We start from the raw sequence: 230686 nt of genomic DNA, 5'->3' as shown, positions 1-230686 counted from the left end.
GCGCGACCCAGTCGAGTTCGTGTGTCAACGCGTGGGCGACCGCGGGCTGGAACGGGCCACCCGCGACGAAGGTCATGAACTGCTTGGCCGCGAGGACGCCGTCGATCAGATTCGCGGGGCCGCAGGCCCAACCGGTCTTCCATCCGGTGACGCTGAAAGTCTTCGCCGCGCTGGACACGACGATGGTGCGCTCGGCCATCCCAGGCAGGGTCGCCAGGCTGATGTGCTCGATACCGTCGAAGACCAGGTGTTCGTACACCTCGTCGGTGAGTACGAGCAGATCGTGCTCGCAGGCGAGTTCGGCGATGGCGAGCAGATCCGCGCGGCCGAGCACCGTTCCGGTGGGATTGTGCGGCGAGTTGACCACGATCATCCTGGTGGCGGGGGTGATCGCCGCGCGCAGGCTGTCCAGGTCGAGGACGAATCCGTCGCCGTCGGCGACCAGTCGGGCGGTGCGCCTCGTCGCGCCCGCCAACGCGACGGCCGCGGCGTAGGAGTCGTAATACGGTTCGATCAGCACCACCTCGCGGCCCGGCTCGACCAGACCCAGCAGCGCCGCGCTGATCGCCTCGGTCGCGCCGACGGTGACAAGCACCTCGGATTCCGGATCGTATCGGGTGCCGTAGCGGCGGGCCCGATCCTCGGCGATCGCGTTGCGCAACACCGGCATTCCGCGACCGGGTGGGTACTGGTTCATCCCGTCGGCGATCGCCTGCCTGGCTACTTCGAGCATGCCCGCCGGGCCGTCGGAATCCGGAAAGCCCTGTCCTAGATTCACCGCTGCGTGCCGAACGGCGAGTTCTGTCATCTCGGCGAATATCGTCGAGGCGAAAGGGCGCAAACGGGCGACGGTGGCGGGTTCCGAAGACATACCCGGAGACTAGCTCACCGTTCGTTAACGTTGCCATTAGATAGCGAACAGCTATGTTTCACATTTATTTTGCAGCATTCAGCTGTGTGGTTGTGGGTTTCCTATAAGACAGCTAGCCTCGCCGTGTTCTACCTCACATACTCCGCCGGAATCTCGGCGGAATCTCGAAAGGGGCGCTTATGGCCTCGTATCTGGACCTGGTACTGCAACCGGCCGCGTCGGAGGTCGCCGGATCGGTACTAGGTTTCCTTCGTCACATCGCCCATGATCTGATCGCGGGCGGCTGGTTCACCGGCTCGTCCACCGGCGATTGGTTCACCGGCTCCACCAGCGGAAGTGGTGGCGCCGGTTCATCGACCGGCGACTGGTTCACCGGGTCCACCATCCCGTAACGACACCGATACGCCGGGCAGCGCCGACGACGTCGCTGCTCGGCTCCGGGTCAGAGCCGCACGCCGGTCAGCTTGGCCGGATTCGCGTGATCGTATGCGGCGCAGACCAATCCGTCGCGCACTGTGAAACCGATGACCCGAGCGGGATGCCAGTTCTGTTCGTCGGAGGACGAATCCAGATTCATCACGAGACCCAATTGCCCGTTCACCGTGGCGAATTCGTAGCGCGTGGCCGCGTCGGGCGAATCGCCGATGCCGTAGGCGCGCACCAGGGCGAGCATGATCCGTGCGATATCGTCCGCACCGGCAACGATATTCGCGGCGGTCGACGTGGTGCCGTTGGCATCACCGATCAGTACCGATTCCCGGTGCAGCGCCGCGGCCACCGTGGCGACGTCACCCGTCGCCAGGGCCGCGAGCAGGGCGCGCACCGCCGTGTCGTGTTCGGAATCCGGCACCGGGAGCGCGATCCCGCCGATCACCGTGCGCGCTCGGTGCGCCGCCTGCTCCGCGGCGTCCACGGAGATGTCGAGTATCACGGCTACCTCGTCGAGCGGGACCGACAACTCGTCGTGCAGCACGAACGCCACCCGCTGGTGGGAGGTCAGGGTATCGAGGGCGACCATCCTCGCGAGACGGCACTCGGGACGGCGTACCGCCGCCGCCAGCGGATCCGGCGCGGTCGACGGCCGCACACCGGTCACCACCGGTTCCGGCAGCCATTGACCCACATACGTTTCCCGGCGCGTGGCGGCGCTGCGCAGATGGTCGACGCAGATGCGGCTCACGGCGGTCGTCAGCCAGATTCCCAGATCGTCGATCTCGGACTGGTGTACGCCGCCCAGGCGCAGGAAACTCTCCTGCACCGCGTCTTCGGCGTCGCCGACGCTGCCCGTCAACCGATAGGCGACGGAAAGCAAGTGTGCCCGATGCGATTCGAACAATTCGGCGAGAAGAGCGGCAACCATCGAGTTGATTGTACGGTCCGCGTGATCGACCCCGCCCGCGGCCACATATCACGGACCGGACGAGTTCGCCCGGTCCGTGGCGAACCGACGTCCGTGGGCCAGCACCGGGCCCACGGAGACGTCCGCGCGGATCAACTCTCACGCCGCCGCGCGACGGCGTCGGCGAGCCGGTCGAGCTGGCGGGCCGTGGTGTCCCAGTCAAGGCAGGCATCGGTGATCGACTGACCGTAGGTCAGCTCGTCCGCGTGCCCGAGTTTCAGGTCCTGGCGACCGGCGACGAGGAAACTCTCCAACATCATCCCGACCACGCCACGCTCGCCGCCCTCGATCCGCTCGGCGATATCGGTGACCACGTCGACCTGCTTGTTGTGGTCCTTGTTGCTGTTGCCGTGGCTGGCGTCGACCACGATCCGCTGCGGCAGCGAGGCCTTCTCCAGGCGGATGCAGGCCTCGGCCACCGAGGCGGCGTCGTAATTCGGTCCGGAGCTGCCGCCCCGCAGGATGACGTGGCAGTCCTCGTTACCGCTGGTCTGGATGAGCGCCGCGCGGCCGTCGAGATCGGTGCCGGGGAAGACGTGGCTGGCGGCCGCGGCGCGCACGCCGTCCACCGCGACCTGCACGTCGCCGTCGGTGCCGTTCTTGATGCCGACCGGCATGGACAGCGCGCTGCTCAGCTGACGGTGCACCTGGCTGGCCGCGGTGCGCGCGCCGATCGCGCCGTAGGACACCATGTCCGCGATGTACTGCGGGGTGATCGGGTCGAGGAACTCACACGCGACGGGCAATCCGAGCGCGGTGATGTCGACCAGCAGTTTGCGACCGAAACCGAGTCCGGTGTTGACGTCGAAAGACCCGTTCAGGTGGGGATCGTTGATCAGCCCCTTCCAACCCAGGGTCGTGCGCGGCTTCTCGAAGTAGACCCGCATCACCACGTGCAGCCGGTCGTCCAGTTCGGCGGCCTTGGCGGCCAAGCGCCGGGCGTAGTCCATGGCGGCGGCGGGATCGTGCACCGAGCACGGGCCGACGATCACCATCAGGCGGTCGTCGTCACCGTTGAGTACGTCGACGGTGGCCTTGCGGCCCGCGCGTACGGTGTCGGCGAGCGCGTCGGTGATCGGGTGGACCCGGCGCACCTCGGCCGGTGAGCGTAGCGGGCTCACGTGCACGGTGCGCTGGTCGTCCAGATCGGAATGCCGCGGGTCGACGTCAACTGCGGTAGTCATTGTGTGGGTTCCTTTTCATCAGGCCGACCCACGGGATTTCGCGCAACCCGCCGAGCCGGTCAGTATCCGGCTCGGGGTGAGGGAGAGTCAGCGCAGGAGTATGGCGCAGACCAGCCCACCCGGGGCCGGCTTGCTAAACCAGGAATACGCGCGCTGCACGACGGGGACACTACCAGTCCCGTTCAACAGATGACGATGAGAATAACGTCGGGTTTCCGGAAAGTGCCCGAGATCACCGCCGGTGGCGGGGGGCTATCGGCGGTGATCTCGGGGCCGAGTATCACGTCAGGAGAACTGCCCCGGCTCGTAGGAACCGGCGGGCATGCGGGTGATGACATTGATCCTGTTGTAGGTGTTGATCAGGGCGATCACCGAGATCAGCGCCGTGATCTGGTCGGCGTCGAAATACTTCTCGACCTGGGCCCAGGTGTCGTCGCCGACGCCGTGATGGGCGTCGGCGATGCGCGTGCCCTCCTCGGCCAGCGCGAGCGCGGCCCGCTCCGCCTCAGTGAAGACGGTGGCCTCCCGCCACGCCGCCACCATGTTCAGCCGAAGCGGCGACTCCCCCGCGTGCACGGCGTCCTTGTAGTGCATATCGGTGCAGAATCCACAGCCGTTGATCTGGCTGGCCCGCAACTTGACCAGTTCCTGGGTCGAGGCGGGCAGGGTGGATCCGTCCACGACCATCGCGGCGTTGCCGAGGCGCTTGATGAACTTGGCGCCGTTGTCGTTGCCGAAGTAGTCGAATCGCGCGTCCATGGTGTCCTTCTTTCCCTGTGAGCGTTATGCCTTCACAGAGAGGACGACGCGGACGCGCGATGTGTGACAGACCGTCGGGATCCCGCGGGCGTCAGGCGCCGAACGGGAAGGCGACCCCGGTCAGCTTCTCGGACACTTCCCACAGCTCGGCGGCGACCCGCTCGTCCTTGGACGCCTTGCTCGACCCCGATCTGCCGGGATATCCGCGCAGACCGCCCAGTGAACTCGGCCCGTAGTACGCGCCCGGTTCGACCGAGGCGGTCGCGGCGTACAACTCGGGCAGCGCACCCATCTCCGCGCTCTGGGCGAAGAGTCGATTTCCCACCGACATCAGCGGGTCGAAGAAGGATTCGGTGTGGGACTGCAATTCGGTCGCGGCGTAGCCGGGATGGGCGGCCACCGACAGTTTCGACGATCCGGCCGCGGTGAGCCTGCGCTGCAATTCGTAGGCGAACAGCAGATTGGCCAGTTTGGCCTGGCCGTAGGCATTCCAGCGCTGATATTTACGGCGTTCCCAGTTCAGGTCGCCGAAGTCGATGCGGCCCATCGCGTGCGCACCGCTGGATACCGTGACCACCCGGTCGGAGATCCGGTCGAGCAGCAGACCTGTGAGCGCGAAATGGCCGAGATGATTGGTGCCGAGCTGACTTTCGAAACCGTCGGCGGTACGGGCGAGCGGGACGGCCATCACGCCCGCGTTGTTGATCAGCACGTCGGCGGCGTCCACCGACGAGGCGAATTCGCGGACCGAGGCGAGATCGGCGAGATCGAGCCGGGCCACGCGCGCCCGAGGGCCGATCGCCGCGGCCACCGCCGCACCCTTGTCGACGTTGCGGCAGGCCAGCACGACCTCGGCGCCCGCGCCTGCCAGCGCTCGCGCGGCCACCGCGCCGAGTCCGCTGTTCGCGCCGGTGACGATGAACGTCCGGCCGGTCTGATCGGGGATGTTCGAAGCGTCCCAACGGGTCATAGGGCGAGTCTAGTCGGCGGAGCATGCATGTCACGGATTTCGCCGGACGTCTCGGATAGGGTTGCCTAACCTACTTGGTAATCGATATCGCTCGCTCCCGCACGAGACCCCTGTGAGGCAGACCGTGACTTCCACATCCCCCGCGCCGACCGGCCACCGCGACGGCTATGCCCCCTTCCCCGCCGACACGGCCGAGGCCTACCGCACCGCGGGCTACTGGGCCGGACGGCCACTCGGCGACCTGCTGCGCGACACCGCGCGACGCCACCCGGGTCGGCCCGCGCTGCTCGACGGCGCGACCGTGCGTGATTACGCGGGACTCGACGCCGACGCCGACGCGATGGCAAACGGTCTGCTCGCGCTCGGCATCGCGCCTGGCGACCGGGTCGTCGTTCAGCTGCCGAATGTGCCGGAGTTCCCGGCCGTCCTGTTCGGCCTGCTGCGCGCGGGCATCATCCCGGTACTGACTCTGCCCGCGCACCGCAGGGCCGAAATCGAGCACCTGGCGGCGCTTTCGGAGGCGGTGGCCTACATCGTCGCCGACCGGCAGGGCGATTTCGACTACCGCGACCTGGCGGTGACCGTCCAGGACGCGGTGCCGACTCTGCGCCAGGTCCTCGTGCACGGCGATCCCGGCCCGTTCACCGCGCTGTCCTCGGTGCCTCGGGCCTCCGACACCGCGCTACCGGAAATCGACCCGAGCGATATCGCGCTGATGCTGGTGTCCGGCGGCACCACCGGCCTGCCGAAGCTGATCGCGCGCACCCACGACGACTACGTCTACAACGCCACCGCGAGCGCCGCGATCTGCGAACTCACCGAGGACGATGTCTACCTCGCGACACTGCCCGCCGCGCACAACTTCCCACTGGCCTGCCCCGGCATCCTCGGCACCGTGAGCGTCGGCGGGGCACTGGCCTTCGTGACCGATCCGAGCCCGGAGAACGCCTTCGCCGCGATCGAGCGGTACCGGGTGAGCGTGACGGCCGTGGTGCCGCCGCTGGCCCAGTTGTGGAGCGCGGCGGTCGACTGGGAGGAGGCCGACCTCGGCTCGCTGCGACTGCTCCAGGTCGGCGGCGCGAAACTGGTCGAGGTCAACGCCCGCGAGGTCGGACCCGCGCTCGACACGACCTTGCAGCAGGTGTTCGGCATGGCCGAAGGGCTGCTGAACTTCACCCGGCTCGACGATTCGGCCGATCTGGTCTGCACCACCCAGGGCAGGCCGCTCTCGCCCGCCGACGAGGTACGGGTCGTCGACGGCGCGGGCTCCGATGTCGCGCCCGGCGAGGAGGGCGAACTGCTCACCAGGGGCCCGTACACGATTCGCGGCTACTACCGCGCGCCCGAACACAATTCACGCGCCTTCACCCCGGACGGTTTCTACCGCAGCGGCGACCTGGTGCGCAGACTGCCCTCGGGGCACCTGGTGGTGTCCGGCCGCATCAAGGACGTCATCAACCGCGGTGGCGAGAACATCTCCTGCGACGAACTCGAAGAACATCTGCTCGCCCATCCCGCGGTCAGGCACGCGGCGGCCGTCGGACTGTCCGACTCCTCGCTCGGCGAGAAGGTCTGCGCCGTCCTCGTCGTGGACGGCGAGATGCCGACACTGGGCGAGATCAAGACCTTCCTCACCGAACGCGGCATCGCCACCTACAAACTGCCCGATCTGCTGCGCCGGTCGGAACGTCTGCCGGTGACCGCCGTCGGCAAGATCGACAAGAAGGCACTGCGCGCCGAGGCCTGACCTCGACCACGGAAAAGGCCGGGCGGCGCGTGCCGCCCGGCCTTTCTCGTTCTCCGGATCAGGTTGTGCCGATCAGGCTTTGACCAGGTACGGCGCGATGCTGCCGAGTTTCTCGCAGGTCTCCTCGAATTCCCGCTCCGGACGCGACTGTCCGACGATGCCCGCGCCCGCGCGCAGCCACGCGCCCTCGGTGGTCTGGTAGACCGCGCGCAGCACCAGTGCCGCGTCCAGCGCGCCGGTGGGCGAAATCGTCACCACCGCACCGGAGTACAGACCGCGCGGCGCGCCGTCGAGCCGGAAGACCGAATCGACGCCCTCCCGCTTGGGGATACCGGACGCGGTGACCGACGGGAAGAGCACCTCGAGCGCGTCCCAGCTGGAACGGCCCGCGGCGAGAGTTCCACGCACCGTCGACGCCAGATGCTGGACGCTGCCGCGTTCACGGACCGCCATGAAATCCGAGACCGCGGGGGTGCCGGGATCGGCGACCGAGGTGATCTCGGCGAAGGACGTTTGCACCGAGATCGCGTGTTCCACGATCTCTTTCGGGTCGCGGACCAGATCCGCGCGGGCCGCCGTATCGATCTCGACGCCGCGCCCGAAGGCGCGGGTGCCCGCCAGCGGTTCGGTGGTCACGACGCGGTCGTCGTCCACCGACGCCACCAGTTCCGGACTGTAACCGGCGGCTTCGAGACCGCCCAGGCGCAGCAGGAACGAGCGGGCCGGGGTGTTGTGCGCACGCCCGAGCCGGTAGGTGGCCGGGATGTCGACCACGAAGGGCAGGTCGACCTTTCGCGACAGGATGACCTTCTGGTACCGGCCGGAGCGGATCTCCTCGACCGCCGTGGTGACGCGATCCCGGTATCCGGTCGGGTCGACGCGGATATCGGTGGGCTCGGGTTCCGGCAGGGCACTGTCTCGCGAAGCCGCGATGAGGTCGTGGATATCCTCGACCTCGTCGGGTCTCGCGCCGGAGATCTCGACGCCCGACGCGCCGACGCGGACCTCTATCCGCGGAATCATCAGATGCGCGAGCGCCGCCCGCGGATCCAGGTGCGCGGTCGCGTCGAGCGGCCACGCGCAGAATTCGAAGTTGATCCAGCCGTAGGCAGTGCGGCCTTCCAGCGGCAGTGTGCCCAGCGACGTGTCGAGCACGCTCGCCGGGGTTCCCTCCCATTCCGAGGTCGTGGTTCGACCGTCCCAGGTCACCCGCAACTCGTGCACATCGAGTTCGACACTGCCGATCGGGTCGGCGGCGAACACCCATTCCCCCGGACGCTCGTACATGACGTACTCGCCGAACCGATCGGCCGAAGCCAGGCGAGACATCGCTGCCGCCGGATCGGTCACATACTCCACGCGCAAGCGCTCGTCCGTGGTCGACAACGGTCCTCCAAAGGTTATGCTGACCTAACTTCAGTGGGTAAGGTTAGCATTACCTGCGCCGCCGTGGCGGTGTCCCGAAACCTCAGCTGTCCGTTCGACCGGGCACTATGAACTCACCCGCCGGAGTTCCTGCGCAAACCGTCGCCGAGGGCTTGAATAAGGGGATCGCCTGTCTGCGGAGGGACCAGCAATGATCGATCACCACGGAGGTGCGCCCGCACCGGCTCCGCGGACCACGCCGCCCGGTTCGGTGGTGGCGTTGGTCGATGCCACCTCGCCGACCGAACGCGATCTCATCGGCACCTGGCTCGCCGACGGTGGTCTCACCACCGAGTTCGGCGCCGAAGCGCCGATCACCCAATTGGATCTGGACGCGGGCGCCATCGCCGACCGTCTCGCCGGCAGGCGTGACGATCCGCTCGTCGTCCCGGTCCGAGTGCTGTGGCTGCCGCCCGAACGCGATGGTGTCCGCCGGATGACGTTCGCCGACATCGCGTTGATGACCAACCCGCGCAAACCGAACCGGCTCGCGCAGCGCAGGCTGGTGCGCCGGTCGCCGGACCGCCACGTCGTCCTGACCGGACAGCCCGCGCTGTTGAGCGAACTGCGACAGAACAATCCCGAAGCCTCGGCCATGCTCGCGGCAGGTTCGGCCGAGCCGTTCGCCCGCGCCATCGTGCGCGCCGCCATCTTCGCCCTCGAACGCGCCGAGCGCACCGTCATCGGCGACCGGTACAAAGTGCCGCGACTGGTGACCGAGGAGATCCTCGACTCCCCCGAATTCCTGCGCACCCTCGAACTCGTCGCCGACCGCATCGGCGCGGACCCGCAGGAGGTCTACCGAAGGGCCGAACGGGCACTCAACGAACTGGTCGCCTCCCAGAGCAGGCTGGTCTCGGACCTGTTCACCCAGGCCATGCGACCGGTGCACGCCTCGACGTGGAAAGTCGAGACCGAAGAGTCGGGACTCGACGCGCTGCGCAAACTGAACCGCCGCTACCCGCTGGTCTTCCTGCCCTCGCACCGCTCCTATGTCGACGCGTTCGTCCTCGGCGATGTACTGGCCCGCAGCGATTTCCCGCCGAACCACGTCATCGGCGGGGCCAATCTCAGCTTCTGGCCCATGGGCCCGATCGCCCGGCGCACCGGAACCATCTTCATCCGGCGCAGTTTCGGCGACGACGAGGTGTACAAGGCCGTCGTCGAGGAGTATTTCGCCTACCTGCTGGTCAAGCGGTTCAACTTGGAGTGGTACTTCGAAGGCGGGCGGACCCGCACCGGAAAACTCCGGCCGCCGCGCTACGGCCTGCTCAACTACCTCGCCGCCGCGGTGCGCGGGAACCGGGTCGAGGACGTGATGCTGGTCCCGGTATCGATCACCTACGAACGGCTCAACGAACTCGGTGCCATCGCCACCGAACAGGTCGGCGGCAAGAAGAAGCCGGAGGGACTGGCCTGGCTCGCGCGTTACGTACGCAGCCAGCAGCATTCGGCGGGCCACGTCTACGTCCGGTTCGGCGCGGCGATGTCGGCGCGTGAACGCCTCGCCGCCAACGGCGATCCGCTGCGCACCCCGCTCGTCTCGATTCCGTTGCACCGCACCGACACCGCCCGCGTCGAAGCGGTGCCGACCGCGACCGACGACGAGACCGCCGAACTCGAGCGCAAGGCGGTGCAGCGGCTGGCCTTCGAAATCGCGGTCGGCATCAACGCGGTCACCCCGGTCACCGTCAACGCGCTGGCCACCCTCGCCCTGCTCGGTGTACACGAACGTGCCCTCACCCTCGGCGAGGTGCGCACGCTGCTCGCGCCCGTGCTCGGCTATATCGACAAACGCGGACTGCCCAGCGGCGAATTGGCCGCGCTGCGCGACGAGCAGAGCCTGGCCGTGGTGCTGGAACAACTGTCGCTGGCCAAAGTGGTCACGGTCTATCGCGGCGGGCTGGAACCGGTCTACTCGATCGAATCCGGCGCGCATCTGGAGGCCGCCTTCTATCGCAACAGCGCCGTGCACTGGTTCATCAATCGCGCCATCCTCGAACTGTCGATCATCGCGGCGGCGGAACTGCCGGAACGCGATGAGCTGAGCGCGGGTTGGGATGAGGCGTACCGGCTGCGCGACCTGCTGAAATTCGATTTCTTCTTCCCGGACCGCGCCGAATTCGCCGCGCAGTTGACCGCCGAGATGCTGCTGGTCGATCCCGAATGGCACAACCACACCCGACGCGACACCTTCGGCAACGACGTCGTGGAGAAACTGTCCGCCTCCGGCTTCATGATGGCGCACCGGGTGCTGCGCTCCTTCGTCGACGCGCAACTCGTCGTCGCCGAACGTCTCGCGGCCCGCGATCCCGGCGTGGAACTCGACCGTAAGCAATTCCTCGAGGAATGCGTCGCGGTCGGCAAACAGATGCTGCTGCAACAGCGCCTGCACAGCCCCGAATCCGTTTCCACCGAATTGTTCACCAGTGCACTGAAACTCGCCGACAACTACGATCTCGTCGCACCGTGCGATCCCGAATCGGCCGAACAGTGCGCGGAATCCACCCGTCACAGAAACGAATTCGCCGAAGAACTGCGCACCCTCGGCGCGCGCATCTCCCGCGCCGCCGCGCTCGACCCGTCGAATCGGCTGGAGCAGCGGCGATGACGAGCGAACCGCGTGCGACCGGCCTGCCCGCCGCACGCCCGCACACCGCGCCGCACGATCTGCCCACCCTGCTCGCCGCGATCCGGTCCGGTCCGCACGGCCCCCGGATCGCCGCGATCTTCGACCTCGGCGCGGTCTTGAACGGCGGTTTCGCCCGGAGGAGGTGGTACTGGCCGACGAGGGGACAACCCGACGCGAGCGCCGTGCTGCTCGACGGCATTCGCGCCAACCTCACCGACGGTGAGTACAGTCGATTCCTCCAGGCGTCGTCGTCCGCGCTGGCGGGCAGAACCGAATCCGATCTGGACGAAACGGGTCGGCGGGTGTTCCGGCACAGCGTCTACGGATACCTGTATCCCGAAGCGTGGCAATTGATCCGGACGCACCGGGCGGTGGGACATACCGTCGTGCTCGCCAGTGCGCTGACCCGATTCCAGGTCGTTCCGGTCGCGGAGGAACTCGGCGTCGACGAGGTGCTCTACACCGAGATGGCCGCCGACGACGGCGTGCTCACCGGTTACGCCGCCGGAAAGACATTGTGGCGCAACGGAAAGCTCGACGCGATCCGCGCCGTCGCCGCGACCCGAGGTCTCGAACTCGACCGCAGCTACGCCTATACCGACACCGCCGCCGACCTACCGCTGCTCGCCGCCGTCGGACATCCGGTGGCCGTGAACCCCGATCGCGGGCTCGGTGCGTCCGCCACCGAGAACGATCGGCTCGCCCTGACCTTCCGCCCCCGGCGCGCACCCGGACCGGTCGACTACCTGCGCACCGTCGCCGGTTTGGCCGCCCTGCTCGGCGGCGCGCTGTTCGGCGTGCTGTCGAAATCGTTCACCGGACAGCGGCGCAAGATGGCCGACGCGCTGCTGGTCCACGCCACCTCCGCCACGCTGCGAGTCCTCGGGGTACAGCTGCGGGTGACCGGCACCGAGCACGCCCGATCACCACGGCCCGCGGTATTCCTGTTCAACCACCAGAGCCAATTCGACGTGATCATCGTGCCGAGGGTCCTCGAAGGCGGGGTCACCGGAATCGGCAAGAAGGAACTGACCCGCAATCCGATATTCGGACCGCTCATGCGCTTCGTCGGCGTGACCTTCATCGATCGATCCGACACCGCGACCGCGAAAGCGCAACTCGCGCCGGTGGTCGAGACCTTGCGCGGCGGACTGTCCATCGGGATCGCCCCCGAGGGCACCCGCTCCTACACGCCGGAAGTCGGACGCTTCAAGAAGGGCGCGTTCCATATCGCGCATCAGGCCGGGGTTCCGGTGATTCCGGTGGTGATCCGCAACGCGGGCGACATCTCGCGGCGCAATTCGATGATCGCGCGCAGAGGGGTCGTCGACGTCACCGTCCTCGCGCCGATCGACGTGTCGGGATGGGATCCGAACGCCATGGACGACGACGTCGAACGGGTGCGGCAGCTGTACATAGACACGCTGCTGAACTGGCCGGCGGACGGCTGAGGGGCGATAGGACGGCGACATGACCGGCGACACATCCGCGCAGAGGTATTGACCTGAACGGTCATTGAGGTTCCACCATTGGATTCCACAGCAGATTCACAGCTCTCGCACAGGAGAAGGTCACCATGTCCGTCGCACAACCCGCAGACCGCGTCCTGCCCATCCCCGCACTCAACCGTCCGACAGCGGTGTTCGGCGGTATAGCCGTCGCCCTCGTACTGAATCTGATCGTCTGGCTGATCGGCGCCGCCGCGGGCGGTGAATTCACCTCCGAGGGAGAGCCCGTCGCCCCCGGAGGCGTCATCGTGATGTCGATCGTTCCGCTGCTCATCGGACTCGGGGCCGCCGCCCTGCTGTCCTACAAGTGGGTGGCGGTGCTGCGCGTCGCGGCCGTGGTCGGCTCGCTGCTCGCCCTCGGCACCATCGCCCTGACGGTCGCGGCCGAATTCGACACCGCGTCGACGGTGGCGCTGTCGCTGATGCACGTGGTGCTGGTGCCCGTCATCATCGTCGCCACCGAGGGGCTGCACCGGAAACTGACCCGGAGCTGACGAACACGACGGCGGGGTCGCGCATCCGAGGACGCGCGACCCCGCCGGTCGTTTCGGCCCGGTCTACACCGAGCGGCCGAACAACAACTTCCACGGCATCAACGCCGATTCCAACTGCACCCTCAGACTCATCTTGGACGCGCCGACGGTGCGTTCCTCGAAGCGAATCGGCACCTCGGCGATCGGGATGCCCTTCTTGACAGTGCGGTAGTTCATCTCGACCTGGAACGAGTAGCCGTTGCTCCGGATCGAGGCGACGTCGATGGCACGCAACGTGTCGGCCTTCCACGCCTTGAAACCGGCGGTGGCGTCCTTGACGCTCAGACGCAGGATCAGGTTCACGTAGAAATTCGCCCACGCGGACAGCGCCTTGCGGTACCACTTCCATTCCTCGGCGGTCGACCCGCCGGGCACATACCGGGACCCGAGCACCACACCGGCGTCGGTGGTCTCGAGTTTCTCCAACATCGCGGGAATCACCTCGGCCGGATGCGACAGATCCGCGTCCATCTGGATCACCACGTCCGCGCCTTCGTCCAACGCGCGGGTGATCCCGGCGATGTAGGCGCGGCCGAGGCCGTCCTTCTCGGTGCGATGCAGTACACCCACCGTATTCGGCGATTCGGCCACCAGTTTGTCGGCGACTTCACCCGTTCCGTCCGGTGAATTGTCGTCGACCACGAGTACATGCAGGTCGGGTACCGGCAGCGCCGTCAGCCGCTCCACCGCAACCGGCAGATTCTCCCGCTCGTTGTAGGTCGGCACAACAACGGTAACCCTCAAGGGTCGCCCTCCCTGCTCACCTGGTCCGGCCCCACAGCCCACGGTGGACCGCCGAGCACTCGGTTGATTTCTGAGAACCCTAGTTGATGGACCTGAGGAGCACCCGAGGGGTATTACGCAGTGTGATCAGTCACTATCACTCACCATCACGCCACGATCGGTCCCGCGCGTCCTCACGCTCGTTGCGCGCCCGCGCGATATCGAGTGCCCGCTCGGCTGTCGCCTGATCCGGATACGGGCCCATCCGGTCCCGGAACCAGCACCGCATTCCCTGCTCTGCACGCTGATGCTTCAAGCAGTAGTACCACTTTTCCGCCATATCCCCAGCATTCCACCGATCGAACGAACCAATCCCGGATTTCGCCATGATCACGGGGATTCGCCGGGTCGGAGGGGTGTACGGGGTGGCTGTGAGTCGTGCGGGCACACGTCCCGGTGGGTCGCCGTCGTCGGCAGACCGTCGGGCGAGCGGGCAGCGGGAACGCCGGTGGTGCTGCTCTCATCGCCTCGATGCCGGGAGGCAGAGCATTCGATTCCGGAGGTGCGCGGCTCATCCCCGCTGGTGTCGGCCCGCTGGTGTCGGCCCCGGAACCGGGGCGACACCAGCGAGAGCGACCGGGCTGACGGACTGGCAGACTGGCGACGAGTTTGGTTTCCTCCCTTGCAATTTCGATATCAATTCGCCGAATCGATTCCGCAGCAGACGATTACCACTGCACTCGTGTCGACGCGCCCGATCCCGCACTCCCCAGGCGGAATTACGCGAGACCGTCATCTTCGCCTCCTCGGCCTCCCCCACTCTCCGACGCTCCGAGGCTCGACCGGCAACCTCCGCCGAAGGCCCCGCCGCGCGGTTCCGAATCAGCGGGCACGGAACGTGCTGAATCCGGCACGATTATCCGCCTACACGTTTCAGGATGGAATACATATTCACCGGGATCGCCGATTCCCGGTTGTGCAGACTGCCTACTCCCACCCAATTGCCCACATGTCACGAGTTTCGAGTGAAGAGAACTTATTCATCTCCTCGAAACGCACAACTTTTCCGGAGAAAACATGACATTTCATAGATTGTGACCGTCCCGAAGATCACCGCGTACCCCACCTGGATTTCGCTTCGCCCGGACCGTCGACACCATCCGGTTCGGCGGCCCGAAAGCGGTGGATCGGCGATCGAGCGACGGGTTCTGCCCCAGAAACGGGCTCCGATACTTCGCACAATGGAACACCGCCATCGTTTCTCCGAATGGTCTCCGTATTCGAAATAGCTCGGTCGTGGACGGTGCGCACGCCCGCTCCGCGACGCTGCGCATCGCGCGATAATCACGCGCCACACCCCTCAGCGACGCACACCGAATCCCATCGACCGAGGTCACCGCAGGCTCGGTCGACTCGCGAAACCGATCATCGTGGTGAGCAGACGGTAGGGCATCGACTCGTCTCGATGAACGTCACAGTTCGTCCCCTCAGCAGCCAAGTTCCTCGCGCCCACTCCGCGCGCAACCAGGTCGACATACCCATCGCTCACGCCGGCCGGACTCGCACGGCCCGGTCGTCACGCTGCATGTCTCCACCCGATCTGCGGACGGCCCCAACTCTCGGCGGCACGGCGCTGGTCCAATTCAGCTCTGGTCCAGCGCAGATCGATCCCCGACCAGACCCGGCCCCGATGGCCGGGCCCCACGACGGCCCAGCCCCACGACGATCGGGCCCAGGACGACAGGGGACCAGCTGCGGCCTTGTTCCAGCTGCGGCCTGTCCGGACTGCTGCCGGGTCCCAGCGGTCGCCACGCGCCTGCGGTGGCCCCGGTCCGATTAAATACCGCCGGTCCGATCCGACGGCTCGTCCAAATCAGTGCGGCCCGGTTCGAGCGCAACTCGGCCCCGCGCAACCCTGTCCTGATTGCAATCCTGATGCCGCCCAGTTCCAGTCGCAGCCCAACTCCCAGCACAGCCCTGGCCCGAGGCGCAGCCCCCTGCGGACCTGCCGCTCGACAGGCAGTGGACTACTCGACAACGTGAACTTTGCGGACAGCACACGCACTCACCGCGTGGAGAAACAAAGAATCCCCCTCGACTGGGTCAAGGGGGATTTGCGGTGGCCAGGGCCGGGATCGAACCGGCGACCTTCCGCTTTTCAGGCGGACGCTCGTACCAACTGAGCTACCTGGCCGCAGGCACCCATTCCGAATGCCATACGCGAAACGCCGGATTTCTCCGGCGTTTACTTGCGACCCTGACGGGACTCGAACCCGCGACCTCCGCCGTGACAGGGCGGCGCGCTAACCAACTGCGCCACAGGGCCTTGCGTGCTACCAACGGTCCAGAGACCGTACCCCCTACGGGATTCGAACCCGCGCTACCGCCTTGAAAGGGCGGCGTCCTAGGCCGCTAGACGAAGGGGGCTCGTCCCGGATTCCTCCGGACCGGCTTTCAACGGGTGTCCGTTGGGAGCTCGCATAGCTTATGACAGCTGTACCGCGTTTCCCAAATCGGCTGGTCAGAGCCATGAAACAGCGGCTAGAGCACGAGGCCGAGCTCCTCGAGCCGCGCGGTCGCCCGCCAGCCGTTCACCCGGAACTTCTCGGTCCACTCCGGCGTGGCCATGGACTCGATAACCACCTCCAGCGCCTCACGGAATCGCGACCGCAGATCGACCGACCCCGCCGCCAGGTCGACCATGTACCGCTGACCGGCCAGTGCCGCCGTCAGAGTGCGCGTGAAGCGGTCGGGGTCGGCATCGAGGCGCAGCTGACCGTGCTCGATCGCCCGGACGACGAGGACCCGGGTGGCACGGCCGAGGATCCGGCCACCACCGGCCTGCACATCGCGATAGAAGTCCGGTTCGATGATGAGCCGGTACTCGGCCTGCACGATGATGTCGTGCTCGAGACGTAGCGCTATCTCATCGACCATCCCGTGCAGGGTGTCGAGTGGTCCGAGATCGGCTCGCGCCAGCCACCGTTCGGCCGAGGTGCGGTAGCGCTCCACCGCCGTCTCCAGGACCGCACGCGCCAGGTCTTCCTTGGAATCGAAATGGAAGTACATGGCGCCCTTGGTCGCGCGGGAACCTTCCAATATGCGGTTGAGCGATGCAGCGGCATAGCCGCTCTTCCCGAACTCAACGGCGGCGGACCTGATAATCGCCGCGCGTGTCCGGCGGGCCCGCTCTTGCTGCCGTGCCATGCTCGAAACGCCTCCGAAGCCTACTCGCCGCCAATCGGTGCCCCCCTTAGGAACGGACCCTTGGCGCAAAGTTATGAGTTTTATCAATACTTCAAACCGGGTTTTCGCCCAGTTTCAAACTTTCGGTACGAAAACTTGCGAAAAACCTGAAACACACCAGCTGGTATAGTTTTCCTGCCCGGGTGCGCCGCAGGGGGTGCGCACCCGGGCATTACTTCTTCTCGAATGAGCCTCCTGCGGCATCGAGTCCAGGTTTGCCACGACCGGCCGAACCGTTCGCAACACGGTCGGACACACCAACGATAAGCCGAATTCCGGATCCCCGGGTGATTCGCAGATTCCTCCGGAATTCACCCACGCGTCACCGTACCCGCAATCACCTGCCGACATGCGGCAAACCGAGGAGTCAGTTGTCGGACGCGGATCACTCTCCAATGCAGCAAACATCTCGCAACCAATATTCATCCGGCCGCAGCGTCGAATTCGTCAGCAGCGCAGCGGCGTTCACCCGACTCCGCGACGCCGCACCACCCGCCCGGCACCGATCGCGCGCCAACCGATCGCGCCGCCGCCGCACTTCCCCGAGATCGGGACCGACCCACCCCGGAAATCCAAAGACTTTGCCAGGCAACATCATTCGATGATATCGAAATTGTCCGGAAATGAACAAAGCCGGACCGCGAATGGTTACCGGGGCTATCGCGAGGCACCTCGCCGTTGTTACCCGGTGCGACATCACGACCGGCGGCGGCGCCGGGAACGAACACGGGCACCGTCGCGCGCACGTCCGTACTCCAGCGATGAGCTCATGCGTGTTGTCGTACCGGAGCGAACGCCGGTTCACCGGGCGACTCCGCCCCGCCGATGCGAGTGCCCCCTGTAGGACTCGAACCTACGACCTAGTGATTAAAAGTCACCAGCTCTACCAACTGAGCTAAAGGGGCTCGGCTGGAGAGCCTACCCGACATCGGGCGCCGAGCAGAAATGCGGGGCGACGCGACATCCGGCCCGCCGGAGCACGCGACGGACCGGGCGCGCGCACGGCAGCGGCAGCGATCGGGACCGATCCGCGCGGGGTCCGCGACCACGTGAGATCGTCATGCGGCCCAGCCGATACCGAGGTCATGGACCCTCGTCGCAGCCGCGCGGACAGCGAAGTATCGGCAATCACCGAATCACCCGATCAGCGGAAAGTATCGATGATCGAGTTACCGCGCGACACCGGAAAACGAGGTACGCGGGCCCCGCGTTGCCGAACACAGCAGGCAGGATTGTGTTCTCGCTCACCGACCGACCTCGACCGGCGCGATCGGCGGCACACCGGATACGCCGCCCATCGAATGGAGCGGAGACGACGGCGAGGTGCCGAACAAGCTGAACAAGCTGAACACGACGCGGCGGACGGCGGCGCGGCCGAGCAGGTTGTGCGGAGCGACGGAGTCGGTCCGCCCCCATATGGACAAGGGCGGTGAATCGAGAATCCAATTCCGCGGTCCGATAGCGGCTTTCGGTGAGCCGATACCGGGATCGATCTGCCACTAGCGAAGGTGGCAGCATCTTGGCGCATTCACAACGGGTCGGGACGAACCTGGATGTACCACGGGTTGCCGCGCTCTCCCCGCCATCCTGTTCCTCCAGATACCCGGGGACCCAGGACCGCCGCACGTCTTCTCGCGCCCGAAGCTCGCCGGAGGTCTGGAATCGTTCCGCACCGTGCCGTCGACGGACGACGACCCGGCTCTCGGGCCAGAACCGCCAGTGACGGTGGTCGGCCCTCGCCTCAGCCGTTGCCGCCGCCCGAAGTCCGTGAAGCCGCACACGGCAGGGTGGGCATCCCGTCCCGATGACCGGCGGGGTCAGGACGAATCCTTCGCCCGGCTGGAGGCAACGTCACCATGAGCCGATATGGATCGCCCATATGAACAGACCGGTCAGTTTTGCAATTGCACTGCCTCGATCTGGTGCCGAGGGCTTACCCGCATCGGCTACATGCCGCAGTAGGCGCTGATCATCGTGACAATCGACAGCGTCCCGGCCGTGTCGACGGTTGGGTGGACCGGTTGCGTGGTCGGCGTCGTCCCACTGATGCCTGTGCAGCGGAGGCAGCCGGTCCCGCCACCGAAGATCCAATAGCGATCCGCACACTCTCGGGTCGCGAATCGATGCCGGGAAATAAGCGTCCGACGGCGGCTAACAACTGCGCGCCGACAGCGATAGACCACTCACGGCGGGCCGAAATCGCATCCGGTCCTGTGGTAATTCACAGCGTGCTCCAAGGAGGCAAGGGCTGCGAAACCACCTAGAATCGGATGCGGCGGGGGACGTCGAAGTCGACGTATGAAGTGCATCATCGGGCGATTTTTCTCCTGTCGATGCGTTTCGCATCACACCTACGGTGCCGTAAGGTATGGCCGCATCGGCACGACACCGGGGGGACGACCTGTCAGCGTGCACGCACTGGGAAGGGCTATATACATGGCAAGGGATCTGACTCAACTCGAGCTTCTCACGGAGTTGGAGCCGGTTGCCGAGGCAAACGTCGACCGGCACTTCTCCCTCGCGAAGGAGTGGCATCCGCACGACTATGTCCCGTGGGACGAGGGCCGCAATTTCGCGGCGCTCGGCGGGGCGGACTGGGATCCTGATCAGTCCCGCTTGAACGAGGTCGCGAAGGCGGCCATGATCACCAACCTGCTCACCGAGGACAACCTGCCCTCCTACCACCGTGAGATCGCCGAGAACTTCTCGCAGGACGGTGCGTGGGGTACGTGGGTCGGCCGCTGGACGGCCGAGGAGAACAGGCACGGCATCGTGATGCGCGACTATCTCGTCGTCACACGCGGCGTCGATCCGGTGGCGCTCGAAGAAGCGCGCATGATCCACATGACCAACGGTTTCGCCTCCCCCACCGAGGCGGACGCGGGCTTCCTGCACTCCGTCGCGTACGTGACGTTCCAGGAACTCGCCACCCGGGTCAGCCACCGCAACACCGGCCGGGTGTGTGACGACCCCATCGCCGATCGGATGTTGCAGCGTGTGGCGGCCGACGAGAACCTGCACATGATCTTCTACCGCAACCTGTGCGGCGCGGCCCTCGACCTGTGCCCCGACCAGGCGATCGAGGCGATCACCCTGATCCTGGAGAACTTCCAGATGCCGGGCGCGGGTATGCCCAACTTCCGCCGCAACGGCGTGCTCATGGCCAAGCACGGCATCTACGACCTGCGTCAGCACCTCGAGGAAGTGGTGCAGCCGGTGCTGAAGAAGTGGGAACTGTTCGAGCGCACCGATTTCACGGCGCGCGGCGAGGCCGTCCGTGATCGCCTGGCGATCTTCCTGGACAAACTCGGCCAGGACGTCCTCAAATTCGAAGAGCAGCGCGACCGCATGCTGGCCCGCGAGGCCAAGAAGCGCGAACTGGCGGGCGCGAACGCGGGCTGAGTCACCGCGATCACCGCGACGAGACGAGACACGAACGCGCCGGCACCGGGAATCCCGGTGCCGGCGCGTCGTTGTCGCGGTACCGAGTCCGAGCACAGCACCGCCCGTGTCAGCGGTCGTACCGACCGGAGATGAGACACTGATAGGCGTGACGATGACTACCGAGGCGACGAGCGCGCTGCGGATCGGGCCGTATCCGGTCGATCCGCCGGTGGTGCTGGCGCCGATGGCGGGCATCACGAATCTGGCGTTCCGCAAGCTTTGCCGCGAATTCGGCAGTTCCACCTCGATCTACGTCTGCGAGATGATCACCGCGAGGGCAGTGGTCGAGCGGAACGAGAAGACGTTGCACATGATGTCGTTCGACGCCGACGAACATCCGCGTTCGATGCAGCTCTACGGCGTCGACCCGGCCACCCTCGGAGAGGCGGTTCGCATCATCGTCGGCGAGGGCTGGGCCGATCACATCGATCTCAATCTCGGCTGCCCGGTGCCCAAGGTCACCCGGCTCGGCGGCGGCGCGGCGCTGCCGTACAAGCGCGCCCTGTTCCGCCGGATCGTGCAGGCCATGGTAGGCGCGGCCGAACCGGCCGGTGTTCCGGTGACGGTGAAATTCCGGATCGGCATCGATGACGAACACCTGACCTATCTGGACGCGGGCCGGATCGCCGAGGCGGAAGGCGCGCGTGCCGTCGCGCTGCACGCCCGCACCGCGGCCCAGCGCTATTCCGGTCAGGCCGACTGGTCGGCCATCGCGCGTCTCAAGGAGGCCGTGCGGACCATTCCGGTACTGGGCAACGGCGACATCTTCTCCGCCGCCGACGCCGTGCGCATGATGGACGAGACCGGATGCGACGGCGTTGTCGTCGGACGCGGGTGCCTGGGCCGCCCCTGGCTTTTCGGGGAATTGCAGGCCGCGCTACGCGGTCAGCCGCTGCCGGAAGCGCCGAATCTGGGCCGCGTCGGTGAGGTGCTGTATCGGCACGGCGCACTGCTGTCCGAACATCTGGGCCAGGAGAAGGCGATGCGCGATCTGCGCAAGCACATGGCCTGGTATCTGATGGGCTTTCCGGTCGGCGCGGATCTGCGTCGCGCTTTCGCCACGGTGTCGAGCCTGACGCAATTGCGTGATCTGATCGGGCAATTGGATCCGACCGCGCCGTTCCCCAGCGATGCCGAAGGACCGCGCGGACGACAGGGTTCACCGGGTAAGGTCGCGCTGCCGCACGGGTGGCTCGATGATCCCGACGATGTCGCGGTACCGACCGCCGCCGATGTCATGCACAGCGGCGGTTGACCCGCACCGTCCCGTCCGGAGAGCACTGTTCAGAGCACACGAATGTCCCTCGTAACTTTTCACTGTGGTTATCGCCACTCACCCTGCCCGGCAAACACGCGCGCGCGGCGAATAATCAGCGCCGCCGATATGCGTGCATATATCGCTAATATCCAGCTAACGAATTTCGGCGGGCAGAAAACATCGGTGCGACCGCTCGGGCCTCGCGCTGGGCTCGCTCGTCGTGGCGGAATCGTTATCATTGGCGAAATCGGTCATGCCGGTCGTTATCCGACCAGGCGACGACAAGAACGAAAAGCGAGGTTCGTTGGTGGGTGACGATCGGCACGGGCAATCGCCACGGCCCGGAGGTCGCGCCCCGTGGGAGCGCTATTCCACGGCGGACAGCAACGAACAAGAGGGCGCGCACACCTCGCGGCGGTCACGTCACGACACCCCCGCGGATTCCGGTTCGGCTCCACTGACGGTGCAGGATCTCGTCGAGAAGGTGGACAGCGAACGCGGCGGCCGTCGTCGTCGCGCCCAGGAACCCCGCCCCCAGGAACCCCCGGCGCAGTCCAGGAACCCCCGGACCCCGCCACCGCCCGAACCCGGTCCGCGCCCCGCCGATCCGGCACCGCGCCCCGTCGAAGCCGCCCGTCCGCCCCGCCCGGGCGGTTCAGGGGCACCCGCGCCGCACCCGGCCACCACGCAGCCCCGGCGCGGAGGTAACACCCGTCCGTCGACCGGTTCGGTGGTCGTCGACGACATCGCGGGCAAGAATCCCCCGCCGCGTCCGGCCACCGGAAAGCGCGCGCCGAAGCCGGAATTGGCCGAGGCCGTCACCGATGTGCTCGATCCGGTCACCGACGCACCGGAACCCGCACGGGCGAGAAAGGTCGCACCGCCGCCCGCCAAACGCGCCACCGACCCGAAACCGGTGGGGAAATCGCCGCTGTCCCGGCTGGCCGCGGGTAAACAGCGCCGCAACAAGCGACTCAAGACGACCGGCCGGGTCGCCGCCACCCTGTTCGCGGTACTCGTGCTGTTGATCACCGGCGGTGGCTGGAGCTACCTGCGCGCCACCAACAACTCCTTCACACAGGTGTCCGCACTCGACGACAGCTCCGAGAACATCGTTGATTCGGACGCCCAGCTCGGCGACGAGAACTTCCTGATCGTCGGCACCGACACCAGGGCGGGTGCGAACGGCAGTATCGGCGCGGGCACCATCGATGACGCCGAGGGCGCGCGCGCGGACACCGCGATGCTCGTGCACATCCCCAAGAACCGCAAGCGCGTCGTCGTGGTGTCGTTCCCTCGCGACCTCGACGTCACCAGGCCACAGTGCTCGCGCTGGGACAACGACAAACCCGGCTACACCGACGAGACGTTCCCCTCCGCGATCGGCGACAAACTCAATGCCGTCTACGCGCTCGGCGGGCCCAAATGCCTGGTGAGCACGATCCAGCGACTGACCGGCAGCACCATCAACCATTTCATCGGCATCGACTTCGCCGGATTCGAGGCGATGGTCAACCAGGTCGGCGGCGTCGAGGTCTGCTCGCCCAAACCCGTCGTGGACGAGATCCTGGGCACCGTCCTGGAGAAACCGGGCAAACAGCTCATCAGCGGTGAGACCGCGCTGAGCTATGTGCGCGCCCGGCACGTCTACGGCGAGGAACGCAGCGACTACGACCGGATCAACCGCCAGCAGCGCTTCCTCGCGTCGCTGCTGCGCGGCGCCCTGTCGAGCCGGGTGCTGTTCGATCCGGGCAAGCTGAACGGTTTCATCCGAGCGTTCACCGACGCCACCTTCGTGGACAAGGTCGCGCCGAACGATCTGCTGACACTCGGCCGCTCGTTGCAGAAGATGGACGCGGGCACCGTGACCTTCCTGACCATCCCCACCGCGGGCACCACGTCCTACGGCAACGAGATCCCCCGCGAATCCGATATCAAGGCCATCTTCAAGGCCATCAGGGACGATCAGCCGCTGCCCGGTGAGAAGCCGGTCGCGACCGACGCGGGCGCCACGACGCCCCAGCCCCCCGCTGAGACGCCGAAGACGATCGCCGTCGACCCGAACAATCTCTCCCTGCTGGTGTCGAACGGTTCGGGCGTGGTCGGAGCGGCGAATACCGCGGCCAACAAACTCGGCAACTTCGGGTTCAACATCTACAGCACCGGCAACTATTCGCTGGGCAGTTCGGCCACGACCAAAGTCAGGTACGCGCCGGGGCACGAGGCCGACGCCGCGACCGTCGCCAGTTCGATCACAGGCGCGACCCTGGAATCCGACAGCGAACTCGGCAGCATCGTCGAGGTCGTGCTCGGCAAGGATTACACCGGCGTCATCAAGACACCGACCCCGGTGGGTGATGCCATCCCGGATGTGGCCACGTCGCCGTCGACTCCGGCGATGCTGCCCGCGGACCTCGAGCATATGAACGCGGCTGACGACACCTGCGTGTAGCGCCCGTCGACGGCTGTTACCTGCGGGTTCCGGATCGAACGCGCACGCGGGTATCGGTACCGACCATTCACCGTCTGTTGGTGACTTAGTCAGTGCGAGCAACTAGTCTCTGCTGTCATGCGTGTCATCTACAACGAGCAAATGGCCGATCTCGCCCACCTGTTGGGCGAGATGGCCGGTCTCGCGGGTACGGCCATGGATCAGGCCACTCAATCATTGCTACAAGCCGACCTGGCGCTGGCCGAGTCGGTCATCTCCGAGGACGACCGGATCGCCGAACTGATCGCCCAGGCCGAGGAGAGAGCCTTCGCCCTGCTGGCGTTGCAGGCACCGGTCGCGGGTGATCTGCGCCAGGTGGTCTCCGCGATCCAGATCGTCCAGGACGTGAACCGGATGGGCGCGCTGGCCCTGCACGTGGCCAAGGTGACGCGTCGCCGTCACCCGAATCACGCGCTGCCCGAATCGGTCAACGGCTACTTCGCCGAGATGGGCCGCATCGCGGTGAGCATGGGCAACGGCGCCCAGGAGGTGCTCGATACCCGCGATCCCGAGCGCGCCGCTCAGCTCAACACCGACGACGAGGCGATGGACGACCTGCATCGCCACCTGTTCACCCTGCTGATGGATCGGGACTGGAAGTACGGTGTGGCCGCGGCCGTCGACGTGACGCTGCTCGGCCGCTACTACGAGCGGTTCGCCGACCACGCGGTCGAGATCGGCCGCCGTGTCATCTTCCTGGTCACCGGCGAACTGCCGCCCGACCCCGACGCCGAGGTCTGACAACCGGCAGATCACCCGCCGCCTCCCAGCACAGGCACGCGTCGCAGCCGCCCCGGATCATCCGGGGCGGCTTTATCGTTCGACGGACACCATGCCCGGAAACAGCAGAACGGCCCGCGCGTTCGCGCGGGCCGTTCTGTGCGGTCGTACTCCTAGTGGGCCGTATTTGAAGTTCTTCGGCGGTCAGCCTTCGCCAGGATCTGCTCTGCGGTCTTGGTCCAGACGAAGGGCTTCGCTCGCGGGTTCCAGCCGTTGATGAACTCGCGGATCTTGGTAGTCAGCTCGCGGACGTTGCGGAAGGTGCCGCGGTGGATGGCTTGGCGTTCGATGATGCCGAACCAGACTTCGACCAGGTTCATCCACGACGCCGAGGTCGGGGTGAAATGCACTCGGATACGCGGGTTCTCGGCGAGCCAGGCCCGGACCTCAGCCTTCTTGTGGGCGGCGTAGTTGTCCATCACCAGGTGCAGCTCACCGGCCGGATAGGCGCGGGCCACGTGACGCAGGAAAGCAAGAAACTCCTGGTGGCGGTGCCTGGGTTTACACACCCCGGTGACCTTGCCTGTAGCGATCTCCAGCGCCGCGAACAGGGTCGTGGTGCCGTTGCGGACGTAGTCGTGGGTTTGCCGTTGCGGGATCCCGATCTGCATCGGCAACGTCGGCGCAGTCCGGTCCAGGGCTTGGATCTGTTGGGTCGAGGACGGGACGCCGTGCAGCGTTTCAGCTGTCGGTTTCCCCGTCCCCGCCCGCCGAACCCGGCGTGCGAGTTGTCCCCGCACCGGGCTCTCCACGTGTCCCGAAAGGGGTTTTATGCGATGAGTTCGGACAGGTAGCCGACGAAGACGACATCGTCGTGGTCGGTCCGGCGGTAGCGTGCTCCCGCTGGGTCGACCGCATCGAGGTTGAACGGCGTGGAGATCTTCGTTCCGCGGTAGCGGTAACGCTCCACGCGCATCTTCGCCGGGTTGTAGAGGGTGACACTGTTGTCGCTGATCCGGTCGGCGCCGTAGAAGCGTCGGCGGACCTGCTTCCAGGTCAGGTGGGGGTGCTTGCGGCGAATCCAGTAGATCACCCGCCACCAGGCATACCAGCCCAGGTAGGAGAAGGTTTTCTTGGACACGCCGTAGCGGAAGTAGGCGGCCCAACCCCGAAGTATCGGGTTGATCTTCCGCAGTAACTGCCCCAGCCGCAGCGACGTCGTCGCTGCCCCGGTTGCCCGCTTGATCTTGCGCATCACCCCGGCCAAAGCGTTCTTGGACGGGATGGTCAGCACGACGCGACGGCCATCGCCCCGTGTCCACCGCTGGACGCGGAAGCCGAGGAATACATAGCCGGAATCGACGTGCGTGACGTGTGTCTTCTCCACCGAGAGAGTCATCTTCAGCTCCCGGCCCAACAACTCGCCGATCTCGGATCGCAACGCTTCGGCGTCGGACCGTTCGCCGTGCACGAGCACGACGAAGTCGTCAGCGAAACGCACCAGCCGATAGTTCGGCAGCCCTTTGCGGCGGCGCTGTTGACGCCGCCACGGCGGGCTCATGTCCCGTTCCTGGATCAGCATGAAATGCCGATCCAGAACCGACAGGTAGATGTTGGCCAGCAGCGGCGAAGCGACTCCACCCTGCGGCGTGCCGGTCAGGCTCGCCGCGAAACCCCCGTGTTCGCTGATGATCCCGGCCCGCAGGAACGCACGGACCAGGCCCAGCACCTTGCGATCGGTGACACGCTCAGCCACCAAGCCCATCAGGACCTGGTGATCGACGTTGTCGAAACACGCGGTGATGTCCCCTTCGACCACCCATTCATAGCCTTGGGTGTGCATCTTGTGGATCTCGGCGATGGCATCCTGCGCCCGTCGCCCAGGCCGATACCCGTAGGAATGCGGGTAGAACTCGGCCTCGAAGATCGGTTCCAGAACCAGCTTGAGCGCCATCTGCGCCACCCGATCCCGCAAGGTCGGTATCCCGAGATGACGGAGTTTGCCGCCCTTCTTCGGGATCGTCACCCGCCGGACCGGCAGCGCGGTGAACGTGCCTTCTCTCAAGGAATTTCGCAGTTCCTCCAGAAAGGGCAGCACCCCGACGACGTCCTCGACGTGACTGCGGATGACCGCATCCACCCCTGCCGTCCGGGAGCCCCGGTTGCCCGACACACGATCCCAGGCAACCAGCAAAGTCGCCCGATCACAGACCAGATTGAACACATCATCGAACCGCTTACACGGTTCGTCTTTCGCCCATCGGTGCAGTTTGCGCTGGTGACCGAGTACCCGACGTTCGGCCATGAACAGCACCGTCTCGTCCAGCGCACCGCTATTCAACGATGACCTCCTCCTCACCGGTCGTCACTGCCGATCACGCTGTCGCCCTTCCCCAAGTGCACGGGCTTTCCCCGGCTCGAAGTACTACGGCGACTCCGCCACGACCCGATACCCACAGCGGGCGTCGCGCCTGCCCACCGACCGGTCGATGACCGGTTCGGTTCGGGCGGCATCGGGCCGCTTCCCACGTTCACTGATGTCCGTTACGACGGTGTCGGCATCCAGCTATACCCCGGCGGCATCGCCACCGGCCGCACATCGCAGTCTTGGCCGGGGCCTCCCACCACCCAAAACCCACAGGCGATGAGAGCGAGCAGATCAAGACACACGACCTGCCCAGCGCCGCAAGCGATCCATCCGCCAGATTTCGCGGATCGCTGACGACTGACGGGGCTTCTGCCACTGGTTCGGTTTCCCTATGCCTTTCCGTCCTCGCTCGCGGGCACGAGCCGTCTGACAGTTCCGGCTCGCCCCTACATTGTCGAGGCTGCTCCCGGCCTCCCCCTCAACCCAGGGCTCGACCTGCCTCCAGCTTCGACCGGTCGCTACGACGACCGGCGGCGGGCACCACCTCCCGCACGGCTTTCATCAGCGCCTCGTGGCGCACGGGATTTCTCGTCGACGCAGAGCACGATCGCGTTCTCTGGCGGGTTCATGTAGAGCCCGACGATGTCGGTGACCTTGCCGGCGAGTTCTGGATCGGTGGAGAACTTGAACGTCTCGGCTCGCCACGGTTGGACCCCGTACTCGCTCCACACCTTCGACACGGTCCCGTGCGCGATACCCAGATGGTCGGCCAGAAGACGCGAACTCCAGTGCGTGACACCGTATTTGCGCGGAGGTGGGGTCAACGTGGTGGTGATCAGTTTGTCCCGGTCCAGAGTCCGTGGCCGTCCTGACCGGTGCTCGTCGTGCAACCCGTCGATCCCATGGGTCTGGTAGCGGGACCGCCAGTTGATCACGGTCTGGCGCGAGATATCGAACCGGCGAGCGATCTCGGCATGGGCCACACCATCGGCGGCCAGAGTGATGATCCGGGCTCGTAGGACGAGTCCGGACTTCATCGTCGTCGACCGGATCCAGGCTTGCAGGATCTCTCGGTCACCATCACGCAACACCAGCGGGGCAGCTCGCACCAGCCGATTCAACCAGATCGAGTACTGCCCAACAACTTCGAAATCGACCCACTAGCCGAAGCGGCCGGAGATGTAATCCTCGGTGGCCTTCTGGCCCGGGTTGGAGAAGATCTTCTCGGTGTCGTCGATCTCGATCAACTTGCCCGGCTTGCCCTGAGCCTCGAGGTTGAAGAAGCCGGTCTTGTCACTCACGCGCGCCGCCTGCTGCATGTTGTGCGTGACGATGACGATGGTGAACTCCTTCTTCAGCTCGGTGATCAGATCCTCGATCGCCAGGGTGGAGATCGGATCCAGCGCCGAACACGGCTCGTCCATCAGCAGGACGTCGGGCGAGACCGCGATGGCCCGCGCGATGCACAGACGCTGCTGCTGACCGCCGGACAGGCCGCCGCCCGGCTTGTCCAGACGGTCCTTGACCTCGTTCCAGAGGTTGGCACCGCGCAGCGAGCGCTCGGCGGTCTCGTCGAGGTCCTTCTTGTTGCGCATGCCCTGCAACTTGAGCCCGGCCACCACGTTGTCGCGAATCGACATGGTGGGGAACGGGTTCGGACGCTGGAACACCATGCCGATGGTGCGACGCACACCCACCGGGTCGACGGTCGCGCCGTAGATGTCCTCGCCGTCGAGCAGCACGGCACCCTCGACACGGGCGTTGGGGGTCACCTCGTGCATCCGGTTGAGCGAGCGCAACACGGTGGACTTACCGCAACCCGAAGGACCGATGAAGGCGGTGACGCTACGCGGCAGAACCGACAACTTGACATCGGCGACCGCGTGGAATTTGCCGTAGAAGATATTCAGATCTTTGACGTCGATACGCTTGGCCATCGGAATTTCCGTTCGGTTATCGGTTGCGGGTGAGGAATTCGTTCGCTTATCGGTTGCGTGTCAGAAATTTATTGACGACCGCCGCCGCCGCGTAGAGCAGCGCGATCAGCAGGATCAGGGTCAGGGCCGCGCCCCACACGCGTTCACGACCCGCGGCCTCGGGGTTGCCCAGCTCTTGGTAGATCAGCAGCGGCAGCGAGGCCATATTGCCGTCGAAGAGATTCGTGTTGATCGACTTCGAGTAACCGACGAGCACCAGTACCGGCGCGGTCTCACCCATGACGCGAGCCAGCGAGAGCAGGATGCCGCTGATCATGCCGGGCGCGGCGGTCGGGACGACGATCCGCACGATGGTCTTCCATTTCGGCACGCCGAGGGCATAGGAGGCCTCGCGCAACTCGTCGGGAACGAGTTTGAGCATTTCCTCCGTGCTGCGCACCACGACCGGAAGCATCAGCAGCACCAGAGCCAGCGACACGGCGAACGCGCTCTGTGGTGCGCCGAGGGTGGCGATCCACAGGGCGAAGATGAACAGCGCCGCGACGATCGACGGCACACCCGCGAGGATGTCGACCATGAACGTCGTCACCTTGGCGAGCCTGCCCCGGCCGTATTCGACCAGGTAGATAGCGGCCATCACACCGAGCGGCACCGCGATGACCGCGGCGATCGCCGACTGCACGATCGTGCCGTAGATGGCGTGGTACACACCGCCGCCGGTCTCGTCCGGCAGGATGCCCTTCTGCGAGTTCTGCCACCAGTCCAGCGAGAGGATCGCGGACAACCCCTTGCTGATGACCAGCCACAGTACCCAGACCAGGGGCACCATCGCGATGGCGAAACACAGGGCAACGATGCCGGTGGCGGCATGGTTCTTGATGCGGCGGCTGGTGCTCACATCGCGGAAGGTGGGCGCCTTGACCGGCTTGTCGAGCGTCGACGTGGTGGTCATCACTGATTAACCTTTCCGCCTGCCGCGAGCCGAGCCAGCGCGTTGACCACGAAGGTCAGCGCGAACAGCACGAAGCCCGCCGCGATGTAGGCGCCGGTCGGCAACGGCGTACTGAATTCCGATGCCGCCGAGGCGATTTTCGACGCGAAGGTGTAGCCGCCGTCGAACAGAGACCAGCCACCCGGCTGTGTCGAGGTGCGCAGCACGAGCAGGACCGCGATGGTCTCACCGAGCGCGCGGCCGAGGCCGAGCATCGACCCCGCGATCACACCGGAGCGGCCGTAGGGCAGCACCGTCATGCGTACGACTTCCCATTTTGTCGCGCCGAGCGCCTGGGCCGCCTCGATATGGTTCACCGGGGTCAGGTTGAAGACCTCGCGTGATACCGACGTGATGATCGGCAGGATCATCACGGCCAGCACTATGCCCGCCGTGAAGATGGTGCCGCCACCGGCAAGCGACACGTTGCCGCTGTCGAAGAGGAAGAACCAGCCGAGGTTCCGATTGAGGAATTCCTGAACCGGTCCCAGCTTGGGAGCAAGGACCAGGAAGCCCCACAGACCGAAGACGATCGACGGCACGGCCGCCAGCAGATCGACCAGCGAGGCGAACGGGCGCGCCATCGCCTTCGGTGCGTAGTGCGTCAGGAACAGTGCGATGCCGACGCCGATCGGCACCGCGATGATGAGCGCGAAGATCGAACTCATCACCGTGACCATGAACAGGTCCTTGATGCCGAAGCGAAGGTTGTTCGCGTCGGAGGTGTTGAATTCGGTACTCGTGAAGAAGTTGACTGTGTCGGCCCGGAGCGAAGGTACCGCGCGAATCAGCAGGAACAGCGCGATGAGCGCGATGGACGCGACGATGATCGCGCCCGCCGCGACGGCGAGAGACCGGAATATGGTCTCCGCTCGCTGACTGTGTGGCTGACGCGCCGCCGAGGTCCCCTTGGTAGGAGGCTCCTTCGTGAGACTCACGTCATCTTTCGGTTCGCTCGACATATGCGCAGTATCTCCAGCCGCCTGCGGACCCGTCGAGTTCGACGAGCCCGCTGCGGTCACCTCAGGGTGCACGGTCATGACTTCGCGATCAGGAGATGGCGTTGATCGCGGTGGTCAGGCGGGTCTTGAACTGCTCGGGGATCGGGATGTACCCGTTGTCCTCGAGACCCTTCTGGCCATTGGTGACGGCGGTGCTCAGGAACGCCTTGACCGCCTTGCCGACCTCGGGATCGCTGTACTTGGAGCACACGATCTCATAGGTGGCCAGCATGATCGGGTAGGCGCCCGCGGCGGTCGGCTTGTAGAACGAGGAGGTGTCGAGGACGAGGTCGTTGCCCTCACCCTTGACCTTCACGCCGTCGATGGCCTTGCCTGCGGACTCGACGCTCAGTTTGACCGGGGTCTTGCTCGCCGAGGTGACGATCTGGGCGACCGACAGGTTCTGCGACTTGGCGAAGGACCACTCGTTGTAGGTGATCGAGTTCTTGGTGCCCTTGATGGCAGCCGAGGTGCCCTCGTTGCCCTTCGCGCCCTCGCCGACACCGCCGTTGAAGGTCTTGCCGCCACCCTTGCCCCACGCGCCGTCGGACGCGGCGTCGAGGTAGAGCTGGAAGTTGTCGGTGGTGCCCGACTCATCGGAGCGGAAGATCACGGCGATCTTGTCCGAGGGCAGCTTGGCGCTGGGGTTGAGCGCCTTGATCTCGGGGGCGTCCCAGGTGGTGATGGTGCCGTTGAAGACCTTGGCGGCGGTCGGGCCGTCGAGCACCAGGTCGGTGACGCCGTCGATGTTGTACGTGACGGCGATCGGACCGAAGACGGTCGGCAGATTCCACGCGGGGGAGGCGCAACGCTCCTGAGCCTTGGCGGGCTCTTCCTTCTTCGCGCTCAGCGGGGAATCGGAGCCACCGAAATCGGTCTGGCCGCCGATGAATTCGTTGACGCCCGCGCCGGAGCCGCTCGAGGTGTAGTTCAGGGTGGCGCCGTCGCAGTTGGACTCGTACGCCGCGATGAAGCGCTCCATGGCGTTCTTCTGCGCCGAGGAACCACTCGCCTTGAGCGCCTTCTTGCCGCCGCAGACGACGCTGCTGGCGTTGCCAGCGTTGCTGGTGTCGGTCGAGGTGTTTTCGTCACTGCCACACGCGGCCAGCGGCATGGCGACCGCGGCCAGCACACCGACGAGGGCGCTGCTGCGCTTGAGTTTCACTATTCCTCCGGGAATCACGTCATACGCGCCCGGTCCCTCACCGGCCCGGGCGGTTGTTGTGGTGCCGTTCGCGGGGAACTAGCGCACCGGGCAGCGGCTGTGCTGCCTCCAAGTAACGTAAAGTCGCCCGGTTGACAGTTGGACCAGTCCCGGTGAACGGAAAGTGAACAGGCTGGCGCGAATACTTGCGGCGTATGTGACGTTTGCCCCAGCATTACTCGCGGGGCATCCGATGGCCTTTTTCTATTCGGATTCCGCGTCGGCCGCGGCCGCGTAGGCGACGTCGACGTGGGCGGTCTCGAAGCCGAGCCGGGTGTAGGTACGCACCGCCGCGGTGTTGTCGGCCTCGGTGTAGAGCAGCACCTCGCCGAGCCCCGCGTCGCGCAGATGACGCAGACCGGCCAGGGTCAACAGCCGCCCGAGTCCCCTGCCCTGGGCGGCGGGATCGATTCCGACCACGTATACCTCACCGACCGGCGGGTTCTCGTCGTAATGCACCTTGGTCCAATGGAAACCGAGCAGGCGCTCGGGGGCCTGCGCCGCCGTCACGAGGAACAGCCCCTTCGGGTCGAACCACGCCTCACCGCGTCGCACGTCGACATCGGCTTCGGACCAACCGCCCTGTTCCGGGTGCCAGGAGAAAGCGGCGTTGTTCACGCGCAGCAGTTCCGCGTCGTCGGCGGGCCCGGCGTAGGTGCGCAGCGTGAGATCGTCCGGCACCACGAGTTCGGGTAGCTCCGGTTTTGCCAGCGGGCGGCGCATCTGCCAGAGTTCGCGCGCGGTCACCAGACCCAGCCGCGCGGCGACCGCGCCGGCAGCCGGCCGGTTACCGTGCGCCCAGACCCGCGTCCCCGCGCCGCCCGCGGCCAGTGCCGCCGCGACCAACTCCGTGCCGATACCGTGGCCACGCGCCGCCGGATCGACGGCGACCTCGGCCATCGCCGGATGGTCGTCGTGCGCGTCGACCAGGTTGGCGTAACCGACCACGGAACCGTCGCGTTCGGCCAACAGATGCCGGGCCGAATCCGGCGAGCCGAGCGAGAGCGCCGCCTGTTCGGAAACCGGGGCGACACCGTCGGCCGCGGTGGCACGCGCGAGCAGGCCGCGCACCGCTTCCGCGTCCTCGGCGCGCACGCCGGTACCCCATCGCCGTGCCGAATCCGTCATCGAGTCGCCTCTCCCGTCACGGCACGCCGAGCCGCCGCATACCTCTACTGCTGCACGACCCCGTTGACCGGGGCCAGCGGAACATCGTCGCCCTCGGCGGCGCCTTCCTCCTGGTAGGCGACGGGTTCACTCTTGGCCGCCGCCGCGTTACGCGACGGACGGACGGCCTTGTACCCGACATTGCGAACCGTGCCGATCAGCGATTCGTATTCGCTGCCGAGTTTGGCGCGCAACCGCCGCACGTGCACGTCGACCGTTCTCGTGCCACCGAAGAAGTCGTAGCCCCAGACCTCCTGCAACAACTGCGCCCGGGTGAAGACCCGGCCCGCGTGCTGCGCGAGGTACTTGAGGAGTTCGAACTCCTTGTAGGTGAGGTCGAGCGGGCGACCGCGCAGGCGGGCGGTATAGGTGCCTTCGTCGATCACCAGCTCACCGAGGGTGATCTTGCCGGTGTTCTCCGGACTCGCCACACCGCCGTTACGGCCGACGAGCAGACGAAGACGCGCGTCGAGCTCGGCGGGTCCGGTCCCCGGCAGCAGGATGTCGTCCAGTCCCCAATCAGCGTTGACGGCCACCAGACCGCCTTCGGTCAATACCGCCACGACCGGGACCGACGACCCGGTGCTGCCGAGTAACCGGCACAGGCCCCTGGCCGCTGCCAGGTCTGTGCGGGCGTCGACAAGTGCCACATCCGCCGTACCCGCTTCGAGCAGCGATGCCACCTCCGTCGGCGCAGGTCGCACATTGTGTGCGAGCAGCGCCAGGGAAGGCAGTACCGACTCGGGATTGGGGTCGGAGGTCAGCAGGAGCAGCTCCACAGCACTCCTCCTATCTAGTAGCTCCGCAGGACACAGCAACACTGCTAAGCCACGTCGCTGATCACAGGTGATTCCGGATGCAAGATTAGCGCGTCGACCGCGATGACCTCGCCGTCCGGGTGACAGAACTATCCATATACGGACCGTCGATACACGAAATGCACCGCCAAGTACTGTTTCTTTCATGCGCAAGCTGATCATCGGGCTGCTGATACTCGCGGGTTTGGCCGTGGTCATCGATTTCGGAGCCGCCGCCTATTCGGAATACCGCGTGTCGCGCGCCCTGCGTGTCGGCGCGGATCTGAGCGCGGACCCCGAGGTGACGATTCACGGATTCCCGTTCTTCGGTCAGGCGCTCGATGGTCGCTACCAGAGCGTCGGGATCCGCGCCCAAGCCGTCCGGCCCGATATTCCGGGCCAGATCTACGTGGAGGCGAATCTCACCGGAGTGCGATTGCCGTTCCGTGATCTGTCCGACGGCAAGGTCCGCCGGGTGCCGGTCGAGAAACTCGACGCGCGCATGGTCATCGAACCCGTCGAACTCGGCCGCTTGTTCAATATCCCGGATCTGCAAGTGCATTCGCGTCCCGCGGACAAATCCGACGGCACCGGCGGATCGGGCGGATCGGGTATGACGACCAACGCCGACGGCCTGATCCTCACCGGAACCCTGCCCGGCACCGGCTCCCGGGAGGGCGGCAACGGCGCGCAACTGGCGGGCGACAAGGTGAGCGTGCAGGCCGACTTGAAACTGGTCGGCGATCAGGTGGAGATCACCGCGACCGGCTTCTACCGTGGCACCGGGCCCGACCTTCCGACCGGCGTGGAGATCCCCGAGGCCGAGCGCCCCGCGGTGCTCGCCAGATTCTCGCGCACAATCGATACCAAGGAACTCCCCTTCGGGATCACTCCGACCAAGGTGTTCGCACTCGGCGGACAGATCCAGGTGGAGGGCAAAGGTGAGAACGTGACGATCGATCTGGACAGATTGCAGCGACCATGACACAAATCACAATTCTGGTGGTGATACTCCTCGCCGCCACCCTCGTCGGGGTGGCCTTGCGCAGACGCGGCGGCGCGGTCAGGGCGACCGGCAGGACCGTGCCCGAGCAGTCGACGCGCGGGCAACTGCTGGCGGGAGCCGGGGTGACCGGCGGCGGCCCCGCCGTCCTGCACTTCTCCGCCGACTGGTGCGGTCCGTGCGACGCTGTGCGCCGCGTAGTCGCCGGTGTCACCGAGGAATTGGCGGAATCCGCGCTGCCTCCGCTCGACATCGAGATCGATATCGACGCCGATCCCGCCCTGGCCCGTGAACTCAACGTGCTGTCGCTGCCGACCACCTTCGTCTTCGACACCCTCGGTCGCGAACGGTTCCGCATCTCGGGTGTCCCCAAGTCGGGAGATCTGCTGACCGCGCTGGCCCCCTTGACAGTGCCCGACCCGGCCTGACGCCGCCGGATACAGCCCGTTTCGAACCCGCGGTCCAATTCTCCCGCCCAATTGGGTAAACTCGTGCTCGTGCAATCCGACCACGAGCTGATGCTCACCCGACGCCGCACAGTTGATCTGTGTCGCCTCGGCGGTTGTTGCTGCCTGTGCCGCTGACCGGTCGGTCGTCCCGCTTTTCCTGACGCCGACCCACGTTCACCGTGCGAGTGATCCACACGATCCCCCGGCGAACTGGCAAATTTCCGCCAACAGAGTCCCTCAGCGCAGGAGTACCCATGCCCTCCGATACCAACGACAACGTCACGAAGCAACCGGGCGGACCCGATCGTGTCGACGTCAGAGGACCCCGCTTCGCCGCGTGGGTGACCTCGGCCGTCCTGGTCGTGGTCCTGATCGCCTCGACCTTCTCGGCAGTCCTGGCGGCCGTGCTCATCGCCGCGCAGGGCGTCGTCTTCGCGATCGGCGCGGCGCTCGGCCCGCGACTGCACCCCTACGGCCGGATCTTCGCCGCGTTCGTCGCGCCGCGCGTCGGTCCCGTCACCGAAACCGAACCGACGGCTCCGCTACGGTTCGCCCAATTGCTCGGCCTGATCTTCAGCGCCGTAAGCCTGCTGGGTTTCCTGGCCGGCTCCACAGTGGTCGGCGGTGTGTTCGCCGGCTTCGCCCTGTTCGCCGCGTTCCTGAACGCGGCGTTCGCGATCTGCCTGGGTTGCCGGCTTTATCCGCTGGTCACCCGCTTCCGCCGGACCACTCCGAGCGGCGTCGTCGGCGAATCCTCCGGGATCACGCGTGACGCCACTTCCGGCCCCGCCGGAACCCCGGCACAGAACTGAACCCTGCAAGTCGAAAATCCCGAAAGGAACAACATGGCTCGCTCCGATGTCCTGGTCTCCGTTGACTGGGCCGAAGAGAACCTCAACGCCCCCGGCGTGGTCTTCGTCGAGGTCGATGAGGACACCTCTGCCTACGACGGTGGACATATCGAGGGTGCCGTCCGGCTCGACTGGAAGAAGGACCTGCAGGATCAGGTTCGTCGCGACTTCGTGAACCAGGAGCAGTTCTCCGATCTGCTCTCGGCCCGCGGCATTTCCAACGACGACGAGGTCGTGCTGTACGGCGGCAACAACAACTGGTTCGCGGCCTACGCGTACTGGTACTTCAAGCTGTACGGCCACAACAACGTCAAGCTGCTCGACGGTGGACGCAAGAAGTGGGAGCTCGACGGCCGGCCGCTCTCGGCCGACCCCGTCACCCGTCCGGGCACCCAGTACAAGGCCGCCGCGCCCGACCTGACCATTCGCGCCTTCCGCGACGAGGTCATCGCCGCCATCGGCACCAAGAACCTGGTCGACGTGCGTTCGCCCGACGAGTTCTCCGGCAAGATCCTGGCTCCCGCTCACCTGCCGCAGGAGCAGAGCCAGCGTCCCGGCCACATCCCGACCGCGATCAGCGTGCCGTGGAGCAAGGCCGCGAACGAGGACGGCACATTCAAGTCCGACGACGAGCTGACCGAGATCTACAAGGCCGCGGGCCTGGACGGCGAGAAGGACACCATCGCCTACTGCCGGATCGGTGAGCGTTCCTCGCACACCTGGTTCGTGCTGCAGGAACTGCTCGGCCACCAGAATGTCAAGAACTACGACGGCAGCTGGACCGAATACGGTTCGCTCGTCGGCGCTCCGATCGAGTTGGGAGAGTAATTCATATGTGCGCAGCACCTACCCAGGGTCAGGCAATCCCCGCGGGCGTCGATGTGGAGAAGGAGACGGTCATCACCGGCCGTGTCCTGAGCACCGACGGTCAGCCGGTCGGCGGCGCGTTCGTGCGCCTGCTGGACGGCAACGGCGATTTCACCGCCGAGGTCGTCGCCTCCGGCACCGGTGACTTCCGCTTCTTCGCCGCTCCCGGCGCGTGGACCTTGCGCGCGCTGTCCTCGTCGGGCAACGGCTCGGCCGAGGTCCGCCCCGAGGGCGCGGGCATCCACAGCGTGGACGTCGCGGTCGCCAAATAAGGCACCTTCCGACGGCCCCGGTGCTTCCCTGTGAGGGGAAGCACCGGGGCCGTTTGTGTTGGAGCGGGCACTAGTAGTTAGACTCCGAATGTGGTCCTCTTCTTCGAGATTCTGCTGGTGGCCGTAGCCGTCCTCATCGGCTGGTTCGGTCTTTACGTCTTCTACCGGCTGTTCACCGAGTCATGAGCGATCTCGCGAGCGAAGGTTCAAATCCGGCCGAGCGAGCGAGTGATCACATGAACGGCAACGGGCATTCCGTCCGTCGCAGTGGCGACGAGGCGGTAGCCGAGGCAGCCGAACGCGCGAAGTCGACCGGTGCCCGCAACATCCCGGTCCTGCCCGATCTCCCGCTCCCCGAGGACACCGCCAACCTGCGGCTCGGGCCGGATCTGAGTCCGGCGCTGCTCGCTCTGCTGCCGATGGTCGGCGTGTGGCGCGGCGAAGGCGAAGGCAACTCCCCCGAACGCGGCGACTACCGCTTCGGCCAGCAGATCATCGTCTCCCACGACGGCGGCGACTACCTGGCGTGGAGCTCCCGCTCCTGGATCATCGAGACCGACGGCTCCTACGGCGGCCCCGACCTCCGCGAAAGCGGTTTCTGGCGGGTCGGCACCGACGACAACGACGAAGTCATCGAACTGCTGCTCACCCACAGCACCGGTATCGTTGAACTCTTCTACGGCACCGCCCTGACCCAGTCCTCCTGGGAACTGGCGACCGACGTCGTCATCCGCTCCCAATCCGGCATCGTCGTCGGCGGAGCCAAACGCCTCTACGGCATCATCGAAGGTGGAGACCTGGCCTACGTCGAGGAACGCGTGGTCGCCGACGGCCCCCTCGAACCCCGCCTCTCCGCCCGCCTCCAGCGCTACATCGGCTGACGCTCACGTCTCGTCGGTTCACCACGGTCGATCGCGCGGCGTAGCTCAGCCGCGACGACCGACCGCCGTCAGGTCGATATCGATCTCGAACGGCACGCTGATCTTCAGGCGATCATGGAAGATGCTTGTCCAATCGGAAATGCACTCGGGGTCGGAAGCGTTGCCGAGGCGGGTGATCATCGGATCGGACATGATCGAGTTCTGTCGTTTCTCGATCTCTTCGTCGTCCATCGACACCGAACGATCACGTCGCGCGGATTCGGCAGGATGCGCGCGTCGTGCGCAATGCCGATATTCGGATTCGGGTCGCTGCGGTAATTCTTTTGTGGCACTTCATGATTCACCCGAAAACGACAATGAAATTCCGGATTCGACAGCGATGTCGGCGTGTTCATCACGCGTCACATCTTCGGGAATTCGGGCCGGGAAATGGAGCGGCCCCCGAGTCGTATCCGTCAGGGCGAACCTGTGCGGCCCGGTCGGACAGGACCGGGGACTCGGGGGCCGGGTGGCTGCTTTGGATTCGCTAGCGCTGACGCGGCGGATCCACCTGCAGCGGTGGCGCTAGCGGACAGCCACCTCACGCGTCCGTTTGATAACCATTCTTCGAACCACCTCCTTCCTTGTGTAAGGACGAAGTTAGCGAAGGGTCGGGTGGACGTGCAACGGATTATTCGAGGAGCGGAATTCGGGGGTGTGGATCGGGGTGACCTCGCCGGAGCCGTCGATGTGAAGAACCAGGTCGGCGTGGTGGTCGGGGGGCAGTTGGTGGGTGACGACCACGACGGTGCGGTCGGGTTCGATCAGTCCGCTCGAGATATCGAGCAGGTCGCGCAGCAGGTCGGCGCCCGCTTGGGCTTCGAGGTGTTCGGTCGGTTCGTCGAGTAGCAGTGTCCGGGCCGGGGAGAGCAGGGCGCGGGCCAGTAGGAGACGGCGGCGCTGACCGCCGGAAACCGCCGCCGCGCCGCCGACGAGGTCGGTATGGATACCGTCGGGCAGGGAGTCGAGCCAGTCGCCGAGGCCGACCCCGTTCAGGGCTTTCTCGGCTTCGGCGGCGGTGACGTCGCCCCTGGCCACGCGCAGATTCTCGAGCACGGAGGTACCGAAGAGGTGGGCGTCCTCGGCGAAGTAGGTGGCGTCGGGGCACGGGGTGGCGAACAGTCCGGCCCAGAACATGAGCAGAGTGGTTTTGCCCGCGCCGCTCGGGCCGACCACGGCGACGCGGCGGGCTTCGGGGAGGTCCGGGAAGCGGAGGAGCAGCGAATCGAGGTCGCGGGGGGCGGAAGTATCCGTGGCGTCGGAATGTGAACGGTGGTCCCGGCCTGCGGGGGCCTGGTCGCGGGGCAGTGGCCGATCGCTGCCGGGATGATGTCGTCGTAGACCGTCAGCAGGTCCGCCGTCGAAGGCCGAGGCGTCCGTGCGACGTGGTCGCCGCGCCGCGCCGTCGAGTTGCGTCAGGCGATGCAGTGCCGCACGCGAGGTGGTCAATGCCTGGGCGGCGGCGGGTAGCGGGCCGACCGCTTCGAATGCGGACAGGGGCAGCAGAACGAGGATGGTGAGGCCCATCGGTGTCATCGCGCCGGGCGCGCCGCCGTCGGGGCCGTAGAGGGTGATGCCGATGAGGAGCGCGGCGAGCACGCTGACACCGATCGACAACGGTGTCGCCGCGGCCGCCCACGCGGTGCGGGAGGCCGCCGCGTTCTCCGCGGCCACGGCGCGCTTGCCCGCCGCCTGTGCCGCGTCGAAGGTTTCACCAAGGCGGCCCGCGACACGCAGTTCGGCCGCGTGGTCGAGCACGGTGACGGCGTCGGCGGTGAATTCGGCGCGGTCGGCGCGCACCGCGAGTTCGGCGTCGCGCGCGGCGCGAGCGGAGAGCCACGGTGCGAGGATGCCGGTGATCGCGAGCGCACCGGCCAGGATCGCCGCCGCCGGGACGGAAATGGTGGCGAGCAGGGCCACGGCGGCCAGCGACAGGATCGCGGCGACGGCCACCGGTACGAAGACACGGACCACGACCGCGCCGAGGTCATCGATATCGCTGCCGACGCGGACGAGAAGATCGCCTCGCCGCGGCGGCACGTGCGCGCCCGTGATCGGCGGCGTATTCGAAGATCCGCGGTCCGACAGCGTGTCGATGGCGGTCGAAACCCGCTGTGCGTCGGAGGTTTCCCGTGCCGGGGTACGCCGCAGCCAGATATCCGAGCCCGCGACGGTGCGGTAGACCGTGGTCCGCGCGATCGTCATCGAACGCAGCGCGACATCGTGCGTGGCGAGCCGTTCCAGATATCTCGCAAGTCCCCGGGAGATCCCGAGCGCGCGCACCGAAACCACCGCGACGCTCAGTGCCAGCACCGGCGGCATCTCCCACGCCCGCGCGATCAACCAGGCGGACAGTGCCGCGAGCGCCAGTGCACTCCCCAGCGCCGCGACGCCCCAGGCAACCGCGACCAGAATCCGCCACGGAGACAAGGCGAGCAGGGTCCACATCCGGACCAGATCACCGCGCAGCGAATCCCCTGTCGGACGGTCTCCTCCCGAAGGGATCGGATCACCGTCACCACCACCACCGCCCACCGAACCCCCAGCTGCACCGAGCCGGACCGAAGGCGCCACGAAGTCATCACCGCGACGCAGCGAATCCCGCGTCGCGCTGTGCCGGTCGGAATCGGTCACGGGGTCACCCCCGCGGCGAAATCGAGTGCCGTCGCCTCGACCCGGACGATATGGTCCGCGGCGGCGAGGACGGAAGGACGGTGACCGACCACGATGACCGTCGCGCCCGCGCATGCCCGGTCGCGCAGTGCGGCGAGAACAGTCGCTTCCGTGTCGGAGTCCAGGTGGGCGGTGGGTTCGTCGAGCAGGAGTACGGCGCGGTCGGCGGCGAGTACCCGGGTCAGGGCCAGACGTTGACGTTGACCGAGGGACAGCCCCAGCCCCCCGGCGCCGACGACGGTGTCCCACCGGTGCGGCAGTTCGTCGAGAACGGCGTCGAATCCGGTGGCGAGGCAGGTGGCTTCGAGATCATCGAGAATTCGGGCGGCACCGTGGGCCGAGGAGTCGGTGACGCGAGCGCCGAAGAGTTCCAGATTCTCGCGCAGGGTGCCGGGGACGAGTACCGGGCGCTGCGGTAACCACGCGACCCGCGCCCACCAGGTGTCCGGGTCGAGGTCCCGCACATCCACGCCGTCGACGGTGACGCGCCCGTGATGCGGCGCGATCAGTCCCAGAAGGGCTTGGATGGCTGTCGATTTCCCGCTGCCGTTCGGCCCGGCCAGGACGGTGACCGCGCCGGGTCGCAACACCGCGGACAGATCGGCGGGCGCGCAACCCTGCCGGGCGCGCACGGACAGATCGGCGATTTCGATGAGCGCGGCCGCGGCGGTCGACCTGGCATCCTCGGTACCTCCGGGCTCGCGATCCACGAGCGATCGCCCCGATTCGGCTGACGGCACAGCCTCGACCGGTCGGGCCGACCGGCGCACGGGAGACTCCGCGCCGTCGTCAGCGAAAGGTTCCAGCGCCGCGAACGCCCGATCGGCCGCCGCCATGCCGTCCTGCGCCGCGTGGAACCGCTCGCCGACCGTGCGCAACGGCAGGTAGACCTCCGGCGCGAGGATCAGCGCGACCAGTCCGGCGTACAGACTCATCCCCCCGTAGACCAGCCGCAGGCCGATGGAGACGGCGATCAGGGCGACGCTGAGCGTGGCGAGCAACTCCAGCACCATCGAGGACAGGAACGCGATGCGCAGGGCGCGCATGGTGCGTAGGCGCAGGGAGTCGCCGAGGGCGTGCACGCGGGGTTCCATGGTCCGGCCGGAGTGGACATTCTCGCCGTCCGATGTCGGCTTTCCGGCGTCGGCGCGCGGAGAATGTCCGGTGGAGCCGGGGGCGGTCTCGCGCCCGAGCGCCCGCAGGGTCGGCATCCCGGCGAACAGGTCGAGCAGCTGCTCCGACAGCCGGGTGGTCGCGGTCAACGTGGCGGCGGCGCGGCCCTGGGTGAGGTAGCCGATGAGGATCATGAAGACCGGGATCAGGGGCAGGGTCACCACGGCTATCGCGCCGGAGATCGGGTCGTGGACGGCGATGACGATCAGCACGATCGGTGGCACCAGGCAGGCGAGCAGCAGGGCGGGCAGGTACCCGGTGAGGTAGGCGCGCAGGCCGCTCAGTCCGGTGCTGACGACCACGGCGAGTTCACCGCGGCGGGTATCGAGTTCGCGCGGTGGGAGTTCGGCTCCCGCCGCGAGGACGGCGGTCTCGAGTTCGGTCACCACGGTCGCGCCCGCCCGGTGCGCCGAGCGCGACTGCCACCAGGTGGCGAGCACCCGAACGGTGATCGCGGCGGCGATGACGACGAATTCGACGCTCCACCCGCCGAGCGAACGCCGCCCCGGATCGGTGATCACTCCGGCGAGCACCCGCGCGAGGGTGACGGCGGTGACGGCGATGCAGCCCGTGATCACCACCGACAACCCGACGCTCAGCGCCAGATACGGGCGCGCCGAGCGGGCGTACTTCCACAGGCGGGGGTCGACGGGTGGACGCGCCATGGCCTAACCGTCCGCGCCCCGCCCCAGCGGCAGGCCGATGGGGGCCGGGATCTGTTCGACGGTGATGCGTTTGCGGAACACCCAGTACGTCCAGCCCTGATAGCCCAGCACCACCGGGGTGACGATGACCGCCGCCCAGCTCATCACCTTCAGGGTGTAGGGCGTCGACGACGCGTTGTCGACGGTGAGGCTGAAGGCGTCGCTGATGGTGGAGGGCAGCACGTTCGGGAACAGCGAGCCGAACAGCAGGACGGTGGCGGCGGCGATGGTGACGGTGGTGCCGGTGAACGCCCAGCCGTCGCGTCCGGCGAGCACCGAGAACGCGGCGATGACGAGCCCGATGACGGCCGCCGCCAACGGAATCCAGGTCCAGCCGGTGCCGTGCGCGAGTTGGGTCCAGATGCCGAAGGCGGCGACGACCACCGCGGTCGGCACCAGCAGCAGACGCGCGATCCGCAGCGAATCGGCGCGCACCTCGCCGCCGGTCTTGAGGTTGATGAAGATCGCCCCGTGCAGCGCGAACAGCAGTCCGGTGGTCAGGCCGCCGAGCAGCGCGTAGGGACCGAACAGGTCACCGACCGATCCGCCGATGTTCTTGTCCGCTTCCAGCGGCACCCCGTGCACCACATTGCCGAAGATCCAGCCCCACGCCAATGCCGGTACCCAGGAACCGATTCCGATGCCGGCGTCGCACCAGCCGCGCCAGCGCGGGTCGTCGATCTTGCTGCGGTATTCGATGGCGCAGACCCGCACGATCAGGGCGACGAGCACGAGTAGCAGTGCGAGGTAGAAGCCGGAGAACAGGCTCGCGTACCACTCGGGGAAGGCCGCGAACATCGCTCCGCCCGCGGTGAGCAACCACACTTCGTTGCCGTCCCACACCGGTCCGATGGTGTTGAGGACCACGCGCCGCCTGGCGTCGCTGCCCTTCCCGAGGACGGGCATGAGCATGCCGACGCCGAAGTCGAAACCCTCCAGCACGAAGTAGCCGGTGAACAACACGCCGATCAGCAGAAACCAGAACTCTTGCAGATTCATCATCGACTCCTAGGACGATGGCCGGGGGTCGGCATCAGTAGGCGAACGAAAGCTGTTCGACGGCAGGTTCTTCCGCGCGATGTCGGCCGGGAGTGTCGTCGGGGTCGTCGGGTCCGCCGGGTGGGGCGGCACTCGACGCTTCTTCCGGACCCGCGATCACGTAGCGGCGCATGAGGTAGAACCACACCACCGCGAGCGCGCCGTAGAGCAGCGTGAAAACCACCAGCGAGGTGATGACGGTGCCCGACGCGTGATCGGAGACGCCGTCCTGCACCATCAGCCGCAGATTCTGGTCGCCGGTCGGATTCGGGACGACCACCCAGGGCTGACGGCCCATCTCGGTGAAGACCCAGCCCGCGCTGTTGGCCAGGAACGGCGTCGGGATGGCGATCAGGCACAGCCACGAGTACCAGCGTTTATCGGTGATCCGCCCACCCCTCGTCAGCCACATGCCGACCAGCCACAGCAGGATCGCGCCCGCGGACAGCCCGATCATGGCGCGGAACGACCAGTAGGTGACGAACAGATTCGGCCGATAGTCGCCTGGCCCGAATTTCTCGACGTAGGCCTGCTGGAGATCCTGGACACCCTCGAGGGTGACGCCGCTGAATTTCCCTTCGGCGAGATAGGGCAGTACATACGGGACTTCGATGACGTGGGTGACGCTGTCGCAGTTGTTGTGCGTGCCCACCGTCAGTACGGAGAAATCCGGATTGGTCGCGGTGTGGCACAACGATTCCGCCGACGCCATCTTCATCGGCTGCTGTTCGAACATCAGCTTGCCCTGGATATCGCCGGTGAAGAACAGCGCGACACCCGACACCACGATCACCCACATACCGACGCGCCCGCCCGAACGCCACATCGTGCGCGCCTCGGCGATACGCGTCCCGTCGCCGCTGCGCGCGTTGCGCACCATCCACCAACCGGCGATGCCCGCCACGAAGGTGCCCGCGGTGAGGAACGCTCCCGCGACGACGTGGGGGAACGCCGCGAGGGTGGTGTTGTTGGTGAGAACTTCCCAGATGCTGGTGAGTTCGGCGCGTCCGCGTTCCGGGTTGTACCGCGCGCCGACCGGATGCTGCATGAACGAGTTGGCGGCGACGATGAAATAGGCCGAGGCGTTGACGCCGATCGCGACCATCCAGATGGCCGCCAGGTGCAGCAGTTTCGGCAGCCGGGTCCACCCGAATATCCACAGGCCGAGGAAGGTCGATTCGAGGAAGAAGGCGACGAGGGCCTCCAGCGCCAGCGGTGCGCCGAAGACGTCGCCGACGAAGCGGGAGTATTCGCTCCAGTTCATCCCGAACTGGAATTCCTGCACGATGCCCGTCGCGACGCCGAGGGCGAAATTGATCAGGAAGAGTTTGCCGAAGAATTTGGTCAGCCGGTACCAGTAATCATTGCCGGTGACGACCCACGCGGTCTGCATGGCCGCGACCAACGGCGCGAGCCCGATGGTGAGGGGAACCAGGATGAAGTGATACACGGTGGTGATGCCGAATTGCCACCGCGAGAGGTCGAGGACGCTCATGCGCCTGCCTCGCTGTCACTCGGATCGAGCACAGGTGTCGGACGTGGGCACATTCGCTGATTGCGTTCGCTCATACGACCCTCCCGGCGATCTACGACATGACGTAGTAATCATAGGCCGGAGGAATGATGCCGCAACGTGGTTCAACTCACGACACGCCACCGATCGACCGTGTCGCCGCCCACACCGTGCGTAAGCCCCGTTCCAGGTGCCGAACCGGGGCTCGCCCGCACCTCGGGTTCACCAATCGCCGATGGCGCCCGCGCGCTCGACCGACCTGTCCACCAGTTCGATGATCTCCTGCGCGTTGTCCGGCGCCATCATCCGCAGCCCGTCGAGCGAGTTGACCCGCGCCGCCAGGGTGATACTCGACAGCATCCAGATGCTGTCGCAGGTGAGCAGATCGGCGGTGAACAACTGGCTGTATTTGCATTCCCACCCCGCCCGCTCCGCTTCGATGTACAGCGCGCGCTGGGTGACGCCCGGCAGCACGCCGTTCTTGGCGGGCGGGGTGATCAGGGTCTTGTCCCGCGCGATCACCACCGTCGAACGCGGACCTTCGAGCACCCGGTTCTCGGTGCTGGTGAAGATCACGTCGTCGGCGCCCATGCGGTGCGCGAAACGCAGCGCGGCCATATTCGTCGCGTAGGACAGGGTTTTCGCGCCGAGCAACTGCCACGGCGCGGCCTGGGCGAGATCGATCGAGATGCCGCGCGACAGGCTGACGACCTTGACCCCATCGGTCCTGGCCTGCTCCACCCGTTCCGGTACCGGAAGGACGAGCACGTAGGAGGTGGGGACGGGCACCGCCGCGGCGAGATCCCCGGAGGTGACGCTGGAGCGCCCGCCGAAGAATTCGGTGTCACGACCGCGCGTGAGCACCAGTCGCATCATGCCCTCGCGATCGGAGCCCCACTCCTTGGCCGCGATCTCCACCGCCTCGCGCCAACGGCCGAGTTCGGGTTCGGGTAGGTCCAGCGCCTGGACCGAACGGCGCAGTCTTCCGAGGTGGAATTCGATCGCGCAGGCCGACCCGCCGCGCACCAGCACTGTCTCGAAAACGCCATCGCCGCGCAGCACCCCGATGTCGTCGGCAAACAGTAACGGCGCGTCCGCATCTCGGACCACGCCGTCGAGTGTTACAAGAACCCGATCTACCATGCGATGAGCGTAGGCCAGTGAGGCTCCCCACGTCTTCAAGCGGGACGCAGTCATCCGGTTATTCGCCCGGCGCGCGGCGTTTCGATCCCCAGATGTCCCTGGCGTCACCCTGATCACACGAAATCCACGGGCGGCGTGGCTGATACGCGCCGAGCGTCACGGGGACCACGCGACACTCGCGATATCCCGAATACCTCGGTGAGCTGCCGCCGTGTCGTTTGCTCACCGGATGCGGGAGGGTCTTCTCAGCGGACCGATCCGCGGACGCCTACAGTGGTTGATGTGTCGGTGGATGTCGTGCCCAGCCCCATCCTTTCCGTCTCGGGCGCTGTCCCGGGTACGCCCGGTTCGCCCGATGCCGCGGTCGCGTGGCATTACGGTGATCCGTTCGGGGAGCAGAAGGCCGCCGCCGAGCGGGTCGCGATCGTGGACCGGTCGCATCGCTTCGTCCTGAACATCACCGGCGCCGAACGGCTCAGCTGGTTGCACACCATCACCAGCCAGCACGTCGCGAATCTCGCCGACCGGCAGTCCGCGGAGAATCTCGATCTCGATCTCAACGGCCGGGTACTGCACCATTTCGTACTCACCGATCTCGACGCGACGGTGTGGATCGACACCGAGGCCGACCGCGGCCCCGAACTGCTGTCCTTCCTGAGCAAGATGGTCTTCTGGGCCGACGCGAAACCGGCCGAGGCGAGCGGTTACGCGGTGCTGAGCCTGCTCGGCCCCCGGGTGACGGCGCTGACCGAAACGCTCGGCCTGGACGAACTGCCCGGCGTCTACGAGGCCGTGCCGCTCGAGGGCGGCGGCTTCCTGCGCCGGATGCCGTGGCCGAGCGCCGACTCCTTCGATCTGATCGTCCCGCGCGAACGGCTCGCTGCCTGGTGGTCGCGGCTGACCGACGCGGGCGCCGAACCTGCGGGCATGTGGGCCTTCGAGGCGCTGCGCGTCGCGGCCGTTCGGCCCAGGATCGGCCTCGACACCGACGAACGCACCATTCCGCACGAGGCGCGCTGGATCGGCGGCGTCACCGAATTCGGCGCGGTCCACTTGGACAAGGGCTGTTATCGAGGCCAGGAGACGGTGGCCCGGGTGCACAACCTCGGCAAACCACCGCGCAACCTCGTACTCCTGCACCTGGACGGTTCGGCGGACGAGCGCCCGGCCGTCGGCGACGACGTCACCGCGGGCGGCAGGACCATCGGCCGGGTCGGCACCGTCATCGACCACTACGAATTCGGTCCGATCGCCTTGGCCCTGGTCAAGCGGAGCATTCCCGCCGACACCCCGCTCACGGCGGGTTCGGCGGCCGCGGCCATCGATCCGGATTCGGTACCCGACGACGACGCCCCGCAGGCGGGCAGACTCGCCATCGACCGGCTACGTGGGCGATGAACCCCCCGGTGCGCCGCGACAGTGGCGCTGAGGGGGCCCGGCGTCCCCTTCAGCGATCGTGTGACGAGAGGGTCCGGGCCGATGTCCGATGAAATCCCCCGCGTGCTGGCGGTGTGCACCGTGCACGCCGAACTCGAGATGCCGACCAGGATCGGCCGGACCGCGATCGACAAACGCCCGCGACCGGGCCGGGTCGAGGTGCGCGCGCTCGGGCTCGAAGGCGATCACGTCTGCGACACCGAACATCACGGCGGCCCGAACCAGGCGGTGTACGCCTACGCCGAACAGGACGCGCGACGCTGGGGCGAGGAACTCGGACGTGAACTGCCCGCGGGCTGGTTCGGCGAGAACCTGCGCATCGACGGGCTCGCGGTCAGCGACGCGGTACTCGGCGCGCGCTGGGCGATCGGCGAAACCCTGCTCGAGGTCAGCGCGCCGCGCGTTCCGTGCGCCACCTTCGGGCACTGGTCCGGCGAGGAGCACTGGGTCAAACGGTTCACCCTGCGCAGCGACACCGGGGCCTACCTCCGGGTTTTGCGCAAGGGGACGATCGGCGCCGACGATCCGGTGGTCGTCGTCCACACCCCGCGACACGGCATCACCGTCCGCGACCTGTTCAACGGCACGGATATGGACCTGCTCGCCACCCTGTCCGCCGAGGAGCCGACGATCTCCGACGACGTGCGGATGCAGATCGAACGCCACGCCCGCCGGCACGCGAACGCCGAACGCGCGCGGGCTCAGCGCGCCGAGCGGGAGCACGCCGGGCACGCGACGACGGGAGCGAGCTGATGGGCGTCGAACTCGTCGAGGTGGTCCGCTCCGGATTCCGGGAATGCGTGCACAGCGGTTCGGTGATCGTCCTCGACACCGAGGGCGAGCCGACGCACGCGCTCGGCGAGGTGCACGTGCCGATCTTCCCCCGCTCGACCAATAAACCGATGCAGGCGGTCGCGCTGTTGCGCAACGGTTTCGACCCGGTCGACGACGCGGAACTGGCGATCGCGACGGCCTCGCATTTCGGCGAGACCGACCACATCGACCTGGTGCGGCGACTGCTCGACCGGTACGGATTCGACGAGTCGGCCCTGGAATGCCCGCCCGACTATCCGTTCGAGGAGCGGGCCCGCGCCGAGGCCATGGCCGGACCACCGCGACCGATTTTCATGAACTGCTCGGGCAAACACGCCGCCATGCTCGCCACCTGCGCGATCAACGGCTGGCCCACCACCGGCTACCTCGAAGACAAACATCCGCTCCAGCAGGCGGTGATCGACACCGTCGTCGACCTGACCGGCGAACCCGAGACCGATCTCGGCATCGACGGGTGCGGGCTTCCGATCATCCCGGTATCCCTGGTGAACCTGGCCCGGGCCTTCGCCGCGATGGCCACCGCCGACCCCGGATCGCCGCAACGGCGCGTCGCCGAGGCGATCCGGGCGAATCCCCGAGTGATTTCGGGCACCAACGGACCGGATTTGCTGGCCATGCGCGCGACGCCGGAACTGTTCTGCAAGATCGGCGCGGACGGCGTGCACGCGGGCGCGCTCCCGGACGGAAGGGCCTTCGCGTACAAGATCGATGACGGTCACGATCGGGCCCGAATGCCCCTGACGCTGGCGATTCTGCATCGGATGGGAATCGAGTGGACCGATGAGCACGCCGTTCTGGCGGCCACCGCGGTACTCGGCGGCGGGGCGAGAGTCGGGGTGATCCGGGCCATTCCCGGCGTCATCGAGTAGCGCGCGCAACGGCGACAACCTGGCAAACGACGGCCGATCCGGAGTTCTTCGCCCACTCCTGGAAGCGCGACCGCCTGACACACGCTAAAGTGTCTGTCAGGAAGAGTATTAATTCGAACGGGGCCGCCAACAAACCCCAGGCCGCCCCGCAGTGACGCGAGGGGGTCAGCCATGGGCCGTGGCCGGGCTAAGGCAAAGCAGACCAAGGTCGCACGCGAGCTGAAGTACAGCTCTGCGCCGACCGACTTCCAGAGCCTTCAGCGCGAGCTTTCGGGTAGCCCTACCTCCCCGTTGAGTGGTGGTCGGGTCCTGTCCGATGAGCACGATGCTGACGCGTCCTCCTCCCGTTGGGAAGAGGACGACGATCACGACGACTGGCGCCGCTGACTCGGATTCACGTCTGAAGGGGGAGGCCGGCGGGCCTCCCCCTTCAGACGTTGACACCGTTCAGGCGGACGATCGTCGATAGGCTTGCTGTAACGACATCGGTGTCCCGCACAATGCGGGACGCGGATGCCGATATTGCCGTCTCCATATGGGGGACAACGGATTCTGGCCGGTCCGAGCAACGTAGAGAACCCCGTGGGTAGCACCCACGGGGTTCTTTCGCGCTCTGTGTGCCCCGCCGCGCGGGCGGGGACTCCGCTCAGAAGCGGGGGTGCTCACCCACCAGGACCGCGCGCGCGGCGTCGGCTACCTTGGCCTTCTTGACCGAGCCGAGGGTCCAGCATTCGATATGCCGCGCGGTCAGTACCGCGAGGGCGCGATCCACGTCCTCGGGTGCGACGACGGCGACCATGCCGACGCCCATGTTGAAGGTCTTCTCCATCTCGCTGCGGTCCACCCGGCCGCGCTGGGCGATCAACTTGAAGACCGGAGCCGGATTCCAGGTGCCGCGATCCAGTTCGGCGAACAGACCCACGGGCAGGACCCGGCTCAGGTTCGCGGCCAGGCCGCCGCCGGTGACGTGGGAGAAGGTGCGCACATCGGTCTCGGCGATCAGCGCCAGGCAGTCCTTGGCGTAGATCCGCGTCGGCTCGAGCAGTTCCTCACCGAGGGTGCGGCCGAATTCCTCGACGTGCCCGGTCAGCGACATCCGGTCGATGTCGAGCAGTACCTTGCGCGCCAGGCTGTAGCCGTTGGAGTGCAGACCCGAGGACCCCATGGCGATGACGACGTCGCCGGGGCGCACGCGGTCCGGGCCGAGGACCGAATCGGCCTCGACCACGCCGACGCCGGTCGCGGACAGGTCGTAGTCGTCGGGGTCCATCAGGCCGGGATGTTCGGCGGTCTCGCCGCCGAGCAGAGCGCAACCGGCCTTGACACAACCCTCGGCGATGCCCGAGACCAGTTCGGCGACCTTCTCCGGAACGACCTTGCCGATCGCGATGTAGTCCTGGAGGAACAGCGGTTCGGCGCCGCAGACGACCAGATCGTCGACGACCATGGCGACCAGATCGAGCCCGACCGTGTCGTGCTTGTCCATCGCCTGCGCGACGGCGATCTTGGTACCGACACCGTCGGTGGAGGCGGCGAGCAGCGGCTCGCGGTAACCGCCCTTGAGGGCGAACAATCCGGCGAATCCGCCAAGCCCGCCCTGCACCTCGGGACGGGTGGCCTTCTTCGCCAATGGTCCGAACAACTCGACTGCGCGGTCACCGGCCTCGATGTCCACGCCTGCCGCGGCGTAGGAGGCGCCGCTTGGTGTCTGTTCAGTCATTTTCGGGGAAAGCTCCAAACCGAATCGGCGGATAGATGCCTGCTCACGCTACCGGAGCCGGATAACGACTCCCCCGCCTCCCCGCGAGCGAGGATCCTGCGTGAGAGCCGCGCCACGGTGCGCGCGACCAGGAAATCATTGTGCCAGTCCGGCACCGAACCATGGGCCGGTCCGGCCACCCGGGCCGGTTCCGAGTTGCCCCCGTTCAGGGGCGGTTCGGTGCGGGGACAGCTCGACTCAGGGGCGGCTCAGCGCACTCGCGTTCGCGTTCTCGCTCAGCAGCATGGCTTCGGACTGCCCGGTGAGCACACCTTCGAGCACATTCTTTCCGATGGCGGCCTCGGCGGGCAGCGCGATCGGGTAGTCACCGTCGAAACACGCGCAGCACAGGCGCGAGCGCGGCTGTTCGGTCGCGGCGATCATGCCCTCGGTGGAGATGTAGCCGAGGGTGTCGGCGCCGATGGAGCGACGGACACCTTCGATCATGTCGTCGTAGCTGTCGTGCGTGCCCGCGCCGTTGGCGATCAGCTCCGCCCGCGAGGCGAAGTCGATGCCGTAGAAACACGGCCACTTGACCGGCGGTGAGGCGATGCGCACGTGGATCTCCAGCGCCCCCGATTCCCGCAGCATCCTGATGAGCGCGCGCTGGGTGTTGCCGCGAACGATGGAATCGTCGACGACGATGAGACGCTTGCCTCGGATCACCTCGCGCAGCGGATTGAGCTTGAGCCGGATACCGAGCTGACGGATGGTCTGACTCGGCTGGATGAAGGTGCGCCCGACGTAGGCGTTCTTCATCAGCCCCTGCCCGTACGGCACACCGGAACCCTGCGCGTAACCGACCGCGGCCGGGGTGCCGGATTCCGGAACCGGGATCACCAGATCGGCTTCCACCGGATGTTCCTTGGCGAGGCGGCGGCCGATCTCCACGCGGGTGGAATGCACCGAACGGCCCGCGATTGTGGTGTCGGGCCTGGCCAGGTAGACGTATTCGAAGACGCAGCCCTTGGGTTCGGGATTGGCGAAACGCATGGATCGCACACCCTCGGCGTCGATCGCCAGGAGTTCGCCCGGCTCGATCTCACGGACGAAGGCGGCGCCGACGATATCGAGGGCGGCGGTCTCGCTGGCAACGACCCAGCCACGGTCCAGGCGGCCCAGACACAGCGGTCGCACACCGTGCGGATCGCGCGCGGCGTAGAGGGTGTGCTCGTCCATGAAGGTCAGGCAGAAGGCGCCCTTCAGCGTCGGCAACAGTTCCATGGCGGCCTGCTCGATGCTGGAATCGGCCGCGGCGTGCGCGAGCAGCGCCGTCACCACATCGGAGTCGGAGGTGGCGGCTGCGGGCTGCGCACGGCCGCCCTTGACGGCCTGGCCGAGTCCGAGTTCCCGTGCGCGACCTGCCAATTCGGCGGTGTTCACGAGATTTCCGTTGTGGCCCAGCGCCAGTCCGGAACCGACGGCGGTGGTGCGGAAGATCGGCTGCGCGTTCTCCCAGGTCACCCCACCGGTGGTGGAGTAGCGGCAGTGGCCGACGGCGATATGACCCGGCATCGCGGCCAGCGTCTGCTCATCGAAGACCTGGCTGACCAGGCCCAAATCCTTGAAGACGAGAATCTGCGAACCGTCGGAGACAGCGATCCCCGCCGCCTCCTGTCCGCGGTGTTGCAGCGCGTAGAGGCCGTAGTAGGTGAGCTTGGCCACATCCTCGCTGGGCGCCCACACTCCGAAGACGCCACACTCCTCGCGTGGCTCGTTCTCATCGATATCCACCGGCGAGGAATTCACAGGCGTAGCGGAAATCGGAGGGGTTGAGGTTGGACACTCGCTGTCGACCGGCATGTCGGCGTTGGTCACCGTTTGCTCCCTGTTCGGGCGGGCTGGGGGCAATTGTCATTCTACGGGTGAAAGTGAATCGGCGATGACCGCCGTCTACTTCGGGTAGCAATCGACCGGCGACGCTGCCCCGATACCGACCTCTCGACTGTTACCGTCCGAGACCGTGACTACTACCGGGTGTGGCAGCACTACGGGGGGCGCGGCGACGCGATCGGGGCCGCGGTTCTGGCTCCGGATGACCCTTGCTCCGGTGATAGTTCTCACCCTGCTGACGACGCTGCTCGGCACCATGTACCTGGCCTACGTCGTCGACCCGGAAGAGAATCTGCACGATTTCCCCATCGCGCTGGTGAACCAGGACGTCGGCGATACCCTCGGCGCCCCGGGCCAGGAACAGCGCGTCGATCTCGGCAAACAGGTGGCCGACGGAATCGAGCGGTCCGTCCCGAAGGACGAGATCGACCTGCGTGTGCTCGGCATCAGCGAAGCCGAACGGCAGATGCAGTCCGGCAAGGTGTACGGCGCGATCATCATCCCGAGCGATTTCTCCAAGCGGCTCGGCATCCTCGGCGTCGCCAGCGTGGTGCCAGGTGATATCGAGCGCCCGATCATCACGTTGCAGACCAATCCGCGTACCGGCGCCTTCGCCACCTCGATCGTCGGCCGGATCGGGGCGCAGGTGTTCCCCCGGGTGAACGACGAGGTCGGCAAACAGTTGACCGATCAGGTCAGGGCCCAGCTGCGAGCCCAGCCCGGTGGCTCGACCACGGAACCGACCGGTGCGACCGTGCTGACGTTGCAGAGCCCGATACAACTCGTGGTCGAGGAGTACCGGCCGCTGCCGAGCGGCACCGGCGAGGGCCTGACGGCCTTCTTCTACGCGCTGTTACTGCTCCTGGTCGGCGTGATCGGTTCGATGACCATCCACACCATGGTCGACGCCGCGCTCGGCTTCGTGCCGACCGAATACGGCCCGTGGTTCGTGCACTATCCGCCGACGCCGATCTCCCGGTTCACCACCCTGCTCGTCAAGTGGGGTGTGCTCGTCGTGGTGGCGAATATCGTCTCGGGGATCTTCATGCTCATCGCGCATCTGCTCGGCATGCCGATCGAGAATCCGCTCGCGCTGTTCCTCTACGGGGCGTTCGCCATCATCGCGGTCGGGATCACCGGATTGTCGATCCTCGCCGCGATCGGGTCGGCGGGCCTGCTGGTGAACCTGATCCTGTTCGTCATCCTCGGCCTGCCCTCTTCCGGCGGCACCGTCCCGATCGAGGCGACCCCGAAGTATTTCGGCTGGTTGTCCAATTTCGAACCGATGCACCAGGTGTTCCTCGGCATCCGCGCCATCTTCTATTTCGGCGCCGATTTCGAGGCCGGACTCGGCCGCGCGGTGACGATGACCGGACTCGGCCTCGCCGTCGGTCTGGTACTCGGCGCGACGATCTCACGTTACTACGATTCCAAGGGCCTACAGCGCGGTTCCACCGTGCACGCCTGACCCGCGTATCAGGATCGGCCCGGCCGGTCCGGAACCCAGGAGTGAGTTGTGAATTCGTGGATCGAACGCGCGCGGCAACTATCGGACGAGGTGCTCATGGCGAGGGACGAGGCGGACCCGCACGCGCTGATCAGCGTGCTGGTCCCCGCGCAGGAGAGTTCCGCGCTCTCCGCGACACCGATGATCCTGTCCGCGGTCGACGCGAGCCGGACCGCGCCTTCCGGGCCTTCCGGGCCTTCCGGGCCTTCCCGGCATTCCCGCCGTGCGCGCTCCGACCATCCTTGAGATCACGCTGCGCTGAAGGGTTCGCACGCTGCGCTTCGCTCCGTACCGTGGCGTGGCGTGGCGGCGGCGGTGAAGAGGTGACGGCGATGGTCGACAGCAGCGCGGGGGCGATACTTCGGACGGTGCTCGAATCGGGGCAGGTGCCGCGCAGTGTGATCGCGACGCGCGCGGGACTCTCCCCCGCGACGGTCACCTGGCAGACGCGCGCGCTGGTGGAGGCGGGTCTGCTCACCGAACTGCCCGAGACGACCCGCAGCCAGGGAATCGGCAGGCCGTATTCACCGCTCGCGCTCGACGCGGGCAATGTGGTGCTCGCGGTGCATATCGCCGCGGCCAGAACCACCGTCGCGGTGGTCGACATCACGGGCGAACTGCGGTCCACCGTCAAGGTGCCGCACCGGACCAGCGCGCCCTACGACATCCTCGACGACGCCGCCGCCGAGATCGCCCGCGTGCGCGCCGAGACCGACGGGCGGGTGCTCGGCCTCGGTGTGGCGATCGGCGGCCGGGTCGATCGGGGCGGCGGCGCGGTGATCGACCATTCGTCGCTGCGCTGGCACGACGTACCGGTACGCCGCTACCTGGCCGCCCGCACCGGTCTGCCGACCGAATTGGACAGCCACACCAGGGCGTTGATGCGCGCCGAGCAGTTGTACGGGCGATTGCGCGGCACCGAGAGTTCGGTGGTGCTGTTCGTCGGCAATGTCGTGGACACGGCGTTCGCGGTCGGCGGGCAGGTGCATTACGGACCGAATTCGGCGGCCGGATCCATCACCCGCATACTCGGCATCGACGGCACGCGCCCCCGCGAGAGCGGCGAGACCGCGACGGTCGAGCGCTACTCCGATCACGGTCTGCTCCGGCGCGCGCTCGCGTGTCTGCCCGCCGCCGAAACCGCCGCCGCCGAGACCATTCCGGACCTCATCGAGGCCGCACGCCGCCCCGGCGTCGCACGCGATCTCTTCCTGGAGCGGGCCGCCGCGATGGGCCGGGTCGCCGCGACGCTGATCGACTTGCTCGACCCCGAGGCGGTCGTGATCGTGGACCGCGGTTACGGCCGGGTCGACGGCGTCGAGGCGACCTATCTGCGCACGGTCGGCGAGTATTCGGCGCTGTGTCCTGATCCGGCAGGCGTAGTCGGCTGCTCGTCGTTCATGGGCCGGGTGCTGGAGATGGCGGGAGCCGCCGTTGCGTTGCACGGCGTCTTCCGGACGCCGCTGTCGGTCCACGAGCGGAAGGCCGTTTGATTCAGGGTTATTTTAATACGAACGAATATTGACCGGCATCGTGCGCTCCGGGACAGTTCTTCTATGGCGGAAATGCACGTATCGGGCGGCCGTATCGAATTCTCGGGTCATTGTCGTCGGTAAGCCGGACCACACCGACACGGCGCGCGGCGAAGTATGGGCGTGGGAACATCCGGAGGAATGGATTCAGGCCTATTACGTGCGCGATCAGCAGGTGAGCGCCGACGACGGCCGTCGCATTCGCGAGACAACGGACCGCCCCTATTTCCCGGACGACTGGAACGCCGCCATCACCTGGGAACAGGGAACAGTCGACCTGGTGACCGAATCCGGATATTTCGAAAATTCCTTCGACGCCGATGAATCGTTCGACCGACGCTTCGAGAAAGTCGCCGCCGAATCGGTGACCGCTCCGTATCGGACCCAGGAGGCGCAATGACCATCACCCTGACCCGCCCCGCCGTCACCGACGGCTTCGTCGAACGCCGACCGCTGCGCAGACTCGGACTGCGTGAACCGGTGCCGTTCGCCCGTCTGCTCGGCGTCGCGGTGATCCTCGGCGCCTGGGTGGCAGGCACGCATTTCGGCCTGATCGATGAACGTAAACTGTCCGCACCGTGGGATGTCGTCGCCACCGGCTGGGATCTGCTGGTCAACGGCGCGCTGCTGGAGAATATCGCCGCCTCGCCGCAACGGGCGGGCATCGGCCTCGGCATCGGTATCGCCGTCGGCACCGGACTCGCGCTCGTCGCCGGACTCTCACGGACGGGCGAGGCCCTCGTCGACGGACCGGTCCAGGTCAAACGCGCCATTCCGACCCTCGGCCTGATTCCGCTGATGATCCTGTGGCTCGGCATCGGCGAATCGTTCAAGATCGTGCTCATCACCCTGGGCGTCATCGTGACGATGTACATCCAGACCCACGCCTCGCTCACCACCATCGACCAGCGTTTCGCTGGAACTGTCCGAGGTGCAGGGAGTGTCGCGCGGCACCTTCGTACGACGTGTCGTCATCCCCGGATCACTGCCCGGATTCTTTCTCGGACTTCGCCTTTCGGTGACCGGGGCATGGCTGGCGCTGATCGTGGTCGAATCGGTGAACGCCATCGACGGCCTCGGCAAGATGATGAGCAACGCCCAGAACTACGGGCAGGCCGATGTCATCCTGGTCGGCCTGGCCGTCTACGGCACCTTCGGATTGCTGTCGGACGCGGGGATCCGCCTGCTCGAGCGGGAGGTGCTGTCGTGGCGACGGACCATCGCGGGGTGAGCGCGGAGCCCGGGTTCGGCGTGCGGGTGCGGAACCTGAACCGTGGCTTCGGCGACCGCACCGTACTCGAGGACCTGACCTTGCAGATCCCGGCCGGACAGTTCGTCGCCCTGCTCGGACGCAGCGGTTCCGGTAAGAGCACGCTGCTGCGCGTGCTGGCCGGACTCGACTACGACGTGCAGGGTTCCGGACAGCTGAGCGTTCCGGCGAAAACCGCCGTGGTGTTCCAGGATTCGCTTCTGCTGCCCTGGCAGCGCGTGCTGGCGAACGTGCTCTACGGTCAGCCGCGCTCCCAGCGCGCAGCCGCGGTGCGCACACTCACCGAAGTGGGGCTCGCCGGACGAGAACGGGCGTGGCCCAACGAACTCTCCGGCGGTGAGCAACAACGGGTCTCGCTGGCCCGCGCACTGGTCGGCGAACCGGATCTGCTGCTCGCCGACGAACCCTTCGGCGCGCTGGACGCCCTCACCCGCATCAAGATGCACGAACTGCTGCGCGAACTCGTCCGGCGGCACACGCCGACGGTGTTGCTGGTCACCCACGACGTCGACGAGGCGATCACCCTGGCCGAACGGGTGCTCGTGCTGGACGAGGGCCGCATCTCGGTCGACCTCCCGGTCGACCTGTCCGGCAGACGCGATCCGAGCCTGCCGGAATTCCAGCGCATTCGCCGCACACTGCTCACTTCGCTGGGCGTCGCCCCGGCAGCCGCGTGAAAGGAACCGAAATATGTCCCGCCAGAACGGCAGACAACTCCACCTCAACGCCTTCCTGATGTCGGTGGGCCATCACGAGGCGGCCTGGCGGTTGCCGGAGAGCGACCCGCACGCCCACGTCGATATCGACTACTTCGTCGAATTGGCGCGCACCGCCGAACGCGGCAAACTCGATTCGATCTTCTTCGCCGACTCCCCGGTGCTGATGGGCGATCCGGGTCGCAGGCCGGCGGGCAAATTGGAGCCGACGGTCATCCTGACCGCGGTCGCCGTGCAGACCAGCCGCATCGGGCTGATCGCCACCGCCTCCACCAGCTACAACGATCCCTACAACCTCGCGCGCCGATTCGCCTCGGTGGACTGGGTGAGCAAGGGCCGCGCGGGCTGGAATATCGTCACCACCGCCGGAGCGGACGCGGCACGTAATTTCGGACTCGACGACACCCCCGATCATCGGCTGCGCTACGAGAAGGCCGCCGAATTCGTCGACGTCTCCACGAAACTGTGGGACAGCTGGTCCGACGACGCGGTCATCGGCGACAAGGCACTGGGTATCCACGCCGACGCGGAGAAGGTCCGCAAGATCGATCACCACGGCGAATTCTTCAAGATCGACGGTCCGCTGAACGTGCCGCGCTCGCCCCAGGGCTATCCGCTGCTGGTCCAGGCGGGTTCCTCGGAGGACGGCAAGGATTTCGCCGCCCGCTACGCCGAGGCGGTGTTCACCGCTCAGCAGACGCTGGAGGACGCCCTGGCCTTCTACACCGACCTGAAGGAGCGCACCCGCGCGGTCGGCAGGGATCCAGACAGCGTCAAGATCCTGCCGGGTATCGTGCCTGTCATAGGTGATACCGAGCAGGAGGCCCGCGCGTTGGATGCTGAACTGGCGCGGCTGATCTCACCGGAATACGCGCACCGCCAGCTGGCCGAACGCTTCGACCTCCCGCTGGAGGCACTCGACCTGGACAGCGAACTGCCCGCCGACCTGCCCTCCGAGGACGAGATCGAAGGCGCCAAGAGCCGCTTCACCTTGATCGTGAACCTGGCCAGGCGCGAACGGCTGACGGTGCGTCAGCTGATCGCGCGACTGGGCGGCGGACGCGGGCACCGCACCTTCGCGGGCACCCCGGTCCAGGTCGCCGACACCATCGAGGACTGGTTCGCGCGCGGCGCGGCCGACGGATTCAACATCATGCCCGCGGTACTGCCCTCGGGCCTGGAGCGTTTCGTCGACCAGGTGGTGCCGATCCTCCAGGAGCGCGGCCTGTTCCGCACCGAATACACCGAGACCACCCTGCGCGGCCACTACGGCCTGGCACGGCCGGTCAACCAGTTCGACGCGGCGGGCACGCTCGTGACCGCCCGATGAGCACCGGAACCGACACGTCGACCGACACCGGTTGGCTGCGCTACCTCGCCCGCCGCTGCCTGGCGCATCCGCGCCTGGTGGCGGTGGCGGTGGCCGGTGCGCTCGGCGCGGCGCTGCTCACCGCTTCGCTGCCGCTCATCGTCCGCCACGTGGTCGACACCTTGACCACCACCGCGGCCTCGGTCCTGCCATGGTCGCTACTGCTGCTCTGTATCGGGCTGGTGCGCTTCGGCGCATCGTTCCTCCGCCGCGTGAGCTCCTCGCAGCTCTCGCTCGGGGTCCAGCACGACCTGCGCCGCGACGTGTTCGCGGCGTTGCTGCGTCTGGACGGACGCGCGCAGGCCGAACTGCGGACCGGACAGGTGGTCAGTCGCGCCATCACCGACGTGACGCTGATCCAGATGTTCCTGCAACTGATTCCGATCGTCTTCGGCAATGTCGCGCTGCTCATCGCGGCGCTCGTGCTGATGGCGGTGATGTCACCGCCGCTCACCGTGATCGCCCTGCTCGTCGTCCCGGCGCTGTGGATCATCACCAGACGCAGTCAGCGCGAACTGTTCCCGGCCAACTGGGACACCCAGGCCGAGGCCGCCGAAGTCGCCATGCGCGTCGAAGCCGCCGTCGCGGGCGTGCGCGTGGTGAAGGGATTCGGCCAGGAACAGCACGAACTCGCCGGCCTCACCGCCGCGGCGCGCGACCTGTACCGATCCAGGATGCGCGTCACCCGGATCACCAGCCGATTCACCCCGGCCATGCAGACCGTGCCCGCCATCGGGCAGGCCCTGATCCTGGTCGCGGGCGGGCTGCTCGCGCTGAACCAGTCGGTCTCGCTCGGCACCTTCCTCGCCTTCATGACCTACCTCGGCACCTTCGTCAGCCCGATTCGGCAGTTCTCCATGCTGCTCAGCGTGAGCCAGCAGGGCCGTGCCTCGCTGGATCGGGTACGCGAGGTGATCGAGGCCCCGTTGCCGCCACTGGAGCCGCAGGCCGCGACCGCGCCGAACACCGCGCCGCCCGCGATCGAATTCCGTGGCGTGCGGTTCGCTTTCGGCACCACGACCGTCCTGGACGGGCTCGACCTGTCGATCGAATCCGGCAGCACCGTCGCGCTCGCGGGCGGGGCGGGCAGCGGAAAAACCACCCTGGTGCACCTGGTGCCGCGACTGTTCACACCGGACGAGGGCACCGTCCTGTTCGACGGCGTCGACATCGAGCAACTGCCGGATGTGCGCTCCCGAGTCGCCATGGTGTTCGAGGACACCCATCTGATGGCCGACAGCGTGCGCGCCAATGTCGCCTACGGTGATCCCGACGCCGACGACGAGCGTGTCTGGCACGCCCTGTATCTCGCCGCCGCCGACGAATTCGTCCGCAAACTGCCCGAGAGTCTCGACACCAGGATCGGCGAACGCGGCCAGCGGCTGTCCGGCGGACAACGTCAGCGCATCGCCCTCGCGCGCGCGCTGCTCACCGACGCGCCCGTACTCGTCCTCGATGACGCCACCTCGGCCATCGACGCCAGGGTCGAGGAACAGATCTTCGCCAGGATCGCCGCCGAGGTACGCCGCCGGACCACGATCGTCGTCGCGCACCGCATCTCGACGCTGGCCCTGGCCGACCGGGTCGCGGTACTCGACGCCGGACGCATCGCCGAATCCGGCACCCTCGAACAACTGCGCGGCTCCGGCGAGCTCTTCCACGCGCTGTTCACCCCGCCCGAGGTGACCGGAATCGGCGTCGACCACGGCACCGACACCCGACAGCCGACCGCCGTGCTGTGGGTGGAGCCCACCCAGTCCGACGACGATTCGGCCACCCGCGCGCTCGAACAGGCGGCCACGGCCTTCGCCCAGCGCGCCGCGGGCGCGCCGGCCGGAATCGGCAGGGCGGGCGCGGGCGGCGGCATGATGGCCGCCGCGCCGCCGAGCGGCGACGTGCAGGCGCAGATCGACCGACTGCCACCGCTGCGCGGCGAACCCGACGTCCCCGAATCCTTCTCCCACACACCCGATCCCCAGTTCTCGCTGGCCAGACTGCTTCGCCCGTTCCGCTGGCCGCTGCTGGCCGGGCTCGGACTCGTCGCGCTGGACGCGGTGGCGCAGATCCTGATCCCGTTCCTGGTCCGTTACGGCATCGACCACGGTGTCCTGGTCGGGGCCAGGAACGTGTTGATCACGGCCGCCGCGCTGGCCCTGCTCGTCACGGCGGTGGACTGGCTGCTCACCATCGCCCAGGTGCGCGTCGCGGGCCGCGCGGGTGAACGCCTGCTGTTCGGATTGCGCGTCAAAACCTTCGCCCACCTGCAACGACTCGGCCTGCGCTATTACGAGCGCGAACTCGGCGGCCGGATCATGACCAGGATGACGACCGACGTCGACGGACTGTCCGCCTTCCTGCAAACCGGCCTGGCGACGGCGCTCACCAGCAGTCTCACCATCGGCGGTGTCGTCGTCGCGCTGCTGGTCGTCGACGCGGGCCTCGCCCCCGTGGTGCTCGCGCTGCTGCCGCTGCTCGCGGTGGCGACGGTGCTGTTCCGTCGCGCCTCCATCCCCGCCTACAACCTGGCGCGCGAACGGGTCAGCGCGGTCAACGCCTATCTCCAGGAGAACGTCGACAACATCGAGGTCACCCAGGCCTACCGGCGCGAGGCGCGCAACCAGACCGAATTCGAGGAACGTTCCTGGGCCTATCGCACCGCCCGGCTGCGCAGTCAGGTGCTGATGGCGGTGTTCTTCCCGCTCATCGAACTGATGTCGGTCTGCGCCACCGCCGCGGTGCTCGCCGTCGGCGTGCACCAGGTCCGCGACGAGGTGATCACCGTGGGCACCCTGATCGCCTTCCTGCTCTACATCGACCTGCTGTTCGCGCCGATCCAGCAGCTGTCGCAGGTCTTCGACAGCTACCAGCAGGCCGTGGTCGGCGTCGACCGGCTCGGCGAACTGTTCCGCACCGTGGAGACGACGCCCGACGAAGAGGCGGCGCTCACCGTCACCGAACTCGAGGGCGAGATCGAATTGCGCGGCGTCGGTTTCGCCTACGAGCCGGGTTCGGCCGAGGTGCTCACCGGCGTCGACCTGCACATCCCGGCCGGGCACACGGTCGCGCTCGTCGGCGAGACCGGCGCGGGCAAATCGACCCTCGTCAAACTGATCGCGCGTTTCTACGATCCCACCGCGGGCTCGGTGCTGGTGGACGGAATCGACCTGCGGCGCTACCGATTACGCGATTTCCGCAAGCGACTCGGCGTCGTCCCGCAGGAACCGTTCCTGTTCGGCGACACCGTGCGCACCGCCATCGCCTACGGCAAACCCGACGCCACACCGGCCGATATCGAATGGGCCGCACGAGCGGTCGGCGCGCACGAGATGATCGTGGCCCTCGAACACGGGTACTACCAGCCGATCGGCGAACACGGACGCAGCCTGTCGGCCGGTCAACGCCAACTGCTCGCACTCGCCCGCGCCCAACTCGTCGAACCCGACATCCTGATCCTGGACGAGGCGACCGCCTCCCTCGATCTGGCGACCGAGGCGAAGGTCCGCGCCGCCGTCGACGTGCTCACCGCGGGACGCACAACCATCGTCGTCGCCCACCGACTGGCCACCGCCGCCAACGCCGACCTCGTCGCCGTGGTCGGCGCGGGCGGATTGCTCCAGGTCGGCACCCACACCGCCCTCCTCGCCGAGGACGGCCCCTACCGGGATCTGTGGGCCGCCTACGTCGGGGACGAACCCGAACCTGCCTCGGCCGAACGTGAGGCGCAGAACGCGAGGTGAACGATTCGGGGCCGGTCGGCGGTGGTCGGCCCGAGTAACGGTACGGCGGTCGCGGGCGGGGTGTGGACGCACGCCACCGCCTCCGGCGGCTTACCGCATCGTGGACCGTGCGAACCACGATTGGGCAGACGAGCTACCGTGCTCCCCCTGTCGTAGGAGAGACCACGGGCAGCCACCGCGCGACCTCACCCGCCCGGCTTCCCGACGACGACACCACACCGTCACGCACGGCGTCATCGAATTCCAGCAACCCCGTGGCCAGCAACAACCAGGTCCTGGCATCGGTCTCCACCACATTCGGCGGCGTCCCCCTGGTGTGCCGAGGCCCTTCGATGCACTGCACCGCCACGAACGGCGGCACCCGCACCTCCACCGTGTGCCCCGGCGCGGTCGTCGCCAATGTCCGCGCCGTGGCCCGCACCGCGGCCCCCACCTCCGCCCGCCCCGGCGCCTCCACCGAATCCCCCAGCAACCACGCGCTCACCGCCCCCACCGCAGCCCGCAACTCGACCGGATCCACTCGTCGCACCACGAGTTCGACGATACCGAGCGGCCATCACTGCCGGTTCAACCGACGAGGTGGGGTCGGGTGGGTCGGGCAGCCGAGATCACGGACGCACTCGAAATCTGGCCGTGGCAGGCCGATCAACAGACAACTTGAGCACCATCACGTCGGGAGGTGACCAACGAAAATTCCCACGAATACCCGGCCATCTTCGACCGCGAAATGCACTCGATTGCGATCCCGCTGGAGTTTCGCATGCCATTCGCAAACGATCTCTCTGTCGCCGAACCGCACTCGACGTCTACGCATGGCCGCCGAATTCCTGTGAGTACCAGGACTTTCCGGTGAACAATTGACCCCGGCCACCGAACTCATGAGGCGCTGTCGCACAGCCGATTCGACATTCTCGCCCCATATACGGACCGCATGATCATCGAGACCCGCCAAGTTCGCAAGTAGCAGCGGCCAATTGTCAAGGATCGCACCGTCGAAACTATTGATCTGTCTCCAGACCTCCGGCGCGAAGACACAGTTCGGGAAGGGAAGATGACCGTATCGGTCGAGCCGGGTAACAGCGTCTGGTTCAGCATGGATCACTGCGCGCCAGAAGGCGGGCGCGTCGTCGGCGTCCACCAAGAAGTGGACGGTCCCCGCGAGCGAGTCACCTCGCAGTTTCACATCGCGCGCTCCACGTAGACCGCCCGCGGCCGTGGTGAGAGACCCCATCGGCAGTCCCTTCAACGTCTTGGCCAGGCACAGCGCGACACTCGGCGCCCAAGACAACACCTGATCATCGACAACGACTTCGAGCCCGGGAGGATCCTCACCGTAGGTTTCGACCTTGTCCAGCCTGCCAAAGAGCTCGGCCCGCAAGTCTCGATCGAAATCACGACTGGTGAGCAACTCGTCCAATCGTCGCCCGTCTATCGATTCGATATCGAACAGAAGGTCTGACCTGAGCACTTCCCCGTCGGTCTCACGAACATACGCAAGTAATTCGAGAAAACGTGCGAACGAATCATCGATAGTCTTCGGATCGAGCACTCGGAAGGCAAAGCCCGATTCCGCTATGACGAACCGCCACCCCCACATGAATTCCTACCCCCGTCTACGCCTGTTGATGAACCCCAGATCGATTTCCATTTGATCGAAGAAGCCTTCGGGCCATGCGCTCATCTTGCCGTCCGGTCCGATGGTGAGCCGATCGGGATCGCGATCACGGCCGAAATAGTGCACAACAGCGTCGGCGTGGTCGAGAGGCGGAAGACCTTCGCTGACAGCGACTTCGTTTGCGATGGCTCGACGAATCCCGTTGAGGATATGGTCACTGTGCGTCTCGATCAAAACCTGGACACCGCTCGCGGCGACGATCGCCAGGAACTGACCGAGGGTCGACTGCGCCGCCGGATGCAGGTGGGCCTCCGGACTGTCGATGATCAGGAGTCCGCCCTCGGGCACCGACAAGCCCGCGACGACGATCGGCAAGCTGTAGCTGATTCCGAAGCCGGTATTGGTCAACAGCATCCATTCGGATTCGAATCCGCCCGCATGCACATGAACCGTCGCCAGGCCGGTGCGAGGCACCAGTCGGGCGTCGATCTGAATCGGACCGACCAGCCGCGACATCCACGCTTCGACTTGGGCGGGCAGCAGCACTGACGCCGCGGTGGGATGTCTGCGCCCCTCCGCGATCGGGCGGTCGGAGTCGGCCAGTGCATGGGCGACATAGCGACCGTCTTCTCCGACCGCGACACCACCGCTCCACCAAGGGGAAGTGGGATGAGCGATACGCGGCCCCATACGCTCCGCAGCCAGATAGGTGAACTCGGCACCGCGACAGCCGATCGGGAAAGGCGGCGTCGCCGGATGCTCGATAACCTGGAGGCATGTGGCTTCCGGGTTGTTCCCGATTCCGAATCGCCAGAGATTCCGCTCCGACGTCTCAAGCAGGATCGAAATCTCGTCGGCGCTCGCGCTTGCCGACAATACGTCCGATGCCTGACCGAGATCCAGTCCAGGCAATCCACTCAACGGCGTTATGCGTTGCCCCGCCCGCGAACACTGTTGCACCAGATTCAATGCCTGTATCACGGTACTCTTGCCGCCACCGTTGACACCGGTCAGCACGGTCAGGCGACCGAGGTCGAATTCGGCGTCGCGGAAGCGCTTGAAGTTGGTGAGACCAATTCGGCCAATCACGCTATCGTCCCCTGCAGAATAACGCGAGGAAGCTGGAACCTTAACCTAATTCTGCCGGGGCTGGCGGTAGAAGTACTGATCGAATCGATGTACGGCCGATAGTCCGCCATTGCCTCACGCGCTAGTTCTACAATTCTGGCGCGCACAGGAAGAACCCGTTCGGCCTCATAGTCGGCGAGAGCTACACCCCAGCTCTCGAACAATGCCCTGTTGAACGGGGACCGCCGTTCGTAATTCTTCGGCCACTTCCGGAAGGCGCGGTCACCGAAAATTATATTCGCATTGACCATCGCGCGCTCAAAATCTGCGAACCATACTTCGAGCTGAGAATCGCTTATCGAATCAGGCTGATCTATTGCCCACGCCGTTTGGTCGAGCAGATCCTCCAGCGATCCAAAATTAGCATACTTCGAGATGTCTCCCAGTCTGCGGAAGGCGAGGAATCGCAGCGCCGCCTCTCGGTCGTGCATCCGAATATGGTTGAGCAAGGCGCTACCAGTTGCCTCGATGAAGGCCGGACTGGCCGCACAGCGTTTCAGAAGGTCTCGACTGCGCGACTCACTCATACAGTGACGAATTTCCATCGCGTTCAATGGCTCACCACCGGTGTTCAGGCGCTTGAAGATATCGTATTTGACTCGATTCGGAGTGGAAGGCTCAATAATATGAACACTTATCTGAGAATTCAGAAGCCTGCGCCGAAGCGGGGCGGACAAATCCTGAAATTTCTTTCCGTGCTCGATGTACAGATATTCCAGATCGCCGAGATCGAAAGCTCCCTGGACAAATTCGTGTACCGTCGACAAGCGCTGCAATCCATCGACAACCCTAAATTTTCCATCGCTATCGGCAGCAAAATAGAACGCGGGCAGCGGAATTTGAAGTAGCAAACTCTCGATCAATCTTGATTTCTGGCGAGATTTCCATACCCGGTTCCGCTGAAAATCAGGAGCCAACTCCAGGTCGTCGTCTCCTATCATGTCCAGCACATTGCGTAGTGAAAAACTGCGCGTTGAGACCCGGATTTCCTCAGGATCCCAGGGCGGCCTACGCTGGTCGTCACCATCGACCAGGAAATCATCGAGTGTGACGTCGTCGTCGATGCCGAATGCGGTTTCCAACTCAACCCCGGTCGGTTCGCCGTAGAACACCTCTTCGACTACCCCGCCGAAGTCTTCAGCTACCGACTCATCCGCACCCGCCATGGGATTGGATTGTACGCAGCGAGCCTGCATCGCACTGCGACCGGAGCGATATTGCTGGTGAACTCAAAGACGTCCGACAGCAGCCCGTCGCTCCGCGACCAAGGGGACGATGACGCCGCCCGCGTTGAGGGCGAAATGCAGGAGGGCGGGGGCGGTGACGCTGTTCGCGTGGCGGGACAGCAGGCCGAAGAGCAGGCCGCCGAGGGTGGTGAATGCGATGGTCGCGGGGACGTTGTCGCCCGCGACGCGCGCGGGGTGGATGTGCCAGAGGCCGAAGACGGCAGCGGAGGCCAGTGGACCGACGCGGGCTCCGAAAGTGTTGTCCAGCAGGGGATCCAAGGTGGCGCGGAAGATCAGTTCCTCGCTGTAGACGGTGCCGATCGGGATGTGGACGGTGACTCGTTCGATCGGGTCGACGACCTCGCTCTCCGCGTCCGCCTGGACGGCGGCACCGGTGGGAGACTCGGCGAGAACCGCGTCGTCGAGTGCGACGACGGGATCTCCGACAGTCCGACCCCGGTCCGCGAATACCGCCAACAGGTCGCGCACCGCCGGAACCGTCAACGCGACAACGTATCCGGAGCTCACCACGGCCGCGGCGGCGAGACCGTAGCGCGCACCCCGTGCCGAACCCCAGCGCGGACGACCACCCAGCGCCAGCGAATACCCCGTCGCGAAGGCGGCGTGCGCGACGGTTCGTCCACGCAGACCCCACCGCGGCCGAGGCAGCAGGATATTGTTCCAAACCAGCGGAATCACCACGGCGGCAACAACTTTCGCGGAGATCACTTCGTTTCCCGCTCGAAATCCTCCGCCGAGTCCAATTGGAACTTCACCTTCTCCGCCAGTTCCGGCGTCCAACCCGGCGGCTGGGCGACCGCCGCCCAGCCGTCGACGACCAGGGTTCCGTAGCGGTGCCCGTGGCCGTCGGCGACACCCTGCGCGTTGGTGAGGTCGGCGGTGACCTGCCAGAACGTGACGAATGGCCACCAGCGCATCTGGGTGGAGACGTCCGAGCCGCGCGGTTCGGACAGCCAGTCCGGTTTGGAGAAGATCAGGTCGGAGGACCACCAGACGATGGGGTCCGACGCGTGTTGCAGGTAGGCGATGCGGGGTGCGCGCCATTCGGTGTCGGGCCGCGAAAGGTCGTCGGTGTCGGCGGCGAAGCGGACGACGAGGCCGTCGGCGTAGACCGGTTCGACCTCGGGCGAACCGGGATCGCGGCGCGAGATGAACTGCTCCCACAGCCGATTCGAATTCGGCGGCCCCACCCACAGCGCGCCGTCCACCTTCGCCCGCAGATCGGCCAGGCCGTCGAAGGCGGCTTCGGAACCCTGGGATCCGAGACTCTCGCCGTAGACGTACAGTTTCGGGCGCTGCCCTTCCGGCCGCTGCGACCACCGCTGATAGACGGCGTCGAACAGATCGCGGCCCGCCGCGGCGGCCTTGCCCCGGTCGGCGAGGAACGACAGCACGCTGGGCAGGTAGGAATACTGCGAGGCGACCACGGCGGAATCGCCGCCGTACATGTATTCGATGGCACCCGCCGCCATCGAATTGACCCAGCCGGTGCCGGTGGTGGTGACCACCACGATCACCTTCCGGTCGAACGCGCCCGTGCGTTCGAGTTCGTCGACGGCGAGCGTGACCTGGTCACGTTCCTCGGTCGCCGACTCGAGTCCGACGTAGGCGCGGATGGGCTCGCGCGCGGGCTTGCCGGTCACGGCCGCGATCCTGGACGCGCTGGGGCCGTGCGAGACGAACCAGCGGCCCTCGAAGCCGAGCGTCTCCCATTTCGCCAGCGATTCGGGACTGCCGGAACGTTCCGGCTGCTGCGGCTGCACGGCATTGGGCGAGTTGTGGTCGTTGCGGACGCTGAACGCCGAATTGGCGACCGCGAAGAACGCCCGCGAGGCGACGCCGTTGAACAGGGTCACCGCGAGAACCACGAGCAGCAGCAGGCCGACGGTCGGCGCCAACTCACCGGGAATCCTCACCCACCGATTGAGCTGACGGGACAGGTACAGCACGGTCTCGCGCACCGTCCGGTAGACCGCGACGACGGCGACGCCGACCGCGAGACTCAACAGTCCGGTGCGCAGGTAGGCGGCGGTATCGGTGCCCGCCATCCCCATCAGCGCGGTGATCTCACGCTGCCACCGCGCCGATTGCACCAGCATCAGTCCCGCGCTCAGCGCGCAGACGAACAGCACCGCGGATTTCGCCGCGTACCCCACCCAGGTGTGCGCGGGGCCGAGGTGCGCGACCCGCAGCCACAACCGGAGCCTCGGCACGATCCACCGGCGGATCCACGGCCGCATCCACACCCGGTAGAGCCATTCGAGCAGGCAGCCGAGGCCGTAGCCGAGTGCCGCGTTGATACCGCTGATCAGCCCCTGGAACATCCAGTCCCTCGGTACCAGCGACGGCGTCACCGACAGCGCGAAGAACAGGGTGGCGACCACGAGGCCGACGTAGTTCAGATCCACGATGTCCTCGACGCGCCGGACCACGACGACGCCGCGCGCACGCAGCTTCGCGAGTGTGGTGGCGGTCCGGAGCACTCGAACAGTATGGCGGGCGGTCACAGACATCGGTCGCCCCGCCCGGACCGCCACGCGGTAGTCGGGGCAAGATCACACCCGGCCCGTGGGCTCGGGCACCGCCGAGGATTACCCACCCCGGCTCGAGTATTTCCACGCGGTCGAGGGGACCGCCGGATCGTCACACTCGATAGGCATGAGCACTCCAAGCGCACAGCCGACGACCACATCGGCCTATATCGCGCAGGCTGCGATCGCGTTCGGCGTCAGCTTGTTCGGGGCGGGCGTCGGCATCTTCTATCTCCCGCTGGACTCCTGGCAGCGCGGCTTCCTCGGAATGACCGTGCTGTTCCTGGTGACCAGCACCTTCACCCTGGCCAAGGTGGTCCGCGACCGGCACGAATCCGCTTCGCTGACCGGCCGCATCGATCAGGCCAGGATGGAAAAGCTGATGGCCGAACACGATCCGTTCAAGAATCCCTGACCGGCACGAACAGACGCGAACCCGGACGGGCCGGCACGAGGGGTGCGGGCCCGTCCGGGTTCGGTGTCTAGAGTGCGCCCGCGCCGAACAGCGCGGGCAGCGTGCCTTCGTACGCGGTGCGCAACTCGGCCAGCGGAACCGAGAACTGCCCCTGCACCTCGACCGAATCCGAGCCCTGATCCACGACGCCGATCCGCGCCCACGGCAGGCCACGGGCATCGCACATCTTGGTGAAACGGGTCTCCTCGGTGCGCGGGACCGCGACCAGCACCCGGCCCGTCGATTCGGAGAACAGGGTGACGAACGGGTCGGCGCCCTCGGGAAGGATGAGACGGCAACCGGTCTCGCCCGCCAGCGCGGCCTCGATCACGGTCTGGACCAGTCCGCCCTCGGACAGGTCGTGCGCGGCGCTGATCATGCCGTCGCGCGACCCCGCGGTGAGGATTTCGGCCAGCAGTTGTTCGCGGGCGAAGTCGACCTTGGGCGGCACGCCGCCGAGATGGTCGTGCACGACCTGGGACCAGATGGATCCGCCGAACTCGTCGTGGGTCTCACCGAGCAGGATGAGCGTCTCACCCGGTTCGAGGCCGAGTCCGGTCGGGATGCGCCGGTGCACGTCGTCGATGACGCCGAGCACACCGACGACCGGCGTCGGCAGGATCGCGTCGCGGCCGGTCTGGTTGTAGAAGCTGACGTTGCCGCCGGTGACCGGAATACCCAGTGCCACACAACCATCGGCGAGACCGCGCACGGCCTGCTGGAACTGCCACATCACACCCGGATCCTCGGGGGAGCCGAAGTTGAGGCAGTTGGTGACGGCCTTGGGGGTCGCGCCGGTGGTGGCGACATTACGGAACGCCTCGGCCAGCGCCAGCTGCGCGCCGGTGTACGGATCGAGTTTGGTGTAGCGGCCCGACGCGTCGGTCGCCAGCGCGATACCGCGGCCGGTCTCCTCGTCGATCCTGACGACACCGGCGTCGGCGTGTTCGGCGAGCACGGTGTTACCGCGCACGTAGCGGTCGTACTGTTCGGTGATCCACTTGCGGCTGCACAACTGCGGGCTGGAGATCATCCGCAGCAGGGTCTCGCGTAGTTCGTCACCGGTCGCGGGGCGGGTCAACCTATCGGAGGTGTCCGCGATGAGCGCGTCCTGCTCGTCGGGACGCCGCACCGGACGCTCGTAGACCGGGCCCTCGTGGGCGACGGTGCGCGGCGGCACATCCACGACGGTCTCGCCGTGCCAGCTGACGATCAAGCGCTCACCGTCGGTGACCTCGCCGATCACCGTGGCCAGCACATCCCACTTCTTGCAGACCGCCATGAAGGCGTCCACGTTCGCGGGGGTGACGACCGCGCACATCCGCTCCTGCGATTCGCTCGACAGGATTTCGGCCGGTGTCATATCAGCCGCGCGCAGCGGGACCTTGGTGAGATCGATATGCATGCCGCCGTCACCGGCCGCCGCGAGCTCGGAAGTGGCGCACGACAATCCGGCGCCGCCGAGGTCCTGGATGCCGACGACCAGTTCGGCCGCGTACAGCTCGAGACAGCACTCGATGAGCACCTTCTCGGTGAACGGGTCGCCGACCTGCACGCTCGGCAGCTTCTTGCGGCCGCCGGAGGATTCGTCGCCGGAGAAGGTGTCCGAGGCCAGCACCGAGACGCCGCCGATGCCGTCGAGGCCGGTCCGCGCGCCGAACAGGATGATCTTGTTACCGGCTCCCGAGGCGAACGCCAGGTGCAGGTCCTCGACCCGCATCACACCGGCGCACAGCGCGTTCACGAGCGGATTGCCCTGGTAGGAGGCATCGAAGACGGTCTCGCCGCCGATATTCGGCAGGCCGAGCGAATTGCCGTATCCGCCGACACCGCGCACCACACCGTCGACCACGCGCCGAGTATCGGGCGCGTCGGCCGCGCCGAAACGCAGCTGATCCATCACCGCGACGGGCCGCGCGCCCATGGCCATGATGTCGCGCACGATGCCGCCGACCCCGGTCGCCGCGCCCTGGTAGGGCTCGACGTAGGACGGGTGATTGTGGCTCTCCACCTTGAAGGTGACCGCCCAGCCGTCGCCGACGTCGACCACACCCGCGTTCTCACCGATGCCCGCGAGCATGGAAGCCCGCATCGCGTCGGTGGTGGTCTCGCCGAAGTAGCGCAGATGCACCTTCGATGACTTGTAGGAGCAGTGCTCGCTCCACATCACCGAATACATGGCGAGTTCGGCATCCGTCGGCCTGCGACCGAGGATTTCCTTGATGCGGGCGTATTCGTCATCCTTGAGACCCAGCTCTTTGTACGGCTGGGGCGTATCGGGGGTTGCTGCGGCTGCGCTGACGGTGTCGACCTGCGGAGTCACGGAGTACCTGGGTCCTTTCGGCCGGGCAGGGGGTCGGCAAGCCGGAGCGACGAGCCTTGTCACTGGATGCGGCGAATGCCTCGGCCTCAGTCTAGAGGGAGCCCGCCCCCCACCCGCACCTGAGTGCCACCGACCGGCCCGTCGGCAACCCCGTTACGCTGTGCGGCGTGACGGAACGCGCGGGGGTGGTGAATTCGGCCGACCAGCCGACAGCGACGGAGACACGCCACGGCCCCGAGGCCGAACACCCGTCAGCGCTGTCCCCGCACCAGACCCGCTGGCTGATCGCCGCCGTCGGACTCTTCGCGATATCGGTGCTCGTCTCGCTGCTCATCCACTGGTGGAACGGCTACATCGACCTACAGGTCTACCGCAACGGCGCGCGCGTCTGGCTCGACGGCGGTGAGCTCTACGGCCCGATGCCACCGGTAGAGGGCATCGGCCTGCCCTTCACCTATCCCCCGCTCGCCGCACTGTTCTTCGCGCCCTTGGCACTCATGCCGCTACAGGCGGCGGAAGTGCTGGTGGTACTCACCAACATCCTCAGCCTGAGCATCACCCTCTGGCTGGTGCTGTCCCGGATCCGCCCCGGCCTGGACCGTATGAGCGCGCTCACCCTCGTCATCGCGGCCGTCGGATTCGCCAATTTCCTCGAACCGGTGCGCCAGACCTTCGGCTTCGGGCAGATCAACCTCGTGCTGATGGCGGCGATCTCTCTGGACTGCCTGGTACGCAAACCGTTCTGGCCGCGCGGCATGCTGATCGGTATCGCGGTCTCGGTGAAACTGATCCCCGCCGGATACCTCCTGTACTTCCTGCTGCGCCGCGACTGGAAAGCCGCGGGCACACTGGTCGTCTCCGCGATCGCCGCCGTCGGACTCGGCTTCCTGCTCTTCCCCGACGATTCGGTCGAATACTGGTTCGACACACTCGCCGACACCGGCCGCATCGGCCCGCCGTATTTCGCGGGCAACCAGTCCATCAAAGGCATGGCCTTCCGGCTCGGGGTCTCCGATTCGCTGGCCACCCTGATCTGGATCGCGCTGTCACTGGTGGCAATCGCTCTCGCCGCCATCTGGATGCGCCGACTGATCCGAGCCGACGCGACCGTCGCCGCGCTACTGGTCAACGCCGCGGCGATACTTCTCGTCTCGCCCGTGTCCTGGTCACACCACTGGGTCTGGGTCGCACCCGCGCTGGTCCTCGCCGCCGACAGCATCGCGCGCGGCAGACGCGAACGGTGGTACATCGGCACGGTCGCGGCGTTGACGGTGCTGTTCCTGATCGGCCCGCAATGGCTGCTGCCGCATTCGAAGGATCTGGAACTCGAATGGGCATGGTGGCAGCAGATCATCGGCAGCAGCTACGTGATCGCGACGATGGTGATATTAGCGGCCGGGGCCGCGGGTTCGCTGGGTTTTCGGCGGCCCGGGGGCCGCGGGTTCGCGGCCCCTTGATGTCTCGGGCCGCGAACGGGCGCTCGTTAGGCTCGCGCCGTGTGGGGTGGGGGTATGTCGCACGGCCCGGAGTGGGTGTCGTACCCGTGTCCTAGAGTCGGCGCGTGACCGATCGTGAGACCTTCGCTCCGCTGGTGTTCTTCGAATACGACCACAAGCCGGGTAATTACTGCCTGATGCTCAGTGACAATCACATGCTCGCGACGCAGGAGGTTTTCGCCGCGGCGGGGTACGAGGGGGGTGGGTACGACTGGGCGGGGGTGGCGCGGTCGGTGGTGCATTCGCGGCTTCCCGATTCGGCCGAGCGCATCCGGTTCGATCCCGAGGCGGGCATGTTCGTCGCCTACGGAACCGATCCGGACGCGCTGCGTGAGCTCGGGGCGGTGCTGCGAGACGCGGCGCACGACCACGAACTGCTCGCCGAATTCATCAGCACCGGCGATCCGGAGTGGTTCGACTGAAACCGGGCTAGGACGTGGCCTCGGGGGTGAGGAAGGCGGCGAAGGCGGCGGCGTAGGAGGCCACGTCGTGTGCGCCCATCATCTCGCGGGCCGAATGCATGGCGAGTTGGGCGGCGCCGACGTCGACGGTGGATATCCCCGTGCGGGCTGCGGTCATCGGGCCGATAGTCGAACCGCACGGCAGGTCGGCGCGGTGCACGTAGCGCTGCAACGGAACTCCGGCCTGGGCGCAGGCCAGCGCGAACGCACCCGCGCCGGACGAATCGGTGGCGTAGCGCAGATTCTGGTTGACCTTCAGCACCGGACCGCCGTTGACCTCGATTCGGTGCGCCGGTTCGTGCCGCTCGGCATAGTTCGGATGGGTGGCGTGCGCCATATCGCCCGAGGCACAGACCGAGCCCGACAGCGCCGCGAGGAATTCCGCGCGGCCCCCGCCGCGCCCGAGCACGATCCGCTCCAGCACCGTCGGCAGCAGGTCCGACTGCGCGCCGCGATCGGATTGGCTGCCGACCTCCTCGTGGTCGAACATGGCGAGCACCGGAATCGCCGCGCCCGGCGCGTCCACGGCGGCCAGGAAGGCGCGCAGACCCGCGTAGCAGGTGCCCTGGTTGTCCAGCCTGGGCGCGCTGACCAGATCGGCGTCGCGGCCGATGACCCGGCTCGGCGTCAGATCGTGGGTCATCAACTCCCAACCGAGGACATCGGCCGCGGATACACCGGCCCGCTCCGCGACGTAGGCGAGAAACGACCTCGGCTCAAACCCGAGCCCCCACACCGCGTTCACGTGCCGCTGCGGATCGAGGGTGACGCCGCGACGTTCCTCCGAAAGGTGGATCGCGAGCTGCGGCACCCGAAGAATGGGGTCGTCGATACGAACCAGCTTCTCGCGCACGGCATTTCCATCGCGCACGCTCAACCGCCCCGAGATGCCGAGTTCACGGTCGAGCCACGAGTTGAGCCAGGCGCCACCGTAGGGCTCCAGCCCGACCATCTGCCAGCCCGCCACCACGAAATCCGGATGCTGTTTCACCCGTAGATTCGGACTGTCGGTATGCGCGCCGACCACGCGGAACGGCGTCGCGCCCGCCGCGTCCTCGGTGGCCCAGGCCACCAGCGAACCGCCGCGCACCACGTAGTGGCTGCCCGGCGCGCCCTGCTCCCACGGCTGCGACTCCGACAGCCGGGTGAATCCCCGCTCGTCCAGTTCGCGCGCGACGGTCCGACAGACGTGGAACGGCGACGGCGACTCGTCGATGAAGGAGCAGAGCCCACTCGCGGTGGCGGAAATAGTCGAAACCGGCATGCAGGCGATCCTAGGCACAGAGGGCCCGGCACCTCAGCCGACCACCCGCGCGACGCGACCTACCGCACATGCCCCGAGAAATACAGACCCGTTTTCCTCCGGCACCGACTTCTATTCATCGCGGCGGCGAGATCCCCCAGGAACGAATATTTCAATTCGAATCAACCGAAATGGGCTGAGCCGGTCAATGATCCGGTTCCACACCCGCAGTCGATGTGTAGTGTACACATTCGCGATTGGCGCAATAGCGCCACCTTCCCGATTCGGACATAAGCACCCAACACCTGCTCGCCCGAAAAGAAACTCACATCACAAGAGATTCCAACAACCACAATTCGCCCGAATGCGATACATCCGACGGATGTCGCGGAACGACCGCGGACGCCGCTACTCCGGGTCGGCCGCGACCAGATCGAGCAGACGCATCAACTCGGCGAAACGACGCGCCCCCAGACGGGACTGCAATCCCTGCTCAGCACGGGTTTCCTCGATACGGACCGCGGCGACGAGATCCGCGCCGAGATTACTGAGCCCGATCAGAATTCGCCGTCGATCCTCTTCGGCGGCGACCCGATAGATCAATCCACGCGCGGCGAGATAGTCGGCATGCCGAGTGGCCGACGAAGGCGGAAGCTGCGACCGCGAAGCCAATTCGCTCATCGTCACACCAGCCTCAGTGGACAAATTGGACAACATTGCCCACTGATCGGCCGAAAGCTGTTTCGCGCACAATGCCGCATCGAGGTGATGCAGCCACCGGCGCTCCGCGGCTCGCAGCGCACCATGCAGCGTCGAATATCCGCTCACAATGGTTGTCATTATTTCCCGCCCGCCATGAATTCGCTCGAACGAGAGCAGAGTACCGAACACCGGAGTTCGGTGAGAGCCCAGACCGGCACCCGAGGATTCGAGACATCACCCCGCGTCGTGTTTCCCCACCGCAACACCACCCCCCACCCCACGCCGACAACGACACCACCCCGCCGAAATCGACAGCGGTACATGGTTTCTCAGCCGTGAACACACCCCGACCCGCCACTCCCGGTAGCCCAGGAACTTCGCCGAAACAACCGGCGCCACACAACAACCGGATTCTCGACAAGGCGATCACCCCCGGAATGCGCCACACGCTCCGACACCGGCCCCGATTGCCGATCAACACGCTCACCCCACCGCGACCAGATCGATCCCCGATGTCCCGATCACCGGCCGATCAAGTCGTCGATGCCGCACAGCAGGCCCGATCGTCTCTGTGCCACGAAATCGCCTCCGAGGAACGAACGGACCAGAAGCAGCCGTGCCGCGCTCCCGGAGCCGTCATCACCTCACTCGACTCACTCCCGGAACGAAACCTACGAGCCCCGATCGGCAACCAGCCCCACACCACACGGTCGAACCACATCCGCCGAGATGCCGCCACGCGAAGGCCATCCCCCAACCGACGAACTCGTTCTCCCGATCAGACCGCAGAGACCCGGTCGACCACGACCGCCACGGTGCTGCCCGGCCTAATGATCCTGCGGAATTAGTCGAGCGCCGACCTGGGATCTCCGGTCCGCCTGCCAGCACCCGGATTCGTGGTGGCCTGCCGACAGATGGTCGGTTCTCGAACCCCTACGGCGGCGTGTGCCCGAACTCCCGAATCGACGATCAGGACGTCAGCGACCACCACCGAGAACAACCGCAGCCCCACAGCGCGACGGCATCCGGGTCTGCGACCACAACCGCAAAGCAACTATTAGCCCCCGAGCGCCCATCCAACAACCACTCAGCCCGACGGCCCACCCCGAAAGCAACAATTCCCACCCCACCCCACCGGAGCGAGTCTTACGAACGACCCGTTCGCGGCCCGTCTCGCGTCCGAGCGGTCGAAGCGATGCGACGAAGTCGCCAGTCTCGACCGCTCGGACGCGAGACAAAAAGGGGCCGCGAACCCGCGGCCCCCGAGCCGCCAAAAATCAAGCCCTTACGAGGCTGTCCAGTACCGAAAGGAATAGCCCCATACCGTCATCACTCGGCCCGGTCAGCGGCTCGGTGGCGTGTTCAGGATGCGGCATCAACCCGACGACGCGCCCGTTGGCCGACGCGATCCCGGCGATCCCTCGCTGCGATCCGTTGGGGTTGTCTCCGGCGTACCGGAATACGACCCGCCCTTCCCCTTCGAGTTCGTCGAGTACCTCGGCCGACGCCTGGTAGCGCCCTTCTCCGGATTTCAACGGGATCAGGATCTGCGCACCGGGTTCGTAGCGTGAGGTCCACGCGGTATCCACCGATTCCACCTTCAGCCATTCGTCGCGGCAGATGAAGTGCAGGCCGTCGTTGCGGGTCAGCGCGCCCGGCAGCAGACCTGCTTCGCAGAGCACCTGGAAGCCGTTGCAGATGCCGAGGACCGGCAGTCCTTGGCGTGCGCCTTCGACGACTTTGCCCATGACGGGCGCGAAGCGGGCGATGGCGCCGGCGCGCAGGTAGTCACCGTAGGAGAAGCCGCCGGGTACGACGACGGCGTCGACCTGTTTGAGGTCGGCGTCGGCGTGCCAGAGGTTGACCGCTTCGGCGCCGGATCGGCGCACCGCGCGGGCGGCGTCGACGTCGTCGAGGGTTCCGGGGAAGGTGATGATTCCGATCCGCGCGCTCATGAGACGCGGACCACCTTCCACTCCTCGATGACGGTGTTGGCGAGCAGGGCTTCGGCGATCTGCTCGAGTTCGGCGTCGCTGACGCTTTCGTCCACATCGAGTTCGAATCGCTTGCCCTGCCGTACATCCGAGACTCCGGCGAATCCCAGACGCGGGAGCGCACCGGCGATGGCCTGTCCCTGCGGATCCAGGATCTCGGCCTTCGGCATCACCTCGACCACGACCTTTGCCACGCGTTGCTCCTCAAGTGGTATTCGGGGGGTTACCAGCGAAATCCTAGTCGCCGTCGGCGTCCCGACACCGTGCGGGGTCGGGTGAGAAGCGGCACGCTGCCAATAGCATGGGTCCATGCGAATAGCTCACTTCGGCCACTCCTGCATCCTGGTCGAGCTGCACGGTAGGAAGGTGCTGTTCGATCCGGGCAATTTCTCGCACGGATTCGAGGGCATCACCGGTCTGGATGCCATCGCGGTGACCCATCAGCACCCTGATCACATCGATCCCCAGCGTATCGAGGCGCTGATCGACGCCAATCCGGGCGCGCGGCTGTTCTCCGATCCGCAGACGGCGGCGTTGCGAGGGGAGGCGTGGGAGGCGGTGCGCGCGGGCGCGGTCGTCGAGTTGGGCGATCTGCGGATCACCGGCGGCGGTGGCAGGCACGCGGTGATCCATCCCGATATCCCGGTGATCGACAACACGGTCTTCCAGCTCGGCACCGCCGACGACCCGGCACAGCTGGTCCATCCGGGTGATTCGCTGTGGGTGCCGTCGACACCGGTCGGTGTGCTGGCGATTCCGGCGGCGGCGCCGTGGATGCGGATCAGCGAGGCCGTCGACTATCTGCGCGCGGTCGCCCCTCGGATCGCCGTGCCGATCCATTTCGGCGTCGTCGCACCGGAGGCCCGGGGTATCTATTTCGGGCGTCTGTCGGAAATGGGTCCGGCCGGAACGGAATTCACCACGATCGACGCCGAGCGCGAGCGCGAGTTCGCGACCTAGGTCACGGCCCGACGGGCCGGTCCCAGCTGCCGTCGGCGCCGTATCGGGTGAGGAAGAGAACCTCGGCCAGGGCGATGTGCTCGATTTCGGTGGGATCGACGCTTTCGTTGGGGGCGTGGATCCGGCAGAGTGGTTCCTCGACGCCGAGCAGCATGATCTCGGCGTCGGGGTAGGTGTTCGCGAAGACCGTGCACAGCGGGATGGAACCGCCCTGCCCCTGGGTGGTGGCGGGCTTGCCGTAGGACGCGGCCAGTGCCGCCTCCATCGCGGTGCGGGCCGGTCCGCCCGATCCGGAACGGAACGGCGCGCCGGTGGCCTCGGGTGTCACGGTGAGTTTCGCGTGCCACGGCGTATTCGCGGTCAGGTGGGCGGTGAGCGCCTCGAGTGCCGTGTCCGGGTCGATTCCGGGCGGGATGCGCAGATTCAGGCGGGCGCGGGCCGACGGCTGGATCGCGGCGGACGATCCGAGGACCTTCGGCGCGTCGATGCCGAGCACCGTCAACGCGGGCCTGGCCCAGAGCATGTCGGCGATGGTGCCGTCACCGGTCAGGCCGACACCGCCGAGGACTCCGGCGTCGGCGCGGAAGTTCTCCTCCCGATACTCGACTCCCGGCCATTCCTGGTCGGCGGGTAGGCCCGCGATCGTCGTATTGCCGCGAGCGTCGCGCAGTGTGGCGAGCAGGTGGATCAGCGCGGCGAGCGCGTCCGGCGCGGCTCCCCCGAACATGCCGGAATGCACGGGGCCAGCGAGGGTTTCGACGGTGACGACGACGGTGACGTCGCCGCGCAGGGTTTCGGTGAAGGTCGGTATGCCGACGGCGGCATTGCCGCTGTCGCAGATCAGCAGCGCGTCGGCGAGCAGCAGGTCGGCGTGCTCGGGCACGAAGGCCCCGAGCCCGCCGGTGCCCTGTTCCTCGGCCCCCTCGGCGACCAGGGTGATGCCGACCGGGAAATCGTCGCCGCAGACCTCGCGCAGGGCGCGCAGCGCGGTCAGGTGCATGACGATATTGCCTTTGCAATCGGCGGCGCCGCGCCCGTACCAGCGGCCGTCGCGTTCGGTCAGCGTCCACACGGGGGTGCGCCAGGCTCCGTTGTCGAGCGGGGGCTGCACGTCGTAGTGGCAGTACAGCAGCACAGTCGGCGCGCCGGGCGGCGCGTGTCGGCGGGCCACCACGGCCTTGCTGCCGTCCCTGGTCTCGTGCAGTCCGACGTCGGTGAGCCCGACTCCGGCGAAGGCGTCGGCGACCCAGTGGGCGGTCCGTTCGCATTCCTCGGCGGGGAACTGTCGCGCGTCGGCCACCGATTTGAACGAGACCAGCTGCGTGAGATCCTCTTTCGCCCTTCCCATCAGCGCGGAGATCCGGCCGCGCAACTCGGCGGTGTGCGGATCGTCGGAAGTCATGTCGTCACCCTCACGTCGTCGTCTGCTCCGGTTTCGATTCTGCCGCGCCGCCGGGTATTCGCCGAGCCCGGATTTACTCTGGCACGGACCGCGCGGTACGACGCTTCGATTCGCCGGACCGTGCGGTCCGTGTCGCACGCGCCGATCGAGCGACGAATCGGCAAATACGGCCGACGACGCCGGGGCGTGCGCCGCGTCGGCCGGAAATCGCCCGATTGATGTGAATAGCCATCATTTGGCAACATATCTTGTGGTATTGATACTCAAGCAAGACAATCAATTTCATCGAGTCTCGTGCACGTACGCACGGAACCGGCAAATATTTTCCGCCAACGCGCCCTGGAGGCGAGATGCCCGAAGATATCGAAGCCGATGACCTGTTCGCCATGGCCGCGCTACAACACGGCGCACCCCGCGCCGGATTCCCCGACAAGGAGATGTTCGCGCAGGTGGCCTACCAGCTCGTGCACGACGAACTACTGCTCGACGGGGTTTCCCGGATGAATCTGGCGACCTTCTGCACCACCTGGACCGACGACTACGCCCGCAGGTTGATGGCCGAATCGATGGACAAGAACATCGTCGACAAGGACGAGTACCCGCAGACCGCCGAGCTCGAGAAGCGCGGCGTGCGGATGGTCGCCGATCTGTGGAACGCACCCGATCCGGCCGCAGTTCTCGGTACATCGACCATCGGTTCCAGCGAAGCCGCCATGCTCGGCGGTCTGGCCGCCAAATTCCGCTGGCGAGCGCGCGGCGGACAGGGCACACCGAATTTCGTCTGCGGGCCGGTGCAGGTGTGCTGGGAGAAGTTCGCGCGGTACTTCGACGTCGAGATCCGCCAGGTCCCGTTGCGCGGTGACCATTACATGATGCGTCCGGAAGATATCGCCGCCTACTGCGACGCGAACACCATCATGGTGGTGCCGACCTTCGGGCAGACCTTCACCGGCCTGTTCGAGGACGTCGCCGGTATCAGCCGGGCACTCGACGATATCCAGGCCGCCACCGGCGTCGATATCCCGCTGCACGTCGACGCGGCCAGCGGAGGTTTCCTCGCGCCGTTCTGCTCGCCGGATCTGGTGTGGGATTTCCGCTTGCCCCGGGTGAAATCGATCAATGCCTCCGGCCACAAGACCGGGCTGGCCCCGCTCGGCGCGGGCTGGGCGATCTGGCGTGAACCGGCCGACCTGCCGGAGGAGCTGATCTTCAACGTCGACTACCTCGGCGGCGCGATGGCCACCTTCAATCTCAACTTCTCCCGCCCCGGCGGGCAGGCCATCACCCAGTACTACGATTTCATCCGGCTCGGCCGACGCGGCTACACCCGCGTGCAGAGCGAAATCTACCGGGTCGCACAGTATCTCGCCGAAGGACTGGAGGCGACCGGACTGTTCGACATGATCCACGCGGGCGATCCGAACCTCGGTATCACGGCGGTGTCGTGGCAGTTGCGCGGTGAGCAGAACTTCAATCTCTACGACCTGTCGGACCGGCTGCGCAGCCGTGGCTGGCTGATCGCCGCGTATCCGCTGCCCGCCGACCGGGGCGAGGAGACGATCATGCGCGCGGTGATCCGGCACGGATTCACCCACGACATGGTGGAGTTGCTACTCGCCGATATGGACCGCTGCCTGACCGTGCTGTGCAAACACGCGCTCGGCCTGTCCAGCGCCGAGGCGGGCGGATTCACGCACAGCGCCACCGCGGCTGTGCCGATCGAGCAGGTCGCCCCCGTCCGCTGATCGCGTCCGACGACGCCGCACGTCGCCGCCCGTTCACGCCTGTACCGGGCGGCGACGCCGATCGGGCGTCAGCTGGGTGATCCCGACCGGATACACCCGCGACATTCCCGACCACACCGCACAGGGCGGCGTCTCTCACGCCGCCCGAGCGGCGGCGAACGGCTCCCAGCGATATACCTCGCTGAAGGCGCCGTAGTAGCGGGCCAGATCCACGGCGTCGACCATGGCCTGACGCGGACCCGAGCGCTGCAATTGCGCGGCCGAGATCGCCAGGCGCAGGATGCCGCCACGTCGCGCGGTCCTCGCCGCGCCCATCACCAGCGCACGGCACCACCAGGGTTCCGCGCGGAAACCCTCGCCGATCCCGTACACCCGGGCGCGCTGGGCGGTGTTGCGTTCCAGATCCAGTACCGAGGTGAGGCCGAGCGCGAGCCGGAATCCCACGGACGGCAATGCCTCGATGGCGCCCGCCGAGGCGTCCCAGCGGGGCGCGGCGAACAGCCGGGTGCGCAATTCGGCCTGTTCCATCACCCGATCCGCCGCGGTCAGCCGCAGCCGGGCCTCGTGCCCGGGCAGGGTGGCGAATTCCGCGCGACGGCGTTTGGTCGCCGCCTGGTCGTAGCCGTGCAGCACGATGGCATCGCCCCTGGCCCGCCGTCCGCGCAGCCAGGATTGCGTCGCGGGATCGTCGGCGAGGCGGTACTTGCCCTTGAGCCGGGGCGCGACCAGCAGCGAGAGGCGGATCTCGCGCCGGTCCATCTCGGCGGCGAATTCGATCGCGGCATCCCGGGTGGTGTCCCGGATCCCCGACACGGACACGATCAGCTCGGCGTTCATGAATCAACGGTGTCAGGTCCGTGTGACGCCGACATGCAGCGAACGTGACATCACGACGAACTCCCCGTCACGGTCCGCGCCGAGGGCTCGACGCGGGCTTCGAACCCGCGCCGCCGGTCGGACTACTCGCCCGACAGGCCCAGGGTGTCCAGCACCCAGGCGTATTCGAACCCGACTTCCTTCCACTTCTCGTACCGGCCGCTGACTCCGCCGTGACCCGCGCTCATCTCGGTCTTCAGCAGCAGCGGGGAATCCCCGGTCTTGGTCACGCGCAGTTTGGCGATCCACTTGGCGGGCTCCACGTAGAGCACGCGGGTGTCGTTCAGGCTGGTGATCGCCAGGATGGCGGGATAGTCCTTGGCCTCGATATTCTCGTACGGGGCGTAGGACTTCATGTAGTCGTAGACGTCCTTGTCCGCCAACGGGTTACCCCACTCGTCCCATTCGATGACGGTCAGCGGCAGCGAAGGATCCAGGATCGAGGTCAGCGGGTCGACGAACGGGACGTTGGCCAGGATGCCCGCGAACAGTTCGGGCGCGAGGTTGGCGACCGCGCCGACGAGCAGCCCGCCCGCGCTACCGCCGTCGGCGATCATCCGATCCGCGCCGGTGACGCCGGAATCGATGAGATGCCGTGCGCAGGAGACGAAATCGGTGAAGGTGTTCTTCTTGGTGAGGGTTTTGCCGTTCTCATACCAGAGTCGACCCATCTCACCGCCGCCGCGCACATGCGCCACCGCGAACACCATGCCGCGATCGAGCAGCGACAGCCGCGACACCGAGAAGGACGGATCCATACTCGCCTCGTAGGACCCGTACCCGTAGAGCAGCAACGGTTTCGGACCTTCGGGCAGACCCTTCTTCCGCACCAGCGAGATCGGGATCCGGGTGCCGTCCTCGGCCAGCGCCCAATCGCGGTGCTGCTCGTAATCGTTCGCGTCGTAGCCGCCGAGCACCGGCTGTTCCTTGCGCAACAGCAGCGCCCCGGTGGCGGGAACATAGTCGAACACCTGGGTCGGGGTGATGAAGGAGGTGAGCCCGATCCGCAGCGTCGGCTGCTTCCATTCCGGATTCGAGCCGGAACCGACCGAGAACAATTCGAGGTCGAATTCGAGTTCTCTGCGCTCGCCGTAGCCGGTCTCGGTCAGCGGCCAGATCGCGACCCTGGTCAGCGCCTCGCGGCGGTAACTCAGCACGAGGTGATCGGAGAAGGGGTCGATATCCTCGAGCCGCACGTCGTCGCGGTGCCCGATCAGCAGGGTCATATTCGACGGATCGGCGACCGGGGCGTCGGCCAGCACGAAATTCTGCGCCTTCACCCCGTCCACGACATCGTTGTGCAAGATCAGGAACCGGTCCTCACCGGCGATCACCGCGTGTTCGGCGGAGTACTCGACGCCTTCGCGACGCTCCAGGATGACCCGGAACTCGCCCTCCGGATTGTCGGATTCCAGGACCCAGCCCTCGGTGGTGATCTTGGATCCGACCCAGATCATCAGGAACTTCTCCGAGCGGGTGGCCCCGATACTCACCCAGTAGCGCTCGTCGGGTTCGTGGAAGACCTTCGCGTCGGCCTCCGTCGCGGTGCCGAGGCGGTGCCGCCATACGGTGTCGGGACGCCACGATTCGTCGACGGTCTGATAGAAGACGTGGGTGCCGTCCAGCGACCAGGTCGCGCCGGGCGCGGTGCCGACGATCTCGTCGCCGAGCAGTTCGCCGGTGCCAAGATCCTTGAAGCGCAGTGTGTAGCGCTCGTCGCCGACGGTGTCGACCGAATAGGCCAGCAGGGTGCCGTCGTGGCTGAGGGAGAACGCGCCGAGCGCGAAGAAGTTGTGTCCTTCGGCAAGCACATTGCTGTCGAGCAATATCTGCTCGCCCTCGACCTCGGTGCCCACTTCCAGCTGGGGCGGGGTCCACGCGTCGATGCCGTCGGCATTCGCGTCGATCGGGCACCGACAGTGCACGCCGTACTGTTTGCCCTCGAAGCTGCGCGAGTAATACCAGTACTCGCCCATCCTGGTCGGCACCGAGAGGTCGGTCTCCTGGGTGCGCGATTTGATCTCGTCGAAGATCGTGTCGCGTAGGCCGCCGAGATGCGCGGTCCTGGCCTCGGTATAGGCGTTCTCCGCCTCCAGGTAGGCGATGACCTCGGGGTTTTCCTTGTCCCGGAGCCATTCGTATTCGTCGACGAAGACGTCGCCGTGATGGACCCGCTCGGTCGGCACCGTCTTGGCGATCGGCGCCGCCACCACACTCTCGACAGACATGCGGTCCACCCTACTGTTCCCCGGTCGCGCCCTCCGGGCGACGAGCGAACTCCGCGTCACCGCGGGCTCGACGCCACTAGGCTCGCCGAATGCGCACCCATACCGTCGTTCGCCTCGCCGCGACCGCCGCGCTGCTGCTGTCCGCGGTCGGCTTCGGCGCCTTCGCTCCCGCCTCCGCCTGTGCCTGCGGCGGGGTGGTCAGTCCGGGTAATTCGGCCACCGTGCACGACGAAGTCGCGCTGGCCGGGTGGGACGGACACCGCGAGACGATCGTGATGCGACTGGCCCTGGAGTCCGGTACCGACCACGCCGCGCTGATCGTGCCGACGCCGTCCCCGGCGCGGGTGAGCGCGGGTTCGCCGCAGACCTTCGCCGAGCTGGCCCGCGTGACGGCGCCGGAGATCGTCACCGAACGACACTGGTTCTCCGGTGACGGCGGCGGCGATACCTCGGCCGCGGCCCCGCCCGGCGGCGGACCGACCGTCGTGGAGCAGGTCAGTCTCGGACCGATCGAGGCGACCACCCTGTCCGGCGGCAGCCTGGACGGATTGCGGAACTGGTTGGGTGCCAACGGCTATGCGATGCGACCCGAGGTGACCGCCAGCCTTGATCCCTATCTGCGCGAGAACTGGTCGTTCGTCGCCGTCAAACTCACCGGCGCCAGGACGCTGACCGGCGCGCTCGACCCGATTCGGCTCGCCTTCGACTCCGATCGTTTCGTGTACCCGATGCGGATGTCGAGCGCGGCCGAGGATCCCCAGACGGTGCGTCTCTACCTGCTCAGCGATCACCGCGTACGGCGTGTCGACGCCGACGCGGACACGCAGTACAACAATGTCGAATTCGCGGGCAGGGTCGAGGATTTCGAGGATCAGGACCTGAAGGACCTCGCCACGGGCGGCCACGACTACCTGACCGAACTCTCCGTCGGCATCCACCGGCCGGACGCCATCAGCACGGATTTCGCCTTCGCCGCCGCCCCCACCGATGACGCCTACCGTCAGCGCGTCATCGTCACCGAATACGTCGAGATGTTCGGATTCCCCGCGGGCACAGTCATTCTCGGCGCGGCCTCACTCGCCGCGGCGGTGGTGCTCGTGGCCGTCGTCCGCGTGGTGCGACGAAACCCCTGAGCGCCGATCGCGAGCTACGCCCCGATGGCGGGGCCGATGGTCGGCCACGAGGCGTGCAGTTTGTCCTGCCAGTAGGACCAGGCGTGGGTTCCGGTGGGGCTGTATTCGATCCTGGCCGGGATACCGAGTGAGCGCAGGCGCTGGTCGAAGGCGACGGTGCAGGTGTTGATGCCCATCTCGACCGGGCCGCCGAGGATGATGTTCTCGGCCAGTTGCGGTTTGATCTCCGCTTCGTGCGGACCGGGCACCCCGGTACCGGTCGACAGGTAGATCGTCTTGCCGCGCAAGCGATCTGCCAACAGCGATGGATCATGTTCGGCCCACGACCTACTGCCCGGCGGACCCCACATATTGCCGGGGTTGCCGCCGCGATTGGCGATGGAGAACATCACCGCGCCGGTCGCGAGGCCGGTGTCGGGGCACGCGCTGTAACCCGCGACCGCGCGGTACAGCTCCGGATTGCGCGCGGCGAGAATGAAAGCCGCGTTACCGCCCATGGACAGTCCACCGATGGCGTTCACACCGTTGCCGTCGAATTCCGCATCGATGATCGGCGGCAGTTCACGAGTGAGGAAGGTTTCCCACTTGTACCGGCCGAAATGCGGATCGTCCTGCTGCCAGTCGGTGTAGTAGCCCGCCTGGCCGCCCACCGGCAGCACCACGTTCAGATTCCTACCGGCGAAGAACGGCTCGGCGTCGGTGGCGTTGAGCCAGGTGCTCTGTCCCACGCCGGGATCGAGGCCGTCGAGCAGGTAGTAGGAAGGGCGCCCGCCGCCACCGGCCGGGTGCAGCACATCGACCTGGATGGCGCGTCCCATCGCGGGTGAGTCGATGTACACCTCGGACCTCGTCGGGCTCACATCGTCGATCCGGACGATCCGCGCGGCGGTGGCCGTCGCCGGTTGGGCGACCACCGGCCCGAGCAGCGCCCCCACGATAAACAGCATCGAGACAGCAAACTTTGAAAGTCGCACGTCCCACCTCCATCAACACACACTGACGACCTCAAACGTAACTCGAGCTACGAAATCACGGGCGAGAATCAGCCAGAGAGCGTCTGTTCAGCAAACTACCTGGTCCGTAAATATCTCGACGGAGGCACGGGACGTCAGCCGCGCCGTTCGAGCGCGCCCCGGATGGAACCGGCGAGATAGTCGAGGTCGACGCGATGCGGACTGGTCGGGCGACCGCGCAACCCGAAGCCGTCGCCCGCAGTGCGCGGGATGACATGCAGGTGCACATGGAATATCTCCTGCCCGGCCAGCACACCGTCGGCCAAGAAGAAGTTGACCCCATCGCAGCCGACCTCGCTATCCCGTAGCGCCGCCGCCAGCAACTGCCCCACCTTGAACAGTTTCCCCCCGACCTCGGGATCGAGTTCGGACAGATCGCGGGCCGCCACTTTCGGCACGACCAGCAGATGTCCCGGCGTCATCGGGCGAATATCCATGAATGCCAAGACGTCCTGGTCCTCGTACACCGTGGACGCGGGCGCACGCCCGGCGACGATTTCGGCAAAGATCGTGTACGGATTCACCCCGGCACCCTAACCCGGACCGCGCCGACGAGGCGTGGATGCGCCGTCGGCACGGAAACCGTGATGCCGCTAGAGAATCGGCGACGGGGTGTAGCGCGACGCCTCGGGGTAGCTGTCGACCAGTTTCTGCACGGTGGCGACCACCTCGCCGACCTGCGCGGACGCCGCGCCGATGAACGCCGATCGGTCGGCGAGCGCCGCGTCGAGTCCGGCGCGGTCCAGCGGAAAACGGGCGTCGGCGGCGAGACGATCCAGCAGATCGGGTTCGCGTCCCTGTTCCCGCATGGCCAACGCCACCGCCACCGCGTGTTCCTTGATGACCTCGTGCGCGGTCTCCCGGCCCACACCCGCGCGCACCGCCGCGATCAACATCCTGGTGGTGGCGAGGAACGGCAGGTAGCGGTCGAGTTCGCGGGAGATCACGGCCGGGTAGGCCCCGAATTCGGCGAGCACGGTCAGGAAGGTCTCCATCATGCCGTCGATCGCGAAGAAGGCGTCGGGCAGCGCGACGCGACGCACCACCGAACAGAAGACGTCACCCTCGTTCCATTGCGCGCCCGCGAGTTCGGCGGCCATCGAGGCATAGCCGCGCAGCACCACCTGAAGGCCGTTGACCCGCTCGCAGGAACGCGTGTTCATCTTGTGCGGCATCGCCGAACTACCGACCTGGCCGGGCTGGAAACCCTCGGTGACCAGCTCGTGCCCGGCCATCAGCCGGATCGTGTGCGCGAACGAGGACGGGCCCGCGCCCACTTGGACCAGCGCCGAGAGCACGTCGTGGTCGAGCGAGCGCGGATACACCTGACCGACGCTGGTCAGCACGGTCGCGAAACCGAGATGGCGGGCCACCTGATGTTCCAGGGCGGCCAATTTGTCCGCGTCGCCGTCGAGCAGATCGAGCATGTCCTGCGCGGTGCCCATCGGCCCCTTGATCCCGCGCAGCGGGTACCGGTCGACGAGTTCACGCACCCGGCTCAACGCGATCAGCAGTTCGTCGGCGGCCGAGGCGAAACGTTTGCCGAGTGTGGTGGCCTGAGCCGCGACATTGTGCGAACGCCCCGCCATCACCAGCGTCTGATACTCGGCGGCACGCTCGGCCAGCCTGGCGGCGATCGCCACACCGTGCGCGTGCACATGTTCGAGCGACAGCCGGATCTGCAATTGTTCGACGTTCTCGGTGAGGTCGCGGCTGGTCATGCCCTTGTGCACGTGTTCGTGCCCGGCCAGCGCGTTGAACTCCTCGATACGGGCTTTCACGTCGTGGCGGGTGACCCGCTCGCGCTCGGCGATCGAGGCCAGATCCACCTGGTCGACGACCCGCTCGTAATCGGCGACGACGCCGTCCGGGATCCCGACGCCGAGCTCGGACTGCGCACGCAGCACCTCGAGCCACAGCCGCCGCTCCAGCACGATCTTGTTCTCGGGGGACCAGAGGTGTACCAGCTGGGGGCTGGCGTACCTGGTGGCGAGGACGTTGGGAACCAGACTCACGATCGCACCTCGCTGACGCTCGGATCCTTCGCGCACATGCGCCCTGTCCCTACGGTTGGCTCCCCTGAGGATGACCCACTGCGCTCGCTCACGTGGCGTCAGTCTAGTGCCCGGAAGCGATCCACTTGCTGGGGCGTCGCCGGAGCGACGATATCGATGACTTCGAGCAGCGCGCCACGGGCCATCCGCCGCGGTTCCGGATCCATCTCGCTCAGCGCCGCCACCACCGCGCCGTCGACCACGGCGACGAGTCTGCGCAGCTGTTCGGGCCGGACCGTTCGGTCGGAGCGGCGGAGCACCTCGGCCAGGAGTTCGTCGAGTTGCGCGCGCAGGCGTAACTGCACGCCGCGGAGCTCGGGATGGCGCGCCGAAGCCACCGAGCGCTCGTAGCGAGCGATCAGCTGTCCGCGCGCGGCCTCGTCGGCGCCGATCAACAGATCGAGCACCAAGTCGACGGTCGCCTCGGCGCCACGCCGGCGATGACTCACTTCGCCGATGCGGCGGCGCATCGTGTCCAATTCGGCGTTGCCGCTGAATTCGACCGCACGCGCGATCAGATCCTCGAGGGACTCGAAATAGTAGGTCGTCGACGCGAGCGGCAAATCGGCCCGCGTCGCGACCGAACGATGCCGTACCGCATCGAATCCGCCTTCGAGTAACAACTCGGCGGCGGCCGCTACCAGAGCCTGGCGACGCCGTTCGCCTTTCGGGGTCGTCGCGGTTATCACCGTGCCATCGTGCCAGTCATCATCAGTTCATTCCGTGCGAAATCGTGAGGGGAAACCCAGCTACCGATTTTCTACCCCATCGGCACGCCCCGTGGGACGGTCTGTGGAAAGTTGTTGCAGTACTTGACCTTCGACTACCGGCATCGAGACCGCGTCAGTCGTCCAGATAACGGCCGAGTCGGGTCAACGCCTCTTCTATATCCGCGGTCGCTCCAGCAAATGAGAAGCGAACTGTTCGATGACCCGAGACGGTGTCGAAATCGATGCCGGGAGCGAGGGCGACACCGGTGTGCTCGAGCACTCGCGCGCACCACGCGAGCGAATCATCGGTCAGATGGCCGATATCGGCGTAGGCGTAGAACGCACCGTCCGCTGGGGCGAGATCGGTGATGCCCAGTTTCGGCAGTCCGTCCAGAAGTAGCCGACGGTTCGCCGCATAGCGTCGAACATGTCCGTCCAGTTCGGTTTTCGCGTCCGCGCCGAAGGCGTGCAACGCCGCGTACTGCGAAATCGCGGGCGGACACACCGTCATATTCGACGCGAGCCGCTGCAACGCCGGACGTAGATCGGCCGGGGCGAGCATCCAGCCCAGACGCCAGCCCGTCATCGAGAAATATTTCGACACCGAGCCGATCACCACGGACTCGCGCGAGGTCTCCCACGCCGAGGCGGTGCGGTCACCCGAGGCCGTCGTCTCGTAGGTGATGCCGTGATAGATCTCGTCGGAGATCAGCAGCGTCCCGTTCGCCTCGCACCAGCGAGCCAGCGCGGCGAGTTCGTCCGGGGCGATCATGGTCCCGGTCGGATTCGCCGGACTGGCCACGACCAGGCCCGCGGGCGGTTCGGACAGCGCCTCCAGCATCGCCACCGTCGGCTGGAACCGGGTCTGCGCGCCGCAGTCCAGTTCGACCACCCGGCAGCCGAGCGCGGCCAGACTGTTGCGATAGGCCGGATAACCGGGCCTGGCCACCACGACGGTGTCACCGGGGTCGAACGCCCCGAGGAAGAGGAGGGTGAACGCGCCGGACGATCCCGTCGTCACCACCACCTCGTCCGGATGGACCGGATGCCCGTAGGTCCGGCTGTGATGGTCCGCGATCGCCTCGCGCAACGGCAGAATACCGAAAGTCTCGGTATAGCCCAGTAATTCGGAATCTATGGCGACCTTCGTCGCCCGCAGCACCGGAGCGGGAGCGGGCGTCGAAGGCTGCCCGGCCGCCAGCACCAGCACGTCACCGTGTGTTCGCGCCCGCTGCGCGGCTGCCTTCCATACATCCATCACGTAGAAAGGTGGGATGTTCGACCGGCGAGATTCTCGAGACACGAGAGAGACGGTAGACCCTCGCACCCGGCGGCCCCTCGCCCGTGCCCGACGTGCCACACACCGTGCCCGCATCGTTTACCCAGCGGATCGACGAGGCTAGGGTCTGCGTAATGCTCGAAAAAGCTCGCCGCCTCGAGAAGGCTCGCCGCGTGGGGCTCGAACGAGTACGCGCCGTGGGCCGACCAGGCGTCATCGACCAGGATCGGCGCGCCGCACCGGCCCGGCTGCGAGCGATCGTCACCGGATCGTTGCGCCGAATCGAGACCCGACTACGCGAACTGCGTCACCGACCACGTCCCGACCTTCGCGAACTGTGGCAACGACAACGCGACCGCGACTACCGCGCCCTCCTGATCCGGCACCGGGTACTCCTCGCCGGAATGCTGACCGTCGCACTGTTCGCCACCGCCGACTCCCCCTTCACCTGGGGAGTCACCGAACGCACCCCCGGCCCGCAGGAAGCCCAGCGCGTCGCCTTCGCCTATCCCCAGCAATTCCAGTCGACCCCACCCTCCGTGCGGCGCTACCTCAACGCCATCGCCAACGGCGAACGCATCCGCGAACAAGCCGTCGTCGCGGCCGCCGCCCGCGCCACCCTCGAACGCGCCAGAGCCGAAGCGGCCGCCGCCGTCGCCGGTGAACGCCAGCCCTGGATGACCTCCGGCACCATCCCGCTGTCGCCCGGCTCGATCCTGCCCGGCGCGGGCGGATTCGTCCTACCCGCCATCGGCGCCTTCACCTCCGGATTCGGTTCCCGCTGGGGCACTTTCCACGCGGGCATCGATATCGCCGCCCCCATCGGCACCCCCATCCACGCCGTCGCCTCCGGCACCGTCATCGACGCGGGCCCCGCCCAGGGCTTCGGCCTGTGGGTACGCATCAGACACGACGACGGCACCATCACCGTCTACGGCCACATGTACGACTTCTTCGTCTCCGTCGGCGAACGCGTCCCGGCCGGTATGCAGATCGCCCGCATGGGCAACCGAGGCGACTCGACCGGCCCCCACCTGCACTTCGAGGTCATCCAACAGGGACAACACATCGACCCCGCGGCTTGGCTCGCCCAACGTGGGCTCGGGTTGTAATTCTGGCGGCGGTGATATTGGCCGCTGGCGCGGCGTGGTTCCTCGTAAGACTCGCTCCGGGCAGGGAGCGTTCAGCGGGGTGTCGCGGTCGGGGTACTGCCCTGCGGGGACGAGCTCGTCGTACCAGTTCAGAGGTAGTGGAGGCCGGTCCGGGTACCAGATCTGAACGGGGTGGGCGCGAACCGGAGCGCTCTGTAGGGCGCGCCGAGCGTGCACGTCGCAGTCGGGTCACTACCCCCGCCGGGACGAACTCGTTGATGTGAATGTGAGGGTTGGGGTTACCCGACCTGGATGCGGTCTTCGACGGCGGCCAGGCCGATGTCGGTGCGGTAGTGGCTGCCTGCGAGTTTGATTCTCGCGATGCGCTCGTAGGCGTTGACGCGAGCCTCGGTGAGGTCGGCGCCGACGCCGACGACGCTCAGTACACGGCCGCCTGCGGATACGAGCGCTCCGTCGGCGCGTGATTCGGTGCCCGCGTGCAGGACCGACGACGCGGTGTTCTGGGCGCTGTCCTCGGCGCCGGTGATGACGTCACCGATGCGGGGGCGGCCGGGGTAGTTCTCGGCGGCGACGACCACGGTGACGGCGGCGCCGTCGCGCCAGCGCGGGGGCGCGACATCGGCCAGGGTTCCGGTGGCGGTGGCGTTGAGGAGTTCGCCGAGGGGGCTCCCGAGCAGCGACAGCACAGCTTGGGTCTCGGGATCGCCGAAGCGGCAATTGAATTCGATGACGGCGGGGCCGTCGGCGCCGATCGCGAGACCGGCGTAGAGCAGTCCGGAGAAGGCGCTGCCGCGTCGGACGAGTTCGGCGGCGACCGGTTTCACGACATCGTCGACGATGGCGGTGACCGTTTCCTCCGGCAGCCAGGGCAGCGGGGTGTAGGCGCCCATGCCGCCGGTATTCGGTCCGGTGTCGCCGTCGCCGACGCGCTTGTGGTCCTGCGCGGGCAGCAGCGGCACCACGGTTTCGCCGTCGACCAGGCAGAACAGCGAGACTTCAGGGCCGTCGAGGAAGGTTTCGAACAGGACGGGATGACCGTTCTCCAGCAGCTCCGCGCCGTGGTCGCGGGCGGCGAGGCGGTCGTCGGTGACGACGACGCCCTTTCCGGCCGCCAGACCGTCGTCCTTGACGACCCAGGTGGGTCCGAAACGGTCGAGCGCGGCGTCGAGGTCGGCGGGGGTGTCGACGATCTCGCTGTGCGCGGTGCGCACACCGGCCGCGATCATCACATCCTTGGCGAACGCCTTGGAACCTTCGATCCTGGCGGCGTCGGCCGACGGCCCGAAACACGCGATCCCCGCAGCACGGACGGCATCGGCGACACCGAGCACCAGCGGCACTTCGGGTCCGATGACGACCAGATCCGCCTTCACCTCCACGGCCAGCGCGGCGACCGCCTCACCCGAGGACGGATCGACCGCGCGAGTCTGCGCGTGCTGGGCTATTCCTGCGTTGCCCGGGGCCGCGACCAGCGCGGTGACCGCGGGGTCCCTGCGGAGGGCCAGGACGAGGGCATGTTCACGGGCACCTGAGCCGATGACGAGTACGCGCACGGCCAACAGCTTATGTGTAGTCCTCCCCGCTCCGGGCCGGAGCCCGTTACCAGCGAATGACGAGCGATCGACGTTTCGGCGAACAACGCCACGACGCGGACGAAATCCGTTGTCGCCATTCACCCGTCGCGGCCCAGCGAAGAGGATGATGGCAAGTGGTGCGGGCCGAACGCCCGCATCATCCGCTGCCGGAGCAAGCCGAAGGATGGGCCAGCGATGGGTCTGATCGATGGACTGATGGGAAATGCCGGACGAATCGACCCGGCCCAGGCGCAACAGGAGTACGCGAAGCTACTCGGCAACGGCGAGCAGATCTATTCGGCGTATCTGCTGGTCCGCGACGCGATGCTCTTCACCAACCGCCGCCTGATCCTGGTCGACAAACAGGGTCTGTCCGGCCGCAAGGTCAGCTACCACAGCGTCCCGTACCGCTCCATCACGCATTTCGCGGTGGAGACCGCGGGCACCTTCGATCTGGATGCCGAGCTGGTCATCTGGATCGCCGGAAGCAACGAGCCCTTGCAGAAACGGTTCAACCGTCAGGTCGACATCTACGAGGTCCAGGGGATCCTGTCGCACTTCGTCGCGGTGTGACAGCGTCGCGGTGTGACAGCTGCGCGCCGAGGCGAGGTTGTAGCCTGCGCTCATGGCTTCTGTCTTCAGCGCGATCATCGCAGGCGACCTCCCCGGCCGATTCGTCTGGGAGGACGACGAATTCGTCGGTTTCCTGACCATCAACCCGATCACGCCGGGCCACACCCTCGTGGTCCCGCGCGCGGAAATCGATCAGTGGCAGGACATCGACGGCGAGGTCTTCACCCGCCTCAACCTGGTGGCCCAGAAGATCGGCAAAGCCGTGCGCGCGGCCTGGGGCGCACCCCGCGCGGGCCTGCTCATCGCCGGCCTCGAGGTCCCCCACCTCCACGTCCACGTCTTCCCCGCCTTCTCCATGGGCAATTTCGACATCTCCGGCGCCGACCCCACCCCCTCCCCCGAATCCCTGGACGAAGCCCAGTCCAAGATCAAGCAGGCCCTGCGCGACCTGGGCCACGGCGCGAACGTCCCCGCCTGAGCCGAACACGAAAAGGGTGGCCCGTCCGCACATGCGGAAAGACCACCCTTTTCATCGGGAGCCCCCTGTCAGGATTGAACTGACGACCTTTCGCTTACAAGGCGAGTGCTCTACCACTGAGCTAAGGAGGCGGAAGCGGTACCAATCGCGACCGGTTGCCCACTATAGCGGGGCACACCGGCCGTGCGACACCGAGATACGGTGCCGCACGGCTGGCGGCTGAATCAGCTTTCCCGGCGCAGTATCGGATACCGCGGTTCAGGACTGGGCGCCCTGACGGGCCGCGTCGTCGGCGGCCATCGCGTCCCGCAAGCTCTTCGGACGCATATCGGTCCAGTTCTTCTCGACGTACTCGACGCAGGCAGCGCGGCTGTCCTCGCCGAACACGACTCGCCATCCGGCCGGGACCTCCGCGAAGGCCGGCCACAGGGAATGCTGTTCCTCGTCGTTGACCAGGACGAAGAATCGACCGTCTTCGTCGTCGAAGGGGTTGGTGCTCAATTTCACCTCACTGGATACTGGCGCTGTGTACGGGATCGGCTCCTGAGACCGTCCGGCGCTGGGCCGTGCGGTACACGAGCCACGCCCCGGATGCTCCCCGAGCGTTGTGTCGACCCTAGCAAGGGAGACGCTACGCGTAGGTGGTTACCTCGTCCTGGGGTTCAACGGATCGGACCCGCGCCCGGTTCACCCGGCGAAGAACTCGAGCAGGATCTTGTTCACATCGTCCGGTTTCTCCAGGTAGCCGAAATGCCCGGCGTCGGGAATCTCCTGGTAGCGGGCACCGGGAATGGCCTCGGCGACCTCGCGGGAGAGGTAGGGCGGGATCATCCTGTCGTCGGCGAATCCGACCGAAAGGCATGGCACGGTGATGGCGCGGTAGGCCTGGACCCGGTCGAAATCGTGGTCCATCCGGCGCTGGGCGCGGATACCGGGGGTCACCGGACCGCCGGTGAACTCGAACAGATCCAGCCAGTCGCGCGCCGCGTTGGGCTGCGACATCGTCGCGGGCGACAGGTTCATCACGGCGGTGACGGCGGCCTCGTATTTGGCGGGTATCTTCACCCCGCTCGCGTCGAGTTCGTGTTCGCCGAGCGAGAGCGTCTTCTGGAACTGGTCGAGGCGGCCGTGGCCCGCCATGAATACGGCCTTGCGTACCAGATCCGGCCTGGCCAAAGCCAATTCCTGGGCCACGCGCGCGCCCATCGACGTGCCGACGACCAGTGCGGGGCCCTCGTCGAGCAATTCGATCAGCCCGGCGGTGTCGCCGACCAGCTGGTCGATCGTCATTCCCGACGGCGCTTCGTAGGACGGCGCGATACCCCGGTTGTCGAATGTGCACACCCGGTATCCGGCGGCGACGAGCGCGGGCACCTGGTGCAGTTCCCAGACTCGGCCGGGACTTCCGGTGCCCATGATCATCACGACGAGCGGCGCCCCGCCCTTGACGTCCGCGCCCTTGGCACGGTCACCCTTGACCTGGTAGTTGAGGGATATCCCGTTCACCGTGGCCAGCGGCATTGTCGACCCTTTCGTGGAGTTGGTGCTGACCGTCAGGAGCGACCTGCTTCCGGTCGCTACGGCCCCGTCACCACGGTATAGGCAGGGGTCCCGCAACGCACCGAGGCGGGTGCTCGAGGTATCGGGTGCGGCGTGCCCGCGCCCGCGCCATATACCATTGACTATTCGCACGTACGAGCGTAATGAGCCGGGAGGATTTGAGATGGCTGCGAAGGGCAGCGCGAACGATATCGCGGACGATGACCTGGAACCACTCGCCGATGAAACCGCCCGTCAGGCCCAGCGCGTCGTCGCCGCGTACGCGGAAGACGCCGACGAGTGCCGGATGTTGCTGTCGATGCTCGGCATCGGCCCCAACGGTCGAGGCGAGTAACCCCAACCCGCTCGACGACAACGGCGCCGTCGACGACACCCGACAACTCCAGACGGGATCAGCGATGCACACCATCCGGTGAGCGTCGGGGCCCGGAGGCGGTCGCTCGCTCAGCACCGCGAACGCCGCCGCTCGAATAAGGATGCGTGAGTGGACCAGATGACCGACCAGCCGTCCGACGACTCCGAGCTCGCTTCTCCCGACGATCGCACGACGACATCGGCGGATGTGGTGGAGCCGATCGAAACCGACGGGGCCGGTTCCGGTTTCGTCGTCGTGGCCAATCGGCTACCGGTGGATCTCGATCGACTACCCGATGGCTCGACCCGATGGAAACGCAGCCCGGGCGGCCTGGTCACCGCGTTGGAACCGGTGTTGCGCAACAACAAGGGGGCGTGGGTCGGCTGGGCGGGAGTTCCCGACGCCGACCTCGATCCGATCATCGAAGACGGCCTGGAACTGCATCCGGTCACGCTGTCGGCGCAGGAAGTCGCCGACTACTACGAAGGTTTCTCCAACGGCACGTTGTGGCCGCTCTATCACGACGTCATCGTGCGACCGACCTACGACCGCGCCTGGTGGGCCGCCTATGTCACGGTGAACAGGCGATTCGCCGAGGCCACGGCCAAGGTGGCCGCCGAGGGCGCGACGGTGTGGGTGCAGGACTACCAGCTGCAACTCGTTCCGAAGATGCTGCGCATGTTGCGCCCCGATCTGACCATCGGGTTCTTCTTGCACATCCCCTTCCCGCCGGTCGAGCTGTTCATGCAGATGCCGTGGCGGACCGAGATCATCGAGGGTCTGCTCGGCGCCGATCTGATCGGTTTCCACCTGCCCGGCGGCGCGCAGAACTTCCTGTATCTGGCACGCCGACTGGCGGGCCAGGCCACCTCGCGCGGCACCGTCGGTGTGCGCTCCAAGATGGGCGTCGTCCAGGTCGGATTCCGGACGGTGCGGGTCGGCGCGTTCCCGATCTCCATCTCCTCGGCCGAGATGGACGACAATTCCCGACGGCGGTCGGTGCGCGAGCGTGCCGCGAAAATCCGTGCGGAACTGGGGAATCCGAAGAACATCCTGCTCGGTGTCGACCGTCTCGACTACACCAAGGGCATCGATATCCGGCTCAACGCGCTGGAGGAATTGCTGGTCGACGGCCGGGTCGACCCCTCCGAGACGGTGATGGTGCAGTTGGCGACCCCGAGTCGCGAGCGTGTCGAGAGCTATATCCAGATGCGCGGGGATATCGAACGCCAGGTGGGCCGCATCAACGGCGAATTCGCCCGCGTCGGCTATCCGGTGGTGCACTACCTGCACCGTCCGATCCCGCGCGAGGAATTGCTCGCGTTCTTCGTCGCGGCCGACGTCATGCTGGTCACCCCGCTGCGCGACGGGATGAATCTGGTCGCCAAGGAGTACGTGGCGTGCCACAGCGGACTCAACGGCGCCCTGGTGCTGAGTGAGTTCACCGGGGCCGCAGCGGAATTGCGTCAGTCCTATCTGTGCAATCCGCACGATCTGGACAGCGTGAAGGACGCGATCGTCTCCGCGCTGGAGGACGACCGCGACACCAAGCGCCGCCGGATGCGGTCGCTGCGCCGCCAGGTGCTCGCCCACGACGTGGATCGCTGGGCCCGCGCCTTCCTGGAGGCCCTCGCCCAGGATCAGGTCGCCGGGAGCGCCCTGCTCACCGATGACGACACCTACCCGGAGTCGCGGACACCACGCCGCTGACAGCACGGCGCCGCTGACGCGGTGGGGGACGTTCACAGCAACCACCCAGGAAAGGTCCAGTGAGTTCCCAGTCCCCTACCGCAGGATGGAACACATGACCGGCGGGCCCACAGAACAGAAACCCGAGGCCAGGGTGCTGGTCGTGGACGACGAACCGATGATCGTCGAACTGCTGTCGGTGAGTCTGCGCTACCAGGGATTCGAGGTGGACACCGCGGCCGACGGCGCGCAGGCGTTGGACAAGGCGCGCGGTTTCCGACCGCAGGCGCTCATCGTCGACGTGATGATGCCGGGTATGGACGGATTCGGACTGTTGCGCCGGTTGCGCGCCGACGGTGTCGACGCACCGGTCCTGTTCCTCACCGCGCGCGACGAGGTGCAGGACAAGGTCGCGGGACTCACCCTCGGCGCCGACGACTACATCACCAAACCGTTCAGCCTCGAGGAAGTGGTGGCGCGGCTGCGCGTGGTCCTGCGCCGCGCTGGCCACGCCGCGCCCGCGCCGAAGAATTCGCGGCTGCGGTTCGAGGACATCGAACTCGACGACGACACGCACGAGGTCTGGAAGGCCGGTGAACCGGTCGCGTTGTCGCCCACCGAATTCACGCTGCTGCGCTATTTCATGGTCAACGCGGGCACCGTGCTGAGCAAACCGCGCATCCTGGATCATGTGTGGCGCTACGACTTCGGCGGCGAGGTCGGCGTGGTCGAGACCTACGTGTCCTATCTGCGCAAGAAGGTCGACACCGAGCAGCGCTTGATCCATACGCTGCGCGGCGTCGGCTATGTCATGCGCGCGGCCCGCCCGGCCGGGCAGTGAGCCGGACCGGTCCCGCACGACGCCCGCGCCGGGCGACAAGCGAACCGGCCCGCTCGGCGACGATCCTGCGGCGTGTCCGCGACAGGTTCGCCGCGGTGCCGCTTCGGGTCGCGCTCGTGCTCGCCCTGGTGGCGCTGTCCGGTCTCGGTCTGCTGATATCGGGCACGCTCGTCACCTCCGGACTCGAACAGTCGCTCACCAGCCGCACCGACCAGCAGTTGCGCGAGGGGGCACTGGAATGGTCGCGGCGGTTACGTCCGCCCGCGCCGATCGCGCAGCCGCCGGATTCGCGGCATCCGCCGAGCCAGTTCTACGTGAAGGCGCAGAGTACGGGCGACGCGGCCGGGATGGGCGCGGTGCAGATCTCGGTGCAGGCGTTCGGCGTCGACGCGGAGCCCGCGCTGCCCGCGATTCCGGACGCACTGCCCGCGAATACCCGCGCCGAGGTCACCGGACCGGCGACGGTGCCGTCGGTCGGGGATTCTCCCGTCCGGTGGCGGACGCTGTCGCTGCGCACCCAGGACGGCGTCACCACCGTCGCGCTGCCGCTGACCCAGAACAGCGATACCGTGCACCGGCTGGTCATCCTGCAATTGGCGGTCGGGGCGGCGGTGCTGGCCGTCCTCGCGGTGGCCGCGTATTTCGCGATCCGCCGCAGTCTGCGCCCGCTGCGCCGAGTCGAGAACATCGCCGCCGCCATCGCGCGCGGCGATCTGCACCGCCGGGTGCCGGTGCGCGGCACCAATACCGAGGTCGATCGGCTGTCGCGGTCGCTCAACGGCATGCTGGCCCAGATCCAGTCGGCGTTCAAGGCGACCGAGGCGTCCGAAGCGGCGGCCAGGCAGTCCGAGGCGAATATGCGGCGCTTCGTCGCCGACGCCAGTCACGAATTGCGCACGCCGCTCACGACGATCCGCGGCTTCGCCGAACTCTACCGACAGGGCGCCACCACCGATCCCGCGCTGTTCATGGCGCGGATCGAAACCGAGGCGCAGCGGATGGGTCTGCTGGTCGAGGATCTGCTGATGCTGGCCCGTCTGGACGCCCAGCGTCCGCTCGAACGCGGCCAGGTGGATCTGCTCGCGCTCGCCAGCGACGCCGTGCACAACGCCCGCGCGGTCGCCGCCGCTGCCGCACCGGAGAACCCCAGGCCCATCGCCTTGGAAATCCGTTCCGGGGAAGGCACATTGGAGATCGAGGGCGACTCCGAGCGGTTACGTCAGGTGCTGGGCAACCTCCTGAACAACGCCCTCACCCACACCCCGCCCGACGCGGCGGTCACCGTGCGTCTGACCCCTCGAAAGCACGACGTCCGTCTGGAAGTCGCCGACACCGGCCCCGGCCTGCCCGAAGACGAGGCCGCGCGCGTATTCGAACGCTTCTACCGCACCGACACCTCGCGCACGCGTGCCAGCGGTGGCACCGGCCTGGGCCTGTCCATCGTGCAGGCGCTGGTCAGCGCGCACGGCGGGACGGTCACGGTCGACAGCGTGGTGGGCAAGGGCACGACCTTCACCGTCACCCTGCCGCGCTGAGGACCGATCAACGCGGGCCCTTCGAGCCCCCAGCGTCCGACACCCACCTACCCGCCACGAGTCCTACCAGCAGCCTTGTCCACCACCGAGCGATCGACACCCACCCCGCCCGGCGCGAGCCCTACGAGCACCCCGGTCACAACCCCGTCCCGCGTCCGAACGCAATCGGTCATCGACCGGTGTGGCGCCGTGATCAACACCAAGCCACCACAGGCGCGAGCCTTACGAGCGCCCGTTCGCGGCCCGTCTCGCGTCCGAGCGGTCGAAGCGCACGCGACGAAGTCGCCGGTCTCGACCGCTCGGACGCGAGACAACCAGGGGCCGCGAACCCGCGGCCCCGGCCGCCGAAAACACTCCCTTACACAGGGTTCACCGAGTCGACCAGCCAGCGGTTGTCCGTCTTGTCCAGCGTGACGCGCACCCGGCTGCCCGTGGTCGTGCCCTGCGGGGTGTCCTTGCTCGTGGTCACCTGGTTGAGGAAGAGCAGCACGACGACGTGGGACCGCTCGGCCTCCACGACGCCACCGGCCTGCGTGGTCGCGTTGACGGTGAGCTGCTTCTCCTTGGCGCCGGGCGCGATGGCCTGGGTGATCAGCTTCAGGTAGTCCTCGCGGAAACTCGCCGACAGGTTGTCGGCGGCCTTCGGCAATTCGGTGTCGACGGTGCCGTAGTCGTAGGTGAACATGGCCGACACCGTGCGCTGCGCCGCGGTGACCGCCTCGTCGCGCGCGACCTCGGTCCGCTGATGGTCCCAGTATCGGAAACCGTTGATACCCATGATGATCACCGCGGCGGCGATCACCACGCCCGCGATACCCGCGCCGACCAGCCCCAGTTTTCCCGAGAGGATCCTCATGCCACGAACTCCACCTTCGACGCGGTCAGACCGGTATCGCCCCTGGACACGGTGACCCGGAATCGGTAGTACCGCGTCTGCGGCTCGGCCTGGCCCGCGTTGCTCAACGTCTGCTTCGCCGCGACGAGCACCTGTGCCGAATTCTCGTCGTCCTGCTGGATCGCGGCCTCGACGACCTCGCCGTTCGAGACGACCTTGGCCTGCTGCACGATGCTCATGAAAGGATCGACACGCCCGTCGAATTCGGTTTTGAACTGCCCCGACGCCAGCGACAGGATCCGGTCGATATCGGCCTTGGCCGAATCCGCGCGGATCGTCGTCAGGTTGAGCACCGCCTGGCGCGCGGTCTGCACGTATTCCGCACGTCGCTCGTCGCGCACGTTCGTCGTGTGCACCAGGAAGATCGACGTGCCAGCGCCGACCACCGTCAGCAGTACCAGCACCGCGGCGGCGACCACGGTCACGACGCGTCCGACCCGGCGCTTCGGCTTCTCGACGGTGGCGTCGGCATCGGATTTCGTCAGGTCGACCGGGGTGTCGGTGTCGTCCGATTCGTCGGCTTCGCCTGCCTTCGACTCGGCGGTCGACGGTGGCTTCTTCGCTGTCACCACCGACTTCGCCGCGACGCCCCACGGCTTGGTCGTAGTGTCCGCCACGACGTCGCCGTAACCGCCGACGGACTTCGACGCCGCTTTCTCCCCGGCATCGCTTCCCACCTTCTCGACGGCGTCGACACCGCCGGTCCGAGCCGCGGCGGTCACGCCCGCCGCGGCAGGTACCTTCTCGGCATTCACCGCGGTGACGCCGGACGGACCGTCGTCCTCCTCCACCGGAGGACCGACCGAACGGACCGCTCGCCTGCGCACGCGGTGGTTATCGCCGTTGATATCACTCATCGTTGCTGCTCCTCGAGCATCGCTTGCCAACTCGACGGTACCGTTCCCGAGCCGCCGGGGCCGACATCTCCCTGACGGTAGGTCCGGCCGTCAGGGCCGATGTACACACCGGTCGACGGGTCGTAGGATCTGGCCGCCGCCGGTGTGCGGTACGAGGCGGGCGCGGTCGGCGCCTCGTCAGGCGTCTCGGCGCTCGGGGGTGCGACCGGCTGCACGGGTCCGAACGGCGGGTTGTTGCCCTCGGGCACGAATCCGGTCCGGCACAGTTCCGGCGTAGGCGCGCGCACCCCCGGGAATTCCGCGCACGGGGTATTCCTGATGCCGCGCACCGCGATCGGCGAATCCTGCGGCACCTTGCAGTAGAGCCCGGGCGGGGTGTCGATGGAATCCAGTTCGCTCGGCGAGCGGCGCTGGTCGGCGGGCAGGAATCCGGTCGTGCAGGCGGGCGGATCGTTGACCACCGCCATGAAGTCGACCATCGCGCCGTATTTGGCCGGCCCGCGGATGATGGTGCGCAAGGCCGCGATCAGCGGCGGGAAGACGACGAGAAGTTGTTCGATACCCGCGTGATAGGTGACGGCGACCTGGCCCAGGCTCACCAGATTGGTCAGCAGGATCGGCAGGGTCGGTTGCAGCGACTGGAACTGCTCGGTGACCCGCTGCATGGCCGAAGGGCCGTCCTGGAGCAGGCTGCGCAGCGACGGGTCGTGCGCGCGCAGCGTATCGGTGACCGTCGCCAGATCCGCGGTCCAGGAACGGATCGCGGCGTCGGATTCGATCTGGGTGTCCAGCAGCGGACCGAGTTGGTCGAGCAGCTCTTTGGTCGGCTCGGTGTTGTTCTGCGCTTCCTGCACCAGCAGCGACGCGGAATCGATGAAACGTTGCAGATCGGGGCCCGCGCCGTTGAACGCGCGGAACGCCTCGTCGATCACCTGCCGCAGTCTGGTGTCTGCCACGCTGGACAGCAGCCGGTCGGTCTGGTCGAGCAGCGATCCGACATCCTGCGGCAACTTGGTGCGCTGCACGGGGATCACCGAGCCGTCGGAGAGGTTGCCGCCCCGAGGATTGTCGACCGGGACCAGGTCGACGTACTGTTCGCCGATCGCCGAGACGCTGCGCACCCAGGCGTCCACATCGGCGGGGATCTTGTAGTCGCTGTCGATGGACAGTTTCGCGTCGACGCCCTCGTCGGTGAGCACCACGTCCTTCACCACGCCGACGTTCGTGCCTCGGTAGGCGACATTGGCCTGCTGGTACAGCCCACCGGTCGCGGCGAGTCGCACCGTGACGTCGTAGCGTCCGATGCCGAACATGGCGGGCAGTTCGACGTAGACCCCGCCCATCACGACCAGCCCGATCACGGTAAGGATCGCGAAGATGGTCAGCTGACCGCGGACGAATTTGGTGAGCGTCATCGGCCCGTCCCCCCCTGTGGCGCGGTATTTCCGGGCAGCGGAACCGTCAGGCCCGGAATGGCGGGCAGTCCGGGGATGGGCGGCAGGCCCGGCAGCGTCGGCGTGGGCGAGGCGCCCGCGTCGGGCGTCGGCAGCAATGGCCCGGTCGCGGGATTACCGCCCTGTGCGGCGGAATCGGGGGCGAAACTGCCGATCACGCCTTCGACGCCGCCGAAACGCCCGCCGAGCGGGGTTCCGGTCAGCCAGTTGGAATCGAGCCTGCGCCCGGTCATGTCGACGGTGATGAACAGGTTCATGTAGTCGCCCTTGATCGCGTTGCCGATGTTCTTGATCGGGAACGGGAAGGTGGGCAGGATCTTCAGCGATTCGATGAGGTTGACGCCGGTATCGGCCAGGGTCTGGAGCACCGGGCCGAGGCTGCGCAGATTCGCCTTCAGATCCTCACCGCTCTCGCTGACGATGCGGTCGGCCACATCGCTGAGTTCGCCGAGGGAGGTCACCGCGGCGGTGATGTTCGCGGTGCGGTCGGCCAGGATCGTCAGCGCGGGGTGGATCTGGTCGATCGCCCGCGCCACCACGTCACGCTGATCGGCGAATTGCCCGGCGAGGCGGTCGAGTCCGCTCATGGCCGAGATGATGTCCTCGCGCTGTTTGTCCAGACCGGTCGCCAGCGTCGCCAGTTGCGGCAGCAGGTCGCGGATATCGTCCTCGCGCCCGGTCAGGGCGGAATTCAGTTCGCGGGTAATGGTTTCCAGCTGTGAGATGCCACCGCCGTTGAGGACGACCGACAGCGAGGAGAGCACCTGTTCGGTGGTCGGGTAGGCCCCGGCCCGCGACAGCGGGATGACGTCGCCACCGCGCAACTCGCCCACCGGGGCCGCGTCCTCGGGCGGGCCGAGTTCGACGTGGTTGCTGCCGAGCAGACTGGTCTGGCCGATCTTCGCCACCGCGTTCGCGGGCAGCCGGACGTCACGGTCGAGTGCGACGGTGACGAGCGCGTGCCAATCCTGCACCTCGATGCCGGTGACGGTGCCGACGGTGACATCATCGACCCGGACCGGCGAATTCTTGGTCAGGGTGGTCACATTCGGCATCTGGATCTGGATCCGATAGCCGTCGGTGCCCTCGGTGCCCGGCAGGGGCAGCGAGTTCAACCCGTCCCATTCGCATCCGGAGACGCCGAGCGTCACCGCCAGACCTACGGCGAGTGCGGCGACCCGCCGCATCGAACGCGGGCGCGTCATCGGTTTCCTCCCGGAATGGCGAGTCCGGCAACACCGTCGGGCACGGTCACCTGCGGTGAGGTCTGGCCCTCCAGGCTCGGATCGCTGTAGACGATCTGGTCGGGGAACGCGTGCACGCCGGTGGCCGGATTCAGCAGGATGGGCGCGTAGTTCATGGCGACCGAGCTGATCACCGGCGCCAGGTACTGCGCGCACAGGTCGGCGCTTCGATCGGACTGGTCGTATTCGAGCGCGCGGATGGAACCGCACAGGAAGCTCAGCGGGTCGGCCGTGTTGTTCAGCGCGATCGCACCGGTCAGCGTGCCCTGCGCGGGTTTGTAGATCTGGTAGAAGTTCACCAGCGCGGTCGGCCCGGAATGCAGCACCCGCTCGAGTTCGGGACGCTTGTCCACCAGCAGCTGTGTCACATCGCTCAACCGCGTGACGCCTTCGGTGAGTTCGGCTCCGCTGCCGTCGAGGAACCGCTTCACATCGGCCAGCGCGATATCCAGATTGTCCAGTCCCGCGCCGAGATCGTCCGAGGTGTCGCCGAGTACTTCCGACACCGAGGCCAGCCTGCTGCCGAATTGCACGATCTGCTCGTTGCTGCCGGACAGCACCTCGACGAATTTCTGCAAATTACGGATGGTGCCGAAGAGATCGGTCCGGCCGTCGGACAGGGTGTTCAGCGTCGCCGACAGTTCGTGCAGGGTGTCGCGCAGTTTCTGGCCGTTGCCGTCCAGATTGTCGGCGGCGGTGTTCACGAACCGTCCGAACGAGCCCTGCTCGTCGTCGCCGACCGGCCCGAGGGCGGTGGCGAGTTTGGACAGTTCGGCCTTGATGTCGTCCCATTCGACCGGGATCGCGGTGTGCTCGATCGGAATCGTCGCGTCGTCGGCCATTTTCGGTCCGCCGGTGTAGGCGGGGGCCAATTGGATGAACCGGGCCGAGACCAGCGAGGGCGAGATGATCACCGCGCGCGCGTCGGCCGGAATGTCGACACCCCGGTCGATCGTCACTGTGACGCGCACCTGTTCGCGGCCCGGCTCGATCTTGTCGATGGTGCCGACCCTGACGCCGAGCACGCGCACATCGTCGCCCTCGTACAGGGCGCTCGTGGACGGGAAGTAGGCGGTGATCGTGGTCTTGCCGATCCTGGTGACACCGGTGTAGACAGCGAACGCGACGAGCGCGGCCACCAGCACTCCCGCGGTGATCAACGCCCAGCGCGGCAGTGTCCGTACTCCGTTCAACTTGCTCATCGCGGTGGATCCTCTTCCGCAGGCCCGATCGACGGCGGCGCCGGGTGGGTGAAAATATTGCGCAGATCGTTGGGCAGCTGTTCCGGCCAGACCAGCGCGTCGACCAGTGGCCGCAACTCGGTACTCGTCGCGTTGACCACGTAGGCGTTGAACCACGGGCCGTTGCCGACCTGTTCGCCGAGCGCCGCCGCGTACGGGCCGACGCTGTCGAGCGCGTCGCTGAGGTTCTGCTTATTGCGCTGGAGCAGGTTCAACACCGAATTCAGCCGGTCCAGCGCCGATTTCAACAGCGGCTCGTTATCGGAGACCAAACCCGACAGTTGGAGCGATACCTGATTCACGTACACGATGAGCTGGCCGATCGCGCCGCGTCGACGTTCGAGTTCGCCGAGCAGGTTGTTGCCGTCGAGCAGCAGCGCGTTGATCTGGTCGCTGCGGTCGGCGAGGATCTTGGTGACGCTCTGCGCCCTGGTCAGCAGATCCGACAGCGCCTGGTCGCGGGCGTTGATACTGCGCGACAGCGCCGTGACCCCGTCCAGCGCGGACCGCAACGGCGCCGGGGTGTCGGCGAAGGTCTCCGACAGCGCGTCCAGGGTTTGGTCGACCTTGTCCATATCGAGTTCGCCGATGGTGCTGCCGAGATCGCCCAGCGCTTCGTTGAGCGAATACGGGGAGGTGGTGCGTTCCAGCGGGATCGTGTCGTCCACCCGCAGCGCGCCCGAACCCTGTGGGGTCACCTCCAGCGATTTGCGACCGAGCACCGTATTGGTCTTGATCGCCGCGGAAGTCTTCTGTCCCAACACGATCGACTCATCGAGGCTGAATCGCACGAGCACCTTGTCGCCGTCGAGTTCGACCTTCTCGACCCGACCGCTGCGCACCCCGGCGACCTGGACCGCGTCACCGGGCAGCAGTCCGCCGGCGTCGGTGAAATTCGCGGTGAAGGTGGCGCCGCCGCGGATGAAGGGCAGCCGATCGAATTGCAGGGCGGACAGGGCGATCGCGAGGCCGACGACGATGCCGACGATACCGATGGTGATCGCGGGCGAACGCTTCTCACTCATTGGGCGTACACCTTCCTGTCGCCTGCAAACCCGGCATCTTGACCTCCAGGGTTTGCCCGTTCGGGCCGTCGACCAGGAAATTCGTGCCGCAGACATAGAGCTGTAGGAAGGAGCCGTAAGCGCCGATGCGGATGAGCTTCTTATAGGTTTCGGGCAGCCGCTCGATCACCCACTGCACCGTGTCCGAGCCTTCGTCGAGGTTGGTGGCGAGTCGGCCGGTCTGCTCGATGGTGTTGCGCAGATCCGGACGCGCCGTCGCCAGCAGATCGGTGAGATCCCTTGTGGCCCCGGCGATTCTGGGCAGCGCGTCGCCGATCGGATCGCGATTCGCGGACAGTCCGCTCACCAGTCGCTGCAATTCGTCGAGAGTCGTGCCGAATTGGTCGCCGCGCTCATCGATGGTCCGCAGGACGGTGTTCAGATTGTCGATCACGCTGCCGATCAGTTCGTCGCGTTCGGACAGCGTCTTGGTGAACGAGCCACCGCTGTTGAGCAATTGGACCAGCGTGCCGCCCTGGCCCTGAAAGATCTGCAACAGCGCGTCGGTCAGATCGTTGACCTGGGTCGGATCGAGTCCGCGCAGCAGCGGTTTGAAACCGCCGAGCAGCAGATCCAGGTCGAGCGCGGGTGCGGTCCGGTCCGTCCCCATGGTCGCGCCCGAGCGCATGACCTCGGCCGAGCCCGGTCCCTCCATGAGTTCCAGATATCTGTCGCCGACCAGATTCTCGTATTTGATGGTCGCCCGAGTGCTGGTGAGCAGGGTGTATTTCCGGTCGACGTCGAATTCGACGTGCGCGAGGTGGTCCTTGCCCACCTTCACCGAACTCACCGAACCGACCGGCACACCGGCGATACGCACCTTCGCGCCCGGCAGAATTCCCGAGGAACTGGTGAACACCGCGTTGTAACCGTGTTCACGCGAGAAACGCATCTGGCTGAAGACGATGGCCAGGCCCGCGAAGACCAGGGCCATGACCAGGGTGAAAATGGTCAGTTTGACCGTTGTCGCGGTGTTCTTCACAGCTTGTCCACCCCTGGCAGCCCGGCGAACAACAACTGGAACACCTTGGGACCCTCGTTGATTGTGATCGGACCGGTATTCGGCACATACGGCGCGCCCTGGTTGGTATCGGTGACCAGGTAATCGGAATGGCTTTCCGGCGCCCGGTCGACGACACCCTCGCAATGCGGTCCGCCGGTGGCATTCACCTTCGGCAGGTCGTTCGGATAGGTATAGGGCTTCGAGCCGAACATGAAGTTGGTATTCATGCCGACGCCGGGCAGTACGCCGCCGAAGACTTCCTCGGCCAACGGCATCAATCCGCCGACACCGGTGATCACACAGTTCAACGCCGGTGCGTACTGGTTCAGCAGCGCGGATGTCGGCCGGAGCAGATCCAGCGCGGTGACCAGATTGTTCTCGTTCTGGCGCAGGACCGCGCCCGTCGTGTCGGCCAGCCCGATCACATTCGTCAGCACCGCGTCCAGGTTGTCCTGTTCATCGATGAAGGTGCGGCTGGTGAGCGTCGCGTTGTCGACCGTGCGCAGCAGGTCGACAACGGTGTCGGAATAGATTCCCGTCACCTCGGTCGTCTTGTTCAGATCCTGTTGCAGCGTGGGCAGATAGGGGTTGATCTCGCGCAGGTAGGCGTCACTGCGGGAGAGCAGATCGCCGAGTTTCGCCCCGCGGCCCTCCAGCGCCGTGCCGAGCGCGGTCAGGGTGGCGTTGAGTTTCTCCGGGTCCAGTTGAGCGAGCACATCCGACAGGTGCTGGAACAGGGTGTTGAATTCGACGGTCACCCGCGAGGCGGACACCGTGGAGCCCGGTTTCAGCGAGGTCGACGCGGGTTCGTCCGGAATGATGAAATTGACGTACTTCGCGCCGAACACCGTGGTCGACCTGATATCGACGCCCGCGTTGGACGGCACCATCTTCAATTTGTCCGGCGATACCTCGAGGCGCAGCCGCGCGCCGTCCTCGGCATATTCGACCGATGCCACCCGGCCTATCTCGACCCCGCGCACCTTCACTTTCGCGTCGGTGTCGAGGACGAGACCGCTGCGCGGCGCCTCGACCAGGATTTTCGAGGTCGGGGTGAAACCACCGACGAACATGACCATCGCGACGGTAACCACCGCGACCAGTGCGAGCACCATCGCCAAACCGGCCAATTTCAGGCCGAGCCCGCCGCTCAGCGCGCGCTTCAGACCATTTTCTGAATGCTTCGAATCCGCCATTTGTCGCTTTACCCGGAGAGATGGAAGTTGCCGGAGGTGCCGTAGATGGCCAGGGAGATCAGCAGGGTCACCGTGACCACCGCGACCAGCGAGGACCGCACCGCGTTACCGACCGCGATACCGACGCCGACGGGGCCGCCCGCCGCGTTGTAGCCGTAGTAGGTGTGGATCATCATGACCGCGAGTGCCATGAAGATCGCCTGAGCGAATGACCAGAGAATATCGCTCGGGATGAGGAACGTAGAGAAATAGTGGTCGTACACGCCCGCCGACTGTCCGTAGATGACGACGGTGGCGAATCGAGCCGCGAGGAACGAGGCGATCACCGCCAGCGCGTACAGCGGGATGATCGCGATCATCCCGGCGAGCACCCTGGTGCCGACCAGGTACGGGATGGGCCGGATGGCCATCGATTCGAGTGCGTCGATCTCCTCGGCCACCCGCATCGCACCGAGCTGGGCGGTGGAACCGGCGCCGATCGTCGCCGCCAGCCCGATCCCCGAGATCACCGGCGCCGCGATGCGGACGTTGATGAAAGCGGAGAAGAAGCCGGTGAGCGCCTCGACGCCGATATTGCCGAGTGAGCTGTACCCCTGGACGGCGATCGTGCCGCCCGCGAACAGCGTGAGGAAGCCGACGATCACGACGGTGCCGCCGATGACGGCCAGCGCCCCGGAACCCATGCTGATCTCGGCGATGAGCCGGATGGTCTCGGTGCGGTAGTTCCGCAGTGCCCGTGGGATGGACGCCAGCGTCTGCGCGTAGAACACGGCCTGTTTGCCGACCGAGTCCAACGAGTCGGAGAACCGGCGCACCCGCCGGACCGTCCGGGGGAAACGGGATTGGATCACCAGTGCCATCGGGTCACCGCACCGTGAACTTGATGCCGACGGCGGTGACGACGACGTTCACCACGAACAACGCCATGAACGCGAACACCACGGTCTGGTTGACCGCGTCACCGACACTCTTGGGACCACCCTTGACGTTCAGGCCCAGGTAACAGGCGACCAGACCGGCGATCAGCCCGAACAGACCGGCTTTGACCTCGGAGATGATCAGTTCCGGCAGGTGGGTCAGCAGCGTGATGCCGTTGACGAACGCGCCCGGGTTCACATCCTGGAGCAGCACCGAGAACAGGAAGCCGCCGACGATGCCGATGGTGCAGACCAGGCTGTTCAGCATCAGGGCGACGAACATCGAGGCCAGCACCCTGGGCACCACGAGTCGTTGCACCGGATCGATGCCGAGGACCCGCATGGCGTCGATCTCTTCGCGGATCGTCCTGGCCCCGAGGTCGGCGCAGATCGCGGTGGCGCCCGCGCCCGCCACGATCAGCACGGTGACGATCGGACCGACCTGGGTGACGGCGCCGAAGGCCGCCCCCGCGCCGCTGAGGTCGGCGGCGCCGATCTCGCGAAGCAGGATATTCAGCGTGAAGCTCACCAGCACGGTGAACGGGATCGCGACCAGCAGGGTCGGCACGAGGGACACCCGTGCGATGAACCAGGACTGATCGATGAACTCACGCGCTTGGAAGGGCCTGCGGATGCTCGCACGGGCGACGTCGGCGCTGAGTTCGAAGAACCCTCCGACTGCCCGCAGCGGCACGGCAAGGACCTCGTTCATCCGCGATCCTCCTTGCTCAACGTGCTCGTGTTACGTGCGCCACGGCCCACCGAAGGGCCGCGTCGCCGGAATGATTAGAACATGTTCATTTTTGAGATGCGAGGTTTTCATGGTTTTGAACTGCTATTTTCCTCTAAAAGAGGGCTTGAAATTGTAACACGTATCAGAAATGACCCGCGCCCCCGCTGTGAGCCGTCACACACATCACTAGACTCCCATGTGTACCAAGTGTCTGGGTCGGGATCAAGAATTGGACAAGCGATCAGTACGAACCGAAGGCAGCTGCCATCGGTCCGGCGTCAGCCGAGATCGTAGAGCGCGGACGCGGAGAAGGTCTGATTCACCGGACGATCGGCGAAATAGCCCCCGAGCGTGTCGGCGAGAGCTTCCGGATTCCACTCGTCACCCTCGGCGTCGAAACGCCGCTCGACCACGGGCGCGGCCATCAACGCGACCATCGGCCCATAGACGACGAACAGCTGACCGCTGACCGCGTCGGCGGCCGGCGAGGCCAGATAGGCCACCAAACGGGCCACGTGATCGGGAGAGAGCGGATCGACGCCCGCGTCCGGTGCGGCACTGAAAGAGGCTTCGGTCATCGCCGTGCGCGCTCGCGGCGCGATGGCGTTGGCGCGCACCCCCACCTTCGCCAGCGCGCGCGCCGCGGTGAGCGTCAGCGCGGTGATACCCGCCTTGGCCGCGCCGTAGTTCCCCTGCCCCGGCGGGCCGAGTAGACCGGCTTCGGAGGAGGTGTTGATCAGCCGTCCGTAGACCGGAGCGCCCGACTCCTTGGACTTCGCACGCCAATAGGCGGCGGCATTGCGGGTCAGCAGGAAATGTCCGCGCAGGTGCACGGCGACGACCGCGTCGAAATCCTCGTCGGACATGTTGAACAGCATCCGGTCGCGGGTGATGCCCGCGTTGTTGACCACGATCTCCACGCTGCCGAACGCCTCGTTCGCCACCCGGATCAGCGCGTCGGCGGTTGACCGTTCCGCGATACTGCCCGCGACGAATTCGGCCTTGGCGCCCAGCGCCCTGATCTCGGCGAGGGTCGCCGCCACCACATCGCTGTCGGCCAGATCGTTGACCACCACCGAGGCGCCCGCGGCGGCCAAGGCGAGTGCCTCGGCCTTACCGAGTCCGGCCCCCGCGCCGGTGACGATCGCCACCTTGCCCGCCAGATCGACGGCGGATTCGCGCACGCCGCCGCTCATGACACCGCCCCGTTCCGTTCGACGATGTCGCGCGCACCGCGCGATGGGTTGCCGGTTCGCACGCTTCGCTCACTCACCGGGCCGACTTTAGAACGTGTTCCTACCGATGGGCAAGCAGTATTCATTCCAGCTTCAGCGCGGCCTTCGGACACTGGGCCACCGCGTCCCGCACATCGGCGAGCAGGTTCTCCGGCACCTCGCCTCCGCGCACGTGCAACTGGTCGTCGTCATCGAGTTCGAACACGTCGGGGGCGAATCCGACGCAGATTCCGTTGGCCTCGCACTGGTCGAAATCGACGGTTACCTTCATGAAAAACTCCTCGCCGAGCACTCAACTGCCTACTGTTCGAAGCCTACAAGCCGGGGGCGGCGCGTGCGCGGCCAATGACCGGGTTCGCGGTCAATACTGGAACATGTTTCAGTCGATATGCAATCATCGGATCAACCGAATCCAACGAAGGCTCGAGGTTTTGCCATGCGCATTGCGTATACGCCGCAGCAGGAGCAGCTCCGCGCGGAGCTGCGCGACTACTTCGCGCGGCTCATGACACCCGAGCGCCGGGAAGCGCTGAGCGCGACGACCGGCGAATACGGGCACGGCAACGTCTACCGTGAGGTCGTGCGGGACATGGGCCGCGACGGCTGGCTCACCCTCGCCTGGCCCGAAGAATACGGCGGTCAGGACCGCCCCGTCATGGATCAGCTGATCTTCACCGACGAAGCGGCCATCGCCGGCGCACCGGTGCCGTTCCTGACCATCAACTCCGTCGCGCCGACGATCATGCACTACGGCAGCGAGGAGCAGAAGAAGTTCTTCCTGCCCAAGATCGCCGCGGGTGAACTGCATTTCGCGATCGGCTACTCCGAGCCCGGCGCGGGCACCGACCTGGCGAGCCTGCGCACCAGCGCGGTACGCGACGGCGACGACTACGTGATCAACGGCCAGAAGATGTGGACCAGCCTCATCGCCTACGCCGACTACATCTGGCTGGCCGTCCGCACCGACACCGGCGCGAAGAAGCACAAGGGCATCAGCATGCTCATCGTGCCGACCAGCGCCGAGGGTTTCTCCTGGACGCCGGTGCACACCATGGCGGGCCCCGACACCAGCGCCACCTACTACCAGGACGTCCGGGTTCCGGTGAGTTCGCTGGTCGGGCAGGAACACGGCGGCTGGTCGCTCATCACCAATCAGCTCAACCACGAGCGGGTCGCGCTCACCTCGGCGGGACCGCTCGGCGTCGCGTTGAACCAGACCATCGAATGGGCGCGCGCCACCAAGGCGGGCGACGGTTCGCGCGTCATCGACAGGGAATGGGTGCGACTCAACCTCGCGAAGGTCTACGCGAAACTCGAATACCTGAAGTTGCTCAACTGGGAGATCGCCAGCCGCGCCGACGCGGGCGGTGACGCGGCCCCGCGGCCGTGGGACGCCTCGACCTGCAAGGTGTACGGCACCGAACTGGCCACCGAGGCCTACCGGCTGCTGATGGAGGTGCTCGGCCCCCAGGCCTACCTGCGCCAGGACTCCCCCGGCGCGCAGCTGCGCGGACGGCTCGAACGCTTCCATCGCGCCGCGCTGATCCTCACCTTCGGTGGCGGCACCAACGAGGTCCAGCGCGACATCATCGCTATGACCGCGCTGCGCCAGCCCGCCTCGGCCCGCTGACAGACTTCGGAAAGCAGGGAAGACCCATGGATTTCACCCAGACCGAGGCCCAGGGCGATCTCGCCCGCCTCACCGCCGAGGTGACCGGCAAACTCGTGACCGCCGACCGACTGCGCGAACTCGACAGCGCCGGACGTTTCGACGACGCGCTGTGGCAGGCGCTCGCCGAGACCGGCGTACTCGCGGCGGCGCTGCCCGAGAGTGTGGGCGGCGGCGATTTCGGCGTGCTCGAACAGAGCGCCGTACTGCGCGAACTCGGCAAATCGGTGGCCGCGGTGCCGTACCTGTGGTCGATCGTCGTCGCCGCGAACGCGCTGGCGGCATTCGGTGACGACACCCAGCGCGAGCTGGCTCGGCGGGCGGGCGCGGGCGAGATCGTGCTGACCGCCGCGCTGGCCGAGGAATACAACTGGGAGCCGACCCGACCGGTGACCGTCGCCAGGCAGGACGCGGGCGGCTGGCTGGTCACCGGATCCAAGATCACCGTGCCGCACGCCGACCGCGCCGCCCGAATCCTGGTTCCCGCGAACGTCTCCGGTGTTCCCGCGATCTTCCTCGTCGATCCCGCCGACGCCACCGTGCGCTCGACCTTGCAGCAGGTGGTCGACTGGAGCGCCGAATACTCCGTCGAATTGACCGACACCCCCGCCGAATTGGTCGCGACGGTCGAATCCGGCGCGCAGATCCTGGACTGGCTCCTCGGCCGCGCGTGGCTCGGATTGGCCGCCCAGCAACTCGGCACCCTGGAGAAGGCCCTCGACCTGGTCGCCGAATACGCCCGCGAGCGTGAACAATTCGGCAAGCCGATCGGTTCCTTCCAGGCCGTCGCCCAGCGCCTCGCCGACGCCTACATCGACGTACAGGGCCTGCGCCTGGCCGTCACCCAGGCGGCCTGGCGACTGTCGGAGAACCTGCCCGCGGGCGAAGCCGTGCACACCGCCAAGTTCTGGGCCGCCGACGCGGGCCACCGGGTCGCCCACACCCTCGTGCACGTGCACGGCGGCGTCGGCATCGACCGCGACCACATCGTGCACAACTACTTCACCGCGGCCAAACACAACGAATTCGCCCTCGGCCCCGCCACCGACCACCTCCGCGGCCTCGGCGCCCTCCTGGCCGACCCCGCCTGACCCCTCGTCCACGCCAGACCCACCGCACCTGCGGTGGGCCTGTCGATCGACAGCTACGACGCCGATCGGTCCGCCGTGGATGCCCGGTACCGGCAAGCGTGAGGTTCAGCGTTCGGTTCTCGTCATCGATCGCGTACCAGACGCGACCGCCACCGGTGATCTCGTACCGCCACTGCTCCAGTTCGACACCACCCAATTTGATCGACTTCAGGTTGAACGTCAGCCGATGCTGCCTCGACGGATCGGCGACACTGCGTGGATCAGCGGTGATGTCGACCCGCGCCCGGTCGAGATTGCCGGGTGCCTGAGCAAGCAGGTCGGCCCACCGCGGGCGGCATCCAGGTTGTGCACCAGCACGCGCCACGGCCGCGGTCGCGGAACCTCGTCTCCCCTGCGCAACTTCATCGGCCGCGCCCCGGGCGGTCCACCTCGACGAAATCGGCCGTATCGAACGGACCGGCAAGGCGATGCGCCAGCTCGGGTTGGGCGTAGATCTCGGCGGTGTGCTGCCACGCGATCAGATCGCGGGCGAACGGTGTGAAGAGCCCGGTGGCCGCACCGGCGATCAGATGATCGAGCAGTTCGGAGATCGCCTCGCCGCGTCCTTCCTCCGGTAGCCATTTCAGCCACGGGAGTTCCTCGGAGAAGACCTCTTCGGCCAGGCTCCGATTGGACCTGGCGATGATCGCGACAGTTCTCGCCAGCAGGCCGATCGCGGCTTCCTTGGCCTCGAACCGCTCGGACCTCGACAGCACCAGATTCTCGGCATCGCGCCGCTCCAGAACGACATCGGCATCGTCCAAGGCCGGAAATACCGACGTCTGCTTGCGGATGAGGTCACTGAACGGGAAAACGCGAGCGGTCATACACCCAAGGGTGCACAGAATGCTGAAGTAGTTCAGTTAACGCGAATCGGGGGTGTGAGTGCCGGTCAGGTAGCGCTGGAGGGTGGGGGCCAGGTCGGTGACGATCTCCTCGGGGGTCAGCGCGAGGACCGGGGGGAGGCGCAGGATGTAGCGGCACAGGGCGAGGCCGAGGAGTTGGGTCGCGATGAGGCCGCTACGGCGGGGGGCGTCGGTCGGGTCGCCGACGCGCAGGACGGCGGGGGTGACCTGTTCGGCGAATACCGCGCGCGCCCGGTCTGCGACGGAGTCGTCGGTGATGGCGGTGCGCAGCAGCGTCAGCATGACCTCGTTGCCCGGCGATTCCTCCCAGACGCCGAGGAAACGGCGGATCAGCAACTCCCCCATGCCGTCCGGGTCGACGCCGGAGAGGTCGGGCAGGTCGAGGCTGATCTCGACGGCGGCCGCGAACAGACCCTCCTTGTTGCCGAAGTAGCGCATCACCATGGACGGGTCGATGGCGGCGTCGGCCGCGATGGCGCGCACCGTGGCCTTGCGGTACCCCTCGGCGGCGAAGCGGGCTCGGGCCGCGTCCAGGATCGCGGCGCGGGTCGCGTCCGAGCGGCGCGCGGGGAGCTGATCTGCGTCGACTATCATGCCAACGATTGTAGGCCAACAAGTGTTGACTTACCGAGCGGCCCGGCGTTACGGTTATGCCAACAAGCGTTGGCCTACAGCCGTTGACCTAGGAGTCGTCATGACAACCACCCCGCTGCCGCAATCCGCCGATATCGTCATCGTCGGCGCGGGACCGGCCGGACTCACCGCCGCGATCATGCTGGCCGACGCCGGTGCCGACGTCGTCGTGCTCGACCGGCTGAGCGAGGGCGCGAACACCTCCCGCGCCGCGGTCGTGCACGCGAGAACCCTCGAGGTGCTGGACGAGCTCGGCGTCGCCGAGGAGCTGATCGACCGCGGCATAAAGGTCCCCCGGCTCATCGTGCGCGACCGCGCCCACACCCTCGCCGCCATCGATTTCGACGGACTCCCCACCAGGTACCCCTTCACCTTGATGGCCCCGCAGGAGGTCACCGAGGCGATACTGCTGGCCCGCCTGCGCAAGGCCGGGGGCGATGTCCGAAGGCCCTACCGGGTCACCCGGATCACCGACGACGACACCGGCGTCACCGTCGAATACCTGGACGGCACGGACGCCGCGGGAACCATGCGCGCCGGATACGTCATCGGCGCGGACGGTATGCACAGCCTCGTCAGGGAGCAGGCCGGGATCGGCTTCACCGGCGACACCTATCCGACCTCGTTCGTCCTGGCCGATGTCCGCGTGGACTGGCCCGTCGCCAGAAACGAGGTGGCGCTGCATCTCTCACCCGACGGCGTCACCGTGGTCGCCCCGCTGCCGGACGACGAGAACCCGGACAGGTACCGGGTGGTCGCCTCGCTCGACGACGCGCCGGAACATCCCTCGGTCGGCGATATCCAGGCGATACTCGACGCGCGCGGCCCCGGCGGTGCGGTGAAAGTGACCGAGGTGCTGTGGGGTTCACGCTTCCGGATCCACCACCGCGTCGCCGACTCCTACCGCGCGGGCCGCGTCCTGCTCGCGGGCGACGCCGCCCACGTGCACAGCCCGGCGGGTGGGCAGGGCATGAATACCGGAATCCAGGACGCGGCCGTTCTGGGCGGACTGCTGGCCAGGGTTCTCGCGGGTGAGCCAGAAACGCTGCTCGACACCTACGAGACCACCCGTCGCCCGGTGGCGAAGGACGTGGTCGCTTTCACCGATCTGATGACGAGGACGGGTACCCTGCGAAGTCGCCCGGCACGCCTGATCCGCAACACCGCGCTGTCGACGCTGACCCGAATCCCCGCCGTGCGCCACAAGCTGGCCTTCCGGCTCGCCGAACTCGCCTATCGCTGAGCCGAATCCGGTCGGGATCGGCCCGCCCCATCGGCGGGCCGATCCCTTCTGGCCGAACGTGGGCTCCCTCGTGCCCTGATATCCGGCCCCCGTGTGTGCCCGGCCGCCGGCACGGCCGGGCACACACGGAGTCCAGCGGGCCGCGCGAGTGACGTCGCACAGAGGGCGTCGCCCCGGCGGTCGTCTCGATCATCGCGGCCTCATTTATTTTCAGGTGAACCTATTTCGTACGGTGATGATCCAACGACAGTGATGTCTCCACCGTGAAACCACAGTGTGAACTTCCGATTACGGCGCACCACCGCACTCACCCCCGCTGTACGCCCGGGTACTGGAGCCCCCCGATGTCGAGGCCCCTGATCAGGACATCAGCTCGGCGAGCACACTGAATTCGAATTCGTTGGCGTCCGCCAGGAAAACCGGCTGGGTGGTGTGCGACCCGCGCACCCTGACCTCGCCGCGCGGACCGTCGTAGCTGACCCGCTCCGCGTGCCGCTCGATCGCGCGCACGTCCAGACTGCGCGCCGCCTCGGCCAGCGAGGCGAACAGAAGCAGTCCCTCGTAACAGGATTCGCCGATATTGTTCAGCGCGGGCGCGAACGTCCCGTACCTGGCGACGTACCGGCTGCCGAAATCCATCCCACCGGGGGAGATCACGCTCTCGAAATAGCCCGATGCCGTATAGAGTCCGCGCGAACTGTCCGGCCCGCCCGCGTACAGCACGTCCTCACCGATCATCATGCTCAGCCGAATCCGGCCGTCGTCGAGTCCGGCTCGCGCGAAAGCGCTGTTGAAAGCGGCTCCGTCGGCGCCGACCATGAGGAGCAACACCCCCTGGGCGGACGAGTTCCCGATCAGTTCCAGCAGCGGCGCGAAATCCCGGCCGCCGAGCGGGACGAACCCCTCGCCGACGATGTCGATATCGGTGTTGGCAACGTATTCCCTTGTCGCCCTGACTGTCTCACGCGGCCACACGTAGTCGTTGCCGATCACGCACCAACTGCGGACGCCGAATTCCGAACGCATCCAGCGCAACGCGGGAAACAGTTGCTGTTCGGGAGTCTCGCCGATCATGTAGACGCCGTCGGCGTCCTCCCCACCCTCGTAGAAGGTGGTGTACACGTAGGGAACCCGGCCCGCGGTATGCGGCGTGATCACCTTGCGCGCGGTGGACAGATGCCAGCCGACGACGCCGTCGACCTGGCCCAGACTCACCATCCGGTCGATGCGGGCCGACAGTTCCGGCAGCGGGGCCCCGGCGTCGACCGGATGCAGGCGCACCGGGCGACCGAGGATGCCGCCCATGGCGTTGATGTCCTCGGCGGCCAGCGTGGCACACGCCTCCGACGAAGGCCCGAACATGCCCGCGGGTCCGCTCAGCGGAATGACCAGTGCGATATCGACGCTCGTCCGCCTGCCACGTGAAGCCGAGGCCGCCATGGAATATCACCGCCGCATATATAGTGCTGACGTGGACGATAGCACCGCCCCCGCCGCACTGGAGGAGTTGGCACGGCTCATACGCCAGGCGTCACAGGAACTGGATCGCGCGATCGCGACCCGCCTGGGCGAACCCTCGGTCGGTCGTTGGCATGTCCTCACCGCGGTCACCTCGGGTGACGGCAGGTCCATGTCGCAGCTCGCCGAGGCGACACTGTGCACCGGCGCCAGCCTCACCCGCCTGATCGACGCGATGATCGCCGACAATCTCGTGCTGCGCCGAGTCGACGACACCGACCGTCGCCGGGTTCTCGTATTCCCCACCCGCCGTGGCGAACTCGCGTGCGCGGCGATGACGGAAGCGCTCGCGTCCAGCGGGCTGGACCGCGTCGCCGCCGATCGCGGCAAGGTGACCAGATCCCTGAGCGCGCTCGTGGACCGCCTACACGCGACCGAACAGGCTCACACCTGACCCGAACGCATCGCGGCGAAGCGATCATCGGCGAAATCGACCTGCCGTTCGGCGTTGGCCAGCGCCGTCACCACGCAGGTGCCGAAGGAACCCGCACGGTCGAACAGCGTCGCGCTACCCACCGCGATCCCGTCCAGACTCAGATGGCTGTCCGCCTCGACACCGATCGCGGTGCCCTGGACGGCCCTGGTCAACGCCATGGTCAGATCCGCGTTGATGAAGCCCACGCCCTCGCTGCCCCAGTTGGTCATCAACTCGCCGACTCTCCGATCGTCGCGGCGGCGGCGAAGGCGGACGGGGGCCGACCCAGAACCACCGGCACCGGCGTCTGCCAGCAGCGCTTGCGGCTGCCGTTCTGATGTTCGACCAGTTCGTGCGTCCAACCGTCGGGATGTCCGTCGCTGCCCCACAGCGGCATCCCCGTGGCGCCGAGTAGTTCGGCGGGCGGGGGCGCGGGATCGTCCCCACGTGTCCACAGGTCGCCCGGCGGCTGCTCCGAACGCCGCAGGAACACCGCCGAGGCCCGCGCCACCGTCACCTCGTCCTGGAAGAGTTCGGCATCGGCGACCCGGATCCGGTTACCCGAGCGGGATGTTCCCGGGTGGGAGGGAGTTCTGTGGGGGTGTCACTGGAAACCTCGCTCCGTGCGGGGATGGGTTTCCGATTATTACTTGGCGCTCGCCTCGGCGTGATCGTCGGCCGGGCGGATCTCGGTCTGTTCCTTGGCCCAGCGGTAGTCGGGCTTGCCCGCGGGGGAACGTTTGATCTCCTCGACGAACCACAGGCTGCGCGGCAATTTGTAGGCCGAGATCTCCTGGGTCAGCATGGGGCGCAATTCCTCCAGCGAGGGGCGTTGCTCGCCGCGGCACTGCACCACGGCCACCACCCGCTGGCCCCAGCGCTCGTCGGGGACGCCGACGACGAGCGCGTCGAAGATCTGCGGATGCGCCTTGAGCGCGCCCTCGACCTCCTCCGGGTAGATCTTCTCGCCGCCGCTGTTGATACTCACCGAACCGCGACCGAGCATCGTGACCGCGCCGTCCTCCTCGACCCGGGCGTAGTCGCCGGGAATCGAGTAGCGCACGCCGTTGAACTCCTTGAACGTCGCCTTGGTCTTGACCTCGTCGTTGTAGTACCCGAGCGGGATATGACCCCTGCGGGCCAGGAAACCGATCTGGCCGGAACCGGGCACCACCGGATTGCCGTCGTCGTCGAGCACCTCGGTGGAGGCGTCGATCTTCACCCTGGGGCCGCCGGTATGGGTGGCGCCCTTGGTCGCGATCGACAGGCCGCCGAAACCGGTTTCCGACGAGCCGATCGAATCGGTGATCATGGTGCTCGTCAGCAGTTCGATGAACTGGTCCTTGAGCGTCGGGGAGAAAAGCGCCGCGCTGCTCGCCATCGCCCACAGCGTCGCGTGCGCGTAGGGAGCGCCGGTTTCCGGATTTCCGGCCTGCAACGCGTCGAGCATGGGCCGCGCCATCGCGTCACCGGTGATGAAGATCAGGTTCACGGTGTGGCGGTCGATGGCCTGCCACACTCCGTGCCCGCTGAAATCGGGCAGCATGATGGTCTTGCCGCCGTCGAAGAGTCCGTGGAACACCGCCGACTGCGATCCGCCGTGGATCAGCGGCGGAATCGGGTAGCGCACCATCTGCTGATTACCCGCGCCGACCTTGGCCTGCTGCCATTCGTCCTGCACCACTTCGCCGGTCACGAAGTTGATGCCGCCGCCGAGCACACGCCACCAGTCCTCCTGACGCCACATGACGCCCTTGGGCAGGCCGGTGGTGCCGCCGGTGTAGATCATGAAGATGTCGTCGGGGGAACGCTCGCCGAAATCGCGCTCGCCCGACGAGGCCGCGAGCACCGCGTCGTAATCGATCGAATCCGATGCGGTCGCGACGGTGCCGGTCGTATCGTCGTCCACAACGACGACGGTCTTCAACTTCGGGGTGTTCGGGCGCACGGCGGCCACGCGGTCGCTGTAGCGGCGCTCGTGGATCAGCGCGACCATATCCGAATTGTCGAAGATGTACTGCAACTCGTTCTCGACGTATCGGAAGTTGACGTTGATCAGGACGGCCCTGGCCTTGAACACCGCGACCATGGTCTCGACGGCCTCGATGGTGTTCCGCGAGCAGAGGCCGACCTTGTCCCCCGGCCGAACCCCTTGTTCTTGCAGGTAATGGGCCAGTTTGTTGGCTCTCTCCTCCAACTGCGCGTACGTCACCTCACGGGTGTCGTCGACCAGGGCGACGCGATCCGGCATGAGGTCGATGGCGTGTTCGACAAGGTCCGCTATGTTGTGGCTCACAAGCTAAAAATAGAACGTGTTACTGTTCCTGACAAGGCTGATTTTGCCCGCACCGGGCCGAATCCGCCGACTTGCCATCCCCGGCTAGAAAGTCAGGAGAAATCCCGATGCCGCACTGCCTCGTCGAGAAGCGCGACCACGTTCTCATCGTCACCCTGAATCGGCCGGAGGCACGTAACGCGCTCTCCGGCGAAATGCTCGCGATCATGCGCGACGCGTGGGACCAGGTCGACGACGACCCCGACATCCGGGTGGCCATCCTGACCGGCGCGGGCGGCGCGTTCTGCTCCGGCGCCGACCTCAAGGCCATGACCACCTCGCATCCCGGGGACGCGTTCAAAGGCGGCGGCTGGGATCTGTCCAAGATCGACGCGCTGCTCAAAGGCCGCAGGCTCACCAAACCGCTGATCGCCGCGGTCGAGGGCGCGGCCATCGCGGGCGGCACCGAGATCCTCCAGGGCACCGATATCCGCGTGGCGGGCGAGAGCGCCAAATTCGGCGTGTCCGAAGCACGCTGGGGACTGTTCCCGCTCGGCGGCTCGGCCGTGCGCCTGGTCCGCCAGATCCCCTACACCATCGCCGCGGAAATCCTGCTGACCGGCAGACATCTCAGCGCCGCCGAGGCCAAGGAGATCGGCCTGATCGGCCACGTGGTCCCCGACGGCACCGCCCTGGACAAAGCGCTGGAGATCGCCGCACAGATCACGGCCAACGGCCCCCTCGCTGTACAGGCCATCCTGCGCACCATTCGCGACACCGAGGGTATGCACGAAGAGGAAGCCTTCAAGATCGACGCCGAACTCGGTGCCGCCGTATTCAAATCGGCCGACGCCAAAGAAGGCCCGAAGGCATTCGCCGAGAAGCGCAAGGCGAACTTCACCGGAAGCTGAGATATCGGCGGCCCTCGGGCCGTCGCGTCATCCCTTCATCCAGAACGGTTCCCACTGGTGACCGTCGGGGTCGATGAAGGTGCGGCCGTGCATGCCGACCCGTGCCTCCTGCGCGCGCTTGTCCTCGTTGACCTCTTCGATCGCACCCGCGCCGATGGCGGCCTCGGTGACGCTGTCCACTTCGGCGGCACTCGACAGTGACAGCGCGTAGGCCGCGCCGATCGCGGCGACGGTGTCCGCGATCGGACGTTTGGTGAAGGTCGGGAAGAATTCCTTCGTCAGCAGCATCAGGCAGATGTTGTCGTCGACGACGATGCACGCGGCATTCTCGTCGGTGAAATCCTGGTTGACCTTCCAGCCGAGCGCCTCGTAGAAATTCTTCGACCGGGTGAGGTCGGCCACGGGGAGATTGAGGAAGATCATCCTGCTGCTCATCGTCTTGTCCTCTCGAGCACATCGGCGGGTTCACCGGTACAGACGAGACGGCGGCGGGAAACTCATCGCGACGCGCGGGATCGTGACGCCCACTCGCTGTCGGGCACCCTGGACAAGCCCGATCACCGACGCCGCTGGTAGCGGGAATTCGGGCCTGTAATCTGTCGGACCCCTGTGGCATGGTGACATCCATGACCGACTCGTCCGGCCCGTCCACCACCCTCGACGACGCACTGAAGTCGTTCGAGGGGCACCGGCGGGAGCTGTGCGCCTACGCCTACCGCATGCTCGGATCGTCCTTCGAGGCCGAGGACGCGGTCCAGGAGGCCTTTACCCGCGCCTGGAAGTCCTACGCCTCGTTCGAGGGCCGCGCGAGTCTACGGTCCTGGCTGTACAAGATCACGACCAATGTCTGCCTCGACATGCTCGACGGCCCGCAGCGCCGGGCGAGGCCGATGGACCTCAACGGTCCGTCGCGCCCGGATTCGCCGCTGCCCGCCCCGCAGCCGGATTACGTCTGGATCGAGCCGATCCCCGACGGTCTCGCCTTCGGCGCCGACCCGGCCGAACACGCGTCGACCAAGGACACGCTGCGGCTGGCTTTCGTCGCCGCCTGTCAGCACCTGCCCGCCACCCAGCGCGCGATCCTCATCATGCGCGAGGTGCTGCGGTTCTCGGCCAGCGAAACCGCAGAAGCCCTCACCATGTCCCCCGCCTCGGTGAACAGCGCGTTGCAACGTGCCAGGGCCACCATGTCGAAGGTGCAGCCCACCGTCACCGACGATTACGACGAGTCCGACGAGAATCAGCGCAAACTGATCAACGATTTCGTCTCGGCCTTCGAGGCCTACGACATGGACACCCTCACCACGCTGCTGAAAGCCGATGTGGCCCTGTCCATGCCGCCGTTCGATCTCTGGATCTCCGGCCCCGACAATGTCGCGGCCTTCATGCTCGGCACCGGAAGCGCCTGCGAGGGTTCCAAACTCATCCGCCTGGAAGGCGCGAACGGCCACGTCGCCTTCGGCCACTACAAGCCGACCGAAGAACCCGGCGTCTACAGCCCCTGGTCGATCACCATCCTGGAACTGGAAGGCGACACCATCGCCGGCCTGAACTTCTTCCTCGACACCGACAAACTGTTCCCCCTCTTCGACCTCCCCCTGGAATTGCGCGACCCCGTCACGCAATCCTGAGAACGGGAGGGGCACTCCCACCACACCAAGCGCGCCCCTTCCGAACGCCCGTTCGCGGCCCATCCCGCGTCCGAACGATCAACACCCAGCCACCACAGGCGCGAGTCCTACCAGCGCCCCATTCGCGGCCCATCCCGCGTCCGAGCGATCAACACCCAGCCACCACAGGCGCGAGTCTTACGAGCGCCCTGTTCGCGGCCCGTCTCGCGTCCGAGCGGTCGAAGCGCATGCGACGAAGTCGCGAGTCTCGACCGCTCGGACGCGAGACATAAGCGGCCGCGAACCCGCGGCCCCGGCCGCCAAAATTACTGCCATCAATACAGTTCGCGCAGTTTGCGTTTGTACAGCTTCCCGTTCGGGTCGCGGGGAAGTTCCGGCAGGTAGTCCACCGATTTCGGGATCTTGTATTTCGCTAGCTGGGTCGCCGCGAAGGCGAGGAGTTCGGCGGTGAGTTCGGCGTCGCCGTCGATACCTTCGGCGGGTTGCACGACGGCTTTGACCTCTTGGCCCCAATCCTCGTGCGGGATACCGAATACCGCGACGTCGACGACCCTCGGATGGGTGATGAGTACGGTTTCCACTTCGGCCGGGTAGATGTTGACCCCGCCGGACAGGATCAGGTCGGAGCGCCGGTCGTGCAGGTAGAGGTAGCCGTCGCTGTCGAGGTGGCCGATATCGCCGACCGTGAACAGGTCACCGACCCGCGATTCCTCCGTCTTCTCCTTGGCGTGGTGGTATTCGAAGCTGGACGCGCCCATCTTCATGTAGACGAGTCCCTGTTCACCCGCGGGCACTTCGGTGCCGTCCTCTTCGCTGAGCACCTTGATGACCGACCACGGCCAAGCTTTGCCGACCGAGCCGGGTTTGCGCAGCCAGTCGGTGCCGTTGATGACGGTGCCGCCGCCTTCGGTGGCCGCGTAGTACTCGGTGACGGTCGGCCCCCACCATTCGAGCATCTGCCGCTTGGTCTCCTGCGGGCACGGCGCGGCGCCGTGCACCATACTGCGCAGCGAGGAGACGTCGTATTTCGCGCGCACCGCTTCGGGCAGCGCGAGCAGCCGGTGGAATTGGGTCGGGACCATGTGGCTGTGGGTGACCCGGTGTTTGTCGATCAGGCGCAGCATGTCCTCGGCGTCCCACCGGTCCATCAGGACGAGGGTGTGTCCCAACTGGATGGAGATGGTCGCGAAGTTGAGGACGGCGGTGTGGTAGAGCGGCGATCCGCAGATGTGGACGTGATCGTCGTAGGCGCCCAGTTCGAACAGGCCGAAGAAGGCGGTGGTGTGGGGCGGAACCACATCCGGGTCGGCGCCGGTGAGGGGGCGGCGGACGCCTTTGGGGCGGCCGGTGGTGCCGGAGGTGTAGAGCATCGGCCCGCCGGTGCTGCGGTTGTCCGGCCGTCCGGATTCGGCCGCGCCGAGTTCGGATACCGGTGCGAAGCCGTCGATCTCGCCGACCGCGAAACGCGCCGTGGCGGGCAGTCCCGCTTCGTCCGCGGCCGCGACCGCCGCCGCGGCGAAACGGTCGCTGGCGAAGAACGCCTTGGCTTCGCTGTCCTGGAGGATGTAGGCGACCTCGGGGCCGGTGAGATGCCAGTTCACCGCGACGATGTACAGCCCGGCCTGGTAGGCCGCGAAGTAGGTGGCGATCGCTTCGACGCTGTTGTGCACCATGCTGACCAGAACGTCGCCGGTTTCCATGCCGAGTGCGCGCAGGCCGGTGGCGTATCGGTCGGCGAGGGTGGCCAGTTCCCGGTAGGTCACCTCCCGGCCGAGCGGATCGACCATGGCGATCCGGTCCGGTTCGGCGTCCGCGATATTCCACAGACCGAGAATTTTCACTGGCTCCTGCACGGGGGAATCCTGGGGCGGCGGAGCCGACGGGGCTGGAGAGGCTGACACCCATTGAATTTAGAACGTGTTCTACTAATCGACAAGGGGTGCGAGCCGATGCAATTGCTCGACGTCGGGAACCGACACCAGCATCATGGTCACACCGGCCGCCTCCCACACCTTCAATTGATCCCTGACGTGTTCCTGATCGCCGATGATGGCCGTGTCGAGGATCAGTTCGTCCGGGACCAGCGCGGCGGCCTCCGCCTTCTTCCCGGACTGGAACAGTCTGCCGATCTCGTCGACCTCGCGGTCGTAGCCCATCCGCCGGTACACCTGGGCGTGGAAATTCAGCTCGGGCGCGCCCATGCCGCCGATGTAGAGGGCCATGACCCAGCGCATCCGTTCCAGTTCGCTCGCGGCGTCGTCGGTGATCACCACCTGGCAGCTGGCGGCGATCTCGAAGTCGTCGCGGGTACGCCGCGCGCCCGCCCGCGCGAACCCCGCGTCGAGCCAGTCGTTGTACATGTTCGCCAGCCGCGGCGCGTAGTAGATGGCGAGCCAGCCGTCCGCGATCTCCGCCGTCAGCGCGACGTTCTTCGGCCCTTCCGCACCCAGCCAGATCGGCAAATCCGCACGTAGCGGATGCACGATCGGCTTGAGCAGCTTACCGAGCCCCAGCGCTCCCTCCCCCGCGTACGGCAGCGGGTAGTGCGGACCGGAATTGGTGACCGGGGCTTCACGGGCCAGCACCTGACGGATGATGTCCACGTATTCGCGAGTGCGCTGCAACGGCTTGGCGAACGGCTGCCCGTACCACCCCTCGACCACCTGCGGACCCGAAACGCCGAGCCCCAGAACCGCACGCCCACCGCTGAGATGATCCAGCGTCAGCGCGTGCATCGCCGTCGCCGCCGGGGTCCGCGCCGACAACTGGACCACCGAGGTACCCAGCCGCACCCGCTCCGTCCTCGACCCCCACCAGGCCAGTGGACCGAAAGCGTCCGACCCCCAGGACTCGGCGGCGAACACCGCGTCGAATCCCGCCGCCTCCGCCGCGACGACGATCTCCCCCGCGTTCGCGGGCGGCTGCGCCATCCAATACCCGAGTTGCAATCCGAACTTCATGATCAACCCCTTTCCGGTCAACTGCTTGCCAGCAGAATAAGAACCTGTTCTACTCGATATCGTGACTCAGGGGAATACCGCGTCAACCGCCATCGCGGACCCTCGCACGCCCGCCCCACCCCCCGAGCAGCGAGTCCGGCGAGCCGCGGTCCGCACCATCCTCGCGCCCCCCGAGCAAGCACCGGAAGCGCCCCTCCGCCCCGCCCCAGTCCACCGGGCCAACCCAAAGCCAGGCGGTTCGCACGAACCCCCACCCCCACCGGGCAAACACAAAAACAGGCGGTTCGCACGAACCCCACCTCGGGGCAAACCCCCCAAGCAACCGTCCACCCCCACCTCGCCCCCCACGGAGCGAGTCTTACGAGCGACCGTTCGCGGCCGTCTCGCGTCCGAGCGGTCGAGACAATGCGACGAAGTCGCGAGTATCGACCGCTCGGACGCGAGACAAAAGGGGCCGCGAACCCGCGGCCCCCGGGCCGCCAATTACCAGAAAGGGTCGGAATTGAACGCCAGCCAGCTGGAGCAGAGCGACCCGGGGATCAGCACCGATGTGCTCAGCGCTCCCCTGCGGGTGCGCTTCGACTACACACGGTCGGTCGGTCCGACCATCGGCGCGTTTCTCACCGGTTTGCGTGCCCGCAGGGTCGTCGGCGTGCGCGGTTCGGATGGGCGGGTGCTCGTGCCGCCGTCGGAATACGATCCGGTGACGGCCGAACCGCTGACCGAATTCGTCGACGTCGCCGATGTGGGCACCGTCCAGTCCTGGACCTGGGTGCGCGACACCCTGCCGGGACAGCCGTTCGACCGCCCGTTCGCGTGGGCGCTGATCAAGCTGGACGCCGCGGATTCGGCGCTGTTGCACGCCGTCGACGTGGCCTCGCCGGAGGATATCGCCACCGGACTGCGTGTGCGGGCCAGGTGGGCCGAGCGGACCGAGGGTAGCATCAGGGATATCGTCTGCTTCGAACCGGGTGAAACCTCGACCGCCACACCGGATTCCGATACGGATGCCGAACCGGTCACGATGCTCACCACCCCGGTCGATCTCGACTACAAGCACACGGCTTCGCCCCAGGAGAGCGTCTACCTGCGCGGACTCGCCGAGGGCAAACTGATCGGGGCTCGCACCGACGCCGAGGGCAAGGTCTACTTCCCGCCGCGCGGCGCGAACCCGACCAACGGGTTGCCGACCAACGATTTCATCGAACTCTCCGATCACGGCACCGTCACCACGTACTGCATAGTGAACGTGCCGTTCCTCGGACAGCGCATCAAACCACCGTACGTGGCCGCGTACGTACTGCTCGACGGGGCCGATATCCCGGTGTTGCACCTGGTGCTCGGCTGCGATGCGAGCGAGGTCCGCATGGGTATGCGGGTCAAGGCGGTGTGGCGACCGCGCGAGGAGTGGGGTTTCGGCCTGGAGAACGTCGACCACTTCGAACCGACCGGCGAGCCCGATGCCGACTACGACACTTACAAGCATCACCTCTGAGAGGCGCTGTCCCCATCATGAATGAGCGTTCCACCGACATCGCGGTCGTGGGCTTCGCCCACGCGCCACACGTGCCGGAAACCTACGGCACCACCAACGGTGTCGAGATGCTGGTGCCCTGTTTCCAGCAGCTCTACACCCGTCTGGGCATCACCAAGACCGATATCGACTTCTGGTGTTCGGGCTCCTCGGATTTCCTTGCCGGGCGCGCCTTTTCGTTCATCTCCGCGATCGATTCGATCGGCGCGGTGCCGCCGATCAACGAATCGCACGTGGAGATGGACGCGGCTTGGGCGCTGTACGAGGCGTTCGTGAAATTGAAGTCGGGACAGGCCACCACGGCGCTGGTCTACGGCTTCGGCAAGTCCTCCGCGGGCACCTTGCGTCAGATCCTGACGATGCAACTGGACCCGTATGTGGTGGCCCCGCTGTGGCCGGATTCGGTGTCCATCGCCGGACTTCAGGCCCGCGCTGGCATCGATGCGGGACGCTGGACCGAACGGGATATGGCCGCGGTCGCCGCGGGTTCCGACGCCGATATCGAAAGTCTGCTCGCCACACCGTATGTGGCCGATCCACTGCGCGCCCACGATGTCGCGCCGATCACCGACGGTGCGGCGGCGATCATGCTCGCGGTCGGCGACCGGGCACGCGAACTCTGTGAGCGTCCGGCCTGGATCACCGGAATGGCGCACCGCGTCGACAGTCCGGTGCTCGGCGCACGGGATCTGACCGTCTCGCCTTCGACCTCCGCTGCGGCACAGCAGGTCACCGGCGGTGACACCAGCGGTTTCGATATCGCCGAATTGCACGCGCCCTACAGTCATCAGCAGCTCATCCTGACCGAGGCGATCGGCCTGAAACCAGAGACGACAGTGAACCCGTCCGGTGGCGCGCTCGCGGCCAACCCGATGTTCGCCGCGGGGCTGGAGCGCATCGGCTTCGCCGCCGAGGCGATCATCGCGGGCACAGCCAACCGCGCGCTCGCCCATGCGACCAGCGGCGCGGCACTGCAACAGAACCTCGTGACCGTTCTCGATTCGGAGGCGACCCGATGAGCTTTCCCGCCGCCGTGCTCGGCACCGGACAAACGCATCACGTGACGAAACGAACCGATGTATCGATGGCGGGCCTGTGCCGCGAGGCCATCGATCGCGCCCTTCTCGATTCCGGTCTCACCATGGCCGATATCGACGCGGTCGTCGTCGGTAAAGCGCCGGACTTCTTCGAGGGCGTCATGATGCCCGAACTGTTCATGGCCGACGCGCTCGGTGCGACGGGTAAACCACTGCTGCGCGTGCACACCGCCGGATCGGTCGGTGGTTCGACTGGCGTGGTCGCCGCCAATCTGGTGCAGGCGGGTGTGCACAAGAAGGTGCTCGCGGTCTCCTGGGAGAAGCAGTCCGAATCGAATGCCATGTGGGCGCTCTCGATTCCGGTGCCGTTCACCATGCCGGTCGGCGCGGGCGCGGGCGGGTATTTCGCGCCGCACGTCCGTTCCTATATTCGCCGGTCGAACGCGCCGAGCCATATCGGCGCGATGGTCGCGGTGAAGGATCGGCGCAACGGCGCGAAGAATCCGCTCGCCCACCTCCAGCAGGCCGACATCACCCTGGATTCGGTGCTGGCCTCGCAGATGCTGTGGGATCCCATCCGTTTCGACGAGACCTGCCCCTCCTCCGACGGCGCGTGCGCCGTGGTGATCGGCGACGAGGAATCCGCGACCGCGATCGAAGCCACCGGCCAGAAGGTCGCCTGGATTCACGCCACCGCGATGCGCACCGAACCGACGACCTTCGCCGGACGCGATCAGGTCAGTCCGCAGGCCGGCCGCGATGCCGCGGCCGCGCTGTGGGAAGCGGCCGGTATCACCGATCCGCTCGAGGAGATCGACGCCGCCGAGATCTACGTCCCGTTCTCCTGGTTCGAACCGATGTGGCTGGAGAATCTGGGTTTCGCCGCCCCCGGTGACGGCTGGAAGCTGACCGACAAGGGTGAGACCGAGATCGGCGGACGGATCCCGGTGAATCCGTCGGGCGGCGTGCTCTCCTCCAATCCCATCGGTGCCTCGGGCATGATCCGGTTCGCCGAGGCCGCCAAGCAGGTCATGGGCAAGGCGGGTGACTACCAGGTCGCCGGTGCGCGCAAGGCACTCGGTCACGCCTACGGCGGCGGTTCGCAGTACTTCTCGATGTGGGTCGTCGGGTCGGAACGCCGATGAGCGCGGAGCACCCGGCCAGGGTGGCAGGGCTGGCCTCGCAGGCCGCGGTGCGCGCCAAGGACAAGGCGGCCTGGGTGGCGCTGTTCGCCGCCGATGGGATCGTCGAAGATCCCGTCGGGCCTTCGGGTTTCGACCCGGAGGGTAAAGGTCATCGCGGTGCCGAGGCCATCGCGGCGTTCTGGGATCTGGCGATTGCGAAAACCGATTCCATCGAATTCCTCTTCGATGACTCGTTCGCCTGCGGGTCGGAGGTGGCCTTCACCGGCACCATCCGCACCCGTATCGGTGGGCATCAGATCGACGCGGAAGGCGTGTTCACCTACAAGGTCGATGACGCGGGCAGGATCGCCGCCCTGCGCGCGTTCTGGGAAGTCGACCGCGCGATGAGCACGACGAAACCCGTCGACTGAGGCCGCTGCCTTCCCCTCCGGCAGCGAAAGGGCCCCGAACCGCATTCCGGTTCGGGGCCCTTTGTTCGCGCAGCGTCAGTGCGCGACCGAACCGGTCCCGTAGTTCACCGGGAATTCCTTGATGCCGTTGAGCCAGCCGGAACGCAGCCGCTTCGGAGCGCCGACCTTGGTGATGTCGGGCAGGTGATCGGCGATGGCGTTGAAGATCAGATCGATCTCGAGCCGCGCCAGGTTCGCGCCGATGCAGAAATGCGCGCCGGTGCCGCCGAAGCCGAGGTGCGCGTTGTCCTTGCGGGTGATGTCGAACTTCTCCGGATTCTCGAAGACGTCCTCGTCGAAATTCGCCGACCGGTAGAGCATGACGACCCGGTCGCCCTTCTTGATCTGCACGCCGCCGAGTTCGGTGTCCTCCAGCGCGGTGCGCTGGAAGGAGGTGACGGGGGTCGCCCACCGGACGATCTCGTCGGCCGCGGTGGCGGGGCGTTCCTTCTTGAACAGTTCCCACTGATCGGGGTTGTCGATGAACGCGTTCATACCGTGGGTGATGGCGTTGCGCGTGGTCTCGTTGCCCGCGACGGCGAGCATGATCACGAAGAAGCCGAATTCCTCTTCGCTGAGTTTGTCGCCGTCGATATCGGCCTCGATCAGGGTGGTGACCAGGTCGTCGGCGGGCTCGGCCTTGCGCGCGGCCGCCATCTGATAGGCGTAGCCGAGTACCTCCGCCGAGGCGGTCACCGGATCGGCGTCGCTTTCGGGGTCGTCGTAGCTGGTCATGTCGTTGGACCAGGTGAAGACCTTCATACGGTCTTCCTGCGGGATGCCGATCAGCTCGGCGATGGCCTGGAGTGGCAGTTCGCACGCGACCTGGGTGACGAAATCGCCCGCGCCCGATTCGGCCGCCGCCTTCACGATGGATTCGGCGCGCGCCGTCAGCTCCTCGCGCAGGCTGTTGATGGCGCGCGGGGTGAAGCCACGGGAGATGATCTTGCGGAGTTTGGTGTGCTCCGGCGCGTCCTTGTTGAGCAGGACGAAACGCTGGAGTTCGATCTGTTCGCGGGTGATCTCGTCGTTGAAACGCGGGATCGCGGTGTTCTCGTAGCTGGAGAACACATCGCTGCGCCGCGACACCTCTTTGACGTCGGCATGCTTGCTGACCACCCAGAAGCCCTCGTCCTGGAACCCGCCGGTGTTCGGGGACTTGGGATTCCACCATACCGGAGCGGTTCGACGCAGCTCGGCGTATTCCTCCACCGGAACCCGCTCGGCGTAGATGGCCGGGTCGGTGACGTCGAACCCTTCCGGCACATTCGGAGCTGTTTCGAGCGACTTGCCGGCAGTCGCCAGCGGCTGGGCGTTCCCAGTGTCAACCACCAGATGTCTCCTTCGACAAACTGAAACACGTTCTACAATCATTGCAGCACAGGCGGACGGACTAGTAAAGAAGACCTGGCCGGATACCTGGCACACGTTTCAGTTTCTTTGACCTTACGAAAGGTTGGACATGGGCACACCCGTGATCGTCGAGGCCGCTCGCACCCCGATCGGCAAGCGCGGCGGACAGCTCGCCGGCCTGCACGCCGCCGAACTTCTCGGTCTCACCCAGCGCGGACTGCTGGACAAGGCGCACCTGGATCCGGCTCTGGTCGAGCAGGTCATCGGCGGCTGCGTCACCCAGGCGGGCGAGCAGTCCAACAACATCGCCCGGGTCGCGTGGCTGCACGTGGGACTGCCGTGGCAGACCGCCGCGACGACCATCGATACCCAATGCGGTTCGGCACAGCAGGCCAACCACCTGATCGCGGGCCTCATCGCCGCCGACGCCATCGAGATCGGCATGGCCTGCGGCGTCGAGGCGATGAGCCGGGTCCCGCTCGGCGCCAATCTCGGCGAGAACGCGGGCCAGCGCAGGCCCGCGTCGTGGAATATCGACCTGCCCAACCAGTTCGAGGCGGCCGAGCGTATCGCCGAGCGGCGCGGCATCACCCGCGCCGACGTCGACGAATTCGGCGTGCGGTCGCAGCGCCTCGCCGCCCAGGCGTGGTCGGAGGGCCGTTTCGACCGCGAGGTGCTGACGGTCACCGCACCCGTCGTCGACAAGCAGGGCACGCCGACCGGCGAGAAGGTGGATGTCACCCGGGATCAGGGTTTGCGCCTGACCTCTGTCGAGGCCCTTTCGACGCTGAAACCGGTCCTCGAGGGCGGGATCCACACGGCGGGAACGTCGTCCCAGATCTCCGACGGCGCGGCCGCGGTACTGCTGATGGACGAAAAGGTGGCGCAGCGAGAGGGTTTGCGTCCGCGCGCCCGCATCCTCACCCAGGTCGTGGTCGGCGCGGAGCCCGAGTTCCACCTGGACGGTCCGGTTCAAGCGTGCACCCGCCTTCTGGAACGTTCCGGGATGAAAATCGACGATATTGATCTGTTCGAGATCAACGAGGCATTCGCATCGGTGGCTCTTTCCTGGGTCTCCGTCCACAACCCGGACATCGATCGGGTTAATGTCAACGGTGGCGCGATCGCGATCGGGCATCCCGTCGGCTCGACCGGATCCCGTTTGATCACAACGGCTTTGCACGAGCTGGAGCGAACGGGCCGCAGTACAGCGATGGTGCTCATGTGCGCCGGTGGCGCATTGGCGACAGGAACGATCATCGAACGGCTGTAGGAATCGCCCCAATTCCCCGAAATAGTTGAACGTTCATCTTAAATCCACGAAAACGTGTCGTACGCCACACAAAGCCCAGTTCACGCAAGTAGATGAGATGTCAGCTATTCTTTCGCTATCATCGACCGGTTGGGGAAGACCTTCTCAACGGGCTAGAACCGGGCTGTACCACGCCTTCACAAGAGACGTTGGGGTGACCCGCAAACGCGTCGGTCGCAGTGACTTCACCGGAGCAACACCTGGAAGCTTCAAGGAAATCCTGAATCAGGCGTAGGTTTTCAGTTACTGAGCCGCTAATATCAATGATACGTATCCGAGATAACGACTGTTAGTACAGCGAAGGGAATTGGGCGGCTCACAATGGCTGATTTCGCGGCGCGGCTGAACAAGCTGTTCGAAACCGTGCATCCCCCGGGGCGCAAGCCGCACACCAACGCAGAGGTGGCGGCTGCACTGACAGCCTCCGGGCATCCGATCTCGAAACCGTATCTCTCACAGTTGCGGTCGGGACAACGGACGAATCCATCGGATGAAACGGTGGCTGCACTGGCCAAGTTCTTCAAGGTCAAACCGGACTACTTCTTCAACGACATCTATGCCGCCAAGATCGATCATGATCTGGAACTGTTGTCCCAGCTGCAAGGCTATGGACTGCGGCGGCTGTCGAGCAGGGCGTTCGATTTGTCCGAAGAATCACAGAACCTCCTCACCTCGATGGCGGAGAAGCTTCGAGCGAGCGAAGGCTTGCCCGAAATCCCGCCTGACGGTACCGAATAGGCGCGTTCTCGCCGATCCGGAACTTCGTGTGCTCTGAAAAGTGCCCGTGACGTTGCGGTTCGGCGGTCGCGCTCCGGAGGTTCCGGGCGTGATGCCGGGCTCCCGAGGTCTTCGGACCGAGGGTACCCGGCAAGTGTTGCATGGAATGCGGGTTCGGCCGATCATCATGGCCGGGCCCGCATTTGCGCTGCCGCTACGCAATTCTCGCGTACAACCAAACGTACGCACATCCTACCTTGCAAACGAATTCGACAACGCACCCCACTCTACTGTTGATCACCGGGCTTGGCCGCGCATTTCGCAAGACCCCGAGAGTCGGGGCAGGAATCGAGTGATGCCACGAACTCCCCGCGCCCCGAACACCTGCCCGTGATCCTTAATGCGCGGTGCCGGTCGAGAATACGCCGACGCCGTAGCGGCTGTACGTTTCGCCCGATTAGGGACTTTAGTAATCAGCGACGGCAAAACACTCATCCGGATTCTGTCCATGTGGTTGTTCGAACTCGGTGTGGCCCCGGACTTCCCGTGTTCGGCCGTGCTCCGAATACCGTACTAGCGGTATACGGAATTGCGCGCGCCGACGCGATCGGCCGACCGGAAGGATCGGGCGATCGCCCGGACCCACCCCCGTGCGCTGACCCCATCGGGCGGGGCGATCCACCGCGCGTCGATCACGATGTCACCCAAAGGGTTACGCGCCCACTCCGCGACACGCGCCGCACGCTCGGGAATCGAGCGCGGCGGCACTCCCGCCGCGACCGACTCGACACCGCCGCCGGACTGTAGGTAGAGCGCGTCCATGATCTGGGCCACCTGATCGGATGCCGTCAGCTGGGTGGAAGTACCGGGCCGACCGTGCGCGATCACCTCCGGGAAGCGTTCGATCATGGTCCGGTGCAGCGGTCCGATCCGACGCAGCAGCAGCCGGGCCCGCAGCCACAACTCGACCACGATCCATACCGCGCCGAACGCGACGAGCAGGGCGGCGGCGGCGAATAGCGGCCAGCCCCAATCCGGTTCGCCGGGCAAGGCACGGGGCGCGTCGGTGACGGCCCGGCGGATCTGCGCGGCCGACATCGCTGCGACGAGCGCGGTGCCACCGGTGTAGATCGCGATACCTCGCCCCAGCGTGGTCCAATCCAGATTCCGGACACCGGTGACGACGACGAAGGCGCTGGCGAGCGCGGTGACCAGCCAACCGAACGTGAACGACCAGAACAGCGTGAGCGTCACCGTGACAGCGCCGCCCCCGTATGTAAAGGTGGCGACTCGCCGCAGATTCGCCCGCGACACCACCGGCCAGGCCGCCGCCGCGACCACCGAGGTGGCGATCGCGAAGAGCTGCCACGCGGCGATGACGACACCGTCCGACAGCGCACCGGAGACGAGTCCGCGCGGAAGGAGATTGTCGACGGCGAGGGCGATTTCAGGAACCGCGACGGTGGCGGCGAGCGCGACCGAGGCGACCGCGACGACGATCGCGACCCGTGCCGTCGTCGCGGGTTTCACCATGGCCCGTCCCACCCGTGCGCCTGCGGCGATCCAGACCAGCATGGCTGTCGACCACAGTGTCATCCAAGTGCCTCGTCGAATCGGAGGACCGAGACGCCCGCGCCCCGGCTGTTGAATACCCGCAGCCGCGTCATCAGCATGGCGGCGAAGGTCTCCGCCTCCCATTCGGCGAGTTCGTCGGCGCCGTCGTCCACGATCCGCTGGTGCGCGCGCTGGCTGAGCATGTAGGCGATGAGATCGTCACTGGCCTCCAGCACCACCTCCGAGGCGGGCACGCCCTCGTGATCGAAGACGATATGGCCCAGTTCGTGGGCGAGCGTGTGCTCGCGAGCGGGCAGCGCGGTGGCGAGGACGATCACGTCCCGGTCGGGATAGAACCGACGCTGCCCGCAGACCCCCGGCCCCAATCGCGCACTCGCGATCTCGATCTCGCGCCGCCGCTCGTCCGCGATCGACGCGACCACCTCGTCGAGTGTGGTCGCATCGGAATCCGCGGCCACCGCGCAGACGGCGTCGACCGCCGCCGCCACCCTGCGATGGGAACGGGAACCGCTGCGTGTCCTGCTCTCACTCATCTGCCCCTCCTCACGATCTCGGTCCGAAGAATTCGGCGCGCGCGGCATCGATGCGAGCCTGGGCCGCGGCGGCGCCCTGGAAACTGACCGCGCCGGAACCGACTCCCGCGAGCCCGAGGACGAGCAGCCCGCCGACCACGGAGAGGATATTCGGCGTCGGCAGCCCGTCGGCCGAACTGGTTTGGCGCACATCGGGATCGAGGCCCGCCGGGATCCGGATGGACGACGCCGGTGGAGCGGGCGGTTGCGGCGGGTCCGGTGGTATCTCCGCGGGGGCCGGTAGCGCGACGACGGGAAGTGCCGAGAAAGGTTGCGGTATTGGGGGGATCTGTACCGGCGGAACGGCGAGCGGTACCGGGGGGATCGACGGCGTCGGCAATGGAATGAGCAGCAGGAGCAGCGGTGCCGCCGAGCCGACGGCGGCCGAACCGGTCGCGGCCGAGCCGACAGCGGCCGAGCCCGTACCCAGTGCGGCGGAACCGACTGCGGCGGAACCGGTGCCGATCGCGGCACCCACACCCGCCGAACCGGTACCGGCCGCCGCGGAGCCCGCCCCGAGTCCGGCACCCAGCCCCGCCGAACCTGTTCCCACTGCGGCCGAACCCGATCCGAGCGCGACACCGGTCGATCCGGTACCGAGCAGAACACCGCCGGAACCGGTACCGAGCAACGAACCCACTCCGGCGGATCCGGTTCCGAGCAACGAACCCACTCCGGCGGAACCTGTTCCGAGAATGGCCGCGAGTCCCGCCGACCCGGACCCGAGGAATATTCCGCTCGAGCCGACGGCCGCCGAGCCAGCGGCACCGTGGGCGCCGACCGGATTCACCGACGAGGCAATCGGAATCGGTTCGGAGTCGTCGAGTGACTGTCCGGGAATGGTGAGTGACTGCCAGTCCTCGGCGGACTCGGCGACGGGTGCGTTCTCCCCCGCGCTCGCGCTGGAATCCGCGCTGCCGCTTCCCGGCTGGGCGACGGCCGCCACCGGACCGAGTAGCGCAATACCGGCAACCGTCCCGGCAACCATCGCCACCCGTATCGTGCGACCAATAGCCATGCGCCGGCCTTTCCCCTCATCGTTCGAGCGCAGATCTCCCCGGTCGCCACACCCTCCGGGTTTCGTGGATAGGCGCTCATAGTAAACCCCGGCCACATACCGTGCGCACGAGACCGCCGACCGCACTTCACTTCCGCCTGAAAACGACGACGGTCCCCGGCGATGCGAGCATCACCGGGGACCGTCGTCGTTGTCGTGCTCAGGCGCCGTACACGGGTTCCGGCGGCACTCCCTTGGCAATCAGATCGGCTACCACCGGGCCGAGTTCATCTGGCGCCCAACGCGCGCCGCGATCCACCGCGATGCCGTGACGCCAGCCGTCGGCGAGTGCGACCTTGCCGCCTTCGATCTCGAATATCCGGCCGGTCACCGAGGCCGACTGCGCGCTGCCGAGCCAGACCACCAGCGGGGAGATGTTCTCCGGGGCCATGGCGTCGAAACCGCCGTCCTCCGGCGCGGCCATCATCTCGGCGAAAACGGTTTCGGTCATCCTGGTGCGCGCCGAGGGGGCGATGGCGTTGACGGTGACACCGTAGCGGCCGAACTCGGCGGCGGCGGTCAGGGTCAGACCGGCGATGCCCGCCTTGGCCGCGCCGTAGTTGCCCTGACCGACACTGCCCTGCAATCCGGCGCCGGAACTGGTGTTGACGATGCGGGCGTCGACCGGCCTGCCCGCCTTCGATTCGCCGCGCCAGTATTCGGCGGCGTGCCGCATCGTGGCGAAATGGCCCTTGAGGTGGACACGCACCACCGCGTCCCATTCGTCCTCGCCGAGGTTGACCAGCATCCGGTCCCGGACGAACCCGGCGTTGTTGACCAGCACATCGAGCCCGCCGAAGGTGTCGACGGCCTGGCGTACCAGGGCCCGCGAACCCTCCCAGTCCGCGACGTCGTCACCGTTGGCGACGGCCCGGCCACCCAGTGCCTCGATCTCGCCGACGACCTGCTGGGCGGGCGTCTCGTCGGTCGCCGCGCCGTCCAGGGTCGAGCCGATGTCGTTGACGACCACATTGGCGCCCGCCGCGGCGAAGGCCAGCGCGTGCGCGCGGCCGATGCCGCGACCCGCGCCGGTGACGATCACGGTGCGCCCGGCGCAGATCTGCTCGTCCATACCTGTTGTCCTCTTTCGTATCCGGATACTTCTCAGGCCTTTTCGGGGGTGGACACGGCGCCGATCTCGGCGGTCGACGCGGCGAGGAAGGCGGGGCGTTCACCGCCGCCGTGCACGAGCAGTGTCGCGCCGCTGACGTAGGCGGCGAGCGGCGAGGCCAGGAAGACCGCGCACCGGCCGATATCCTCCGGGGTGGCCATCCTGCGCAGCGGAATTGTCTCGCTGACGGCGTCGATGCCGTCACGGTCGCCGTAGTGCAGTTCGCTGAGTTCGGTTTCGACCATGCCGACGATCAGCGAGTTCACCCGAACCAGCGGCGCCCATTCGACCGAGAGGGATTGGGTCAGGCTGTCCATTCCGGCCTTCGCCGCGCCATAGGCCGCGGTGCCGGGCGAGGCCCGGTGACCGCTGACGCTGGAGATCATCACGATCGAACCACCGTCGGGCTGATCGCGCATGACCCCGTAGGCGGCCTGCGAAACCAGCAGCGGCGCAATCAGATTCAGTTCGACGATCTTGGTATTGAAATTCTTGCTCGCCGTGGCCGACGGCGCGAACGGCGCGCCGCCCGCGTTGTTCACCACGTGGTCGAGCCTGCCGTGTCTGGCGACGATGGCGTCGACCAGGCCGCGCACCGCGTCGGCGTCGCGCACGTCGCAGGGCCGGTAGTCGATCTCGCGCGCGCCGAAGGCGACGGGTCGGTCGGCCGGACGCCGGGCGCAGGCCACCACGGTGGCGCCCGCTTCGAGGAATACCCGGCTGATACCGGCGCCGACTCCGCGCACACCGCCGGTCACGAGGACAACGCGTCCGGCCAGATCGATTTCGAGTGCCACCGTGCTAACCTACCAAGCAACTGCTTGCTTTGCCAATGGCGCCGACAGTGGACACCGAAGGCCCGGGACAACGAAGGACATCCGATGGGGATCAACCGTCACTCCGAATCGACCGGCATCGCCGTGGTCACGGTCGACTATCCGCCCGTCAACGCCATACCGACGGACGGCTGGTTCGCCATCGCCGACGAGGTGCGCGAAGCGGGGCGCGACCAGAAGACCAAGGTCGTGGTGCTGCGCGCGGAGAATCGCGGGTTCAACGCGGGTGTCGACATCAAGGAGATCCAGAGCAAACCGGGTCATCAGGCGCTCATCGACGCCAACCAGGGCTGCTTCGAGGCCTTCGCCGCCGTCTACGACTGCCCGGTCCCGGTGATCGCGGCGGTGCAGGGTTTCTGCCTCGGCGGCGGCATCGGCCTGGTCGGCAACGCCGATGTCGTGATCGCCTCGGACGACGCCACTTTCGGACTTCCCGAGGTCGACCGCGGCGCGCTCGGCGCGGCCACCCACCTGTCGCGGCTGGTGCCCCAGCATCTGATGCGGGCGCTGTTCTTCACCGCGAGCACCATCACCGCGCAGCAGCTGCATCACCACGGCTCGGTGTACCAGGTGGTGCCGCGCGCCGAACTCGACGCGGCGGCGTTGAAGGTCGCCGAGAACATCGCGGCCAAGGACGGCCGGGTGATCCGCGCCGCCAAGCGGGCGCTGAACGGGATCGACACCCAGGACGTGCACCGCAGTTACCGGTACGAGCAGGGTTTCACCTTCGAATTGAATCTGGCGGGCGTCGCCGACGAGATCAGGGCCCGATTCGACGACGATCTGGCCGCGCGTAAGAGCGGGGAGTAGGCACACACCATGCGAGACAAGCGAATGTCGCTCGACGAGGTCGTCGGCGAGCTGCGCAGCGGCATGACCATCGGTATCGGCGGCTGGGGTTCCCGGCGCAAGCCGATGGCGCTGGTCCGAGCCATCCTGCGCTCGGACATCACCGACCTGACCGTGGTGAGCTACGGCGGCCCCGATCTCGGACTGCTCTGCTCGGCGGGCAAGGTGCGCAAGGCGTACTACGGATTCGTCTCCCTCGATTCGGCGCCGTTCTACGACCCGTGGTTCGCGAAGGCACGCACCTCCGGCGCGCTGGTGGCCCGCGAGATGGACGAGGGCATGCTGAAATGCGGGCTGGAGGCGGCCGCCGCGCGCCTGCCCTTCCTGCCGATCCGGGCGGGTCTCGGCTCGGACGTGTTCAACTTCTGGGACGGCGAATTGCGCACGGTCACCTCGCCCTATCCCGGCGAGAACGGCAAGCCCGAGACGCTCACCGCCATGCCCGCGCTGAATCTGGACGCGGCGCTGGTGCACCTGAATATCGGCGACAAACACGGCAATGCCGCCTACACCGGCGTCGACCCCTATTTCGACGACCTGTACTGCCTCGCCGCGCAGCGCCGCTACCTGTCGGTGGAGCGCGTGGTGGAGACCGAGGAACTGGTGAAATCCGTTCCGCTGCCGTCGTTGCTGCTCAATCGCATGATGGTCGACGGTGTCGTCGAGGCGCCCGGCGGCGCGCACTTCACCCTGGCGGGCGACGACTACGGGCGAGACGAGAAATTCCAGCGCCACTACGTGGAGTCGGCCAAGACGCCGGAGGGCTGGCAGCAGTTCGTCGACACCTACCTGTCGGTCTCCGAAGACGAGTACCAGGCCGCCGTCCGCGCGTTCGCCACCGAGGAGGCGTGAATGTCCGAGATATCCACCGACACTGTCACCCGCGCCGAGATCTGCGCGGTCGCGTGCGCCGAGATCTTCGAGGGCGCGGGCGAGATCATGGCATCCCCGATGTCGCCGATGTCCATCCTCGGCGCACGCCTGGCCAAACTGACCACCGAACCGGATCTGCTGCTCTCCGACGGTGAGGCGCTGCTGTTCGCCGAGACTCCCCCGATCGGCGGAAAATCCCCCATCGAGGGCTGGATCCCGTTCCGCAAGGTTTTCGACGTGGTGGCCTCGGGCCGTCGTCACGTGGTGATGGGCGCCAACCAGGTGGACCGCCACGGCAACCAGAACCTGTCCGCGTTCGGGCCGTTGCAGCAGCCGACCCGGCAGATGTTCGGGGTGCGCGGCGCACCGGGCAACACTCTCAATCACGCCACCAGTTACTGGATTTCGCGTCACAACAAGCGGACTTTCGTGGAGACGGTCGATATCGTCAGCGGCGTCGGCTACGACAAGATCGACCCGGACAATCCGGCCTTCCGTTTCCACCACCTGCACCGGGTGGTGACCAACCTGGGCGTCTTCGATTTCGAAGGGCCGGACCACACCATGCGGGCCCGCAGCCTGCACCCCGGGGTCACCGCCGACGAGGTCGCGGAGAACACCTCGTTCGACATCGCTGGACTGACCGAGGCGGGCGAGTCGAGGCGGCCAACCGCCGAAGAACTGCGCCTGATCCGGGATGTGCTCGATCCCAAGAAGGTTCGCGAATCCGAGGTTCCGGCATGACACCCGCGATCCGGACCCCGTTGACCGAACTCGTCGGCATCGAACATCCGGTCGTGCAGACCGGCATGGGCTGGGTGGCGGGCCCGAGCCTGGTCTCGGCGACCTCGAACGCGGGCGGTCTCGGCATCCTCGCCTCCGCCACCATGACCTTCGCCGAACTCGAAGCCGCCGTCGCGAAAACGAAGGCGCACACCAACAAACCCTTCGGCGTGAACCTTCGCGCCGATGCCACCGACGCGCCCGAGCGGATCGATCTGCTCATCCGGGAGAAGGTGGCGGTCGCCTCGTTCGCGCTCGCACCCGAACAGGATCTGATCGCGAAACTCAAAGACGCGGGCGTCGTGGTGATTCCGTCGATCGGGGCGGCCAAACACGCGGTGAAGGTGGCCTCGTGGGGCGCGGACGCGGTGATCGTGCAGGGCGGCGAGGGCGGCGGACACACCGGCCCGGTCGCGACCACCCTGCTGCTGCCCTCGGTCCTCGACGCCGTCGACATCCCCGTGGTCGCCGCGGGCGGCTTCTTCGACGGCCGCGGCCTGGCCGCCGCGCTCGCCTACGGCGCGGCGGGCGTCGCCATGGGCACCCGTTTCCTGCTCACCCAGGAGAGCACGGTGCCCGACGCGGTCAAACAGGAGTACCTGAGCAGGCAATTGCAGGACACCGTCGTCTCGCTGAAGGTCGACGGCATGCCGCACCGGGTGCTCAACACCGAACTGGTGCAACGCCTCGAACATTCCGGCCGCTGGCGCGGACTCGGCGCGGCCGTCGCCAACGCCGCCCGCTTCAAGGGCATGACCGGCATGAAATGGCCGACCCTGGTCCGCGACGGCCTCGCCATGCGCAAACAGAAGGACCTGACCTGGTCCCAGGTCGTCATGGCCGCGAATACCCCTATGCTGCTGCGCGCCGGACTGGTCGAGGGCGACACGCACGCGGGAGTGCTCGCGGCCGGACAGGTCACCGGCATCATCGACGACCTGCCCACCTGCCGGGAATTGATCGAACGCATCGTCACCGACGCGGCGGCGCGGATAGATGCGATAGGTGCGCTGAAAGCGGGAACCGCCGCGTCCGCCTGATACCCGACGGCGTCGCTCTCACCAGGGCAGGATGCCGTACTCGTCCTCGCCGGTCGCGCCCCAGCGGTAGCCCCACAGGGTGCCCGTGGGGCCGTCGGCGGGCAGGGTCGCCAGGCGCGCGACCACCTCGGCTCCCTGCGCGGCGGTGCGGAATCCGGTGTTGCCGTTCAGGTCGGTCGCGCAGTAGCCGGGGTTGGCCGCGTTGACCTTGATGGGTGTGTTCCACAGTTCCTTGGCGTACATCGCCGTGACCATGGTCAGGGCGGTCTTCGAGGTGGGGTAGGGGATCGCGGCCATCGGCCACAGGGGGCTACCCTCGTCCATCGTCATCGTGAACGAGCCGACCTCGCTCGACACGTTCACGATGCGGGCGGCCTCGGACCGGCGCAGCAGCGGCAGCACGGCATTGGTGAGGGCGACGATGCCGAAGACATTGGTCTCGAACACCTCGCGCAGGGTGCTCAGCGCGGTGGAGGACGGTTTGCCGTCGCCATCGAGCCTGCCCGCGATACCCGCGTTGTTGACCAGGATGTCGAGTTTGCCGAATTCGGCGTCGATATCGGCGGCGGCGCGGGCGATCGAGTCGGCGTCGGTGACATCGAGTGGAACGAAACGCGCGTCGGCTCCCGCCTCGGACAGCGCCGCCGCCGCGTTCTTGCCTCGGTCGGCGTCGCGCGCGCCGACCAGAACGGTCGTCCCGGTCGCGGCGAGCTGCCCGGCTGTTTCGAATCCGATCCCCTTGTTGGCGCCGGTGATCAATGCGATGGTCGTCATGGCCGCGAGATTTCCACCGCGGCCGAGCGCCCGGGAGGCTCGGTCGAAAGTGGTACCGCTTGTACCTCCCCCGCGACCATCCGGATCGTCGACACTGGATCGGTGACGGACAAAGGGGAACTCGCGGCATTCCTGAAAGCGCGTCGCGCCCGCCTGCGTCCCGGCGACGTGGGGTTGCCCGAGAACGGGCAGCGGCGCACTCCCGGCCTACGACGTCAGGAAGTCGCCCAGCTCGCGGGTATCTCGGTCGAGTACTACATCCGGCTCGAGCAATCCAGGGGCCCGCGGCCGTCGCAGCAGGTGCTGGCGGCACTGTCGCGGGCACTGCTGCTCACCGTGGACGAGCGCGACTACCTGCTGCGCGTCGCCGGTCACCATCCGCCGCCGGTGGTGGGACCGAATCGTACGGTGCCGGAATCGATCCGGATCATCCTGGACACCATGACCGAGACTCCCGCCTACGTCGTGGACGCGACCTACGAGGTGCTCGCCTGGAATCGTGCGGCGATACCGTTCATCGGCGATCTGGCCACCGTCCCCGACGCCGAACGCAATATCGTGCGCTGGACGTTCCGGACGGCCGCCGATCACCCCCGGTGGTCCGACGAGGACACCGTCGCCTTCGCCCGTTCGACGGTCGCCGACCTGCGCGCCGCCTACGCCCGCTACCCCGGCCACCCAGCCCTCGCCGCTCTGGTCACCGAATTACTCGGCACCGCAACGAGTTTCGCGGCGATGTGGCACGACCACGATGTCGAGATCCGGCGCACGCACCGCAAGCAGGTCGCCCATCCCGAACTCGGGGCGTTGGAATTCGAATGTCAGGTACTGCACATCAGCGATACCGATCAGCGCATGATCGTGTACTGCGCCGCGCCGAATTCGCCGACCGCCGAGGTGTTCCGGGCGCTGTCGGCGACGCGATGAACGCGGACGGCGTAGCACCGTGGGCGCCAAGGATATCTGGAAGCAGCGCCGCAGGGAGTCGACGCACGATGGGCGTGGACACGTCCCGGAGGCCGGGGCGCGGAACACTGCGCGGACGCGGACAGGTTCTGCCGAGTTCGGCGATGAGCAGACAATCGAGGTGGCGCGGTGAACGCGCCACCTCGATCTCGAAATCAGCGATCCAGGCGCTCGATGATGGTCGCGTTGGCGGTGCCGCCACCCTCGCAGATGGTGAGCAGACCGTAGCGGCCGTTGACCCGCTCGAGTTCGTTGAGCAGGGTGGCGAACAGTTTCGCGCCGGTCGCGCCGAGGGGGTGACCGAGGGCGATCGCGCCGCCGTTGACGTTCACCTTGTCCGAGTCGGCGCCGGTCTCCTTCAACCAGGCGAGCACCACGGGTGCGAATGCCTCGTTGATCTCGACGACGTCGATATCGTCGATGGTGAGACCGGTCTTCTCCAGCGCCCATTTGGTGGCCGGGATCGGGGCGGTCAGCATGAAGATCGGGTCGGCGCCGCGCGCGCTGACGTGGTGGATTCGCGCGCGCGGTGTGAGTCCGTATTCCTGGACGGCCCATTCCGAGGCGAGCAGGGTGGCGCTGGCGCCGTCGGAGATCTGGCTGGCCACGGCGGCGGTCAGCGGACTGCCCTCGGCGAGCGCGGGCAGCGAGGCCATCTTCTCCAGGGTCGTCTCGCGCGGGCCCTGGTCGATCGAGAAATCGCCGACCGGCACGATCTCGTTGTCGAAACGGCCGTTCTTGATGGCGTCGCGGGCGCGCTCGTGGCTGCGCAGCGCCCAGCGCTCCATATCCTCGCGGCTGATCCCCCACTTCTCGGCGATCAGTTGCGCGCCGCGGAACTGGGACACCTCCTCGGTGCCGTACCGGTGATCCCAGCCCTCGGAGCCGACGAACGGCGAATCGAAACCGTATTCCTTGCCCGCGAGCATGGCCGCGGAGATCGGGATCCGGCTCATGTTCTGCACGCCGCCCGCGACGATCACCTCGGCGGTGCCGCTCATGATGGCCTGCGCGCCGAAATTGATGGCCTGCTGCGAGGATCCGCACTGGCGGTCCACCGTGACGCCGGGCACCTCTTCGGGGAATCCGGCGGCAAGCCACGCGGTACGCCCGATATTGCCCGCCTGCGGTCCGACATTGTCGACGCAGCCGACGATGACGTCGTCGACGAATTTCGGGTCGACCGGATTGCGGTCGAGCAGACCACGCAGCGCGGCGGCACCGAGATCGGCCGGGTGCGCCTCGGCGAGCGCGCCGTTGCGCTTGCCGACCGGGGTGCGCACGGCGTCGATCACGTAGGCGTCCCGGAGCGGGGCGTAGGGCCGACGGGCGGATGGTGCAGACATGGAATCTCCTACTCGGACTTGCCCTCGGGTACGACCGACCCGGAGGCGATGGCTTGCGAAGCCGTTGGGACGGTGAGCCCGTCCAGCACGATGGTCAGGTATTGCTTGGCGAGGTTGTCGACGGTGATGGGACCGCCCGGCTGGTACCACCGCACCGCGACCCACACGGTGTCGCGCAGGAATCGGAAGGTGAGTTCGACATCGAGTTCGGCGCGGAAACTGCCGTCCTCGACGCCGTTGATCAGCACGCGGTGCCAGAGTTCACGGAATTCGGCGTTGTACTCGGCGATATAGGCGAACCGTTCCGAAGCGCGCAGGCGCTTGGCCTCGGTCTGGTAGATGGCGACCGCGGAGTGGAATCGGTCGAACGATCCGTAGGACGCGATCACCAGGGCTTCCAACGTGTCTCGCGCGCTCAGTCCGGCGGCGACGATCTCGCGATAGCGCCCGAACAGGTCGTCGAGGAATCCGCGCAGGATCTCGTCCACCATGGATTCCTTGGAATCGAAGTGGTGGTAGAGGCTCCCGGATAGGATTCCGGCCGCGTCGGCGATATCGCGGACGGTGGTAGCACGCAGTCCCCGCTCGGCGAAAAGTTCGGCCGCCATCGATAGCAACTCGTTGCGGCGCGCTGATTTCGTGGAGTCCGGTGCGGTCACCACGCCATAGTACAACCAAGCATTTGCTTGGTGCCAGCGCCGTCAGCGTGACGAATAGCGCAACGGCGAGGACATGGAGAGATCGGCGAGCAGCCGTTCACAGATGACCACCGGGGAGATACCCGCCCGCGCCATCCGGGTCACCAGGGCGAGGCGGCGTTCGCAACTGTCCCATTCGACGGTGAGCGGTCCGCGTTCCGGGCCCGCGTCCACGGTCGCCATGACCCGAGGCGGGCCGTGCGAGGTCGGTTCCTCGATCAGCTTCAACACGATGCCGCGCTGCCAGGCCCGATAGGTGTCCATATCCGCGCCGACCACCAGTTTGTCGGTCGCCGCGCACAACCCCTGGGCGATCTCGTCGGCAAAGGCATCGCGGCCGAATCGGACCCTGCGGCTCCTGTGCACGAGTTCGAGCAGGTCCGCGCGCACCTCGCGCATCAACGCCATCTGCCGCTGCCTGCGCCGATCCCGCGCGGAAGGCACACCGCCCTCGGGATGAAGCCCGATCCGCCGACCCCGTTCGTGCACCCGCTCGGTATCGGCCCTGAGAGCCGCCCGCGGATCACGTACGACCTCGGCTTCGTCCACCGCGAACTGCTCGAGAAAATGCGCGGCCCGGCACGCGACGGCACGGGCGGATTCGTGCCGCATGATTTCGGCACCCAGGGTCAACGCCGCGAGTACGAGCCCTTCCAGTCTGCGCCTGGCCAGCACGACATCGCGCACCAATTCGAGTTCCAGTTGTTCGCGGGCGCCCGGGCGATCCATGCCCATAGCCATCGCCCCTTACGGGAGTGCGTGATCCGACCGATCCCAGCATCCCACACCCACCGACCAACCGCCCCCGGTTTTCCCTGATCAGCGCTACTCCACAGAGTCCTGTGAGCTGTGTCCGTCATCCGCGTCGACCGCTCGAGCCCGCCTCGGGCGGGCCGCGCCGGTTCCGATTGCCGAACGGTATCTCCGAGCCTCCGAACAGGATCGCTCGATTTCAGCGCGGACCACCGATCCCCGTGAACCAGCGGCCACCACACTGGCTTCCGACCAAGTCGAACCGGTTGTCCGGCACCCCGATCTTGGCGATGCCCGATTCGCAGAATTCGAGAAGGATCTCCGGGGGCAAATGGCCCGCGAGCGATACATAGAATCGATCGACACGGCCTTGCGCGGGGGCGCCTCCGGTCGCTATGCAACCTATATAGGCGACCGAACGGTTCACACCGACCGTAACACTGTCGTTGCAGTAGTAGACTCCCCCCACAAACACTTCGGCCGAGGCGGTCTGCGGTGTGGCGATCAAGCCGACAGCCATCGCCGCACTCACTGCGGCAAAAATTCGCGCACAGGATTTCTTGAAACTCATGAAGACCTCTATATTTTCATAGACCAACGAAAGACGAGACTCGCTCACAGCGAGCAAGTGCCGGGTGCGATTCGAACGCACGCCACCTCAGAATTCATTCGGTGTACCACTGGAATGGCTCGGAGCCGCCGGCATGGGAATTGATGGAGTCACGCAAATATTGCGCGGACTCGATCAGTGCGCCACTGCCTTCGATACTGCCGATAAGAATCCCCAGGAAATCCACCCGATTGTCGGCAGCGCGGTGGTATACGATGCCGCCCGAGTCGCCTTTTTCGGAAGGAAAGTCAGCGATGAAGTGGCCATTACCCACGGAAGTGATGTGCCCACAGGTATGCCCGGTACCGGTGCCGATGTGGCAGACCTCTTCGCCGACGTAGGGAGCGGAATCGGCGGTATTGATACGGATCTTACCGGGCAAAAACGCTTGCATTATGGTGTCCGGCGACAGGCGGATCAGCGCGAAGCCCATATCCGCGATGCTCGCATCCGAGCCGAACGCCTGCTCGTAATGGCCGATGACGCGGCCACCGGCCGAATACACGGTTTTACCTTCTTCGTAGCAATGGGCAGCGGTGACGCCGTACTCGGCGCCGCCGATATACCCGGTCGCCCCCAGGGCGCATATCCTGGTACCCGTATGGATTGTCATCCCGGGTGCAGCCACACCGATCTGCGCGTACGCCACGGTCGGGAACCCCGCACTGAACACAAGAGCCGATGCTGCTATCAGTACAGCGCTCGATAATCTTCGTCGAAACCGCATGCTTTCGTTTTCTTTCGCTCGGTACTCGGCACAAACGAACAGGAAAAAAACCACGGTGAACACCGCAGCAGGACAGTGAGATCAGGAGAAATGAAGGTACGGCCTCAATCGGCTAGCGATACCATGTGATGACACGCCCCAGAAATGCGCTTACCCTCCCGACAGGCGGACCGACCGCCGCTCCCGGCGGAACCATACCAGCGCGATGCCGTAACCGCCAACAGTTACTTCTGCGCCACTGCGATCCCCGACTTTCGCCACCAGTTCGGATCGCGCTGGTTCGAAACGAGTCATCGATGCGCAATACTCACTGGCCGTATTGAACGGGCGTTTTCAGCTATGGTCGCCGACGCGGTGAAGATCTGTGCCCCACCTCCGAGACTACGAACCCACCCACTCCCTTGATCTGCGACCCGATCGCACCTGAATGTCGTTCGGCTCCGATATCTTCGATTGTTATGAGCGACAAGCCCGCGGAACAACGTCTCGCCGCGGAACAACGCGCCAGGGCAATGATCGATGCCCAACTCGCCGCCGCCGGTTGGGCCGTGCAGGACAGGCGCGAACTCAATCTTTTCGCCGCGCGGGGCGTCGCTGTCCGCGAGGTCACGATGACGCGGGGACACGGCCGTGCCGACTATCTGCTGTACGTGGACAAGAAGGCCGTCGGCGTCATCGAGGCCAAACCGATGGGAACGCCCCTGTCGGGGGTGGAGTGGCAGTCCGCGATGTACGCGGAGGGCCTGCCGCCGGAGGTTCGTTTGAAGGCACTGACAGTGGACGGGCGGCTGCCGTTCGTCTTCGAGTCGAGCGGCACCGAACTCCACTTCACGAACGGCTACGACCCGGAACCTCGCGCCCGCACACTGTTCCACTTCCCCAGACCCGTCACGCTGGCCCGCGTGCTCCGTGACGCCGAGGCAGATCCGGAGGCTCCCACCTGGCGCGGCAAGGTGCGCTCGCTCCCCGAGTTGGATACGTCGGGTTTGCGGCCCGCGCAGATCACGGCGATCCGAGGTATCGAGAAGAGTTTGTCCGAGCAGCGCCACAAACGCAGTCTGGTGCAGATGGCGACGGGCGCGGGCAAGACCTACACCGCCGTGACACAGTCCTACCGTCTGCTGAAATTCGGCGGCTTCACCCGCGTCCTGTTCCTGGTCGACCGCAACAATCTCGCCGATCAGACCGTGGCCGAGTTCCAGAACTATCGCACGCCCGACGACGGCCGCAGGTTCACCGAGATCTACAACGTCGACAAACTCACCAAGGCCGGATTGCTCGGCTCGTCCAACGTGGTCGTCTCGACGATTCAACGTGTATTCAAATCCCTGCGCGGTGAGGATGTCGCCGACGCCGACGATCCCGGGCTGGACGACTACGTCCCCGACGCCCCCGTCACCGTCTCCTACAGTCCGGAACTCCCGCCGGAAACGTTCGACCTGATCATCGTCGATGAGGCGCATCGTTCGATCTACGGTGTGTGGCAGGGAGTTCTACGCTATTTCGACGCCCATATCGTCGGCCTGACGGCGACCCCCGGTAAGCAGACGTTCGGGTTCTTCGAGAAGAACCTGGTGTCGGAATACACCTACCCGCAGTCGGTGGCCGACTGCGTCAACGTCGACTTCGAGATCTACCGGATCCGCACCGAGATAAGCGAGCAGGGCTCACGGATCGAGGCGGGCACGGTGGTACCGATGGTCGACCGCCGCACTCGTGAAGAACGGCTCGAAGCCCTCGACGAGGACATGGATTACACGGCACCCCAGCTCGATCGCGCCGTCACCAGCAAATCTCAGATCCGCACCGTGCTGGAGACGTTCCGGGAGCGGCTGTTCACCGAGATCTTCCCGGGCCGTACGACGGTGCCCAAGACCCTGATCTTCGCCAAGGACGACGCGCACGCCGAGGAGATCGTCACGACCGTGCGCGAAGTCTTCGGCAAGGGAAACGATTTCGCCGCGAAGATCACCTACAGCGCCCGTGACGCCAAGGGGCATTTGCAGGCATTCCGCACCAGCCCGACCCTGCGCATCGCGGTCACGGTCGACATGATCGCGACCGGCACCGACGTCAAACCGCTCGAATGCGTGTTCTTCCTGCGCGACGTGCGCTCCGCGCAGTATTTCGAGCAGATGAAAGGCCGTGGCGCCCGCACCATCTCACCCGCCGATTACCAGGCGGTGACCCCCGACGCCACCAGCAAGACCCGCTTCGTGATCGTCGACGCCATCGGCGTCACCGAACACCCCTACGTCGACCCGCCCCTGAATCGCGAGCGCAATATCTCGCTGAAGAAACTTCTCGACAAAGCCGCCGCACTGACCCTCACCGAGAACGAGACCGCCACGCTCGCCGCCCGCCTCGCCAAACTCGAACTCGACCTCACCGACGCCGAACGCACCGAACTCGACGAGGTCGCCGGGCGGTCGGTGCGCGATATCGTTCGCGGCCTGGTCGACGCGGTGAATCCCGACATCCAATCGGCTGCGATCGAGAACGGCACCACGTTGCCCGAACTGCTGGAGCGCGCGATCGAGCCGATCGCCGCCGATCCCGCACTGCGCGAACGCATCATCGAACTGCGCCGCGCCCACGACCGCATCGTCGACGAGGTCAGCATCGACGTACTGCTCGACGCCCACGGCGTAGTCGACACCTCCCGCGCCCGCTCGGTCGTCGAATCCTGGCAGGCGTACCTGGACGAGCACCGCGACGAGATCACCGCCATCCAATTGCTTTCCGAAGTCCGCGACCGCCGCGCCTCCTTCCGTGACATCCAGGAACTCGCCGACCGCATCGCCCGCCCACCGCACAACTGGACCCCCGACATCATCTGGAACGCATACGCCGCCCTGGAAGTGAGCGTCGGCGGCGGTCTGCGCAACAACCACCGGACGCTGACCGACCTGGTCTCGCTGGTCCGATACACCGTCGGCGTCGACGAGGAACTCGTCCCCTACGCTGATCGGGTCCGGAATCGGTATGCCGGATGGCTGGCCCAGCAGGAGCAGGCCGGAGTCGTGTTCGGTGAAACGGAGAGGTGGTGGCTCGACCGTATGGTCTCGGTGATCGCGGCGTCGGCGGGGATTTCGGCGGGGGATCTGGATGATGCGCCGTTCATCGAACGCGGGGGGACGGATGGGGCGTTGCGGGATCTCGGGAATCGTGCGGGGGATTTGATCGAGGAATTGAATGCGGAGTTGACGGCGTGAATTGGCCGGTTGTGCCACTGGGAGATCTAGCAGCCATTCAGGGAGGAATTCAGAAGCAGCCCAAGCGAACAGCGAAGCATAACCCGCACCCGTTCCTACGGGTTGCCAATGTCACGGCGAGAGGCCTCGATCTAGAGGATATTCACCTCATAGAACTCTTTGACCTTGAACTAGATCGCTATCGCCTTCAAAAGGGTGACCTCCTTGTAGTTGAAGGTAACGGGAGCGCTTCCCAGATAGGCCGGGCCGCTATCTGGGATGGGTCAATTAAGGATGCCGTACATCAGAACCATTTGATCCGCGTACGGCCTAACGAAAGGCTAGACTCCCGATACCTTAGCCTGGTTTGGAACTCTCCGAGTATTCGGCAAGAGCTCACTATGGTGTCTAGTTCGACCAGCGGCCTTCACACCCTGAGCGTATCCAAGGTAAAACGGATTCACATTCCATTGCCGTCGATCGATGAGCAACACCGCCTCGTAGAACTCCTTGAGGGCTATCTTTCTCGACTTGATGCTGCAAGTCGTAATTTGAATGCTGTGGATCGACGCCTTGTTGCTCTCACAAAAAGCTCACTAGAAAAGAGTTTCGGGCAGGGTCGGCGCGTTCCACTGGGACAGTTGATCAAAAATATATCTGCGGGCAAGTCATTTGGTTCTTCGAATTCTGTTGCTGCCGAAGATCAGTGGGGAATTATCAAGGTTAGCGCCATGACTTGGGGCGAGTTCATGCCAGACCAGAACAAGGCGGTGCCGACAGATCTTGTAGACCCTCGATTCGAGATCCGCCAAGGCGATCTGCTGGTCAGCCGCGCGAACACAGCCGACTATGTTGGTGCGAGTGTTCTTGTTGGCCAAGTACGTCCACGACTTCTCCTTAGCGATAAGAGCCTGAGAGTCACGCCAGGTGATGACATAAGGATCGAATGGTTGTGGCGAGCGTTACAAGCCCCATCCGCGCGGCGACAGATATCCGCTCTCGCGACCGGGACAAAGGATTCGATGCGCAACATCTCGCAGGCTTCGCTTCGTAGCGTGCTACTTCCATCCGCTACACTCGCCGAACAGGACCAGGCGCTTACCGATTTCGCGGTTGTCGATGCTGCCGCCAAGAGAATGCGTGCAAGTCTCATCGATCAGCACTCACGACTGTCCAAGCTCCGACGTTCTCTTCTCACCGCCGCATTCTCCGGTCAGTTGACCGACCACAATACGGCGCTTGTAGCTTCAGCAGATCTGCTACCCGCATAGCTACCGAAACCAATTAGGGGAAATCTCGACAAGCAGGGGATACCGGCCCAACAGCGTAGCTCGCGAGTCCCGGCAAGGCCCGCCATAATTAATTTCGGCTCCACCACACTGTCTGATGCCTACAGGTACCCAGAGGGTTACAGGATTCTATCTTCAGTGAATGGACCGCACGAGGTGCAAGTAGTTCACCCCAGCCGCCTACCAGGGTGGGGCGAGGGAACTGTGACAACGTTGACACAAATTCGATCAGGCTGCGGCAGAAGTAAACTCGCCGCCGCGAATACCAGCAGTGAAAGCGGCCCATTCAGCAGCGGTGTAGGTCAACACGACGCCACAGGCATCACGAATGGATACGTTGTTGCAGTCGTCCCGTGCAAACACAGGCAGGTCGGCGGCGATTGTAGAAGTGATATCCAGGGCACGGTCCAGAAATGCCGCCCACCGCGCGGCAGGAACGATGATCTCGGGCTGCTTGGCAGACTCTCCAGTGAACTTGCTATCACGAATACGCACGGTATCGCTGTCGATCCACACTTCAACGCAAGCACCGCCGTCGCTGCCGCTGTAGCTACTCTTGCGCCACCTACGATCGGCCGAGTCCGGCGTGATCATGATTGGTCCTCCATCTCCTGAGCGATCTTCAGGATCAGGTTACGGGACTCGACGGGACCGGTCGCCGCAGCTTGCAGCCTGTCCCAGAGTCGAGCGTACGCCCGGACATCCTCGGGTTTGTCCACGTAATCGGCGTCACCATAGACGTCGAGGTAGACGACGTCGGCGGCATTTTCTCCGAACGACAAGAGAATGAAATGTACCCAAGCGTCACCGGCGCTGCGGGCGTTGAACGGCAGAACTTGCAACGTAACCTGGGGAATACGAGCGACATCCGCGAGGTGGAGCAAGGCGTTCCGCATCACGGATTCGTCGCCGACGACGCGACGCAGCGCGGACTCGCTGAGGATTGCGTTGATCTTCTTGGTGTGATCCCCGAGGATCGACTGGCGGCCGAGCCGAACCGCGATCAGGGCCTCGACCTCCTCGTCCGATACCCGAGGCTGCGCGGTCAGCAACATCGCGCGGATGTACTCCTCGGTCTGGAAGATGCCGGGGATCACCTCGTGCTGATACCACCTGATCTCCGAGGCGTCTGCTTCCAAGTCGAGGAACTGCCTGAACCAATCGGGAACTCCGCGCCCACTCCAGCGACCTCGCTGCCGACCAGCCCGCGCCAACTGCTTGAGCGACTCGGCTTCATCGGAATCGACGCTGTAGAAGTCCAGAAGCAGAGCCAGGTCGGTGAGCTTGATGCCGCTCTGGCCCAACTCGATACGGCTGATCTTGCTCGCGGCCGAATCAATCACCGCAGCAGCTTCTTCCTGCATCTTGCCTGCCGCTTCGCGGTACCGCTTGAGTGCGAGACCGAGACGGCGTCGCTGGATCGTGGGGCTCGCCACCGTTACTCCGCTCCATCTTCGTAGTCACGCCGACCATACGGGGTCTGGGGTACCCGCACGATGGGCAGATCGCCGAACCTCTCCGAATAGATTCCTAAAATAGAAGTCCAGCTGTAGGCTGGATGGACTCCCGAAATAGAAGTCTATTTTAGCCATCCGGAGGGGTGTTAGATGGCACGACGATCGAAGCAACGCGAGGCGATACCGCTGTTGAGCTGCGCCGTAGCCCGCAGCGTCGGCGAGGGCAAGTGGGCGGTCGATTTCCTACCCGGGCGAACCCTGTCCAGTGACCAAGCGCGAGCGGCCCTACGGGTAGCCGAGGAACTGAACAACCTACGCAGTCACGCAACCTCACTGGGTCTGACGCTGCTCGAACTCGTCGGCTTGGCGACGATGCACTGCTCCGAGCAGCGCCCATGCGCCCACGCCGAGGCCGCGCAAGTCCTCGCACAGATCGGGCGGGATCGGTGATGTTCGAGAGTTGCCACAGCGCAGGCGAAGTCGCCCACGTCTATCGACGAATGGGTTTCCCGGTCTCCTGCGCGTTCGACCGCGTCGCCCTGGTCGCGACTCCGACCTTGGGCGCAGTGACCATGCCCGCCACGCTGGGCAGCCTGGTCCGCCAAGCGCTGACCGAGGACCATCGATGCGAATCGGTGCCGATCCTGACCTACTCACGCTCGCACCGCGAATGGGTCTTCCTGGTCGGCCCGGCGTGGGGCGGACAGATAGCGCGGCGGACCCTGGAGAGCCTGGAGGCCCGTGGCGTGCGGGTGCTCGATGCCGGGCAACGGATCTGGCTACCGATGACCGATCACCCGACCAGCTGGTATTGGGTATCGCAGCCGGTCAACGCCCGGACGATACCCTCGCGCACCAGCGTGCTCGCCGACGCGCGCGAGTTCGTCGGGCGGATCGCACTCTCCACGGCGTGGATGTGACCGATGACCGACACCTCGGAACCCCTTCGGTCTCGACGGGCCGGACCGGACATGCCTTTGCTCTCCGGCGAGGCGTTGTCGGCGGCGATACGCGGGCACCACCTCGGTGATCATCCGTTGGCGAGGCTGGCCGCCCGGTTCGGGGCGATGCATCACCGGCACTTGATCGGGCTCGAAGCCGAGTGCCGTGCCGAGTGCCGTGCCGAGTGCCGCTGTCAGCGTGCGGAACTCGCCGCCGAGGTGGACGCGTGGGCGCGCGATCATCTCCCCGTCCCACATCCGGCCGCGACGCTGCACGCCGAACCGTTGGGTGCGGTGATCGACCGCCTCGCCGAAGCGCAAGTCGTCGCCTATCACCTGCTGATGACAGTCGATCCGGTCGACCCGCGAGTGCACGCGGCCTGGTATCGGCTGGCCGAACTGGTCGACGGCTACAACGACCTGATCACCGCGCTCTCCCAGCGTTCCCGCAGGCTCCCAGCCCCCCGGCAGCCGTCCATGACGGAATCCCGCACGCCGGAGGCCGATTCGCCGTGACGAAATCCATCCTTCGAGAAGGAGAACAACCCGGTGCACGACACTGCCCCCATTTCCCGTCGTCCGCCCCTACAGTTCGGCGCCGTCCCGGTCCGGACGGACAGGGCGGTGACCAGGTGAGTTGGCGACCGAGGCTCACGGCGCGCCGAAAGGCGCCCATTGCGAGGCACGAGTGCGGATCGGTACGGCTCTACGCCGATTGCGGACGTCCCATGTTCAACCGCGCGAACCGAGTCGTCGCGGTGGTGTGCCCGGCACTGCTGTGCGGATCGGTTCCGGTAGTGAACGACCGCATCGGCAGGCACGTGACCTGGGACGGTCGATGGTGCAGGTGGAGCGGGTGGCACGTCATGAACGAGCGGGCCGGGCGGGTGGAATCGTGACCGGCCTCGCAGATTGCCGCACCGACCCGGGCGAACTCGGCACCGACGACGCGATCCGGGCGATGAGCGTGCACCACGACTGCGCGCCGCAGTGCCACGTCCTGCGCCGGGCTTCGGACAGACTCGACGCGGCCTACGGTTGCGTGCCGCTGACCGCGAAGCGCGGGGTGTCTTCGGCAAGTCAGATCAGCGAGACGGATCGCCTGCTCGCCGCCAGAATCCGCGAGTACCTGGCACTGCCGAGGCAGTTCCCGGCCGGTCCGCGAAGTCGATATTCACGATGAAAGCGATCATGGAAGACTGGCCGACCATGACCGACTCCCGCCGCCTCGTAGACAAACTCTGGTCCTACTGCCATGTCCTGCGCGACGACGGTGTCGGCGTCATCGAATACACCGAACAACTCACCTACCTGCTGTTCCTGAAGATGGCGCACGAGCGCGAGACCCGAAGCCTGAACCCGCAGCAGGTCGTCCCCGCCGAGTACTCCTGGCAGAAACTGCTGGATTCGGAAGGCACCGAACTCGAGGTGGCGTACACGAAGATTCTGGTTGGTCTCGCGGAGCAGCCGGGGACGCTCGGGACCATTTTCCGTAAGGCGCAGAACCGGATTCAAGACCCCGCCAAACTCAAGAGGCTCATCGTCGATCTGATCGACAAGGAGAACTGGTCCTCGTCCGGCACCGACATCAAGGGTGACGCCTACGAGGAGTTGCTCTCGAAAGGCGCGTCGGACAAAGGGTCCGGGGCGGGGCAGTACTTCACGCCGCGCGAGTTGATCAACGGGATCGTCGACGTCATCGATCCAGGGGTCCGCGACACCGTCGTCGACCCGGCCTGCGGCACGGGCGGCTTCCTGCTCGTCGCCCACGAACACGCCGCGCGCGGTGCGGAGAATCTCACGCCCGCCCAACGCGGCCACCTGCGTGACGATTTCACCACCGGCTTCGAACTGGTCGACGGCACCGCTCGGCTGGCCGCGATGAATCTGCTGCTGCACGGGATCGGCACCCCGACCGGCGATTCGCTCATCGAAGTCCGTGACGCGCTCATCGCCGATCCCGGACAGCGCTGGAGCGTCGTCCTTTCCAATCCGCCGTTCGGGCGCAAGTCGTCACTGACGATGGTGGCGGCCGACGGGCGGGAAGTGCGCGAGGATCGCGAGATCGAACGTTCGGACTTCGTCGTCACCACCAGTAACAAACAGCTCAACTTCCTCCAGCACATCATGACGATCCTCGACATGAACGGCCGAGCCGCGGTGGTGCTGCCGGACAATGTGCTCTTCGAGGGCGGGGCGGGTGAAACCCTGCGGCGCAAACTGCTGAACGATTTCGACCTGCACACCATCCTGCGGTTGCCCACCGGCATCTTCTACGCGCAGGGTGTCAAGGCCAACGTGCTGTTCTTCGACAAGAAGCCCGCGTCGGAACAACCGTGGACCAACAAGCTGTGGGTGTACGACCTGCGCACCAACCAACACTTCACCCTCAAACAGAATCCGCTGCGCCGCCGCCACCTCGATGAATTCGTCGACCTGTACCTCGTCGGCAAGGACCGGGCCGAACGCGAGGAATCCGACCGTTGGCACTCGTACACCTATGACGACCTCATCACACGCGACAAGACCAACCTCGACATCACCTGGCTGCGAGACGAATCCCTCGAGGACACCGACAATCTGCCCGCACCCGAGATCATCGCCCGCGAGATCGTCGAAGACCTGACCGCCGCACTGGTGGAGTTCGAAGCGGTCGCGGCGGCATTGGAGAGCGCGGCGGCTGGGGAGTAACTGCGGCACTCTCCCCTCCCGGAAAACGCGGGCCTCCGGTCGCGTCACTGTGGCCGAGTCAGCCCATCCGATACCGGGGCAGCCGGACTACGCTGGCGTCGGACACCGTGTGGAACGACAGGAATCCGTCGGTGCCGCATGCAATACTTCGAACATTAGTTCGATAGCAATTCTGAGGAGTGCAGGTGATGAATGCGCACACCTCTTCGGGGTGCGATGAACCGACCGCAGGCGGTCGACGATCAGACTGGGACGATCGGGACCGCGCCGCACTGGTTGCCATGATGCGCCTGACGCCGAAGAGGACCGAGTGGTCGACGTTGACCGAACAGGTCAGCAATATCGGCAGCGCACGGCGACTGTGGCTGAACGAACATCCCGACGACCTGTTCGGTGCGAGCGAGGCGGCAGCCGACGTCCTCGGTGTGGCAACGCGCGACGTCGAATCCTGGAAACGAGCACCGTTCCAGATGCATACCTTTATGGATCCCAGCTACCCCGAGCGGCTGCGCTCGGTGCGGCAGATGCCGCCCGTGATCTTCACTCATGGTCGGCGTGTGCCCCGCGACACCGGAGTTTGCATCGTGGGGTCGCGTAATGCCTCCGAACACGGCCTGAAATTCGCTCGCCACGTCGCTCAGGCGCTGGTGGCGAGTCGCGTGACGGTAATCGCGGGTCTCGCCAAGGGAATCGATACCGCGGCTCATCAGGCCGCGTTGGACGCGAACGGTCGAACGGTAGCGGTACTCGGAAACGGTCTCGATCACGTCTATCCGAAGGAAAATCGGAGCCTACAGAGCACTATCGCCGAGCACGGCATGCTGCTGACACACTTCCTTCCGGAGTACGGGCCGTCGCGCTGGTCCTTCCCCGCTCGCAATGTCACGATGAGCGCTTACGGGACAGCGACCGTGATCGTCGAAGCCGGTGAGAAGAGCGGTACGAGAATCCAGGCGCGAGAAGCCGTCGCCCATGGGCGACCGGTCATCATGAACGAACACGTGGTCCAGTCCACCTCGTGGGGTCGCGCGATGCAGGATGAACCCGGTGTACATATCGCCCGATCGTCGGCGGAAGCGGTCGAGCACGCACTGCGAATCATCCACGAGCGCTCGACATTCACCGAACTGCTAGGGATTCGGTGACTCGCCCCTCGGACGATCCTCTCTTCCAACGACTCAACGAAATCCTCGCCCGCGAAGTAGGACACGCATCGCGGGAGAATCTGCATGCCACCTCGCCCGATGCGCTGCTGTTGCGGGGCATCGTGCGCGATCGAGTCGGGGGGTTCTTCTCCAACGCATATCCACCAAATGCTCCCGGCGTCTGTGGTGTTTGCCGTGGCCCCTCGGACTCGGGACTCTGCGGGCCATGCGAGGGAACTCGTAGAGGCTTCGGCGACCTGTTGGCCGACCGGACCATATTACTCACCTATGCGATCGGCAATATGCCGGGAGGTCGTCACCAGTCGGCCCACCATATGCTCACGTATAAGGGCTATCGCGGTACTCCGCCGGTCCACGAATGCTCCGAGGACCTTCAGCTGATGATCTCGGTGATGGTCGACATGCACAGAACGTGTTTGCAGTCATGGTTGGGCCACCCTTGGGACGCACTGACTTTCGTGCCCTCCAAAGAGAGGCCCGACGCGACACATCCGGTCGCGGCGCTCGCCAACGCGACTCTGCCCAAATTCAACTTCGCGGCCGCGCCGACGCCGAAGTTCCTGATGCGGCCAGGTCCTGGAAGCGACATCAAACGGAAGATGACGGCCGATCGGTTCGAGGTCGACGTGCAATGGCGCGAACGAGTGGACGGCAAACATGTTCTGATCGTCGATGACACCCGCAACCGCGACCATCCTATGTATAGCGCGATGGTTGCGCTGGGACTGGGATGATCACAGAATACTGATCGACTCACTCGGTGACGGATTCGACGTGCTACGTTGCCCTGTGCACGGTTGCCCCTGCGCAGCCGTAAAAGGGTATGCGGTTTCGGCTCCGACCCCGTAGGGGTGTGCTGTGTCCAACCACTCTGCGTGCCACCGGAATACGGCCGCAGTTGTCATCGGCGAGTCCACCGATACCGGCCTGCACGGACATTCCCGACTCGTTCGGACAGGATTCCGGCCTGCACGGACGACAATGTCCGCTCAGGCCGGGCCCCCTCACGCCCGCTGGCTGCTGACCGAGACCACCTCGCCGGTGAGGTAGGACGTGTAGTCGCTGGCGAGCATGGCGATGGTCGCGGCGACCTCCCAGGGTTCGGCGGCGCGGCCGAAGGCTTCACCTTCGGACAAACGATCCAGGAGTTCGGTGGAGCTGACCTTGTCGAGGAAGGCGTGGCGGGCGATGGAGGGGGCGACGGCGTTGATACGGACGCCGAGTTCGGCGGCTTCCACGGCGCTGCACCTGGTCAGGGCCATGACGCCGGCTTTGGCTGCGGCGTAGTGGGCCTGGCCGTATTGGGCGCGCCAGCCCAGGACGCTGGCGTTGTTGACGATGATGCCGCCGTGGCCCGCGTCACGGAAGTAGGCGAGGGCGGCGCGGGTGCAGCGGAAGGTGCCGTTGAGGGTGATGTCGAGGACGCGGTCCCATTGGTCGTCGGTCATGTCGACCACGGGGGTCTCGCCGCCGAGGCCCGCGTTGTTGACCATGATGTCGATGCGGCCCATCGTCTGGGCGGCACCGCTGATCAGGGCGTTCACCTGTTCGGTGCTCTGCACGTCGCAGGCGATGGCGGCGACGCGGCGGTCCGGGAATTCGCTTTTCAGTTCCACTTCGGTTTCACCGAGGCGGCGTTCGTGCCAGTCGGAGACGACGACGTCGGCGCCTTCGGACAGGAGTCTGCGCGCGGTGGCCGAGCCGATGCCGGTGCCCGCGGCGGCGGTGACGACGGCGACGCGGCCGGTCAGCAGGCCGTGGCCGGGGACGGGCTGCGGGGCGACGGACAGCGGGCCGGTCACGGGCGGGCCTCGCGCGGCAGGCCGAGTACACGCTCGGAGATGATGTTGCGCTGCACTTCGTTCGAACCTCCGTAGATGGTGTCGGCGCGGGTGAACAGGTACAGCCGCTGCCATTCGTTCAGATCGTCCAGATCATCACTGCCCGCGAGGAGACCGGCGGGACCAAGCACCGCCATGGCGAGTTCGCCGAGGCCGCGGTGCCAGTTGGCCCACAGCAGTTTCGCGACCGAGGCCTGTCCGCCGTCGTCGACGCCGCTGCCTTCCATGGTCCGCAGGGCGTGGGCGCGCAGGACGCGGAGTCCGACCCAGGCGCGGTCGATGCGGTCGGCGATGAGGGGGTCGTCGGCCGCGCCGGTGCGGCGCGCGAGGTCTTCGATATCGGCGAGTTCGCGGGCGAAGCGGATCTGCTGACCGAGGGTGGAGACGCCGCGTTCGAAGGTGAGGGTGCCCATGGCGATGCGCCAGCCGTCGCCGGGGGTGCCGACGACCAGGTCGGCGGCGGTGCGGGCGTCGTCGAAGAAGACCTCGTTGAATTCCGACGTGCCGGTGAGCTGGACGATCGGCCGCACTTCGATACCGGGCTGTTTCATGGGAACCAGCAGGTAGGAAAGGCCCTTGTGCCGGGTCGAACCCTTCTCGGTGCGCGCCACGACGAAACACCAGTCGGCGACGTGCGCGAGGGAGGTCCAGATCTTCTGGCCGTTGATCGACCATTCGTCGCCGTCGAGGTGGGCGGCGGTGCTGACGGCGGCGAGATCGGATCCGGCGCCCGGTTCCGAGTAGCCCTGGCACCACAGTTCGGTGACATCGCGGATGCCGGGCAGGAACCGGTCCTTCTGCGCCTGGGTGCCGAACGCGAGGACGGTCGGGCCGAGCAGTTCCTCGCCCATGTGCGACACCCGCGCGGGGGCGTTCGCCTTGGCGTATTCCTCGTGGAAGATCACCTGCTGACGCACGGTGGCCTCGCGCCCGCCGTATTCCTTCGGCCAGCCGAGGCAGGTCCATCCGGCCGCGGCGAGGTGCCGGTCCCAGGCGAGGCGTTCGTCGAATGCCTCGTGTTCCCGGCCCGGTCCGCCGAGTCCGCGCAGCTCACGGAACTCACCGCTGAGATTCTCCGCCAACCACTCGCGCACTTCTGCCGAAAACCGCGCGTCGGACGCGGCGGTATCGGAGTCTGAGGTCTGGATCGCAACCACGACGGTAGGATAACCTACCAAGCACTTGCTTTGTTAGATTGTCGACCTGATCGGTCCGGCGACCCCGGACCGACCGGCGATGGGCCAGCACGAACGGTGAGGACAACCGTGACACCCCCTGCACAGACGACACCGATGGCGCTGCACGACGCCGCGCGCCTGTTCGGCGACACCCCGGCCGTCGCGGACGGTGCGGTCAGGCTCGACTGGATCGAGTTGCTCGGTGCCGTTCAGGAGGTGGCGCGCGCGCTGATCGCGCGGGGCGTGCGGCACGGCGATCGGGTGGCGATGTGGGCGCCCAATACCCACCACTGGGTCGTCGCGGCATTGGCCGCCCACTACGTCGGGGCCGGGCTGGTTCCGCTGAACACCCGCTATGTCGCCGACGAGGCCGCCGATGTGCTCGCCCGTGTCGACGCGAAGGCGCTGTTCATCGCGGGGACTTTCCTCGGCCGGGACCGGGTCGCGGAATTGCGCTCGGCCGCAACGGATCTGGAGATACCCACGATCGTGGTGATTCCGGTGGAGCCGGACAGCACGGTGGAATCGGAAGCGACCGTGCTGAATTGGTCGGAGCTGGCCGATATCGCCGAACAGGTCACCGTCGAGGACGCGCGCAAACGGGCCGAGGAGGTGAGCCCGGACGACATCTCCGACATCCTGTTCACCTCCGGCACCACCGGGCGCAGCAAAGGCACCCTGGTCGCCCACCGGCAGGCGCTGTCGGTGGTCAGGGGATGGGCCGAATGCGCGACGCTGCGCGGCGACGACCGGTACCTGGTGGTGAATCCGTTCTTCCACAATTTCGGGTACAAGGCGGGCATCCTCGCCTGCCTGGTCACCGGGGCGACGATCGTTCCGCAGGCCACCTTCGACGTGCCCCAGACGATGCGCCTGATCGGCGAGGAGCGGATCACCGTACTGCCCGGACCACCGACGATCTACCAGACCATCCTCGATTTCCCCGACCGCGCACAGTTCGACCTGAGTTCGCTGCGCGTCGCCACCACGGGCGCGGCGACGGTGCCGGTGGTACTCATCGAGCGGATGCGATCCGAACTCGACATCGACATCGTCGTCACCGCGTACGGGCTTTCGGAGGCCTCCGGATTCGGGACCATGTGCAGACCCGACGACGACGCCGCGACCATCGCCAACACCTGCGGCGGGCCGATCGCCGGTTTCGAATTGCGGATCGGCGACGCGGGCGAGGTGCTGTTGCGCGGACCCAATGTGATGCTCGGCTATCTCGATGATCCCGAGAACACCGCGGCGACCATCGATGCGGACGGATGGCTGCACACGGGCGATATCGGCGTGGTGGACGAGCGCGGATATCTGCGCATCACCGACCGGCTCAAGGATATGTACATCTCCGGCGGGTTCAACGTGTATCCGGCCGAGGTCGAGCAGGCGTTGGCCCGGCTCGACGGTGTCGCCGAATCCGCGGTGATCGGCGTGCCCGATACCAGGATGGGCGAGGTCGGCAAGGCCTACGTGGTCCGCAAACCCGGATCGACGGTGACCGAGGAACAGGTGCGCGCCCACACCAAAGCCGTGCTCGCCAATTTCAAGGTGCCGCGATTCGTCGAATTCCGGGATCGATTGCCCTACAGCGCCGCCGGGAAAGTGCTCAAGCGCGAACTACGTGAGGAGAAGTGATGATGTCCGACGAGAACGGTGTTCCGGACGAGGGTGAGGTCGTTACCTACGAGACGCGGGGCCCCATCGCGATAGTCACCTTGAATCGGCCCGACTACCGCAATGCGCAGAACTCGGTGATGACCTACGCCATCGACGCCGCTTTCGTCCGGGCCGTCGAAGATCCCGACGTCAAGGTGATCGTGCTGGCGGGCAACGGGAAACATTTCAGCGCCGGGCACGATATCGGCACCCCGGGGCGCGATCATCACGTGCGCTACCCGAACAAGGCGACGCTGTGGTGGGACCACGTGGACCGGGTCGGCGGCGACCAGCGTTTCTCCCGCGAGACCGAGGTCTACCTCGGCATGTGCAGGCGCTGGCGCGAGATCCCGAAACCGACCATCGCCATGGTGCAGGGCGCGTGTATCGCGGGCGGACTCATGCTGGCCTGGGTCTGCGATCTGATCATCGCCTCCGACGACGCGTTCTTCTCCGATCCCGTCGTCCGCATGGGAATTCCCGGCGTGGAGTATTTCGCGCACCCGTGGGTCATGGGTCCGCGCGCCGCCAAGGAATTCCTGTTCACGGGTGACCGTTTCGACGCCGCGCAGGCCAAGGAATGGGGCATGGTGAATCGGGTGGTGCCGCGCGCGGAGCTGGAAGAACGCACGCTGGAACTGGCCGAGAAGATCGCCACCATGCCGCAATTCGGTCTCGCGCTGACCAAGAAGGCCGTCAACCAGGCCGAGGATCTGATGGGTATGCGCACCGGTATGGATTCGGTTTTCGGACTGCACCATTTCGCGCACGCGCACAATGCCGAGATCGGGGCCGATTCGCTGGGCGGCATGAACGCCAAATCGATGAAGGCCGGAGCGGCGACCGCCGACAAGACCGCGCAGAACGGGACACCGTAGTGGATCTGGATCTCGATCGGGCGACGCGGGAATTCCAGGACGAGGTCCGCGAATTCCTGGCCGTCGACAAACCGAAGACACCGCTGCCGTCGATGGATACCAAGGCCGGTTTCGAGGCGCACCGCGACTGGGAACGCACCCTCGCCGACGCGCGACTCTCGGTCGTGTCGTGGCAGCGCGAATACGGCGGGCGCGACGCGTCGCTGCTGGAGTGGGTGCTTTTCGAGCAGGAGTACTACGCGGCGGGCGCACCGGGGCGGGTCAGCCAGAACGGCATCTTCCTGCTCGCGCCCACCCTGTTCGAACACGGCAGCCAGGAACAGCTGGCACGCATCATGCCCAGGATGGCGCGCGGCGACGATATCTGGGCGCAGGCCTGGTCCGAACCCGAGGCGGGCAGCGATCTGGCCGGAATCCGGTCGACGGCTAAGCGCACCAAAGGCGGCTGGCTGCTGAGCGGACAGAAGACCTGGAGTTCACGCGCGTCCTTCGCGGACTGGGCCTTCGGCCTGTTCCGCAGTGATCCCGAGGCCGAACGCCATCGCGGACTCACCTACCTGATGTTCCCGCTCACCGCCGACGGCGTGACGGTGCGGCCGATTCCGCAGTTGGACGGCGAACCGGGTTTCGCGGAGATCTTCCTCGACGACGTGTTCGTCCCCGATCGCGACGTGATCGGCGAACCCGGCGAGGGCTGGCGGGTGGCGATGAGCACCTCCAGTAACGAACGCGGCCTCTCGCTGCGCAGTCCCGGCCGTTTCAGCGCCACCGCACAGCGGCTGATCGACCTGTGGCTCGAACTCGGCGACCGTGCCAACACCGGTCAGCGCGATGCCGTCGTGGACGCCTGGATCGGCAGCGAGGCCTACCGCCTGCACACCTTCGGCACGGTCACCCGGTTGAACGAGGGCGGCAAACTCGGGGCGGAATCGTCGATCACCAAGGTGTTCTGGTCCGAACTCGATATCGCCATGCACGAAACCGCGCTGGAAGTCCTCGGGGACGCGGGCGAATACGCGAGTCCGTGGACCGACGGCTACCTGTTCTCGCTGTCCGGCCCGATCTACGCGGGCACCAACGAGATCCAGCGCAATATCATCGCCGAGCGGCTGCTCGGATTACCGAGAGGGAGCAGCCGATGAGGTTCGCGCTCAGCCCGGAACAGCTCGATTTCGGTACCAGCCTGCGCAAATTACTCGACGCCGGTCACACCCCGGCCGCGGTGCGCGCGTGGGCGAGCGGTGATCCGCGACCGGGCCGCGCCCTGCTGCGGCAGTTGGCCGGTGCGGGCGTGCTCGGCCTCGCGATCGAGGAGGCGCACGGCGGTGTCGGGGCCGAGCCGATCGACCTCGTCGTCGCCTTCCAGGAATTCGGCCGCGCCGCCGCGCCCGGTCCGGCGGTGGAGACCGCCGCGGCGATACCCGCACTGCTACAGGCGCTTCCGCAATCCGACCTCGCACCCCGCTGGCTGCCCGATTTCGCGGACGGCGCGGCCTTGGGCACCGTGGCATTCGCCATGCCGGGGCGCGGTCCCGTCGCACTGGACGCCGATATCGCCGACGTCGTGCTGTTCGTCGACGGCGACAAACTGTGCACGGCGCGACGCACCGGACCCGTGCGCTCGATCGATCCGGCCCGCCGCCTGTTCCAGGTCGCCGCGGACGAAGTGCTCGTCGAGGGCGAGCAGGTACTCGACGCGGGGGCGGCGGCATTCGACGCGGGGGCGCTCGCGGCCGCGGCGCAACTACTCGGGGCCGGGCGGGCGCTGTTGCACGCGTCGACCGAATACACCAAGCAGCGCAAGCAGTTCGGCAAGCCGATCGGCGAATTCCAGGCGGTCAAACAGAAACTGGCCGATGTGCTGATCGGCCTGGATCTGGCCGAACCGCTGCTGTTCCGCGCGGCGCTCACCACGACCGAACCGACCAGGAGCCGCGACGTGTCGGCCGCCGTGATCGCCTGCGGTGATGCCGCGTACGCCGCCGCCCGCGCCGCGCTCCAGGTGCACGGCGCGATCGGCTACACCGCCGAATACGATCTGTCGCTGTGGCTGACCAAGGTCACCGCCCTTCGAACCGCTTGGGGCACAACTAATCTGCATCGTGTGCGGATCGCGCGGGCGCTGCGTGACGAAACCCTGCTCGAGCGCGCGTTGCGGGGCACCGCGTGAGCGCCGCCGAGCACCGGGAATTCACCGCCTCCGTGCGGGCCCTGCTGACCAAACACGCCACCAGCGCCGCCGTGCGCGCGGGGATGGACGCGGAGCCCGGCTACGACCCCGCGCTGTGGCGACTGCTGTCGGAGCAGATCGGCGTCGCGGCGCTCGCCGTCCCCGAGGAATACGACGGCGTCGGGGCGGGACTGGTCGAATCCTTGCTGGTCGTCGGTGAATTGGGCCGCACGCTGGCGAATGTTCCGATGCTCGGTTCGGCCGTGCTCGGGGTTCAGGCCGTGCTGCTGTCCGGTGACGGCGACGCCGCAGCTCGACTGCTGCCCGGTGTCGCGGCCGGTTCCACCATCCTCGCGGTGTGCTGGGCGGGCGCGGACGGCTGGGACGAGCCGGGTATCCACGCCGACGGGGAAACACTGTCCGGCACCGCGTATTACGTGCTCGACGGCCTGCACGCCGACACTTTGATCGCGGTGACCACCTCGGGCCTGTTCGAGGTGCCCGCCGATGCCGAAGGGGTGTCCAGGCGCGGGGTAGCGACCATGGATCCGACCAGGAAACTGGCCGAGACAACCTTCGACGAGGTGCCCGCCCGCAGGCTCGGCGACCGCGATCCCCTCGTCGTCGCGGCGCGACTGCGGGAGGTCGCGTGGGCGGCGGTCGCGGCCGAACAGGTCGGCGCGGCACGGCGGTGTCTGGAACTGACCGTCGAATACACCGGATCGCGGGTCCAGTTCGGCCGGGCGATCGGCAGTTTCCAGGCGCTCAAGCACCGGATGGCCGATATGTATGTGCTCGTGGAATCGGCCGAGTCCGCGTCACAGGCCGCCACCACCTCCGTGGCCGATGGGAGCGCTTCGGCCGCCGAGGATGTGTGGGCGGCGCGCATCCACTGCTCGGAGGCGTTCACCACGGTGGTGTCGGAGATGGTGCAGATGCACGGCGGTATCGCCATCACCTGGGAGCACGACGCCCACCTGTTCTTCAAACGGGCGCACGGTGACGCCCAACTGTTCGGCACACCGCGCAGGCCGCTGACACCGTCGGTCTGATCGATTCACAGTTACCCCCAGGGGTCCGACACTCCTGGGGATAACTTTGCGAGCCCGCCGTGAGTGGCAACCCATCGCGGCGGGATCGATCCGATCGCGGTCCACGGTCTGGACCTCCGGCGAGTACCCGCGGCCGTGGCGCGTCACCCCGATCGGCCCAGCGTACGGGTGGAGTGGCAGCTCTCACCGAAAATAGATAGTTAGCCTATGTAATAATATTTAGGTGCGGCTGCCCCAGGTGACTCCCATAGAAGACAGCGTGGTCGACCTCCTCGTCACCGCGGGCAGGCTCACCCGGCTGGCCGGGGCGAGCGGCGGCGACGATCTGCCGCGTGCCGTCCTGCGGGCACTCTCGGTGCCCCTCGCCTGCAAAAGCGGTTCGGCACGCTGCCGATGATGGGGGTCTCGCTCGGACTGTTCGCCGCCGATCTCGCGGTCATGGCCGTCTTCGCCGAACACAAGCCGGTGCTGATCGCGGGAACCGTCGTCGCGGGCCTGTTCCTCGGCGTGAACAACACGCTGATCACCGAAGCGGTCATGATCTCCGCTCCGGTCGAGCGAGCGACCGCGTCGGCCGCGTACAGCTTCGTCCGCTTCGCGGGCGGTGCGGCGGCCCCCTACCTCGCGGGCAAACTCGGCGAGCACAATATCGGCCTGCCGTTCTGGGTCGGTGCGGCGTGCACGGCGGCGGCGGTGCTGATGCTGGCGTCCGGGCGGGCGGCACTGGCCCACCTCGACGAACACGATCCGGCGGCGCACAGCGTCGACGAGGCACGGGCGCTCACCGTCGGCGACTGACCCGGCCCCTCGGCGGATCACGTCGACTCACGCGGCATATCGGTCAGCCGTCGTCCTGGCCGATCGCCGCCCGGAAATCCGGATGAGCCCGGACGAACGCGAACCTCTCGTCGTAGATCGGGCGGAACACCACCTTTCGGGCGCTCCGGCCCAGCAGCAGCACGAAGAGTACGAGACCGATCGGGAACGAACCCGGAACCAGCCCGAGCCCCAACGGAACGCGCAGCGCATCGATATCTGCCACGCTCACGATCACCACACCGATGAGATCGATCGCCATGAACAACAGCAGTGCGCGAGCGAGCAGGTGGTATCGAAGGCTGACACGTTCGCGGCGATCACAGACCGGCCATTCGCCGACGACCATCGTCGACACCGGTGGGGATCCCGCCGGTTTCAGCCGCCAGAACCCGGCCAGGGTTTTCTCGAAGGCCTGGCGATGGAATCTCGGATGCAGATCGGCGAACGTCACACCGGCACCGGGCGCCGCCCGGTGGGGAAATCGCGGAGTAGCGTCGAGCGGTATGGGCGATGCGCAGCGTGGGCGGGTCACACTGGAAACCGGCAAGAAGCGGGTCAGGGTCTATCTGGGCGGGCATCTGGTCGCCGACTCCATTCGGCCGGTGTTGGTGTGGGAGAACCCGCACTATCCCGCCTACTACCTGCCCGCCGCGGACGTGTTCGCGACGCTGGAGGCCAGCGGTACGAGCAAACACTCCCCCAGTCGCGGTGATGGCACCGGGTACGACGTCGTCGTCGCCGGGATCACGGCGGAGAACGCCGCGTTGCGCTATCACGATTCGCCGATCCCCGAACTCCAGGAGTTGGTGCGGCTGGAGTGGGACGCGATGGACGAATGGTTCGAGGAGGACGAACCCGTCTACGTACACCCCCGGAATCCGTATTCGCGCGTCGATATTCTGGCCAGTTCACGCCATATCCGCGTCGAGATCGACGGCGTCACGGTCGCCGATTCGCACGCCGCACGCATCCTGTTCGAAACCGGCCTTCCCGCACGGTATTACCTTCCGCTGACCGACGTTCGCACCGATCTCCTGTCGACCTCCGACACCCACACGAGTTGCCCCTACAAGGGCAATGCCGACTACTGGAACGTGCGCGTCGGTGACACCGAATACGCGGACTACGTGTGGATCTACCGCACCCCGGTCGCGGAGAGCCAGAAGATCGCCGGGCTCGCCTGTTTCTACAACGAGAAGGTCGACATCTACGTCGACGATGTTCTCCAGGAACGGCCGAAGACGCCGTTCAGCTGATCGAACGAGACGGGGGGGTGCCGGTTCTCGGCCAGGCGAGTTGTGGACGTGGTGAATCCGGCAACCGGATAGTTCGGGTGCCCGCGTGGATCGTCATACGCCGACGACCTCGGGACAACCGACCGGAGAACACCCGTCGAGATCATCTGCGCGTTCCTCGTCGCCCGCCGTCGACGCTGCGGCGGGTACACGCGCGTGTGACGTTGTCCGCTGGCGATAGCTCACCGGTACCCGGCGAGACCGTCCACGAGTTCGCCCCGGTCGTCGTCACGGTGTCCGGCGAGTGCCTGCTGGAGTGCGAAAGTCGCACGGATAGCGGCGATGCGCCGTACGAGATCGGGACGGCTCGACGGTGGGGCTTTCGCGCCATCGGTGACGACGGGGTCGGACATTTCGACGAGCCTGCTCAGGAATCGATTGCCGAAGGTCGCGCCCAGGGCCGCGTAATCCTCTGCCTGGTCCGCGAAGCAGGCGGAATCCCAGTCGACGATGCCGACGAGGCTAGGACCGGTGGAACTTCCGTCACCTCATCGCCGCGCAGCAGTCGGGCGAGTAGCGTGCGATGGCGGTCGAGTACCGCGCGGGTCGCGCGGTGGTCGAGCCGACGGGTCATACCGCGATGAGCGGGGTTTCGTCGGCGGTGTGGCGGTACCTCCCCGGGGCCAGACCGTATTCGCGTTTGAAGGCTTTGGCGAAGGCGAATTCGGAGGTGTAGCCGACCTTTCGGGCGATCGCGCTCAGGGCGGCGTCGGTGTCGCGGAGCAGGCGGGCGGCGGTGAGCATGCGCCAGCGGGTGACGTAGGCGAGTGGGGGTTCGCCGATGGTGGCGGCGAATCGGCGGGCCAGGGTGGCGCGGGAGACGCCCGCGATATCGCTGAGATCGGGGACCGTCCACGCGCGGGCGGGTTCTTCGTGCACCGCGCGCAGGGCGACGGCGACGGCCGGGTCGGCGAACGCGGCGGCCCAGCCGGTGGCGTGCTCGGTGGCCTGCTGGTCGAACCAGGAGCGCAGGGCGAAGAGCAGCAGCATTTCGAGTAGTGCGGGGACGACGGCGTCGCTGCCGAGCCGGGGTTCGGTCATCTCGGCGGCGAGTAGGTCGACCGCACCGCGCAGCGCGGGATCGCGGCGGGAGTCGGCCGGGAGGTGGATGAATTCGGGGAGTTCGTCCAGCAGTGGGTGGCTGCGCTGCCTGCCGAGTCCGTATGCGCCGCAGAGCAATGCGGTCCTGGTCCCCGAACCGGAGATGTAGCGGGGTTCACCGGGGATCGCGACCTCGGTGACCGGGCTGCCGAGGTCGTCGACCAGGCAGTGGTCGGCGCCGCGCGGCATGAACAACACGTCGCCCGTCTCCAGTGCGAGGGGCACACCCGTCGCGGGCATACGGCTGCGCCTCTGCGGCGACTCCGGGAGGAGCCGGTTGGAGGGCGCGACCACACCCGATGCCGAGGAGACCGGCGTCGTGCCGATCGTCGCCGAACCCGGCTCCATACCGGACGTCGCGGGCCCGACGCTGCCCGGACGCGATCCGATCCGCGATGACCGAGCACCGGCACGATTCGCAGCCCCGGTGGGCGATGTTTCGAGAGTTCCTGCACCGCTGGATGATTCGGGCACGCTTCGCAGCGACGCGACGGTCACACCGGCGGGCGGGACCACGAAGCACGACCCCTCCAGCACAACGTGGAACCCCGCACCGGGCACCACCGGATACTCCCGCCCCCACGGCGCGTGCCGGACGAACATGCCCGAGGCGGGGTTGCCGGTACGGATCGCGGCGATGGTCTCGCTGAGGATGTCCACCGCACCAGCCTAGCGCCAATATGAGTGTTTTGGACATCGAAGAGAGTGATTCAGCCATTCAAAGGCTCACCCAGCCGCCATACGGTGAGTTCATGACAACGACGAAAATCACCACCATCGCCGTCTACGGGGCCTCCGGCATCACCGGCGGCCACATCCTCGGGGAACTGCGCCGACGCGGACTCACCCCGATTCTGGTCGGCCGGAACGCGGCACGATTGCGCGCCGCCGCCGACGCGGCGGAACTGACGGACGCGCGGATCGCGGTGGCCGATCTCGGCGACCACGACGCGCTGGTCGCCGCCTTCTCCGGTGCCGACGTGGTGATCAGTGCCCTGCCCGCCTACGTGGACAACGGCGAACCGGTGCTCACCGCCGCCATCGACGCGGGCGCGCACTACACCGACGTGTCGGGCGAACAACTGTTCCTGAAGCGGGTTCTCGACGTGTACTCCGCGCGTGCCGAAGCCGCCGGGGTGTCGGTGATCTCGGGGGTCACCGACAACAGCCTGCCCGCCGACCTGCTGGCCTACCTGACGTCGCGCCGGGTCGCGGGCCCCGCCGACATCGTCATCAGCCACCTGAGCAAGAGCGGAGGCAACGGGTCGAAAGGCAGTGCGCGCACGGTTCTCGCCGGACTCGACTGGTTCCGTTCGGGCGGCTGGCACTACGCGGACGGCGAATTGCGCACCGGCACGACGGCCCGGCACCCCGAGATGACCTTCCCCGGTGACAGCGTGCCGACCGCGGTATCGAAATTCCCGCAGCCGCCGGTGCTCACCATCCCCCGTCATTCGGAGGTCTCCTCCGTCGAAGGCGTGGTCGCGACCTCGATTCTCGACCAACTCGGCGGGTTCACCGCCGAGATCGTCGACTCCCTGCCCGAGACACCGAGCGCGGACCTGCGCTACGACCTCGTCGTCGACGCGTACGGGGCGGATGGTGCGCGAGTCCGCGGTGTGGTCAGCGGGGTGGACTCCTACCGCGACTCCGCTCTGATGACGGTCGAGATCGCGGTCCGACTGGCCGGGAGGCGAGGCGAAACCGGGCGCGCTCGCACCGGCGGAGGCGTTCGACGCGGTGCGGGTCCTGGACTCGCTCGAACAGTTCGGCATCACGTGGCGGATCGAGTGACAGCGCGGCTGTCGGGCATAGTCGGGTGATGACCGAGAATCGACCCGACCTGGCCGCGGCATTGGATCTGGCTCCGCATCCGGAAGGCGGCTGGTATCGGGAAACCTGGCGCAGCGCCGTGGAATTCGTCCCTGAGGGATATGCCGGACCGCGGGCGAGCGCGACCGGAATCTATTTTCTGCTGATGCCGGGAGAACGGTCCGCCCCGCACACGGTCACCTCCGACGAGGTGTGGCTCTGGCACCGGGGCGGGCCGCTCGTGCTCGATATCGGCGGGGAAGAGGTGATACTCGGACCCGACGTCGAGCGGGGGCAGGTGCTCCAGGCGGTGGTGCCGGGCGGGGTCAGCCAGGCGGCGTGGCCGTCGGGGGCGGAATACGCGCTGGTGGGTTGCATCGTCTCGCCCGGATTCGACTTCGCGGATTTCCGGCTCGACTGAATACCCGGCCTCAGCGGTCATTCGCGCCGCGAACGGGCATGATCCCGCGTTCCCGGCCGCAGCATGTCCGCTGCGGCCGGGGTGCACTCACCGGACCTCGACAACCCCTTCGTCCACCGCCCACTTGATGGTCTTCTCCAGATGCGGGCAGGAGTCGGGACGGCCGAGTGCATTGCCCTTGGCCGCCAGTTCGGCGTAGACGGGGCAGTGGGCGGCGGGATTGTCCGTCCACTGCACCGAGGTCTGATGCGAACTCGCCTTGCGCACCAGCACACGACTGTGGCAGGTGTGACAGGTCAGCGGCGTGAGCCCGTCCTCCAGGTGGCGCTTCCTGTCGGCGACGGTCTGGGACCGCACTTCGGCTCGCCGCGCGGGCTGATCGGCGAAATCGGGTGCCTTGGCCCAGGTCGACGACATCAGACACTCGCCTCCGTCTGGGCCGCCTCGGCCGCGTCGGATTCGGCCTTGCGCCGCAGATTCTCCGCGACCTCGGCCTCCCACGCCTCATTGGCCTTGGTGGTGTCGACCTCGAATTCGAAACGCTGGGTCATCTTGTCGGTGACCTCGGCCAGGTCGACGTAGAACTGGTCGTACCAGCGGCGCAGCTGGTAGACGGGGCCGTCCTCCTCGCACAGCAGCGGATTCTCGACCTTGGACTTGTGCTTCCAGATCTCGACGTCCTGGAGGAAACCGACGCTGATGCCCTCGGTCATCTTCGCCGCCAGTTTGTCGGCGGTCGGGCCGTCGACGCCCTGCGGCTTCTCCAGCGTGATGCCCCACTGGAGTACGAACGAATCCTGCGTCACCGGGTAGTGGCAGTTGATCAGGACGCTCTTGACCTCGTAACCGCTGTAGACATTGACCAGCGGGTTGATCATGTAGGAGGGTCCGAAATAGGACGCCTCCGATTTCAGCAGGGTGTCGCCGCTGTACTTGGACGCCATGCCGATATCGGACCTGCCCTTGGTCTCCAGGAACTGGGTGGCGATATGACCTTCGAAGACGTTCTTGAAATAGGTCGGGAAGGCGAAGTGGATGTAGAAGAAATGCGCCATGTCGACCACGTTGTCGATGATCTCGCGGCAGTTGGCGCCCTCGATCAGCATCGAATTCCAGGTCCAGTCCGTCCAGCCGCTGTCGAGTTGCTCGACCGGGCCGCCCTGCTCGTCGGTGTAGGGGCCGACGATATGGGGGATGGTGACCTCGGGCGGCGGCTGACTGCCTTCGTGGTCGTGCCAGACGAACAGCTGACCGTTGCGTTCCAGCGTGGTCCATTTGCGAGTCCGAGCCAGCGGCGGCACCCGGCGCGCGTACGGAATCGCCGAGCATTTGCCGTTGGTGCCCGACCAGCGCCAGTCGTGGAACGGGCAGGCGATATCGTCGCCCTTCACCTCGCCCATCGACAGGTCGCCGCCCATATGCCTGCAGTAGGCGTCGAGCACGCGCAGTTCGCCCTCACTGTCGGCCCAGACCACGAGTTTGGTGCCGAAGACGCTCACCGCGTGCGGCTTGCCGTCCCGGAAGTTCTTGGCAAGGCCGATGCAGTGCCATCCCCGCGCATACCGGGTCGGCACCGAACCGACATCCAGCTCGCGGACCCTCGCACCGCTCCCCTGTGGGGTAACCGCCATCGCGAATCCTCCTCCTTCTGTACTAGAACACGTTACAAAAATGTCGCGTTCGACGCCAGCGATTCCGCTCACATCCAGCACATGTCCTTGTTTTACCCGTGTGGAACGCCGGTTCTCGACATAAATAAGAACCTGTTCTAGTCTCAGAGGCAAATGAGTACCGGTTACCAATCCGACCAGGCAGGAGCAGGTCCCGAGATGACGCAAGAAGTGACCGAACGGGTCGAAGCGCTGTTGCCGACACTGCGCGAGAAGGCGCAGGAGGCCGAGGACCTGCGGCGGCTGCCCGACGAGACCGTCAAGGCGCTCCAGGAGACCGGATTCTTCCGGTTGTTGCAGCCCAAGCAGTGGGGCGGCTACGCGGCCGATCCCGTCGTCTTCTACGACACCGTCCGCAGGATCGCGAGCGCGTGCGGTTCCACCGGATGGGTCGCGGGCATCATCGGCGTGCACAACTGGCATCTGGCGCTGTTCTCGCAGCAGGCGCAGCAGGATGTCTGGGGTGAGGACACCGAGGTCCGCGTCTCCTCCTCCTACGCCCCGATGGGCGCGGGCGTTGTCACCGACGACGGCTACACCGTCAACGGCTCGTGGGCCTGGTCCTCGGGATCCGACCACGCGGACTGGGTGGTCGTCGGCGGCCCGGTCATCAAGGACGGCAAACCCGTCGACTTCGGCAGCTTCCTCATCCCCCGCTCCGAATACCGCATCGACGACGTCTGGAACGTGGTCGGCCTGCGCGGCACCGGCTCCAACACCATCGTGGTCGAGAACGTCTTCGTGCCGCGGCACCGCTTCCTCAGCTTCCGCGCGATGAGCGAACTGAAATCGCCCGGCCTGGAACAGAACACCGACCCGGTGTACAAGATGCCGTGGGGCACCATCCATCCCACCACCATCTCCACGCCCATCGTCGGCATGGCCTACGGCGCGTACGCCGCGCACGTGGAACACCAGGGCAAGCGCATCCGCGCCGCCTACGCCGGGGAGAAGGCCAAGGACGATCCGTTCGCCAAGGTCCGCATCGCGGAGGCCGCCAGCGATATCGACGCCGCGTGGCGTCAACTCTCGGGCAATATCGCCGACGAGTACGCCCATATCGTCGCCGGTGAGGAAGTGCCGTTCGAGTTGCGACTGCGCGCCAGGCGCGACCAGGTCCGCGCCACCGGACGCGCCATCGCCTCGATCGACAAGCTGTTCGAGAGCTCCGGCGCCACCGCGTTGGCCAACGGCACACCGCTACAGCGATTCTGGCGTGATGCCCACGCCGGGCGGGTGCACGCCGCCAACGATCCCGAACGTGCCTACACGGTCTTCGGCTCCGGCGAATTCGGCCTGCCGATCACCGACACCATGGTCTAGGAGGACCTTGTCGTGACCTCGACGGTGGAACTCACCTACGAATCCACTTCCCGGTACGCCCAGGTGCGTCCCGATCTCCGACTGCACTACCACGAGGCCGGGGTCGGCAACGGGCCGACGATCGTGCTGCTGCACGGCGGCGGCCCCGGCGCGTCCTCCTGGTCGAATTTCTCCCGCAACATTCCGGTGCTGGCGCGGAATTTCCACGTGCTCGCGGTGGACCAGCCGGGATTCGGGCGCTCGGACAAGCCGACCGAGCACCCGCAGTACTTCGTGCACAGCGCCTCGGCGTTGAAGGATCTGCTCGATCACCTCCGGATCACCGAACGCGTTCACCTGCTAGGCAATTCGCTCGGCGGCGGGGCCGCGGTGCGTTTCGCGCTCGACTACCCCGAACTCGCGGGCAAACTCGTGCTGATGGGTCCGGGTGGGCTCAGCGTGAACGTCTTCGCGCCCGACCCGACCGAGGGCGTGAAGAATCTGGCGAAGTTCAACTACGAACCGACCAGGGCGAATCTGGAAGCGTTCCTGCGCATCATGGTCTTCGACCAGTCGCTGATCACCGAGGAACTGATCGACGAACGCTTCGAATCGGCGCGGCAGCCCGAATCGTTGGCGGCGACCAGGGCGATGGGTAAATCGTTCTCCGGCGCGGATTTCGAACAGGGCATGCTCTGGCGCGAGGCCTACAAACTGCGCCAGCCGGTGCTGTTGATCTGGGGCCGGGAGGACCGGGTCAACCCGCTCGACGGCGCGATCGTGGCCACCAAACTGCTGCCGAGGGTGCAGCTGCACGTCTTCGGTGGCTGCGGACACTGGGCGCAGCTGGAGAAATTCGACGAATTCAACCGGCTGGCCTCGGATTTCATCGCCGGTTCGCGCGGCAAAGAGCGATGATGGACCACGACCGCGCGGCGCTCACGGGCACCGGCCGAGCGTCCGGCAACACTCAGGAGAAGTGATGGGTATTCGATCACTGGGGTATCTGCGCATCGAGACCGCGAATATGGCGGCGTGGCGCGAATACGGGCTCAAAGTGCTCGGGATGGTCGCGGGCAACGGCTCCGATCCCGAATCGCTGTATCTGCGGATGGACGAATTCCCGGCCCGGCTGGTCATCGTGCCGGGCGAGCGGGACCGGCTGCTGGTGTCCGGCTGGGAGACCGCGAACGCCGGTGAACTCCAGGATGTTCGGGATCGGCTCGACGCGGCGGGGGTGCCCTTCAAGGAGGGCACCGCGGCGGAGAAACTCGACCGGCGCGTCGACGGGCTGATCCGGTTCGAGGATCCCTCCGGCAATACGCTGGAGGCCTTCCACGGGGTCGCGCTCGAATCCCGGCGCCTGGTCACCCCGTACGGGCACCGGTTCGTCACCGAGGAACAGGGTCTGGGCCATGTCGTCCTGAGCACCACCGACGACGCGGCCGCACTGGTCTTCTACCGCGACGTCCTCGGCTTCCGGTTGCGCGATTCGATGCGGATGCCGCCGCAGATGGTCGGGCGTCCGGCCGACGGCGAACCGGCCTGGCTGCGGTTCTTCGGCTGCAATCCGCGCCATCATTCACTGGCCTTCCTGCCGCTGCCGACCCCGAGCGGGATCGTGCACCTCATGCTGGAGGTGGAGAACGCCGACGACGTGGGTCTGGCGCTGGATCGCGCGCTGCGCAAGAAGGTTCCGATGTCGGCGACGCTCGGACGGCACGTCAACGACAAGATGCTGTCGTTCTACATGAAGACGCCCGGCGGTTTCGACGTCGAATTCGGTTGCGAGGGACTCGAAGTCGAGGACGACTCGTGGATCGCCAGGGAATCCACCGCCGTGAGCCTGTGGGGTCACGACTTCACGGTCGGCATGAAACCGCGATGACGGACGGGGTCGGCGAAACCGTGGCGGACCCGGCGGCGGGTCCGGTGATCGACGCGCGCCAGTTCCGGAACGTGCTCGGCCAGTTCTGCACCGGCATCACCGTGATCACCACCTTCGACGACGACGGAGCCCCCGTCGGTTTCGCGTGCCAGTCCTTCGCGGCGCTGTCGCTGGAACCGCCGCTCGTCCTGTTCTGCCCGACCAAGAACTCGCGGTCCTGGGCGGCGATCGAACAGTCGGGGCGGTTCTGCGTCAACGTCCTCGCCGAGGAACAGCAGCCGACCTGCGCCCGGTTCGGCTCCCGCGAACCCGATAAATTCGCCGGAATCCCGTGGCGAACCTCCGATTCGGAACTACCGCTGCTCGACGACGCACTGGCCACCATCCAGTGCACCGTCGACAGCGTGATCGACGGCGGTGACCACTACATCGTCATCGGCCGCGTGCAGGCCCTGTCGGAATCCACCGATTCCGGCAGACCGCTGCTGTTCTACCGCGGCCAGTACACCGCCATCGAACCGGACAAGACCACCCCGGCCCCCTGGCGAGCCGACCTGGACCACTTCCTCACCACCACCACCCTCGACACCTGGCTCTGATCACAGCGAACAGCCGCGCGCCTCCGCGCGGCTGTTCGTTTTCGATGTCCCGGAATCGGTGCGAAGCGTCGCCGAATCAGCAGGCGATACGCGGCCTCACCTCGACAACGAGATCGGTATCCAACGCAGCCGCCAACCGTTCGAGCACAGGCAGACTGGGTACCGTCCCACCGGCTTCGAACCGTGCGACCGCGGACTGCGTCATTCCGGCGGCGTCGGCCAGCACGGACTGACTCCATCCCCGCTTTTCACGCATGGTTCGAATGGTCCGGCCGAGTTCGTACGCGAGCCGCGTGGCCTCGTATGCCTCCGCAGCGCCCGGTTCGCGCATCCGGCGGCCCCTGACCTCGGCCCAGTCGCCACGCTCAACCATCGTTCTCCTCCTCAGCCGAGTGCCGCTCCGCCTGACAACGCCTCAGCGCACCACGCGCTCGCTCGATCTCGGCATACTCCCGCATGCGAGTCTTCGCGAAAACCGTCATCAGCACGATTCGGCGACCGGGCGCGATCCAGTAGGTCACCCGAACTGACCGACCTTCGAGATGAAAGCGTTGATGCTATATCCCAAAGGAAGTGTCTTATAACACTTCCGCATAACTGATGGAAACCGTAGTAGCGCCGACTGTTCAGGTCAGGCGGAGGCGGCGCGGAGGGCGAACCAGCCGGTGGTCGGGTCGGCGTAGCCGTGGTAGAGGAGGGGGATGCCCTGGTCGACGTCGAAGTGGCGGTAGATGGCGAGCATGGCCTGGCGGACGGCGTAGTCCTGGAAATCATCGACGCGGCGTGGGCCGATGGGGTGTTCGGGGAGCAGGGACAGGCGGGCCATGTCGTCGGAGTCCGCGGTGTCGAGGCCGACGGGGATCGGGTCGTCGATGAGGTGGTCGTGCAGGATGGCGCGGGTGCGGTCGTAGTCGGGCAGGCGGGCGGACAGGGCGGGAAGGGCACGGAATTCGGCGCGGACCGAACTGTGCGGATCGACCTGGGTCTGGATCAGGGTCATCAAGTCGGGGCGCGGCATCGTCAGGCCCGCGCGCAGCGGTGTCTGTTCCAGCAGGTGCAGGATGCAGCCGCCGTGGACGAGTGGTTCGGGGACCAGGAATGCCGCCAGCACCGGATCGGCGTATTCGCGGCAGGTGAGACAGGCTTTCACCTGGGTCGGATCGGTCATGCTGATCTCCCTCCGAGAGGGGGCGTCGATCGCTCGCTCCGACTCGCGGGCGACCACCGAGAGCTATCCGTTGAGCGCCGAACGCGCGTATATCTCGCACCGCCCGACCAGATCTGCCCTGCCAGTATAGGGGCGCGGACAACCCCCGCGTCAGGTCCGCGAGACAACGATCAGGCGCGCGGACGCACGGTGACCTCGGCGCAGGTCGCCGCGTCGGGGGATTCCTCGGCCAGGAATACGGTCTGCGCCATCATCCGGAATCCGGACATCTGCTCGCGGAAGACCTCGATGGATTCCTCCGGATGCACCGAATCGATCACAGCGTGCGGACCGAACGCGTTGAACTGATGACTCACCCCGCGCGGAATCTGCATATCCATGAACGAACAGGGCGGCACGATCACGTTGTATCGCGGTCGGTGCACGCCGGGCGGGGTGTCGGGCAGATCGTCGGTGAACCGTTCGGGGCGGAACGGCGTCACGCCTTCGACGTGATTCACCTCGAACGGCGACAGACTGCTGACCCGGATCCGGGTGTCGGGACCGGTCATCATGCGCACGAAACGCAGGCCGGTGTGCAGGTGCATGCGCGAACAGATACCGCGTTCGCCGACATCGTAGAAATCCATCAGGTATCGGTCGGCGAAGAATCCGTCGAAGGGTTTCTCGATCATGTAGACATCGCCCTCCTCGAAGGTCTGCGAGCGGACGATCCCGTCGGCGTCGGGTGTGGTCGCGGCGCGCAGGGTCTTCGCCTTCCTGACGATCTCGGCGAAGGTCTGCACGACCACGAGGGCGACCTCGGCGGGGAAGGTCGCGACGGGTGTCACGGTGTTGCGGCCCGCGTCTTCGAAGTCGGCCACCTCGTGGATCTCGTTCTCGTCGTCCGCGGTGTTCTTGATCCGGGGATCGGACATGGGGTGGTGGCTCCTCTCACGGACCGACGTCGAATGCTCGCAACCACAGTTCCAGCGAGAGCACCAGCCACAGCTTGCCGCCCTGACGTGGCAGCAGCGCACCGTCCCCCCGCAACCAGGCTCGGATGGTGTCCTCGCGGAACAGTCCGCGAGCCCGCGCGGAGCGGCCGAGCAGCAGATCGTGGCCGAGATCGCGCAGCGGACCGGCCAGCCACTGCTGCACCGGCACCCGCATTCCGCTCTTGGGGCGGTCGACGATGGTCGCGGGCAGCAGATCCCGGACCGCCTCCTTGAGAATCCATTTCTCGGTGGCGCCCGCGAGTTTGAAACGCGGCGGAACCCGGAAGGCGTGGTCGATCACGGCGCGGTCGAACAGCGGCGCGCGTCCATCCAATCCGCTGGCGGCGGTGAGCCGTTCGACCTTGGTGAGGATGTGGTGCGCGCCTTTGGTGCGCAGATTCGTGTGCAGCAGCTGGTTGAGCAGACTCGTCATCGCGCCCGCGGTGAGGGTGGGCGCGAGCAGGTCGGTCAGTGGCGGTGCGTCGGTGAGCGCGGCGAGCGCATCGGGGCTGAGCAGGACCGGGAGGTCGCCGTGGCATTTGCGGTAACTGTCGAGGTAGGCGCGGGCCCGTGCGGTCGGATCCGGATCGTCGCGGGTGAGTTCGAAGATCAACATGGGCAGGTTCTTCGGACCGCCGAAGACCGGATCTCCGCCCTCGCCGTTGAGCACGACCCGCGCGCCGTCGGCGGCCGCGGCTTCGGCGAGCAGCAGATTGGGGACCGTCAGCGGATCGCCGACCGGGCAGTCGAGCAGTGCCACCGTCTCGGCCAGCCGGGCCGCGACGGTCTCCCCCGGCACGGTCAGCACGCGATGCTCGGTATGGCAGTGCGCGGCGACGAGCCCGGAGTAGGCGAGTTCGTTGGGGGTGGTGCCGGTGAAGGCGATCGAATACGAACGCACCGTCTGATCATGGTTCTTGGCGGCGAGTGCGGTGACCAGACTGCTGTCGATACCGCCCGAGAGCAGCACGCCGACCGGTTCGCCCACCGGCAGGCGTCGCACGGTGGCGTCTTCCAGCAGGGCGCGCAGGTCGAGCGCGTGCGCGGCGGCGGAGCGGTCATCGGTCGTTTCGGCGGGCTCCCAATAGGTTTCCTCGACGGAGGTGCCGTCGGGACGCAGGCGCAGGCAGCGACCGGGCAGGGCCTCGTGAACGTCGCGGAAGAGGGTTCCGCGGCCGGGGAGGTAGGCGAAGGTGAGGAACGAGCGCACGGCGGGCAGGTGCAGGCCGGTGCGCAGCGCGGGCCAATCGGCCACGGCGCGAATCGAACCCGACGCGGCCCACGAACGGCCCGCTCGAGCGTAGAAGAGGGTGCGGGTGCCGACGTGGTCGCGGAACAGCACGAGATCCGGGCCGTCGGCGACGGCGAGTACGAACATGCCGTCGGCACGGGCGATTCCGGCGTTGCCGAAACGCGCGTACATCCGCAGCAGCAGTTCGCCGTCCGGGGCATCCGGCGGTGGCGCGTCGGCGCCGAGCGCGGCGCGCAGTTTCGCGGCGTTGAACAGGGTGACCGCGCCGACGGCGGTGAGCTCACCCGAGGTGAAATATCCGGCGGGAGCGCCGGATCCGGGGAGCAGGCCGAGGGCGTGGCGGGTGGTCACGGCGACCGGATCGCCACCGACAACCCGGACGGCCCCCGACGGATCGTCCGAGGTCAGGAACGCGCACCAGCGAGACATGGCTCTCCCCTAACCGAAATCGCCGCCGTCGTCATCGGAGTCGTCACCCCAGGAGCCGTAGTCGTCGGAACCGCTGTCGGAACCGGAGGGCTGCGTGGCCGCCTGTCTGCGCAATTCGTCCTCCTCGGCCGCCGACATGAAATCCGGGGGCATGATCAGACCGCCGAGCAACGCGCCGCCCGCCACCGCGGCGAGGATCGCGCCGAGCCTGCCGCCGAAAGAGGAACGGTTGACGGTGAGCAGTCCGTCGCTCCACAGGGTTCGCCCGTACCCGGATTCCCTCCCGTACAACACTGTCCCGTTGCTGAAGACGCGTTTCACCATGCTGCGGCCCAGCGGTTCGTCGATTCCGGAATTGCCGCGGTCGTCTCGCCAGGACACCGTGGTGCCGGGCCCGCGCGAACGCCACTCCTGCCGACCGTCGGAATAGCGCCGGTGCACGGTGCCGTCGGTGAGCAGTTCATCGGAATAGGTGACTTGCCGTCGCACCGACATGAGCAGCCCCTTTCATGCGGTGGGTTTCATGCGGTGGGCCAGGTCAGGAAACCGGTCGTGCGGACACGGCCCCACTGCGTCGAGGCGCCACGCGGGCGGACCTCGCGCACGAGGCGGTGCACGGTGCGCAGGAGCGAGGCCGGGCGGACCGCGTCGACCTCGACATATCTGTTCCGGCGCAGCCACGCGCTTTCCCAGGGGTCGACCGTGGATTCGAGATCGATCGGGGCGGTCGCCGGTGCGGGCTGGGCGTCCGCGGGGTCGGGACGCGGGGAGGTCGGATCGTCCGACGGTGGGCGCGGGTCCGTCATCCGGTCGACCTCGTCTTCCGACCGGGCGGATCGGGAGGTGGAAACCGGCAGGTGGGTCGAGTGCAGGGAACCCGCCTGACGGGGGCGAAGTCCCAGCGGCACCACGCGCACTCCGTCGGGGATCGGCGTCAGGGCACGCACGCGATCGGGGAAAGTCAGGCCGTGGGCGCTCGCGTCGTGGAGTAGATACACGGCGGACCCTTCGACCAACTCGAGCATTCCCGCGACGCGCGGATCGAGCGGGAGTTCGGCGGCGCTCAGCACCGGGCAGGCCGATTCCATCGGAACACCGTTGGCGCGCAACATCTGCGCGATGTCGTCGGATTCGCAGATCAGCAGGCGGGGCAGGCCGTAGTCGAACAGATCCGGTTCCGGGGTGTGCCGACCTGCGGGGCGGGGGCGAGCCGGTCGCGGTGTCAGCAGACCGGGGATCGGGCCGTGCTCGCGCAGCGCGGTGCGGAAGTCGTCGTAGCTCACGGGGGCTGCGACGGTGAAGGCGGGACGCCGGAGTCCGCGCGGCACCGGGAGCAGCACGCGGCAAACCTCGTAGTAGAGCTGACGTTCGGTGAATCGGATATCGCTCGGCGCACCGGCGCGGAGGGCGGCGACGCGCAGCGCCCGGCCGAGCACCTGCGCTTTCACCCGGTCGGCCACGTGAGGAAACCTACCGCGCGGGCGCGCTGACGATCCGGGTCGGAGGCTTCCTCGACCCGGCGCATCGCGCTGTCCAGTGCCGCGAGCAGTTTGGCCGGCGGCACCGCGGCCAGCGGTGACCACCAGCCGTCGGCGAGCCAGGCGGTCTCCGCCTCCGACAGCGGTTCGCCGCGCAGTCGTGACACGTCGGTCTCCGACGGCTGCCCGTCACGCAGGCACAGCGCCTTCGGTTTGCCGATCAGCGCCCGAGGAGCAAGACCGACCGGAACCGCCCGCGAGCCCAGCGCGGCGCGGGCCTCGCTCGCGAAGGCGATACCGGGCACGCTCGCGTCGTGCAGCACCAGGACCGGGACGCTCGGCGGCAGCCGATCGATCCGATTCGACAGCACCATCCCCCAGGTCTGGGACACATTGTTGGCCGAAAGGCAGGTGAGCACATGGCGATCCGGGCACAGCACCGCGATCCGGGGGCTCGCCGGGGCCGGCGGCATATCGGCGCGCTCGTTCACCGAGCCGGGCGGCGGGTAGCCGTAGACCTGCAACCACCGGCCGACCACCTCCTTGTGGAACCGGTCGTAGGGCACCGGCATCCGCACCGGGGCCCGACGCAGGTAGCCGGGGCGGAGCGCGGTCAGCAGCAGATTCACCAGTATCAGCGCGCCGATACCGACACCGATGACGACCAGCACGGGGAACAGGCCGGTCAGCGCGAGGACGAAGGTGGCGATACCGATCGGCACCGACAGCAGGAACCGCCGCCCGATGTATTTCGCGCGCAGATCCGGCAATTTCCTGCGCGAGGCCGCGTACCAGAGTTGCGGTGTCGTGTACCGCAGATTCCGCCCGTCCCCGAGCCGCTCGGCCAGCTTGTGCACCCGGATGTCGTGCAGGCCGAGCACACTTTCCTTCGGTTCCAGCGCGAACACCCGGCGGCATTTCGAACACCGCCGGTCACCGCGCTCCCGGCGCAGCAGGTTCTGGCTACAGTGCGGACAGATCATCTGTCATCCATCCGCACACGCCACGGCCCCGCCGCCGACGAAACTGGATCCTCACAGGTACGGCATACCCGATCAGCACCAATCGCGCGACCGCAGTGCGCGAACCGCCGATGACACCCCGGACAATTCCCGGCAACTCCTGTCGATCAGGCGTTGGCGGCCTGTTCGCGTCGCAGTTCCAGGGCGATGTCGATGAGTTGGTCCTCCTGGCCGCCGACGAGTTTGCGTTTGCCCGCGCGGACGAGCATTTCGGCGGCGGAGACGCCGTAGCGTTCGGCTTGACGTTCGGCGTGCTTGAGGAAGCTGGAGTAGACGCCCGCGTAACCCATCATCAGGGCTTGGCGGTCGAGCAGGCATTCCTGGGGCATGACGGGGCGGACCACGTCCTCGGCGGCGTCGGCGATGGCGAAGAAATCGATACCGGTCTTGACGCCGATCTTGTCGCAGACTCCGACGAAGGCTTCGACGGGGGTGTTGCCCGCGCCCGCGCCGAAACGGCGTGCGCTGCCGTCGATCTGCTTGGCTCCCGCGCGCACCGCGTACACCGAATTCGCCACGGCCAGGTCGAGGTTCTCGTGGCCGTGGAAACCGACCTGGGCGTCGTCACCGAGTTCGGCGACCAACGCCGAGACGCGGTCGGAGACTTCGTCGAGTACCAGCGCGCCCGCCGAATCGACCACGTAGACGCACTGGCAGCCCGCGTCGGCCATGATGCGGGCCTGTTTCGCCAGCGCCTCGGGCGGCTGGGTGTGCGACATCATCAGGAAGCCGACGGTTTCCAGACCGAGTTCGCGAGCCAGGCCGAAATGCTGGATGGAGACGTCGGCTTCGGTGCAGTGCGTGGCGATGCGGCAGATGGAGGCGCCGTTGTCCTGGGAGATCTTGATGTCCTCCTTGACGCCGACGCCTGGCAGCATGAGGACGGCGATCTTGGCCTGTTTCGCGGTCTCGGCCGCGATCTTGACCAGTTCCTGTTCGGGGGTCTTGGAGAACCCGTAGTTGAACGAGGAGCCGCCGAGTCCGTCACCGTGGGTGACCTCGATGACGGGCACGCCCGCGCTGTCGAGCGCGGCGACGATATTGCGCACGTCCTCGCCGGTGAACTGGTGGCGCTTGTGATGGGATCCGTCGCGCAACGAGGTATCGGTGACGCGGATGTCGAATTCGGTCCAGAGGGTCATTATGGAAGCTCCCTATACCCGAGCCGAGACGATATGTTGTGCCATGACCTCGCCCACCTGGGTGGCCGCAGCGGTCATGATGTCGAGATTGCCCGCGTAGGGCGGCAGGAAATCACCCGCGCCCTCGACCTCGACGAAGACCGAGACCTTCGCCATACCACCGGATATCACCGACGGCGGATCGAATTGCGGGTCGTTGAGCAACCGGTAGCCGGGCACGTATTGCTGGATGTCGGCCACCATGCGGTGCACGGATTCGGCGATGGCGTCGGTGTCGGCGTCCTCGGGAATCGCGCAGAAGATGGTGTCGCGCATGATCATCGGTGGGTCGGCCGGGTTCAGGATGATGATCGCCTTGCCGCGTTCGGCGCCGCCGATGGTCTCGACGCCGCGCGAGGTGGTCTTGGTGAATTCGTCGATATTGGCGCGGGTGCCCGGCCCGGCCGACACCGAGGCGACCGACGCCACGATCTCGGCGTACGGCACGGCGACAACGCGGGAGACGGCGGCGACGATCGGAATGGTCGCCTGCCCGCCGCAGGTGATCATGTTGACGTTCGCGGCGTCGATATTGCCGCCGAGATTCACCGGCGGCACCACGGCGGGGCCGACGGAGGCGGGGGTGAGATCGACGGCCCGGATACCGGCTTCGGCGTAGCGGGGCGCGGCGGCCCGGTGCACATAGGCCGAGGTGGCCTCGAAGACCAGGTCGGGCAGTTCGGGCTGGGCGAGCAACCAGTCGACGCCTTCGTGCGAGGTCTCCAGTCCGAGACCGGCGGCCCGCTTCAAACCCTCGCTCTCCGGGTCGATCCCGATCATCCAGCGCGGCTCGATCTTCTCCGAGCGAAGCAGTTTGTAGAGCAGATCGGTACTGATATTGCCGGACCCGACGATCGCGGCGGTGACGGTCCCGTGATCGGACACGATTGGCCTCCTGGGGGGATGGCAGCCGGCGGAGCCGGCGGGGCGGGTATGGGGGGCGGATGGCAGCAGGCGGTGTCGGCGGGGGTGGATGGTCTAGGTGAATTGCAGTCGGACGGAGCCGAGTCCGGCGAAGTCGGCGTGGAAACTGTCGCCGGGACGGACATCTATCGCGCGCGTGCACGACCCCGGCAGCACGATGTCGCCCGCTTTCAGCCGCACGCCGAAGGAAGCGACCTTGCGGGCCAGCCACGCGACCGCGATGACCGGATCACCGAGTACCGCGTCGCTGCGGCCTTCGGCGACGACCTCGCCGTTGCGGGTGAGCACCGCGTCGATCGCCTTGATATCGATGTCCTTCGGCACGACGCGTTCGCGGCCGAGGACGAAACCGGCGGAGGAGGCGTTATCGGAGATGGTGTCGCACAGGCCGATATTCCAGTCCTTGATGCGCGAGTCGATCAGTTCGATCGCGGGCGCGTAGGCGACGGTCGCGGCGAGCACGTCCTGCTCGGTGCAGTCCGCGCCGGGCAGATCGGCGCCGAGCACGAAACCGACCTCCACCTCCACCCGGGGGAACAGGTAGCGCCGGGTGTCGACCGGCGCCTCCTCGAAAACCTCCATATCGGCGAGCAGATGACCGTAGTCGGGTTCGTCGACGCCCATCATCTGCTGCATCGCCTTCGAGGACAGGCCGACCTTGTGGCCGACCACTTCGGCGCCCGCGGCGATCTTGCGCCGGATATTGATGAGCTGGATCTCGTAGGCATCGACGACGTCGAGATCGGGATGTCGATCGACCAGCTTGTCGATGGCGACGCGTTCGCGTTCGGCGACATCGAGTTCCTCGGCAAGTTGGATCCGTACCGCGTCGGACAGCACGCTAATTTCCTTCCGCTGTGATGGAGTCGAGGGCGATCGCCCGCTCGGATACCGCGACCGGGTCGGCGGCGGCGTTGGCTCCCGCCCTGCGGCCGGAGAAGACGCAGTCCGAGAGGGAGAGTCCGCTGACGTAGGAGTCCGAGCAGATGCCGACCGCGGTCCGTCCGGCGGCGAAGAGCCCGGGAATGGTCTCGCCGGTGGTCGACCGGACCGCGCCGGTGTACTCGTCCACGACGACGCCGCCGAGGGTGAGCATCGGACAGGGGTTGACAACGCTCGGGTGGATACCTGCATCCAACAACCAGAACGGCGCGGTCCGTACGGGTTCGGTGAATTCGGCGGGTTTGCCGACGGGGTCCGGTGTGCCGTTCGCGATGGCGGCGTTGTGGGCGGCGACGGTCGCGCGCAAACCGGCCGGGTCGATACCGGCCTTCGCCGCGACGGCTTCCAGGGTGTTCCCGCGCACGGCCCGCCGCCGCGTCGCCTCGAACTGGGCGCGCTGGAACCAGGCGCCCTGTGCGCCGATCTGGGAGATCGCCTTGCGCATCAGTGGGTCGTCGGCGAGGACCCAGCCCTTGCCGTCGTGTTCGGTGATGAGGGCGTGCCCGACCGCCGCGCCGTAGCGGGTCTCGTCGATGACCCTGCGTCCCGCGGCGTCGACCAGGACGGCGCCGGTGAACGCACTCGGCGGGAGCAGGAATCGCCAGGCGGAGATATTGCCCATCCGATCGGTCGCCGCGCCGACCTCGCGCGCCATCAGGATGCCGCTGCCGTCGTCGCCGCTGCTGCCCAACGCGAGACCGTGGCGATACAGCGGGCCGTATTCGGCCATCATCGTGCGATTGGCGATGAAACCGCCCGCGCTGAGCACGACACCGCGACGCGCGAGCACCCTGATGGTCTTGCCGTAGCGGCGATCGAGCCGGTCGAGCTGTTTCTCCAGCGCTCTGCGCAGTGGCGGGTAGTAGATGCCGGGTTTGGCCGCGACCTTCGCCATCCTGGTGTAGCGATCGCGTACCCGGCCGGGCGCGTCACGCAGCGAGAGACATTCGACGCCGATCACCGCGCCGTTGTCATCGGTGATCAGTGCCGTTGCCCGCGTGAGGGTTTCGACGCGCACACCGCGGCGGGCGGCGGAGGCGTGCAGCGGCCCGGTGAGTTTCTTACCCGAGGTGCCCCTGCCCTTGACCCGGTGGCCGCGCTGGGCGGGTTCGGCGACCTCGCGGCCGTAGCCGGAGATCTCGCTGCCGGAGTGATACAGGTAGTAGCTGTCGTTCGGATAGGAGGTCTTGTACGGACACAGCGAGGGCTCGAAGGGCACGCCGTGTCCGGTGAGCCAGTCGATCATCGCCGGACTCTGGTCGACGAAACGGCGCAGGGTCTGCGGCGCGACGGCCGTGCCGACCTCGCGGCGCAGATAGGCCAGCATCTGTTCGGCGGAGTCCTCGACCCCGGCCGCTTTCTGGACCCAGGTGCCGCCACCTGCGTAGATGATGCCGCCGGACAGGGCCGACGCACCGCCCCCGGTGAACCGCTCGAGGACGAGCACCTGCGCACCGGCCGCTGTGGCTTCCAGCGCGGCCGACGCACCCGCCGCGCCGTACCCGACGACGACCACGTCCGCGGTCAGGTCCCATTCGAGGCCCATATTCACTCCGGTCTGAAACTGAAACGAGTTTCCCGTCTAGTGGAATGCCTAGCAAGTCTTCTGCCACACAACATAGACCAGAGGCGCCATCATTCTATAACGTGTTCTACATGACTGATCGGGAATATGATGTGGTGGTGGTCGGCAGCGGCGCCGCGGGCATGACCGCCGCACTCACCGCGGCGCACCACGGGCTCAGCGTGGTGATCATCGAGAAGGCCGCCCACTACGGTGGTTCGACGGCCCGTTCCGGCGGTGGCGTGTGGATCCCGGGCAACAAGGCGCTGAAGGCGTCGGGGCGACCGGACGACCGCGACGTCGCCCGCACCTACCTGCACAGCATCATCGGCGACGTGGTGCCCAAGGAGCGGATCGACACCTATATCGACCGCGGCGCGGAAGCCTTCGACTTCGTCCTCGATCACACTCCGCTGAAGATGCGCTGGGTGCCCGGTTACTCCGACTACTACCCCGAAGCGCCCGGCGGCAAGGGCGAAGGCCGCTCGTGCGAACCCAAACCCTTCGACGCCAAGATCCTCGGCGAGGAGCGGTTCAACCTGGAACCGCCCTACGCCAAGGCGCCGCTCAACGTCGCGGTCACCCAGGCCGATTTCGTGCGACTCAACCTCATCCGCCGCCACCCCAAGGGCATCATGCGGGCCATGCGGGTCGGCGCGCGCACCTACTGGGCGAAATTCACCAACAAGCACCTGATGGTGATGGGGCAGGCCATCATCGCGGCCATGCGCAAGGGTCTGCTCGACGCGAATGTGCCACTGCTGCTGAACACCCCGCTGACGAAACTCGTCGTCGAGAACGGCGCGGTCACCGGGGTCGAGGCCGAGCAGAACGGCGAGACCGTGCGCCTCACCGCCAGATACGGCGTGGTACTGGGCAGCGGCGGTTTCGAGCACAACGCCGAGATGCGCACCAAGTACCAGCGTCAGCCGATCGTCACCGAATGGACCACCGGCGCGGCAGCCAACACCGGCGATGGCATCATCGCGGGCATGGCAGCGGGCGGCGCGGTCGGCTTCATGGAGGACGCCTGGTGGGGCCCGACCGTCTTCAAGGGCGGCAGGCCGTGGTTCGCGCTGGCCGAACGCAATCTGCCCGGCTGCATCATGGTCAATCCGGACGGCGAGCGGTTCGGCAACGAATCCGCGCCGTACGTCGAGGCCGTGCACACCATGTACGGCGGCGAATACGGTCAGGGCGACGGGCCGGGCGCGAACATTCCCGCGTGGCTGGTCTTCGATCAGCGCTACCGCAACCGCTACATCTTCGCCGGACTCCGGCCCGGACTGCGGTTCCCGTCACGCTGGATGGAGAACGACAACATCGTCAAGGCCGACAGCCTCGAGGAGTTGGCGAGCACGATCGGAGTGCCCGCGGAGAACCTCGCCGCGACGGTCACCCGGTTCAACACCTTCGCCGAATCCGGCAAGGACGAGGATTTCGGCCGTGGTAACAGCCATTACGACCGCTACTACGGCGATCCGACCGTGAAGCCGAATCCCTGCCTCGCCGGACTGGTGCAGGGGCCCTTCTACGCGGCCAAGATCGTGCCGGGCGACCTCGGGACCAAGGGCGGCCTGGTCGCCGACACCTCGGGCCGGGTACTGCGCGAAGACGATTCGGTCATCGACGGGCTCTACGCCTCCGGCAATTCGAGTACCCCGGTCATGGGCCACACCTATGCCGGGCCCGGCGCGACCATCGGTCCCGCGATCACCTTCGGCTACCTGGCCGTCCTCGATATCGCCGAACGCAAGAAGGCGGGTTCGGCCAAAGCCGCCGCCGAGGCCTGAGCCCCGCCATCGCGCACGCCGCGGTTCGGCTTCCGCCCCCGACACAATGGACAGGCGGACCGTTCCGCGGCGGTGTTCTGTCCACACCTATCCACAAAGGGAGAACCGATGCCCATCGACCCGAAGATCGCGCTCGGCGCCGAACTGCCCGACCTCGCGTTCGCCTGGACGCCCTCCGATATCCAGCTCTACCACCTGGGTCTCGGCGCGGGCGCGCGCTGGACCGACCCCGTCGAACTGCGCTACCTCGACGACCGCGCCCCGCAGGTGCTGCCGACCTTCGCCGCCGTCGCGCCGACCTTCCACGACACCGAACCGCCGACGGTGGTGTTCCCCGGTATCGATATCGACCTGGCGAAAGTGGTCCACGGCTTCCAGGAGGTGCGGCTGAACGGGCCGATCCCGACCTCGGGCAAGGCCACCCGCAAGGCCCGCATCACCGAACTGTGGGACAAGGGATCTTCGGCCGTGGTGGTGCAGGAGCACACGATCGTCGGCTCCGACGGTGAGACGCTCTGGACCAGCCGCTCCTCCATCTTCGCCAAGGGCGAAGGCGGATTCGGCGGCGAGCGCGGACCGAGCGCGAAATCGGAACTGCCCGACCGCGCACCGGATTTCGACGTGACCGTGCCGACCCTGCCGCAACAAGCCCTGCTCTACCGCATGTCCGGCGACCGCAATCCCCTGCATTCGGATCCCGGGTTCGCCCGCGGCGCGGGTTTCCCGAACCCGATCCTGCACGGACTGTGCAGCTACGGCATGGTCTGCAAAGCCGCCACCGACACCGTCCTCGACTCCGACGCCGCCCGCGTCACCGGATTCAGCGCCCGCTTCGCCGGGGTCCTGTACCCCGGCGAAACCATCCGCGCGCGAATCTGGCGAGCGGACAACTCGCTCACCATCGCCGCGACGGCGGTCGAGCGGGACGAAGCCCCGGTCCTCGGAGACGTCACCCTCTGGTTCGAATAGGCCAACGGCACGAGACGGTCCGGTCGGCGCTCGGTTCGGAAACCGGGTGTCTACCGCCTCGGTGGCGCGGTTGCGGTGCGGGGTCTGCGCACTGCCAGGCCCTGGATGATCGTGCCGTACAGCAGGATCACCAGGATCGGGGCGGCGATGGGGGCCCAGGCGAGGCGGAGAGGGAGCAGGGCGGCGGCGATGGCGCAGACCGAGAAGAGGACGGCGCCCGCGACGGAGGGGACGGTGGTCGGTACCACGCCGACGGGGGCGGAGACGGTCGCGGTGTTCAGCAGGTAGGTGGTCGCCACCAGGCCCGCGGCGGCCGCGGCCAGGACGCCGGTCTCGGAGGCGACGAGGACACCGAGCGCGAGCAGTACGGCGGTCACCGCCGACACCCGGAACCACCAGCCCGTAACCACCAGGACGATCGCGGGAATCGCCGCGAACGGCATCATCAGCGCGACCGCGAGAACCAGCAGCGCGCCGGACAGGATTGCGAGGAATCTGGTCATCGGCGCACCCTGATCCTTCTGCGGTGTTCGGGCAGCAGGCGCATCACCTGGTCGAGCCGGGCGCCCTCGGTCCACGCGACGATATCGACGCCGACCGTGCCCATATCCCGGTACATCGTCGCCCGTTCGAGCTGCCACATGCGGGCCAGCGTCGGATCGAGACCGTCGCGGAACGGTGTGCCGCGCAGCACGTCGACCACGACGACAACATGTCCGCGTTTGCGCAGATCGATCAGCGCCAGCGCGAATTGGGTGTCGAGCAGGGTGGAGAAGGCGACCACGACCGCGCCGAGCGGCACCGCCGCGTGCGGGGCGAGGGTGCCGGTCGTCTCGATATGTTCGTCGCCGACCTCGAGCACCGTGTCGACGATCCGGTAGAACTGGCGCCGACCGATATCGGGGCGCAGCCAGCGCGGCGTGCCGCCGAGACACACGACGGCGGTGCGGTCGCCAGCTTGCAGGGTGGACTGCACCACCTGCGCGGCGCCCCGCACCGAGAGTTCCAGCGAATCCGTCGCGGGGCCGGGTGCCTGTTGCGAGGTGTCGACCAGCACGACGACATCGGCCGAACGGTTGGTCAGTCGTTCGGTGACATGGAGCCTGCCGCGCCGGGCGCTCACCGCCCAGTTCACGGTCCGCAGCTGGTCGCCCGGTACGTAGGCCCTGATATCGGCGTATTCGACGCCGGGACCGAATTTCCTGGTCAGATGGGTGCCGAGACGTTCGGGAAGTTCGGTGCGCGGCAAACGCATTCGCTGCGGATCGGTGATCGGGTACACGTACAGTTGCCCCGCGGGCAGCACGGCGGTGGCGACCGCCAGGCCCGCCGGGCTGAGCGCGGAGACCCGCACTGCGCAGGGGTAGCGGCCCCAGCGATCCGCGGTGAGGGCCAGCCGCAACCCGGCGGGCGCCGTCCCGGAATCGCTCGCCTCCTCGATTTCGATCCCGAGTCCGTGGACCGGCTCCGGTTTCAGCCGGAGCAGGGCGTGTCCCGTGTCGACGTAGGCTGCGACGGGCAGCACCACCTCTTCGGTCTCGAAGCAGCGCAGCGTGCCGCCGCCGTCGACCTGGATTCTGGTGCGCGACTGCTGCCACCGCGCGGTGGCGAGCACGCCGAGCATGGGCGCGGCGAACAGGATCGGCTGCCACTGCCCGAAAGCGACCGCCGTCACCATCGCCGCACCCGCGCACACGGCGAGCATGTACACCAGAGCCGCGGGTCGCCAGTGCAATTCGGCGTCGACGGTTCTGGTCACATCGCGATGGCGTGCGACGGACCGGTCACCGGAATTCGACGCCTGCGCGGCGGCTCTGCGCCCGGCGGCGCCTTGGATCACGGACGGCGCGGTGACCGCTGCCGGGTCCACCGCCTGCTGTGGGCCGGTGGTGGACGCTGCAATCGTGCGGGGCCACGGTTCGGGTGCCACCGCGTCCGCTCCCGACCCGGGCCGGGTTTCGGAGACAGGTCCGGAACGCGCACCGGACCCTCGCGCGATGCCGGAGGGGACACCTTTCGGCGCGGACTCGGCGTCGGAGCCCGACCCGCTGCCGCTCCCCGGACGTGCTGTCGGCGCGGGCGCGGCCCCCCGCCCGGCGCCGGCCGGCGCGGTCGAACGCGACTCGGTGTCGTCCCCCGACTCGTCGGGTTCCGGTGCGCGATGCAGACCCCGCATGCTCACGTCACACTTGCGCGCGGAACGGGTAGGCGGCGCAGCAGTTCGGCGATCACGTCCTCACCGCGAATCCGGCGGACCCACATCTCGGGGCGCAGGGTGATCCGGTGGGCCATCGCCGGGACGGCGAGCGCTTTCACGTCTTCGGGGACCACGTAGTCGCGACCGAGCAGCAGCGCGCGGGCTCTGGCCATCTGGACCAGGTCCAATTCGGCGCGTGGACTCGCGCCGACCTCGACCTGCGGATGTGAGCGGGTGGCCGACGCGAGCGCGACCACGTAACCCACCACGTCCGGGTGGACCGTCACGTATTCGACCGACTGGCGCATCTCCAGTAGACCGCCCGCCTCGACCACCTTGCCGACCTGCGGGGGTGTCGAGCCGCGTTCGAGTCTGCGCCGGATCATCTGGGCCTCGTCGTGTTCGGACAGGTAGCCCAGGCGCAGTTGGATGGCGAAACGGTCCAGCTGCGCTTCCGGCAGCGGATAGGTGCCTTCGTACTCGATCGGATTATCCGTCGCCAGCACGATGAAAGGCTGTGGCAGCGGGAAGGTCTCACCGTCGATGCTCACCTGTCCCTCGGCCATCGCCTCCAGCAGCGCCGCCTGGGTCTTGGGCGGGGTCCGGTTGATCTCGTCGGCCAGCAGCACATTGGTGAACACCGGCCCGCGCCGGAAATTGAAACGGCCCGACGACATGTCGTAGATCGTCGACCCGAGCAGATCGGCGGGCAGCAGATCGGGGGTGAACTGCACCCGGGTGAACTCCAGGCCGAGCGCGGCCGAGAACGACCGCGCTATCAGGGTTTTGCCCAATCCCGGCAGATCCTCGATGAGGACGTGCCCGCCCGACAGCACGGCGATCATGATCAGCTGCAACTCGTCGCGCTTACCGACGATCACCCGGGACAGTTCCCGGAGAACGGCTTCGGTGCGCTGGACCGTCGCGTCCATCGGCATCGTCATATGTCTTCTCGCACTTGCCTCAACCCATTCGTGTGATGAACGACCGCTACATTCCCTGCAAACGACGCAGGATCTCGTCCAGCGCGGCACGTCCCGGCGCGCGCGAGGTCTGATCGCGCAGTGCCGAGTTCGCCGGATCGACCCAGCGCCACAGCTCCGGACCGAATTGCAGGATTCCCGCGGCTTCGGTCGCCTTCCTGTTCTTCGCGACCCGTAGGCCGGTGGACAATTCGAACTCCTTGGCCAGCAGCGGACGCAGGTGCCGGTCCCAGTCGGCGCGGGTGCCCTCCGCCCGATCGGCCAGCATCTGGGCCCGCGCGTGCCAGCGATACAGCATCTCGGCGGGGCCGTTCTCCATATCGTCGGGAGGTTCCTCTTCGTCGATCTCCCGGCCGCGTCGCAGCCCGAGCGTCAACTGGATGACGGCCAGCGCCAACGGGATCGCGGCGACCGGCAGCAGTACGCCCGGCGCTTTCCCGAAGGTGACCAGTTCCGCCACCGCGATGAGAACCATCGCGGCGACCACGACGACGACCCGGTTCATGCCCGCGCCCCCTGCAGGTCGGCGAGCACGATTCGCAGCAATTGTTCGGCGCGCATCCGCTGCCATTCCATCATCGAATGAGGGCTGAACCGCGCCTCTTCGAACAGGCTGACCAATTCGCGCGCGGACGCGTCGTGCAGGGCGCCGCGTTCGAAGGCGCGGGCGAGCACTTCCATCGGGGTGTCCGAGGCCAGCGGCGCGGCGGCGCGATCGGAGGCGAGTCCGCGTTCCATCGCGACGTAGCAGGCGATGATCGCGGTGCGCGGGTCCTGGCCCGGCGCGTTCATCGCGGCCAGGCCCATTTCGGCGGCGCGGGTCAGCGAATCGACCACGACGGCGGGCGCGGCGGGAACCGGCTGCGCTTCCCTGCGCGGGGTGCGGCGGGCAGCGAGCGCCACGACGACGAGCCCGGCGAGGGCGACGACGATCAGGGCGACGGCGGCGATACCGGTCAGGAGCAGGGGAAGGCCGTTGAGCCCGTCCGCCGCCGCGCCGGGGTCCGTGGGCTCCGATCCGCCGGGGACCGGGGCGACGCCGGGGGCGGTTCGCGCCGGTGGGGGCGATGTCTCGTTTCCACCCCGCAGGCCGATCGTGTAGACGGCGACGGCCGCCGAGGCGACGAGCGCGAGCACCGCGAGAACGCCGAGGACGATCTCCAGGGTTCGGCCGGGTTTCGTCGGACCGGCCGGATCGTCGTCGACGTCCGGCATGGACAGCGGGAGGCGATGTCTGCTCGCGATCACCCCGGCGAGCAGGATCACCACCGAGACGGTGAACAGCACCGGCATCAGCGCCACCGCTATCGCCGAGGGAACCCACCGATGCTCGACGGTATCGCCCGCGCCGGGTATATGGCCGCGTAACGCTATCGCGGCGCACACCAGCAGCGTGATCAGCACGATCACGCGCGATATCGGCGCTCGCGCCCGAACCAACCGGATTACCACCAAATCTGAGTACTGCCCGAAACAGCCACATGGTTACATGCCCGGCTGCCCGTTCGAGAGAGAATCGAATACTTCGTATCACCTCGGGTTTATACGGTGTACCAGGTACGAACGTACCACTCGAAACGGCCTGGGTCAGCTACCCAGAAGCCACCGGCGCGGGTTGTGAAATCTCACTGAGCCTGCTGCGAATTCGGGCGATACCGGCGATACCCAGCACGCCGTCCAGCAACTCCGGCAGCGCCGCGTCCGCGTGGACGGTCAGCTCCAGATCGGCGTCGTAGAGGACGTCGATCAGGTTCACCAAACGCGTGACGGCGTCGGGGTGCGCCTTGTGCAATCGAGGCACGCCGGTGAGCGTCCACCGCCGGAAACGGTGCGCGAGTGCGAGATAGTCGGCCGCCGAGGTCGGGGTGGCGCAGAGGGCGGCGAAATCGACGGTGATCGAATCGGTCGTCGCGCGGACGTGGATTCGACGGGTGCCGACGAGAACGTCGGACACCGTTCGCCCGGGTTGGGACGTCACGCGTTCGGCCACGCTCACTCCCGTCGTCGCCGTGATGACGTAGCGTCCGGCCGCGAAACCTGTTCCGGCGCTGTTGCCCAACGTTCGATAGTCGACGGGGCCGTCCACGGCGACGATGTCCAAGTGCCGAACGATACGGTCGATGGTCGGCACGAACCGGTCGTGGAACAGCGGGTTCGGCAGCAGGTCGGCGGGTGGATGGTTCGAGGTCAGGACGAGAACCGTGGAGCGGGCGAACAGCGTGTCGAGTACGCGGGCGATCAGCATCGCGTCACCGATGTCGTCAGCGTGGAATTCGTCGAAACAGACCAGCGCGGCGTCACCGAGCAGTGCGGCGACGGCGGCGTCGATGGAACCCTTCTCGTGGACGGCGGCGTGCAACCGCGCGAAGAAGCGATGGAAATGCCAGCGCCGCTTGTGTTCCGAGGCCACGCTGTCGAAGAAGCGGTTCATCAGCATGGTCTTGCCGCGCCCGGGGCGACCGTGCAGGTAGATCCCCCGACGTCGTTTCACCGGCCGACCGCGCCGGTCGAGCAACTCCCCGAGCCGGGCCGCGACCCGACGCTGATCGGCATCCAGGTCGACCGTATCCATGACACCCTCCTCCGTCCTCTACATTTGTAGAGGAGTGTCGAATGTCCCGGCCACAGAAGGTGACGATGTCCACTACCGGCCGCCGCGCACGCCTCGTCGACGCGGCCATCGACCTGATCGCCACCGGGGGTATCCGCGCGCTCACCCACCGCGCCCTCGACGCCGAACTAGCACTGCCGCCCGGATCCGCCTCCTATTACTTCCGCACCAAGAAGGCACTCGTCGACGCCATCTCGGAACGCGTCACCATCCGCTCCCGCGAGGATTTCCTCGCTTCGGAACCGATGCGGGCGATCGACATCGATACGTCGACGAGGAGCGATTCCGCGATCATCGACCGAGGCACCGCCGGTGTCCACGCCGATACCGGGCGCATCGACCCCGACTCCGTCGCGCACGCCGTCGCCCGGTGGCTGGATCGGCTACTCGCCGAACGCCGCAATCATCTGATCGCGCGGCACGCGTTGATCGTGGAATCGATCGGCGACGCGGATTCGCGTGATCGGCTCGCCCGCAGCCTGTTCGCCGTCGATCGCGCCCGGGATCTGTTCCTGGCCCTGGAGACCGCCGATCCCGATCGGTCGGCGGCCGATTTCGTCGCGATGGTCGAAGGCGCGGTGTTCGACCGGCTCGCGGGGGTGCGGGCCGGGATGCGGGCGGGGACCGACGAGAGCGTCGCCCAATTGACCGCGCTGCTGTCGACGTATCTGCGTGGCGCCGCGCACGGCCGGTGAGGTCGGCGCGGACGACCGCGGGAGGCCGACGTCACCGGCCGGAATCCATCGGGCAGTCGGCGTCGGGCGACCCTCACGATTCGGACCGGCGCCAACCGAGTTCGGAATAGCGCGCACCGGTGCGGTGTGCGTGAATCCCGTTCAGCGAGTACGAGATGACCTTCTCCGGCAGGGCGTCGAGGGGGAACCATCGCAGTTCGTAGCATTTGTCCGGCTCGCGATTGTCCGGTTCACCGATCCAACACCGGGTTCGGAAGAACAGGCCGAGGCGGGCGGGCAGATGCGGGGCGACCACGTGCGAGACGTGGATCAGCTCCAACTCCGCCGGATCGAGGGTGACGCCCACTTCCTCCATGGCCTCGCGGGCCGCGGCCGCGGTCACGGACTCCCCCGGTTCGAGTTTGCCCGCGGGCAGATGCCAACTCCCGTCGAATTCGTCGGGACTGCGGCGCTTGCTGAGCAGGATCTCGTCCTCGCGCAGGAAGAGGACGTGCACGTCGACCAGGTGCGTGGGTGTCATCGAACTCCTCGGGGCGACGCGGTGCTGCCGCCTCAAACTACGCCGTGACGGCGGCCGCGCCCGGCGTGGTATCCGCGTCGAAAAGAATTCCGAAAAAACTTTCGGCGGGCGGTCGATCTGTGTCCTTCGCGTTCGACGTGATGGATGAGAGGGTCGAGACACGACCCGTGACTAAGGAGAAAACGATGAAATACATGCTGATCATGCGTTCGACCGACGAGGCGATCGAAGCTTCGAAGAACATCCCGTTCGAGCAGGTCATCGAGGCCATGGGCAAGTACAACGAGGACCTGATCAAGGCGGGCGTGCTGCTCGCGGGCGAGGGACTCGCGGGCCCCGAGGAAGGGTTCGTGGTCGATTTCACCGCCGACCCGCCGCTGGTCACCGACGGCCCCTACGGCGAGACCACCGAACTGTTCGGCGGGTTCTGGATCCTCGAGGTCGCCTCCAAGGAAGAAGCCGCTGAATGGGCCAAGCGTGTGCCGCTCGGCCCGGGATCCAAGATCGAGGTGCGCCGGGTGCACGGAAACGAGGATTTCCCGCAGGACAACGAGTGGATCCAGAAGGAAATCCAGTGGCGCGACGAGGCCGAGGCGCGCAACTCCTAGATCCACGACCGAGAATTCGAGAGTTCGAGCCATGAACGTCGCCGCGACACGGGACGACCGCACGGAATCGGTTCGGCGTTCCGTCGCGGCGGTCTGGCGCATGGAATCCGCCAAGATCATCGCGACATTGACCAGAACCGTCGGCGACTTCGGTTTCGCCGAGGATCTCGCCCAGGACGCCCTGATCGACGCGCTGGCGCAGTGGCCGCAGACCGGGATTCCGAAGAATCCGGGCGCCTGGCTGACCACGGTCGCCAAGCGCAGGGCCGTCGATCGCTGGCGGCGCGACGAACGCTACGCCGAACGGCTGGCCGGAATCGCCCGCGAGATGGCGCTGGAGGACGACACGGAACCGCCGTGGGATCCCGACCACATCGATGACGACGTGCTGCGGCTGGTGTTCATCGCCTGTCATCCGGTACTCGCCAGGGAAGCGCAGGTGGCGCTCACGCTGCGGGTGGTCGGCGGGTTGTCCAGTGAGGACATCGCTCGCGCATGCCTGGTCTCGACCGCCACCGTGCAGCAGCGGATCGTGCGGGCGAAGAAGACACTCGCCGCCGCCGGGGTGCGGTTCGAGGTGCCGGAACGGCTCGAATTCGGACCTCGGCTGGCCGGGGTGCTCGGCGTGCTCTACCTGATGTTCAACGAAGGCTACGCGGCGGGCCGCGGCGATACCTGGATGCGGCCGGAACTGGGTTTGGAGGCGGTGCGGCTGTGCCGCGTTCTCGCCGGGCTCGTCCCGGACGCCTCCGAGGTGCACGGCCTGCTCGCCCTGATGGAGCTGACCTCGGCGCGCTTTCCCGCGCGCACCGATGTCAACGGCGATCCGATCCTGCTCGCCGACCAGGACCGGCGGCGCTGGGATCGCAGCAGCATCACGCGCGGCCGGATCGCACTGCGACGGGTGGACGCGCTCGGCCGCGGTCGCGGCGCGTACGCGCTCCAGGCGACCATCGCGGAAACTCACGCCGTCGCGAATTCGGTGGACGACACCGATTGGGAACGCATCGTTGTCGTCTACGAGGCACTCGGCCGGATCGCGCCCTCACCGGTCGTCGAACTCAACAGGGCCGCCGCGGTGGCCATGGCCGTCGGCCCCGACGCCGCCCTCCGCCTGGTCGACGCACTGGTCGCCGACGGCCGCCTCGCCCGCTACCACCTGCTCCCCGCGACCAGGGGCGAACTCCTCGCCCGCCTCGGCCGCCGCGACGAGGCCCGCGCCGAATTCGAGGCCGCCGCCCGACTCGCGGGCAACGAACGCGAACGAGACCTACTGCTACGCAAGGCAACCGCGATCACCCTGCGGTGATCGGCAGTTCGGTATACTCGCCGGTATGACTGCGACCACCATCAAGGTCCCCAAAGCAACTCGGGACCGGCTGCACCGACTTGCGGCGACGCATGGATTGACGCTCGCGCAAGAGATCGACCGCCTGATCGATGAGAGCGGTGCCAAGCCACGCCCGACGATCGGCGGATATCGAAGTACCGAACCTCTGAGCGCGGATCGGATCGACGCGGAGCTGGCTCGAGGCTTCGGCGAGTGAACGCTGTCGTTGTCGATACGAGCGCGATACTCGCTGTGTTCGATGAGGCATACGACGAACACGTACCGCTGGCCGGCATCCTCACCGAAGCCGCAGGTCTCCTCGTCGTCTCACCGTTCATAGTCGCCGAAGCGGACTACATGCTCTCCTCTCGCCTCGGAGCCGATGCCGCCCGCGCATTCGGCCGAGACATCGTAACCGGAGCATACGAACTCGCAGAGTGGGCGCCCGAAGATCACGCGGTAGCTGTTGAACTGACTCGCAAGTTCGATAGCCCGAAGGACTACGTGGGAATCGCCGACGCGTCGAATGTGGTGTTGGCCGACAGATATCGCACAACGACACTGCTCACGTTGGACCAGCGGCATTTCCGTCGGCTTCGTCCGCTGTGGGGAGCAGATCACTTCACTCTGCTCCCCTACGACGCGAACTGAATTACCGTCAGCCGGCGGTGAGGACCAGGCCCGAGGTGGGGACGCCGGTGCCCGCGGTGACCAGGATGTTCTCTACCGCGTCGACCTGGTTGACCGAGGTGCCTCGGATCTGGCGGACGGCTTCGGCGATGCCGTTCATGCCGTGGATATAGGCCTCGCCGAGTTGGCCGCCGTGGGTGTTGAGCGGGAGTCGGCCGCCGAGTTCGATCGCGCCGTCGGCGATGAAATCCTTGGCTTCGCCGCGACCGCAGAAACCGAGTTCCTCGAGTTGCATGAGGACGAACGGAGTGAAGTGGTCGTAGAGGATCGCCGCCTGCATATCGTCGGGGCGCAGGCCGCTCTGGGACCACAGCTGGTCGCCGACCAGACCCATTTCCGGCAGACCGGTGAGGGCGTCGCGGTAGTAGCTGGTCATGACGTACTGGTCGGCTCCGCTGCCCTGCGCGGCGCCGGAGATGACGGCCGGGCGCCGCGGCAGATCCTTCGCCCGCTCCGCGCTGGTGACGACGATGGCGACGCCGCCGTCGGATTCCTGGCAGCAGTCGAGCAGATGCAGCGGTTCGGCGATCCAGCGGGAATGCTGGTGGTCTTCCAGCGTGATCGGTTTGCCGTAGAAGAAGGCATCCGGATTGACCGCGGCGTGTTTGCGATCGGCGACCGCGACCCGGCCGAAATCCTCGCTGGTCGCGCCGTAGACGTGCATGTAGCGCCGCGCGACCATGGCGACCTGCGCGGCCGGGGTGCCGAGACCGTGCGGGTAGGACCAGCCCGCGTCGATACCCGATGAGGTGGGCGCGGTCGCGAGCGCGGTGGAGAACTGCCCGAAACGCGAGACCGATCGCTCGTTGAAGGCGCGGTAGGCCACCACCACGTCGGCGATTCCGGTGGCGACCGCCATCGCGGCCTGCTGCACGGTCGCGCAGGCCGCGCCGCCGCCGTAACCGATGTGGGAGAAGAATTTCAGGTGCGGGACACCGACGGCACGCGCGACGGCGGCCTGGGTGTTGGTATCCATGGTGAAGGTGGTCAGGCCGTCGACGTCGGCGGGCGTGAGTCCCGCGTCGGCCAACGCCGCGGTGACCGCCTCGGCGGCCAGACGCAATTCGCTGCGGCCGGAATCCTTGGAGAAATCGGTAGCGCCGATACCGACGACCGCCGCCCGCCCCGACAGCCCTTTCTGCTCACTCACTTCGGCTCCCTGTGACCTGCGGGACACCCGCACCCGGTCGGTCACAGCGAGCGGCTGCGCGATTGTCTCTCACTGTGACCTCCGTGACCTGCGGGACACCCGCACCCGGTCGGTCACAGCGAGCGGCTGCGCGATTGTCTCTCACTGTGACCTCCGAGGGAAGGCGATCACGGCTTTCGCCGTGATGTGGTCGCCGAGGCTGTCGCGCCCGGTGACCTCGATATGGATGTCGTCCCCGTCGAGTTCGGTCACCGTGCCCGCGAGGGTGAGCGTGTCACCGGAGTAGAGCGGAACCCCGAGGCGCAGGGCGATGGATTTCACGACGGCGCGCGGACCGGCCCAGTCGGTGACGAAACGCTGCACGAGTCCGGTGTCGGTGAGGATATTGACGAAGATGTCCTTCGACCCGCGCGCGACCGCCTTGTCGCGGTCGTGGTGCACATCCTGGAAATCCCGGGTGGCGATGGCGGTGCTGATGACGAAGGTGGGATCGGCGTGGATCACCAACTCCGGCAGCACCGCGCCGACGCGGATATCCGGTTCGGACACGGTCGTCATTCGGAAACCTTCCAGTACGGCAGCGTGGAATCGTCGTCCAGCACCTCGAAATCCACTCGCACCGGCAGACCGACCTTGACCTCGGCCGGGTCGATGCCGCGCAATTCGCCGAGCATGCGCACGCCCTCTTCCAACTCGACCAGCGCGACCACGAACGGAAGTCCACGGCCGGGCACCTTCGGCGCGTGGTGCACGACGTAGCTGAACACCGTGCCCCGGCCGGAGGCGACCACGTAATCGGTGACCTCGGACTTGTCCTTCCACAGCGCGGGAATCGGCGGATGCCGCAGCGATCCGTCGGGCAGTCGCTGGACGCGCAGCTCGCCCGCTTTCGCTCCCTCCCAGAAGAATTCGGTGTCATGGGAGACCAGCGGTACGACCCGCTCACCGGCCTGCTGCCGCGGTTTCGCGGTGCCGGGTGCGAATTTCAGTATGCGGAAAAGCATTTCGGTGACGTTCTCGTCGCCGACGTACCACTTGGTGCGGAAGGTCAGGAACCAGCCGTCGCCGAGTCCGGTCCGTTTGGGGCCGACGACGCTGTCGAGCTGACTGGTGACGGTCACCTGCTCGCCCGGCGCCAGGTACCGGTGATAGATCTGCTCGCAGTTGGTGCCGACCACCGAGGTGAATCCGGCCTCGTCGAGCAGTGCGGTGGCCGTGCCCATCGGATCGTCGGCCGGTCGAACTCCGTTGAGCCCGAACATGGTCCACACCTGCGCCATGGCGGGCGGCGCGACGATGCCGGGATGTCCGGCCGCGCGGGCGGCCTCCTCGTCGACGTAGATCGGGTTGGTGTCGCCGATGGCTTCCACCCAGTTGTTGATCATGGGCTGGTTCACCGGGTCGCGCGCCAGGCGCGGGGCGCATTCGCCCGCGGCCATGATCGCTTCGGCGGCGGCGGTGATCTCTTCCGGTGCTGTGGTGTCCGGCACGCGAGTCTCCTTGTCCTCTAGCGGGGTACGCGCGGCAGTTTCAGCCCGGCCGTGGCGACGAGTTCGCGCATGACCTCGTTGACGCCGCCGCCGAAGGTCAGCACCAGATTCTGTTTGGTGCGACGGTCCAGCCAGGTCAGCAGGGCCGCGGTGTCGGAGTCGGCCGGATCGCCGTGGCCGCCGACGATCTCCTCGGCCAGCCTGCCCGCTTCCTGGAGCGCTTCGGTGGAGTACACCTTGGTGGCCGACGCGTCCGCGATGACGCCCATCGGGTCGTCGGTCTCACTGTCCACCGTGGCCGCGACCTGCCAGTTCAGCAGTTCGTTGAGCCGGACCATGGCGTGCATCCGTCCGAGCGAGCGCCGCACATCCGGTTCGGCGAGCACCTTGTGCGCGCCCGCCCAGTCGCGCACCCGGTCGTAGAGCTGTTCGATCTTGCCGGACGGGCCGAGGCCGACCCGCTCGTGATTGAGCTGGGTTGTGATCAGCTGCCAACCCCGGTTCTCCTGTCCGACCAGCATGTTCGCGGGTACGCGGACACTGTCGAAATAGGTGGCGTTGGTGTGGTGGGCGCCGTCGCAGGTGATGATCGGCGTCCACGAATAGCCGGGGTCGGTGGTGTCGACGATGAGGATGGTGATGCCACGGTGGCGGGATTCGACCGTTCCGGTGCGGCAGGCCAGCCAGATGAAATCGGCCTCGTGCGCGCCGGTGGTGAAGATCTTCTGCCCGTTGACGATCCAGTCGCCGGAATCGTCACGCACCGCGCTTGTCCGCAGGGCCGCCAGGTCGGTGCCCGCCTCGGGTTCGGAATAGCCGATCGCGAAATGGATGTCGCCGGAGAGGATTCCCGGCAGGAATTTCCGCTTCTGCTCGTCGGTGCCGTAGGTCTGTAGGGTCGGGCCGACGGTCAGCAGGGTGACCAGCGGCAACGGCACATCGGCGCGCACCGCCTCGTTGTAGAAGATCTGCTGTTCGACCGCGCCGAAACCCTGGCCGCCGTATTCCTTGGGCCAGCCGACGCCGAGCCAGCCGTCGGCGCCCATCCGGTGCACCACGGCACGGTAGGCGTCGCCGTGACGGTTCACCTGCATCTGCGCCTCCTCCTCCGGAGTGACGAGATCGGCGAAATAGGAACGCAGTTCGGCACGCAGCGCGCGTTGCTCGGTGGTCAGGTCGATGAACATCTGGTCCCCAATCGGTCGAGTCGGAACGACGCGCCGCCGAGCCAGCGGGCGATGTCCTTGGCCTGTGAGAAATAGCGGTGCATCGAATGGGTAACGTCGACGCCGATGCCGCCGTGCAGGTGATGACACTTCTGCATCGCGGCGGGCAGTTCGGAGGCCACGGTATAGGCCAGGACGTCCAGATCGTCGTCGGTGCGTTCCCGGTGTTCCGGCGTGGCCGCGGTCTCGGCGTCCTGGGCAAGAGCCCAGTTCGCCGACACCGCCGCGGCGTGCAGGGTGCGTGAGACGACGTAGAGATCGGCGATCTGCTGTGCGACCGCCTGGAATTCGGCCAGCGGACGGTTGAACTGGTGTCTGGTCCGCAGATGTTCGGCGGTGAGCACCAGCGCGCCCTTCAGCAGTCCGTCCGCGACCGAACCGATGGCGGCGATCGCGGTGCGGTGCAATCGGGCGAGTCCGTCGGGGATCAATTGCTCGGCCGGAATCCGCACACCGTCCAGGCGCACCCCGGCCTCCGGTATGCCGCCGGAGGTCGGCGTCGGTGTGATGGTCAGGCCGTCGGCCCCCGCGTCGACAAGGGCAAGCCCCGTGTCGGTCGGGATCAGCAGCCAACGGGCCTGCTCGGCATAGGGCACCGCGATCTTGGCTCCGGTGACGATCACCGAATCACCGTCGACGACCGCGGTGGTCGAGGGTTTGTCCACGAAGGGCGCGCCCGGTTCGCTCAGCGCCACGGTGAGGATCGCGCCGCTCGCGATCTCGGGGAACACCCGCGCGGCGACGCTGTCGGGAAGTCCGGCCAGCAGCGGCGGCAGAGCGAGACCCAGTGTCGCCAGAGCGGGTACGGCCACCGCGTCGGTGGCCAATTCGGTCAACATGACCGAGATCTCGGACAGGCCCATGCCGTCGCCGCCGAAGCGTTCCGGCAGGGCCACCGACAGCAGTCCGCTGTCGACCAGGATCGGCCACAGCTCGAAATCGCGCGCCTGCTCCCGCTCGAGCACGCTGACGACGACCTCGGCCACGGCGTCCTGGCCCTCGTCCCTGGTGAAGTCCACGCTGTATCTCCCAGTTCCCTCGTCGACTAACCGCTCGCGTCGCGAGGCAGGCCGAGCACCCGTTCACCGGCCACGGTGAGCAGGATCTGTTCGGTGCCGCCCGCGATCGACAGACAGCGGGTGAGCAGGAATTCCTTGACCTCGTCGGATGCCAGCGCCCCGGCCGGACCCGCCGTGGTCGCGGCGAATTCCGCCACGTCCTGCCGGTGGCGAACACCCACCAGTTTGCGAACACTGCTGAGCGCCGTCGGGTCGCCGCCGGACAGCATCTCGATGACCGCGCGTTGTTCCACCAGTAGACCCGAGATGGCTTGTGCGATCAGCGCGCCGAGACGATCGCCGGTGAGTTCGGCGCCCGGCCCGGATTCTGGCAGTTTCGCGATCAGTTCCTCGAGCACCGGTCCGATACCGTTGCCGCCCATCGCGACCCGCTCGGCCGACAGGGTCGACCTGGCGATCTTCCAACCGTTGTTCACCTCGCCGACGAGACCGTCGTCCGGGACGAACACGTCGTCGAGGAAGACCTCGCTGAACCGGGCTTCACCGGTGATCGTCACCAGCGGGCGCACGTCGACGCCCTCGGTCCGCATATCCACCAGGAAATAGCTGATGCCACGATGTTTGGCCGCAGCGGGGTCGGTGCGGGCCAGACAGATACCCCAATCGGCCCGGTCGCCGAGCGAGGTCCAGACCTTCTGGCCGTTGAGAACCCAGCCGCCGTCCACCTTCTCGGCGGTGGTGCGCAGCGCGGCCAGATCCGATCCGGCGCCGGGTTCGCTGAACAGCTGACACCAGACGACCTCTTCGCGCAGGGTCGGCCACGCGAAGCGGTCGATCTGTTCCCGGGTGCCGTGTTGCAGCAGGGTCGGCACGGCCCAGCCGCCGATGGCGAGGTCGGGTGCCTTCATGCCGTGACGGCGCAACTCCTCCGAGATCACCAGTCCGGTCATGGGATTCGCGGCGCGACCGTAGGGGGCGGGCCAGTGCGGCATGGTCAGGCCCGCGTCGACCAGCGCGCCCGCGCGCTCGTCGGCGGGCAGCGCGGCGATCGCGGCCACCTCGGCGGCCAGGTCACCGGTGTCGTCCACCTCGACGCCGTCCGCGGCGAGGACCCGATCGGCGCCGGTCGTCCGACGTTGCCCGGCCCTGGTCAGTTCGGTCACCCTGGCCCGCCACCGGTCCGAGCCGCCGAGCAGTTGACGCAGTGCCGTGGCCCGGCGCAGGTAGAAGTGCGCATCGTGTTCCCAGGTGAAACCGATGCCGCCGAGGACCTGGACGCAGTCCTTGGCGGTCTCCACCGCGGCGTCCAACGCGACGGTGGCGGCGATGGCGGCGGCGATCGGCAGTTCCGCCCCGCCCTCGTCGACCGCGGCGGCGGCGTCGGCGGCGACCGCGCGGATCAGTTCGGTTCGGCACAGCATCCACGCGCAGATATGTTTGACCGCTTGGAAAGAGCCGATCTTGCGGCCGAATTGCTCACGCACCTTGGCGTATTCGACGGCGGTGTCCAGGCACCAGCCCGCGAGTCCCGACAGTTCCGCCGCGACGAGGACGACGACGAGATCCTCGACCGCGTGCGGCGCGGTGAACAACCGCGACGCGGGCACCGTCACTCCGTCGCAGTACACGCGCGCCAGTGGCGCGCTCGGGTCGGCCTGCGGCAGTTGCTCGATACGCAGACCGGGGGCATCCGGGGCGATCAGGGCGTGGCGCGGACCCTCCGGTGTGCGGACCGGCAGCAGCACCGAGGTGCCATCGGCCGCACCGAGCACCAGCTCCCAGACACCCTCGAGCAACAGGTTCTCGTCCGCGGCCGGTACGCTGACCGCGGATTCGACAACGAAGTCGAGCGCGACGCCGCACGGCATGTCCTCGTCGATGGCGCCCGCCGTGATCAGGTTCGCCAGTGCCGTGGACAGCACCGGGCCACCAACCAGATCGTGGGCGGCCTGTTCGACGAGCACCGCGAGGTCGGCCACTGTACCTCCCGCACCGCCCGCCTCCTCGGCGACCGCGACGCGGAAGATCCCGAGGTCGGCGAGCGCGGGCCAGTACGCATGCCAGAAAGGTTGTCCAGCCGGATCGGACCGTGAACTCTCTCCCACGCTGGTGGCGGCCCGCATTGTTGCAATCGGCCGGACCGATCCGGCCCATCCGCGCATCGACTCCTGAACGGCTTTATGCTCGTCAGTGGTGGCGATGGTCACACTCCGTACCGCCTTTCCGGCGTGACGCCCACACCTAGAACATGTTCTAATATCAAGGCCGGGTCCAAGTCAAGAGAGCGACTTGGGGCGCCCGGCCCCGCCGCGCATGCCAGCCGACGAAACGACGCCAGGAAAGGACTCTCATCTCATGGCAAGTCCATCCCGATCGCAGCCCGCCGATTCGAGCCCTTCGGCGCCCGCGAACGGCGCGGAGGCGGTAGCACGGCGCGAGAACACGGCTCCCAAGGAACGGCGCGGGGCCAACAACGCCCGGCCCGCCACCACCGTCGCCACGCTCAGCGAGGACGAGCTGAGCTCGGCCGCGCAGCGGGAACGACGTAAGCGAATTCTGGACGCGACGCTGGCCCTGGCCTCCAAGGGCGGTTACGACGCGGTGCAGATGCGCGCCGTCGCCGAACGTGCCGATGTCGCCGTCGGCACGCTCTACCGCTATTTCCCTTCCAAAGTGCATCTGCTCGTTTCGGCGCTGTCGCGCGAATTCGAGCAGATCGAGGGCAAACGCAAACCACTGGCCGGACAGTCGCCGCGCGAACGCATGCATCTGCTGCTCACTCAGATCACCAGAATGATGCAGCGCGACCCGCTGCTCACCGAGGCGATGACCCGAGCCTTCATGTTCGCCGACGCTTCGGCGGCCGCGGAGGTCGACCGGGTCGGCAAGGTGATGGACCGGGTCTTCGCCCGCGCCATGAACGACGGCGAGCCCACCGAAAGGCAACTCGCCATCGCGCGGGTGATCAGCGATGTGTGGCTTTCGAACCTGGTGGCTTGGCTCACTCGCCGGGCCTCGGCGACCGATGTGACCGACCGCCTCGAACTGACCGTGGATCTGCTTCTCGGCGACGGCGCTCTGAAATAGCTGGAGGCTTTCGCGCCGACATCGAAGCCCAACCGGTAGCCCGGCTGTCGCACAATAGTGCGGCAGCCGGGCTACCGTTGTCATATGCCGCGTTTGCCCGCGGTCGCCGACCCGGATTCGAACCTCGATGTCCGGCAAAGCGACTCACCCCCGGCACCAGAGCCGAGGCGCCACCATGCCCCGGCGAGCACACTCGTGATCGTCTCGCGACACGGGTCGCTCCGGTCCGTTGAAAGGTTACCGGCCAGTTACCCATATGTTAACTGGGCGAATCCGGTTCGCGTCGTCGGACACCCCCGCACGCGCACCGGCGCACTGCGGTGCGACGAATTCAACACAGTATTGTTTTGCCCGCCCAGAATTAAACTCCTCCGATCACTAGGTTGGATGCGTGAGCGCACAGGATCTGCCAAAGGAACTTCGTCGTGCATTGTCGACGATCGCGCGCGAGCCACGGCTCTTGATCGCGTCGGATTACGACGGGACATTAGCGCCCATCGTGTCCGACCCGGCGAAGGCGTATCCCCACCGGGAATCGGTGAGCGCCTTACGCGCTCTCGCCGGTCTCACCGGAACCACCGCCGCCGTGATCTCCGGCCGCGCGCTGCGGGATCTCGCCGCACTGTCACGGCTCCCGGTGGAAGTACAACTGATCGGTAGCCACGGCTCGGAATTCGATGTGGGCTTCGTGCACGCGATCGACAACGACGCCAAACATCTGCTGAGCGAGGTGCAGACCTCGCTGACGCAGATCGCCGAGGAGAATCCCGGCGTCGCGGTGGAGATCAAGCCGGCGAGTATCGCGCTGCACGTGCGCAACGCCAGTCCCGAGATCGGACTGCGCGCGCTGAAGTCGGCCCGTCTGGGCCCGGCCTGCTGGGTCGGCGTCCAGGTGACCGAGGGTAAGGCGGTCATCGAACTGGCCGTCATCCCCACCGACAAGGGCGCCGCGCTCGACACCATCCGCCACCAGGAGGGTGCGACCGCGGCGGTGTTCTTCGGCGACGATGTCACCGACGAGAAGGCGTTCCGGGTCCTGTCCGGCCCCGACCTCGGTATCAAGGTCGGCGCGGGTGACAGCCTCGCGAAATTCCGGGTGGACAGCACCGAGGACGTGTCGAAGGCTCTCGCCTTCCTGCTGGAGGAACGGCGCACCTGGCTGGCAGGCGCGAGCGCGCCGCGGATCGAACGGCTCACCATGCTGGCGAGCCCGCGTTCGGTGGCGCTGCTCACCCCCGATGCCACGGTCACCTGGTTCTGCCATCCCGAACCCGATTCGGCCGCGGTCTTCGCGCATCTGCTCGGCGGGCCGCAGGCGGGACATTTCACCATCGCGCCCGAGCGACCGGGCCTGCCGCTGTCGCAGCGGTACGTCGACGGCACCATGACCGTCGAAACCCGTTGGGCCAGTTTGTCGGTCGTCGACTACCTGCCGCACGACGTCGATCCGAGCCGGACCGATCTGACCAGGGTCATCAGCGGCGACGCCAAGGCCGTCGTCACCTTCGCGCCCCGGCCGGAATTCGGCCAGGTGCCGGTGACCATCGAGCGCGAGCAGACCGGCCTGCGGGTGCTCGGCACCAACGATCCGATGGTGCTGCGCTCCCCCGGCGTCGAATGGCAGATCGAGACCGACGGCACCCACGATGTGGCGCGCGCCGTCGTCGATCCGTCCGACGGGTCAATCGTGCTCGAATTGCGCTGTGGCACGCAGGATCTCGCACCGGCGATGAGTAGCGAGCTGGAGCGCCGGCGAGAAGCGGAGAGCTACTGGGCATCCTGGGCCGCCGGACTCGAATTGCCGCCGCTCAAGCCCGATCTCATGAAGCGTTCGGCGCTGACCTTGCGCGGCCTCGTGCACGCGCCGTCCGGTTCGATCCTGGCCGCGGCCACCACATCGCTGCCGGAGGATATCGGCGGCGTGCGCAACTGGGATTACCGGTACTGCTGGCTGCGCGACGCCTCGCTCACCGCGCAGGCGCTGGTCTCGCTCGGATCGCTCGGCGAGGCCGACGCCTTCCTCGGCTGGGTGCACCGGGTACTGGAGACGCTGCCGGGCCCGGAGCGGTTGCACCCGCTGTACACGCTCTACGGCGAGACGCTGCCCCCGGAGGCCGTCATCGATCAGCTGCCGGGATACGCGGGTTCGCGTCCGGTGCGCGTCGGCAACGCCGCGAATATGCAGGTGCAGCTCGACGTGTTCGGCCCGATCGTCGATCTCATCGCCTCGCTCGCCCACGCCCGCGAACAGCAGGGCAGCACCGACCCGGCGCGGGTACTGCCCGACGCCGACTGGGAACTGGTGCGCGCCATGATTTCCGCGGTCCAGCGGCGCTGGACCGAACCCGACCACGGCATCTGGGAGATCCGCGGCAACCCGCGCCACCACGTGTACTCCAAGGTCATGGGCTGGCTGACGGTGGATCGCGCGCTGACGCTCGCGCAGAAATTCCAGCGCCACGTCGATCCGGCCTGGGTGGTCCTGCGCGACACCATCGCCGACGAGGTCAAGACCAAGGGCTGGAACGACGAGGTGCAGTCCTACACCGCGGCCTACGACGGCACGGATCTGGACGCGGCGACCCTGCACATCGGTCTGAGCGGACTGATCGACCCGTCCGATCCGCGCTTCGCCGCGACCGTCGTGGCGACCGAGGCCGAACTGCGCAGCGGTTCGACGGTCTATCGGTACCACCACGACGACGGCCTGCCCGGCGGCGAGGGTGGATTCCACCTGTGCGCGGCCTGGTTGGTCGAGGCGTACCTGCTGATCGGCAGGCGCTCGGACGCCGAGGCCCTGTTCGCCCAGCTGGTCGATGTCGCCGGACCGACCGGACTGCTCAGCGAGGAGTACGACCCGGTCGCCGAACGTTCGCTCGGAAACCATCCACAGGCCTACAGCCACCTCGGTCTGCTGCGTTGTGCGCAACTTCTCGGCCAGCCCGCGGACGCGCTGGTCTGATCGACCCCCGAACGCCGCGCACGGTCACCGCTGGTGAACCGGGCGCGGCGTTCGGCGTCGGCGCGGTGGTGCGCGGGTTCGACCCCCTCGGCGTCGCCCGGGCAGGGTTTGGGCGGTGGGTGGGCGGTTCCCGAGTTGCGGACCCCTGTTAAAGTTAAACGGTAACGATTTCCATTATGATCTAGCGCACTACGGATCCGGCGATCAGCCCCGCCGGAGCCGTGACGCACCCAGATCCACCGCACCAGGAGTCCTCCGCGTGAAGAGTCGATTCGCCCTGAAGTTCGCCGGTCTCGCCCTGGGGGTGGCGACCGCGGCGACACTGACCGCCTGCGGCAGCGGCTCCGACGATTCCGGAAAGCCCGAAGTCGTCGCCTCGACCAACGTGTGGGGCAATATCGCCTCGGTCATCGCGGGTTCGGATGCCACGGTGACCGCGCTGATCACCGATCCGGCCGCCGATCCCCATTCGCACGAGACCTCGGCGGTGGAATCGGCGAAGATCAGCGACGCCGACCTGATCGTCTACAACGGCGGCGGCTACGACGAATTCATCGAGAAGGCGATCGAGGGCAGGGGCAAGCGCACCGTCGACGCCTTCGAGTCGCGCACCGACACCTCCGACGAGAACGAGCACGTCTGGTACGACGTCACCACCGTCGCGACCGTCGCCGACCGGATCGCCGCGACACTCGGCGAGGTCGATGCCGACCACGCCGCCGGATACACCGAACGCGCGGCGGATTTCAAGGCCCGGCTGACCGGCGTCTCCGCGATCACCGGCAAGATCGCCGCCGAACACCCCGGCACCCCGGTGTTGCAGACCGAACCGCTCGCGCACTACCTGCTGCTCGCCTCGGGTGCGCGGGACCGCACCCCCGCCGAATTCCAGGAGGCGATCGAACAGGAGACCGATCCCGCGCCCGCCGCCGTCGCCGCCACTCGCGACCTGTTGACCGGCAAGCAGGTACGCGCCCTGATCTACAACGTGCAGACCCAGGACAAGATCACCCGCGACCTGCGCGATATCGCCGAGAAGAACGGAGTCGCCGTGGTCGAGGTGACCGAAACCCTGCCCGAAGGGGTCGATTACATTCAGTGGCAGAGCAAGAACGCCGAGGCGCTCGCCTCCGCACTCCGGTAGGCGTGCGATGAACAAGGGAGCCGCGCTGACCGAGCACACCGATCGGGTGGAACGGCGGGCGACCGGCACCGACGGTGCGGCCGCGGTCCGCCTCGAAGCCGCGAGCCTCGCCTTCGGCGATCGCACGCTGTGGCGGGACCTCGACCTCGAGGTCGCGCCGGGTGAATTCGTCGCCGTCCTCGGTCCCAACGGATCGGGTAAGACCTCGCTGATGCGGGTGCTGCTCGGGCGGCTCGCGCTCAGCTCCGGGCACGCGCGCATCGCCGGAACGCCCGTTCGAGCGGGCAATCACGATATCGGCTATGTGCCGCAACAGAAGACGATCGACGCGGGCGTGCAGTTGCGCGGCGTCGACCTCGTCGGCCTCGGCGTCGACGGACACCGCTGGGGACTCGGACTGCGCGGCCGCGCCGAACGCAAGCGCAAGGTCGCCGCCGCCATCGCCGACGTGGGGGCCGAGGCGTTCGCCAACCACGCCCTGGAATCGCTGTCCGGTGGTGAGCAGCAGCGGCTACGGGTCGCGCAGGCGCTGGTCGGCGACCCGAAGGTGCTGCTGTGCGACGAACCGTTGCTGAGTCTGGACCTAGCCAACCAACGGCTGGTCTCCGAACTGATCGAGCAGCGCAGACGCGCGCACGGCACCGCGGTACTGTTCGTCACCCACGAGATCAATCCGATTCTGCCGCTGGTGGACCGGGTGCTGTACCTGGTCGACGGCCGGTTCCGGATCGGGCCGCCGGACGAGGTGATGACCTCGGAGGTGCTCTCCGAGCTGTACGGCACCGAGGTCGACGTGCTTCGGGTACGCGGACGGCTCGTCGTCGTCGGCACCGGTGACACCATGGACGCGCTCGGCGCGGCGGGCGCACAGCACTGCCATGCCGATACCGATCCGAACCGGGTGCGCGCGTGAACGACAAACTCGCGGGCGTGTTCTCGAAGATGTTCGATTTCGGCACCACCGCCGATCTGCTCTCCTACGACTTCGTCCAACAGGCGGTGCTGGCCGCCGCGATGCTCGGCCTGCTGGCCGGGGCGATCGGTCCGCTCATCATCAGCAGGCAGATGTCGTTCGCGGTACACGGCACCAGCGAACTGTCGCTGACCGGCGCGGCGGCCGCGCTGCTCGCCGGAATCGGCGTCGGGCTCGGCGCGATCATCGGATCGGTGGTCGCCGCGGTGCTGTTCGGCGCGCTGGGTACCAAAGCGCGGGAACGCGATTCGGTGATCGCGGTGGTGCTGTCGTTCGGCCTCGGCCTGTCCGTGCTCTTCCTGTGGCTCGGGCCGGAACGGGCCGGATCGAAATTCTCGCTGCTGACCGGGCAGGTCGTCAGCGTCGGCTACAGCGGGCTCGCGCTGCTCACCACATGCACCATCGGAGTGCTCGCCGTCCTCGCCTTCGTCTACCGCCCACTGCTGTTCGCCAGCAGCGATCCGGAAGTCGCGGTGGCCAAGGGTGTTCCGGTACGCGCGCTCTCGATCGTCTTCGCGGTCATGCTCGGGATCACCGCCGCCTTCGGCGTGCAGATCGTCGGCGCGCTGCTGGTACTCGCGCTGTTGATCACCCCCGCCGCCGCGGCGGCTCAGCTCACCGCGAACCCGGTCCGCGCGACCGTGCTCGCGGTGGTCTTCGCCGAGATCGCGGCGGTCGGCGGCATTCTGCTGTCACTGGCCCCCGGTGTGCCGGTGTCGACCTTCGTCACCACACTGTCGTTCCTGATCTACCTGATCTGCCGGGTGATCGGCGCTCGGCGGCGGCGAACGGTCGGCGTGCGCTGAGCGGTCCACCTCTGAACCGAGGTGGCCTCGGCCGTGCGCCGAAGTCACGACCTCATCGGGAGATCCGGTCGGCATCCTGATCGACGGCGGTGAGGAACGGCGTCAACGCGGCGAGGTAGGAGGGAATGTCGTTGCTCCACAGGCCGTGACCGCGTTCGGGGAGCGTCACGACTTCCACGTTCTCGGCGGCGGCGCGATAGCGGTCGGCGGCGGCATCGTCGACCACCGACCCCCGCCTGCCACCTCGGAGGACCAGCACCGGGCAGCCGAGTTCGGGCAGCCGCTCCCACAGCGACACCTCCTCGCTCTCCACGGCCACGGCCTCGATCACCTGCGACGGCATCCGTTCGGTGACCGTACGGCCGTGCACCCGCATCGCCGACAGCCGCTCGACCGCCTCCGGTGGCAGGAAGACGTGCCGCGCCTGATAGTCGTTGATCACCAGCCCGGCCACCCGGTGGTCCGCGTGCAGCGCCGCCCCGATGGCGTAGGGCGTGCCGCGCGAATAGCCCATCACGATCGGCCGTCGCAGTTCGCACGCGGTCATCACGGCGAGCACGTCGCCGTAGTGGTGCTGCCAGGTGTATCCGCGCGCCGGAGCGTCACTGCGACCCCGCCCGCGTACGTCGACGACGACCACGCGCCGGTCGCCCAGCCCCTCCAGTTGCCAGGCGTAGTCCTCGGCGTCTTCGCCGGTGCCTGGAACGACCAGCACCGGCACGCCCGAACCGTCGCGCCGATTATCGATGGCGTGCAGTCGCACACCGGCGTTGTCGACGTACACCGTCGCCATCGGACCCCCTCGGGTGCGGCCTTCGCGAGAAATGTTTGTGTGGCGAACAGAATTTAGCGCGCGGCCACGATCGACCGCCAGACCGCAGGGGTTCGCGACTATTTTGATGGCAGCCGCCTTCAGTTGAGGGGTCGAGGTTTCGTATGCTCGACACACACACGCCGCCGACCGAATGGTGATCACCGATGATCGATTTCACGATTCCCGCCGACCTCGCCGCCGAACGCGACCGCGTGCGGCGATTCGTCATCGACAAGATCGTCCCGTTCGAGCGGGATCCGCGCCTGACCTCCCACGGGCCGACCGACGAACTGCGCCAGGAACTGGTCGAACTCGCCCGTGCCGAGAAATTGCTGACCGTTCAGGCGCCCGAGGAATTGGGCGGACGCGGACTGACCCATATCGAGCAGGCGGTGATCTACGAGGCGGCCGACGGCGATCAGCCGGGGATCGTCATCGAACGCACCATGAACACCATGGACCGCAACTACGTGGGCGGGCACGGCGTTGTTCGTTTCGAGAACCTGGTGCTGCCGAGGGAATCGCTGCTCGGCGATACCGGTCAGGCGCTGCGCTACGCCCAACTGCGGCTGGCTCCGGCACGGCTGACCCACTGCATGCGCTGGCTGGGCGCGGCCGAACGCGCGCAGAGCATCGCCGTCGACTACGCCAAAACCCGCACCGCCTTCGGCAAACCGATCGGCGAACACGAGGGCGTGTCGTTCATGCTGGCCGATAACGAGATCGCGCTGCACCAGTGCCGACTGACCATCTGGCACGCCTGCTGGCTGATGGACCAGGGCGAGAAGGCCAGACACGAGAGTTCCATCGCCAAATCGTTCGTCTCCGAGGAACTGTTCAAAGTCGCCGACCGGTGCGTTCAGGTCCTCGGCGGCATCGGGATCAGCGACGAGACGGTCGTCGAGATGATCTTCCGCGACATGCGCGCCTTCCGGCTCTACGACGGCCCGACCGAGGTGCACAAATACGCTATCGGCCGCCGCGTGCTGCGCTGACACGGCGGAAAGGCCGAGCGAAAGGGCTGGGACGAGTGGTTCGGGTGGGGCAGTTGAGCCGGAGCCGCGGACGGCTGGAATTCGATACGACTACCATGCTGGCATGAGTTCGGAACTGCTCGTCGATGTCTCAGCGGGCATCGCCGTGCTCACATTCAATCGTCCCGCGCAGCAGAACGCGTTCACCCCGGCGATGACCGCCGAACTGAGCGCCGCGTTGCACCGGTGCGACGCCGAGGACGCGATCCGCGTTGTCGTCATCACCGGAACCCCGCCCGCGTTCTGCGCTGGTGCCGACCTGTCGAGCCGGGTGGGTGAGGTCAGCGCGACCATCGATCCGGCCCCGTGGCAGATCCGCAAACCGGTGATCGCCGCCGTCAACGGTCACGCGGTGGGGATCGGTCTCGCGCTCGCCCTGCAATGCGATCTGCGCTACATGGCGCGCGACGCGGTCTACGGCCTCACCCAGGTCAGACGCGGCGTACTCGCCGACGGTTACGCGCACTGGACGCTGCCCCGGCTGGTCGGCATGGCGAACGCCGCCGACATCATGCTGACCGGGCGCACCTTCGACGGTGACGAGGCCAAGTCGATGGGCCTGGCCAACAGCTGCCTCGACGGGTCCGAAGTGCTGCCGACCGCGCTGTCGGTGGCGCACGACATGGCCAACGGATCGGCCCCGCTGCCGGTGGCGCTGTCCAAGCGGCTGCTGTGGGAAGGTCTGCGGATGAGTCCGGCCGTGGTCGGAAAGCTGGAAACCGATCTGAACGCGCACGCCGCCGAGAGTGTCGACGGTGACGAGGCCATGGCGGCCTTCCGCGATCGCAGGCAGCCCAATTGGACCGGCAGTATCAGCGCCGAATGGCCCGCCTGGGACAAGGCCGTCGCCGAACGACCGGTACTGGACTGACCCGAGCCGGGCACCCCGGTCTCGGCCGGACGGGTGCCGCAGAGTCCTGCCCCCGCGGCGTCAGGCGCCGCCGCGCAATACGAGCAGGATGAACAGGATCGCCATGATGATCATGCAGATGGTGCCGACGACACCGAGCACGTAGCCGACGAGCACCTGAGCGCGGCCACCGTAGGCGCCGCCGGATTCTTCGATCTGGTCGAGCGCGCGCCTGCCCATCGCCCACGCCACCGGCCCGAGTGCTCCGCAGCACAGCAGACTCGCGGCGCCGATGAACAACACGGCCTGCGCATTGGGATGCTCGACTGGCTGCCCGATGGGCTGGTTCGGTATGACCACTCACCGAATTCTACGGGGGCCCCGGGGTTTTTGGCAGCGGCTGCCGCGCAGCGTGTTCGGCGGCGGCGGCCGTCGCCCCGGCCGACCGATCACGCACGGTGACCGGATCGGCGATCAGGACGAACGCCGTTGGCGGGCAACCTCGGCCAGCACCACACCGGCGGCGACCGAGGCGTTGAGGGATTCGACCGGCCCCGCCATCGGAATGCTCAGGATGGAATCACAGGTTTCGCGGACGAGACGGGACAGGCCCTTGCCCTCCGAACCGACGACGATCACGGTCGGCTCACGCCCGTCGAAATCATCGAGGGTGGTGTCACCGCCCGCGTCCAGGCCGATGATCTGATAACCCTTGCTCGCCCAATCCTTCAGCGTGCGAGTCAGATTGGTGGCGCGAGCGACCGGAAGCCGGGCCGCGGCGCCCGCGCTGGTCCGCCACGCCACGGCGGTGACACTCGCGCTGCGGCGCGACGGGATCAGCACACCCTGACCACCGAAAGCCGCCACCGAGCGGATGACCGCGCCGAGATTACGCGGATCGGAGATATTGTCCAGCGCGACCAGCAGGGCGGGTTCGGCGGTGCCGCGGACCCGGTCGAGCAGGTCGTCGGGGTGCGCGTAGCGGTACGGCGGCACCTGGAGGGCGACGCCCTGGTGCAATCCGTTGGCGCTCAAGCGATCCAGATCGGTGCGCGGCACCTCGAGGATCGAGATGCCCGCGTCGGCCGCGATCTTCACACTCTCGGTGAGTCGATCGTCGTTCTCGGTGCCGACGGCCACGTACAGCGCCGTCGCGGGCACCTCGGCACGCAGACATTCGACGACCGGGTTGCGACCGAGCACCAACTCGGGACCGTCGTCGCTCTTGCGACCGGCCGGGCGACCCGACGAACCGCGTTTGTTCGGCTGGTTGGCCGCCGCCTTCGCCTTGGCCGCGGCGCGTTTGGCCGCCGGATGTTTGGTGCGCGCCTCGGCGGGCGGGGTCGCGCCCCGACCTTCCAGACCACGCCTGCGCTTACCACCGGAGCCGACGACGGCGCCCTTCTTGGTGCTGCCCTTGCGGATAGCCCCTCGCCGCTGCGAATTCCCTGCCATCAGTACGCCTTTCCGCGCGGTGTCGGGCAGGAGCGCCCGCGTGCCTTCGGCCTGTCGAGCACGTCGCGGCTCATCGGGCGCCCTTGGGATCGATGAGCGACCACTCCGGGCCGTCGGAGGTGTCGGTCACCTCGATACCGGCGTTCTGCAACCGGTCCCGTGCCGCGTCGGCGCTCGCCCAATCCTTGTCCGCGCGCGCCTGCTGGCGGCGGTCGAGTTCGGCGCGGACCAGCACATCGAGCGCGTCGAGCGCGGTCGAATGGTCCTTCCCGCTGTACCACCGCGGGTCGAACGGGCACACGCCGAGAATGCTCAGCATCCCCCTGACCTGACCGGCCAGTTCGCGTGCCTCGTCGATCGAACCCGATTCCAGCGCCTTGTTGCCGTCGTGCACCACCCGGTGCACCTCGGCCAGCGCGCGCGGCACCGCGAGATCGTCGTCCATGGCCTCGGCGAAAGCGTCGGTCCATTTACCGACCGGAATCTCTCCGGCCCGGTCGACTACCCGGTGCAGGAAGGATTCGATGCGCTGATAGGAGGCCACGGCGTCGTTCAAAGCCTTGTCCGAATATTCGAGCATCGAACGGTAGTTCGCGCTGCCGAGATAGAACCGGAGTTCCACGGCGCGAACCTTTTTCAGCATATTCGGGACCGAGAGCACATTGCCGAGCGATTTCGACATCTTCTCCCCGCCCATCGTCACCCAGCCGTTGTGCAACCAGTAACGCGCGAAACCGTCGCCCGCCGCTTTCGACTGGGCGACTTCGTTCTCGTGATGGGGAAAAACCAGATCCATTCCACCGCAGTGGATATCGAATTCGGAACCGAGGTAGTACTCGGCCATCGCCGAGCATTCCAGATGCCATCCCGGACGGCCGGGACCCCACGGCGACGGCCAACTCGGCTCACCCGGTTTGGCGGCCTTCCACAGGGTGAAATCGCGCGCGTCGCGTTTACCGACGCCCGCGCTCTCGCCCTGGTGCACATCATCGAGTCGGTGGCCGGACAGTTTGCCGTAATCCGGATAACTCACCACGTCGAAATATACATTGCCTTCGGAGGCGTACGCGTGGCCGCGTTCGATCAACCGGTGCATCAGGTCGATCATCTGCGTGATGTGCCCGGTGGCGCGCGGTTCGGCCGACGGCGCCTGCACGCCGAGTAGATCGTAGGCCCGGTCGAAGGCGCGCTCGTAGGTGGCGGCCCACTCCCACCACGGCCTGCCTGCCTCGGCGGCCTTGGTCAGGATCTTGTCTTCGATATCGGTGACATTGCGGATGAACCAGACGTCGTAATCGTGCGCCTGCAACCACCTCCGCAGCACGTCGAAGGCGACGCCGCTGCGCACATGGCCGATATGGGGTTCACCCTGAACGGTCGCGCCACACAGGTACACCGAAGCTCGGCCGGGGACCAACGGCGCGAATTCGCGCAGGGTCCGCGTTTCGGTGTCAAAGAGGCGCAGAGTCACGGCAGTCGATCCTAGTCGGTGTAGCTGGGCGTTCTTGCCCCGGCTCAGGTCTGCCGAACCAGGGTGCTATACGCGTTGTCGCAGCAAAGCCGTGGCGATTGCGGCGATGCCCTCGCCCCGGCCGGTGAGACCGAGGCCGTCGGACGTGGTGCCGGATACCGACACCGGTGCGCCGAGCAGGGCGCCCAGGATCTCCTGGGCTTCCGCGCGACGCGGTCCGATCTTGGGGCGGTTGCCGATTACCTGTACGGCGGCATTGACAACATCGAAGCCGGCCTCACCCAGGAGCCTACGCACCTCTTCGAGCATGGTCGCACCGGATACGTTCTCCCACTCCGGGCGACCCACCCCGAAGACCGCGCCGACATCTCCGAGTCCGGCGGCGGAGAGCAGCGCGTCGCACAGGGCGTGCGCGGCCACGTCGCCATCGGAATGTCCGGAACAGCCGTCGGCATCCTCGAAAAGCAGGCCGGCCATCCAACATCGGCGGCCGGGTTCGATCGGATGGACATCGCTGCCGATTCCCACGCGCATGCTCATGGCGTCCGCACGATTTCCGGGCGCTCGGCGGCGTGTCGGGAAAGGATCGTCTCGGCGAGCATCAGATCGAGCCGAGTGGTGATCTTGAAGGCGAGCGGGTCGCCCGCGATGGTTCGCACCGGCGCACCGAGTAGTTCGACCAGACCCGCGTCGTCGGTGGCGTGCACGTCGGCCGAGTACGCGGTCCGCAGCAGTCCGGCCTCGAAGCCCTGGGGTGTCTGGATCGCGCGCAACGAGGCCCGGTCCGGTGTGCCGGTGACGGTGCCGAGCGCGTCGACGGATTTGACGGTGTCGACCACGGGCAGCGCGGGAACGACCGCGGGATGACCCGCGCGCAATTGGGCGACGACATCGGCGATCAGCCCGGGCGGGGTCAGCGCGCGGGCGGCGTCGTGCACCAGATAGTAGGAAGCCTCGGGCGCGGCGGCGATACCGGCGCGCACCGAATCGGTGCGCTCGGCTCCACCGACCACGATCCGCACGATATCCCGCACAGCCGAGTGCGACAGCAGGGCGACTGCGCTCTCGACCGATTCCGGGGGCACCATGACGATGATCCGGTCGACCGCCCCCGAGGCGATCAGTCCGTCTACGGCGAGTCGGACCATAGGTGTGCCGCCGACCTCGACGAACGCCTTGGGTGCATTCGCACCCAGACGCACGCCGCGACCGGCGGCAGGCACCAAGGCAACGACAGATCTGTCGTTGTCAGCGTTGTTCACGGTTCAGGAAGCCGCTGCGAGGACCTCGTCGAGCAGGGTCTCTGCCTTGCCGTCATCGGTTCCCTCGGCGAGCGCGAGCTCACCGACGAGGATCTGACGCGCCTTGGCGAGCATCCGCTTCTCACCGGCGGACAGCCCGCGATCCTGCTCACGACGCCACAGGTCGCGCACGACCTCTGCCACCTTGTTGACGTCACCGGAGGCCAGCTTTTCCAGGTTGGCCTTATAGCGACGCGACCAGTTGGTCGGCTCCTCGGTGTGCGGCGCCCGCAGCACCTGGAAGACTCGATCGAGACCCTCCTGGCCGACGACGTCACGAACGCCGACGTATTCGGCGTTCTCCGCGGGAACCCGAACAGTAAGATCGCCCTGAGCGACCTTCAGGACCAGATACTCTTTTTGCTCACCCTTGATGGTGCGAGTCTCGATTGCTTCGATCAGCGCCGCTCCGTGGTGGGGGTAAACGACGGTGTCTCCGACCTTAAAAATCATGTGTCCCGTGCCCCTTTCGATGTTCACAGTTTAACATGCGACTCGGTAACGGCGCGATCAACGGCGCAGGTCAGGGCCACAACGAGGCAACCGCAGGGGTTGACAGAACCGGCGGGGTGTGCATTAGGTTGTGCCGGAACGGGTTATCCACCGGCGCTGTCCCCGCCCCCAGCGCCGCGATTACCCGACACCGTCCGCGCAATCGCAGTTCGCGATCGCGGAAACCGTTATGCAAAGGTTGCGAAGAACATCGGGAAGCCGCCGGAGTCATATTTTCTTTCCCGCGCGTGTCCCGCGCGCGCGACGCGGCACGCCGCCGTCGAAAAGCACGGCCGGTGCGGCCCGACTCGACATCGACTACTACGCTGCCTAGTTACTACTCTCTGTAGCGGAGTGAGCCCGGTCGACATGGAGGACAACCCGTGACTGCCCTGAATGCTGTGACCGCCTCTTCTGGGGCGTGGACGCGACGTCGTATGGTGATGGTTGCCGCACTCGCCGCGGGCGCGGCGATCGCGATCTCCGGTTGTAGCGCCGGCCAGATCTCGCAGACCGCGGACCAGGTCTCCGCCGTCAACGGCAGCAGCGTGGACGTCGAGCAGATCTCCCTGCGCAATGTGCACGTCGTCTACCCGGGCACCGGCTACACCAACCTCAAGGGCGGCAACGCCCTGCTCGCGCTGTCGATCATCAACAACAGCGAGACCACCGACGACAAGCTGATCAGCGTCACGACCGACCTCGGCACGGTGAAGATCACCCCGCCCGCCGGTCAGGCGGCCATCGTGATCCCCGCGCTGCACAATGTCGTCGCGGCGCCGAAGCAGGCCGAGACGGCAGGATCGCCCGCGGCCGATTCGCACGGATCGGACTCGCACGCCGCGCCCGCCACCGGCGACAAGGCGGTCACCGATCCCGAGGCCGATCCGGCGCGGATCGGGATCACCGGACTGACCCGCGACATCATCCCCGGCCTCACCTACAGCGTGGTGTTCAACTTCGAGCGCAACGGGCCGGTCAAGATCGAGGTTCCGGTCGACGCGGGCACCGCCACCGAACGCCACGAATCCGATAAGTCGGGTCCGGCGTCCGAGGGCGGCCACGGGGGATCCGGCGGGCACTGAGCCCCACAGACGCGAAACGAGGCTGCCGCATCCCGATGCGGCAGCCTTCTTCGTCGGTACGGCCTCGTGTCGGTCGAGGCTGTCAGGCGAGCCACTGTCGGACCCGGTACGTAAGGTGCGCGTGTGGCCAAGACCAAGCCGATCTTCCGGTGCTCCGCCTGCTCGCACGAGGTAGCCAAATGGGTCGGCAAATGCCCCGGCTGCGGGGCGTGGGGCGCCGTGGACGAGATCGCCGTCGCCGCGACACCGGCCGGTGTGCCCGCACGGCGCGCGATGTTGCCGAGCACGGCGGCCGCGCCCATCTCCACCATCGATTCCCAGATCACCAAGGCGCGCACCACCGGGGTGCCGGAATTGGACCGGGTGCTCGGCGGTGGTGTCGTCCCCGGGTCGGTGGTGCTCCTGTCCGGCGAGCCCGGGGTGGGCAAATCCACGCTGCTGCTCGAGGTCGCCTACCGGTGGGCCGCCCAGCACGAGCACACATCCCTGTATGTGACCGCGGAGGAATCGGCGGGCCAGGTCAGACTGCGGGCCGACCGCACGGGAGCGATACACGAGCGGGTGTACCTGGCCGCGGAATCCGACCTATCGATTCTGCTCGGACATGTCGAGCAGGTACGCCCGAGCCTGCTCGTGGTCGACTCGGTGCAGACCATCCTCGCCCCGGAGGTGGACGGCGTCACCGGCGGCGTCACCCAGGTACGCGCGGTCACCGCCGCGCTGACCTCGCTGGCCAAGGCGAGCGGAATCGCGGTCCTGCTGGTGGGACATGTCACCAAGGACGGCAATGTCGCGGGCCCGCGCACGCTGGAGCATCTGGTCGACGTGGTGCTGCAATTCGAAGGCGACAAGAATTCCACACTGCGCATGGTGCGCGGTATCAAGAATCGCTTCGGCAGCGCCGACGAGGTCGGCTGTTTCGAATTGCACGACGACGGAATCAGAGGTGTCGACGACCCGTCGGGACTTTTCCTGCACCACCGGACCGATTCGGTGCCGGGCACGGCCGTGACGGTGGCGATGGACGGTAAACGTCCGCTCGTCGGCGAAGTGCAGGGGCTGACGGTGAAGACCGAGATCCCGGCCCCGCGGCGGGCCGTCAGCGGACTGGACTACAACCGCGTCGCGATGGTGCTGGCCGTGTTGCAGAGCCGCGGCCGGGTCTTCCTCGGCAAACACGATGTCTACGCCGCCACGGTCGGCGGTATGCGCTTGGTCGAACCCACCGCCGATCTGGCCATCGCACTCGCCATCGCGAGTTCGGAATCCGATATCGCGCTGCCCGCGGGCTGGGTGATCCTCGGCGAAGTGGGTTTGGCCGGTGAGGTGCGCAAGGTGACGGGGTTGACGCGCAGGCTGGCCGAAGCCGAACGCCTCGGCTTCACCGACGCGGTCGTACCGCCGGGATCGGACAGGCCGAAAGGCGGCGGCATGAAAATTCACGAAGTGGCCGATCTGCGGTCGGCGATCCGGCTCTGCGGATTACGCAAGTCGCGAGGCGAATAAGGACTCTCAGGCGATATTGAACGGCTCGGCCGCGCTACGGACCGAACCGAGCTGCGCGACAACCGAATAGGCGCCCGCCGGGACCGGGACGCGTTCGCCGGCACAATTGGGCTGCGAGGTGGAGCCGGACCAGGTGACCTGGAAAGCCGCCTGCTCACCGCGATTGAGGGTGCGCATATCGGGCTGGCCGTCGGGATAGCAGTCGGTACTCGACCACAGCCTGCGCTGGCCGTCCAGCGAGTACACCGAGATCTGTTGCAGACCCGAACCGACATCGCGGGCGCACGCCACCGACGAGATATTCGTGATGACGATGCCGAAGACCGGCTGCTCACCCGGCCGGTAGGTCGGCTGCTCCACGGTGACCTTCACCGCGAGCGACTGATCGGGGCACTGGCCCGCCGCGACCGCGGTGGCGGTCGCGGCGGCACTGCCCGTCGTCTTCGACGATTCCCCGCCCCCCGACGCTGTGGACGAGGAATTCTTGACCGACGACGTAGAGCCCGCACCACCGGTGGCATTCGGATCACCGGGCGAGTTGCCGCCGCGCGCGACCATCACCACCAACCAGATCACCAAGGCGAACGCCACGACCAGAGCGCCGATGGCGAAGACACGACGACGCCAGTAGATCTCCGGTGGCAGCGGTCCAGTCGGTTCCAGCACGCCTCAACGTTAAAGGCACGGGAGGATTACGCGACTCAGGACCTCGGCGTGTCGAGTCGTCCTACGCCGACGCGCCGATCGATTTCACCACCGTACGCTGGGCGAACGGCGGCTCAGACCACCTCGCCGATGTTGCCGACGACACGATGTAGTTGAACCCTGCCGTCGACCAGCTTGTAGGTGACACACGCGATAGCGCATTCACCGGTCGCCACCCGCTGGGAGATGATCATCGAACGCTGCATCAGCAGCCTGCTGGTCTCCACCACATGCCTGGCCTCCATCTCGTCGACGGTCTCCAGACCCTCGCGGCGGCCGATCAGAATGGACGGGGCGACCTTCTCGACCACGCTGCGGATGAATCCGCCCGGCACCTCGCCGCCGTCGAGCGCGTCGATGGTGGCTTTGACCGCACCGCAGCTGTCGTGCCCGAGCACGACGATGAGCGGGACGTCGAGCACCTGCACGCCGTATTCGATCGAACCGAGCACCGAACTGTCGACCACGTGACCCGCCGTGCGGACCACGAACATGTCGCCGAGGCCCTGGTCGAAGATCAGTTCGGCGGCGACCCGGGAATCACCGCAGCCGAACAGGATCGCGGACGGATGCTGTCCGCTCACCAACTTGGCTCGGTCGGCGGCTCCTTGGCTAGGATGCAGCAGCGTGCCATTGACAAAGCGCTCGTTGCCCTCGCGAAGGGATTTCCAGGCGCTGATCGGATTGGAATCAGGCATACCGTCCATTGTGCACAGGCGTACCGCTACCAGCGAGTCCGGCGCGTTACGGGTCGGCAAATATCGACTTGCCGTGCTACGACAGGAACGGTGAGGAATATGACCGCCACCACAAGGCGTGTCGTCTCCGCGCGGCGCGCGATCGCCCCCGACGCGGTCGATGCCGAGGTGTTGCTGCGATGGTATGCCGCGACCGCCCGCGACCTCCCCTGGCGGCATGCCGGAGTGACCGCGTGGCAGATCCTGATGAGCGAGATCATGCTCCAGCAGACTCCCGTCGTCCGCGTCGAACCGATC

The 230686-nt window shown here is 66.8% G+C and carries 218 protein-coding genes, 5 tRNA genes and 2 pseudogenes (2 of these 225 only partly in view); 97 read left to right on the top strand and 128 right to left on the bottom strand.

Translation table 11 applies throughout. From position 1 onward, the window contains the following. A protein-coding gene (locus OG225_RS37885) for a pyridoxal phosphate-dependent aminotransferase (RefSeq protein ID WP_405179474.1) crosses the window boundary here: on the bottom strand, positions 1–871 show its 5' portion. The gene continues 308 nt to the left of window position 1, outside the view; only the first 871 of its 1179 coding nucleotides appear in the window; its start codon is at positions 869–871; the stop codon falls past the left edge of the window. 179 nt (positions 872–1050) lie between these two features. On the opposite strand from OG225_RS37885, the gene OG225_RS37880 reads away from it, so the two are divergent. Further along, on the top strand, positions 1051–1263 hold the full coding sequence (locus OG225_RS37880) for a hypothetical protein (RefSeq protein ID WP_109525265.1): 213 nt from the start codon (positions 1051–1053) through the stop codon (positions 1261–1263). Positions 1264–1313: 50 nt separating this feature from the next. Here OG225_RS37880 and sigJ read toward each other — a convergent pair whose 3' ends face one another. The 4 genes from sigJ to OG225_RS37860 all read right to left on the bottom strand — a co-directional run bounded on the left by sigJ (position 1314) and on the right by OG225_RS37860 (position 5183). Continuing rightward, positions 1314–2231, bottom strand: coding sequence for an RNA polymerase sigma factor SigJ (gene sigJ, locus OG225_RS37875; RefSeq protein ID WP_405179473.1), 918 nt, complete (start codon positions 2229–2231; stop codon positions 1314–1316). 131 nt (positions 2232–2362) lie between these two features. After that, positions 2363–3454, bottom strand: coding sequence for a 3-deoxy-7-phosphoheptulonate synthase (locus OG225_RS37870; RefSeq protein WP_355089230.1), 1092 nt, complete (start codon positions 3452–3454; stop codon positions 2363–2365). 285 nt (positions 3455–3739) lie between these two features. Further along, a complete protein-coding gene (locus OG225_RS37865; protein ID WP_216915895.1) occupies positions 3740–4213 on the bottom strand; it encodes a carboxymuconolactone decarboxylase family protein in 474 nt (157 codons plus the stop codon). A gap of 91 nt (positions 4214–4304) precedes the next feature. Next, entirely contained in the window at positions 4305–5183 is an 879-nt protein-coding gene (locus OG225_RS37860) for an oxidoreductase (RefSeq protein ID WP_405179472.1), read from the bottom strand. Between the two features lie 124 nt (positions 5184–5307). Between OG225_RS37860 and OG225_RS37855 the strand changes: the two genes are divergently transcribed. Then, a complete protein-coding gene (locus OG225_RS37855; protein ID WP_405179471.1) occupies positions 5308–6930 on the top strand; it encodes a (2,3-dihydroxybenzoyl)adenylate synthase in 1623 nt (540 codons plus the stop codon). Positions 6931–7002: 72 nt separating this feature from the next. On the opposite strand, the gene OG225_RS37850 is transcribed toward OG225_RS37855, so the two are convergent. After that, a complete protein-coding gene (locus tag OG225_RS37850) occupies positions 7003–8316 on the bottom strand; it encodes a salicylate synthase (RefSeq protein ID WP_405179470.1) in 1314 nt (437 codons plus the stop codon). A gap of 190 nt (positions 8317–8506) precedes the next feature. On the opposite strand from OG225_RS37850, the gene OG225_RS37845 reads away from it, so the two are divergent. The 3 genes from OG225_RS37845 to OG225_RS37835 all read left to right on the top strand — a co-directional run bounded on the left by OG225_RS37845 (position 8507) and on the right by OG225_RS37835 (position 12989). Further along, positions 8507–10966, top strand: coding sequence for a glycerol-3-phosphate 1-O-acyltransferase (locus OG225_RS37845; RefSeq protein ID WP_405179469.1), 2460 nt, complete (start codon positions 8507–8509; stop codon positions 10964–10966). Next, positions 10963–12438 (top strand): HAD-IB family hydrolase, encoded by a 1476-nt coding sequence (locus tag OG225_RS37840; RefSeq protein ID WP_405179468.1) that lies wholly within the window; start codon positions 10963–10965, stop codon positions 12436–12438. Before OG225_RS37845 ends, OG225_RS37840 begins: the two co-directional genes overlap by 4 nt. A 125-nt stretch (positions 12439–12563) precedes the next feature. Further along, entirely contained in the window at positions 12564–12989 is a 426-nt protein-coding gene (locus OG225_RS37835) for a DUF6069 family protein (RefSeq protein WP_405179467.1), read from the top strand. Between the two features lie 63 nt (positions 12990–13052). On the opposite strand, the gene OG225_RS37830 is transcribed toward OG225_RS37835, so the two are convergent. The 7 genes from OG225_RS37830 to OG225_RS37800 form a co-directional block, all read right to left on the bottom strand. Then, positions 13053–13772 carry a polyprenol monophosphomannose synthase gene (locus OG225_RS37830; protein WP_254190569.1) on the bottom strand — a complete coding sequence of 240 codons (720 nt, stop codon included), beginning with the start codon at positions 13770–13772 and terminating at the stop codon, positions 13053–13055. Between the two features lie 136 nt (positions 13773–13908). Continuing rightward, on the bottom strand, positions 13909–14091 hold the full coding sequence (locus OG225_RS37825; RefSeq protein WP_355089237.1) for a hypothetical protein: 183 nt from the start codon (positions 14089–14091) through the stop codon (positions 13909–13911). A gap of 1780 nt (positions 14092–15871) precedes the next feature. Continuing rightward, positions 15872–15945, bottom strand: a tRNA-Phe gene (locus OG225_RS37820). A gap of 58 nt (positions 15946–16003) precedes the next feature. Continuing rightward, positions 16004–16077, bottom strand: a tRNA-Asp gene (locus tag OG225_RS37815). Between the two features lie 28 nt (positions 16078–16105). Next, positions 16106–16178: transfer RNA gene (locus OG225_RS37810), tRNA-Glu, on the bottom strand. Positions 16179–16292: 114 nt separating this feature from the next. Further along, complete coding sequence (locus tag OG225_RS37805) at positions 16293–16958, bottom strand: TetR family transcriptional regulator (protein ID WP_405179466.1); 666 nt, start codon at positions 16956–16958, stop codon at positions 16293–16295. Positions 16959–17829: 871 nt separating this feature from the next. Then, a tRNA-Lys gene (locus tag OG225_RS37800) sits at positions 17830–17902 on the bottom strand. Between the two features lie 1531 nt (positions 17903–19433). Here OG225_RS37800 and OG225_RS37795 point away from each other — a divergent pair. From OG225_RS37795 to phoU, 4 genes are all read left to right on the top strand, one after another. After that, entirely contained in the window at positions 19434–20399 is a 966-nt protein-coding gene (locus OG225_RS37795; protein ID WP_405179465.1) for an acyl-ACP desaturase, read from the top strand. 154 nt (positions 20400–20553) lie between these two features. Continuing rightward, positions 20554–21696, top strand: a complete 1143-nt coding sequence (gene dusB, locus OG225_RS37790; protein ID WP_109525626.1) for a tRNA dihydrouridine synthase DusB — start codon at positions 20554–20556, stop codon at positions 21694–21696. A 310-nt stretch (positions 21697–22006) separates the two neighbouring features. Further along, a complete protein-coding gene (locus tag OG225_RS37785; RefSeq protein WP_405179464.1) occupies positions 22007–24151 on the top strand; it encodes an LCP family protein in 2145 nt (714 codons plus the stop codon). Positions 24152–24268: 117 nt separating this feature from the next. After that, positions 24269–24931: a phosphate signaling complex protein PhoU gene (gene phoU, locus OG225_RS37780; RefSeq protein ID WP_405179463.1), complete on the top strand. Its 663-nt coding sequence runs from the start codon at positions 24269–24271 to the stop codon at positions 24929–24931. A 152-nt stretch (positions 24932–25083) separates the two neighbouring features. Here the strand turns inward: phoU and OG225_RS37775 are convergent. From OG225_RS37775 to OG225_RS37735, 9 genes and pseudogenes are all read right to left on the bottom strand, one after another. Continuing rightward, positions 25084–25620: pseudogene (locus tag OG225_RS37775) on the bottom strand (IS630 family transposase); the annotation flags it as partial. A gap of 119 nt (positions 25621–25739) precedes the next feature. Further along, on the bottom strand, positions 25740–27251 hold the full coding sequence (gene ltrA / locus OG225_RS37770; RefSeq protein WP_331758516.1) for a group II intron reverse transcriptase/maturase: 1512 nt from the start codon (positions 27249–27251) through the stop codon (positions 25740–25742). A 545-nt stretch (positions 27252–27796) separates the two neighbouring features. Continuing rightward, positions 27797–28387 carry an IS630 family transposase gene (locus OG225_RS37765; protein WP_405179462.1) on the bottom strand — a complete coding sequence of 197 codons (591 nt, stop codon included), beginning with the start codon at positions 28385–28387 and terminating at the stop codon, positions 27797–27799. Positions 28388–28438: 51 nt separating this feature from the next. Next, positions 28439–29215 (bottom strand): phosphate ABC transporter ATP-binding protein PstB, encoded by a 777-nt coding sequence (pstB, locus tag OG225_RS37760; protein ID WP_216913961.1) that lies wholly within the window; start codon positions 29213–29215, stop codon positions 28439–28441. Between the two features lie 46 nt (positions 29216–29261). Then, positions 29262–30167, bottom strand: coding sequence for a phosphate ABC transporter permease PstA (pstA, locus tag OG225_RS37755; RefSeq protein ID WP_405179461.1), 906 nt, complete (start codon positions 30165–30167; stop codon positions 29262–29264). Further along, positions 30167–31168 (bottom strand): phosphate ABC transporter permease subunit PstC, encoded by a 1002-nt coding sequence (gene pstC, locus OG225_RS37750; protein WP_405179460.1) that lies wholly within the window; start codon positions 31166–31168, stop codon positions 30167–30169. The genes pstA and pstC overlap by 1 nt, the downstream gene beginning before the upstream one ends. An 88-nt stretch (positions 31169–31256) precedes the next feature. After that, the gene (gene pstS / locus OG225_RS37745) at positions 31257–32372 is read right to left on the bottom strand and encodes a phosphate ABC transporter substrate-binding protein PstS (RefSeq protein WP_405179459.1); all 1116 of its coding nucleotides are present in this window, start codon (positions 32370–32372) and stop codon (positions 31257–31259) included. 243 nt (positions 32373–32615) lie between these two features. Beyond that, a complete protein-coding gene (mshD, locus tag OG225_RS37740) occupies positions 32616–33539 on the bottom strand; it encodes a mycothiol synthase (RefSeq protein ID WP_405179458.1) in 924 nt (307 codons plus the stop codon). Positions 33540–33583: 44 nt separating this feature from the next. Further along, positions 33584–34357, bottom strand: coding sequence for a response regulator transcription factor (locus OG225_RS37735; RefSeq protein ID WP_216913973.1), 774 nt, complete (start codon positions 34355–34357; stop codon positions 33584–33586). A gap of 184 nt (positions 34358–34541) precedes the next feature. Here OG225_RS37735 and OG225_RS37730 point away from each other — a divergent pair, with 184 nt between their 5' ends. The 6 genes from OG225_RS37730 (at position 34542) to OG225_RS37705 (ending at position 38698) form a co-directional block, all read left to right on the top strand. After that, positions 34542–35360 (top strand): LmeA family phospholipid-binding protein, encoded by an 819-nt coding sequence (locus OG225_RS37730; RefSeq protein WP_405179457.1) that lies wholly within the window; start codon positions 34542–34544, stop codon positions 35358–35360. Further along, a complete protein-coding gene (locus OG225_RS37725) occupies positions 35357–35806 on the top strand; it encodes a thioredoxin domain-containing protein (protein ID WP_405179456.1) in 450 nt (149 codons plus the stop codon). Before OG225_RS37730 ends, OG225_RS37725 begins: the two co-directional genes overlap by 4 nt. A 275-nt stretch (positions 35807–36081) precedes the next feature. After that, positions 36082–36639: a DUF4395 domain-containing protein gene (locus OG225_RS37720; RefSeq protein ID WP_405179455.1), complete on the top strand. Its 558-nt coding sequence runs from the start codon at positions 36082–36084 to the stop codon at positions 36637–36639. Between the two features lie 33 nt (positions 36640–36672). Continuing rightward, a complete protein-coding gene (locus OG225_RS37715) occupies positions 36673–37506 on the top strand; it encodes a sulfurtransferase (RefSeq protein ID WP_405179454.1) in 834 nt (277 codons plus the stop codon). Positions 37507–37511: 5 nt separating this feature from the next. Then, positions 37512–37817, top strand: coding sequence for a DUF1416 domain-containing protein (locus OG225_RS37710; RefSeq protein WP_109525241.1), 306 nt, complete (start codon positions 37512–37514; stop codon positions 37815–37817). 182 nt (positions 37818–37999) lie between these two features. Beyond that, the gene (locus tag OG225_RS37705; RefSeq protein ID WP_405179453.1) at positions 38000–38698 is read left to right on the top strand and encodes an FABP family protein; all 699 of its coding nucleotides are present in this window, start codon (positions 38000–38002) and stop codon (positions 38696–38698) included. Positions 38699–38743: 45 nt separating this feature from the next. Here the strand turns inward: OG225_RS37705 and OG225_RS37700 are convergent, their stop codons facing one another. The 6 genes from OG225_RS37700 to OG225_RS37675 all read right to left on the bottom strand — a co-directional run bounded on the left by OG225_RS37700 (position 38744) and on the right by OG225_RS37675 (position 46981). Beyond that, a complete protein-coding gene (locus OG225_RS37700; RefSeq protein ID WP_405179452.1) occupies positions 38744–38929 on the bottom strand; it encodes a hypothetical protein in 186 nt (61 codons plus the stop codon). 408 nt (positions 38930–39337) lie between these two features. Further along, a complete protein-coding gene (gene cydC / locus OG225_RS37695) occupies positions 39338–41185 on the bottom strand; it encodes a thiol reductant ABC exporter subunit CydC (RefSeq protein ID WP_405183499.1) in 1848 nt (615 codons plus the stop codon). 182 nt (positions 41186–41367) lie between these two features. After that, the gene (locus OG225_RS37690; RefSeq protein ID WP_405179451.1) at positions 41368–43248 is read right to left on the bottom strand and encodes an ABC transporter ATP-binding protein/permease; all 1881 of its coding nucleotides are present in this window, start codon (positions 43246–43248) and stop codon (positions 41368–41370) included. 3 nt (positions 43249–43251) lie between these two features. After that, entirely contained in the window at positions 43252–44286 is a 1035-nt protein-coding gene (gene cydB, locus OG225_RS37685; RefSeq protein ID WP_405183498.1) for a cytochrome d ubiquinol oxidase subunit II, read from the bottom strand. 34 nt (positions 44287–44320) lie between these two features. Further along, on the bottom strand, positions 44321–45820 hold the full coding sequence (locus tag OG225_RS37680; protein ID WP_405179450.1) for a cytochrome ubiquinol oxidase subunit I: 1500 nt from the start codon (positions 45818–45820) through the stop codon (positions 44321–44323). Between the two features lie 240 nt (positions 45821–46060). Continuing rightward, complete coding sequence (locus OG225_RS37675; protein WP_405179449.1) at positions 46061–46981, bottom strand: aminodeoxychorismate lyase; 921 nt, start codon at positions 46979–46981, stop codon at positions 46061–46063. 282 nt (positions 46982–47263) lie between these two features. Between OG225_RS37675 and OG225_RS37670 the strand changes: the two genes are divergently transcribed. The 4 genes from OG225_RS37670 (at position 47264) to OG225_RS37655 (ending at position 50508) form a co-directional block, all read left to right on the top strand. Next, positions 47264–48379, top strand: coding sequence for a YgfZ/GcvT domain-containing protein (locus OG225_RS37670; RefSeq protein WP_405179448.1), 1116 nt, complete (start codon positions 47264–47266; stop codon positions 48377–48379). Positions 48380–48460: 81 nt separating this feature from the next. Further along, positions 48461–49171 (top strand): MOSC domain-containing protein, encoded by a 711-nt coding sequence (locus OG225_RS37665; protein ID WP_405179447.1) that lies wholly within the window; start codon positions 48461–48463, stop codon positions 49169–49171. Beyond that, the gene (locus OG225_RS37660; protein ID WP_405179446.1) at positions 49171–50121 is read left to right on the top strand and encodes an asparaginase; all 951 of its coding nucleotides are present in this window, start codon (positions 49171–49173) and stop codon (positions 50119–50121) included. Before OG225_RS37665 ends, OG225_RS37660 begins: the two co-directional genes overlap by 1 nt. A 171-nt stretch (positions 50122–50292) precedes the next feature. Further along, on the top strand, positions 50293–50508 hold the full coding sequence (locus tag OG225_RS37655; RefSeq protein ID WP_109525231.1) for a DUF3073 domain-containing protein: 216 nt from the start codon (positions 50293–50295) through the stop codon (positions 50506–50508). A gap of 259 nt (positions 50509–50767) precedes the next feature. Here OG225_RS37655 and purM read toward each other — a convergent pair whose 3' ends face one another. Further along, positions 50768–51841, bottom strand: coding sequence for a phosphoribosylformylglycinamidine cyclo-ligase (purM, locus tag OG225_RS37650; RefSeq protein ID WP_405179445.1), 1074 nt, complete (start codon positions 51839–51841; stop codon positions 50768–50770). 237 nt (positions 51842–52078) lie between these two features. Then, on the bottom strand, positions 52079–53698 hold the full coding sequence (gene purF / locus OG225_RS37645; RefSeq protein ID WP_405179444.1) for an amidophosphoribosyltransferase: 1620 nt from the start codon (positions 53696–53698) through the stop codon (positions 52079–52081). 217 nt (positions 53699–53915) lie between these two features. Between purF and OG225_RS37640 the strand changes: the two genes are divergently transcribed. From OG225_RS37640 to OG225_RS37605, 8 genes are all read left to right on the top strand, one after another. Continuing rightward, positions 53916–55181, top strand: coding sequence for a YhgE/Pip domain-containing protein (locus OG225_RS37640; protein ID WP_405179443.1), 1266 nt, complete (start codon positions 53916–53918; stop codon positions 55179–55181). Between the two features lie 48 nt (positions 55182–55229). After that, positions 55230–55466, top strand: coding sequence for a hypothetical protein (locus OG225_RS37635; RefSeq protein ID WP_405179442.1), 237 nt, complete (start codon positions 55230–55232; stop codon positions 55464–55466). An 86-nt stretch (positions 55467–55552) separates the two neighbouring features. After that, complete coding sequence (locus OG225_RS37630; protein WP_405179441.1) at positions 55553–56713, top strand: ROK family transcriptional regulator; 1161 nt, start codon at positions 55553–55555, stop codon at positions 56711–56713. 28 nt (positions 56714–56741) lie between these two features. After that, positions 56742–57152 carry a hypothetical protein gene (locus tag OG225_RS37625; protein WP_405179440.1) on the top strand — a complete coding sequence of 137 codons (411 nt, stop codon included), beginning with the start codon at positions 56742–56744 and terminating at the stop codon, positions 57150–57152. A 531-nt stretch (positions 57153–57683) separates the two neighbouring features. Further along, positions 57684–57983, top strand: coding sequence for an ABC transporter permease (locus OG225_RS37620; protein ID WP_405179439.1), 300 nt, complete (start codon positions 57684–57686; stop codon positions 57981–57983). After that, complete coding sequence (locus tag OG225_RS37615; protein WP_405179438.1) at positions 57959–58699, top strand: ABC transporter ATP-binding protein; 741 nt, start codon at positions 57959–57961, stop codon at positions 58697–58699. The genes OG225_RS37620 and OG225_RS37615 overlap by 25 nt, the downstream gene beginning before the upstream one ends. A gap of 13 nt (positions 58700–58712) precedes the next feature. Then, positions 58713–60068, top strand: a complete 1356-nt coding sequence (locus OG225_RS37610) for an LLM class flavin-dependent oxidoreductase (RefSeq protein WP_405179437.1) — start codon at positions 58713–58715, stop codon at positions 60066–60068. After that, positions 60065–63844 (top strand): ABC transporter ATP-binding protein, encoded by a 3780-nt coding sequence (locus tag OG225_RS37605; RefSeq protein WP_405179436.1) that lies wholly within the window; start codon positions 60065–60067, stop codon positions 63842–63844. The genes OG225_RS37610 and OG225_RS37605 overlap by 4 nt, the downstream gene beginning before the upstream one ends. Before the next feature lie 133 nt (positions 63845–63977). Here the strand turns inward: OG225_RS37605 and OG225_RS37600 are convergent, their stop codons facing one another. The 6 genes from OG225_RS37600 to OG225_RS37575 all read right to left on the bottom strand — a co-directional run bounded on the left by OG225_RS37600 (position 63978) and on the right by OG225_RS37575 (position 70347). Continuing rightward, positions 63978–64376 (bottom strand): sterol carrier family protein, encoded by a 399-nt coding sequence (locus OG225_RS37600; RefSeq protein ID WP_405179435.1) that lies wholly within the window; start codon positions 64374–64376, stop codon positions 63978–63980. A 135-nt stretch (positions 64377–64511) separates the two neighbouring features. Next, the gene (locus OG225_RS37595) at positions 64512–65393 is read right to left on the bottom strand and encodes a hypothetical protein (protein WP_405179434.1); all 882 of its coding nucleotides are present in this window, start codon (positions 65391–65393) and stop codon (positions 64512–64514) included. A 54-nt stretch (positions 65394–65447) separates the two neighbouring features. After that, positions 65448–66548, bottom strand: a complete 1101-nt coding sequence (locus tag OG225_RS37590) for a DUF3696 domain-containing protein (RefSeq protein ID WP_405179433.1) — start codon at positions 66546–66548, stop codon at positions 65448–65450. Beyond that, positions 66545–67753 carry a DUF262 domain-containing protein gene (locus tag OG225_RS37585; RefSeq protein ID WP_405179432.1) on the bottom strand — a complete coding sequence of 403 codons (1209 nt, stop codon included), beginning with the start codon at positions 67751–67753 and terminating at the stop codon, positions 66545–66547. The genes OG225_RS37590 and OG225_RS37585 overlap by 4 nt, the downstream gene beginning before the upstream one ends. A gap of 63 nt (positions 67754–67816) precedes the next feature. Further along, positions 67817–68542 carry a type II CAAX prenyl endopeptidase Rce1 family protein gene (locus tag OG225_RS37580; RefSeq protein ID WP_405179431.1) on the bottom strand — a complete coding sequence of 242 codons (726 nt, stop codon included), beginning with the start codon at positions 68540–68542 and terminating at the stop codon, positions 67817–67819. Next, positions 68539–70347, bottom strand: coding sequence for an alpha/beta hydrolase (locus OG225_RS37575; RefSeq protein ID WP_405179430.1), 1809 nt, complete (start codon positions 70345–70347; stop codon positions 68539–68541). Before OG225_RS37575 ends, OG225_RS37580 begins: the two co-directional genes overlap by 4 nt. A 145-nt stretch (positions 70348–70492) precedes the next feature. Here OG225_RS37575 and OG225_RS37570 point away from each other — a divergent pair, with 145 nt between their 5' ends. Further along, positions 70493–70780: a YiaA/YiaB family inner membrane protein gene (locus OG225_RS37570; protein ID WP_109525219.1), complete on the top strand. Its 288-nt coding sequence runs from the start codon at positions 70493–70495 to the stop codon at positions 70778–70780. A gap of 67 nt (positions 70781–70847) precedes the next feature. Here the strand turns inward: OG225_RS37570 and purL are convergent, their stop codons facing one another. Next, complete coding sequence (purL, locus tag OG225_RS37565; protein ID WP_405179429.1) at positions 70848–73142, bottom strand: phosphoribosylformylglycinamidine synthase subunit PurL; 2295 nt, start codon at positions 73140–73142, stop codon at positions 70848–70850. 167 nt (positions 73143–73309) lie between these two features. On the opposite strand from purL, the gene OG225_RS37560 reads away from it, so the two are divergent. Continuing rightward, on the top strand, positions 73310–74599 hold the full coding sequence (locus OG225_RS37560; protein ID WP_405179428.1) for a glycosyltransferase 87 family protein: 1290 nt from the start codon (positions 73310–73312) through the stop codon (positions 74597–74599). Between the two features lie 104 nt (positions 74600–74703). Next, positions 74704–75060 (top strand): immunity 51 family protein, encoded by a 357-nt coding sequence (locus OG225_RS37555; protein WP_405179427.1) that lies wholly within the window; start codon positions 74704–74706, stop codon positions 75058–75060. A gap of 7 nt (positions 75061–75067) precedes the next feature. Here the strand turns inward: OG225_RS37555 and OG225_RS37550 are convergent, their stop codons facing one another. The 4 genes from OG225_RS37550 to purS form a co-directional block, all read right to left on the bottom strand. Then, a complete protein-coding gene (locus OG225_RS37550; protein WP_405179426.1) occupies positions 75068–76363 on the bottom strand; it encodes a M18 family aminopeptidase in 1296 nt (431 codons plus the stop codon). Between the two features lie 387 nt (positions 76364–76750). Continuing rightward, on the bottom strand, positions 76751–77233 hold the full coding sequence (locus OG225_RS37545) for a MarR family winged helix-turn-helix transcriptional regulator (RefSeq protein WP_288049627.1): 483 nt from the start codon (positions 77231–77233) through the stop codon (positions 76751–76753). A 1088-nt stretch (positions 77234–78321) separates the two neighbouring features. Next, the gene (gene purQ / locus OG225_RS37540) at positions 78322–78999 is read right to left on the bottom strand and encodes a phosphoribosylformylglycinamidine synthase subunit PurQ (protein WP_405179425.1); all 678 of its coding nucleotides are present in this window, start codon (positions 78997–78999) and stop codon (positions 78322–78324) included. After that, complete coding sequence (gene purS / locus OG225_RS37535) at positions 78996–79232, bottom strand: phosphoribosylformylglycinamidine synthase subunit PurS (protein WP_109525213.1); 237 nt, start codon at positions 79230–79232, stop codon at positions 78996–78998. The genes purQ and purS overlap by 4 nt, the downstream gene beginning before the upstream one ends. Before the next feature lie 115 nt (positions 79233–79347). On the opposite strand from purS, the gene OG225_RS37530 reads away from it, so the two are divergent. Continuing rightward, positions 79348–79998: an MBL fold metallo-hydrolase gene (locus tag OG225_RS37530; RefSeq protein ID WP_405179424.1), complete on the top strand. Its 651-nt coding sequence runs from the start codon at positions 79348–79350 to the stop codon at positions 79996–79998. 1 nt (position 79999) lies between these two features. Here OG225_RS37530 and OG225_RS37525 read toward each other — a convergent pair whose 3' ends face one another. Further along, positions 80000–81400 (bottom strand): dipeptidase, encoded by a 1401-nt coding sequence (locus tag OG225_RS37525; protein WP_405179423.1) that lies wholly within the window; start codon positions 81398–81400, stop codon positions 80000–80002. 350 nt (positions 81401–81750) lie between these two features. Here OG225_RS37525 and OG225_RS37520 point away from each other — a divergent pair, with 350 nt between their 5' ends. Next, positions 81751–83145: a glutamate decarboxylase gene (locus OG225_RS37520; protein ID WP_405179422.1), complete on the top strand. Its 1395-nt coding sequence runs from the start codon at positions 81751–81753 to the stop codon at positions 83143–83145. Positions 83146–83280: 135 nt separating this feature from the next. Here OG225_RS37520 and OG225_RS37515 read toward each other — a convergent pair whose 3' ends face one another. Continuing rightward, entirely contained in the window at positions 83281–83982 is a 702-nt protein-coding gene (locus OG225_RS37515; RefSeq protein WP_405179421.1) for a DUF2334 domain-containing protein, read from the bottom strand. Between the two features lie 122 nt (positions 83983–84104). Beyond that, complete coding sequence (locus tag OG225_RS37510) at positions 84105–86249, bottom strand: S9 family peptidase (RefSeq protein WP_405179420.1); 2145 nt, start codon at positions 86247–86249, stop codon at positions 84105–84107. An 89-nt stretch (positions 86250–86338) separates the two neighbouring features. On the opposite strand from OG225_RS37510, the gene OG225_RS37505 reads away from it, so the two are divergent. Continuing rightward, complete coding sequence (locus tag OG225_RS37505) at positions 86339–87382, top strand: DUF2330 domain-containing protein (protein ID WP_405179419.1); 1044 nt, start codon at positions 86339–86341, stop codon at positions 87380–87382. Positions 87383–87396: 14 nt separating this feature from the next. Here the strand turns inward: OG225_RS37505 and OG225_RS37500 are convergent, their stop codons facing one another. The 5 genes from OG225_RS37500 to OG225_RS37480 all read right to left on the bottom strand — a co-directional run bounded on the left by OG225_RS37500 (position 87397) and on the right by OG225_RS37480 (position 92462). Further along, positions 87397–88329 carry an alpha/beta hydrolase gene (locus OG225_RS37500; RefSeq protein WP_405179418.1) on the bottom strand — a complete coding sequence of 311 codons (933 nt, stop codon included), beginning with the start codon at positions 88327–88329 and terminating at the stop codon, positions 87397–87399. A 161-nt stretch (positions 88330–88490) separates the two neighbouring features. After that, complete coding sequence (locus OG225_RS37495) at positions 88491–88919, bottom strand: HIT family protein (protein ID WP_109525206.1); 429 nt, start codon at positions 88917–88919, stop codon at positions 88491–88493. 69 nt (positions 88920–88988) lie between these two features. After that, positions 88989–90410, bottom strand: a complete 1422-nt coding sequence (purB, locus tag OG225_RS37490; RefSeq protein WP_405179417.1) for an adenylosuccinate lyase — start codon at positions 90408–90410, stop codon at positions 88989–88991. A 98-nt stretch (positions 90411–90508) separates the two neighbouring features. After that, positions 90509–91138, bottom strand: a complete 630-nt coding sequence (locus tag OG225_RS37485) for a TetR/AcrR family transcriptional regulator (RefSeq protein ID WP_109525204.1) — start codon at positions 91136–91138, stop codon at positions 90509–90511. Positions 91139–91292: 154 nt separating this feature from the next. After that, entirely contained in the window at positions 91293–92462 is a 1170-nt protein-coding gene (locus OG225_RS37480) for a pyridoxal phosphate-dependent aminotransferase (protein WP_405179416.1), read from the bottom strand. Positions 92463–92572: 110 nt separating this feature from the next. On the opposite strand from OG225_RS37480, the gene OG225_RS37475 reads away from it, so the two are divergent. Beyond that, on the top strand, positions 92573–93550 hold the full coding sequence (locus tag OG225_RS37475) for a M23 family metallopeptidase (protein WP_405179415.1): 978 nt from the start codon (positions 92573–92575) through the stop codon (positions 93548–93550). 278 nt (positions 93551–93828) lie between these two features. Here OG225_RS37475 and purD read toward each other — a convergent pair whose 3' ends face one another. Continuing rightward, positions 93829–95103, bottom strand: a complete 1275-nt coding sequence (gene purD, locus OG225_RS37470) for a phosphoribosylamine--glycine ligase (RefSeq protein WP_405183497.1) — start codon at positions 95101–95103, stop codon at positions 93829–93831. Between the two features lie 216 nt (positions 95104–95319). Here purD and OG225_RS37465 point away from each other — a divergent pair, with 216 nt between their 5' ends. Together OG225_RS37465 and OG225_RS37460 are read left to right on the top strand one after the other, a co-directional pair. Beyond that, positions 95320–95697, top strand: coding sequence for a PH domain-containing protein (locus OG225_RS37465; protein ID WP_405179414.1), 378 nt, complete (start codon positions 95320–95322; stop codon positions 95695–95697). A 52-nt stretch (positions 95698–95749) separates the two neighbouring features. Continuing rightward, a complete protein-coding gene (locus OG225_RS37460; RefSeq protein WP_405179413.1) occupies positions 95750–96175 on the top strand; it encodes an HIT family protein in 426 nt (141 codons plus the stop codon). A 59-nt stretch (positions 96176–96234) separates the two neighbouring features. On the opposite strand, the gene OG225_RS37455 is transcribed toward OG225_RS37460, so the two are convergent. The 3 genes from OG225_RS37455 to OG225_RS37445 form a co-directional block, all read right to left on the bottom strand. Continuing rightward, positions 96235–96306, bottom strand: a tRNA-Thr gene (locus OG225_RS37455). Positions 96307–96433: 127 nt separating this feature from the next. After that, positions 96434–96676, bottom strand: coding sequence for an MbtH family protein (locus OG225_RS37450; RefSeq protein ID WP_011207082.1), 243 nt, complete (start codon positions 96674–96676; stop codon positions 96434–96436). 186 nt (positions 96677–96862) lie between these two features. Beyond that, complete coding sequence (locus OG225_RS37445) at positions 96863–97696, bottom strand: alpha/beta fold hydrolase (RefSeq protein WP_405179412.1); 834 nt, start codon at positions 97694–97696, stop codon at positions 96863–96865. Positions 97697–97898: 202 nt separating this feature from the next. Here OG225_RS37445 and OG225_RS37440 point away from each other — a divergent pair, with 202 nt between their 5' ends. The 4 genes from OG225_RS37440 to OG225_RS37425 all read left to right on the top strand — a co-directional run bounded on the left by OG225_RS37440 (position 97899) and on the right by OG225_RS37425 (position 102155). Then, positions 97899–98069: a hypothetical protein gene (locus tag OG225_RS37440; protein WP_169334866.1), complete on the top strand. Its 171-nt coding sequence runs from the start codon at positions 97899–97901 to the stop codon at positions 98067–98069. Positions 98070–98228: 159 nt separating this feature from the next. After that, positions 98229–99800 (top strand): trehalose-6-phosphate synthase, encoded by a 1572-nt coding sequence (locus tag OG225_RS37435; RefSeq protein WP_254190620.1) that lies wholly within the window; start codon positions 98229–98231, stop codon positions 99798–99800. Between the two features lie 94 nt (positions 99801–99894). Beyond that, positions 99895–100620 (top strand): response regulator transcription factor, encoded by a 726-nt coding sequence (locus OG225_RS37430; protein ID WP_405179411.1) that lies wholly within the window; start codon positions 99895–99897, stop codon positions 100618–100620. 95 nt (positions 100621–100715) lie between these two features. Continuing rightward, the gene (locus OG225_RS37425) at positions 100716–102155 is read left to right on the top strand and encodes a sensor histidine kinase (protein WP_405179410.1); all 1440 of its coding nucleotides are present in this window, start codon (positions 100716–100718) and stop codon (positions 102153–102155) included. 358 nt (positions 102156–102513) lie between these two features. Here the strand turns inward: OG225_RS37425 and OG225_RS37420 are convergent, their stop codons facing one another. From OG225_RS37420 to OG225_RS37365, 12 genes are all read right to left on the bottom strand, one after another. Further along, positions 102514–103011 (bottom strand): h domain protein, encoded by a 498-nt coding sequence (locus tag OG225_RS37420; protein ID WP_216916334.1) that lies wholly within the window; start codon positions 103009–103011, stop codon positions 102514–102516. Continuing rightward, on the bottom strand, positions 103008–103907 hold the full coding sequence (locus OG225_RS37415; protein ID WP_405179409.1) for a hypothetical protein: 900 nt from the start codon (positions 103905–103907) through the stop codon (positions 103008–103010). The genes OG225_RS37420 and OG225_RS37415 overlap by 4 nt, the downstream gene beginning before the upstream one ends. After that, a complete protein-coding gene (locus tag OG225_RS37410) occupies positions 103904–105322 on the bottom strand; it encodes an MCE family protein (RefSeq protein ID WP_405179408.1) in 1419 nt (472 codons plus the stop codon). The genes OG225_RS37415 and OG225_RS37410 overlap by 4 nt, the downstream gene beginning before the upstream one ends. Further along, positions 105319–106566 carry an MCE family protein gene (locus tag OG225_RS37405; RefSeq protein WP_405179407.1) on the bottom strand — a complete coding sequence of 416 codons (1248 nt, stop codon included), beginning with the start codon at positions 106564–106566 and terminating at the stop codon, positions 105319–105321. Before OG225_RS37405 ends, OG225_RS37410 begins: the two co-directional genes overlap by 4 nt. Then, positions 106563–107807 (bottom strand): MCE family protein, encoded by a 1245-nt coding sequence (locus OG225_RS37400; protein WP_405179406.1) that lies wholly within the window; start codon positions 107805–107807, stop codon positions 106563–106565. The genes OG225_RS37405 and OG225_RS37400 overlap by 4 nt, the downstream gene beginning before the upstream one ends. Continuing rightward, on the bottom strand, positions 107804–108871 hold the full coding sequence (locus OG225_RS37395; RefSeq protein WP_216916325.1) for an MCE family protein: 1068 nt from the start codon (positions 108869–108871) through the stop codon (positions 107804–107806). The genes OG225_RS37400 and OG225_RS37395 overlap by 4 nt, the downstream gene beginning before the upstream one ends. Then, positions 108864–109892: an MCE family protein gene (locus OG225_RS37390; protein ID WP_405179405.1), complete on the bottom strand. Its 1029-nt coding sequence runs from the start codon at positions 109890–109892 to the stop codon at positions 108864–108866. Before OG225_RS37390 ends, OG225_RS37395 begins: the two co-directional genes overlap by 8 nt. Further along, positions 109889–111109 carry an MCE family protein gene (locus tag OG225_RS37385; RefSeq protein WP_405179404.1) on the bottom strand — a complete coding sequence of 407 codons (1221 nt, stop codon included), beginning with the start codon at positions 111107–111109 and terminating at the stop codon, positions 109889–109891. Before OG225_RS37385 ends, OG225_RS37390 begins: the two co-directional genes overlap by 4 nt. A gap of 8 nt (positions 111110–111117) precedes the next feature. Then, a complete protein-coding gene (locus OG225_RS37380; protein ID WP_109525191.1) occupies positions 111118–111969 on the bottom strand; it encodes an ABC transporter permease in 852 nt (283 codons plus the stop codon). Positions 111970–111973: 4 nt separating this feature from the next. Further along, on the bottom strand, positions 111974–112738 hold the full coding sequence (locus OG225_RS37375; protein ID WP_216916315.1) for an ABC transporter permease: 765 nt from the start codon (positions 112736–112738) through the stop codon (positions 111974–111976). Positions 112739–113037: 299 nt separating this feature from the next. Further along, positions 113038–113955, bottom strand: a complete 918-nt coding sequence (locus OG225_RS37370) for a 3-oxoacyl-ACP reductase (RefSeq protein WP_405179403.1) — start codon at positions 113953–113955, stop codon at positions 113038–113040. 121 nt (positions 113956–114076) lie between these two features. After that, positions 114077–114265, bottom strand: a complete 189-nt coding sequence (locus tag OG225_RS37365; RefSeq protein ID WP_405179402.1) for a ferredoxin — start codon at positions 114263–114265, stop codon at positions 114077–114079. Positions 114266–114430: 165 nt separating this feature from the next. Here OG225_RS37365 and OG225_RS37360 point away from each other — a divergent pair, with 165 nt between their 5' ends. Then, positions 114431–115624, top strand: a complete 1194-nt coding sequence (locus tag OG225_RS37360; protein ID WP_405179401.1) for an acyl-CoA dehydrogenase family protein — start codon at positions 114431–114433, stop codon at positions 115622–115624. 26 nt (positions 115625–115650) lie between these two features. Next, complete coding sequence (locus OG225_RS37355; protein WP_405179400.1) at positions 115651–116754, top strand: acyl-CoA dehydrogenase family protein; 1104 nt, start codon at positions 115651–115653, stop codon at positions 116752–116754. 401 nt (positions 116755–117155) lie between these two features. Here the strand turns inward: OG225_RS37355 and OG225_RS37350 are convergent, their stop codons facing one another. Both OG225_RS37350 and OG225_RS37345 read right to left on the bottom strand, forming a co-directional pair. Beyond that, positions 117156–117620, bottom strand: coding sequence for a hypothetical protein (locus tag OG225_RS37350; RefSeq protein WP_216916300.1), 465 nt, complete (start codon positions 117618–117620; stop codon positions 117156–117158). A 36-nt stretch (positions 117621–117656) separates the two neighbouring features. Further along, entirely contained in the window at positions 117657–118253 is a 597-nt protein-coding gene (locus OG225_RS37345; RefSeq protein ID WP_405179399.1) for a TetR family transcriptional regulator, read from the bottom strand. A 100-nt stretch (positions 118254–118353) separates the two neighbouring features. Here OG225_RS37345 and OG225_RS37340 point away from each other — a divergent pair, with 100 nt between their 5' ends. Further along, a complete protein-coding gene (locus OG225_RS37340; RefSeq protein WP_405179398.1) occupies positions 118354–119535 on the top strand; it encodes an FAD-dependent oxidoreductase in 1182 nt (393 codons plus the stop codon). A 360-nt stretch (positions 119536–119895) separates the two neighbouring features. Here the strand turns inward: OG225_RS37340 and OG225_RS37335 are convergent, their stop codons facing one another. After that, positions 119896–120975, bottom strand: coding sequence for a substrate-binding domain-containing protein (locus OG225_RS37335; protein ID WP_405179397.1), 1080 nt, complete (start codon positions 120973–120975; stop codon positions 119896–119898). 31 nt (positions 120976–121006) lie between these two features. On the opposite strand from OG225_RS37335, the gene OG225_RS37330 reads away from it, so the two are divergent. Next, on the top strand, positions 121007–121447 hold the full coding sequence (locus OG225_RS37330; RefSeq protein WP_405179396.1) for a MarR family transcriptional regulator: 441 nt from the start codon (positions 121007–121009) through the stop codon (positions 121445–121447). On the opposite strand, the gene OG225_RS37325 is transcribed toward OG225_RS37330, so the two are convergent. The 3 genes from OG225_RS37325 to OG225_RS37315 form a co-directional block, all read right to left on the bottom strand. Next, on the bottom strand, positions 121438–121701 hold the full coding sequence (locus tag OG225_RS37325; RefSeq protein ID WP_405179395.1) for a hypothetical protein: 264 nt from the start codon (positions 121699–121701) through the stop codon (positions 121438–121440). The genes OG225_RS37330 and OG225_RS37325 overlap by 10 nt on opposite strands. After that, entirely contained in the window at positions 121698–121985 is a 288-nt protein-coding gene (locus OG225_RS37320; RefSeq protein WP_405179394.1) for a hypothetical protein, read from the bottom strand. The genes OG225_RS37325 and OG225_RS37320 overlap by 4 nt, the downstream gene beginning before the upstream one ends. A gap of 129 nt (positions 121986–122114) precedes the next feature. Beyond that, positions 122115–123764 carry an acyl-CoA synthetase gene (locus OG225_RS37315; RefSeq protein WP_405179393.1) on the bottom strand — a complete coding sequence of 550 codons (1650 nt, stop codon included), beginning with the start codon at positions 123762–123764 and terminating at the stop codon, positions 122115–122117. A gap of 107 nt (positions 123765–123871) precedes the next feature. Here OG225_RS37315 and OG225_RS37310 point away from each other — a divergent pair, with 107 nt between their 5' ends. Beyond that, entirely contained in the window at positions 123872–124654 is a 783-nt protein-coding gene (locus OG225_RS37310) for a crotonase/enoyl-CoA hydratase family protein (protein ID WP_216917940.1), read from the top strand. A 27-nt stretch (positions 124655–124681) separates the two neighbouring features. Here the strand turns inward: OG225_RS37310 and OG225_RS37305 are convergent, their stop codons facing one another. Next, positions 124682–125089 (bottom strand): VOC family protein, encoded by a 408-nt coding sequence (locus OG225_RS37305; RefSeq protein WP_405179392.1) that lies wholly within the window; start codon positions 125087–125089, stop codon positions 124682–124684. A gap of 191 nt (positions 125090–125280) precedes the next feature. Here OG225_RS37305 and OG225_RS37300 point away from each other — a divergent pair, with 191 nt between their 5' ends. Beyond that, positions 125281–126285, top strand: coding sequence for a sigma-70 family RNA polymerase sigma factor (locus tag OG225_RS37300; RefSeq protein ID WP_216917938.1), 1005 nt, complete (start codon positions 125281–125283; stop codon positions 126283–126285). A gap of 314 nt (positions 126286–126599) precedes the next feature. Here the strand turns inward: OG225_RS37300 and OG225_RS37295 are convergent, their stop codons facing one another. Together OG225_RS37295 and OG225_RS37290 are read right to left on the bottom strand one after the other, a co-directional pair. Then, complete coding sequence (locus OG225_RS37295) at positions 126600–128138, bottom strand: acyl-CoA synthetase (protein WP_405179391.1); 1539 nt, start codon at positions 128136–128138, stop codon at positions 126600–126602. A 72-nt stretch (positions 128139–128210) separates the two neighbouring features. Next, positions 128211–129245, bottom strand: a complete 1035-nt coding sequence (locus tag OG225_RS37290) for an LLM class F420-dependent oxidoreductase (protein ID WP_405179390.1) — start codon at positions 129243–129245, stop codon at positions 128211–128213. Positions 129246–129747: 502 nt separating this feature from the next. Here OG225_RS37290 and OG225_RS37285 point away from each other — a divergent pair. The 4 genes from OG225_RS37285 to OG225_RS37270 are packed head-to-tail and all read left to right on the top strand — an operon-like array spanning position 129748 to position 133371. After that, complete coding sequence (locus OG225_RS37285) at positions 129748–130740, top strand: Zn-ribbon domain-containing OB-fold protein (RefSeq protein ID WP_405179389.1); 993 nt, start codon at positions 129748–129750, stop codon at positions 130738–130740. A gap of 17 nt (positions 130741–130757) precedes the next feature. Beyond that, positions 130758–131798, top strand: a complete 1041-nt coding sequence (locus OG225_RS37280; RefSeq protein WP_405179388.1) for a thiolase domain-containing protein — start codon at positions 130758–130760, stop codon at positions 131796–131798. After that, positions 131795–132961: a thiolase domain-containing protein gene (locus tag OG225_RS37275; RefSeq protein WP_216913330.1), complete on the top strand. Its 1167-nt coding sequence runs from the start codon at positions 131795–131797 to the stop codon at positions 132959–132961. The genes OG225_RS37280 and OG225_RS37275 overlap by 4 nt, the downstream gene beginning before the upstream one ends. Then, complete coding sequence (locus OG225_RS37270; RefSeq protein WP_405179387.1) at positions 132958–133371, top strand: nuclear transport factor 2 family protein; 414 nt, start codon at positions 132958–132960, stop codon at positions 133369–133371. Before OG225_RS37275 ends, OG225_RS37270 begins: the two co-directional genes overlap by 4 nt. Positions 133372–133446: 75 nt before the next feature. Here the strand turns inward: OG225_RS37270 and OG225_RS37265 are convergent, their stop codons facing one another. Next, positions 133447–134742: a cytochrome P450 gene (locus OG225_RS37265; RefSeq protein ID WP_405179386.1), complete on the bottom strand. Its 1296-nt coding sequence runs from the start codon at positions 134740–134742 to the stop codon at positions 133447–133449. 130 nt (positions 134743–134872) lie between these two features. On the opposite strand from OG225_RS37265, the gene OG225_RS37260 reads away from it, so the two are divergent. Beyond that, positions 134873–136036, top strand: a complete 1164-nt coding sequence (locus OG225_RS37260) for a steroid 3-ketoacyl-CoA thiolase (RefSeq protein ID WP_405179385.1) — start codon at positions 134873–134875, stop codon at positions 136034–136036. Positions 136037–136396: 360 nt separating this feature from the next. Then, on the top strand, positions 136397–136813 hold the full coding sequence (locus tag OG225_RS37255; RefSeq protein WP_011207048.1) for a helix-turn-helix domain-containing protein: 417 nt from the start codon (positions 136397–136399) through the stop codon (positions 136811–136813). A 552-nt stretch (positions 136814–137365) separates the two neighbouring features. Here the strand turns inward: OG225_RS37255 and OG225_RS37250 are convergent. The 5 genes from OG225_RS37250 to OG225_RS37230 all read right to left on the bottom strand — a co-directional run bounded on the left by OG225_RS37250 (position 137366) and on the right by OG225_RS37230 (position 141904). Next, complete coding sequence (locus OG225_RS37250) at positions 137366–138388, bottom strand: hypothetical protein (RefSeq protein ID WP_405179384.1); 1023 nt, start codon at positions 138386–138388, stop codon at positions 137366–137368. Further along, complete coding sequence (locus OG225_RS37245) at positions 138385–138900, bottom strand: ImmA/IrrE family metallo-endopeptidase (RefSeq protein ID WP_109525171.1); 516 nt, start codon at positions 138898–138900, stop codon at positions 138385–138387. The genes OG225_RS37250 and OG225_RS37245 overlap by 4 nt, the downstream gene beginning before the upstream one ends. A 10-nt stretch (positions 138901–138910) precedes the next feature. Further along, positions 138911–139957, bottom strand: a complete 1047-nt coding sequence (locus OG225_RS37240) for a hypothetical protein (RefSeq protein ID WP_405179383.1) — start codon at positions 139955–139957, stop codon at positions 138911–138913. Positions 139958–140156: 199 nt separating this feature from the next. Beyond that, positions 140157–141068, bottom strand: a complete 912-nt coding sequence (locus OG225_RS37235) for an SDR family oxidoreductase (RefSeq protein WP_405179382.1) — start codon at positions 141066–141068, stop codon at positions 140157–140159. A 32-nt stretch (positions 141069–141100) separates the two neighbouring features. Then, positions 141101–141904, bottom strand: coding sequence for an SDR family oxidoreductase (locus OG225_RS37230; RefSeq protein ID WP_405179381.1), 804 nt, complete (start codon positions 141902–141904; stop codon positions 141101–141103). Between the two features lie 84 nt (positions 141905–141988). Here OG225_RS37230 and OG225_RS37225 point away from each other — a divergent pair, with 84 nt between their 5' ends. Genes OG225_RS37225 through OG225_RS37210 form a run of 4 tightly spaced genes read left to right on the top strand, consistent with a single transcriptional unit; the run spans position 141989 to position 145488 of the window. Further along, positions 141989–142753, top strand: coding sequence for an enoyl-CoA hydratase family protein (locus tag OG225_RS37225; RefSeq protein ID WP_216913315.1), 765 nt, complete (start codon positions 141989–141991; stop codon positions 142751–142753). A 9-nt stretch (positions 142754–142762) separates the two neighbouring features. Further along, the gene (locus OG225_RS37220) at positions 142763–143644 is read left to right on the top strand and encodes a CoA transferase subunit A (protein ID WP_405179380.1); all 882 of its coding nucleotides are present in this window, start codon (positions 142763–142765) and stop codon (positions 143642–143644) included. Further along, positions 143645–144409 carry a CoA-transferase subunit beta gene (locus OG225_RS37215; protein ID WP_405179379.1) on the top strand — a complete coding sequence of 255 codons (765 nt, stop codon included), beginning with the start codon at positions 143645–143647 and terminating at the stop codon, positions 144407–144409. Next, positions 144406–145488: an NAD(P)H-dependent flavin oxidoreductase gene (locus OG225_RS37210; RefSeq protein ID WP_405179378.1), complete on the top strand. Its 1083-nt coding sequence runs from the start codon at positions 144406–144408 to the stop codon at positions 145486–145488. The genes OG225_RS37215 and OG225_RS37210 overlap by 4 nt, the downstream gene beginning before the upstream one ends. 18 nt (positions 145489–145506) lie before the next feature. Here OG225_RS37210 and OG225_RS37205 read toward each other — a convergent pair whose 3' ends face one another. Continuing rightward, complete coding sequence (locus OG225_RS37205) at positions 145507–146262, bottom strand: SDR family NAD(P)-dependent oxidoreductase (RefSeq protein WP_405179377.1); 756 nt, start codon at positions 146260–146262, stop codon at positions 145507–145509. 102 nt (positions 146263–146364) lie between these two features. Between OG225_RS37205 and OG225_RS37200 the strand changes: the two genes are divergently transcribed. Further along, complete coding sequence (locus OG225_RS37200; protein WP_405179376.1) at positions 146365–147189, top strand: helix-turn-helix transcriptional regulator; 825 nt, start codon at positions 146365–146367, stop codon at positions 147187–147189. Between the two features lie 194 nt (positions 147190–147383). Here the strand turns inward: OG225_RS37200 and OG225_RS37195 are convergent, their stop codons facing one another. From OG225_RS37195 to OG225_RS37175, 5 genes are all read right to left on the bottom strand, one after another. Then, positions 147384–148574, bottom strand: coding sequence for an acetyl-CoA C-acetyltransferase (locus tag OG225_RS37195; protein ID WP_405179375.1), 1191 nt, complete (start codon positions 148572–148574; stop codon positions 147384–147386). An 8-nt stretch (positions 148575–148582) separates the two neighbouring features. Beyond that, the gene (locus OG225_RS37190) at positions 148583–149182 is read right to left on the bottom strand and encodes a TetR/AcrR family transcriptional regulator (protein WP_405183496.1); all 600 of its coding nucleotides are present in this window, start codon (positions 149180–149182) and stop codon (positions 148583–148585) included. Between the two features lie 93 nt (positions 149183–149275). Continuing rightward, positions 149276–150007 carry a hypothetical protein gene (locus OG225_RS37185; protein WP_405179374.1) on the bottom strand — a complete coding sequence of 244 codons (732 nt, stop codon included), beginning with the start codon at positions 150005–150007 and terminating at the stop codon, positions 149276–149278. Positions 150008–150224: 217 nt separating this feature from the next. Continuing rightward, positions 150225–150596 carry a hypothetical protein gene (locus OG225_RS37180; protein WP_405179373.1) on the bottom strand — a complete coding sequence of 124 codons (372 nt, stop codon included), beginning with the start codon at positions 150594–150596 and terminating at the stop codon, positions 150225–150227. A 94-nt stretch (positions 150597–150690) separates the two neighbouring features. Beyond that, positions 150691–151425 (bottom strand): hypothetical protein, encoded by a 735-nt coding sequence (locus OG225_RS37175; protein ID WP_405179372.1) that lies wholly within the window; start codon positions 151423–151425, stop codon positions 150691–150693. Between the two features lie 395 nt (positions 151426–151820). On the opposite strand from OG225_RS37175, the gene OG225_RS37170 reads away from it, so the two are divergent. Beyond that, positions 151821–154577: a DEAD/DEAH box helicase family protein gene (locus OG225_RS37170; RefSeq protein ID WP_405179371.1), complete on the top strand. Its 2757-nt coding sequence runs from the start codon at positions 151821–151823 to the stop codon at positions 154575–154577. Further along, positions 154574–155827: a restriction endonuclease subunit S gene (locus OG225_RS37165; protein WP_405179370.1), complete on the top strand. Its 1254-nt coding sequence runs from the start codon at positions 154574–154576 to the stop codon at positions 155825–155827. Before OG225_RS37170 ends, OG225_RS37165 begins: the two co-directional genes overlap by 4 nt. 246 nt (positions 155828–156073) lie before the next feature. Here OG225_RS37165 and OG225_RS37160 read toward each other — a convergent pair whose 3' ends face one another. Continuing rightward, positions 156074–156439 carry a DUF397 domain-containing protein gene (locus OG225_RS37160; RefSeq protein WP_405179369.1) on the bottom strand — a complete coding sequence of 122 codons (366 nt, stop codon included), beginning with the start codon at positions 156437–156439 and terminating at the stop codon, positions 156074–156076. After that, entirely contained in the window at positions 156436–157281 is an 846-nt protein-coding gene (locus OG225_RS37155; RefSeq protein ID WP_405179368.1) for a helix-turn-helix domain-containing protein, read from the bottom strand. Before OG225_RS37155 ends, OG225_RS37160 begins: the two co-directional genes overlap by 4 nt. 171 nt (positions 157282–157452) lie before the next feature. Between OG225_RS37155 and OG225_RS37150 the strand changes: the two genes are divergently transcribed. From OG225_RS37150 to OG225_RS37120, 7 genes are all read left to right on the top strand, one after another. Continuing rightward, a complete protein-coding gene (locus tag OG225_RS37150; RefSeq protein WP_405179367.1) occupies positions 157453–157752 on the top strand; it encodes a hypothetical protein in 300 nt (99 codons plus the stop codon). Next, positions 157752–158222: a hypothetical protein gene (locus tag OG225_RS37145; RefSeq protein WP_405179366.1), complete on the top strand. Its 471-nt coding sequence runs from the start codon at positions 157752–157754 to the stop codon at positions 158220–158222. Before OG225_RS37150 ends, OG225_RS37145 begins: the two co-directional genes overlap by 1 nt. 51 nt (positions 158223–158273) lie before the next feature. Next, the gene (locus OG225_RS37140; RefSeq protein WP_405179365.1) at positions 158274–158759 is read left to right on the top strand and encodes a DUF4254 domain-containing protein; all 486 of its coding nucleotides are present in this window, start codon (positions 158274–158276) and stop codon (positions 158757–158759) included. Between the two features lie 379 nt (positions 158760–159138). After that, positions 159139–159426 (top strand): hypothetical protein, encoded by a 288-nt coding sequence (locus OG225_RS37135; RefSeq protein ID WP_405179364.1) that lies wholly within the window; start codon positions 159139–159141, stop codon positions 159424–159426. Further along, entirely contained in the window at positions 159423–160934 is a 1512-nt protein-coding gene (locus OG225_RS37130; protein WP_405179363.1) for an N-6 DNA methylase, read from the top strand. Before OG225_RS37135 ends, OG225_RS37130 begins: the two co-directional genes overlap by 4 nt. A 281-nt stretch (positions 160935–161215) precedes the next feature. Continuing rightward, positions 161216–162079 carry a DNA-processing protein DprA gene (locus OG225_RS37125; protein ID WP_405179362.1) on the top strand — a complete coding sequence of 288 codons (864 nt, stop codon included), beginning with the start codon at positions 161216–161218 and terminating at the stop codon, positions 162077–162079. A gap of 260 nt (positions 162080–162339) precedes the next feature. Beyond that, positions 162340–162834, top strand: a complete 495-nt coding sequence (locus OG225_RS37120; protein ID WP_405179361.1) for a hypothetical protein — start codon at positions 162340–162342, stop codon at positions 162832–162834. Positions 162835–163104: 270 nt separating this feature from the next. Here OG225_RS37120 and OG225_RS37115 read toward each other — a convergent pair whose 3' ends face one another. Then, complete coding sequence (locus OG225_RS37115; protein WP_405179360.1) at positions 163105–163902, bottom strand: SDR family oxidoreductase; 798 nt, start codon at positions 163900–163902, stop codon at positions 163105–163107. After that, the gene (locus tag OG225_RS37110) at positions 163899–165098 is read right to left on the bottom strand and encodes an acyl-CoA dehydrogenase family protein (RefSeq protein WP_405179359.1); all 1200 of its coding nucleotides are present in this window, start codon (positions 165096–165098) and stop codon (positions 163899–163901) included. The genes OG225_RS37115 and OG225_RS37110 overlap by 4 nt, the downstream gene beginning before the upstream one ends. Before the next feature lie 108 nt (positions 165099–165206). On the opposite strand from OG225_RS37110, the gene OG225_RS37105 reads away from it, so the two are divergent. From OG225_RS37105 to OG225_RS37075, 7 genes and pseudogenes are all read left to right on the top strand, one after another. Beyond that, complete coding sequence (locus tag OG225_RS37105) at positions 165207–166760, top strand: FadD3 family acyl-CoA ligase (protein WP_405179358.1); 1554 nt, start codon at positions 165207–165209, stop codon at positions 166758–166760. Then, positions 166760–167659: an enoyl-CoA hydratase gene (locus OG225_RS37100; protein WP_405179357.1), complete on the top strand. Its 900-nt coding sequence runs from the start codon at positions 166760–166762 to the stop codon at positions 167657–167659. Before OG225_RS37105 ends, OG225_RS37100 begins: the two co-directional genes overlap by 1 nt. Next, on the top strand, positions 167659–168801 hold the full coding sequence (locus tag OG225_RS37095) for an acyl-CoA dehydrogenase family protein (protein WP_405179356.1): 1143 nt from the start codon (positions 167659–167661) through the stop codon (positions 168799–168801). Before OG225_RS37100 ends, OG225_RS37095 begins: the two co-directional genes overlap by 1 nt. After that, complete coding sequence (locus OG225_RS37090) at positions 168798–169829, top strand: acyl-CoA dehydrogenase family protein (RefSeq protein ID WP_405179355.1); 1032 nt, start codon at positions 168798–168800, stop codon at positions 169827–169829. Before OG225_RS37095 ends, OG225_RS37090 begins: the two co-directional genes overlap by 4 nt. After that, positions 169826–170881 carry an acyl-CoA dehydrogenase family protein gene (locus tag OG225_RS37085; protein ID WP_405179354.1) on the top strand — a complete coding sequence of 352 codons (1056 nt, stop codon included), beginning with the start codon at positions 169826–169828 and terminating at the stop codon, positions 170879–170881. Before OG225_RS37090 ends, OG225_RS37085 begins: the two co-directional genes overlap by 4 nt. A gap of 223 nt (positions 170882–171104) precedes the next feature. Then, the gene (locus OG225_RS37080; RefSeq protein ID WP_405179353.1) at positions 171105–171278 is read left to right on the top strand and encodes a hypothetical protein; all 174 of its coding nucleotides are present in this window, start codon (positions 171105–171107) and stop codon (positions 171276–171278) included. Next, positions 171239–171679, top strand: a pseudogene (locus OG225_RS37075) (MFS transporter); the annotation flags it as partial. The gene OG225_RS37080 and the pseudogene OG225_RS37075, both read left to right, overlap by 40 nt. A 43-nt stretch (positions 171680–171722) precedes the next feature. Here the strand turns inward: OG225_RS37075 and OG225_RS37070 are convergent. After that, positions 171723–172151, bottom strand: a complete 429-nt coding sequence (locus OG225_RS37070) for a hypothetical protein (protein ID WP_405179352.1) — start codon at positions 172149–172151, stop codon at positions 171723–171725. Between the two features lie 52 nt (positions 172152–172203). Here OG225_RS37070 and OG225_RS37065 point away from each other — a divergent pair, with 52 nt between their 5' ends. Then, a complete protein-coding gene (locus tag OG225_RS37065; protein ID WP_405179351.1) occupies positions 172204–172956 on the top strand; it encodes a DUF427 domain-containing protein in 753 nt (250 codons plus the stop codon). 221 nt (positions 172957–173177) lie between these two features. Here the strand turns inward: OG225_RS37065 and OG225_RS37060 are convergent, their stop codons facing one another. Both OG225_RS37060 and OG225_RS37055 read right to left on the bottom strand, forming a co-directional pair. Continuing rightward, a complete protein-coding gene (locus tag OG225_RS37060) occupies positions 173178–173348 on the bottom strand; it encodes a hypothetical protein (protein ID WP_405179350.1) in 171 nt (56 codons plus the stop codon). A gap of 217 nt (positions 173349–173565) precedes the next feature. After that, a complete protein-coding gene (locus tag OG225_RS37055; protein ID WP_405179349.1) occupies positions 173566–174756 on the bottom strand; it encodes an AraC family transcriptional regulator in 1191 nt (396 codons plus the stop codon). Between the two features lie 92 nt (positions 174757–174848). Between OG225_RS37055 and OG225_RS37050 the strand changes: the two genes are divergently transcribed. Together OG225_RS37050 and OG225_RS37045 are read left to right on the top strand one after the other, a co-directional pair. Then, positions 174849–175919, top strand: a complete 1071-nt coding sequence (locus OG225_RS37050) for a saccharopine dehydrogenase NADP-binding domain-containing protein (RefSeq protein WP_405179348.1) — start codon at positions 174849–174851, stop codon at positions 175917–175919. After that, complete coding sequence (locus OG225_RS37045) at positions 175919–176329, top strand: cupin domain-containing protein (protein WP_405179347.1); 411 nt, start codon at positions 175919–175921, stop codon at positions 176327–176329. The genes OG225_RS37050 and OG225_RS37045 overlap by 1 nt, the downstream gene beginning before the upstream one ends. Before the next feature lie 87 nt (positions 176330–176416). On the opposite strand, the gene OG225_RS37040 is transcribed toward OG225_RS37045, so the two are convergent. After that, positions 176417–176746, bottom strand: a complete 330-nt coding sequence (locus OG225_RS37040) for a hypothetical protein (RefSeq protein WP_405179346.1) — start codon at positions 176744–176746, stop codon at positions 176417–176419. Continuing rightward, positions 176746–177960, bottom strand: a complete 1215-nt coding sequence (locus OG225_RS37035) for a Rieske 2Fe-2S domain-containing protein (RefSeq protein WP_405179345.1) — start codon at positions 177958–177960, stop codon at positions 176746–176748. The genes OG225_RS37040 and OG225_RS37035 overlap by 1 nt, the downstream gene beginning before the upstream one ends. A gap of 198 nt (positions 177961–178158) precedes the next feature. Here OG225_RS37035 and hsaA point away from each other — a divergent pair, with 198 nt between their 5' ends. The 4 genes from hsaA (at position 178159) to hsaB (ending at position 181788) form a co-directional block, all read left to right on the top strand. Then, positions 178159–179322, top strand: a complete 1164-nt coding sequence (gene hsaA / locus OG225_RS37030) for a 3-hydroxy-9,10-secoandrosta-1,3,5(10)-triene-9,17-dione monooxygenase oxygenase subunit (protein WP_405179344.1) — start codon at positions 178159–178161, stop codon at positions 179320–179322. Positions 179323–179334: 12 nt separating this feature from the next. Then, a complete protein-coding gene (hsaD, locus tag OG225_RS37025; protein ID WP_216913268.1) occupies positions 179335–180219 on the top strand; it encodes a 4,5:9,10-diseco-3-hydroxy-5,9,17-trioxoandrosta-1(10),2-diene-4-oate hydrolase in 885 nt (294 codons plus the stop codon). 64 nt (positions 180220–180283) lie between these two features. Then, on the top strand, positions 180284–181189 hold the full coding sequence (gene hsaC / locus OG225_RS37020) for an iron-dependent extradiol dioxygenase HsaC (protein WP_405179343.1): 906 nt from the start codon (positions 180284–180286) through the stop codon (positions 181187–181189). After that, a complete protein-coding gene (gene hsaB / locus OG225_RS37015) occupies positions 181186–181788 on the top strand; it encodes a 3-hydroxy-9,10-secoandrosta-1,3,5(10)-triene-9,17-dione monooxygenase reductase subunit (RefSeq protein ID WP_405179342.1) in 603 nt (200 codons plus the stop codon). Before hsaC ends, hsaB begins: the two co-directional genes overlap by 4 nt. Positions 181789–181864: 76 nt before the next feature. Here the strand turns inward: hsaB and OG225_RS37010 are convergent, their stop codons facing one another. From OG225_RS37010 to OG225_RS36960, 11 genes are all read right to left on the bottom strand, one after another. After that, complete coding sequence (locus tag OG225_RS37010; protein ID WP_405179341.1) at positions 181865–182161, bottom strand: helix-turn-helix domain-containing protein; 297 nt, start codon at positions 182159–182161, stop codon at positions 181865–181867. A 258-nt stretch (positions 182162–182419) separates the two neighbouring features. Continuing rightward, positions 182420–182956 (bottom strand): hypothetical protein, encoded by a 537-nt coding sequence (locus OG225_RS37005; protein ID WP_405179340.1) that lies wholly within the window; start codon positions 182954–182956, stop codon positions 182420–182422. A 170-nt stretch (positions 182957–183126) separates the two neighbouring features. Continuing rightward, positions 183127–183873 carry a hypothetical protein gene (locus tag OG225_RS37000; RefSeq protein WP_405179339.1) on the bottom strand — a complete coding sequence of 249 codons (747 nt, stop codon included), beginning with the start codon at positions 183871–183873 and terminating at the stop codon, positions 183127–183129. 16 nt (positions 183874–183889) lie between these two features. Next, positions 183890–185614 (bottom strand): asparagine synthetase B family protein, encoded by a 1725-nt coding sequence (locus tag OG225_RS36995; RefSeq protein ID WP_405179338.1) that lies wholly within the window; start codon positions 185612–185614, stop codon positions 183890–183892. A 9-nt stretch (positions 185615–185623) separates the two neighbouring features. Then, the gene (locus OG225_RS36990; RefSeq protein ID WP_405179337.1) at positions 185624–186109 is read right to left on the bottom strand and encodes a hypothetical protein; all 486 of its coding nucleotides are present in this window, start codon (positions 186107–186109) and stop codon (positions 185624–185626) included. A 26-nt stretch (positions 186110–186135) separates the two neighbouring features. Beyond that, positions 186136–187074, bottom strand: a complete 939-nt coding sequence (locus OG225_RS36985; protein WP_405179336.1) for a hypothetical protein — start codon at positions 187072–187074, stop codon at positions 186136–186138. Continuing rightward, entirely contained in the window at positions 187059–188075 is a 1017-nt protein-coding gene (locus OG225_RS36980; RefSeq protein WP_405179335.1) for a hypothetical protein, read from the bottom strand. Before OG225_RS36980 ends, OG225_RS36985 begins: the two co-directional genes overlap by 16 nt. Before the next feature lie 146 nt (positions 188076–188221). Continuing rightward, a complete protein-coding gene (gene dmpG / locus OG225_RS36975; protein ID WP_216913250.1) occupies positions 188222–189256 on the bottom strand; it encodes a 4-hydroxy-2-oxovalerate aldolase in 1035 nt (344 codons plus the stop codon). Positions 189257–189268: 12 nt separating this feature from the next. Next, entirely contained in the window at positions 189269–190180 is a 912-nt protein-coding gene (locus OG225_RS36970; RefSeq protein ID WP_405179334.1) for an acetaldehyde dehydrogenase (acetylating), read from the bottom strand. A gap of 93 nt (positions 190181–190273) precedes the next feature. After that, the gene (locus OG225_RS36965) at positions 190274–191059 is read right to left on the bottom strand and encodes a 2-keto-4-pentenoate hydratase (protein WP_405179333.1); all 786 of its coding nucleotides are present in this window, start codon (positions 191057–191059) and stop codon (positions 190274–190276) included. A 1-nt stretch (position 191060) separates the two neighbouring features. After that, positions 191061–192707, bottom strand: a complete 1647-nt coding sequence (locus tag OG225_RS36960; protein ID WP_405179332.1) for an FAD-binding protein — start codon at positions 192705–192707, stop codon at positions 191061–191063. A 101-nt stretch (positions 192708–192808) separates the two neighbouring features. Here OG225_RS36960 and kstD point away from each other — a divergent pair, with 101 nt between their 5' ends. Together kstD and OG225_RS36950 are read left to right on the top strand one after the other, a co-directional pair. Beyond that, complete coding sequence (gene kstD, locus OG225_RS36955) at positions 192809–194518, top strand: 3-oxosteroid 1-dehydrogenase (RefSeq protein ID WP_405179331.1); 1710 nt, start codon at positions 192809–192811, stop codon at positions 194516–194518. 108 nt (positions 194519–194626) lie between these two features. Further along, on the top strand, positions 194627–195487 hold the full coding sequence (locus OG225_RS36950; protein ID WP_405179330.1) for a MaoC/PaaZ C-terminal domain-containing protein: 861 nt from the start codon (positions 194627–194629) through the stop codon (positions 195485–195487). Between the two features lie 50 nt (positions 195488–195537). Here OG225_RS36950 and OG225_RS36945 read toward each other — a convergent pair whose 3' ends face one another. From OG225_RS36945 to zapE, 6 genes are all read right to left on the bottom strand, one after another. Then, complete coding sequence (locus OG225_RS36945) at positions 195538–195990, bottom strand: hypothetical protein (RefSeq protein WP_405179329.1); 453 nt, start codon at positions 195988–195990, stop codon at positions 195538–195540. Continuing rightward, positions 195987–197417: a DUF58 domain-containing protein gene (locus OG225_RS36940; protein WP_405179328.1), complete on the bottom strand. Its 1431-nt coding sequence runs from the start codon at positions 197415–197417 to the stop codon at positions 195987–195989. Before OG225_RS36940 ends, OG225_RS36945 begins: the two co-directional genes overlap by 4 nt. Before the next feature lie 248 nt (positions 197418–197665). Beyond that, positions 197666–198628, bottom strand: coding sequence for a MoxR family ATPase (locus tag OG225_RS36935; RefSeq protein WP_109525126.1), 963 nt, complete (start codon positions 198626–198628; stop codon positions 197666–197668). 46 nt (positions 198629–198674) lie between these two features. Next, positions 198675–199172, bottom strand: coding sequence for a hypothetical protein (locus OG225_RS36930; RefSeq protein WP_405179327.1), 498 nt, complete (start codon positions 199170–199172; stop codon positions 198675–198677). Then, positions 199169–200077 (bottom strand): DUF4129 domain-containing protein, encoded by a 909-nt coding sequence (locus OG225_RS36925; protein ID WP_405179326.1) that lies wholly within the window; start codon positions 200075–200077, stop codon positions 199169–199171. Before OG225_RS36925 ends, OG225_RS36930 begins: the two co-directional genes overlap by 4 nt. Positions 200078–200258: 181 nt before the next feature. Next, complete coding sequence (gene zapE, locus OG225_RS36920) at positions 200259–201239, bottom strand: cell division protein ZapE (protein WP_405179325.1); 981 nt, start codon at positions 201237–201239, stop codon at positions 200259–200261. Between the two features lie 41 nt (positions 201240–201280). Between zapE and OG225_RS36915 the strand changes: the two genes are divergently transcribed. Next, positions 201281–201973 carry a TetR/AcrR family transcriptional regulator gene (locus OG225_RS36915; protein WP_405179324.1) on the top strand — a complete coding sequence of 231 codons (693 nt, stop codon included), beginning with the start codon at positions 201281–201283 and terminating at the stop codon, positions 201971–201973. A gap of 73 nt (positions 201974–202046) precedes the next feature. Here OG225_RS36915 and OG225_RS36910 read toward each other — a convergent pair whose 3' ends face one another. Further along, positions 202047–202493, bottom strand: coding sequence for an NUDIX domain-containing protein (locus OG225_RS36910; protein WP_405179323.1), 447 nt, complete (start codon positions 202491–202493; stop codon positions 202047–202049). 185 nt (positions 202494–202678) lie between these two features. On the opposite strand from OG225_RS36910, the gene OG225_RS36905 reads away from it, so the two are divergent. The 4 genes from OG225_RS36905 to OG225_RS36890 are packed head-to-tail and all read left to right on the top strand — an operon-like array spanning position 202679 to position 205082. Further along, positions 202679–203101, top strand: coding sequence for a YciI family protein (locus tag OG225_RS36905; RefSeq protein WP_405179322.1), 423 nt, complete (start codon positions 202679–202681; stop codon positions 203099–203101). A gap of 31 nt (positions 203102–203132) precedes the next feature. After that, positions 203133–204410, top strand: a complete 1278-nt coding sequence (locus tag OG225_RS36900) for an RNA polymerase sigma factor (protein WP_405179321.1) — start codon at positions 203133–203135, stop codon at positions 204408–204410. 25 nt (positions 204411–204435) lie between these two features. Further along, positions 204436–204648, top strand: a complete 213-nt coding sequence (locus OG225_RS36895; protein ID WP_216915767.1) for an antitoxin — start codon at positions 204436–204438, stop codon at positions 204646–204648. Then, entirely contained in the window at positions 204645–205082 is a 438-nt protein-coding gene (locus OG225_RS36890) for a PIN domain-containing protein (RefSeq protein ID WP_216915769.1), read from the top strand. The genes OG225_RS36895 and OG225_RS36890 overlap by 4 nt, the downstream gene beginning before the upstream one ends. 7 nt (positions 205083–205089) lie before the next feature. Here the strand turns inward: OG225_RS36890 and OG225_RS36885 are convergent, their stop codons facing one another. From OG225_RS36885 to OG225_RS36860, 6 genes are all read right to left on the bottom strand, one after another. Next, a complete protein-coding gene (locus OG225_RS36885) occupies positions 205090–206271 on the bottom strand; it encodes a lipid-transfer protein (RefSeq protein ID WP_405179320.1) in 1182 nt (393 codons plus the stop codon). A 141-nt stretch (positions 206272–206412) separates the two neighbouring features. Further along, entirely contained in the window at positions 206413–206829 is a 417-nt protein-coding gene (locus OG225_RS36880; protein WP_405179319.1) for a MaoC family dehydratase, read from the bottom strand. Then, the gene (locus OG225_RS36875) at positions 206826–207710 is read right to left on the bottom strand and encodes a bifunctional MaoC family dehydratase N-terminal/OB-fold nucleic acid binding domain-containing protein (RefSeq protein ID WP_405183495.1); all 885 of its coding nucleotides are present in this window, start codon (positions 207708–207710) and stop codon (positions 206826–206828) included. Before OG225_RS36875 ends, OG225_RS36880 begins: the two co-directional genes overlap by 4 nt. 68 nt (positions 207711–207778) lie before the next feature. Then, a complete protein-coding gene (locus OG225_RS36870; RefSeq protein WP_405179318.1) occupies positions 207779–208948 on the bottom strand; it encodes an acyl-CoA dehydrogenase family protein in 1170 nt (389 codons plus the stop codon). Then, positions 208933–210006 carry an acyl-CoA dehydrogenase family protein gene (locus OG225_RS36865; protein WP_405179317.1) on the bottom strand — a complete coding sequence of 358 codons (1074 nt, stop codon included), beginning with the start codon at positions 210004–210006 and terminating at the stop codon, positions 208933–208935. The genes OG225_RS36870 and OG225_RS36865 overlap by 16 nt, the downstream gene beginning before the upstream one ends. Positions 210007–210032: 26 nt before the next feature. Further along, a complete protein-coding gene (locus tag OG225_RS36860; RefSeq protein WP_405179316.1) occupies positions 210033–212213 on the bottom strand; it encodes an acyl-CoA dehydrogenase family protein in 2181 nt (726 codons plus the stop codon). Positions 212214–212361: 148 nt separating this feature from the next. Here OG225_RS36860 and kstR point away from each other — a divergent pair, with 148 nt between their 5' ends. From kstR to OG225_RS36835, 5 genes are all read left to right on the top strand, one after another. Next, the gene (kstR, locus tag OG225_RS36855; RefSeq protein WP_405179315.1) at positions 212362–213093 is read left to right on the top strand and encodes a cholesterol catabolism transcriptional regulator KstR; all 732 of its coding nucleotides are present in this window, start codon (positions 212362–212364) and stop codon (positions 213091–213093) included. 391 nt (positions 213094–213484) lie between these two features. Beyond that, a complete protein-coding gene (gene otsB / locus OG225_RS36850) occupies positions 213485–216055 on the top strand; it encodes a trehalose-phosphatase (RefSeq protein WP_405179314.1) in 2571 nt (856 codons plus the stop codon). A gap of 259 nt (positions 216056–216314) precedes the next feature. Continuing rightward, entirely contained in the window at positions 216315–217199 is an 885-nt protein-coding gene (locus OG225_RS36845) for a metal ABC transporter solute-binding protein, Zn/Mn family (RefSeq protein ID WP_405179313.1), read from the top strand. Between the two features lie 25 nt (positions 217200–217224). Further along, positions 217225–218112, top strand: coding sequence for a metal ABC transporter ATP-binding protein (locus tag OG225_RS36840; protein ID WP_405183494.1), 888 nt, complete (start codon positions 217225–217227; stop codon positions 218110–218112). A gap of 29 nt (positions 218113–218141) precedes the next feature. Further along, the gene (locus tag OG225_RS36835) at positions 218142–218978 is read left to right on the top strand and encodes a metal ABC transporter permease (RefSeq protein WP_405183493.1); all 837 of its coding nucleotides are present in this window, start codon (positions 218142–218144) and stop codon (positions 218976–218978) included. Positions 218979–219030: 52 nt separating this feature from the next. Here the strand turns inward: OG225_RS36835 and OG225_RS36830 are convergent, their stop codons facing one another. Then, positions 219031–219771, bottom strand: a complete 741-nt coding sequence (locus OG225_RS36830) for an alpha/beta fold hydrolase (RefSeq protein ID WP_405179312.1) — start codon at positions 219769–219771, stop codon at positions 219031–219033. A gap of 185 nt (positions 219772–219956) precedes the next feature. On the opposite strand from OG225_RS36830, the gene OG225_RS36825 reads away from it, so the two are divergent. Further along, entirely contained in the window at positions 219957–220787 is an 831-nt protein-coding gene (locus OG225_RS36825; RefSeq protein ID WP_405179311.1) for an acyl-CoA dehydrogenase family protein, read from the top strand. A gap of 103 nt (positions 220788–220890) precedes the next feature. Next, the gene (locus OG225_RS36820; protein WP_405179310.1) at positions 220891–221697 is read left to right on the top strand and encodes an enoyl-CoA hydratase/isomerase family protein; all 807 of its coding nucleotides are present in this window, start codon (positions 220891–220893) and stop codon (positions 221695–221697) included. A 60-nt stretch (positions 221698–221757) separates the two neighbouring features. On the opposite strand, the gene OG225_RS36815 is transcribed toward OG225_RS36820, so the two are convergent. The 6 genes from OG225_RS36815 to carD all read right to left on the bottom strand — a co-directional run bounded on the left by OG225_RS36815 (position 221758) and on the right by carD (position 226356). Beyond that, entirely contained in the window at positions 221758–222036 is a 279-nt protein-coding gene (locus tag OG225_RS36815) for a DUF4190 domain-containing protein (protein WP_109525107.1), read from the bottom strand. Between the two features lie 114 nt (positions 222037–222150). Then, positions 222151–223131, bottom strand: coding sequence for a 23S rRNA (guanosine(2251)-2'-O)-methyltransferase RlmB (gene rlmB, locus OG225_RS36810; RefSeq protein ID WP_216915793.1), 981 nt, complete (start codon positions 223129–223131; stop codon positions 222151–222153). A 70-nt stretch (positions 223132–223201) separates the two neighbouring features. Further along, positions 223202–224602 carry a cysteine--tRNA ligase gene (gene cysS, locus OG225_RS36805; RefSeq protein WP_405179309.1) on the bottom strand — a complete coding sequence of 467 codons (1401 nt, stop codon included), beginning with the start codon at positions 224600–224602 and terminating at the stop codon, positions 223202–223204. Between the two features lie 66 nt (positions 224603–224668). Beyond that, positions 224669–225136 carry a 2-C-methyl-D-erythritol 2,4-cyclodiphosphate synthase gene (gene ispF / locus OG225_RS36800; protein WP_405183492.1) on the bottom strand — a complete coding sequence of 156 codons (468 nt, stop codon included), beginning with the start codon at positions 225134–225136 and terminating at the stop codon, positions 224669–224671. A 2-nt stretch (positions 225137–225138) separates the two neighbouring features. After that, the gene (ispD, locus tag OG225_RS36795) at positions 225139–225864 is read right to left on the bottom strand and encodes a 2-C-methyl-D-erythritol 4-phosphate cytidylyltransferase (RefSeq protein ID WP_405179308.1); all 726 of its coding nucleotides are present in this window, start codon (positions 225862–225864) and stop codon (positions 225139–225141) included. A 3-nt stretch (positions 225865–225867) separates the two neighbouring features. Next, positions 225868–226356, bottom strand: a complete 489-nt coding sequence (gene carD / locus OG225_RS36790; RefSeq protein ID WP_011206964.1) for an RNA polymerase-binding transcription factor CarD — start codon at positions 226354–226356, stop codon at positions 225868–225870. A gap of 422 nt (positions 226357–226778) precedes the next feature. Here carD and OG225_RS36785 point away from each other — a divergent pair, with 422 nt between their 5' ends. Both OG225_RS36785 and radA read left to right on the top strand, forming a co-directional pair. Further along, the gene (locus OG225_RS36785; RefSeq protein WP_405179307.1) at positions 226779–227480 is read left to right on the top strand and encodes a hypothetical protein; all 702 of its coding nucleotides are present in this window, start codon (positions 226779–226781) and stop codon (positions 227478–227480) included. Between the two features lie 123 nt (positions 227481–227603). Further along, the gene (gene radA, locus OG225_RS36780) at positions 227604–228986 is read left to right on the top strand and encodes a DNA repair protein RadA (protein WP_216915796.1); all 1383 of its coding nucleotides are present in this window, start codon (positions 227604–227606) and stop codon (positions 228984–228986) included. Between the two features lie 6 nt (positions 228987–228992). Here radA and OG225_RS36775 read toward each other — a convergent pair whose 3' ends face one another. Further along, positions 228993–229652, bottom strand: coding sequence for a hypothetical protein (locus OG225_RS36775; RefSeq protein ID WP_405179306.1), 660 nt, complete (start codon positions 229650–229652; stop codon positions 228993–228995). A 113-nt stretch (positions 229653–229765) separates the two neighbouring features. Further along, a complete protein-coding gene (locus OG225_RS36770) occupies positions 229766–230389 on the bottom strand; it encodes a carbonic anhydrase (RefSeq protein ID WP_216915800.1) in 624 nt (207 codons plus the stop codon). 99 nt (positions 230390–230488) lie between these two features. Here OG225_RS36770 and OG225_RS36765 point away from each other — a divergent pair, with 99 nt between their 5' ends. Further along, positions 230489–230686, top strand: partial view of an A/G-specific adenine glycosylase gene (locus OG225_RS36765; protein WP_405179305.1) — the beginning only. The gene runs 735 nt beyond the window's last position; only the first 198 of its 933 coding nucleotides appear in the window; the start codon lies at positions 230489–230491; its stop codon lies off the right edge, out of view.

Origin of the sequence: Nocardia sp. NBC_01377, from assembly GCF_045040005.1 — a bacterium.
Lineage (GTDB): Bacteria > Actinomycetota > Actinomycetes > Mycobacteriales > Mycobacteriaceae > Nocardia > Nocardia noduli.
The sequence above is the reverse complement of the archived record's forward strand: the minus strand, read 5'-3'. Positions and strand labels throughout refer to the sequence as shown.

Excerpts from the sequence above, each read along its gene's own strand:
- OG225_RS37310 (WP_216917940.1), top strand. The coding sequence starts at position 123,872 with ATGCCGCACTGCCTCGTCGAGAAGCGCGACCACGTTCTCATCGTCACC.
- OG225_RS37305 (WP_405179392.1), bottom strand. The coding sequence starts at position 125,089 with ATGAGCAGCAGGATGATCTTCCTCAATCTCCCCGTGGCCGACCTCACC.
- OG225_RS37005 (WP_405179340.1), bottom strand. The coding sequence starts at position 182,956 with ATGACCGATCCGACCCAGGTGAAAGCCTGTCTCACCTGCCGCGAATAC.
- OG225_RS37445 (WP_405179412.1), bottom strand. The coding sequence starts at position 97,696 with ATGCCGCTGGCCACGGTGAACGGGATATCCCTCAACTACCAGGTCAAG.
- OG225_RS37335 (WP_405179397.1), bottom strand. The coding sequence starts at position 120,975 with ATGGCGGCCTCGGCTTCACGTGGCAGGCGGACGAGCGTCGATATCGCA.
- OG225_RS37510 (WP_405179420.1), bottom strand. The coding sequence starts at position 86,249 with ATGTCTGTCGAGAGTGTGGTGGCGGCGCCGATCGCCAAGACGGTGCCG.
- OG225_RS36825 (WP_405179311.1), top strand. The coding sequence starts at position 219,957 with ATGATCGATTTCACGATTCCCGCCGACCTCGCCGCCGAACGCGACCGC.
- OG225_RS37690 (WP_405179451.1), bottom strand. The coding sequence starts at position 43,248 with ATGGCGCGTCCACCCGTCGACCCCCGCCTGTGGAAGTACGCCCGCTCG.
- OG225_RS37180 (WP_405179373.1), bottom strand. The coding sequence starts at position 150,596 with ATGAGTTTCAAGAAATCCTGTGCGCGAATTTTTGCCGCAGTGAGTGCG.
- OG225_RS37240 (WP_405179383.1), bottom strand. The coding sequence starts at position 139,957 with ATGGCTATTGGTCGCACGATACGGGTGGCGATGGTTGCCGGGACGGTT.
- OG225_RS37245 (WP_109525171.1), bottom strand. The coding sequence starts at position 138,900 with ATGAGTGAGAGCAGGACACGCAGCGGTTCCCGTTCCCATCGCAGGGTG.
- OG225_RS37725 (WP_405179456.1), top strand. The coding sequence starts at position 35,357 with ATGACACAAATCACAATTCTGGTGGTGATACTCCTCGCCGCCACCCTC.
- OG225_RS37215 (WP_405179379.1), top strand. The coding sequence starts at position 143,645 with ATGTCCGAGATATCCACCGACACTGTCACCCGCGCCGAGATCTGCGCG.
- OG225_RS36900 (WP_405179321.1), top strand. The coding sequence starts at position 203,133 with ATGAACGTCGCCGCGACACGGGACGACCGCACGGAATCGGTTCGGCGT.
- OG225_RS37050 (WP_405179348.1), top strand. The coding sequence starts at position 174,849 with ATGACAACGACGAAAATCACCACCATCGCCGTCTACGGGGCCTCCGGC.
- OG225_RS37605 (WP_405179436.1), top strand. The coding sequence starts at position 60,065 with ATGAGCACCGGAACCGACACGTCGACCGACACCGGTTGGCTGCGCTAC.
- OG225_RS37430 (WP_405179411.1), top strand. The coding sequence starts at position 99,895 with ATGACCGGCGGGCCCACAGAACAGAAACCCGAGGCCAGGGTGCTGGTC.
- OG225_RS37000 (WP_405179339.1), bottom strand. The coding sequence starts at position 183,873 with ATGTCCGATCCCCGGATCAAGAACACCGCGGACGACGAGAACGAGATC.
- OG225_RS37500 (WP_405179418.1), bottom strand. The coding sequence starts at position 88,329 with ATGCTGTTTATCGTGGGGGCGCTGCTCGGGCCGGTGGTCGCCCAACCG.
- OG225_RS37630 (WP_405179441.1), top strand. The coding sequence starts at position 55,553 with ATGGTCGACAGCAGCGCGGGGGCGATACTTCGGACGGTGCTCGAATCG.
- OG225_RS37655 (WP_109525231.1), top strand. The coding sequence starts at position 50,293 with ATGGGCCGTGGCCGGGCTAAGGCAAAGCAGACCAAGGTCGCACGCGAG.
- OG225_RS37570 (WP_109525219.1), top strand. The coding sequence starts at position 70,493 with ATGAGCACTCCAAGCGCACAGCCGACGACCACATCGGCCTATATCGCG.
- OG225_RS37130 (WP_405179363.1), top strand. The coding sequence starts at position 159,423 with ATGAAAGCGATCATGGAAGACTGGCCGACCATGACCGACTCCCGCCGC.
- OG225_RS36895 (WP_216915767.1), top strand. The coding sequence starts at position 204,436 with ATGACTGCGACCACCATCAAGGTCCCCAAAGCAACTCGGGACCGGCTG.
- OG225_RS37420 (WP_216916334.1), bottom strand. The coding sequence starts at position 103,011 with ATGAGGATCCTCTCGGGAAAACTGGGGCTGGTCGGCGCGGGTATCGCG.
- OG225_RS37160 (WP_405179369.1), bottom strand. The coding sequence starts at position 156,439 with ATGATCACGCCGGACTCGGCCGATCGTAGGTGGCGCAAGAGTAGCTAC.
- purM (WP_405179445.1), bottom strand. The coding sequence starts at position 51,841 with ATGACTGAACAGACACCAAGCGGCGCCTCCTACGCCGCGGCAGGCGTG.
- OG225_RS37860 (WP_405179472.1), bottom strand. The coding sequence starts at position 5,183 with ATGACCCGTTGGGACGCTTCGAACATCCCCGATCAGACCGGCCGGACG.
- OG225_RS37825 (WP_355089237.1), bottom strand. The coding sequence starts at position 14,091 with ATGGCGGAAAAGTGGTACTACTGCTTGAAGCATCAGCGTGCAGAGCAG.
- OG225_RS37870 (WP_355089230.1), bottom strand. The coding sequence starts at position 3,454 with ATGACTACCGCAGTTGACGTCGACCCGCGGCATTCCGATCTGGACGAC.
- OG225_RS37530 (WP_405179424.1), top strand. The coding sequence starts at position 79,348 with ATGCGAATAGCTCACTTCGGCCACTCCTGCATCCTGGTCGAGCTGCAC.
- OG225_RS36880 (WP_405179319.1), bottom strand. The coding sequence starts at position 206,829 with ATGACGACCGTGTCCGAACCGGATATCCGCGTCGGCGCGGTGCTGCCG.
- OG225_RS36935 (WP_109525126.1), bottom strand. The coding sequence starts at position 198,628 with ATGACGATGCCGATGGACGCGACGGTCCAGCGCACCGAAGCCGTTCTC.
- OG225_RS37060 (WP_405179350.1), bottom strand. The coding sequence starts at position 173,348 with ATGTCCGACCCCGTCGTCACCGATGGCGCGAAAGCCCCACCGTCGAGC.
- OG225_RS37205 (WP_405179377.1), bottom strand. The coding sequence starts at position 146,262 with ATGACGACCATCGCATTGATCACCGGCGCCAACAAGGGGATCGGATTC.
- OG225_RS37845 (WP_405179469.1), top strand. The coding sequence starts at position 8,507 with ATGATCGATCACCACGGAGGTGCGCCCGCACCGGCTCCGCGGACCACG.
- pstC (WP_405179460.1), bottom strand. The coding sequence starts at position 31,168 with ATGTCGAGCGAACCGAAAGATGACGTGAGTCTCACGAAGGAGCCTCCT.
- hsaB (WP_405179342.1), top strand. The coding sequence starts at position 181,186 with ATGACGGACGGGGTCGGCGAAACCGTGGCGGACCCGGCGGCGGGTCCG.
- OG225_RS37270 (WP_405179387.1), top strand. The coding sequence starts at position 132,958 with ATGAGCGCGGAGCACCCGGCCAGGGTGGCAGGGCTGGCCTCGCAGGCC.
- OG225_RS37720 (WP_405179455.1), top strand. The coding sequence starts at position 36,082 with ATGCCCTCCGATACCAACGACAACGTCACGAAGCAACCGGGCGGACCC.
- OG225_RS37035 (WP_405179345.1), bottom strand. The coding sequence starts at position 177,960 with ATGGCGGTTACCCCACAGGGGAGCGGTGCGAGGGTCCGCGAGCTGGAT.
- OG225_RS37345 (WP_405179399.1), bottom strand. The coding sequence starts at position 118,253 with ATGATAGTCGACGCAGATCAGCTCCCCGCGCGCCGCTCGGACGCGACC.
- OG225_RS37525 (WP_405179423.1), bottom strand. The coding sequence starts at position 81,400 with ATGACTTCCGACGATCCGCACACCGCCGAGTTGCGCGGCCGGATCTCC.
- OG225_RS36835 (WP_405183493.1), top strand. The coding sequence starts at position 218,142 with ATGTTCGATTTCGGCACCACCGCCGATCTGCTCTCCTACGACTTCGTC.
- hsaA (WP_405179344.1), top strand. The coding sequence starts at position 178,159 with ATGACGCAAGAAGTGACCGAACGGGTCGAAGCGCTGTTGCCGACACTG.
- OG225_RS37515 (WP_405179421.1), bottom strand. The coding sequence starts at position 83,982 with ATGAACGCCGAGCTGATCGTGTCCGTGTCGGGGATCCGGGACACCACC.
- OG225_RS36870 (WP_405179318.1), bottom strand. The coding sequence starts at position 208,948 with ATGTTCATCGACCTGACCACCGAGCAACGCGCGCTGCGTGCCGAACTG.
- OG225_RS37835 (WP_405179467.1), top strand. The coding sequence starts at position 12,564 with ATGTCCGTCGCACAACCCGCAGACCGCGTCCTGCCCATCCCCGCACTC.
- OG225_RS37665 (WP_405179447.1), top strand. The coding sequence starts at position 48,461 with ATGTCCGATGAAATCCCCCGCGTGCTGGCGGTGTGCACCGTGCACGCC.
- OG225_RS37350 (WP_216916300.1), bottom strand. The coding sequence starts at position 117,620 with ATGACCGCTCGCGTTTTCCCGTTCAGTGACCTCATCCGCAAGCAGACG.
- OG225_RS37195 (WP_405179375.1), bottom strand. The coding sequence starts at position 148,574 with ATGTCTGCACCATCCGCCCGTCGGCCCTACGCCCCGCTCCGGGACGCC.
- OG225_RS37715 (WP_405179454.1), top strand. The coding sequence starts at position 36,673 with ATGGCTCGCTCCGATGTCCTGGTCTCCGTTGACTGGGCCGAAGAGAAC.
- OG225_RS37220 (WP_405179380.1), top strand. The coding sequence starts at position 142,763 with ATGCGAGACAAGCGAATGTCGCTCGACGAGGTCGTCGGCGAGCTGCGC.
- cydC (WP_405183499.1), bottom strand. The coding sequence starts at position 41,185 with ATGTGGACCCTGCTCGCCTTGTCTCCGTGGCGGATTCTGGTCGCGGTT.
- OG225_RS37640 (WP_405179443.1), top strand. The coding sequence starts at position 53,916 with ATGACCCTTGCTCCGGTGATAGTTCTCACCCTGCTGACGACGCTGCTC.
- OG225_RS37210 (WP_405179378.1), top strand. The coding sequence starts at position 144,406 with ATGACACCCGCGATCCGGACCCCGTTGACCGAACTCGTCGGCATCGAA.
- OG225_RS37705 (WP_405179453.1), top strand. The coding sequence starts at position 38,000 with ATGAGCGATCTCGCGAGCGAAGGTTCAAATCCGGCCGAGCGAGCGAGT.
- OG225_RS37355 (WP_405179400.1), top strand. The coding sequence starts at position 115,651 with ATGGATTTCACCCAGACCGAGGCCCAGGGCGATCTCGCCCGCCTCACC.
- OG225_RS36990 (WP_405179337.1), bottom strand. The coding sequence starts at position 186,109 with ATGTCGGTGCGACGGCAAGTCACCTATTCCGATGAACTGCTCACCGAC.
- OG225_RS37290 (WP_405179390.1), bottom strand. The coding sequence starts at position 129,245 with ATGAAGTTCGGATTGCAACTCGGGTATTGGATGGCGCAGCCGCCCGCG.
- OG225_RS36945 (WP_405179329.1), bottom strand. The coding sequence starts at position 195,990 with ATGACCAGATTCCTCGCAATCCTGTCCGGCGCGCTGCTGGTTCTCGCG.
- hsaC (WP_405179343.1), top strand. The coding sequence starts at position 180,284 with ATGGGTATTCGATCACTGGGGTATCTGCGCATCGAGACCGCGAATATG.
- OG225_RS37190 (WP_405183496.1), bottom strand. The coding sequence starts at position 149,182 with ATGGCGGCCGAACTTTTCGCCGAGCGGGGACTGCGTGCTACCACCGTC.
- pstA (WP_405179461.1), bottom strand. The coding sequence starts at position 30,167 with ATGACCACCACGTCGACGCTCGACAAGCCGGTCAAGGCGCCCACCTTC.
- dusB (WP_109525626.1), top strand. The coding sequence starts at position 20,554 with ATGACTACCGAGGCGACGAGCGCGCTGCGGATCGGGCCGTATCCGGTC.
- OG225_RS37460 (WP_405179413.1), top strand. The coding sequence starts at position 95,750 with ATGGCTTCTGTCTTCAGCGCGATCATCGCAGGCGACCTCCCCGGCCGA.
- OG225_RS36910 (WP_405179323.1), bottom strand. The coding sequence starts at position 202,493 with ATGACACCCACGCACCTGGTCGACGTGCACGTCCTCTTCCTGCGCGAG.
- OG225_RS37045 (WP_405179347.1), top strand. The coding sequence starts at position 175,919 with ATGACCGAGAATCGACCCGACCTGGCCGCGGCATTGGATCTGGCTCCG.
- OG225_RS36995 (WP_405179338.1), bottom strand. The coding sequence starts at position 185,614 with ATGTCTCGCTGGTGCGCGTTCCTGACCTCGGACGATCCGTCGGGGGCC.
- OG225_RS37275 (WP_216913330.1), top strand. The coding sequence starts at position 131,795 with ATGAGCTTTCCCGCCGCCGTGCTCGGCACCGGACAAACGCATCACGTG.
- OG225_RS37125 (WP_405179362.1), top strand. The coding sequence starts at position 161,216 with ATGATGCGCCTGACGCCGAAGAGGACCGAGTGGTCGACGTTGACCGAA.
- OG225_RS37660 (WP_405179446.1), top strand. The coding sequence starts at position 49,171 with ATGGGCGTCGAACTCGTCGAGGTGGTCCGCTCCGGATTCCGGGAATGC.
- rlmB (WP_216915793.1), bottom strand. The coding sequence starts at position 223,131 with ATGGCAGGGAATTCGCAGCGGCGAGGGGCTATCCGCAAGGGCAGCACC.
- OG225_RS37375 (WP_216916315.1), bottom strand. The coding sequence starts at position 112,738 with ATGAACGAGGTCCTTGCCGTGCCGCTGCGGGCAGTCGGAGGGTTCTTC.
- OG225_RS36770 (WP_216915800.1), bottom strand. The coding sequence starts at position 230,389 with ATGCCTGATTCCAATCCGATCAGCGCCTGGAAATCCCTTCGCGAGGGC.
- OG225_RS37380 (WP_109525191.1), bottom strand. The coding sequence starts at position 111,969 with ATGGCACTGGTGATCCAATCCCGTTTCCCCCGGACGGTCCGGCGGGTG.
- dmpG (WP_216913250.1), bottom strand. The coding sequence starts at position 189,256 with ATGACCCTCTGGACCGAATTCGACATCCGCGTCACCGATACCTCGTTG.
- OG225_RS37395 (WP_216916325.1), bottom strand. The coding sequence starts at position 108,871 with ATGAGTGAGAAGCGTTCGCCCGCGATCACCATCGGTATCGTCGGCATC.
- OG225_RS37435 (WP_254190620.1), top strand. The coding sequence starts at position 98,229 with ATGACCGACCAGCCGTCCGACGACTCCGAGCTCGCTTCTCCCGACGAT.
- OG225_RS37680 (WP_405179450.1), bottom strand. The coding sequence starts at position 45,820 with ATGAGCGTCCTCGACCTCTCGCGGTGGCAATTCGGCATCACCACCGTG.
- OG225_RS37010 (WP_405179341.1), bottom strand. The coding sequence starts at position 182,161 with ATGGTTGAGCGTGGCGACTGGGCCGAGGTCAGGGGCCGCCGGATGCGC.
- OG225_RS37610 (WP_405179437.1), top strand. The coding sequence starts at position 58,713 with ATGTCCCGCCAGAACGGCAGACAACTCCACCTCAACGCCTTCCTGATG.
- OG225_RS37465 (WP_405179414.1), top strand. The coding sequence starts at position 95,320 with ATGGGTCTGATCGATGGACTGATGGGAAATGCCGGACGAATCGACCCG.
- OG225_RS37065 (WP_405179351.1), top strand. The coding sequence starts at position 172,204 with ATGGGCGATGCGCAGCGTGGGCGGGTCACACTGGAAACCGGCAAGAAG.
- OG225_RS37145 (WP_405179366.1), top strand. The coding sequence starts at position 157,752 with ATGTTCGAGAGTTGCCACAGCGCAGGCGAAGTCGCCCACGTCTATCGA.
- OG225_RS37475 (WP_405179415.1), top strand. The coding sequence starts at position 92,573 with ATGCTCGAAAAAGCTCGCCGCCTCGAGAAGGCTCGCCGCGTGGGGCTC.
- OG225_RS37880 (WP_109525265.1), top strand. The coding sequence starts at position 1,051 with ATGGCCTCGTATCTGGACCTGGTACTGCAACCGGCCGCGTCGGAGGTC.
- OG225_RS37865 (WP_216915895.1), bottom strand. The coding sequence starts at position 4,213 with ATGGACGCGCGATTCGACTACTTCGGCAACGACAACGGCGCCAAGTTC.
- OG225_RS37405 (WP_405179407.1), bottom strand. The coding sequence starts at position 106,566 with ATGACGCGCCCGCGTTCGATGCGGCGGGTCGCCGCACTCGCCGTAGGT.
- phoU (WP_405179463.1), top strand. The coding sequence starts at position 24,269 with ATGCGTGTCATCTACAACGAGCAAATGGCCGATCTCGCCCACCTGTTG.
- OG225_RS36875 (WP_405183495.1), bottom strand. The coding sequence starts at position 207,710 with ATGGCCGCGGGCGAATGCGCCCCGCGCCTGGCGCGCGACCCGGTGAAC.
- OG225_RS37255 (WP_011207048.1), top strand. The coding sequence starts at position 136,397 with ATGGCTGATTTCGCGGCGCGGCTGAACAAGCTGTTCGAAACCGTGCAT.
- OG225_RS37040 (WP_405179346.1), bottom strand. The coding sequence starts at position 176,746 with ATGTCGTCGACCTGGGCCAAGGCACCCGATTTCGCCGATCAGCCCGCG.
- mshD (WP_405179458.1), bottom strand. The coding sequence starts at position 33,539 with ATGACGGATTCGGCACGGCGATGGGGTACCGGCGTGCGCGCCGAGGAC.
- OG225_RS36915 (WP_405179324.1), top strand. The coding sequence starts at position 201,281 with ATGTCCCGGCCACAGAAGGTGACGATGTCCACTACCGGCCGCCGCGCA.
- OG225_RS37150 (WP_405179367.1), top strand. The coding sequence starts at position 157,453 with ATGGCACGACGATCGAAGCAACGCGAGGCGATACCGCTGTTGAGCTGC.
- OG225_RS37675 (WP_405179449.1), bottom strand. The coding sequence starts at position 46,981 with ATGGTAGATCGGGTTCTTGTAACACTCGACGGCGTGGTCCGAGATGCG.
- OG225_RS37520 (WP_405179422.1), top strand. The coding sequence starts at position 81,751 with ATGCCCGAAGATATCGAAGCCGATGACCTGTTCGCCATGGCCGCGCTA.
- OG225_RS37100 (WP_405179357.1), top strand. The coding sequence starts at position 166,760 with ATGATGTCCGACGAGAACGGTGTTCCGGACGAGGGTGAGGTCGTTACC.
- OG225_RS37280 (WP_405179388.1), top strand. The coding sequence starts at position 130,758 with ATGAATGAGCGTTCCACCGACATCGCGGTCGTGGGCTTCGCCCACGCG.
- OG225_RS37235 (WP_405179382.1), bottom strand. The coding sequence starts at position 141,068 with ATGGACGAGCAGATCTGCGCCGGGCGCACCGTGATCGTCACCGGCGCG.
- ispF (WP_405183492.1), bottom strand. The coding sequence starts at position 225,136 with ATGCGCGTGGGAATCGGCAGCGATGTCCATCCGATCGAACCCGGCCGC.
- OG225_RS36930 (WP_405179327.1), bottom strand. The coding sequence starts at position 199,172 with ATGAACCGGGTCGTCGTCGTGGTCGCCGCGATGGTTCTCATCGCGGTG.
- OG225_RS37440 (WP_169334866.1), top strand. The coding sequence starts at position 97,899 with ATGGCTGCGAAGGGCAGCGCGAACGATATCGCGGACGATGACCTGGAA.
- OG225_RS37795 (WP_405179465.1), top strand. The coding sequence starts at position 19,434 with ATGGCAAGGGATCTGACTCAACTCGAGCTTCTCACGGAGTTGGAGCCG.
- OG225_RS36830 (WP_405179312.1), bottom strand. The coding sequence starts at position 219,771 with ATGGCGACGGTGTACGTCGACAACGCCGGTGTGCGACTGCACGCCATC.
- OG225_RS37840 (WP_405179468.1), top strand. The coding sequence starts at position 10,963 with ATGACGAGCGAACCGCGTGCGACCGGCCTGCCCGCCGCACGCCCGCAC.
- OG225_RS37300 (WP_216917938.1), top strand. The coding sequence starts at position 125,281 with ATGACCGACTCGTCCGGCCCGTCCACCACCCTCGACGACGCACTGAAG.
- OG225_RS37415 (WP_405179409.1), bottom strand. The coding sequence starts at position 103,907 with ATGAGTGATATCAACGGCGATAACCACCGCGTGCGCAGGCGAGCGGTC.
- OG225_RS37250 (WP_405179384.1), bottom strand. The coding sequence starts at position 138,388 with ATGACACTGTGGTCGACAGCCATGCTGGTCTGGATCGCCGCAGGCGCA.
- OG225_RS36905 (WP_405179322.1), top strand. The coding sequence starts at position 202,679 with ATGAAATACATGCTGATCATGCGTTCGACCGACGAGGCGATCGAAGCT.
- OG225_RS37140 (WP_405179365.1), top strand. The coding sequence starts at position 158,274 with ATGCCTTTGCTCTCCGGCGAGGCGTTGTCGGCGGCGATACGCGGGCAC.
- kstR (WP_405179315.1), top strand. The coding sequence starts at position 212,362 with ATGGCAAGTCCATCCCGATCGCAGCCCGCCGATTCGAGCCCTTCGGCG.
- purQ (WP_405179425.1), bottom strand. The coding sequence starts at position 78,999 with ATGAGCGCGCGGATCGGAATCATCACCTTCCCCGGAACCCTCGACGAC.
- OG225_RS37360 (WP_405179401.1), top strand. The coding sequence starts at position 114,431 with ATGCGCATTGCGTATACGCCGCAGCAGGAGCAGCTCCGCGCGGAGCTG.
- OG225_RS37170 (WP_405179371.1), top strand. The coding sequence starts at position 151,821 with ATGAGCGACAAGCCCGCGGAACAACGTCTCGCCGCGGAACAACGCGCC.
- OG225_RS37400 (WP_405179406.1), bottom strand. The coding sequence starts at position 107,807 with ATGAGCAAGTTGAACGGAGTACGGACACTGCCGCGCTGGGCGTTGATC.
- OG225_RS37805 (WP_405179466.1), bottom strand. The coding sequence starts at position 16,958 with ATGGCACGGCAGCAAGAGCGGGCCCGCCGGACACGCGCGGCGATTATC.
- OG225_RS36820 (WP_405179310.1), top strand. The coding sequence starts at position 220,891 with ATGAGTTCGGAACTGCTCGTCGATGTCTCAGCGGGCATCGCCGTGCTC.
- OG225_RS36960 (WP_405179332.1), bottom strand. The coding sequence starts at position 192,707 with ATGGGCCTCGAATGGGACCTGACCGCGGACGTGGTCGTCGTCGGGTAC.
- carD (WP_011206964.1), bottom strand. The coding sequence starts at position 226,356 with ATGATTTTTAAGGTCGGAGACACCGTCGTTTACCCCCACCACGGAGCG.
- OG225_RS37370 (WP_405179403.1), bottom strand. The coding sequence starts at position 113,955 with ATGAGCGGCGGCGTGCGCGAATCCGCCGTCGATCTGGCGGGCAAGGTG.
- OG225_RS36980 (WP_405179335.1), bottom strand. The coding sequence starts at position 188,075 with ATGATCTGTCCGCACTGTAGCCAGAACCTGCTGCGCCGGGAGCGCGGT.
- OG225_RS36950 (WP_405179330.1), top strand. The coding sequence starts at position 194,627 with ATGCCCATCGACCCGAAGATCGCGCTCGGCGCCGAACTGCCCGACCTC.
- sigJ (WP_405179473.1), bottom strand. The coding sequence starts at position 2,231 with ATGGTTGCCGCTCTTCTCGCCGAATTGTTCGAATCGCATCGGGCACAC.
- OG225_RS37385 (WP_405179404.1), bottom strand. The coding sequence starts at position 111,109 with ATGGCGGATTCGAAGCATTCAGAAAATGGTCTGAAGCGCGCGCTGAGC.
- OG225_RS37730 (WP_405179457.1), top strand. The coding sequence starts at position 34,542 with ATGCGCAAGCTGATCATCGGGCTGCTGATACTCGCGGGTTTGGCCGTG.
- OG225_RS37700 (WP_405179452.1), bottom strand. The coding sequence starts at position 38,929 with ATGGACGACGAAGAGATCGAGAAACGACAGAACTCGATCATGTCCGAT.
- OG225_RS37185 (WP_405179374.1), bottom strand. The coding sequence starts at position 150,007 with ATGGGCATGGATCGCCCGGGCGCCCGCGAACAACTGGAACTCGAATTG.
- OG225_RS37550 (WP_405179426.1), bottom strand. The coding sequence starts at position 76,363 with ATGCCGGTTTCGACTATTTCCGCCACCGCGAGTGGGCTCTGCTCCTTC.
- OG225_RS37225 (WP_216913315.1), top strand. The coding sequence starts at position 141,989 with ATGGGGATCAACCGTCACTCCGAATCGACCGGCATCGCCGTGGTCACG.
- OG225_RS37710 (WP_109525241.1), top strand. The coding sequence starts at position 37,512 with ATGTGCGCAGCACCTACCCAGGGTCAGGCAATCCCCGCGGGCGTCGAT.
- OG225_RS37365 (WP_405179402.1), bottom strand. The coding sequence starts at position 114,265 with ATGAAGGTAACCGTCGATTTCGACCAGTGCGAGGCCAACGGAATCTGC.
- OG225_RS37340 (WP_405179398.1), top strand. The coding sequence starts at position 118,354 with ATGACAACCACCCCGCTGCCGCAATCCGCCGATATCGTCATCGTCGGC.
- OG225_RS37090 (WP_405179355.1), top strand. The coding sequence starts at position 168,798 with ATGAGGTTCGCGCTCAGCCCGGAACAGCTCGATTTCGGTACCAGCCTG.
- OG225_RS37585 (WP_405179432.1), bottom strand. The coding sequence starts at position 67,753 with ATGGCGGGTGCGGATGAGTCGGTAGCTGAAGACTTCGGCGGGGTAGTC.
- OG225_RS37575 (WP_405179430.1), bottom strand. The coding sequence starts at position 70,347 with ATGTCTGTGACCGCCCGCCATACTGTTCGAGTGCTCCGGACCGCCACC.
- OG225_RS37505 (WP_405179419.1), top strand. The coding sequence starts at position 86,339 with ATGCGCACCCATACCGTCGTTCGCCTCGCCGCGACCGCCGCGCTGCTG.
- OG225_RS37410 (WP_405179408.1), bottom strand. The coding sequence starts at position 105,322 with ATGACGCTCACCAAATTCGTCCGCGGTCAGCTGACCATCTTCGCGATC.
- zapE (WP_405179325.1), bottom strand. The coding sequence starts at position 201,239 with ATGGATACGGTCGACCTGGATGCCGATCAGCGTCGGGTCGCGGCCCGG.
- OG225_RS37260 (WP_405179385.1), top strand. The coding sequence starts at position 134,873 with ATGGGCACACCCGTGATCGTCGAGGCCGCTCGCACCCCGATCGGCAAG.
- cydB (WP_405183498.1), bottom strand. The coding sequence starts at position 44,286 with ATGAATCTGCAAGAGTTCTGGTTTCTGCTGATCGGCGTGTTGTTCACC.
- pstB (WP_216913961.1), bottom strand. The coding sequence starts at position 29,215 with ATGGCCAAGCGTATCGACGTCAAAGATCTGAATATCTTCTACGGCAAA.